The organism is Nitrospirillum amazonense, assembly GCF_007828035.1.
GTDB lineage: Bacteria > Pseudomonadota > Alphaproteobacteria > Azospirillales > Azospirillaceae > Nitrospirillum > Nitrospirillum amazonense.
On the sequence record NZ_VITV01000005.1, the window covers coordinates 394,613 to 557,333 of the forward strand.

Below are 162,721 nucleotides of genomic sequence, written 5' to 3' on the forward strand. Positions count from 1 at the left end.
CTCATGCGGCGGCCCTCCCGCCCTGGGTGACGTCCAGCACCGCGTCGGCCAGGCGCTCGGCCGCATCCGGAATGGCGAAGGAGCGGGAACCGGCGGCCGCCAGGACCAGGGGCGCCGGGTCGTCCAGGAAGGCGGCCAGGCGCTGGGCCAGCGCCTCGGCCGTGAATTGGGCGTGCGGCATCAGCCAGGCGCCGCCGGCCTCGACCAAGGCCTTGGCGTTGGCGGTCTGGTGATCGTCCATGGCCTGAGGGTAGGGCACCAGGATGGCGGGACGGCCGGCAACGGCCAATTCCGCCACCGTTCCGGCACCGGAACGACAAATGGCCAGGTGGCAGGCATCCAGCCGGCCGGCCATATCGCGGAAGAAGGGGGCTAACTCCACGTCAACGCCCAGGCCGGCGTACCCCTCCCGCGCCTGCTCCATGGTCTCCGGCCGGGCCTGCTGCTTGATGCTCAGGCGCAGGCGATGCTCCGGGGACAGGCGGGCGACGGCGGCGGGCAGGATGGTGCTGAAGACGGAGGCGCCCTGGCTGCCCCCCGTCACCAGGACGGACAGGGTCCCGGTAGGGGCGGTGTAGGGCCGGCCGGCCAGGTCCAGGATGGCCGGGCGTACGGGGTTGCCGGTACGCACGCTGGCCACGTGGCGGGGCAGGCCGCTGACCTGCGGGAAGGAGGTGGCGATCAGCCGCGCGCCGCCGGCCAGCATCTTGTTGGCCCGCCCCATCACGGCGTTCTGCTCATGCAGCACGACGGGGATGCCCAGGCGCTGGGCCGCGAACACGGTGGGGACGGAGGGGTAGCCGCCGAAACCCACCACGGCGGCGGGCTTCAAATCCTTCAGAATGCGGCGGGCCTGCATCGTGCCGGCCAATAGGGACAGGGCCGTGCGCGCCTTGGACACCAGTCCCCGGCCCGGCGTGCCGGCGCTGACCCGGTGCACCGGGATGTCCGACAGCCCCTCGCCGAAGGCATGGCCGCGCGTGTCGGTCACCAGCACGACGGGCAGGCCCCGGGCGCGCAGGGTGCGGGCCAGCGCCTCCGCCGGGAACAGGTGGCCGCCGGTGCCGCCGGCCGCCAGGACGATCGGGCCCATCGGGGAAGCGGTCACGGCAGGTCCCCCTGGCCGAAGCGCTTGCGGGTGAGGGCCAGCAGCATGCCGACGCCGATGCCCAGCGCGATCAGGGAGGATCCGCCATAGCTGATGAAGGGCAGGGTCATGCCCTTGGTCGGCATCATGTGCAGGCTGGAGGCCATGTTGATGCAGGCCTGCAGGCCGAACTGCATGGCCAGGCCGGCCGAGCCCAGCATGACGAACAGGCTCTGCTCGCCATAGGCCCGGGCGAAGCTGCGCATCACCACCACGCCGAACAGCAGCACGATGAACAGGCACCACAGCATGCCCAGTTCCTCCCCCGCCACGGCGAAGATGAAGTCGGCATGGGCGTCGGGGATGGTCATCTTGACGGTGCCCTGTCCGGGGCCGGTACCCCACAGGCCGCCGTGCTGGAAGGCGTCCAGCGCGCGCTGGACCTGGTAGTTGTCGCCGGCGGCGGGATCCAGGAAGCGATTCACACGGCTCTGCACGTGCGGGAACAGGAAGTAGGCGCCCACCAGGCCGGACAGGCCGCAGACCACCAGCACCGCCACCAGCAGGATGGGCAGGCCGGCGATGAAGAACTGGCCGAACCACACGGCGCTGACCACGAAGGTCATGCCCAGGTCGGGCTGCATCAGCAGCAGGGCCACGATCATCAGGTAGAAGACGATGCAGACGCCGAAATAGACCACGTTGTTGGTGTGCCGGGCCTGGGCGAACAGCCAGGCGGCGACCACGGCGAAGGCGGGCTTGATGAATTCCGAGGGCTGGACCGACAGTCCGGGCAGGTGGATCCAGCGCGTGGCGCCCTTGATCTGCACGCCCGACACCAGGGTCAGGGCCACACCCACCAGCGACAGCAGGAACATGATCATGGCCATGCGCCGCACACCCTTGGGCGACAGCAGCGACACGCCCACCATGACGATCAGGGTGGGGATCAGCATCATCACGTGATGCTGGATGAAGTGGAAGTTATCCAGGCCGATGCGCTCCGCCACCGGCGGGCTGGCGGCCTGGATCAGCACCACGCCGATGGTGGCGATGAGGAAGACGGTGGCCAGGGTCCAGCGGTCGACGGTCCACCACCAGCGGCCGATGACGGATTGGTCGGTACGCGACAGCGTGATCATGGCGTCCCGTCCTTTCCGGTTTCCAACTGGCCTGCCAACTGGCGCACGATGCGGACGAAGGCGTCGCCCCGCACCTCGAAATTGGGATACTGGTCAAAGCTGGCGCAGGCGGGCGACAGCAGCACCGTGCCCCCGGCTCCATTCGCTTTCATGGCTTCCCTGGCCATGGCGTAGGCGGCGGGCACGGCCTGGTCCAGCGTGCCGTAGCGGCCATAGCTGACCTTGCCCTCCAGCCAGGGCGCGAATGCCTCGGTCGCCTCACCAATCAGGAAGGCGTGGCGCACCCGGCCCATGAAGGGTTCCAGGCCGCTGAGCCCGCCCTCCTTGGCCTTGCCGCCGACGATCCAGTACATGTCCTCGTAACAGCCCAGGGCCTTGGACGCGGCGTCGGCGTTGGTGGCCTTGCTGTCGTTGACGAAGCGGATGCCATCGAGGGTGGCGATGGTCTGCTGGCGGTGGACCAGGCCGGGGAAAGTGCGCATCGCCTCGGCGATCACATCCGGCGCCACGCCCACGGCGCGGGTGGCGGCGTAGGCGGCGCAGGCGTTCTGCCAGTTGTGGCGGCCGGGCAAGGCGGCGCACTGGCGGAGGTCCACGACGCTCAGCGCCTGGCCCCCGGTGTCGTCCACCAGCACGCCCCAGGCGGCATGAACGCCGCCTGGGACCGGGCGTTCCGACGAGATCCGTACGACCTTGCGGCCGCCCTCGGCCTCTAGGCTGTCGGCCATGGCGGCGGTGTTGGGTTCATCCACGCCGAGGATGGCGACGGCCGGGGGCTTGGACAGGTCGCGGGCGCCCGCCTGGAAGATCAGGCGCTTGGCGGCGATGTAGCCGTCCATGCCGCCGTGGCGGTCCAGGTGGTCGGGCGTGATGTTCAGCAGCACGGCGGCGTCGAAGCCCAGGGAGGGCGTCAGCTCCAGCTGATAGCTGGACATCTCCAGCACATAGACGTCGCCCGCAACGAGTGCCGGGAAGGTCAGGACGGGGATGCCCAGGTTGCCGCCCACGGCCAGGGTGCGGCCGGCATAGGCCAGGATGTGGCCGGTCAGGGCGGTGGTGGTGGACTTGCCGTTGGTGCCGGTGATGCCGACGTAGGCCGCATCCGGCTGGGCCAGGCGCAGCAGTTCCACATCGCCGATGATGGGCACGCCGGCGGCCTTGGCGCGGGCCGCCACCGGATGTGGTGCCGGGAAGGTGTGGGGGATCCCAGGCGACAGCACCAGGGCGGCGACACCCGAAAGATCCGCCTCATGCAGGTTGGTCAGGGGGATGCCGGCGGCCTCCGCCGCCTTCTGGCCCCCGACCCCATCGTCCCAGGCCAGCACGTCGGCTCCGCTGGCGGCCAGCACGCGCGCCGCCGCCAGGCCGGAACGCGCCAAGCCCATCACCGCCACGCGGCGGCCTTTGAAGGAAGGGAGGAGGATGGGCTGGGACATGGGCGGGGCTTAACGCAGCTTCAGGGTGGACAGGCCGGCCAGGGCCAGGATGACGGCGATGATCCAGAAGCGGATGACGACGGTCGGCTCGGACCAGCCTTTCTTTTCGAAGTGGTGGTGCAGCGGCGCCATGCGGAACACCCGCTTGCCCGTCATCTTGAAGCTGGCGACCTGCACGATGACCGACACGGTTTCCAGCACGAACAGGCCGCCGATGATGGCCAGCACCAGCTCATGCTTGGTGATGACGGCGACGGTGCCGAGCGCGCCGCCCATGGCCAGCGAGCCCGTGTCGCCCATGAACACCATGGCCGGCGGCGCGTTGAACCACAGGAAACCCAGGCCGGCACCCACCAGGGCGCCGCAGAACACCGCCAGTTCACCCGTGCCGGGAACGTGATGGATCTGCAGGTAGTTGGCGAAGACGGCGTTGCCCGACAGGTAGGCGATCAGGCCGAAGCTGGCGGCGGCGATCATGATGGGCACGATGGCCAGGCCATCCAGGCCGTCCGTCAGGTTGACGGAGTGGCTGGAGCCGACGATGACGAACACCGCCCAGGGGCCGAACAGGAAGCCCAGGGGGATCAGCACGTCCTTGAGGAAGGGCACGGCCAGGCTGGTATCCAGCGGGCTCTGCGCCACATGCAGGTACCAGGCGGTGGCGACACCGGAGACCGCGATCATGGCCACCATCTTGCCCCGGCCGGACAGGCCTTTGGTGTTGCGCTTGGTCAGCTTCAGGAAGTCGTCGCCGAAGCCGACCAGGCCGAAGCCCACCGTCACCAGCAGCACGATCCAGGTGTAGGCGTTGGTCACATCCACCCACAGAACGGTGGAGATCAGGACCGAGATCATGATCATCAGGCCGCCCATGGTGGGCGTGCCCTTCTTCTTCAGGTGCGTCTCCGGCCCGTCGGTGCGGATGGGCTGCCCCGACCCCTGCATGGACTTCAGCCAGCGGATGACGCCAGGGCCGATGACGAAGCTGATGATCAGTGCCGTCAGCATGGCCCCGCCCGTCCGGAACGTGATGTACCGGAACAGGTTGAAAAGCTGGAAGTCGTCGGCCAGCGGGAACAGCAGATTGAACAACATGGGGCGGGTCTTAGCTCCCGGAGACGGCGGGTGAGGAAGAGGGGGGCGGATGGTCCAGGGCCTTCAGGGCATCGACCACCAGCGCCATGCGGCTGCCGGCGGAACCCTTGACCATGACGATGTCGTTGGCGCGTACGGCGGCACCCACCAGCGGCGCCAGTTCGGCGCTGGTGTCGGCATGGGCGCCCCGGCGCTCGGGCGGCAGGCGGTCGAACAGATGGCGCATGTTCGGGCCGCAGGTGAAGACCAGATGGACGTCGGCCGCCACCAGCACGTCGGCCAGGCCGGCATGCAGCTTGGGAGAGTCCGGGCCCAGTTCCAGCATGTCGCCCAGCACCGCCACGCGGCGGCTGCCGGGTTCCGGTTGGGTATGGCCCAGCACATCGGCGGAGGCCGCCACCGACACGGGGCTGGCGTTGTAGCTTTCGTCGATCAGGGTCAGGCTGCCGCCCCCATGGGGATGGGTGGGCAGCGGCACGGTCTGGCGCACCCCCCGGCCCTTGACGGGCGCCAGCGTGGCCAGGGCCTGGGCGGCGGTGGCCAGATCGCCGCCGGCCGCCGACACGGCCAGCAGCACGGCCAGGCTGTTCAGCGCCTGATGGCGGCCGGGGACGGCCAGGGTGTAGCGGATGACCTGGCCCTGGATCTCGGCCGTCACATCGCTGCCGGTCGGGCCCAGATCCAGGTCGATCAGGCGGGCGTCCGCCCCGGCGGTGGCGCCGAAGCTCAGCACGTGGCCGATGCCCTGGGTGCGGGCGGCGGCCAGCAGGCGGGCATATTGCGGGTTGTCACGGTTCAGGATGGCCGTGCCCTGGCGGGACATGCCCTCGAAAATCTCGGCCTTGGCGTCGGCGATGCCCTCAACGGAGGCGAAGAACTCCAGGTGCACCGCCTCAACCGTGGTGATGATGGCGATGTCCGGCCGCGCCATGCGCGACAGGGGGCCGATTTCACCCGCGTGGTTCATGCCCAGCTCGAACACGCCGAAGCGCGCGTCGGCCGGCAGGCTGGCCAGCGACAGGGGCAGGCCCAGGTGGTTGTTCAGGTTGCCTTCGGTGGCGAAGGTGGTCCCCAAGGCGCCCAGCGCCGTGCGCAGGAATTCCTTGGTGCTGGTCTTGCCCACGGACCCGGTGACGGCGATGACCTTGGCGGTGGTGTTCAGTCGGGCAACCCGCGCCAAATCCTCCAGCGCCGCCAGCGTGTCGTCGACCACCAGCAGGGGCGCGTCGGCGGCGACGCCGTCCGGCACCTGGCTTACCAGGCAGGCGGCGGCCCCGCGCTCCAGCGCCGTCCCGACGAAGGCGTGGCCGTCGAAGTTGGGGCCCTTCAGCGCCACGAACAGGTCGCCGGGGTTCAGGGTGCGGGTGTTGATGGACACGCCGGTGGCGGCCCAGTCGGCGCCTTGGGCGCGCCCGTTCGCGGCGGCGGCGGCATCGGCCGCTGTCCATAGCACGGTTTTGGCCTGGACCGGGGTCATGCGGCACCCCCTGGGGCCATGCCCCCCCGCAGGCCCAGGACGCCGCGGGCGACGGCGGCGTCGTCGAAGGGGCGCACCTCCTTGCCCACGATCTGGCCCTGCTCATGCCCCTTGCCGGCGATGACCAGCACGTCACCGGCCTTCAGCTCGCCGATGGCCAGCGCGATGGCGGCGGCACGGTCGTCCACCTCGGTGGCGCCGGGGCAGCCGGCCAGCACCTCGGCCCGGATGGCGCCGGGGATCTCGGTGCGCGGGTTGTCGTCGGTGACGATGACGCGGTCGGCCAGGCGGGCGGCGATGGCGCCCATCATCGGACGCTTGCCCCGGTCACGGTCGCCGCCGCAGCCGAAGACGACGGACAGGCGGCCCTCCGCATGGGGCCGCAGGCTGTTCAGCACCGTCTCCAGCCCATCGGGCGTGTGGGCGTAGTCGACATAGACGGCGGCGCCATTGTCCAGCGTCGCCACCAGTTCCAGCCGGCCGCGCACGCCGTCCAGCTGCGACAGCAGACCGGCGGCGGCCTGCGGCTCGGCACCGCTGCCAATGACCATGCCCAGCGCGCACAGGGCGTTCCACACCTGGAAGCGGCCCACCAGCGGCAGGACGATGTCATGGCGGGTGCCCATGACCTCCAGGGTCAGGGCCTGACCCTGGGGCAGGGGCCGCAGGGACTTCACCGCCAGCTCGCGCGCCAGCTCGCCGAAGCTGATCAGGGTCTGCTTGCGGGCGCGCGTCAGGTCGGCCAGGGCCTGGAACTCGGGGATGTCGGCGTTGACCACGGCGGTCGCGCCGCGCGGCATTACCCGGTCGAACAGCATGGCCTTGGCCTTGAAGTAGGCCTCCATGGTGCCGTGATAATCCAGATGGTCGCGGGTCAGGTTGGTGAAGCCGCCCACGGTGACCAGCACGCCGTCCAAGCGGAACTGGTCCAGGCCGTGGCTGCTGGCCTCCATGGCCAGGTGGGTGATGCCGCCCTCTGCCAGGCGCGACAGCGTGCTGTGCAGGGCCACCGGGTCGGGCGTGGTCAGGCTGTCCTCACGCGGGAAGCCGGGGGCGATCAGGCCCAGGGTGCCCATGGCGCCGGCCTGGTGCCCCTGCAGGGACCACAGCTGCCGGGTGAACTGCGCGGTGGAGGTCTTGCCGTTGGTGCCGGTGACGGCGGCGATGGTGGCGGGCTGGCGCTTGTAGAAGGCCGCCGCCAGCAGGGCGAAGCGCCGCCGGGGATTGGCGTCCTCGATCAGGCTGACGGGATGGGGCAGGTTTTCAGGCAGCTTGGTGCCCTTGGGCGCCAGCACGGCCACGGCGCCGGCGGCCACCGCCTGGGGAATGAAGTCCCGCCCGTCGCGGGCGCTGCCCGGCATGGCGGCAAAGAGCATGCCCGGCTTGACCGCGCGGCTGTCGGCGGTCAGGCCGGTGATCTCGGGGTCCCGTTCCAGGGCCAGCGCCGATACGGCGATTTCGGTGCGCGATGCCATCAGATCGGTCAGACGCAAGGGTCCCTCTCACACGTGATGCCGGGGCGGGTTGATAGCGCGCTGCCCGGCATCGGTCGACCCCCACCTTGCGGTGCCCTGTCGTGTGGGTTTCAGGGGGGGCTGGTTAGTTGATGGTCATGGCCTGCAAAATCTCGGGATCGTTGCGGACCACCGGCTTCACCCCCAGCAGGGGTGCCGCCTGCCAGACGATGCGCTGCACCGCGGGGGCGGCGACCCAGCCGGCGGTGGCGAAGCCGAAGCTTTTCTTGGTGCCGTGCGGCTCATCCACCATGACGAACACCACATAACGCGGGTCGGTCATGGGGAAGGCGCCGGCGAAGGAGGTGCGCAGCGACTTGTGGGCATAGCCCTTGCCGCTGACCTTCTCGGCGGTGCCGGTCTTGCCGCCCACCAGATAGTCCAGCGTGTCCGCCGCCTTCAAGTCCCCCGAGCCGAAGGCGGTCTTGCCCGTGCCCTCGGTCACCACCAGGCGCATGAGCTTGCGCAGGATGGCGGAGGTCTGGGGCGAGATCACCCGGGTCTCGGGGATTTCGGCGTTGGGGTCGCGCTTCAGCAGGGTGGCCGGGCGCATGATGCCGCCGTCGACCACGGCGGCCACGGCCGAGGACATCTGGATGGGGCTGACGGAGATGCCGTGGCCGAAGGCGACGGTCAGCAGGGTGGTGGGGCGCCAGGGGTTGGGCACCAGCGGGCCGCCCACCTCGGGGATCTCCAGCGACGGGGCCTTCAGCATGCCGAAGCGGCCCATGTATTCCCGCTGCACGTCAATGCCGAACTTCTCCGCCATCTTGGCGGAGCCGATGTTGGACGACTTGCGGAAGATGTCGACCACGTCCATCCAGTAGTTCACCGGCTCATCGTCATGGATGGTGAAGCGGCCGATCTTCAGCGGGTGGCTGGTGTCGAAGGTCTCGTGCAGCTTAACCGTGCCGGTTTCCAGGGCGATGGCGGTGTTCAGGATCTTGAACACCGAGCCCATCTCATAGACGCCCAGGGTAGCGCGGTTGAACTTCGACTCGTCGTGCATCTCCCCCGGATTCTGGGGGTCGAAGTCCGGCAGGCTGACCATCGACAGGATTTCGCCGGTCTTGATGTCCATGATCAGGCCGGCGCCGCCGATGGCGTTGAAGTCCTGCATGGCCTGGGTGATTTCCTTGCGCACGATGTGCTGCAGGCGCACATCGACGGACAGGCGCAGCGGTTCCGAATTCTCGCGCAGGCGCTTGTCGAACGACTGCTCGATGCCCATCAGGCCGTTGTTGTCGATGCCGGTCAGGCCGATCAGGTGGGCGGTCAGGCTGCCCTGCGGATAGATGCGGTGTTCCTCCTGCTGGAAGAAGACGCCGGGGATGCCCAGCTTGTTGACCTCGAATTCCTGGCGGGGCGTCAGGTTGCGCTTGATCCAGACGAAGCGCTTGTCACCCTTCAGGTCCTTCAGCACCTGGCGATAGTCGAGGTCCGGCAGGGTGGCCACCAGCTTGCGGGCGGCCTCCTCCGCGTCGATCACCAGCTTGGGATCGGCGTAGGCGGACGCGGTGGCCAGCGAGGTCGCCAGCAGCACGCCGTTGCGGTCGGTGATCTCCGCCCGGGTGACGGGCAGGGGACGGGCTGTGGTGTTCTCCGCCACCGGCGGCTCCGCCTCGCGGCTGAACACCATGGTGTCGGCCAGGCGCACGCCGATGGCGCCCAGCACCAACGCGAACAGGGCGGCCGTCACCAGAAGGCGCGACCGGCCCTGCTCCAAGGCGTGGCTGGTGGGGTTGTTCAGGCGGACCCTGCCTTCCGACCTGGGGGCCTGGATGCGCTCCATGCCCGCGATGTCGAAACCGGTCAGGGAAAAGGGCGCGTCACTCATCGGGCGGCCCCCAGCTTGGCGCTCAAGGTCTGCTCCGCCATCAGGATGGGCTTGGCCTTGGGCTTGGCGGCGCTGCTGGAGGCGGAGGCGAGGGTGACCTTGCCGCCGGCCCTGTCGGCGGCGTCCAGGCTGGCCATCAGGGCGCCGATGCTGTCCACCCGCTCAGGCTGCTTCGCCGCCTTCACGGTGGGGGCCGGCTTGGTGGCGGCCTTCACCGGGGCGGATGCCTGCACGTCCGGCGCCTTCAGCGCCACGACCTGGGCCTTGGGCATGGGCGCCGGCGCGGCCTGGGCGACGGCGACCTGCACGGCGGGGGCGGCCGGCGCCGCGCTGGCGACGTAGGTGGACTCCGGCGCCGGGACGGGCTTCGCCTGGTCCGCCGGCGCGCCGGGAACCGGGGCGGGCGCCTCCGGCTTCACCGGCACGGCGGCCAGGGCCACCATCTGCTCCGCCTTGGTGGGGCGCAGGGTGGAATGCTCGGTCGCCAGGCGCTCCAGCCGGGTGGGATCGTTCAGGTAGGCCCATTCGGCGCGCAGCACCTGGATGGACTGCTGCTCCTGCGCGATCTGCCGGTTGAGGGAGGCCAGGTGCTCCTGCTCCTCCTGCACGCGGTAGCTGGTGTGATAGAGGATGCCGCTGGCGACAGTGGCGAGGCACAGCCAGACGAGCGTGGACTTGCCTATCATGCTGCTTCTCCCATGGGCCAAGCGGGGGCGTTGGTGCGTTCGGCGGCGCGCAACCGAGCGGATCGGGCGCGCGGATTGTGGCGAAGTTCAGGTTCGCCCGGGGTGACCCCGCTGCGCCCCAGAAGACGGAAGGTGGGGGCGGGGCCGCTGTGGGCGGCCGGCATGTGGCGCGACGGCGCGCCCTCCGACCCGCTGCGCTGGCGCAGGAAGTCCTTGACCCGCCGGTCTTCCAGGGAATGAAAGGAGACGACCGCCAGACGGCCGCCGGGTGCCAGCACCCGTTCGGCCCCGGCCAGGCCACGGTCCAGCTCCCCCAGCTCGTCATTCACGTGCAGGCGCAGGGCCTGGAAGCTGCGGGTGGCGGGGTCGATGCCATCCTTCTTGGAGCGGGGAACGACGCCGCGGATGATGTCCGCCAGCTGCGCCGTGGTCTCGATTCGGGACGTGGCGCGGGCGGCCACGATGGCACGGGCCACCCGGCGGGATAGGCGTTCCTCGCCCAGGCGCCACAGGATGTTGGCGATATCGGCTTCGGCGTAGTCGTTGACCACGTCGGCGGCGGTGGGGCCGCTCAGGCTCATGCGCATGTCCAGCGGGCCGTCGAAGCGGAAGGAGAAACCGCGCGCCGGATCGTCGATCTGGGGGGAGGAGACGCCGATGTCCAGCGCCACGCCGTCCACCGGGCCGATGCCGTGGGCGGCCAGCAGCTCGGCCATGTCGCCGAACCGGCCCTCGATGATGCGCAGGCGGCCGGGGAAGCGGGCCAGCAGGGGCTCCGCCCGCTTGATGGCGGCGGGGTCGCGGTCGATGCCGATGACCTGGCAATCCGCCGCTTCCAGGATGGCGCGGGTGTAGCCGCCGGCGCCGAAGGTACCGTCGACATAAACGCCGCCATCGCGCACGGCCAGGGCCGTCAGCACCTCGGCCAGCAGGACGGAGATGTGGACCTGTGGCTCAGCGGAAGTGGTCGTCTCGCTCATTGCGCACCCCCGCCATTGGACCCGGCCGCCAGGACCGAGTTGGTGCGGGCCAGGATGGTGGACAGCGAGATGTTCTGGGCGCGGCTGCGGTCGCGGCTGGCGGCCTCATGGGCGGACAGGGCGTCGGGATCCCAAATCTGGAAGGTGTGGCGGCGGCCGACGAAGGCGGCACCTTCGGTGATACCGGCGAAGGCCAGGAAGTTCTCGGGCAGGACGATACGGCCCTCCGGATCCAGGGCCAGGCGGACGGAGCCGCCGAACACCGTGGTCTCGATCAGGTCGCGCATGTCGTCGGGCATGTTGGGGTTGTCCAGCGCCTCGGACAGGCGATCCATATAGTCGACGCTGCAGGCATCGATGGCGTTGGCCTGCAGGGACCGGAAGACGATCAGCTCCGTCTGCCCACCAAGGACGCCACGGAAGGAAGACGGGACTGAAACCCGACCCTTCTTGTCGACCTTGTTCACATATGTGGACAGGAACAAGCCCATCGATCCCCGCGTCTCCAGCGCCTCCGCGCCCCACCCGATCCGGCACCAGCCCCAGTTTCAGAATGCGCCGCCCGTCCGGGTAAGACCGGATAGCCTGCGCGCCCTGTTTTTGGGTCCATATGGGGTAGCATGGGAACTTATGGGCGTCAATGGGAGGACTCGGCTCAATGCTTGTCCACACAGCGTTTTTCCACAGTTGTGGAAAACGTTCTTCTTGCCGGCGCCTCTAAATCGAACGGGTAGGTCCCGGGCCCATATATTCGTGGGTTTCCGCCGAATCTAATAGCCTTCGGATAGGGGGTACCTATCCTGTGGATAAGGTGGCGCCCGCGCAGCCGTTAGTGAAACGGCGCCCAAATCTTTTGGATAAGCCACCTTGGTTATTCGGGGGCCAGTTTTAGTCCCAAGTACTCGTCGGTTCAGGGGATGGCACCAAATATGGTGAGGAAAAAGTCATAGGCCGCCATATATAGCAGCCGGGGGCCATTTTATGGTCCTTTCCCATGAATTCCCATGCGGCGCCCAAACGCCGCCGAAAAGCCCATGCCGTCCCATCGGAGTGGAGTCATGGGACTTGTGGCGGACTTATGGCGCGTTTTCCCATGCGGTCCCATGCCCAAACCACTTGGCGAGTGGCATGGGTGGGAATGGGAAGAGGTCCCGTTTGCTGGATTCAAATCTGCCAGACGGCCTGTAAGCCGGGTTCTGTCCTCCGGCCCGTCCCCCCGTGAAGGGGCGGCGGCCGTGGGATGGCCATTCATCTGGGACGCCTGTCGCCAAGCGCCTCGCGCGACCTACCCGGGCGGCGGCTCGGAAGATGCTTTGGCCGGTTGCCCGGCCGTGCCGCCCCTATTCGATCTTGCTCCCGGTGGGGTTTACCGTGCCGCCCCTGTTGCCAGGGGCGCGGTGCGCTCTTACCGCACCCTTTCACCCTTGCCGGCCCCCCGGTCCCCCGAAAGGGCGGGCGGCAGGCGGTTTGCTTTCTGTGGCACTTTCCCTAGGGTCGCCCCCGCCAGGCGTTACCTGGCACCGTTCTTCCGTGGAGCCCGGACTTTCCTCCCCCCGACGGCTTTCGCCATTGTCGGGAGGCGGCCATCCGGCCGTCTGGCAGGCGGCGACCCTAGGCGCATCGACCGGGGGATGCAAGCGCCGATGGCGGGGATCAGCGACCGGATTGAGCCAGCAGGCTATGCAGCCGCCGCACGGTCTCTGCGTCCGCCGGTTGGCCCAGCGCTTCCGGGTGCCAATGGCGCTGGAAGGCGGCCAGCGTTTCAGTGAAGGTCGCGATGGTGGGGTCATAGCCCAGGCGCGCCAGCAGTGCGGCTACCTGATCGTCACCGCCGTCCCAAACCGGCCCGTGGGCATCGGTGGCTGGCCATAGGCCGATGCCGGCGCGGGCCAAGCCCGGCCAGTCGAACAGTTCGCCCGGGTCCTGCTTGCGGGCGGGCGCCATGTCGGAATGGGCGATGACGTTGCCGGCCGGGATGGGGTGGCGGGCCAGGATGCCCTGGCACAGCCCGATGACAGCCTGCATCTGGGCTTGCGGGAAGGGGCGGTAGCCGTACTCGTGGCCCGGGTTCACGATTTCCACCCCGATGGAGCGGTTGTTGACGTCCCCGACGTCACCCCAGGCGCCCCGGCCGGCGTGCCACGCGCGGCGGCCCTCATCCACCAGGCGCCAGACCGTGCCGTCCTCCTCCACCACATAATGGGCGCTGACCTCCGCCGCTGGGTCGCACAACCGATCCAGCGCCGCCTCGGCCGACAGCATGCCGGTGTAATGCAGCACCAGGATGTCGACGGCAGTTCCTTCCGGCCGGGGGCCGTGGTTGGGGGAAGGGCGGTCACGCAGGGCCATGGGTTCTCAGCTCGCCGTCCGGGCTGTCACCAGGCGGGGGCGGCGCAGCAGCACCACGCCCACGCCGGCGATGGTCACCAGCGTGCCCGCCGCCAGGTGCCAGGACAAGGGCTCACCCAGCAGGATGACGCCGCCGGCCACCCCGAACACCGGGACCAGCAGCATGAAGGGCATGGTCTGGTTGACGGCGTAGCGCTGCACCAGCGGGAACCACAGAACATAGGCCAGGATGGTGGAGACCAGCGCCATGAACAGGATGGAGGCCCAGGCCGCCGGCGGCGCCGCTTGAATGGCCGCCCATTGCCCATCCTCCAGCACCGCGGACATCAGTACCAGCTGCGGCACGGCGAACAGGGCCATGTAGCCGTTCAGCGTGAACGGGTCCATGGGCGGCATCCATTTCAGCTGGATGCTGGAAAAGGCGAAGGCGGCAGCGGCCAGCACCACCAGTCCCAGATGGGCGGGGTCGTCGGTCCCGCCGGGGTGGTAGGCGATGATGCCGACGCCGGCGATGGCCGCCGCCATGCCCGCCGCCCGGCGCCAGCCCAGCCTGTCCTTGAAGAACACCGCCGCCATCAGCGACGCGAAGGGCACCTGCAACTGGATGGCGACGGAGGCCGCGGCGGCGCTGCACCCCATCAGGCCGCTGAACACCAGGGGGAAATGCAGGCCGCCCAGCACGACGGAATAGGCCAGCAGCGGCCGTACATGGGCCCAGGGCAGCCGCCGCCAGGGCACCAGCACCAGCGCCACCAGCGCGAAGCGGATGGCCATGGCGGTGATGGGGTGGAACTGGCGCAGCGCGAATTTCGAGACGGAAAAATTGATTCCCCAGATGGCCACGACGGCCAGCGCCCGCAGGACGTCCAGCGGCCTCACGCGCCGCTCTCCTGGAACAGCGGCGCGATGTCGGCCAAGGGCCGAAACAATTTCCGGGGTGTATCAGGTAAAGCGAGAAAACTCATGCGTTCGTAAAAACGGTGGGCGTTGTCGTCATAAGCGTCCACGATCACGGCAAACGACGCGATTTCGCTGCGCAAACAACGGCGCAACGCATCCGCCAGCAGATATCCACCATATCCGCGGCCATGAAAACGCCTATCCACCGCCAGTCGGCCCAGCAGCGTGGCCGGCACCACCGGATAGCGTGGCAGTTTGCGAGCCGTCTCCGGCGGCAGATCCGCCAAGTGCACAGACGTGGCGGACAAAGTGTAATAGCCGGCGACTGTCCCGTCTGGCAGAAGGAGAACAAATGGCGCCGCAATGTTCTTGCGGGCGTCCTGTCCTATTTGCGTTTGGAAATAGCGGTCAAGCGCATCTACACCGCTGGCAAAGTGGCGTCGGTCATGCTGTGGGCCGAGCACGTCGACCCGCAGGGAACGCAGGAGAGGATCGGAAGCCGTCATTCCGACCGTCAGGCGCCGGTAGCGTCGCGATACCGGCGAATTGTGTCGCGCAGCCGGTCATTCACAGGCTGCGGCTTGCTCAGCGCCTCAACGAAAGCCCGGCTGTCCTGCAGCGACAGTTCCAGGCGCAGGTGCTCATCGATCGCGCGTCGGGCCGCGTCTTGCACGCTGGTTAGGACGAAGTCAGTGATCGACCGACCTTGGAGTGCCGCCGCGCGCTCAATCATATCCTTCTGCTCGGCGGTGACGCGCGCTTCCAGCCGTTCGCTGCGGGCACGGCGCCGAGGGGTATCTGTCGCGGGATGAGCCATCATATTCTCCATTCCCGCATTGTACGGCCAATGGCCGGGCATGCAAGGAAGAACCTCACGCGCCCCTCTCCAGCTCCTCCTTCAGCGCCTCCAGTTCCAGCCAGCGTTCCTCGGCCGTGGCCAGGTCCTGGTGGGCCTTGTCCAGGTCGGACGAGGCCTTCTGGAAGGCGGCGGGGTCGCGGGCGTAGAGGGTGGCGTCGGCCAGCTTGGCCTCCAGCTTCTTCACCTGGTCGCCCAGCTTGTCCATCAGGGCCGGCAGCTGGTCCAGCTCACGCTGTTCCTTGTAGCCCAGCTTGCGCTTGACCTTGGGCGCTTCCGCCGCCTTGGGGGCATCGGCCGCCTTGGAGGTGGCATTGGCGGCGGGCGTGCGGGCCGGACGCTGGATCAGATAGTCGCTGTAGCCGCCGGCGTATTCCGCCACCACGCCGTCGCCCTCCACCGCGATGGTGGAGGTGACCAGCCGGTCCAGGAAGTCACGGTCGTGGCTGACCAGCAGCAGGGTGCCGGGATAATCGCTCAGCACCTCTTCCAGCAGGTCCAGCGTGTCCATGTCCAGATCGTTGGTGGGTTCGTCCAGCACCATCAGGTTGCTGGGCTGGGCGAACAGCTTGGCCAGCAGCAGACGGTTGCGCTCGCCACCCGACAGCGCCCGGGTCGGCTGTTCCAGCATGCCGCCGTCGAACAGGAAGTCCCGCATGTAGGAGGCGACATGGCGCGGTGTGCCGCCCACCACAACGCTGTCGCCGCCGAAGGGTAGCAGCACTTGGCGTATGGTCTGGTTGGGGTCCAGTTGCGCCCGGCGCTGGTCGAACACCACCGTTTCCAGGTTGGTGCCCAGGCGGATGGTGCCGCTGTCCGGCGCCAGGTCGCCCATCAGCATCTTCAGGATGGTGGTCTTGCCCGCACCGTTGGGGCCGATCAGGCCCACCCGGTCGCCGCGCAGGATGCGGGTGGAGAAGTCACGGGCGATGATCCGGGTGTTGCCTTCCCCATCCTGGAAGCTTTTGGCGACGTTGGTTGCCTCGATCACCAGCCGGCCTGAGTTCTCGGCGTCCGACACCGCCAGCTTCACCTGGCCCTGGCGGTTGCGGTCCGCCCGCTCCTTGCGCAGGCCCTGCAAGGCCCGAACCCGGCCCATGTTGCGGGTGCGCCGCGCACTGATACCCTCGCGCAGCCATTTCATCTCCACCGCGATCTTGCGGTCCAGCTTGGCGTAGGCCAGATCCTCGGCCGCGAACACCTCGTCCCGCCAGGCTTCAAACTCGGCGAAGGGGCGTTCCGTTTCGCGCATGGTGCCGCGATCCAGCCACATGGTCTTGCGCGCCAGGGTGTTCAGAAAGGCGCGGTCATGGCTGATCAGCAGCAGCCCGCCGCGGAAGGCCTGCAGCGCCTTTTCCAGATATTCGATGGTGGGCAGGTCCAGGTGGTTGGTCGGCTCGTCCATCAGCAGGACGTCGGGGTCGCTGACCAGGGCCTGGGCGATGGCGGCGCGGCGGGCCTCGCCGCCCGACAGGGTGGCGGCCGCGCGGTCGCCGGGCAGGTTCAGCTCGTCCAGCACCGCCTGTACGCGATAGGGCGCATCCTCCACCAGTCCGGCGCTGACGAAGTCCGCCACCGTGGCATGGCCGCTGAAGTCCGGTTCCTGATGCAGGTAACCGATGCGGGCACCCGGCTGGATATAGCGTTCGCCCTTGTCCAGGTCGACCACGCCGGCCAGGGCCTTCAGCAGGGTGGATTTGCCGCTGCCGTTGCGGCCGACCAGGGCGATCTTGTCCCCGCGACCGATGGTGACGTCCACGCCCTCGAACAGGATGGTGGCGCCCAGGGTGATGTGGGCGTTCTTCAGGGCGACGATGGGCGGGGTGGGGGCCATGGAAGCGATAAGCTCTAGGGTACGGGTTACTGAGGGATGCGGGTTTACTGGTGCGGGCCGGCGGGCGCACTGGCCCGCTGGCTCTGGATCTTGTCATAGGCGGCGTTCAGCGCGGCCGTCTTTTGGGTAGCGACGTCCACGAACTCCGCCGGCAGGCCTTGGGCCATGACGGTGTCGGGATGGTTGTCGCGCAAGGCCTGGCGCCAGGCCAGCTTGATTTCCGCATCGCTGGCGGTACGGGCGACGCCCAGCACGGCGTAAGGGTCGTCCAGCGGGTCCTCGTACCCGCAGGCGGCGCCGCCGTGGATGCGGCGGATGCCCTCGAACGTCGCCTCGGAAATGCCGAAGATGCGGGCGACGTCGGCCAGGAAGGTCAGCTCCGCCGGGTGCAGGCTGCCGTCGGCCGACGCGATGTGGAACAGGCAGCCCAGCAAATCCTCCAGCACCGTCGGCCGGTCCCGGAACATGCCCGCCAGCTGCCGGGCATAGGGCTCGAAGCCCGCGCTGTCGCGCTTGGCCAGGTCGAAGATGCGGCCGACGTTCCGCGCCTCCTCCGCCGGAATTTGGAAGACGCGCTTGAAGGCGTCGATCTCCGCCCGGTCCACCACGCCGTCGGCCTTGGCCATCTTGGCGCCCAGCACGATGACGCCGATGGTGAAGGCCATGCTGCGGGTCTGGTCAGGCTGGCCGTCCGGGCCCGGGGGGGCTGACGGCTGCGACGCCCAGGCGTCGGCGGCATGTCCGGCGGCCACGCCCAGCAGTGCGCCCAGGGGGCCGCCAATGGCAAAGCCCGCGACACCCCCCACCACCTTGCCCCAGATGCTCATCGCTTTCAGCCTCGGCCACAGCCGGCCCCACCGGAAGCGGGGGGCCGGGCCGCACCATAGCTGCCCCATCCATTCCCGCCAATGCCCCGAACCGACCGTGATCATGATGCGCGCGTCCTTCGGCAGGTAAGGACCGGCGCCGGGCCGGCCTTATTGGAAAGACGCACAGGCCGGCGGAATATTCCCAAAGCCGCCGTCACGCCGCGAACCTGCGGCAAAGGGGGCCAGATGGCCGGGCGGGAATGGGGCCAGCGCTGGTGAGGGGGGCGCCATCTTGGTAAAAGGGGGCGATACCAAGGGCCGGTCCGCGGGGGACACGAACGGCCTGGTTGAACAGAGAAGGGGTGCGTTGCCATGACGGAATGGTTCTTCCACAACGGTCAGCAGCAGGCGGGCCCCCTGGATGACGCGGCGGCGCGCAATTTCGCCCGCGCCAATCCGGGCGCGCACTGCTGGCGGGAAGGCTTCACCGACTGGCTGCCCGTGGGCCAGGTGGCGGAGCTGTATGGCGGCACCGCCTCATCCCCGCCGCCCCCGCCCCCGCCGGGCGGTGGCGGCATCTGGGGCGCCTTCGCCGGCGGTGGCAACCCCTTCACCCCGCCGCCGCCCGGCCCGGCCAGCGCCCTGGACTACACCATCCACGGCCATGAGATGCAGTATGTGGAGGTGAGCCTGGCGCCCGGCGACAGCGCCATCGCCGAGGCGGGCGCCCTGCTGTACAAGGACGCCAGCGTGGACATGAACACCATCTTCGGTGACGGTTCCAGCCGCGACGGCGGCAGCGTGCTGGACCAGCTGTGGGGCGCGGGCAAGCGGGTGCTCTCCGGCTCCACCCTCTTCACCACCGTCTTTACCCAGCGTGGCAGCGGTCCGGGCACGGTGGCTTTTTCCGCGCCCTATCCCGGCACCATCTCCGCCCTCAAGCTGGCAGACTATGGCGGCCGCCTGATCTGCCACAAGGACAGCTTCCTGGCGGCGGCGCGTGGCGTCGCCATCGGCATCTATTTCCAGCGCCGCATCCTGACCGGCCTGTTCGGCGGCGACGGTTTCATCATGCAGAAGCTGGAAGGCGACGGCATCGTCTTCATCCACATGGGCGGCACCCTGGTGGAACGCACGTTGCAGCCGGGGGAAGTCATCCACGTGGACACGGGCTGCCTGGCCGCCATGACCGCCGACATCGATTTCGATGTGGAGCAGGTGGGCGGCATCAAGTCCATGCTGTTCGGCGGCGAGGGCCTGTTCTTCGCCCGGCTGCGGGGCCCCGGCAAGGTGTGGCTGCAAAGCCTGCCCTTCTCCCGCCTGGCCGGCCGCATGCTGGCCTCGTCCCTGGTGGGAACCCGGGAAGAGGGGGGTGTGTTTGGCGCCATAGGCAACATCCTCGACAAGCGCTGACATGGCGGGGTCCGAGGGGATCCGGGTAAACTCCGCCCCTCACCAGCCTGGAGAGCATCGAAATGGTCCTTGAAGCCAAACAGGGCACCCGCACCGAAACCGACAGCTTCGGTCCGTTGGAGGTGCCGTCCGACCGCTACTGGGGCGCCCAGACCCAGCGGTCCCTGGGCAACTTCAAGATCGGGGGGGAGCGCATGCCGCCGGCCCTGGTCCATGCCCTGGGCATCCAGAAGCAGGCGGCGGCCCAGGCCAACGTGAAGCTGGGGGAACTGGACGAGGCGCTGGGCCGCGCCATCATCCAGGCGGCGGCGGAGGTGGCGGCCGGCAAGCTGGACGACCACTTCCCCCTGGTGGTGTGGCAGACCGGTTCCGGCACCCAAACCAACATGAACGCCAATGAGGTCATCTCCAACCGTGCCATCGAGTTGCTGGGCGGGGAGATGGGGTCGAAGAAGCCGGTGCACCCCAACGACCATGTGAACCGGGGCCAGTCGTCCAACGACAGCTTCCCCACCGCCATGCACATCGCGGCGGCGGTGGAACTGCACCGCACCCTGGTGCCGGCGCTGGAGCATCTGCGCGACGCCCTGGCCGCCAAGGCCGAGGCGTTCAAGGGCATCGTCAAGATCGGCCGCACCCATCTGCAGGACGCGACACCCCTGACCCTGGGCCAGGAATTCTCCGGTTATGCCCAGCAGCTGGCCTATGGGGTGGAGCGGGTGAAGGCGGCGCTGCCGGCGCTGCTGCGCCTGGCCCAGGGCGGCACGGCGGTGGGCACGGGCCTGAACGCCAAAAAGGGATTTGATGCCGCCTTCGCGGCCGAGGTGGCGGATCTGACCGGCCTGCCCTTCGTCACCGCCCCCAACAAGTTCGAAGCGCTGGCGACGCACGACAGCCTGGTGGAGGTGTCGGGCGTGCTGAACACCCTGGCGGCCTCGCTCATGAAGGTGGCCAACGACATCCGCCTGCTGGGCTCCGGCCCGCGCTGCGGCATCGGGGAGCTGAGCCTGCCGGAGAACGAGCCCGGCAGTTCCATCATGCCCGGCAAGGTCAATCCGACGCAGTCCGAGGCCATGACCATGGTCTGCGCTCAGGTGATGGGCAACCACACCACCGTCACCATCGCCGGCGCCACCGGGCATTTCGAACTGAACGTCTTCAAGCCCGTCATCATCTACAACGTGGCCCAGTCCATCCGCCTGCTGGCCGACGCCGCCGTCAGCTTCACCGACAATTGCGTGATCGGCATCACGGCGAATGAGGACCGCATCGCCAAGTCGCTGCACGAAAGCCTGATGCTGGTGACGGCGCTCAACCCGCACATCGGCTATGACAAGGCCGCCAAGATCGCCAAGAAGGCGCACGCCGAAGGCACCACCCTGAAGGCCGCCGGCCTGGCCCTGGGCTTCCTGACCGAGGCGGAGTTCGACGCCTGGGTGAAGCCTGAGGACATGATCCACCCCAGCTGAGATCCGGGATCGGGCAAGGGGAGCTAAATTCCCCTTGCCTGAGTTCCTGATTTATGCCTTGATCGTTCCCAGTTTGTTCTTTCGCGATGTCAGCGATGGAGGACGATATGGCCGGCGCGTTTCAATGGGGGCATCTGGACCAGACGAGCATCGTGGCCGACATGGCCACCGCCGTGGCGGTCTACGCCAACCCCCGCGATGAGATCGTCATCCGCCGCCAGGGCGGTTTCGATGCCGAGGACGATGTGGTGGTCGTGCCGCTCAAGGTGGCCGAAGCCCTGCTGCGCCGCATGGAAAACCTGATCCGTGAGATCAGGGCGGAGACGGCGCTGAGCTGAGGCTCATCCTTGCTCAGTGTCCACCCGACGCCCGGCGATCAATTCATCGGTCAAGCTGCGATTAGGGGCCCCGTATTGCTTGGCCAGTTGCTGAACACGCGTCACCGCTGCCGCAACCGCATCATGGTCGAGGTGCGTCGGGGATAGAGGGGTGGCGTTATCATCGTCGGCTGACATGCTGCCGATAGTGCCATCACTTCCGTGCGAAGTCCCGCAAACACCTCGGGATTACAGCCCCAACGCCCCCAGCAGCGCGTCGAACGCCGTGTCCGCCTCTTCCACCCGTTCCACCCTGGGCACCGCCGTCAGGGGGATGCCGGGGGCGAAGCGGGCGAGGGTGGTGAGCGTCTCGGCCATGGGCACGGTGGCGCCGGGGGTGGCGCTCACGGCGATGGCGGCGACCCGCAATCCCCGGCGGGCCAGGACGTCCAGGGCGGTCAGGGTGTGGCTGAGGGTGCCGAGATAGCTGCCCGTGACCAGCAACAGGGGCAGGTCCAGCGCCACCATCCAGTCCAGCACCGTGCGGCTGCCGTCCAGCGGCACCATGGCGCCGCCGACACCCTCCACGAACAGCGGGGCGGCGGCGAAGGCCGTCTTTTCCCGGCACCATTCGATCATGCCGTCCACGTCCAGGGGCCGGCCCTCGCGCGCCGCCGCCATGTCGGGCGACAGGGGGGCGGCGTAGCGGTGCGGGCTGATGCGCGCCACCTCCGCCGGGGTGACCGGCCGGCCCATGGCTGCCAGCAGCTGCGCGGGGTCGCTGGCCGCCAGGCTGGCGGCATCCTCCAGATCGATCCCGCTGACCACGGGTTTCAGGGCGGTGGCGGCGATGCCCTTGGCCCGCAGGCGGCGCACGAGGCCGGATGTCACGAAGGTCTTGCCGATGTCGGTGCCGGTGGCGGTGACGAAAAAGGCGGGGACGGTCATTTGGGGCTCTCGACACTCTTGAGCGGCAGCACGCGATCGCGGATCAGGCCGGCCAGGCGCTCGATCTCCGCATCCGGCGTGCGGGCGGTAAAGGTGATGCGCAGGCGGGCGGTGCCGGCCGGCACGGTAGGGGGGCGGATGGCGGTGACCAGCAGGCCCTCGTCCTCCAGCAGGCGCTGGGCCTGCAAGGTGACCTCGGCGCCGCCCAGCACGATGGGCACGATGGGGCTTTCGGCGGAAGGCAGGTTCAACAGGGCGGTGAATCGCCGGGCCTTGGTCACGGGCAGGGCGCACAGGTCGGGGTCACCCTGGATGATGTCCAGGGACGCGATGGCGCCGGCCACCGTGGCGGGAGGCAGGCCGGTGGAATAGATCAGGGTGCGCGCCCGGGTCTTCACCAGGTCGATGACCGCCTGGGAGGCGCAGAGATAGCCGCCATAGCCGCCCACCGCCTTGCTCAAGGTGCCCATCTGCAGCGGCACCAGCGGCTTGTCGCCGAAGGCGAAGCTGGAGCCCCGGCCCTCCGCCAATACACCGATGCCGTGGGCGTCGTCGGTCATCAGCCAGGTGTCGTGCTGCGCGCACAGGTTGGCGAGGGCGGGCAGGGGGGCGAGATCCCCGTCCATTGAAAAGACGCCGTCCGTCACCAACAGGGCGCGGCCATGGCGCGGCCGATATGTCGCCAGCACCTGGGCGGCATGGTCCATATCGTTATGGCGGAAGATACGCAGGGTGGCGCCCGACAGCTTGGCGCCGGCCCAGATGCAGGCGTGCGCCAGCTCATCCACCACCACCAGATCCTTGGGCCCCACGAAGGTGGGAATGATGCCGGCGTTGGCCAGATAGCCGGAGCCGAAGACGCAGGCCGCCTCCGTCCCCTTCAAGGCAGCCAGCTTCTGCTCCAGCACGGTGTAGAGCGGGTGGTTGCCGGTCACCAGGCGCGAGGCGGCGGCCCCCACGCCGTACCGCTCCACCGCCGCCACGGCCGCCGCCTTCACCCGGGGGTCGTGGGCCAAGTTCAGGTAGTCATTGCAGGAGAAGGACAGGAGGCGCCGGCCCCGGCGGGTGATCCACAGGCCGCCCTCGCCATCGCGGTCGCTGTCCACCAGCCGGCGGCGCAGCGAGGCGGCGTCCATCTCGGCCAGCTTGGCCTCGGCGAATTCGGTCAGGGACTGCATGAAGGCGCCATCGGTTGGGATCAGATCGGGCGGAGCTTAATGGCAAGCGCCGGCCGGACGCGTGCGAAAGTGCGGCGCCTGGGTTGCGGGTGTCAAATTCCGGCCCCATCTCAGCCTACGGACGCGCTTGGGCTGTTGCTCGCCCTGCTTTGATGCGCGACCGTGGAGGGGGGGCCCTTTGGCTGAGGAAGAATCCCGCTGGGCTGAACGCCTGAACGATTGGTCCTGGCTGGTCGAGATTGTCGGCCAAGTGGTGATCTCAATTCTTGAATCGGTGTTCACGGCGCTGGTCTAGCGGCGCCGCGCAATCATCTGTCGCGCCGGACCTGTCGCCTCTCACCAAGTTTCCCCGAGATCCGCCGGCGGCCGGCGCCGCCCCGGTTTTTCTTGACCGGTCCCCGCCGCTGCCGTTAGGTGCGGGCTGGCCTTGAGCTTCGGCCCGGCCCCGGTATTGCCCCGGTATCCCCCAAGGAAACGCACCCGTGACCGCCATCGACATCAGCCGCCCCGCCGCCTTCTCCGCCCCTGTCATGGAGAGCGACGACGTGCGCAACGACTGGACGCGCGCCGAGATCCAGGCGCTGTTCGACCTGCCCTTCACCGAGCTGGTGTTCCGGGCCGCCGCCGTGCATCGCCGTCGCTTCGATCCCACCCAGGTCCAAATCTCCACCCTGCTGTCCATCAAGACCGGCGGCTGCCCGGAGGACTGTGGCTACTGCTCGCAGAGCGCGCACCATGAGACGGGCCTGAAGGCGTCCAAGCTCATGGAGGTGCAGAAGGTGCTGGCCGAGGCCAAGGCCGCCAAGGACGCCGGCGCCACCCGCTTCTGCATGGGGGCCGCCTGGCGCAGCCCTAAGGACCAGGATCTGGAATCGGTCTGCGCCATGGTCGAGGGTGTGAAGGCGCTGGGCATGGAATCCTGCGTCACGCTGGGCATGCTGAATGCCGGCCAGGCCCTGCGCCTGAAGGAGGCGGGCCTGGACTATTACAACCACAACATCGATACCTCGCCCGAGTACTACGGCAACGTCATCACCACCCGCACCTACCAGGATCGGCTGGACACGCTGGCCAACGTGCGTGAGGCCGGCATCAACGTCTGCTGCGGCGGCATCGTCGGCATGGGCGAGGATCTGACCGACCGCGTGGGCATGATCCACACGCTGGCCACCCTGCCGCAGCACCCCGAGAGCGTGCCGATCAACATGCTGATGAAGGTGGACGGCACGCCCCTGGGCGGCAAGGACGCGCTGGACGCCCTCGATTTCGTGCGCACCATCGCCGTGGCCCGCATCACCATGCCGGCCTCCATGGTGCGTTTGTCCGCCGGCCGCGAGGGCATGAGCGACGAGACCCAGGCCCTGTGCTTCCTGGCCGGCGCCAACTCCATCTTCTACGGGCCGAAGTTGCTGACCACCGCCAACCCGGTGGCCGACCATGACAAGCGGCTGCTGGCCCGCCTGGGCATGACCACCATGGATATTGTGGAAGAAGGCTGCGCCGACGAGGAGCACGCCGGCCACGCCGCGGATGCCTGTTCCGGGGCGTGCGGCCACTGATCATGGGCAGACCTGGGTCGTTTCCCGACCGGAATAATAATTGGTTTCAGCAGGGCGGCCGGCACATCTGGCTGCCCTACACCCAGATGAAGACGGCGCTGCCGCCCCTGCCTGTGGTGGCGACGGAGGGGGTGCGCCTGACCCTGGCCGATGGCCGGCGGCTGGTGGATGGGGTGGCCAGCTGGTGGACAGCCTGCCACGGCTACAACCACCCCCACATCCGCGAGAAGGTGGCCGAGCAGATGGCGCGCATGCCGCACGTCATGTTCGGCGGCCTGGCGCATGAGCCGGCCTATACCTTGGCCAGCCGCCTGGCGGCCATGCTGCCGGGCGACCTCAACCGCGTGTTCTTCTGCGACAGCGGCTCCGTCTCCGTCGAGATCGCCATGAAGATGGCGACGCAGTATTGGCTGAACCGGGGGGTGCCCGGCCGCACCAAGCTGGCGGCCTTCCGCGGCGGCTATCACGGCGACACCATCGCCACGATGGCGGTGTGCGACCCGGAAGAGGGGATGCACAGTCTGTTCGCCGGATTGCTGCCCGAACATCTCATCCTGGACCTGCCGGTGGATGAGGAGTCGACGGCGCGGTTCGAGCGTGATCTGGCCGCCCATGCCCACACCCTGTCCGCCATTCTGGTGGAGCCCCTGGTGCAGGGAGCGGGCGGCATGCTGTTCCATGACTCCCAGGTGCTGCGCACCCTGCGCGCGGCTGCCGACCGCCATGGCCTGCTGCTGATCTTCGATGAGATCTTCACCGGTTTCGGCCGCACCGGCGCCCTGTTCGCGTGCGAGGCCGCCGGCGTGGTGCCCGACATCATCACCCTGTCCAAGGCCTTGACCGGCGGCACCATGGCCCTGGCCGCCACCGTGGCCAGCGACCGAATCTTCCAGGCCTTCTGGTCGGACAACGCCCAGGCGGCCCTGATGCACGGCCCCACCTACATGGCCAACCCGCTCGCCTGCGCCGCCGCCAACGCCTCCCTCGATCTGTTCGAGAGCGAGCCCAGGCTGGCCCAGGTGGCCGCCCTCTCCCGGGGCCTGGCGGCGGGCCTGGAGCCCTGCCGCGACCTGCCCGGCGTGACCGACGTGCGCGCCCTAGGCGCCATCGGCGTGGTGGAGCTGGAGCGTATTGCCGACATGAACAGGCTGAAGCGGCGCCTGATCGACAGGGGGGTCTGGGTGCGGCCCTTCGGCCGCATCGTCTACCTCACCCCGTCCTACACCATGGACACCGACGACCTGGCTTTCCTCACCCGGGCCGTGGTCGATGCCGTGACCGAGCATCAGCGAGCCACCGCATGACCCTGCGCAAGCGTTCCGTCCTGATCGCCGGCCACCCCACCAGCGTGACGCTGGAGGAGCCGTTCTGGGAAACGCTGAAGGACATGGCCGTGGCCCGCGGCCTGTCGATCAACGCCCTGGTGGAAGAGGTCGACGGCAACCGCGACGGCAACCTGTCCAGCGCCCTTCGCGTCGCGGCGCTGCTGTGGGTGAAGGGGAAGGTCCCGGCCTGATCAACCGGCCGGCACCCCAGCGGGCACCCCAATGGGCACCAGCGTCACCAGCTTCACATCCGTATGCCCCGCCAGGGCGAAGGTCAGCTGCTCATAGCGCAGGGGGCCGTCGGCCGGGTGTTGGAAGGCGCGCTCGCCACCAGCGCGGGCGGTGACCGCGTGGGCGTGCCAGAGGTTGGCGAACAGGGGGCTGCACTGGCTGACGTCCGCCACCAGGGCCCGCATGGCGGGATCGTTCAGGTGATGGCTATAGTCCACGCGGAACTCCGCCACCACCCGCCGCGCCCGTTCCGCCCAGTCGGGGATCAGGGCCTGGGCGGCGGGGTTCAGGAACAGATAGCGCAACTGGTTACGGTCACCGGCGTGATCCAGCCAGCCGGTGAACAGTCGTGCCGCGGCGGCGTTCCATGCCAGGGCGTTCCAGGTTCGGTCCAGCAGATAGGCCGGGTATGGGACGCCCCGGACCAGGGCGTCCAGCGCCGCCGGCACGGGCGCGTCATCCCCGGCGGCCGCCTCGTCCGGGTCGCGCTTGCCTGCCAGCTCGAACAGATAGGCGCGCTCCGCCGCTGACAGGCGCAGGGCCACCGCCAGGCGTGCCAGGGCGCCGGGGGAGATGGAGACGTCGCGGCCCTGCTCGATCCAGGTGTACCAGGTGACGCTGACGCCGCTCAGCTGCGCCAGTTCCTCCCGCCGCAGGCCGGGCGTGCGGCGGCGAGGCCCGGGCGCCAGGCCCAGGGCCGCCGGTGACAGCCGTTCCCGCTGCGCCCGCACGAACTCCCCCAGCTCGCGCCGTTTCGAGGTATCCAGGATGTCCATGGGCGCGGGCCTTTAAGGAGGTAGCAGTTGATACCAGTATAAACCTGGATCTGGTACCAGTTTAAGGCTCTGTCACCTTGGCGCTCCACCCCGCCGAACCGGGGCAATCTTGACCAAGAAACGGAGTAGGGAATGACCATCCAGCACGCGCCTCAAACGCCCGGTCAAACATCCGCGGGCCGCGACCAGGAATCGCTGGTGGCTGGCCAATTCGGGCCACAGGCCGCCGCCTATGTTGCCAGCGCCGTCCACGCCCAGGGGGAGGATTTGCGGCAGTTGGCCAGCCTAGTGGCGGGCAAGGGCTATAAGACGGTCCTGGACTTGGGCTGTGGCGGCGGGCATGTCGCCTTCACCGTGGCGCCGTACGTGGGCCAGGTGGTTGCCTGCGACCTGTCGCCCGACATGCTGGACGCCGTGGCGGCGGAGGCTGGTCGGCGGGGCCTGGCCAATATCGAGACGCGGGTGGGCCGCGCCGATGCCGTGCCGGCCGGTGACGCCGACTTTTGCGCGGTGATCAGCCGCTATAGCGCCCACCACTGGCCGGATCTGGCGGCCGGCCTGCGGGAGGCGCGGCGGGTGGTGAAGCCGCGCGGCATCGCCGTCTTCATGGACGTGGTGACGCCGGGTCAGCCGCTGCTGGACACCTTCCTGCAAAGCATCGAGCTGCTGCGCGACCCATCGCATGTGCGCAATTATTCGGTGGCGGAATGGCGGGCGGCCCTGGCGGCGGCGGGTTTCCGGGTCACGGGCGTCACGGAGCGGCGCCTGCGCCTGGAGTTCGCCAGTTGGATCGCGCGCATGACCCCGCCGGACAGCCATGTGGCGGCCATCCGGTCCCTGCAGGGGCGGATGGCGGACGCCGTCACCGGGCATTTCGCCATCGAAGCCGACGGCACCTTCACCCTGGATACGGCGACGTTCGAGGCCGTCCCGGTTTGATTATTGGAAAGTCCTCAGTCGCCGGGCGCCCGCATCCGCGGGCTTGGCTTCCTCGCTTTCCAGTTCGCCTTCGGCTTCCCGGAAAGCTCCGGCGGATGCGGTCGCATCCCATGGCGGCGTGAGGCGAAAGCTCATGCCGCCGCTAGCTTTTGAAAAACGCGGCGGCGGCGTTCAGTGAGGCCTGCTTGGCCTTGATGGCGTCGTCCACCCGCGCGATCTCCGCCTCCAGGCTGTTGCGGTATTCGCGCAGTTCCCCCACCGACAGGCGGGCGATGTCCAGGAAGCTGCTGGGGCGGCTCGGCGGCGGGGCGATGTCGTCGGTGTCCATGGGGCGGCTGCCTTTCCTGTGGAGGGTCGGCCCTCCGGCGTGTCGGTTGTCACTGTGCCGCCGGGGCCCTACATGGTGCAAGACCCCAAGCGGCGAGGGGACCATCCCCCGCCTGACGTAGTCGCGGAGATCCTGCAACCATGCGTGCCATCGCCATCACCCAACCCGGCGGTCCCGAGGTTCTGAAGCCCATCGAGCGGCCGACGCCGCAACCCGGTCCGGGCCAGATCCTGATCCGGGTGGCAGCCGCCGGCGTCAACCGGCCGGATTGCCTGCAGCGCGCCGGCAGCTACCCACCGCCGCCCGGCGCCTCCGATCTGCCGGGGCTGGAGGTGGCGGGCACCGTCGCCGCGCTGGGCGAGGGGGTGACGGGTTGGACGGTGGGTGATGCCCTCTGCGCCTTGGTCAACGGTGGCGGCTATGCCGACCATGCCGTGGCGCCAGCCGGCCAGTGTCTGCCCGTGCCGGAAGGCTTCAGCATGGTGGAGGCGGCCGCCCTGCCGGAGACCTTCTTCACCGTCTGGACCAATGTCTTCGACCGTGGCCGGTTGGCGGCGGGGGAAAGCTTCCTGGTCCATGGCGGCACCAGCGGCATCGGCACCACGGCCATCCAGCTGGCCAAGGCCTTTGGCGCCCGCGTCTTCGCCACCGCCGGTGGGCCGGACAAGGCCAAGGCCTGTGAGGACATCGGCGCCGATCGCGGCATCGACTACAAGGCGGAGGATTTCGTCGCCGTGGTGAAGGAGGCGACCGGCGGCCGGGGTGTGGACGTTATCCTAGACATGGTGGGCGGCGACTATGTGCCGCGCAACATCGACGCCCTGGCCGACCAGGGCCGCCACGTGACCATCGCCTTCCTGCGCGGGCCCAAGGTGACGCTGAACATGGCGCCGGTGATGACCAAGCGCCTGGTCCTGACCGGGTCGACGCTGCGCCCGCGTTCGGCGGAGGAGAAGGCCGCCATCGCCGCCAGCTTGGCGGAAAAGGTGTGGCCGCTGCTGGCGCGGGGAGAGGTCCGCCCGGTCATCTTCAAGACCTTCCCCCTGGAAGAGGCGGCGGCGGCGCACGCGCTGATGGAAAGCAGCAGCCATGTGGGGAAGATTGTTCTGACTGTTTAAGTCTGGAAAAACTCTACGGCAAGGGGAGGCGCGCCCATAAAAAGGCGTGGCCTCGCCCGTCGCGGGCCTCTATATAGCTCATGTACGCGTCACAGTTTCCCGTCCGGCTGCGTGGGGCCTTCAGCCCGCGCGACGGGCGGATATTGCTTTTCGCGACCTTATTCACGGGTTTTGATGCGTGTTGGCGGAACGTTCCGCCACGGGTTAGGAGGAAGCATGGCACTGCCCTTGATGCCGAAGGCGACCGCGGTCTGGTTGGTTGAGAACACCGCGCTGTCCTTTGAGCAGATCGCCGAATTCTGCGGCATGCACTCGCTGGAAGTGCAGGCCATCGCCGATGGCGAGGTGGCGATCGGCATGGTCGGGCGCGATCCGGTGGGCAACGGCGAGTTGACCAAGGATGAGATCGAGCGCTGCGAAAAGAACCCGGACCTGAAGCTGCAGATTCGCATCCACGACCTGCCGCAGCCGATCGCGCGCGCCAAGGGCCCGCGCTACACCCCGGTGACCAAGCGCGGCGACAAGCCCGATGGCATCGCCTGGCTGCTGAAGAATCATCCGGAACTGTCGGACGCCGCCATTTCCCGCCTGATCGGCACCACGAAGCCGACCATCGCCGCGGTGCGCGACAAGACCCACTGGAACACCAGCAACATCAAGCCGCGCAGCCCCGTGCTGCTGGGCCTGTGCAGCCAGCGTGAGCTGGAGGCCGCCCTGTCCCGTGCCCGCCGTGGCCTGCCCGAGCCGGAGCTGGAGACCACCACCCTGCTGGAAACCGCCGAGGATCGCGCCCTGGCTGAACAGCAGGCGGCCCTGGAGGATGAGGAACACGAGGAGATCGAGGACTGATCCTCCGATCTCTCGCGGATATAGAAGAAGGGCGGCCCCAAGCGAGGCCGCCCTTTTCCTTTCCGGAAATTCCACGCGCACCCCACCGGCATGAGGATGTCATGCCGGTGTTGAGGCAAACGGCGTCAAGCAGCGCTGGGCCAGTCCGTGTAGCCCTTGGCACCGCCGCCGTAGAACGCCTCCTGCGGGGCCTGCGCCAGGGGTGCGCCGGTCTTCAGGCGGTGCACCAGGTCGGGGTTGGCGATGAAGGGACGGCCGAAGGCCACCATGTCGGCACGGCCCTCGGCGATGGTGCGGGCCGCCAAGTCGCGGTCATAGCCGTTGTTGGCGATATAGCCGCCGCCGAACTTTTTCCGCAGGGCCTGGAAGTCGAAGTTCTGGGCACCATTGGGACCGCGCGTCTGCCCTTCCACGCAATGTAGATAGGCCAGGTTCAACTCACCCAGACGCTCGGCCAGGAAGCCGTAGGTGCCGTTGGGGTCGCTGTCCAGGGGGGTGTTGCCCGCCGCCTGGGTGATGGGCGACAGGCGCACGCCCACCCGGTCCGATCCCCAGATCTCAGCCACGGCCTGGGCCACCTCCACCGTCAGGCGGGTGCGGTTCTCCACACTGCCGCCATAGCGGTCGGTGCGGTGGTTGGTGCTGTCGCGGATGAACTGCTCCAGCAGGTAGTTGTTGGCGGAGTGCACCTCCACCCCGTCGAAGCCGGCGGCCTTGGCGTTGCGGGCGGCGTTGCGGTAGTCGTCGATGATGCCGGCGATCTCTGCCGTCTCCAGGGCACGGGGCGGGGAGGGCTGGGCGAAGCCGTTCTCGACATAGGTCTCACCGCCTGCCTGCAGGGCGCTGGGCGCCACCGGGGCGGCCCCGCCCTCTTGCAGGCTGGTGTGGGAGATGCGGCCCACGTGCCACAGCTGCAGCACGATGTGGCCGCCAGCCTGGTGCACGGCGTCCGTCACCGCCTTCCACGCCGTCACATGCTCCGGCGTGTAGATGCCGGGCGTATAGGCGTAGCCGCGCCCCTGGCGCGAGATGTTGGTGGCCTCGGTGATGATCAGGCCGGCGGTGGCGCGCTGGCGGTAGTAGTCCACGGCCAGGGGGGTGTGCACCCCGTCCATGCCGGCGCGGGCCCGCGTCAGGGGCGCCATGGCGATGCGGTTGGCGACGGGGATGGCGCCGATATGGGCGGGCGCGAAAAGATCGGGAGTGGTGGTCATGGTCGAACCCGTTCCTTCTGGGGATGGCTTGAGAGGCCATGGTTAACGGCACGCCCATGAACATAGGTCCACGACGGTGTCCCTTTAAGTCCGCCGTCGCGACATGACCCTTCACGATTGGGAGATAATGGCGCGTCCGTCCTGACGGCCGTTGTTTCATCCAAAAACAATTCCGGTGGACGGCGGCGCCGGGGCGGCGCTACATCCCAGCATCATGACCAACGCCCCCTCCCGCCTCATCGTCGGCATCAGCGGCGCCTCCGGCGTGCGATACGGCGTGCGCCTGCTGGAAACCCTGCGCTCCCTGCCCATCGAAACCCACCTGGTGATGAGCCGCTCGGCGGAGATGACGCTGGCGCATGAGACGGATATGAAGCCCGCCGAGGTGCGGGCCCTGGCGGATGTCAACCACGCCATCGCCGACGTGGGGGCATCCATCTCCAGCGGCAGCTTCCGCACCCTGGGCATGGTCATCGCGCCCTGTTCCATCCGCACCATGAGCGAGATCGCCACCGGCGTGACCTCCAGCCTGCTGACCCGGGCGGCGGACGTGGTGCTGAAGGAACGGCGGCGCCTGGTGCTGATGGTGCGGGAAACGCCCCTGCACCTGGGCCATTTGCGCACCTTGACGGCGCTGGCCGAGATGGGGGCCATCATCGCCCCGCCGGTGCCGGCCATGTACATCCGGCCGGCCAGCGTGGACGAGCTGGTGGATCATACCGTCGGCCGCATCCTGGACCTGTTCGACATCGACAGCGGTCGACTGCGCCGCTGGGGCGAGGTGCCGCCCGGGGATGCAGAGATCGGGTGAGAGAGCTCCTGGAGCTAAAAAGAAAAGAGCGCCGCGGGGCCCGTGGCGCTCTTTTCTTTTTAGCCGTCCAGCTTGGCCGTCAGGCCCAGGAAAGCAGGCAGCGGGTGGGTCACCACGTAGGTGGGGATGGGACCCAGATAGTCGCGCATGCGGCCCTTTTCCACGAAGCGCTTGCGGAAGCGGCTGTGGGTGAAGAAGGACAGGATGCGCGGCGCGATGCCGCCGGCGATGTAGACACCGCCGCGCGCGCCGATGGACAGGGCCAGGTTGCCGGCCACGGTACCCAGCATGCCGCAGAAGGTTTCCAGCGCCTCGATACAGGCCGGGTCGCCGGCATGGGTGGTGGCCGCCGCCGTGACCTGGGCGGCGGTCAGGCGCGCCGGCTCCTTGCCGTCGGCCAGGCACACGGCCTCATACAGGTTGACCAGGCCGGGGCCGGACAGCACGCGTTCCGCCGACACATGGTCGAACTGCTTGCGCAGCACCGCCAGGATGGCCGACTCCCGGTCATTCACCGGGGCCATGGTGACGTGGCCGCCTTCCGTCGCCAGCGCGGTCCAGCCGGGCTGGCCGTTGCTGCGCTTGCGTGGAATCAGGGATGAGACGCCCAGGCCGCTGCCCGGGCCCAGGACGGCGATGGGTGCGTCCGCCACGGGCGCGCCGTCCCCTACCTGCGCCCGGTCGTCGGGGCCCAGGGCGGGAATGGACAGGGCCACAGCGGTGAAGTCGTTGACGACCTCCAGTCGGTCCAGCGACAGCGAGCGGCGCACGCCGTCGATCGAGAATTCCCACGGCAGGTTGGTCATGCGGATGCGGTCGCCGGTTACGGGCCCCGCCAGGGCAATGGCGGCCTGCTTGGGCCGGGCGCCCGGCGCCTCCAGTGCCAGATAGGCCTCCGCTGCCGCTTCCAGCGAGGGGTAGTCGGCGCAGGGCAGGATGCGCACGCCCGAGATGCTGGCGGCGTGGGCATCGTGCGGCGCCGTTTCCGAGGATTCGGAGAGGGCAAACCTGGCGTTGGTGCCGCCGATGTCCGCCAAGAGCGAGAGGCCCTGCATGGGTGACGCCTTCCTTTTCCGTTTCCTTCCCGTTCCACCGACCGGCCGGCCTTATATCCGGCCGCCGGGATGCGTACCCCATTATACAGATAGGGGACGCGCCCGGGGGGAAACCCCGCCCGCGCGCGTTTTCCGCACCCGACTTAGAGCGTGGCGGAGACAGCGCTGTCAATATCATTGGTGTAAGAAAATTGGGGCATAGGGCGCTCTTGCGATGTAACGCAATTACATGATGTTCTCTTGAATCAATGTGTTGCGTCGCACAACGGTCGGAGTAAGCCGATTTTCACTGGCCCCAGGCAATCGACTGAATAATCAAGATTCTTCGCCCGTGGTGCATTTTCCGCTTGATCAACCGGCCCTCGATCGGCATATTGTGCAGTGCGACATGGCCGCGATTGTGGTTCTGTCGTAACGCACTTCTTGGGCGTTTCCTCCCTAAACTCAAGGCCGCGCCGATAGGCGCGGCCTTCTTTATTTCCGGGGTCCTGGGCCTTTTCCGCCGCTGTCTGCTGGGGGAGATCCGACCGACCCATCCTGTACCCCAAGTGACGCGGACTGTTTTGGCGCCCCGGCCGCCCACTGCGCGCGGTGAGCTGCGTGTGGGGCACCGGTAGCGTCACCACGGCTGGGGGAGATGAACCCCACGGTTCCATTGCGACCTTTCAGTTCCCCGCGACGACGGCGTTCGCCCACGGCGTCTGCCCTATGTCTTCAAGGCGGTCGTCGGCCTTCAGCGGCCCGGGGAAGAAAATTTTCGATTTGATGAAACAGAAGGGTTGCCAGCCGGTTCGGGCGATGCTACACAGCCGCCCACGCCGATGACCCCGGCAACGGGGCCCCGCAAAAATCGGCGGATTTCGAAGGATGGGCGCGTAGCTCAGCGGGAGAGCACTACCTTGACATGGTAGGGGTCACAGGTTCAATCCCTGTCGCGCCCACCATCCTTCCCCAGCAAGATCAGTACGTTAAAGCCGCGACGGGCAACCGGACGCGGCTTTTGTGTTTCTGGTCCGGACAGGACCGATGGTGTCAACGGGGCGATGCCCGAGGCGCGGCCCGCCCGCATCCCAGACGCTCAGGGACACGGGCGGGATAGCCCCATCAGCGGCTTTTGGACAGGAAGGCCTGGAAGGCGGCCTTGGCCTCGGGGCTGGTCAGTGCCTGGGCGAAGAGGGTGGCCTCACGCGCCATGGCCTCCAGCACCTGGGGCGTATCATGGCGCATCAGGGCCTTGGTGTTGGCCATGGCCGCGCGTGGCTTGGCCGCCAGCGCCGCCGCCTTGGCCGCCGCATGCTCATAAAGCGTTTCCGTGGGGATGACGGCGTTGATCAGACCCGCCGCCTCCGCCGCGTCGGCCGTCAGCGCCTCACCCGCCATCAGCATGGCGGCGGCGCGGGGGTGGCCCAGCAGCCGGGCGGCCAGCACGCTGGAACCCGCCTCCGGGACCAGGCCCAGGCTGACGAAGGGCATGGCGAAGTGCGCGGTGGGGGCGGCGTAGACCAGGTCGCAATGCATCAGCAGGGTGGTGCCGACGCCCACCGCGTGGCCTTCCACCGCCGCCACCACGGGCTTGGGGAATGTGGCCAGCGCGCGCAGGAAGCGCATCACCGGGGTGTCGGCTGACAGCGGCGGTCCGGCCAGGAAGTCCGCCAGGTCGTTGCCGGCGGTGAAGCTGCCGCCCGATCCCTGGATCAGCACCGCGCCCACGGCGTCATCCGTGGCGGCGCCGGTCAGGGCCTCGGCCAGGGCCGAATACATGGCACCGGTCAGGGCGTTGCGCTTCTCCGGCCGGTTCAGCACCAGGGTGCGGACCCCGTTCCCGTCCTCCACCAGGACCGCGGCTTGACTCATCTTCTCATCTCCCAAGGTGTCCCCGGCGGCGGCGCTGCGGCGTCCGGCCCGGCGGTTAGTGATTGCTTATCCCGGGATGCTGCCGCAGCCGGGCACGGCGGGCAAGGCTTGCATGATGACATTCACTTCGGGTGGCCCGCCGCAGAGGCGCCAAGCGCGCCGGAACCATCCGTTCGCGGCGGCGGTTGAAAGGGCGTTGGGTATGCCGCGTGCTTGTTCAAGGCTGTTAACCCAATCTTTAGATGTCCCAGCAAAAGATGACAGCGTGGTGAACGGGGCGCGTCGGTTTTGCTGCCCCCACCACCTCACTCTGGGCCAAGTCCGGCGCCGATGTGCGGCCAGGACGGTACTGAAAGGGGACGGGCGATGGGTTCATTCTCTTCTGAGTCGGTCGACCTGCTGCGGGCCTACACGGCCCAGGCCAACCGCTATCCCATGCTGTCGCCCGAGCGTGAGCTTGAGCTGGCCAACCGCTGGACCGCCAGCCAGGACCAGCGCGCCGCCGACGAGCTGGTGCACAGTCATATGCGGCTGGCCATCAAGATCGCCTCCCGTTATGCCCGGTCCGGCCTGCCCGTGGGTGACCTGGTGTCTGAGGCCAACATCGGCTTGGTGAAGGCGGTGCAGCGGTTCGACCCGTCGCGCGGTTTCCGCCTCGCCACCTACGCGCTGTGGTGGATCCGGGCGGAGGTGCAGTCCTACGTCCTGCACAATTGGTCCATGCTGAAGGGGGGCAACACCGCCGCCCTGAAGCGCTTGTTCTTCAACCTGCGCCAAGCCCAGCGCCGGCTGGGCGTCCACGACCGCATGATGACGGACGAGGAGGCGGAGCGCATCGCGGTGGAGATGGACGCCACGGTGGAGGAAGTGCGGGAGATGGAGCATCGCTTCGCCACCCCCGTCGCCTCCCTGAATGTCTCCATGGGCGAGGATAATGACCAAGAGGCCATGGACCTGCTGGCCGACGATACCGAATCGGTGGAAAGCCGCCTGGCCGAAGGCAGTGAGCTGCGCCAGCGTAAGGGCCTCATGCTGGATGCGTTGAAGGCGCTGGGCGACCGCGAGCGCCACATCTTCATTTCCCGCAACCTGGCGGACGAACCGGTGACGCTGGAGCGGCTGGCCCAGCATTACGGCGTCAGCAAGGAACGAATCCGCCAGATCGAGACCGGCGCCTACAGCAAGGTGGCGCGCAGCGTGCGCCGCGCGGCCGAGGGCGGCACCATCACCGCCCCCATCCTGCCCATGGCGGCCAAGCGCGCGAAGTCTGGCATGGGCCGCGTGCCCACCGCCAACGACATCATGGCCCAAGCCGCCCGCTCGGCGGCTTGAGGTTTGATCTGAGTCCCCTCAAGCGGCGGGCGCGGGCATGCGCCCGCTTGCCTTGTCCTCGCTGCGCCCCTCGGTGCTCGCTCCGGCGGCCGCAGACGCGGCCTAGTCAAAAAATGAAAATGGCGGCGGCGCTTCAGTCCCCCGCCGCCAGCCCCTCGCGGCGGGGATCTACGCCGCCTTCCAGGCCGGTGGCGGTGCGCTTGATGACGTGCAGGCCGCTGGGCATGGACTTAAGCTCCACCGTCTGGCCCAGTGCTTCCAGCCCAGCCTTCAGGGACGGGGCCCAGGGGCCGCTTTCCAAGGCGGTGGTGCCGTTGCGGTTGACGATGCGCGGCAGGCTGACCGCCTCCTGCGCGTCCAGGCCCCAGTCCAGCGCCGCCACGATGGTTTCCGCGACATAGCCGATGATGGCCGGCCCGCCGGGCGAGCCAACCAGCAGCAGGGGCTTGCCCGCCCGATCGAAGACGATGGTGGGCGCCATGGACGATCGCGGACGCTTGCCCGCCGCCACGGCGTTGGCCACGGGTAGGCCTGTGCCCGGGCTGGTGGGGATGAAGGAGAAGTCGGTCAGCTGGTTGTTCAGCACATAGCCGTCCACCGCCATGCCCGAGCCGAAGGCGAACTCCACCGACGTGGTGAAGGACACGGCCATGCCGCTGTCGTCCATCAGGGACATGTGCGAGGTCGATGGAATATCCGCCTGCCATCCGGGGCCGTACAGCGCACCCTGCTTCTGCGGTGGCACGCCGGCGGACACGGGGCCCTTGGCCGCGTGCGCCGGGTCGATCAGCTTGGCGCGCTCGGCCAGGTAGCCCTTGTCCAGCAGCCCCTTGGGCACGGTGACGAAGGCGGGATCGCCGACATAGAGGTCGCGGTCGGCGTAGGCCAGGCGGCTGGCCTCCACCATCAGGTGCCAGGCGGTGGGGGAGTCCTTGCCCAGGCCCTTCATGTCGAAATGTTCCAGCAGGCCCAGCATCTCCACGATGGCGATGCCGCCGGAACTGCTGGGGCCCATGCTGCACACCGTCCACTGGCGGTAGGGCGTGCACAGGGGATCGCGTTCCTCGACCTTGTAAGCCGCCAGATCCTGGGCGGTGACCAGGGCGGGAGCCCCCCCGGGTGTGTTAGCGGGGAGGGCGCTGTCGGCCAGGTGCTTGGCCAGATCCTGGCCCAGGATGCCGTGGTAGTAGGCATCGGGGCCCTGCGCGGCCAACACCTCCAGCGTGTGGGCCATGGCCGGGTTGCGGAAAGTCTCCCCGGCCTGCAGCGGTGTCAGGCTGCCGTCGGGCCCGGCATGGAAGAACAGGGCCAGCATGTCGGGCCGGTCCTTCAGCTGCGGCGTCAGCCCCTTCAGCAACAGGGCCAGGCGCGGGCTGACGACGAAGCCGTCGCGGGCCAGCTGGATGGCCGGCTGGAACAGGGTGGCCCAGGGCAGCTTGCCATAGCGCTTGTGCGCCTCCGCCAGCAGGGCGGGGATGCCGGGGGTGCCCACGGCGCGGCCGCCGTCGAAGGCGCGCATCAGCGGCATGGGCCGGCCGTCGGGGCCGACGAAGCGATCGGCGGCGGACCCTGCGGGCGCCGTTTCCCGTCCATCCAGGGACACCAGCTTCTTGGTCTTGGGAACCCAGATCAGCATATAGCCGCCACCGCCCAGTCCGGAGGATTGCGGCTCGACCAGGCCCAGCACCAGTTGCACGGCGATGGCCGCGTCCACGGCGCTGCCGCCCTGTCGCAGCATGGCGTGCCCGGCCTCCGCCGCCAGCGGGTTCGCCGCCACCACCATGTCCGACTTGGTGCGCACCACCGGTCGTGGCGTGAAGGGCGAGGCCAGTTCCGGGTCGCCACCCTGGGCATGGGCCGGGCCGACCGCCGCCAGCGGTGCCAGGACCAGTGCGCCGGCCAGAAGGGCGGCGCTGATTGGGCGGCGGGTGAAGGCGGGGGCGAGCTGCCGGGGCTTTTTATGCATGCCGCAACAATGGCATGCCGCCGCCGGCCAGGAAACAGGGGAGAGGCAGCCAAGGGGGGGAGACACGCCGTCGCGCCCTGCTACCGCTACCATGGGGGCAAAACAAAACGCGCCGTCCGGCTGGACGGCGCGTTCCGTGTCTCCGGCCCGCGAATTAAGCTCCCCAACGCCGACACCCGGCTGATCCCGAAAGGGATATTGCCAGGTGCCAGCGGGTCGAGGACGAATCCATCTGTCAGGAAACAGGAAATCCGGCGCCGGGGTTTCCCGGCGCCGTCAATCCCGTTCTACCAGATCGGATGGATTAGAGGACTTCCACGCGATTGGCCTGCGGACCCTTCTGACCCATGCTGGTCGTCAGGCGCACCCGCTGCTCCGGCGTCAGGGCGCGGACGCCCGAACGCTCCAGCGCGGTGATGTGGACGAACACGTCCTTCCCGCCGCCATCGGGGGTCACGAAACCGAAGCCCTTGTCGGCGCTGTAGAACTTCACAGTGCCTTCAACGGTCTCGGTCGGGCCGCTGGCTTCCCAGCCGCCGGCGCGGCGCGGGGCGCCACCACCGAAGCTGTCGCGGCGACCGCCGCCCATGCCACCGCCCATGCCGCCGCCGCCGCCGGGGGTGGCAGTGGACTCATCCACGCTGTGGATGGCGGCAACCTGCGGGCCCTTCTGGCCCTGGGACAGGTCGCAATTGATGGTGGTGCCGTCCGCCAGGCTGTCATGGCCGAAGGCCTGCACGACGGAAGCGTGCAAGAAGGCGTCCGGCGACCCGTCGGACAGGGTCACGAAACCAAAACCTTTCGTGGGGTTGTACCACTTGACGGTGGCGTTGACGCCCCGGCGGGTGATCTGCGGGCTCTGCGGAGAACGGCGCTCATACATGTGATTTGAACTCGAATGTAGTCGATAAAGTGCTTGGCCGGGGGCACCGGTCGCAAGGAAAGGCCCTAACACGCGCCCCTCCCAAGCCGGATCTGGCTGCGCAGGATTCTCTCCTGTGTGGGAGCTTATACCGAAAAAAACGGGACTGCACCAGCCATGCGATGCCAGATGCCCAAGTCATTTCGGAGGTAGCTGCGCCCCGCTGGGCGCACTTGCGCCATCAACCTGAACAGGCCGCAATAACGGGTAGCAATTCTGGCGCCCGGGCCCCAGATATGGGGGCTCTTCTTTGATCAGCCGGTGATCTTAATTTTCCACTGCTGAAGCTTGCGATAAATGGTCGACGGGCTGATTTCCAACAGCGCCGCGGCCCGGGGCACATCGTCGCCCGTCAGCGCAAGCGCACGTTGAATCGCCTGCTTTTCCAGCTGCCACAGGGGCACGACCTCGGTTGAGGAGGCCAGCGGGTCCGCGGCGGCCTCTCCGGCCGGCGGCCTCTCCGGGGATGGTGCGGCGGCGGACTCAGGCGGGTTCCGGCGCGCTGTGGCGTCCGCCGTGGCGCTGCGCAGCGGTTCCGGCAACATGGCGCGGGTGACGGCGGCCCCGTCGTTCAGGACGACCACGTTGCGCAGGATGTTCTGCAGCTGCCGGACGTTGCCGGGGAAGTCATAGGCCATCAGCGCCGATTCGGCATCGCTGTCCAGGCGCTGGAAGGCCTTGCCCTCCTCCTTCGCCATGTCCGCAAGGAAGTGGCGGGCGATCAGGCAGACGTCGCCCTCCCGCTCGCGCAAGGGCGGCAGGTGGATGGGAACCACGTGCAGGCGGTAGTACAAATCCTCGCGGAACCGGCCGGCCGCCACCTCGGCCAGCGGATCGCGGTTGGTGGCGGAAATGAAGCGGACGTCCACCTTCTCCATCTGCGTGCCGCCCACCGGCTGGAAGGTGCCGGTCTGGACGAAGCGCAGGATCTTGGCCTGCAGCTCCATCGGCATCTCGCACACCTCGTCCAGGAACAGGGTGCCGCCGTCGGCCTGGCGCGCGGCGCCCGCGCGGTCGCCGACCGCCCCCGTGAAGGCGCCTTTCACATGGCCGAAGATCTCGCTTTCCAGAAGATCCTTGGGGATGGCGGCGCAGTTGATGGCGATGAAGGGATGGTCGCGGCGGGGGCTGCAGCGGTGGATGGCGTCGGCTGCCAACTCCTTGCCCGTGCCGCTCTCGCCCGTGAGGAAGACGCTGGCCCGGCTGGGCGCCACGCTTTCGATCAGGCGGTAGACAGTCTGCATGGGGGTGGAGGCGCCGACGAAGGAATGAAAGCTGCCCCGGTCCAGCTCTCGTCGGTAATGGGCGACGATGCGGGTCAGGCGCCGCCGCTCCAGCGCGTTGCGCACGGTGACGATCAGGCGAGCCGCGGTGAAGGGCTTCACCAGGAAATCGAAGGCGCCGTCGCGCATGGCCTCCACCGCCACGCTGATGGAGCCGTGGGCCGTCACCACGATGACCGGCAGGTCGGGGTGGCTCTCCCGCGCGGTGCGCAGCACCTCCAGCCCATCGATGTCCGGCAGCTTCAGGTCCAGCACCAGGGCGCCCGGCTGCCGCAGGCGCAGGCTTTCCAGCGCCTGGGCCCCCGTTTCCTGGTGCTCCACCTCGTACCCCTCGCTATGCAGGTATTCGGTGTAGACCCGCGCCAGGGGGGCGGTGTCCTCGACGAGCAGCACCCGGTTGAGATCCGACTCGGTCATGGGCCTATCTGGTGTGGCGGGTGGCATGCGGGGACCGGGGACAAGTGTGCAACGTAAAGCGCTGGTGCCGTAGCGTATTCACGGCGCGCACGGCGTACAGGAGCATAGGGGGAGGCAAATTTCCGCCTGTCCAGGTGTTAACGGGCCGCGCGCGCGTTTCAGCATGGCCATTTCAACCGTCACGCAATGGCTGTACAATATGTTTCCGCATTAATGTTCCACGGGGCTGGTTCCACGCATGTCTGCCCAGCAGGGCTCGAAGGGTGCGGCGCTGCCACCGGCGACCTTGCCGCAAGCGACCCTGAAGGATCGCTTCGTCGCCTGGTGGGAAGGCTACGACTTGGCTGCGGTGCTCAGCCGCCGTCCGCGTGCCGATGAGGAGCAGGGGGACGGCGGCGCCCAGGGCGGTTCCGCCAAGCAGTCGCCCCAGTCCTCCACCGACCGGCGCACGCTGAACCGCTCCGGCAAACCCCTGTGGACGGCCACCCGCGTGCAGGTGGCGGAAAAGATTTGGGGCGACGGCTACGCCACCCCCGGCGGCAACGAACACATCCCCACCCTGGTCAAGCCCCTAGGCCTGAACCCGGCCATGAGCGTGCTGGATCTGGCCGCTGGCCTGGGCGGGTCCACCCGCAGCATGGCCTCGCAGTTCGGCGCCTGGGTGACGGGGTTGGAATCCAATCCCGTGCTGGCGGAGGCCGGCATGTTCCGCTCGCACAAGGCCGGCATGGCCCGCCAGGCGCCCATCCAGCCCTTCGACCCGGAAACCTTCTCCTGGCCCAAGCGCGTGGACGCCGTGTTCGCCAAAGAGGGCTTCTACACCGTCCGCAACAAGGACGGCCTGCTGGATGCGGTGGAGGCGGCGCTGAAGCCGCGCGGCCATTTCCTGTTCACCGACTACGTCCTGGACAAGGCCAAGGCCAGCGGTCCCGTCTTTAAGGGCTGGCTGGACCATGAACCGGTTGAGCCTCATCCCTGGACGGTGGACCAGTACGCCCAGGGCCTGCAGCAGCGCAACCTGGACATCCGCATCACCGAGGATTTGTCCGACCTGCACCGTAGCCTCATCCTGACCGCCATCCAGGGGCTGGTGACCCACCTGGAACAGCACAGCATGGATCACGAGACCAAGATCGCGGTGGTGGAGGAGGTGGAGCTGTGGGCCCGCCGCGTGGCGGTGCTGGATGCCGGCATCCGCCTCTATCGTTTTTACGTGTTGAAGCCGGCGGATATCAGCTGATCGATTTTACGATATGACTCAGGTTGACAGCGGGGCCGGCCCTTACTATTTTCCCGGCCTCGAACCGTGATCCAATCCAAGTGCCCGAGTCCAAATCATGAAGATCGTGAACTCCCTGAAGTCGATGAAGACCCGCCACAAGGCTTGCCGCGTCATCCGCCGCAAGGGTCGCGTGTACGTCATCAACAAGCAGAACCCGCGCTTCAAGGCCCGCCAGGGCTAATAAAGCGTTTCTGCCCTGTGGCCGGTTCGCCGGCCATCAGAACCAAAAACCGCGCCTGAATGAAGGCGCGGTTTTTGTTTTGCGGTTTTACGATTTCTTGCGGCTTGAGCGCGATTCGGCCGTGATCGCCGCCCAGCCAGGAAAAAGCCCCGCCAGCACAGGGCTGGCGGGGCGCTTCCTTTGAGACTCGGCCCCGCGGCTTCCGGGGAAGCCACGGGGATTCCGGCCGCTTACCAGACCTTGCAGGCCTTGGCGCCGCGGTTCATGGGAGCGTCGGCCTTGCAGTTGAAGGCCTTGGCGAACTCCGGATTGTTGGAGACGACGCCGTTCACCCGGTACTCCGACAGGGAATGGACGTCGGTGATCGCCTGGTCGCGCTTTGCGTCGTCGCGCTGGTTGCTGCACCACACCTGGGCGTAGCCCAGGAAGAACTTCTGCTCGGTGGTGAAGCGGCCGTCCTTCTTGGCGGCCTTGCCCTTCAGGGTGGCCATCAGGGCCTTCAGGGCGATGGCGTGGCCGCCATTGTCGGCCAGGTTCTCGCCCAGCGTGGCCTTGCCGTTCAGGTGGACGTCGTCGATGGCGACGAATCCGTCGTACTCATCCACCACGCACTGGGCGCGGGCCTCGAACTTCTTGGCGTCGTCGGCCGTCCACCAATCCTTCAGGTTGCCGTCCTTGTCGTACTGGCGGCCCTGGTCGTCGAAGCCGTGGGTCATCTCATGGCCGATGACCGCGCCGATGGCGCCGTAGTTGATGGCGTCGTCGGCACCCGCGAAATAGAAGGGCGGCTGCAGGATGCCGGCCGGGAAGTTGATGTCGTTCTCGGTCGGATCGTAATAGGCGTTCACGGTCGGCGGGCTCATCAGCCATTCCGACCGATCATGCGGCTTGCCGATCTTGGCCAGCTGGCGCTTGGTCTCGAACACGGTGGCGCGTTCCACGTTGCCCACCAGGTCGTCCTTCTTGGTCACGACGGAGGAATAGTCGCGCCACTTGTCGGGGTAGCCGATCTTGTCGACGATGGCGTCCAGCTTTTCGTGCGCGCGCTTCTTGGTTTCGGCGCTCATCCAGTCCAGCTGGTCGATATCGACCGAATACGCCGCCTTCAGGTTCTTCACCATGGTCAGCATCTTGGCTTTCTGGCCCGCGCCGAACGCGGTCTTCACATAATACTTGCCCAGATCCTCGCCCAGCGCGTTGTCCGTCTCCATGACGCAGCGCTTCCAACGCGGCAGGTTCTGTTCCACGCCGCGCAGCTTCTTGGAATAGAAGCTGAAGCGCTCCTCCACGAAGGCCTTGGACAGGCGGCTGGAGTAGGCGTGGGCCACGTGCCAGGACAGGTAGGTCTTCACATCGTCGACCGAGGCGCCGGCCAGGACCGACTCCATGCCTTTCTCCAGGAAGCCGGGCTCGGCGACGTTCAGCGTCTTGAACGCCGGCGCGCCGGTCGCTTTGAAATAGGCGTCCCAGTTGAAGCTGGGCGCCAGCTTGGCCAGCGTCGCCACCGGTTCCTTATGATTGGTCTGCTGCGGATCGTTGAGTTCCGCCAGGGTGAGCGACACCTTGGCCAGATCGGTCTCCATGCGCATCACCACCTGGGCCTTGGCATCGGCCGCCGCCGGGGCGTCGCCCAGCAGCTGGAAGACGCGTGACACGTGCTGCACATAGGCCTGGCGGATGCCGTCGAACTTGGCGCCTTCAAGGAAGTAGTAGTCGCGGTTGGACATGCCCAAGCCGCCCTGCTGCACGGTGGCGATGTCCTGGCGCGCGTCCTGGAAATCCGCCTGCGAGCCGAAGCCGAAGAACACGTCGACACCCACATCGTGCAGGGCCGCCACCAGGGCCGGCAGCTGCTCCTTGCCCGACAACGCTTTGACCTGGTCCAGCAGCGGCTGGATGGGGGCGGCGCCCTTGGCGTCCGCGCCGGTCTCGTCCATGCAGGCGGCGTAGAAGTCGCCCACGCGCTGATTGTCGGCGTTGGGATGGGCGACGATGTCTTCCAGCGCGCCCTTCAGGATCTGCTGGTTGCGCTCATGCAGGGAGTTGAAGCTGCCCCAGCGCGACTGGTCGCTGGGAATGGGGTTGGCCTTGATCCACGGACCGCAGGCGTACTGATAGAAGTTCTGGCAGGGGTCGACCGAGTCGTCGACCTGGGGCAGGGCCGCCTCGGTGGCCGACGCCTTCTTGGGTGCATCGGAGGCCCGCGCCGCGAGAGGCAGCGCCACCAGGGCGGTGGCCAAGGCGATGGGCGCCGCCCGGTTCAGAATCCCCGCGATAGGCTTGCTCATGTGGGGTGCTCCACCTTCGTTGTGTTTTTTGAAATGAAAGGGGGGCGCCGGTGGGTGGCACCGGCGCCCCTGTCAGACGCCCGTCACCAGACGCGGCAGGCTTTTTCGCCGGCCACCATCTTGTCGGTGGGTTTGCAGTTAAACGCCTCCGCGAACTCCTTCATGTTCGAGAGGGTGCCGTTCACGCGGTACTCACCCAGGGAGTGCGGGTCGGTCTGGGCCTGCAGGCGCCGGTATTCCGGCCGCGCCTCGCCGCACCAGACCTGGGCGAAGCCGTAGAAGAAGCGCTGGGCCGCCGTCAGGCCGCCGATCTTCTCATCCTTCTTCGTCCCCAGCCGTTCCATCAGGGCGCGGTAGGCGACACGGATGCCGCCGTTGTCGGCGGTGTTCTCACCCAGCTTCAGCTTGCCGTTCTCCTTCACGTCGCCGTCGGCGACGTAGCCGCCGTACTGGTCGACGAGGCACTGTGCGCGGGTCTTGAACTGGGCCGCGTCGTCGGCCGTCCACCAATCCTTCAGGTTGCCGTCGCCGTCGAACTTGCGGCCCTGGTCGTCGAAGCCGTGGCTGATCTCATGGCCGATGACCACGCCGATGGCGCCGTAGTTCACGGCATCGTCGGCCGCGCTGTCGAAGAAGGGCGGCTGCAGGATGCCGGCCGGGAAGTTGATGTCGTTGTGGGTGGAGGAATAGTAGGCGTTGACGGTGGGCGGGGTCATGCCCCATTCCCCCTTGTCCACCGGCTTGCCGATCTTGGCCATGTCGTAGTGGAACTCGAACGACTCGGCCCGCAGGGCGTTGCCCAGGGCGTCGCCGCGGCTGACCGTCAGGGCGCTGTAGTCCCGCCACTTGTCGGGATAGCCGATCTTGGCGGTGAAGGCGTCCAGCTTGGCGTGCGCCTTGGCCTGGGTCTCCTTGCTCATCCAGGTCAGGGTGGGGAAGGTCTCATCCAGCGACTTGCGGATGTCCGCCACCATCTGCAGCATGCGGGCCTTCTTCTCCGGCCCGAAGGCGCGGGCGACGAAGTACTTGCCCAGATCCTCGCCCAGGGCGGTGTCGGTGGCGCTGACGCAGCGCTTCCACCGGGGCTTCATCTCCTTGGCGCCGCGCATGGTGCGCTCATAGAAGTTGAAGTTCTCCTGCACGAAGGCGTCGGGCAGCCAATTGGCATAGGCGCTGAGGGTGCGCCAGGTCAGATAGGTCTTGATGTCGGCCAGGCTCAGGCTGTGGATCAGCTCGTTTTCCCGCTTCATGTAGTCGGGGTTGCTGACGTTCAGCGTGGCCGGCGGCTTCACGCCCGCGCCGTGGATATAGGCCGTCCAGTCGATGGCCGGGTCCAGCGTCCGCAACTCGGCGACGGTCTTGAGATGATAGCGGTTCTCCGGCTCGCGCATGGCGACGCGGTCCAGCGAGGCGTCGGCCAGGCGCGTTTCGATGCCCATGACCGTCTGCGCCTTGGCGGCCGCGTCGGGCAGGCCCGCCAGCTCCATCATCTTCTGGATGTGGGTGACATAAGCGGCCCGCTGCTGCTTGGACTTGTCGTCGTCGCGGAAATAATAGGGCTTGTCCGGCAGGCCCAGGCCGCCCTGGTAGACACCGGCGATGACCTGGGTCGCGTCCTTGTAGTCCTGCTGCTGGCCCACGCGGTGGAAGGCGTTGACGCCGGCGATGTGCAGGTCGACCAGCAGGCTGGTCAGGCCCCTCTTGCTCTTCAGGCCATTGATTCGGCCCAGCAGCGGCTGCAGCGGCGCCAGGCCCCGCGCCTCGATGCCCTTCTCGTCCATGCAGGCGGCGTAGAAATCGCCCACGCGCTGGCTCTCGGGCGTCGGATGGGCCGCCAGCTTCTCCAGCTCGTCGTGCAGCAGGGCCAGGTTGTCGTCGGCCAGCTTGTTGAAGGTGCCCCAGCGCGGCTGGTCCGCCGGGATGGGGTTGCGCTTGTTCCACACGCTGCAGGCGTGCAGGAAGAAGTTCTCGCAGGGGTTGACGTCGTTATCGACCACCGGCAAGCCAGGGGCGGTCGGCATGCCGGCGCCCTGCGGGGCCGATGCCGGGAGGGCGGCTGGGGGCGTCGGCACCTTTGTGTCGGTGGATTGGCAACCGGCCAGGCCGGCGGCGGCGATCAGGGCGGCCAGTGCGGCCGATGTGGAAAGGCTGCGTACCCCGGACATGTGATCCATCACCTGTTGTTGTCGTTGGGCCCTGCGGGGTCCCCTTGCCGGCCGGTGCCGCTGCCCACGGCAACCGGGCCAGGGACCCCAAAGGGGTCAAAATCAAGGCCGCCCGAAAATTTGATGCCAGGCGAAATGATTTGATGGCGGGGACAGTACCATAGGCGTCGCGCCGTCAGGAAAGCGCCTTATGTAACCGCTCTGTAACCAGGGCCGCTTCCGGCGGCAGCAGACGCGCCAGATTGTCGCGCAAAGCTTGAGAGCAGGACGGGGCGGGCGCCGGCCAGCCGTCGGCGAGCTGTTCCAAGGTCGCCATGTACAGCCGCTCGGCCTCCAGTTCCGCCGCCTTGACCGCCTGGCGCAGGGCCTCGTTCTCGGGTGCGCCGGCCGCCAGTGTCTTCAAGGCACGGCGGGCCTGGCGCAGCGGCGCGATGATGGGCGCGCGCCAGCGGGCGGCGACTGTCGCGGCGGCGGCCAGATCCGCCTCGGTCAGGGTGTGGCCACGCGCCGCCGCCCAGGAGCCCCACAGCAACAGCGGCACGTCGGCGCCGTGCGCGTCCTGCGCCGCCAGGCACGCCTCGGCAACGCCGGGCCGGGCATAGGCGGCCAGGGCGTAGGGCCAGAGTGCGGACGCCCGGTCGTCAGGCAAGGGGCTCGCCCACGTAAATGCCCAGGCCGCGCGCCGTGCGTACCAGAGTGCCGTCCACCTCCACCGCCGCATAAGCCTTGATGGCGTCGGCGATGGGCACGTCGATGACCTTGCGGTTGGACCAGGCCACCATGCGGTCGTATTTGCCGTTGGCGATCAGGTCGACGGCGTGCACGCCGAAGGCCGACGCGATCAGCCGGTCGCGGGGGTTGGGTGACCCGCCGCGCTGCACGTGGCCCAGCACGGTGACCCGGGTTTCCGCCCCTGTCGCCTCGGCGATCAGATGGCCGATGTAGCTGCCGATGCCGCCATAGCGCTTCTGCCCATCGGTGAATTCCTGCCGGGCCTTGCCGCCGCCCGGCAGGGTGGCTGCCTCCGACACCACCACCAGGGCGAAGTTGCGGCCCTGGGCGCGAATCTGGCGGATGCGGTTGGCCACGCCGTCCACTGTCCAGGGGATCTCCGGCAGCAGGATGACGTCGGCACCGCCGGCGATGCCGGCCGCCAGCGCGATGTGGCCGGCGTCCCGTCCCATGACCTCCAGCACCATGACGCGGGCGTGGCTGGCGGCCGTGGGCTGCAGGCGGTCCAGCGCCTCCGTCGCCACGGCCACGGCGGTGTCGTAGCCGACGGAGACCTCGGTCAGGCCCAGGTCGTTGTCGATGGTCTTGGGGATGCCCACCAGGTTCAGGCCGCCCTCCTGCGCCAGGCGACGCAGGATGGCCAGGCTTCCGTCGCCGCCGATGCCGATCAGCGCGTCCAGGCCGAGTTCCTTGCAGCCGCTGATGATTTCCTGCGACCGGTCCTTCTTCGTCCCGTCGGGCATGGGGTAGGCGAAGGGATCGCCCTTGTTGGTCGTGCCCAGCACGGTGCCGCCCTGGCGCAGGATGTTCCCGTCCACATGCGTCGGCAGCAGCACGCGGTGGCGCACCGGCCGGTCCAGCAGCCCGTGTGTGCCCTCCTCGATGCCCAGCACCTGCCAGCTGTAGGTGGTGACGGCGCGGTGGACCACGGCGCGGATGACGGCGTTCAGGCCGGCGCAATCACCGCCGCTGGTCAGGATGCCGATGCGCTTGCCGCTGCTCATGCCCGTGCCCATCCCTTGACGAAATGATGATCGAGACGTGAGTTTGAGGAAAACCGGACCTGCCCGCAATCGCCGAGAGGCATGCCGAAAGGCAGCACCCCTATCGCCGGATTTCTGGTATAGATCGCCCGGTGATCGAGATCAGCGAACGCTAAAAGGCACGGATGACTGAACAACACACCCTGAAGGAGAAGCTGGCGACGCTTCGGGTGGAGCATCGTGACCTCGACGACATCATCACCCGCCTGACGGGCCAGTTCCCGGTGGATCAGTTGCAGATTCAGCGGCTGAAGAAGCGCAAGCTGCTGCTCAAGGACTTGATCGCGCGCCTGGAGAGCGAACTGCTGCCCGACATCATCGCTTGATGTCATTTCCCATCCTGGACAGGCCCCGTCCGGGCGTGGCCGGCATGCGGTGCGGGCACTTGCAAGGGCGCTTCCCCCTCCTATAATCCGGCGCTTCCTTTTAGCCCGGGGGGAGCAACACCGGTGAGCCAGAAGCCTGAAAGCGCGCCGCTGGTCGGCATCATCATGGGTAGCCAGTCCGATTGGGCGACCATGCGCCACGGCGCCGCCGTGCTTGAGGAATTGGGCGTCCCGTTCGAGACGCGCATCGTCTCCGCCCACCGCACCCCCCACCGCCTGGTCGACTACGCGACCACCGCCCGCGACCGCGGCCTGAAGGTTATTGTCGCCGGCGCCGGTGGTGCCGCGCACCTGCCGGGCATGGCGGCCGCCATGACCCCGCTGCCCGTGTTCGGCGTGCCGGTGGAAAGCCACGCGCTGAAGGGCATGGACAGCCTGCTGTCCATCGCGCAGATGCCGGGCGGCATCCCTGTGGGCACCCTGGCCATCGGCAAGGCCGGCGCCATCAACGCCGCCCTGCTGGCCGCCGCCGTCCTGGCGCTGAACGACAAGCGCCTGGCCGACGCCCTGGACGCCTGGCGCGCCGCCCAGACCGATCGCGTGGCCCTGGAACCCCGGGACGAGGAATGACCCTTTCCCCCCTTACCGTCGTCCCGCCGGGTTCGACCATCGGCATGCTGGGCAATGGCCAGCTGGGCCGCATGACGGCGCTGGCCGCTGCCAACCTGGGTTACCGCACCCATGCCTACGGGCCGGACCGGGACAGCCCCTGCGCCCAGGTGGTGTCGGTTGAGACCCTGGCGGCCTTCGATGACTGGGCGGCGCTGGAGGCCTTCGCCAAGGCCGTCGACGTCGTGACGCTGGAGTGGGAGAACATCCCCACGGCCACCATCGATTTCCTGGCCGCCCGGGTGCCGACCTTCCCGGGCGCCCACGTTCTGGCCGTGGCCCAGGACCGCGTGGAAGAGAAGACCTTCGCCAACAATCTCGGCATCGGCACCGCGCCATTCCGCGCGGTGACCGGCGTCGACTCCCTGCGCGCCGCCGTGGCCGACCTGGGCACGCCGTCCATCCTCAAGTCCGCCCGCATGGGGTACGACGGCAAGGGCCAGGTGCGCCTGGGGCCCGACAGCGACCTGGCTGCCGCCTGGCAGTCGCTGCGCACCGACAGCGCCGTGCTGGAGGGTTTCGTCACCTTCGCCTGCGAGGTGTCGGTCATCGTCGCCCGCCGCGCCGATGGCGTCATGGCTGCCTTCCCGGTGGTGGAGAACCGCCACGCCAAGGGCATCCTGGATGAGACGCTGGTGCCGGCGGCCGTGACTCCGGCCGTCGCAGGCGAAGCCGCGCGCATCGCCCGGACGCTGACGGAGGCGCTGGGCGTCGTCGGCCTGTTGGCGGTGGAGATGTTCGTGACGCCGGACGGTCGGGTGTTGGTGAACGAGGTGGCGCCCCGGCCGCATAACTCCGGTCACTGGACCATGGATTTCTGCGCCACCAGCCAGTTCGAGCAACTGGTGCGCGCCGTCTGCGGATTGCCCCTGGGCGCCACCGACATCATGGCGCCCTGCATGATGAAGAACCTGATCGGCGACGCCGCCGACCAGTGGCATGACCTGCTGGCTGAACCCGGCGCCCGCTTGCACCTCTACGGCAAGGCGGAGGCGCGGCCAGGCCGCAAGATGGGGCACGTGAACCGCCCGCGGTGACGCGGGCGGTCGGTTACCTTGGCTGTGGCTACCGAAGTGCCGCTTCGACGACCGCGTCGATGAAACAATCGTCCATTCCCTCCTTTGCGAACCAGCGACGGAAGAAGAAAGGCCCGACCAGCAGGGCGACGACATCGTTGGTGACGTGGTCCCTGGGGACCTCTCCTTTGGCCTTGGCGCGTTCTATGATGGCTTCAAAGGGTGCCATGAAGGTTTTGTGCAGCGCTGCCTGCATGGTGCTCAGCTCGGCATCGCGTTCCGCCGCGTCAATGATCGAGGGATAGACCGAAGCCCAGTTCGCCGTCCGCAGCTGATGGGCGAGATGGGAGAGCAGGGCCCGGGCATCACCCCGCAGGCTGCCGGTGTCGGGCGCGACAGGCGTGCCCCCCAGCCGGGAACAGGCATCGATCAGCAAGGCCGACCGCGAGGGCCAGTGGCGATAGATTGTCGTCTTGGAAATCCCCGAGATGCGAGAGACTTCGTCGACGCTCACCCCGGCGATCCCGCTTTGCACCAGCTGCCGGTAGGTCTCGGCCAGCACCTTCGCTTTCGAGCGCTCGACCCGCTTATCCACGGTCTGTGTTGGGACCGACATGGGGCTGCCTTCCTTTCTTGACACGAAACAGTACGGCACCGTACCGTTCTATAAGAACGATTGCGTTCACTATCACGGCCCTGGCCTCACCCTGCAAGTCGGAGGATGCCCCATGAAGTTCGCCTATACGCGCCTTGTGAGCGAGGATGTGCCCCGGCTCGCGGCCTTCTATGAGAAGCTGCTGGCAACGCCGCCGGTCGGAAACGACGATTATGTGGAGTTTCGGCCCGGGGGCGCGATTCTGGCGCTGGTCAGCCGCAAGGCCTGTGAATTCATGCACGGCGGGGATTGGGTCGCCGGTTCCAACCAGTCGGCGATCCTGGAATTTCAGGTCGATGACGTCGATCGGGAGCGTGACCGTATCGACGTCCTTGTGACCCATTGGCTGCAGCAGCCCAAGGACATGCCTTGGGGCAACCGCTCCATGCTATTCCGCGACCCTGACGGCAACACGATCAATTTCTTCCGGCCCTTTGCCGCGAACAGCTGAGCCAATCGCCGCCTGGGCTGGGATGCGTGGAACCCGTTCGGGCTTACCGTCCTAGTCGTCCTGGTCCGCGGGTTCCAGCTTCTTGCCGTCCAGGTCCGCCGTCTGGTTGTCCTGGCGCTTCTGCTCGGCCGTACGCTCGGCCTTGGTGCGGCCATGGACGACGCGGTTCTCGGCCGCCTTGGCCGCCCGCTCTTCCTTGGCCTTCTGCTTACGGAACCGGTTCAGGTTGACTACGTCGCCCACGGCCGTCTTTCCCTCGTCATGATGCTCGGGAACGCCTGATCGCTGAGGATGGCGGGCGGGCGCCGTCCATTGAGGGCGAGCCCGGATGCCGTTGCGTCCCAAGTCACTAACCTAACCTTAACCCAGGTTCAGCATTGTTCAAGACGGGTTTGTTCCGTTACCGGTATCGCGGTATGAGTCATTTGCGAATTGGGCGGCATTTTATCGACAAGCCCAGGCAGTTGTTAACCATGTTGGCCCCGGCGGACCGGCGAATTCTGTGCTTCGCCTTCAACACCGGGCCACTTTTCTTTGAGGGTTAGGGCGGGATGGACGGTTCTGCGGGCGATGTGGCCAAGCGGCGGCGGCGGGCGACACCGGTGTCGCCAGAGCCAGCGGCTCCTCCGGTCACTGAGGTGCCGGCGCGGCGCACCGTCAATTTGGCGCTGCAGGGCGGCGGTTCTCACGGCGCGTTCACCTGGGGCGTGCTGGACCGCCTGCTGGAGGACGGCCGGCTGGATGTCGAGGGCATCAGCGGCACCAGCGCCGGCGCCGTCAACGGCGCGTTGCTGGCCTATGGCCTGTTGACCGGTGGGGCGGAGGGGGCCCGTGCCCTGTTGCACCGTCTATGGCGGCGGATGGCCAAAAGCTCCGCCACCGGCCCGCTGCAGCCCACCTGGCTGGACTGGATGACAGGCGGGGCCGCGCGGCGCAACCTGGACCATTCCCCTGTCTATGCCGGCCTGGACATGATGGTGCGCATGATGTCGCCCTATCAGTTCAACCCGCTGGGCCTGAACCCCATGCGCGACGTGTTGGACGGCCTCATCGACTTCGAGGTGCTACGCCGGTCCGACAGCGTGCGCCTGTTCGTCAGCGCCACCAACGTCAACCGCGGCCAGCTGCGCGTGTTCAAGGGCGCGGACCTGTCCATCGAGGCGCTGCTGGCCTCGGCCTGCGTGCCCATCCTGTTCCAGGCGGTGGAGATCGAGGGTGAGCCGTACTGGGATGGCGGCTATATGGGTAACCCCACGCTTTATCCCCTGCTGCATGATTGCACGGCGACCGACATTCTGGTGGTGCAGGTGACGCCGCTGCAGCGGCCGGCGGTGCCCACGTCGCCGAGCGCCATCGTCGACCGCATGAGCGAGATCGGCTTCAACGCCACCCTGCTGCGCGAACTCAAGTCGCTGGAGCTGGTGAACCGCCTGTGTGCGGACCACGGCATCGACCCGGCGGAGGCCGGCGTGCGCCCGGTCTATCTGCACCTGGTGGAGCCGGGGCCCGGCATGGCGGACCTGGGCGTCTCCAGCAAGCTGAACGCCGACTGGGGCTTCCTGACTGAGCTGCGTGATATGGGACGTGCCGCAGCCGGCGATTGGCTCACCGGCTGCTATGACCAGGTGGGCCGCGAAAGCAGCTTCGCGGCGGGGCGGGCGATCATCTGACGTGCCGTCTGACGGGGCACCACCTTGGACGTCGAGGTGGCGCCCATACCCTTCTTAAATGGAGGGTGGCAGAGGCCCAGCTAGGCCGTCCGACCGAATCGCCTTACCTTTCAAGTCGTTCGTTGCCGGCGCCCCTATCCCACATGCACGCCCGCCCTATGCCACCCGCTGCCGCACCGCCCTGTCCTTTCGGGTGGGCGGGGCGGTTTCGTGTTGGCCGGCGCCCCCGAGCCGGTAGGATGAAGGCAGGCCGTTGATCTGTCTCATGGTCGTCCCCCTGGGCGTCCTGCGATGGTGGCGGGACCAAGCAAGAATAGGGGCCTTCGGGGCCCCAAAGGGGGGGTAAGCGGATGAGCGGACGCTATGCGGAAGTGTACAACCGGTCTCTGGAAGACCCCGAAGGCTTCTGGGGGGAGGCGGCCCAGGCCATCGACTGGATCCGCCCCTGGGATCATGTGCTGGATGATAGCCGCGCGCCCCTGTTCCGCTGGTTCACCGGCGGGCAGCTGAACACCTGCTGGAACGCGCTGGACCGCCACGTGGCGGCGGGGCGGGGGGACCAGGTGGCGCTGATCCATGACCGGCCCATCACCAACACCGTGGCCACATACACCTATCGCGAGCTGCTGGACCTGACGGCGCGCTTCGCCGGCCTGTTGGCAGCCCAGGGGGTGGGGAAGGGTGATCGCGTCATCCTCTACATGCCCATGGTGGCCGAGGCAGTTGTCGCCATGCTGGCTTGCGCCCGGCTGGGCGCCATCCATTCCGTCGTCTTCGGTGGATTCGCCGCGCGTGAACTGGCCACCCGCCTGGACGACGCCAGGCCGAAGGTGGTGGTCTCCGCCTCCTGCGGGATCGAGGGCGCCCGGATCATTCCCTACAAGCCCCTGCTGGACAGCGCCATCGACCAGGCGGCGCACAAGCCGACCCGCTGCATCATCCTGCAGCGGCCGCAGGAGCAGGCGCCCCTGAAGCCGGGCCGCGACATCGACTGGGCAGAGGCCGAAACGGCGACGCCGCACGATTGCGTGCCGGTGGCCGCCACGGATCCGCTGTACATCCTGTACACCTCCGGCACCACGGGCCAGCCCAAGGGCGTGGTCCGCGACAACGGCGGCCATGCCGTGGCCCTGAAATGGACCATGGAACATTTCTATGGGCTGAAGCCGGGGGAGGTGTTCTGGGCCGCCAGCGACGTGGGCTGGGTGGTCGGGCACAGTTATATTGTCTACGGCCCTTTGCTGCACGGCGCCACCACCGTGCTGTATGAGGGCAAGCCGGTGGGGACGCCGGACGCCAGCGCCTACTGGCGGGTGATCAGCCAGCACAAGGTGAGCATGCTGTTCACCGCCCCAACCGCCTTCCGCGCCATCAAGCGCGAGGATCCGGAGGGCCTGTTGCTGAAGAATTTCGACCTCAGCCATTTCCGCCAGCTGTACCTGGCCGGCGAACGATCCGACAGCGATACCCTGCGCTGGGCCGAAACCCATCTCAAGGTGCCGGTCATCGACAATTGGTGGCAGACGGAAACCGGCTGGCCGGTCGCGGGCAATCCGGTGGGGCTGGGCCTCATGCCGGTCAAGCATGGCTCGGTCACTCGGCCGCTGCCGGGCTGGGATGTGCGGGTGCTGGACGGGCAGGGGCACGAGGTGCCGGCGGGCACGCTGGGGGCGGTCACCATGCGCCTGCCGCTGCCGCCGGGTGCCCTACCCACGCTGTGGAACGCTGAAGAGCGTTTCATCCGCAGCTACCTCTCCGAATATCCGGGTTTCTACCAGACATCGGACGCCGGCTATGTCGATGAGGATGGCTACCTGTTCATCATGGCCCGCACCGACGACATCATCAACGTGGCCGGCCATCGCCTGTCCACCGGCGCCATGGAAGAGGTCCTGGCCGGGCATCCCGACGTGGCGGAGTGCGCAGTCATTGGCGTGCACGATGCGCTGAAGGGGCAGTTGCCGCTGGGTTTCCTGGTGCTGAAGGCGGGGGTGACCCGCGGTCATGAGACGATTGTGGCCGAGGTGGTGCAGCGGGTGCGGGAGGTCATCGGCCCCGTGGCCGCCTTCCGCCAGGCCTTGGTGGTGGAGCGGCTGCCCAAAACCCGCTCAGGGAAAATCCTGCGGGCGACCATGCAAAAGATCGCGGACCAGGAGGCTTGGGCCATGCCCGCCACCATTGATGACCCGGCTATTCTGGAGGAGATTGGCGCCGCCCTGACGGCCGCCGGCTATGGCCGGAAATCAATTTTGAATCAATGAGATAGAGGGGCTGGCTTACCGCAACGGCGTACCTCCCATGTGGCAAAATTGTGACGGTGCGTTGACTGATCTGCGGCCTTTATTGCCAAAGTGGGTTGACTGGTCCGCGTGCCCTGCATACCGTCCGTTTCGAAGTTTGGTACGGGTTGAACGGGCGGGCAAAATCAGGCAGCCGGAAAACCGGCGCCGCTGGGAATGCGAAAGGGCCGCAGCGCAATAGCTGCGGCCCTTTCCATTTTGGCGTCCTGAAATCGCGCTGGCTGTAAGGGCCCGGGCGGTCACCCATCCGGACCCTTTCTAGCCGTGGCCAGGACTTAGTTGGACCAGGACTTAGTTGGCTGCCTGCCCGGTGGGCAGGGCGGTCGAGCTCTGGCCCAGGTTAGCGATCGGTATGTGGCGCGGCTTGGCCGTCTCCGGCACCTCCCGCACCAGGTCGATGTGCAGCAGGCCATTTTCCAGCGCCGCACCCGTCACCCGGATATGCTCGGCCAGCTGGAAGCGCCGCTCAAAGGCACGGCCGGCGATGCCCCGGTGCAGGTACTGTGTCTGTGGGGAGGCCTGATCATCCTTGCGTGACTTGCCGATGACCGTCAGCGCGTTCTCCTGCGTCACGATGTCGATCTCTTCCTGGCTGAAGCCAGCGACCGCCATGGTGATGCGGTAATCGTCGTCCCCGCGCTTCTCGATGTTGTAGGGCGGGTAGGCGTTGCCCTGGTCCTCGGTCTTCAGGGCCGACTCCATCAGGCGGGTCAGGCGGTCGAAACCGACGGTGGAACGGAACAGCGGGGACAGGTCGTAACTGCGCATGATAATCCTCCGGTAGAGCGATCACCCCGGCCCCTTGGGCGCCATCCTGGCCGTCCCGTTGGGTGGGGTTTCATGCCGGCTCTAGGAACCCCTCCTGGGCATTCCCGCCGACGCAGTTTCATCTGTGAACGGCCTTCGCGGATTTCAATAGGGACCGGACTCCGAAAAATGGAAGGCGAAGCGGCCCGGAAATCCGTCGTCCTATTTCCAAAGATTTAAGCCTTTGGCGGCACCCTGAAGCGTCACCGACTGTGATCAGAAGGTGACCCCGCCCTGCCGCGTATTGCGGGGCCGGGCATTTCGATCCTACAGTTGCTGTCCGTGCCCGGGTTACCCCCACCTGAGTTACGCCCATGGGACCAACCCGTGCGGCATTCAGGTCCAGGCCGGAGAAAGGTTCCTCGTTGCTCGAGTCCAATGCCTTTTTCGACCGGACATACGAGGAGACGATGGCCCTCCTGGTTGAGGCGCGCAACTATGTGGCCTTCCAGGAAGCCAAGGACCAGCGGGGGCTGCCACCCCAGGTCCGATTGCAGATCAGCTACGAGTCGTTGCGTGTCACCAGCCGGTTGACCCAGGTGATGGCCTGGCTATTGGCCCTAAAGGCCGTGCATGCCCATGAGCTGACGGCCGACCAGGTGCTGGGCGAGCAGTTCGCCCTATCCGGCGGCGCCATCTGCAGCGATCCTTCGGGCCCCGACAATGGCGAGTTGCCGTCCGGCCTGCGATCCCTGCTGCAACGCAGCCATAGCCTGTACATGCGCGCCGAGCGCCTGGAAGAGCAATACCGCCGCAGCGTGGCTTAGTTAGGCCTATTCCCTCAATCGCCGGGCGCCGCCGTCCGGCGGCTTGGCTATCCTTGATTTCCAGTCCGCTTCGCTCCCCAGAAATCTCCGGGGGCCTGCGGTCGCAGGCCAGGGGGCACTTCCGGCTAAGGGCAGGGGGCGGTGCGTGAGCAGCAAAAAAGAGCGCCCCGGATGGGACGCCCTTTCTTGAAAGCTCAACAGCGCGCGGCGTTAGCCGCCCGCGGCTTACTTCAGGCCCAGGCCCGAGAAGCGGCGGTTGAACTTGGCGATCTGGCCGCCGGTATCGACCAGCTTCTGCACGCCCGTCCATGCGGGGTGCGACTTCGGGTCGATGTCCAGGCGCAGCGTGTCGCCGGCCTTGCCCATGGTGCTCCGGGTCTTGAACGAGGTGCCGTCGGTCATGACGACGGTGATCTCATGGTAGTCCGGGTGAATGTCAGCTTTCATGATCGCCCAAGTCCCAAAACAAAAATCTCGAAATGCGAAGCCGGGCTTATAGCCAAAACCGTCCCCGGGATCAACACCCGATCGTGCGCTTCCCGTGCGCACGACACCACAACCACGCATGGCTGACGCCACGTGGCGATGAAGGAAAGGGTTGGCGATGGTTGCCCCACGGCCTTGGACGCATTACCTAAGCCATCACGCGCGTGGGGCCAAGCTGATTGTTCGGGGACGCTTGAATAATGGGAAGGTTCCGCGCCCCGCTCAGACAGATTGGGAACATCGCCGGTGACCGACGCCACCATGACACCCACCCCGGGCACACCCGCCCCGGGGCGTAAGTCCCTGCGGCCCCTGGCCTTTCTGCTGCCCTTCGTGCGGCCCTACGTGTGGCATTCGGTGGGGGCGGGCATCGCCCTGCTGCTGGCGGCGGCCACCACCATCGGCATGGGCCGCGGGCTTCAGGCGGTGGTGGACCAAGGCTTCGTCACCAGCAATCCGCAGCTGCTGGACCACGCGCTGCTGGTCATGCTGGGTGTCATCCTGGTGCTGGCCGGGTCCACCTATGTGCGATTCTCCCTGGTTTCCTGGGTGGGGGAGCGGGTGGTGGCCGATATCCGCCGGGCGGTTTTCGACCATCTGGTCACGCTATCGCCCGGATTTTTCGAATCGACCCGCACGGGTGAGGTGCTGTCGCGCCTGACCACAGACACCACGCTGCTGCAGACGGTGGTGGGCTCCACCGTTTCCATCGCCCTGCGCAACACGCTGATGCTGATGGGTGGCCTGGTCATGCTGGCCATCACCAGCGCCAAGCTGACGGGCCTGGTGCTGGTCGTCGTTCCTCTGGTAGTGCTGCCCATCGTTATTCTGGGCCGGTCCTTGCGCAAGCTCAGCAAGGCCAGCCAGGACCGTGTGGCCGACGTGGGCGCCCAGGTGGATGAGACGCTGGGCGGCATACGCATCGTCCAGGCCTTCGGGCATGAGGCCATCGAGACGGCGCGCTTCGGCGACCGGGTGGAGGATGCCTTCACCACCGCCGTGCGCCGCATTCGCGTGCGCGCTCTGATGGCAATGATCATCATCTCGCTGGTCATGGGGGCCATCGGTGTCATCCTGTGGATCGGCGGGCATGACGTGCTGGCCGGCCGCATCTCCGCCGGCCAGCTCTCCGCCTTCATCTTCTATTCCGTGCTGGTGGCCGGCGCCGTTGGCGCCATCTCCGAAGTGACGGGTGAGTTGCAGCGCGCCGCCGGCGCCATGGAGCGGCTGGTGGATCTGCTGGAGACCAAGCCCGACATCGTGGCCCCGCCCAACCCGGTGGCGCTGCCCACCCCGGCCATCGGTACCGTCGCGTTTGAGGGCGTGCGCTTCCACTATCCCTCCCGCTCCGACTATGCCGCGCTGGAGGGCTTGGACTTGACCGTGGCGCCGGGCGAGACCGTGGCCATCGTTGGCCCCAGCGGGGCGGGCAAGACCACCCTGTTCCAGCTGCTGCTGCGCTTCTATGACCCACAGGACGGCCGCGTGCTGGTGGATGGCGTGGACGTGCGCACGGCCACCCCGGCGGACGTGCGCGCCCGCTTAGGCATCGTCCCGCAGGAGGCGGTGATCTTCTCCACCAACGCGTGGGAGAACATCCGCTACGGCCGCCCCGAGGCGACGGACGACGAGGTGCGCGCCGCCGCCCGCGCTGCCCACGCCCTGGACTTCCTGGAGGCGCTGCCGCAAGGTTTGGGCACCTATCTGGGCGAGAAAGGCGTGCGGCTTTCCGGCGGCCAGCGCCAGCGCATCGCCATCGCCCGCGCCATCCTGCGCAATCCGAAGATTCTGCTGCTGGACGAGGCGACCTCCGCCCTGGACGCGGAGAGCGAACGCGGGGTGCAACTAGCCCTGGAAACCCTGATGAAGGACCGCACCACCCTCATCATCGCCCACCGTCTGGCCACCGTGCTGAACGCCGACCGCATCATCGTCCTGGACAAGGGTAAGATCGTCGCCAGCGGCCGGCATGAGGAACTGATCCGCCAGGGCGGCCTCTACGCCCGGCTGGCGGCCCTGCAGTTCGATGCAGCCGGCGGGACAGCCAATGGGGCGCCCAAGGAGGAGGGCGAGGCGGCGGAGTAGGGAGAAATGACGCTGGATGGGGTGCAGGTTCGGGAAGACGGCCTGGTCGTGGGTTTCCGCTATCACGATGGGCAGCTTGCGGGCTTCGCGGCGAGCGAAGATGGGCTGCGCTTCGACATTCGTTCCGTTGACGGTGCGGAGCGCACGATCCTGAAGGCGGGCGGTGTGATCGACTTCGCCGTCCAGGACTATTGGCCCGGCACCATCCTCTCCACCATTCATCTCTGGCGCTTGGGGGAACCGGCACTGCCACCGTTGGCCGCGCAAGCACTGGACGATCTTTATCAGGGCCGCGCCACGGTGGGCGACCTGTCGACGCTAGTGGCCCGCTAGCGCAGGTACCACCCAGAAGCGTTGATCCTTCACCTTGATTCCAGCTATGGCGGTACCTTCACCTGCCTCTGTGAGCGGGTTCGGCACGTTGACGGAAATACGGCTTAGCCGTACTCTTGCGTCATAGAGTCGGAGATGCCATGTTCCAGTGGGACAAACGCAAGGCTGCTGAAAACTTGGCCAAGCACGGCGTCCGATTTGAGGATGCCTGCGCCGTCTTCCGGGATCCGTTCGCCATTGAGTGGCCGGATGAGCGTGAGGATTACGGTGAGGAACGTTTCATCGGCATGGCGGAGGGGCGGTTGCTTTACCTCGCCTACGCCCTCCGGGGTGATGATATCCGTCTGATCTCCGCGAGAGGAGCTGAGCCCCATGAGCGCCGACGATACCACGATGAAAACGCTTGACCCCGATGCCACCCCTTTCGCGCGCTTTGATGCGATGTCGGAGGAAGAGCGTCACCAGGCTGCAGTGAGCGATCCGGATGCGCGACCGTTGACGCCTGAAGACATGTCCCGTATGCGCCGGGTGCCGCAGGTGCGGACGATGCGTCGAGCGCTGGGGTTGACGCAGGAAGAGTTCGCCGCGCGGTTCCATGTGCCCATCGGGACACTGCGCGACTGGGAACAGGGCCGGAAGGAACCGGACGCCACGGCGAAAGCCTATCTGAAGGTGATCGCCAAGAACCCAGACGTTGTCCAGGAAGCGCTCAAGCGGACCGCCTGAGGTTAATGCGCCCCGCCCTCCAGGTAGGCCGCGCGCACCTGCTCGTTGGCCAGCAGTTCGCGCCCTGAGCCCGTCAGCACTACCTCGCCCGAGGCCAGGACATAGGCGCGATGGGCCAGCTTCAGGGCGTGGTAGGCGTTCTGTTCCACCAGCAGGATGGTCATGCCGCGCTCCCGGTTCAGCTGTTCGATGACCTGGAAGATCTGGCGGATGATGAGGGGGGCGAGGCCCAGCGAGGGCTCGTCCAGCAACAGCATGCGCGGCCGGCTCATCAGCGCGCGGGAGATGGCCAGCATCTGCTGCTCGCCGCCCGACAGGGTGCCGGCGCGCTGGGCCTGGCGCTTCTCCAGGATGGGGAACAGGCCGTAGCAGGTGGCCAGGTCCTCGGCGAAATGGGCGGGGTCGGCCAGGGTGGCGCCCAGCTGCAGGTTCTCCAGCACCGTCATGCGCGGGAAGATGCGCCGGCCCTCCGGCACCTGGGCGATGCCTTGCGTCGCGATCAGGTGCGGGGGGATACCCACCAGGCTCTTGTCCTGGAACAGGATCTGGCCCTGAGTCGGCTTCGGGTTGCCGCAAATGGTCATCAGCAGGGTGGACTTGCCGGCACCATTGGCGCCGATGAGGGTGACGATCTCCCCCTCGTTCACCGTGATGTTGACGCCGCGCAGGGCGTGCACGGGACCATAGCTGGCGTGGACGTCGGACAGTTGCAGCAGCGGGCCGGCCATCAGTGCGCGCCCCCGCCGGCGGTCGCGACGTCATCGGCGTCGGGCTCGCCCAGGTAGGCCTTGATCACCCGCTCGTCATTGCGGATTTCAGCCGGCGTGCCGGCGGCGATGCGGGCGCCATGGTCGACGACGACGATGTGGTCGGAGATGTCCATGACCAGGCCCATGTCATGTTCGATCAGCAGGATGCCGATGCCGTGTTCGGCGCGGATGCCTACCAGCAGTTCGGCCAGCGCCCGGGTTTCACGGGGGTTCAGGCCGGCCGCCGGTTCATCCAGGCACAGCAGCAGCGGGTTGGTGCTCATGGCGCGGGCGATCTCGACCCGGCGCTGCATGCCGTAGGACAGGTTGCCCGCCTCCTCATCCGCCACCGCCAGCAGGTCCAGCCGGCGCAGCCAGTCGCGGGCCGTCTCCACCGCCGCCTCTTCCGCGGCGCGCCAGCCCTTCAGGTTCAGCAGGCCGGCGAAGGAGAAGACGGACCTGGGCATCAGCGCCTGGTGCTGGGCCACCAGCAGGTTTTCCAGCACCGTCATGCTGGGGAACAGGCGGATGTTCTGGAAGGTGCGCACCACGCCGGTGCGGGCGACGCCGTAGCCCTTCAGTTTCTGCAGCTCGATGGGGCCCCGGGCCGGGTGGCGCAGCAGCAGCCGGCCGGCCGTGGGTTTGTAGAAGCCGGTCAGGCAGTTGAAGATGGTGGTCTTGCCCGCACCGTTGGGTCCGATCAATGCTGTGATGCGGTTGCGTTCCGCCGTCAGGTCCACGCCGTCCACGGCCAGCAGGCCGCCGAAGCGCATGGTGAGGCCCTGAACGTCAAGAAGGGGTTCGGTCATTTCAGGCGGCCTCCGCCACGGACTTGGGCTTGGCGTTGGACAGCCGGATGGTCGGCAAGCGGCCGGACAGCAGGCCGCCCGGCTTCCAGATCATGATCAGGATCATGGCCAGGCCGAAGGCCAGCATGCGGTAGTCGGCGAAGCCGCGCGCCAGTTCCGGCAGCACGACGATGAACAAGGCCGCGATGATCACGCCCGCCTGGCTGCCCATGCCGCCCAGCACGACGATGGCCAGGATGGTGGCCGATTCCATGAAGCCGAAGCTTTCCGGGCTGACGAAACCCTGGCGGGCGGCGAAGAAACAGCCGGCCAAGCCGCCCATCAGGGCGCCGCTGGCATAGGCCGAGACCTTCACCATGGTGGGGTTGATGCCCAGGGAGCGGCAGGCGATCTCATCCTCGCGCAACGCTTCCCAGGCGCGGCCGATGGGCAGGCGGCGCAGGCGGGCGACGGTGTAGGCCGCCAGCGCGGTCAGCGCCAGGATGACCAGGTAGAGGAAGATCAGCCGGTGTTCGGGGGCATAGGCGATGCCCGTCACCTCGCTGAAGGTGTGGCCGCCGGCCGGCGCGCGCCGGTCGAAGGTCAGGCCGAACAGGGTGGGCCGGGCGATGCCCGACACGCCGTTGGGCCCGCCGGTCAGGCCTTGCCAGTTCAGGATGACGATGCGCGTGATCTCACCAAAGCCCAGGGTGACGATGGCGAGGTAATCGCCCCGCAGCCGCAGGATGGGCAGGGACAACAGCACCGCGAACAGGCTGGATGCCAGCCCGCCCGCCACCAGCGCCGGCCAGAAGCCCCAGTGCAACTGCGTGGTGGTGAGCGCGCAGGTATAGGCGCCGATGGCGTAGAAGGCGGCGAAGCCCAGATCCAACAGGCCCGCCAAGCCCACGGTGATGTTCAGCCCCGTCGCCAGCAGGATGTAGATCAGCGCGGTGGTGCCCAGGTCGATGACATAGCGGTTGGCGAAGGGCAGGAAGGGCAGGGCCACGGCGGCCAGAACCAGCAGCGGCCCGCCCCAGGCGCGCAGGCGCTGGGCGGCCGCCGGCGGCCGCCACGCCGCCAGGGGGGCCACGGCCTTGGCCAGCGGTGCCGCCAGCAGGCCGAGGACCAGCCGGCCCAGGAAGACGACGGCACCGGCCAGGGGCACATAGGCCAGGTTGGCCTGCACCACAAGGCCCTGGTCCAGGTTGACGGTGCGCAGGCCCAGGAAAGGCACGGCCAGCGCCATGGCGACCAGGCCGGCGATGCCGGCGTCACGCAGACGATGGGCGACGGGAATGGAAGTGCTCGCGGGTGCGGCCATGACCTCACACCTTCTCGATGTCAGGACGGCCCAGCAGGCCCGAGGGGCGGACCACCAGCACCAGGATCAGGATGGAAAACGCCGCCACGTCCTTATAGGCGCTGGAGACGTAGCCGGAGAAGAAGGCCTCGATCAGGCCGATCAGCAAACCGCCCAGCATGGCACCCGGCAGACTGCCGATGCCGCCCAGCACGGCGGCGGTGAAGGCCTTCATGCCGGCCAGGAAGCCGATGTAGAAGTCGATGACGCCGTAATAAAGGGTGACCATCACGCCGGCCACCGCCGCCAGCCCGGCCCCCAGCACGAAGGTGAGGGAAATGGTCCGGTCGACGTTGATGCCCAGCAATGCTGCCATGGTTCGGTCCTGCTCACACGCCCGCTGGGCGCGGCCCAGGGCCGTGCGGTTGATGACCAGGGTGAACCCGGCCATCAGTGCCACGGTCAGCAGGATGATGAACATCTGGATGTTGGTCAGGCCCAGGCTGAAGTCGCCATCGTGCCACAGGGTGACGCCCCCCGTCATGACCGGCGGCAGCGACTTCGACCGCGCCCCCTGGGTCAACATGACGAAGTTCTGCAGCAGGATGGACATGCCGATGGCGGAGATGAAGGGCGCCAGCTTGGGCGCCGTGCGCAGCGGCCGGTAGGCCACGCGCTCGATGGTCCAGCCGTAGGCGGCGGTGAAGGTGCAGGAGATGGCCAGCACGATGACCAGCGCCAGCGGCACCGAGGTCACGCCCGCCCCCAGCAGCAGGGTGAAGGTGGTGACGGCGATGAAGGCGCCGATCATGTAAATCTCGCCATGGGCGAAATTGATCATGCGGATGATGCCGTACACCATGGTGTAGCCGATGGCGATCAGTCCGTAGATGGCGCCCAGGGTCAGGCCGTTGATCAAATGCTGTAGGAATGTGCCGACTGCCAGCGTGAAACCCATTGCCGCCTTAACCGCCCCCATCGATGGCTGTCCGGCGTACTTCGGGCCGATTCCCGCGCCGGCCTTGGCGCGGGTCCGCCATGCCGGGACCGGCAGCGACCTTAGCGCTAGTGCGCAGGGGCGGCAAGGCGGGGGCGGGGGGTGCGGGGGTGAAAACGCACGCACCGCAACATTTTTTACTGGCGGATACCGGTAATTGGCCGGCTTGGCACGCGTCAGTGCGCGTAATTCTCCGGCATTGGCCCTGTTAAATGCTTGTACAGGATGGTCGTCGCCAGGGCTGAGCCATCGACATGAAGGGCATAGCCCGGAATGTCGCCCACGGTCTGGAACCCGGCGGAGCGGTACAGCGCCCGGCCTTCATCGCTGCCGGTGTCCAGCAGCAGCAGGGTGCGGCCCTCTGTCCGGGCCAGCGCCTCGACGGCGGCCATCAGCGCCCGGCCGATGCCGCGTTGGCGAGCGTCGGGATGGACCAGCATCTTGGCCACCTCCGCCCGGTGGCGGCCATTGGGCGGGCCGGCCAGCAGCAACTGCACCGTGCCCATCAGGCTGTCCCCCAGCCACGCGCCCAGCAGGCGCCGGCCGCCGGCCTCTAGGCCGGGTCTCAGCCCTTGCCAGAAGGCGGTGGCCTCGTCCTCGGCGAAGGGCAGGATGAAGCCGACGCTGGCCCCGCCCAGGACGCAGGCATGCAGGATGCGGCTGAGGGCGGGGGTCTGGGCGTCCAACTCGGCGGCGGTAATTTCGCGGATGGCCAGGGCGGTCATGGTGGCTCGGGGGCTTTCTCAGGGGCGGGTAATGGCGATGACGTAGTGCGCGGCATCCGGGCCGGGGCAGTGGAAGCGGCTGCCGCCCGCCAGGCGGTAGCGCAGCGTGTCCCCTGCCGACAGCGCGTGGGACACGCCGTCCAAGGCCAGGTCGAGCCGCCCGGCCAGCATCCACAAATGATGCTCCAGCCCCGCCACCGGCGGCGCCTGATAGGCGATGACGGCACCGGGGGGCAGGGTGCCCTCCACCATTTCTGTTATGTAGCCGCTGGCGGGCGGGGACAGGCCTCGGCGGCGGAAGCCCGTTTCCGGATCGGTCCAGACGGGCTGGGACTCGCGGGGAATGAACTGCTGCGGATCGGCCTCCACCTCCGCCAGCAGGCGGGACATGGGCCGTTCGTAGGCGGTGCATAGCCGTCCCAGCAAAGCGGCGGTGGGGCTGGTTTCCCCCCGCTCCAGCCGGGACAGGGTGGCGCGGCTGATGCCGCTATGCTCGGCCAATGTTTCCAGAGTCCAGCCGCGTTCCAGGCGCAAGCCAGCGAGGCGGGCAGCCAGGCGTTGGTCGAAGGGATCGGGGGCCTGTTCCATAACGGGAATATTTCCCATATATGAGAAAATCGTCAAGCCCCGCTTATCATACCGCAGCGCAAAATCATCTTATCTTTCGCGGGCGACCTGGGCATGCTGATCGCTTCCGCCCGGCGGGCGGACAATGGTTCCAGAACAAGAGGGGTGACCGATGGGGTCCTGGCAGGGTGGCAAGGGGCAGGGTGGCAAGGGGCGGGTTGGCAAGGGCATCACGCGTCGCTGGGTCAATGCGATGGGCGCGGTGGCATTGGGCGTCGCGCTGTTCGGGGGCGTGGCGCTGGTCCAGGCCAAGGAGACGGCGACCGCGCCGGCCGCCCTGCTGTCGGGGGGCGCCGTGGCCTCGGCCGACACCTTCGGCACGGGCGCCGGGGCGGAAATCCTGAAGGCCGGCGGCAACGCCGTGGACGCCGCCGTGGCCACCGCCTTCGCCTTGGCCGTCACCTATCCCGAGGCCGGCAACATCGGCGGCGGCGGCTTCATGACCTTGTTCGTGGACGGCAAGCCCTATTTCATCGACTACCGCGAGGTGGCGCCCAAGGCCGCGACGCGCACCATGTACCTGGACGCCCAGGGCAACGTGATTCCCAAGCTCAGCCTGGTGGGCGCCAAGGCCGCCGGCGTGCCCGGCACCGTCATGGGCCTGTGGGAGGCGCATCACCGCTTCGGCACGCTGCCGTGGGAGCGGGTCATCCAGCCGGCCATCACCCTGGCGGAAAAGGGCTTCCTGCCATCCGACAAGATCATCGCCTACCGCACCGACATGATGGCGCAGTTTGCCGGCACCAACTTCGCCCAGTACTTCGGCAAGATGGAGCCGGGCAAGATCTTCACCCAGCCGGAACTGGCCGAGACGCTGAAGCGCATCGCCAAGGACGGGCCCAAGGAGTTCTACACCGGCAAGACGGCGCAGCTGCTGGTCACGCAAATGAAGAAGGACGGCGGCCTGATCACGGCGCAGGATCTGGCGGACTACAAGGCCAAGTGGCGGGAGCCCATCCGGTTCACCTGGCAGGGCAACGTCGTCTATACCGCCCCGCCGCCCAGCTCGGGCGGGGAGGCGCTGGCCCAGTTGCTGAAGATGAAGGAGCTGCGCGCCGCGGATTTCAAGGACGTGCCGCTGAACTCCGCCAAGTACATCCACCTGCTGGCGGAGATCGAGAAGCGGGTGTTCGCCGACCGCGCGGAATACCTGGGCGACCCGGACTTCTACAAGGTGCCGGTGGAAAAGCTGATCAGCGACGACTACCTGGCCAAGCGGGCCGGAGAGGTCAACCCGACCGCCATTTCCCCCACGCCCGACGTGAAGCCGGGGCTGGAGCCCAACGAAACCACGCACTTCTCCGTCGTGGACAAGTGGGGCAACGCCGTCTCCAACACCTACACCCTGAATTTCGAGTTCGGGAACGGCGAGGTGGTCAGCGGCGCCGGCTTCCTGATGAATGACGAGATGGATGACTTCAGCGCCAAGCCGGGCGTGCCCAACGGCTTCGGCGTGGTGGGCAAGGACGCCAACGCCATCCAGCCGGGCAAGCGCATGCTGTCCTCCATGACCCCCACCATCGTCACCCGCGACGGCAAGGTCAGCCTGGTGCTGGGTACGCCCGGCGGCTCCCGCATCTTCACCGGCGTCTTCCAGGTGATGAGCGACGTCTATGACTTCCACATGCCGCTGCAGGCGGCGGTGGCGGCCCAGCGGGTGCATCATCAGCTGCTGCCCAAGGACACCATCTATTACGACCCCTACGCCCCGCTGACGGGGCCGGAGGCCGACAAGCTGAAGGCCATGGGCTACACGCTGGTGAATCAGGGTTGGAACATGGGCGATGTGGAGGCTGTGCGGGTGATCGGCACGGAACTGGAAACCGCCTCCGATCCGCGCGGGCGCGGGGCGGGACAAGTGGTCCGATAATATAACCATTTGTTTTTATTGATGAATGGGCTGGGCGCGTAAAGTTCCCGGCCCATTCATAATTACGGTCGCATTAAGGCAAACATCGCCCTTAAATCGTCAACATCCGCCTCCAGGATACGAGCCATGGGAAGCCGATGACGGCACGAGCCGACAAGCGAGCATCCCCTTTTTGGAGGTAAGATCATGACGAGCGATTTCCTGCGTCTGGCGAAGGTGAAGCGCTTTGCCGCGGTTGCCGCACTGGTCGTGGTCGGGGTCGCCGCATCCTCCGGTCTGACCGCGACCAAGGCCAAGGCCGATGAGTACTGGCGTCACCACCATGGTGACTACTACCGCTACCACGACTACTATCGCGGCCCGCGGGTCTACGTGGCCCCGCCGTACTATTACGGCCCGCCCCGTCCGGTGTACGTGCCGCCCCCGGTGTACTACGCGCCCCCGCCGCCGCCCCCGGTCTACTATCCGTCGGCTGGCCTGAACGTGGTCATTCCCATCCGCTAACCCCTTAATCCGCAATGATTTAGCCGGCGTTAAGCCCGGCCCCGGGGCGGAGCACTGCCTTGTTCCGCCCCGGTCTTGGAAGCAGTGAGGCCATCATGTTGAAGAAAGCTGTCGTCGTCGTTGTCGCCGGGTCCCTCTTGGCCGGCTGTTCGGGCCTTAACGCCCGCCAGCAGCGCGCTCTGTCCGGTGGCGCCATCGGCGCCGCGGGTGGTGCCGCCCTGACGGCCATCGTCGGCGGCCCGGTCCTGGCGGGTGCGGCCATCGGTGCGGCCGGTGGTGCGGCCGTTGGCGCCCTAATCAAACCCTGAGGCATCAAGCCCTGAGGCTGGTGCAAGTTCGTTTCCCTGTAGTTCTTCTCATTCCCTGTTTCCCGTCCCATACCCTTCCAAGCCCGGCCGGTTTCGACCTGCCGGGCTTTTTCTGCGCCGGTTTCGTGGCGGTTGGGGTATTCCACAGCATCGTTTGCGGGATAACGCCGAAGGGGCATGCGCCTTGGGAATTCCGGCTGATCTTGTCCGGCTGGCAACAAGCTGCTAGGGTCCCCGCCGCTCGCAAACACCCAGGTTAAAGTTGAAGCACCATGAAGGTTAACGCCAACACCATGCGCCCCGGCCACGTTATGGAGAATAACGGCAAGCTGTGGGTGGTCGTGAAGACGCAGATCGTGCAGCCCGGCAAGGGCGGCGCTTTCATCCAGATCGAGATGAAGGACGTGCGCACGGGCACCAAGACGATCGAGCGCTTCCGTACCCAGGAAAGCGTGGAGCGTGCCCGCCTTGACGAACATGAGATGACCTTCCTGTTCGCCGAAGAAGGCGACAGCTACACCTTCATGGACAAGGAAACCTTCGAGCAGGTCTCCATTCCCGGCGATGTCGTCGGCGACGGCAAGGTCTTCCTGACCGACGGCATGGAAGTGACGGTGCAGACCTTCGAAGGCGCGCCGCTGTCGGTCGAGCTGCCGCAGACCGTCACCCTGACTATCACCGAGGCCGACCCGGTGGTGAAGGGCCAGACGGCCTCTTCCTCGTACAAGCCGGCCCTGCTGGAGAACGGCGTGCGCATCCTGGTTCCGCCGCACATCGAAGCCGGCACCCGCGTGGTGGTCAGCACCGCCGAGGGCGAATACATGGAACGCGCGAAGGATTAATCCTCCTTCCGCCGTCGCCCTCGGGGCGGCTGGTTCGTTGCCAGAGCGAATTCCGCCTTCCGGTGGAATTCGCTCTCGGCTTTTATGGTAGGGCGGTCCCCCGGGGACCTGCCTGTAATGAGATCAAAAGGGACATTCCATGGCCGCCCGTTCCGCCATCCTCAACGTCATGACCAAAGCCGCCGAGAAGGCGGGCCGCGCCCTGGTGCGCGACTTCGGTGAGGTGGAGCAGCTGCAGGTTTCCCGCAAGGGTCCGGCGGACTTCGTGTCCGCCGCCGATCGCAAGTCGGAAAACATCATCCGCGAGGAACTGTCCAAGGCCCGCCCCAGCTTCGGCTTCCTGCTGGAGGAAGCGGGCAGCGTGGCCGGCAGCGACCCGTCGCACCGCTGGATCGTCGATCCGCTGGACGGTACCACCAACTTCCTGCACGGCCTGCCGCACTGGGCCGTCACCATCGCGTTGGAAAAGGAAGGTGAGATCGTCGCCGGCGTGGTTTACGAGCCGGTGCATGATGAGATGTTCTGGACGGAGAAGGGCGCCGGCGCCTTCCTCAACCACACCCGTCTGCGCGTCTCCGCCCGCCGCAACCTGCCCGACGCCCTGATCGCTACCGGCATCCCCTTCAAGGGCCATGGCGACCATGCCGCCTACCTGCCGCAGCTGCAGGCGGTGATGGGCGAGGTGGCCGGCATCCGCCGCTTGGGTGCCGCCGCCTTGGACTTGGCCTATGTCGCCGCCGGCCGCTTCGACGGCTTCTTCGAGACCAACCTGAAGCCTTGGGACGTGGCCGCGGGTCTGCTGATGGTGACCGAGGCCGGCGGCTTCGCCACCGAGATCGGCGGCGGCAAGGTTCCGCAGAGCGGCGCCAGCGTGCTGGCCGCCAATTCCCACCTGCACCTGCCGCTGGGCACCCTGCTGCGCAACGCCGGCAAGAAGAAGGCCGCCGGCTAAGCACCTGCGGTTCTGTCTGGTTTTCACAGTCGGCCCGGAACGTAAGCGTCCGGGCCGATTGTCGTTCAAGGGGCGGGCAAGGTCACCCGCGCCTCGAGTCCGCCGCCGGGCCGATTGCTCAAGGTGATGTCGCCGCCGTGGCCGCGCACGATGGCCAGCGCCGCCGTCAGGCCCAGGCCAACGCCGCCCGTCACCCGGTTGCGTGACCGGTCCAGGCGGAAAAAGGGGCTGAACACCTGCTCCAGCGCGTCTTCCGGAATACCCGGGCCATCGTCTCGCACGACGATCGCCACCGGTCCCGGCATCTGCTCCCCCGATATCTGCTCCAGCGTCACCGCCGGCGGGGTAGCGTGCTTCACCGCGTTCTCGATCAGGTTGGTGACGGCCCGCTTCAGCGCGAAGGGCCGGCCGCGATAGACGGCATGGCTGGGCCCTTCGTAGGCGACGGCCACACCCTGGTCGGCATATTCATCGGCGATGGTGGTCAGAAGGCCGCCCAGGTCGAAGGCGGTCACCGCCTCCTCATTCGCGTCGTCGCGGAAAAAGGCCAGGGCGCCGTCGACCATGGCCTGCATCTCGTCCACGTCGCGGAACAGCCGCGCCTGTTGTTCCGCATCCTCGACGAATTCGCCCCGCAGGCGCATGCGCGTCAGCGGCGTGCGCAGATCGTGGGAAATGGCGGCCAGCATGGCGGTGCGATAGCCCACGAACTTCTGGATCTGCCCCTGCATGGCGTTGAAGGCGCGAATGACGCCGCGCAGTTCGCGCGGACCCGACTCGGCGATGGGCGGGGCCTGGGGATTGGTGCCGAAGTGCCGGGCGGCATCGGCGATGCGCTCGATGGGCCGGGACAGCTGCCGGGCGGCGACCAGCGACACCGCGGCGGCCGACAGCAGCAGGAAGGCCAGGACGATGCCGGCACGCAAGGCGCGGATGATGGCATCGCGGCTACGGTGGGTATGCGCGTAGATGAGCCAGCTTTCGTCTTTCAGCCGTATCGCCAGGAACCTGGGACGGGGGTCGGACAGGAAGTCGTGATGCAGGTACGCTGCTGCCGGGCTGTCCACCGTCGCCGCGAACATCAAGGACCGCGGGTTCAGGTCCGCCAGCCACGCCAACGGCTCCTGAAGGTCATTCAGGCCGGTTCTCTGGCGCAGCATTGCAGCCAGGGGACCGTCCACCGGGTGCCATTCGACGCGATAGATTGGTGTGGTCGTAGCGGCGGCCAGGGCGGGCCGCAGCGCCGGTGGGGCGACATCGATGGCGTGGGTGATGCTGATGGCCGCCTGTGCCAGCCCGGCGTCATTGGCGGGCGGCTGCAGCCAGGCGCCGGCGAAGCTGACGACCAGGCCGCTCAGCAACGCTGTGCTGGTCACGGCCGCCATGATGGTCAGCGCGAAGCGCCGGGCGATGGTATCCTGCGGTCGGAAGCCCAGGGGCCAGGCCGGCCATTTCATTGACGCTTCACCACGGGGGTGAAGATGTACCCGCCGTTGCGCACCGTCCGGATCAAGGCCGGACTCTTGGGAACATCCTCCAGCTTGTGGCGCAGGCGGCTGACCTGCACGTCGATGCTGCGGTCGTAAGCCGCGTGGCTCAGGCCGCGCGCCAAGTCCAGCAGCTGGTCGCGGGTCAGCACCCGCTGGGGATGCTCCACGAAGGCCAGCAGCAGGTCGAACTCCCCGCCCGACAGCAGCACCAGGGTGCCATCCTCCGACCGAAGTTCCCGCCGCGCCACGTCCAGCCGCCAGCCGGCGAAACTGAGGCTGGGACGGGTCTCCGCCGGCCGGCCGGCGGCCTCGCCCGTCCGGCGCAGCACGGCCTTGACCCGGGCCAGCAGCTCGCGCGCGTCGAAAGGCTTGGTCAGGTAGTCGTCGGCGCCGATCTCCAGCCCCACGACGCGGTCGGTATGGTCGGCCATGGCGGTCAGCATGATGACCGGCACGCGCGACGCCGCGCGCAAGGTCCGGCACAGGCTGAAGCCGTCCTCCCCGCGCAGCATGATGTCCAGGATGACCAAGTCGATGGGGCCCGCCGCCAGGGCCGCCCGCATGCCCACGCCGTCCTCGGCCACCCGCACGGCATAGCCGTGCCGTTGGAAGAACAGGGTCAGCAGGGACAGGATGTCCTCGTCGTCATCGACGATCAGCAGGGTTGGCTGCTGGGCAGGGGCGGGCAGTGGGGCGGGCAGGGACGTCATGGGTCCGCATGCTAGCACGCGCGGGCGCCCCGCTTTGTGTCCGTTGTCCCGGGCGTTTGTTTCAAGCCGGACACATTGTGCCCGTCCGGCAGCAAAGCCGACATCAGCCGTCAAGAATCGGGGCTTAGGGTCCAGCCTCGTTCCGGCGGCCGACGGGTTGGGGCCTGGCCGCCGGGCGCCGTTTCCCCAAAGCCGAGAGGCCACGCGCCCCATGCTCTCCCGCATATCCGTTTCCGTTTTTGGCGCCGCGCTGCTGGCCGGCGTCGCCCTTTCCGCCGGCCCGGCCCTGGCCGATGACCCTGACGCTTCCCAGGCACGCCAGCCGCCGGTTTGGGACATCACCGTCGGCGGCGGCGTCGCCGTGCGCCCGACCTACGAGGGCAGCGACCGTTACCGGGTGGCACCGCTGCCGCTGGTCACCATCCGCTATGACGACATGCTGGCCTTGGGGCCGGAGGGGCTCAGTGCCTATTGGCACCAGGGCAATCTGCGTGTCGGTGCCGCCCTGACCTTCGATCCCGGCCGGAACGACAGCAACACCAACGGTCTTTTCAGCAACGGCGACGACCGCCTCAAGGGCCTGGGCAACATCGATACGTCGCTGGGCGTCAAGCTCTTCGGCGCCTATCAGCTGGGGCGAATCAGCCTGGACGCGTCCGTCACCAAGTACACGGGCGACCAGAACGATGGCGTGGTGCTGACGGCCGGTGCGGGCCTGCCGTTCAAGCTGGCCGACCATTTGATCGTGACGCCTCACGTGGGCACCACCTGGGCCAACGACAATTACATGCAGGCCTACTTCGGCGTTACGCCGGTGCAGGCCGCCAACTCCCGCTTCGCGGCCTACACCGCCGGATCCGGCTTCAAGGATGTCAGCGCCGGCGTCGGCGCCCTATACCGTTTCAACGAGCATTGGTTCGTGACGGGCGATGTGTCGGTGAAGCGCTTGCTCGGCGACGCCGCCGACAGCCCCGTCACCTATGACGCCACCAGCGCCCGCGCCTTCACGGCGGTGGGTTATCGCTTCTGAAAGGGAAACGCCCCCGGCGCCAGCGGCTCCGGGGGCGTTTTCATCACTCCGCGCCAGCGCTTAAGCCAGCTGCGCCTCCACGGCCTGGATGATGGCCTCATTGGACGGGCGGAAGACCGAGGACCAATAGCGCACCAGGCGGCCGTCCTTGCCCAGCAGGTACTTGTGGAAGTTCCAGCGGGGGGCGGCGTCCTCGCCGGCCACGTCAACCAGCCAGTTGAAGAAGGGGTGGGCCTCGGCGCCGATCACCACCTCCTTATCGGCCATGGTGAACTCTACACCGTAGTTGCGCTGGCAGAAGGCGCCGATTTCCGAAGCCGAACCCGGCTCCTGCTTGCCGAAGTCATTGGACGGCACGCCCAGCACCACCAGACCCCGGGGGCCGTACTTGGCGTGCAGGGCTTGCAGATCCTCATACTGGTTGGTGAAGCGGCAGTTGCTGGCGGTGTTGACCACCAGCACCGGCTGCCCGGCATAGGCGGCCAGCGGAACGGCGCCCTTGCCGCCCAGGCGCTGGAAGGAGAAGGCGTGGGCGGAAGCGGTGGCGGCGGTCTGCGACTGGGGCAGCATGGGGTGGGCTCCTGGCCGGTGGTCTGGCGTGGGCTGGCCTTCGGGATAGGCGTCAGCGTTAATCGATAATTTAGAACTATTCTAAACTAGGCGTATCCGTCAAGCCCCGTTTAGGTGGCAAAGAACGGGTATGGCAGGGCTGCGAAACAGCGCAGGCGGGACCGAGGGGTGATAAAAAGGTTGCGCCGAACATGGATCGGCCACATTTCCAAGGTCTAGTCAGCCTGCTGAAAGTCGTCACCCGCATGCGTCGTTTCAAGATGTATTCATTACCCGCCGTGGTTGCCGTGGCCGTTGCAGTGCTGGTGATGCCAGTCCACGCCCAAACGACCGCGCCGCAAGCCACCGGGCCGCAAACCGACGCCGCCCCGTCCGCAGGGGGCCAGGCCGAGACCCAGCAGGCCGCGCCGAAGCCGGCCGCCAAGCCCAAGGCCACCAAGCAGAAGGCGGCCAAGCCGGCGCCGGCGCCGGCGGTGCCCGGCCAGTCCACCGAAAGCCAGTCGGGCAAGGCGACCACGCCGCCCGCCTCCGGCGAGTTGGGTGTGCCCACGGTCGGCCGGGCGCCGGCGGCGCCCAAGCCCAAGGTGGTGCCCGTGCCGGACATGCCCAAGCCCCTGACCAAGCCGGAGGCCACCCCCATCCCCAGCCATGCGGCGGAACCGGAGGGGGCAGCCCCGCCCGTCACCACGGACATCCGTCCGCGCGGCACCACCCATGTGGAGAAGGGCACGCCCGCCACCCAGGCCGACCACCAGACGGTGCCCTTCGCCGCCGGTTCCTCCACCCTGGACAAGAAGCAGGAGGCGGCCCTGGTGGCCATCGCCGGACGCCTGGGGCAGGACCCCAACCGCCGGCTGGAGATCCGGGGGTTCGCGCCCCTGCCGGCGCTGGACAGGGAGGCCGCCGCCCGGCGCCTGTCCCTGTTCCGTGCCATGGCCGTGCGGGACCGCCTCATGGCCTTGGGCGTGGCCAAGGAACGCCTGGTGATCTACGCCATGGGGTCGGTCAACGGCGACCAGGACGACAAGAACGCCGTGCGCGGGGCCGCCAAAGGCTCGGACCTGCCGGCGGAAGCCTTCGATCGGGTGGAGCTGACCTTCATCCACTAAGCACTCCCAAGCGGTCCGGGACGGTGGCAGCCGCCCGGTAAGCCGCGATAGCGATAAAGGAAAAAACGTGTCGCGCCCCACCCCCTATCTCTTCCGCATGTGCGTGTTCCTGGCGGCCATAGCCGCGGTGATGGGGGTGCTCTACCCGCAGGTGGAACGGTTCTTCATGGCCAACCCGGCCTTGAACGGCCTGATCCTGGGCGCGCTGGCCATCGGCATCCTTTACATCTTCCGCCAGGCCCTGATGTTGCGGCCGGAGGTGGAATGGCTTGAGACCTTCCGCAGCGGCGGCGCCACCTCTACCCAGCCGCGGTTGCTGGCCCCCATGGCCCATATGCTGGGGGATCGCGGCCGGGGCGGCACGACGGGCATAAACGGCAGCCGCCTGACCCTGTCGGCCATCGCCACCCGGTCCCTGCTGGACGGCGTCAGCGCCCGCCTGGATGAAAGCCGGGAAATCAGCCGCTACCTGATCGGGCTCATGATCTTCCTGGGTCTGCTGGGCACTTTCTGGGGCCTGCTGCAGACCGTCTCCACCATCGGCGGCGTCATCTCCGGCCTCAAGATGGGCAACGGCGACGCGGTCGCCATCTTCTCCGAATTGCAGCAGGGCTTGGCGGCTCCTCTGGCCGGCATGGGCACGGCCTTCAGCGCCAGCCTGTTCGGCCTGGCCGGGTCCCTGGTGCTGGGCTTCCTGGAGCTGCAGGCCGGCCAGGCGCAAAACCGCTTCTATATGGATCTGGAGGATTGGCTGGCCGGCTCCACCCGCATCGGCGGCGGCGGCCTGGTGGAGGTGGGCGACCAGCCCGTGCCGGCCTATATCCAGGCCCTGCTGGAGACCACCGCCGAAAATATCGAGAAGCTGCAGTATACGATGGCGCAGGGGGAGGACAACCGCCGCAACGCCAACAACCACTTGGTGGCGCTCACGGAACGGCTGGCCACCCTGTCGGACCAGATGAAGGCGGAACAGCAGCTGATGCTGCGCCTGGCGGAAGGCCAGATGGAGATGCGGCCGGTGTTGCAGCGCCTGGCCGACCAGCTGGGACAGGCGGGGGGCCTGGGCGGTGGCGGCATGGACGATGCCAGCCGCGCCCACCTGCGCAACCTGGATCTCTACCTCGCCCGCCTGGTGGAGGAGGTGGCCACCGGCCGCGTCCAGTCCACCCAGGAAATCCGTACCGAGATCAAGATCCTGACCCGCACCATCGCGGCGCTGGGCGAAGGGGCGGAGCGCTAAGCCATGGCGGGCATCGGCCGGCGGGCCTCGCGCCGCCATCTCGACATCTGGCCCGGCTGGGTGGACGCGCTCTCCTCCCTGGTCATGGTCATCGTCTTCCTGCTGATGGTGTTCGTGCTGTCGCAGTTCGCGCTCACCTCCCTGCTGCACGGCAAGGATGAGGCGCTGGCCCAGCTGAACAGCCGCATCGCGCTGCTGGCCGACCAGCTGGCCATGGAACAGGCGGACAAGGCCAAGCTGGCCGCCGACATGGCGACCCTGACGGAGCAGCTGCAGGCCTCGCTCGCCAAGAACACCCAGCTGCAGGCGGACCTCGACGCGGCGGGCAAGGCCAGGGACGACCTGGCGGCGCAAGTGCAGGCCCTGACCGATGCCGCCAGCGCCAAGCAGGCGGAACTGGACAACGAGAAGAACGTCAGCGCCCAGGCCAAGGCGCAAGTCGACCTGCTGAACCAGCAGCTGGCGGCGCTCCGCCAGCAACTGGCGCAGCTGAACGCCGCGCTGGCCGCGTCGGAGCAGAAGGACAAGGAACAGCAGGTCCAGATCGTGGATCTGGGCAAGCGCCTGAATGCCGCTCTGGCCGGCAAGGTGGCGGAACTGGCCCGCTACCGCTCCGAATTCTTCGGCAAGCTGCGCGAAGTGCTGGGCGACCGGCCGGACATCCGCATCGTCGGCGACCGCTTCGTCTTCCAGTCCGAGGTGCTGTTCGACAGCGGCAGTGCTGAGCTGGGCGACCGAGGCCGCAAGCAGCTGGCCAGCCTGGCCAAGACACTGCTGGACATCTCCAAGAAATTTCCCAAGGACCTGAACTGGATCCTGCGCGTGGACGGCCATACCGATGCCGTGCCCATCCACACCCCCGCCTTCGCCAGCAACTGGGAACTGTCATCGGCCCGCGCCACGGCGGTGGTGAAGTTCCTGATCCAGCAGGGTGTCGCGCCGGAGCGCCTAGCCTCCACCGGCTTCGGCGAGTTCCAGCCGCTGGAACCGGGCGACACCCCCGACGTCCGTGCCCGCAACCGCCGCATCGAGCTGAAGCTGGACCAGCGCTAGCGCTAATCTTCAAACAGCGCCTGTTCCTCTTTGAACAGGTTGATGAGGAAATCGGTCACCGTGCGGATGGCCGGTTCCTTGTCGTCCTGACGGCGCGTGACCAGCCATAGGGTGCGCGCCGGCGGCGGCGGGCCCAAAGGGCAGAGCACCAGGCCGGGTGCCATGCGGCCGTTGACATGCGGCAGCAGCGCGATACCGGCGCCGGCACGGGCGGCGGCGGCCTGCGCGAACTGGTTGCCGACGCGCACGGCGACGCGGGCGCGCGGAAAGTGCCGCGCCAGCCAGAGCGCCTCCGGCAGATGGCGGTTGGTTTCGTCGAAGCCGACGAAGGTGGGGGGCGCTCCCTCAGCCAGCCGCCGACACCAATCTTCCGTGGCATAAAAGCCGAAGGCCACGGCCACCATGGGCCGGGCGATGACGTCGCCATCCTGCGGGCGCGCCAGGCGCAGGGCGATGTCGGTCTCCCGCCGCTCCAGGCTCACAGCACGAATATTGGCGGCCACCTCGACATCCAGGCTGGTGTATCGCGCCGGCAGGCTGGCGAGACGGTCCACCAGGAAGCCTTGAGCCAAGCCTGGCGTGGTGTTGATGCGCACCAGCCCCCGGGGGCCCGCCTCGGCATCGCCCCGGCCCAGGGTGGCTGCGGCCGTTTCCATATCGGTGGCGGCGATCAGGGCCCGCTGGCCAGCCTGGCTCAGCGCATAGCCATCCGGCCGCCGTTCCACCAACCGCTCGCCCAGCGCCTGTTCCAGGGCCGCGACGCGGCGCGCCACCGTGGCGTGATTGACGGACAGGGCGCGCGCCGCCGCCGACAGGCTGCCGTGGCGGGCAAGGGCGATGAAGACGCGGACGTCTTCCCAATCGGGTGCTGTGCGAATTTGATCAGCCATTGTGAGAAACTAGCGAATTTTCTCGCAGACTGCGACCGCCTACCTCTGCCTCGTGCCGCGCGATTGCAGAGGAGACCTCGCGATGACCCCTTCCGGCTTGATGCTGACCTTGATCGGGGGCCCCACCACCCTGATCGAGGTCGGCGGCTTCCGCCTGCTGACCGACCCCACGTTCGATCCGCCGGGCCTGTATCGCGAAACGCCGGTGCGCTTCGAGAAGACGTCGGGTCCGGCCCTGTCGCCGGCCGAGATCGGTCCACTGGATGCCGTGCTGCTCAGCCACGATCAGCATTTCGACAATCTGGACAACAGCGGTCGCGCCCTGCTGCCCACCGTGCCCATCACCTACACCACCCCGGCCGGCGCCCATCGGTTGGGTGGCAACGCGGTGGGATTGGCGCCGTTCGAGACCCGCGAACTGTGGAGTGATGACGGCCGGCGCCTGTTCATCACCGCCACGCCGGCGCGGCACGGTCCCGTGGGGATCGAGCCCATTTCGGGCGATGTGGCCGGCTTTCTACTGGGGGTGGAGCGGCCGGGTGATGCCCTCTACGTCACGGGCGACACCGTTTGGTATGAGGGCACGGCTGAGGTCGCGCATCGGTTCACGCCCAAGGTGGTGATGCTGTTCACCGGCGCCGCCGAGCCGCGAGGCCGCTTCCACATGACCATGGACAGCAACGACGCGTTGGAGGCGGCGCGGGCCTTCCCCGATTCCGCCCTGGTCGCCGTCCATAACGAGGGCTGGGTGCATTTCAAGGAAAGCGCTGCCCAGCTGGCAGCCACCTTCTCCACCTTGGGCGTCGCCGCCCGCCTGACGCCCCTGGAACGGGGTATCGCCACCCGGTTCACGCTGTAAGCAGGGTCCCTTCCATATCGTGCTGACGACGTGACGGCGGGCAGCCGGCTCAGTTCCACACGCCCGCCAACTCCACCTCTTCCCCGCCCAGGCCGCGCTTGAAGGTGTTGATGCCTTCCACGTCCGGCGTCAGGCCGCCCAGGTCGAAGGCGACACGGCCTTGGGCCTTCAGTTCCAGGCAGGCCCGCCACAGCAGCAGGTGGTGGGCACGGGTGCGGCGGCCTTCCGGGCCGCTCCATCCCACCTGGTAGGTCGCGGCCACGCCGTGGCCGAAGATCAGCACGCCCGCCACTGGCTCGCCGTCCAACAGCGCGCGCAGGAGCAGCACGTCGCCGTCCTTGTGCATGGCGGTGCGCAGGCGGGTCAGCAGCTTGGTACTGGCGGCGCGGTACTTGCGCTCCTTACGGTCCGCCTCATGCTTTTCCAGCAGCCAGGGCAGGGTGGCGCCATCGCGGTCCACCTCCACCATCAGGCCCGATTTTTCGCCCTGGCGCAGCTTGTTGCGCCATTTGGGGTCCAGCCGTGCGCGCAAGGTCGCCTCATCCGGCGTCAGGTCCAGCCAGACGGTGCGGTAGCCGGGCCCGGGCTGATGACGCCAGCCGGCCCATGTCAGGGCCGTGGCGGCCAGCGGGCCGGCCGGTACCTCGGCGATGACACTGGGCCAGTGCAGCAGGCCCGTGGGGTAGGCCTGGCGCAACAGGCGATAGGCCACGCCCACGATGCCCCAGTCCTGTGCCTCCGGCACCAGCAGGGGACCCCGGTGGATCTTGGCGACGCGCACAGCCCGGGCCAGCCGCTTCTCCAACACCAGCACCAGGCCGATGGGCTGGCCATCCCGCTCGAAGATGCCCAGGCGCGGCTTCCATCCCTCCACCGTCATCATGGCGGTGGCGTAGCCGAAGCACTGCGTCAGGCTGCTGCGCGGCACTCGCTTCAGCAAGGCGTTCCATTCGCTGATGCGGGCGCCGTCCCAGCGCAGGGTGACGTTGGGCGCCGCGCCCGACGCCTTGGGTTCCGGCTTGGGCGCGGGCGTCACCGGGGGCGGGACTTTGGATTTTTTGACAGGGGTGGATTTGGCCACGGGACTCGACAGCGGCAGGTTGGAACGGTATGCCGCCCAGCATATCGCTTGTCGTGGAAGGACCACCAGCCATGAAGACCCCGACCCAGCCCTGGTGGCACCCCGATCGCATGGCCCGGCGCGCCACCAACCTGAAGGCGCGCGGCGCCATGACCCGCGCCCTGCGCCGCTGGTTCGAGGATGGGGGCTTTGAGGAGGTGGAGACGCCGGCCCTGCAGGTGTCCCCGGGGCTGGAGCCGCATCTCATGGCCTTCGCCACCGAACTGGTGGGCAGCCATCCCGACGACCGGTTGACCCTGCGCCTGCACACAAGCCCCGAATTCACCATGAAGAAGCTGCTGGTGGCGGGCCTGCCGCGCATCTTCCAGCTGGCGCATGTCTACAGGAATGGCGAGCGCTCCCCCACCCACAGCCCGGAATTCACCATGCTGGAGTGGTACCGGGTGGGTGCCGGTTACCGCGACCTGATGGACGATTGCATCGGCCTGACCCGGGTGCTATGCGCCGCCGCTGGCGTCGATGTCCTGCGCCGGGGCGACCTCACCTGCGATCCGCATGCGGAGTGGGAGGTGCTGACGGTGCAGGAGGCGTTCCGGCGCCATGTCGGCATCGACCTGCTGGCGACGGCGCCAGACCCCGCCCGGCCCGACGTGGCCCTGCTGGCCCAGGCGGCGGAGGCCGTGGGCATCCACGCCCATGACGGCGACAGCTGGGAGGACCTGTTCTTCCGCATCAGCCTGGACCGCATCGAACCGCATCTGGGCATGGGGCGGCCGACCTTCCTGACCGACTACCCCGTCTCCATGGCCGCCCTGTCGCGGCCCAAGCCGGAGGATGGCCGGGTGGCGGAGCGGTTTGAGCTGTACGCCTGCGGCGTGGAGCTGGCCAACGCCTTCGGCGAGCTGACGGACCCGGCTGTACAGAAGGCTCGTTTCGAAGCCGATATGGATTTGAAGCAGGCGTTGTATGGTGAACGCTACCCCGTCGACGCTGATTTCCTGGCGGCCCTGGAGTTCGGCCTGCCCGACTGCGCCGGCATCGCGCTGGGCTTCGACCGCCTGGTCATGCTGGCCACCAACGCGGCCGCCATCGACGACGTGCTGTGGGCGCCGGTGGCCTTGCCGTGAGGTGATTCGACTCGTTGGCGGGGCTGGCGTAAAATTACTGAATGGCGTGAGCAATGGAGGCGGTTGTGGATATTGCGATCAAAGAAGCCGAGGCTCAGCTTACTGACTTGGTGAACAAGGCTGTGGCGGGGGAGGATGTGGTGCTTACCCGTCAAGGCCAGGCGCTCGTCAGGCTGGTGCCGGTCACGCCTCCGCTCACCAAGGCGCAACAACATGCCCTGACGTTGGAGATTATTGCTGAGGCCCGCGCCAACCCTGTCAGCGGGCCCAACTCCGTGCGCAGCCAGGATTTTCTTTACGGCGATGATGGCTTGCCGGCATGACGACCATCGTCGTCGACACCTCCGCGATTATCGAGATCGCCTTGGGCGACCCTCTGGCCTTGGAATGCGCTGAGTGTTTGCATCGGGCGGATGGCGTCTTCATCAGTGTGGGAACACTGGTTGAAACGTTGATCGTCGGTCGGAGGCGGGGTGTCGGGGGGCGTGTGGATCGATTGCTGCAGGGCTGGCGGCTGACCGAAGTGCCTGTGACATCGGACGGGGCTCGGAAGGCTGCCGAGGCTTATGATCATTGGGGGCGGGGTATTCATCCCGCTTCGTTGAACATGGGCGATTGTTACGCCTATGCCCTGGCGAAGGAGATGAACCTGCCGCTACTCTTCGTCGGCGACGACTTTTCCAAGACTGACGAACACCCGGCGCTGTAGGCGCCGGGTGTTCGTCACGCCTCGGCGATGGCCTTGTTGAAGGCCCGCACCGCCGCACCCGGCCCTTCGGGATGATGCCAGACGGAGGAGACCACCGCCAGGAAGTCGGCGCCGGCGCGCACCAGGTCGCCGCAGTTGTCCGGCGTGATGCCGCCGATGGCGACGCAGGGGATTTCCATCATCTCCTGCCACCAGGTCAGCAGGTCGGGCGTGGCCCGATGCTCCGTTTCCTTGGTGCCCGTTGGGAAGAAGGCGCCGAAAGCGACGTAGTCCGCCCCGTCCTCGCCCGCCACCATGGCCAAGTGCCGGCTGTCGTGACAGGTGACGCCGACGATGGCGTCGGCGCCCATGATCTTCCGCGTCTCGCGATAGGGTGTGTCGGTCTGCCCGACATGCACGCCGTCGCAGCCCGTTTCCCGGGCCAGGCGGGGATGGTCGTTCAGGATGAAGGCGACCTCGCGGCTTTGCGCTACCGGGCGCAGCACGTCGATGGCGCGACGTACGGTGTCGTCGTCCACATCCTTCAGGCGCAGCTGGACGCAGGCGACGTCGCCCGCGTCCAGGGCCGCGGCCAATTGAATGGCGAACGCCGCCGGCTCCAGGGCCGGCGGCGTCACCAGGTACAGACGGCAATCAGCCTTCAAAAACTTATTCCTTGCCCTGGTAGATGCGAACGATCCGGTCCAGCAGGGCCAGCGCGTCCTCACGGCTGCGCTGGAAGCTGTTGCGGCCGATGATGGACCCGTTGCCGCCGCCGTCACGGATGGCGCGGGCGTCGTCGAACACCGCGTCCTCACCCTTGGCGGCACCGCCGGAGAAGACCACCAGGCGCTTGCCGTTGAAGGCCGAGCGCATGACGTCGGCCACGCGCTCGGCCTGGGTCGACCGGGCGATGCCCTTGGCCTCGTAGACCTTCTTGGACTCCTTGTTGCCCAGGTGGTCGGTGGCCAGCTTCACCTTGATGATGTGGGCGCCCAGCAATGCCGCCATGTGGGCGGCATAGGTGCTGATGTCGATCGCCAGTTCGGCGTCCTTGTCCAGATCACCGCCGCGCGGGTAGGACCACAGCACGGTGGCCAGGCCGCAGGCCTTGGCCTCGGCCGACAGTTCGCGGAACTCCTCGAACTGGTCGAACATGGCGTCGGAGCCGGGGTAGATGGTGAAGCCGATGGCGGAGCAGCCCAGGCGCAGGGCGTCGGCCACGGTGGCGGTCACCGCCTGGTCCGGTGCGTCGCCGCCGCGCGACAGGCTGTTGGAGCTGTTCATCTTCAGGATGGTGGGGATGGCGCCCGCGAAGGTGGCAGCACCCTGCTCCAGCATGCCCAGGGGGGCGGCGTAGGCGTTCAGGCCGGCGTCGATGGCCAGCTGGAAATGGTAGTGCGGGTCGTAGGCCGGCGGGTTTGGCGCGAAGCTGCGCGCGGGACCATGCTCAAAGCCCTGGTCGACGGGCAGGATGACCATCTTGCCGGTGCCGCCCAGGCGGCCTTCCATCAGGATGCGGGCCAGGTTGGCCTTGGTGCCGGGATTGTCGCTCTCGTACCAGGAAAGGATTTCCTTAACGCGGCGGGTCAGCTTCATGGTTACGGTATCCCCGAGTCTGTTTTGAGTGTTTGTGTTTATTGTACGCGTGATGCCGGGTTGATATCCCAGCATCGGGTGCTTGGCAATCTGCCCCAGGGTCGGGGCGAGATCATGGCAGATTTCCGCCAAAAGCGACGCGGGACTAGTGATCTTCCTGGGGCTGGGCGTCGCGTTATTGCCGGTTGCCATCGACATAGGCCGCCACCCGGTCGCGACCAGCGCGCTTGGCGGCGTACAGGCCGTGGTCGGCCCGGTCCAACAGCTCTTTCAGCGGCAGGGTGGGCGGGGCGGCGGCCACGCCGATGCTGACCGTCACGGCGACGACGCCCGCCCCCTCGATGTCATAGGGCGTATCGCCCACGGCGCGGCGCAGCCGCTCCGCCACCGCCAGGGCCGTCGTCTCGTCCACGTCCGGCATGAACAGCGCCAGTTCCTCCCCGCCCAGCCGGGCGAAGACGTCGGTCTTGCGCAGCAGGGCGCGGATGCGGGCCACCACGGCCAGCAGCACCTCGTCGCCCGCGCTGTGACCCAGCGTGTCGTTCACCTGCTTGAAGTGGTCGATGTCCATCATCAGCAGCGCGGCGGGCGTGTCCATCGGCCGGGCCAGGGTCAGCGCCGCCTCCGCCAATTCCATGAAATGGCGGCGGTTGTGGATTTCCGTCAGCGGGTCGCGGTTGGCTAGGTCCTTCAGCCGCTCGTTGGCGGCCAGCAGATCCCGGGTCTGGCGGGCCACCTGCTCCTCCAGCACGGCGCGGCGGCGGCGCAGGTAGGCGGTGCGGACCTGCACCAGGGCCACGACGCCGCCCAGCGCCAGCGCGACGGCGGCCAGCTTGGCCCACAGCGTCTGCCACCAGGCGGGCTGCACCTCGATGGACAGCGTCACGGGCGTGGACCAATCGCCCGCCCGGTTGCCCGCCTTGACCATCAGGCTGTAACGGCCCGGCGGCAGGTTGGTGTAGGCCGCCATGCGCTGCGTGGCGTCGGCGTCGGTCCAAGTCTCGTCGAAGCCGCGCAACTGGTAGGCGTATCGCATTTCCTCGGGGGCCGTGTAGTCCAGGGCGGCGAAGGAGATCTCCACGCTGCGGTCGCCGGGGGCGAGGCGGATGGGTGCCGGTGCCGCCATGGTCCCGACGGGCACGGGATGGCCGGCGACGCGCACGGCGGTGAAGACCACCGGCGGAGGCGCGCCATGCGGTTTGTAGCCATCGGGGTGCACCACCGTCGCGCCGCCGCCGCCGCCGAAGATCAGGCTGCCGTCGGGCAGGGCGGCGCCGGAATGGATCCAATAGGCGGGAATGGCGACGCCGTCGGCCCGCCCCAATGCCCGGGTGGCCCAGGTGTCGGGATCGATGATGGCCAGGCCGTCGGCCGTGCTGGCCCACACCCGGCCGCCGCCGTCCATCAGAAGGGTCCCGATATTGTCGTTGGGCAGGCCGTCGGCCATGGTCAGGCGCCGGAAGACGCCGCGGGGATGGTCCGTGTCCGCCGGCCGCTCCAGCACGCCGATGCCCCCACCCAGGGTTCCCAGCCACAACCGGCCGTGGCGATCGACCAGCAGAGTGGTGATCAGATCCGCCGGCAGGGAGCGGGGGTCGGACGGGTCGTGCAGATAATGGCTGAAGGCGCCGGTGACCCCATCCATGCGATCCAGGCCGTGCCGGGTGCCCACCCACAGTCCGCCGGCGCCATCCGGCAGCATGACGTTGACGCTGTCGTCGACCAGCGAGGCCGGGTCGTCAGGGCTATGCCGGAACACCTTGGCTTCGCCCGTGGCGGGGGTGTAGCGCACCAGGGGGCCGGCGGCGAACCACAGGACGCCGCCCTCCGCCAGGCCGTAGATCATGGGGCTGACGACTTGGCCGGGGAAGGGATGCTGTTCCAGCCGGCCGCTGCGGGGATCATGGCGGAACAGGGCGCGCCCCGCGCCAGCCCCCAGCCAGACCCCGCCATCCGGGGCGCCGGTGATGCTGACGACACCACCCGCCGGCAGGTCGGCCACGCGGGGCAGCGGCGTGACCGCGCCGACAACCGGATCCAGCAGAGCGGCGCCGTGATCCTTAAAGCCCATCCAGGCCCGGCCGTCGGGGGTGGTGGTGATGCCCAGGACGTTCGCGTCGGGCAGGCCGCCCGCGCTTGAGTCGGGCAGCAGGGTGTCAACGGCGTCGATGCGCAGGTCTGTGCGGCTGACACCCATGTTGGTGGCCGCCCACAGCAACCCCGTGCGGTCACGCATCAACGCGTGGACGCTGTCGTCCCCCAGGCTGGTGGGGGTCAGGGGATTATGGCGCAGGGTGCGCAGCGCGCCGGTGGCGGCGTCGATGATGGTGATGCCGCCGGCCACCCGGCCCACCCAGATTTCGCCCGGCCGCCCCTCGGTCAGGCAGAACACCAGCGGACCGCCCAGGGCCTGGGGGTTGGCCTCCGGCACCAGGCGGGCGGCCTCCCAGGTGGTGGCGGAGACGGGCAGCACCCGGCCCAGGCCGGAGCGTACGGTGGCGAACCATACCCGTCCGGCGCTGTCCTGTGTCAGGGCGATGACCTCGTCCGTCACCGCCTGGCCATGGGCGTCCAACAGGGGGACGGCGGTGAAGGCGGCGGCGCCGGGTTCCCGGCGCATCAGGCCGGTGACGGTACTGACCCATAGGCTGCCGTCACTGGTGCGTAGTAGGGCGCGGACGCGATCGCCGGGGGCCGAGGTGGCGTCCCCGGCTCGGTGCGCCTCCCGCGTCACCGTGCCGGCGGCATCCACATGTTCCAACCCCGAGTTGGTGCCGGCCCACACGCCGTCGCCGCCATCACTGACCATGCTCAGCACGCCGCCGCGCGCGGGCAGGCCCGCCGGTTCCGGAAACTCCTGGAACTGCCCCGTGGCGGGATCATAGCGCGCGATGCTGCCGGTGGCGGTGGACACCCACAGCCGGCCGCCGGCGGCGGGAACCAGGGCGGTGATGACGTTGCCTGGCAGGCTGCCGGCTGTGCCGTCCTGGTGTTGGAAGGTGCGGAAGCGGTAGCCGTCATAGCGGGACAGGCCGCCTTGCGTCCCCACCCAGATGAAGCCGTCGCTGTCCTGCGCCAGGGCCATGGCGATGGGGTGCGGCAGGCCGGCCTCGCGGCCGACATTGCTGAATAGGGTGGCGTGCAGCCGCTCCCACCCTGCGGATGTCGCGCCGGCGGTGGTGGCAATGACCAGGGGCGTTACCGCAAGAATGGTCAGGATTTGTCGTAATTGCCGCACAACGGTTCCCTAAATCCCGGCAACATCCGCCACGCCGCTAGATGTACACGCGGCCAAGCCTTCCGGATAGGTCGATTGACGATGAATCGCCAGGTTGATGACTAGGCGCGTGTCGATATGGACACTGAGGTCGCTGCTGCCAATTTTAAATGGACGGCACTTAACAGAAAGTGAATTCACTCAATATTGGCGAATGACAATAATGGTCAGCTGGCTTTGAGGGCTGAATGTTAGGGCTGGGTCAGCCATGCTCGGCAGGCCGCCACCGGGTCGCGCCAGCCTCTCAGGTCCAGGGCATCGACCCCGTCCGCCGGATGCACTCGGGCGCCCCGGGCCCGGGCGATGTCGGCCAGGCGCGCGGCGGCGGCCGCGTCGCCGGAAAAGGCGATGTCGGGGATGCCCAGCGCCAGCGCGGCCAGGGCGTGGCCGGCGGCATCGCCGCAATCCAGGACGGCCGTCACTGGTGCCCCGGGAAACTCCGCCGTGATGGCGTCCAACAGGGCGCGCCAGCCACCGGCGCCCAGCGCCCTGCCGGCGTCCGGCGCGCTGACCAGCCGGACGGGCGCGCCATCGGCCGCCACCAAGGCGGCGCGGGCGTCATCCAGGCACAGGACGCGGATGGGGCGGTTCACGGCGGTTCCAAATCCTCAAAGAAAAAGGGCGCCCCGACCTTGCCGGAGCGCCCCTCATCCTAATCAATCCCCTATGGGATCAGCCAACCTTGTGCAGGGCGACGGCGGTGTCGCTCATACGGTTGGAGAAGCCCCACTCGTTGTCGTACCAGGTCATGATGCGCACGAAGGTGCCGTCGATGACCTTGGTCTCGTTCAGCGCGAAGATGGACGAGTGCGGGTCATGGTTGAAGTCGGTGGACACCAGCGGCTCCGCATAGACGCCCAGGATGCCCTTCAGCGGGCCCTCGGCGGCGGCCTTGATGGCGGCCGAGACTTCCTCGACCGAGGTGGCCTTCTTGGCCACGAACTTGAAATCCACGACCGAGACGTTGGGGGTGGGGACGCGCAGCGAGGTGCCGTCCAGCTTGCCCTTCAGCTCCGGCAGCACCTTGCCCACGGCCTTGGCGGCGCCGGTGGAGGTGGGGATGATGTTCAGGGCAGCGGCGCGGGCGCGATGCAGATCCTTGTGCATCGTATCGACCGTGTTCTGGTCGCCGGTGTAGCTGTGGATGGTGGTCATGAAGCCGTGCTCGATGCCGATGGCATTGTTCAGCACGTAGGCCACCGGGGCCAGGCAGTTGGTGGTGCAGCTGGCGTTGGAGACGATCTTGTGCTCCGGCGTCAGCTTGTCGTGGTTCACGCCGTAGACGACGGTGATGTCCTCATCCGTGCCGGGGGCGGAGATAAGCACCTTCTTGGCGCCGGCGGTCAGGTGCTTGGAGGCGCCTTCGCGCGAGGTGAAAATGCCCGAGCATTCCATGGCCACGTCGATGTCCAGGTCACCCCAGGGCAGCTTGGACGGATCGCGTTCCTGCACGACCTTGATCGTGTGGCCGTTCACCACCAAGTTGCCGTCCACCACCTCGACCGTGCCGGGGAAGCGGCCGTGCACGCTGTCGTACTTCAGCAGGTGGGCGTTGGTCTTGGCGTCGGCCAGGTCGTTGATGGCGACCACCTCGACGTCCTTGCGGCCGCTCTCGTAAATGGCGCGCAGCACCAGACGGCCGATGCGCCCGAACCCGTTGATGGCAACACGAACAGCCATGTGTCTTCCTCCGACATCGTTGAACCGCCCGAGGGACCGGGCCGGCTATGCTGAAACCTTGAAGATGGTAAACGTCACGCCGTCGTTTTAGGCGCTATGGGGCTTGCATGGCAGGCCTACCATAGTGGGACGTCTCATCCGGACGCTCGTGTCAAAGCGGGGACCCTGGTTTGGTTCCCGGGGCCCCGCCTTGGGTACTCACTCAGAGACGGGCCTTGGCGGCCGCGACCACGCCGTCGACGGTGATGCCGAAGTGCTGGTACAGCTCCTTGTACGGCCCCGACTCGCCGAAGCCGGGCATGCCGACGAAACCGCCCTTGGGGCCGATCCAGCGGTCCCAGCCCATGCGCACCATGGCTTCGACGCCGACGCGGACCACGTCGTCACCGCCCAGCACCCGGGCTTGGTAGGCCTCGCCTTGTTCCACGAACAGCTCCCAGCTGGGCATGGAGACGACGCGCGTGGGCACGCCCTCGGCCTGCAGCACATCGCGTGCCTGCACGGCGATCTCCACTTCCGAGCCGGTGGCCAGCAGCACCACCTTGGCCACCCCGCCTTCAGCCTCGCGCAGGACGTAGGCGCCCTTGGCGGTCAGGTTCTCGTCGGTGTGCTCGGTGCGCAGCGTGGCCAGGTTCTGGCGGGTCAGCGCCAGGACCGACGGGCGGGTCTTGGACCGCAGCGCCAGCTGCCAGCACTCGGCCGTCTCCACCTGGTCGGCGGGCCGGAAGACCAGCAGGTTGGGGATGGCGCGCAGTGCCGCCATATGCTCCACCGGCTGGTGGGTGGGGCCGTCCTCGCCCAGGCCGATGCTGTCATGGGTCATGACATGCACCACGCGCTGCTTCATCAGGGCACCCAGGCGAATGGCCGGGCGGCTGTAGTCGGCGAAGCACAGGAAGGTGCCGCTCAGCGGGATCAGGCCGCCGTGCAGGGCCATGCCGTTCATGGCCGCGGCCATGGCATGCTCACGCACGCCATAGTGGATGTAGCGGCCTTCGTACTTGTCGCGCTGCAGGCTGACGACACCCTTGGTCCGGGTGTTGTTGGACCCGGTCAGGTCGGCGGAGCCGCTGATCAGTTCGGGCACGACGTCGAAGATGGCGTCCAGCACGTTGCCCGAGGCCTGGCGGGTGGCCACGCTGGGGCGGGCCTCGCTGGTGGCGCGCTTGAAGGCGGCGATGACGGCGTCCAGCTCGGCCGGCGCGTCACCCGACTGGGCGGCCTTGAAGGCGGCGCCCAGGCTGTTGTCGGCGGCGGCCAGGCGCTGGTCCCAGGCGCTGGCGGCGGCGGCACCCCGGGCGCCGTAGTGGCGCCAGGTGTTCAGGATGGGGGCCGGGATTTCGAAGGGGCCATGCTCCCAGCCGTAGGCGGCGCGGGCGCCGGCGATCTCGGCCGCACCCAGGGGCGAGCCGTGGCTGGAGTTCTTGCCGGCCTTGGTCGGGGCGCCCAGACCGATGGTGGTGCGGCAGGCGATCAGCGACGGGGTGCTGGTGGTCTTGGCCTGGGCGATGGCGGCGGCCACGGCCGCCGGGTCGTGGCCGTCCACGGCCTGCACGTCCCAGCCATAGGCGACGAAGCGGGCCTTCACGTCCTCGGACAGGGACAGGTTGGTGGGGCCGTCGATGGAGATGCTGTTGTCGTCCCACAGGACGATCAGGCGGTCCAGGCCCAGGTGGCCGGCCAGCGAGGCGGCCTCATGGCTCACCCCTTCTTGCAGGCAGCCGTCGCCGGCGATGACATAGGTGTGGTGGTCGACCAGCGCGTCGCCGAAGCGGGCGTTCAGGTGACGCTCCGCCAGGGCCATGCCAACGGCGGTGGCGATGCCCTGGCCCAGCGGGCCGGTGGTCATCTCGATGCCGCGGGCCATGCCATATTCCGGGTGACCGGCGGTGCGGGCGCCCAGCTGGCGGAACTTCTTGATCTGCTCAAGGTCGATGTCCTCATACCCCGTGAGGTAGAGCAACGCGTAGATCAGCATGGAGCCATGGCCGGCCGACAGCACGAAGCGGTCGCGGTCAGCCCAGTCCGGGCGCTTGGGATCGAACTTCAGGAACTGGGTGAACAGCACGGTGGCGACATCGGCCATGCCCATGGGCATGCCGGGGTGGCCCGACTTGGCCGCTTCCACGGCATCCATGGCCAGGACGCGGATGGCGGTGGCGAGATCCTTGTGGGGAACGCCCCCGACGACATCTCCGGTTGCGGGCTGGGACGACATGGGCAAAGGGCCTTTCATCAAGCGGATGCGCTGTGCTCAGAAGGCCGGAAAGGGGCAGCCGTTGGGGCTCCGTTCCGGCGGATTCGGCCGGGAAAGCCGCCACGGGAAGGGCATTCCCAGGAGACGATCCAGGGCCCGATGCTCCCGATGAGTTGCGCCGCCGCACCGCCTTCTTTAAGGGCGTCGTGCGCGCACAGTCCAGGCGCGAGGGGCGGGCGGCACCATGACCGCCACCGCCTGCCGCGTCAAGGTCCGGGGCCCTCCGAAAACTGCAAGCGCGGCCAGCGTTAACGCCTGTATCCGGCGGGCCTTTCCCGCCGCGCTTCGCCATTCATGATCCTGTTGCCCCGGCGCCGGCGCCTAATCATCTGTCGGCGCGGTTTTTTCGCTGGTCCCGACCGCTTTCTTTCTTTATTCGACGCCAGAGCTTATCCATCTTATTTGCACCCGACCTCCCTTCCATTGGCTATCGGACCCGTCTCGTCCCATGGAACGACTGAAGACCGCGCTGGAACGTCTGGATGCCGCCGTCCTTGTGCTGGACGGGGCGCTGGAACGACGGCTGGCGCAGCCCGCGGCCGTTGCCGGCGACGTCGATGAGGCGGCCAAGGCCCGCATCGCCCAGCTGGAACGGGCGCTGGCGGCGGCGGAAGGGCGGGAGCAGGGTGCCAAGGCCGCGACCGCGGCCTTGTCGGAGCGGCTGGACCGGACCATCGGCCAGTTGCGTGCGGTGCTGGAGGACTGATTAGAAGATGGCCCGCGTGGACATCATCCTGAATGGACGCCCCTATGGCCTGGCCTGCGACGATGGCCAGGAACAGCGCCTGCGCGAGCTTGGCTCCTATGTCGATGCCCGCCTGCGGGAGGTGGCGCATGACGCTTCCGGCGGCAGCGAGACGCAGCTGCTGGTGCTGACCGCCCTCATGCTTGCCGATGAGATTTTCGACCTGCGCGCGGAGTTGGGGGGGCCGCGCCGGCCCGTGCCGGCCCCGGTGCAGGAGGCGACCCCTGCGCCCCGCGCAGAGGACGATAGCGTCATCGCGGCCGTCGATAGCCTGGCCAAACGCATCGAAGACATTGCAGCGCGGCTTGATCGCTCCTAAATTAGTTTTCTGGAACGGGGCTGCGCGGTTCGACAGGATGCTTTATCCCCAGGGCCGATACCCAATCCTCTAGGGGGCTGTCCCTGCCGACGCCGTGGTGTCGGACATATGGCTCCCACCTGCCTTGGCAGGCCGTGGAGGATACGCTTGTCCATCGGCCGTCGCGGCTCCTTCCAGACCTTATCCTTCATGTCCTCCCCTCCCGCCCCGCATGATGCCGGGGCCTGTCCTTTGAGGGACCTTATCCGCCCGTGACCGCCGCATCCTCCCGTACCCACGACGTTTCCCCGGCCCCTGGTACCGCTACATCGGTCACGGGTCCGGCGGCCCTGCTGACGGAGGAGGCGGCGCGCGCCGCCAAGAAGGCGGTGCGGGTTTCGGCCCGCCGGGTGCGCGCGGAGCTGGAACTGGACCGTGCCTCGGCGTCCAAATCGCTGGCCGACAATTTCTTGGGCGCGCTGCCCCAGATCACCGACGGCCTGGCCCCGGTGGGCCTCACCATCGCCTTCTATTGGCCCGTGGGGGATGAGATCGATCCCCGTCCGCTCATGCACCGGGTGGTCGCGGCCGGGGTGAAGGCGGCGCTGCCCGTTTGCCAGGCCAAGGGCCAGCCCTTGCTGTTCCGCCGCTGGCTGCCCGGCATCCTGCTGTCGCCCGATGTGATGGGCGTGCCGGCGCCGATGGAAGAGGCGGCACCCGGTGGCGGTGCCGTGGTGCCCGACGTGGTGCTGGTGCCCCTGCTGGCCTTCGACCGCCGGGGGCGGCGCCTGGGCTATGGCGCCGGTTTCTACGATCGTACCCTGGCTCTGCTGCGGCGCGAGCATGCCATCCAGGCGGTGGGCATCGCCTTCGCCGATCAGGAACTGGACAAGGTGCCCTGCGACGCGCATGACCAGGGCTTGGATTGGATCGTCACCGAGCGCTACGCCGTTCGGGCCGGGCAGCGGCGCAAGCGCTGACCGCTTTCGGGGTTGAGGAAGTCATGCGTCTGTTGTTCCTGGGTGACGTGGTGGGCCGCAGCGGCCGTGACGGCGTGTTGCGGCATCTGCCGGACTTGCGCAAGGCGCTGGCGCTGGACTTCGTCATCGTGAACGGCGAGAACGCGGCCGGCGGCTTTGGCATCACCGAGAAGATCGCGCAGGAGTTCTTCGCCGCCGGCGTCGATTGCCTGACCACCGGCAACCACGTCTGGGACCAGAAGGAACTGGTGGGTCAGATCGACCGCCTGCCCAACGTGTTGCGCCCTCTGAACTATCCGGAGGGCACGCCCGGTCGCGGCGCCTCGCTGCTGCCCACCCGTGACGGCCGGCGCAAGGTGCTGGTGGTCAACGTCATGGCCCGCCTGTTCATGGATGCCCTGGACGACCCCTTCGCCGCGGTGGAGAAGGTGCTGCGCACCTATCGCCTGGGCCCCAACGCGGCCGACGCCATCGTCATCGACGTGCATGGCGAGGCCTCGTCGGAGAAGATGGCCATGGGCCATTTCTGCGACGGCCGCGTCAGCTTGGTGGTGGGCACCCACACCCACACGCCCACGGCGGACACCCAGATCCTGAACGGCCGCACCGCCTATCAGACCGACGCCGGCATGTGTGGCGACTACGACAGCGTCATCGGCATGAAGAAGGAGGCGGCGGTGCTGCGCCTGACGCGCAAGCTGCCGACCGACCGCCTGACTCCGGCGGAAAACGATGCCACCGTCAGCGTTTGCGGCGTGTTCGTGGAAACGGATGATCGCACCGGCCTGGCCCTGCGGGCCGAGGCGGTGCGCGTGGGCGGCCGCCTGTCGCAGGCGATGCCCAAGCTGGCCTGAGTCGGCCGCACTTTCGCCCTGTTGCCTGCCGCCTTTCCGGTTAGCATTGCAGAAACCTCCTTGGCGCCGCCGCCGGAATTCCGCCATAAAGCGGCCGTAACTCGGACGGAAAGCACGGTCCTGTGACAAGCCTGTGGCAAGCTTCGCCCCCAGGCCTGTCCCTGGGCGTGCCTGTTGCCACAACATGTGGTACAAGCTGCCCGGATATACCCCCGCTCAACCCCATATAGAGTTCAGGGTCCCATGGCTGGACATTCACAGTTCAAGAACATCATGCACCGCAAGGGCGCCCAGGACGTCAAGCGGTCCAAGCTGTTCAACAAGCTTGCGCGTGAAATCACCGTGGCCGCCAAGGCGGGCCTGCCCGATCCCAACCATAACCCGCGCCTGCGCGCCGCCATCCAGGCCGCCCGCGTGCAGAACATGCCGCGCGACCGCATCGACCGCGCCATTAAGCAGGGCACGCCCGGCGCTGGCGACGACACCAATTACGATGAGGTGCGGTACGAGGGCTACGGCCCCGGCGGCGTCGCCCTGATCGTCGAGGCGCTGACCGACAACCGCAACCGCACCGCCTCGGAAGTGCGCTCGGCCTTCTCCAAGCACGGCGGCACGCTGGGTGAGACCAACTCGGTCAGCTTCATGTTCAACCGCATCGGCCTGATCACCTATCCGGCCAGCGTGGCGGATGCCGACACCGTGCTGGAGGCCGCCATCGAGGCGGGCGCCGACGATGTCAGCAGCGATGAGGAGAGCCACTCCATCATCACCGGCGTCGACAGCCTGGGCGAGGTGCGCGACGCGCTGGAAGCCAAGTTCGGCGCGCCGGAAGGCGCCAAGCTGACCTGGCAGCCGCTGAACACGGTGGCCCCGTCGGAAGACGCGGCGCAGAGCCTGCTGAAGCTGCTGGACGTGCTGGACGACAGCGACGACGTGCAAAACGTCATCGGCAACTTTGAGCTGTCGCCGGAGCTTCTGGAGAAGCTGGGCTAAGCCGGACGGGAAGGGGGACGGCGGCCATGGGGGATCGGTCGATCCGCGTGCTGGGCCTTGATCCGGGCTTGCGCAACATGGGCTGGGGCGTCATCGACGTTTCCGGCAACCGGTTGACGCATGTCGCCGACGGGGTCGTGCATTCCGACGACCGGGACGACCTGGCCCGCCGTCTCGTCACCCTTTATGAGGGGCTCCAAGACGTCATCCGGACCTGGACGCCGGACGAGGCGGCGGTGGAAGAGACCTTCGTGAACAAGAACCCCGTTTCAACCCTGAAACTGGGGCAGGCGCGGGGGATCGCCCTGCTGGCCCCGGCGCGGGAGGGACTGTCCGTGTCGGAGTACCCGCCCAACCTGGTGAAGAAGTCGGTGGTGGGCGCCGGCCACGCCGACAAGACGCAGGTGCAGGCCATGGTGCGCATGCTGCTGCCGGGCTTCCAGCTGTCCAAGGCGGACGCGGCCGACGCCCTGGCTGTCGCCATCTGCCACGCCCACCACAGCCAGACCCGGCGCCTGGTAGGCGGCATCATGGCGGGGGCGGCGCGATGATCGCGAAACTAAAAGGTCTGCTGGACAGCACCGGCCTGGACTGGGCCATCATCGACGTGGGCGGGGTAGGCTATCTCGTCTCCGCCTCCTCCCGCACCTTGCGCCGCCTGGGCGGGGTGGGGGAGGCCGTCTCGGTCCTGACCGAGATGTGGGTGTCGGAAGACAAGATGCAGCTGTTCGCCTTCGCCGACGTGGCGGAGCGGGACTGGTTCCGCCTGCTGACCACGGTGCAGGGTGTGGGCGCCCGCGTCGCCTTGGCCGTGCTGTCCGTGCTGTCGCCGGAACAGATCGCCCAGGCCCTGATGGCCCAGGACAAGACCGCGCTGACCCAGGCTGACGGCGTGGGGCCCAAGCTCGCCACCCGCATGATCAGCGAACTGAAGGACAAGGTGCCGTCGCTGGCGCTGGCCCCCACCTTGGCCGGCACGCCGGCCGGGAAGACGGACGCGGCCGCCGCGCCCGCCGCCAACGGCGCCGTGGCCGATGCCGTCTCCGCCCTGGTCAACCTGGGCTACAAGCGGCTGGAGGCCTTCGCCGCCGTCACCACCTGCGCCGCCCGCCTGGGGCCTGAGGCCGGCGTTTCCGAACTGATTCGCGCCGGTCTCAAGGAACTGAGCGCATGAGCGGCCCGGAGTCGGACCGTCTGGTGAGCCGCGAACGGGCCGCGGGGGATGGGCAGGACGTGTCGCTGCGTCCCTTGTCCCTGGCAGATTTCACCGGCCAACGCCAAGTGCGCGAGAACCTGTCCATCTTCATCCAGGCCGCCCGCTCACGGGGCGAGTCGCTGGACCATGTGCTGCTGTTCGGCCCGCCCGGCCTGGGCAAGACCACCCTGGCCCAGATCGTGGCGAAGGAGATGGGGGCGGGGTTCCGCGCCACCTCCGGCCCGGTCATCGCCAAGGCGGGCGACCTGGCGGCCCTGCTGACCAATCTGCAGCCGCACGACGTGCTGTTCATCGATGAGATCCACCGCCTGTCGCCGGCGGTGGAGGAAATCCTCTATCCGGCCATGGAGGATTTCCACCTGGACCTCATCATCGGCGAGGGGCCGGCCGCCCGCTCCGTCCGCATCGACCTGCCGCCCTTCACCCTGGTTGGCGCCACCACCCGCTCCGGCCTCATCACCCGCCCCTTGCGGGAGCGATTCGGCATTCCCCTGCGCATGCAGTTCTATGAGCCGGAGGAATTGCAGCTGATCGTCAGCCGCGCCGCTCGCCTGCTGGACATGACGCTGCTGCCAGAAGGGGCGCTGGAGATCGCGCGCCGCTCGCGCGGCACGCCCCGCGTGGCCGGCCGCCTGCTGCGCCGGGTGCGCGATTTCGCCGCCGTGGCCGGCGCCACCGAGATCGACGCCCGCGCGGCCGACATCGCCCTCACCCGGCTGGAGGTTGACCGCCTGGGCTTCGATGCCATGGACCGGCGCTATCTCAATTGCATCGCCAACAATTACGGTGGCGGCCCGGTTGGGGTGGAGACGCTGGCGGCCGCCCTGTCGGAACAGCGCGACGTGCTGGAAGAGGTGATCGAGCCCTATCTGATCCAGCAGGGCCTGCTGCAGCGCACCCCGCGCGGCCGCCTGCTGACCGACATGGGCTATCGCTATCTGGGCCTGCCCGCCCCTGCCACCCCGGCGCGCCAGCTGGACCTGCTGGGGCCCATGGATGTGGAAGGGCCGGACGCGGAGGAGGGGCCGGATGTCTGAGGCCCTTGACCTGCTTGGGGGCCATCTCTCCGGCCACATGGTGGGCGACGTCCACCACTTCCCCGTCCGTGTCTATTACGAGGATACGGACGCCGGCGGCATCGTCTACCACGCCAACTACCTACGCTATGCCGAGCGGGCGCGGACGGAGATGCTGCGGGTGCTGGGCGTGCCGCATGCGGAGCAGGTGGCGGCGAGCGGCGTCGCCTTCGCCGTGCGTCGCTGCATGATGGATTTTCTGGCGCCGGCCCGGCTGGAGGACACACTTCTGGTGCGCAGCCGCATCACCAGTGTCACCGGTGCCACGGTTTTAGCGGAACAGACCATATACCGGCCACAAAGTGGTGGCATCGTGCCAGCCGGCCAGGCCACGGAAGACGATCGGGTCCTGGTCCGGCTGACTTTGAAACTGGCCTGCATCAACGCCCAAGGAAGGGCGGTGCGGGTCCCAACGCCGGTGGCGCAAGCCTTCGCCCGTTTGGGTGCCAGCCGCGGAAGCGGCGAGGAAAAAGACCGTGGCGCCGGCGAAAAGATCAATTCGAAGGGTGACGGCGCGTCGGCGGACGCCCCGTCTGAAGAGTGAGAGTGGCGATGCAGCATCAGATCATGAATTTCGTGGCCTTGGGCGCCAATCCGGCGGCGGACCTGTCGGCCCTCAGCCTGTTCATGACGGCCAATTGGCTGGTCAAGGCCATCATGCTGGGGCTGCTGGCGGCCTCGGTCTGGGTGTGGGCCATCATCTTCGACAAGTCGATCAAGCTGCGCCGCATGAAGGCCGCCGCCGCCGATTTCGAGGAGCAGTTCTGGTCCGGCGGTTCGCTGGACCAGCTGTATGAAGAGGTGGGCAAGGCCCCCGGCGATCCGCTGTCCGCAACCTTCGCCGCCGGCATGCGCGAATGGCGCCACGCCAATGAGCGCGGGCTGACCTCCTCCGGCGCCATGCGCGCCAACCTGGCCCAACGCATCGAGCGCGTCATGTCCGTGACCGTCAGCCGCGAGATGGCGCAGACGGAACGCTACATCACCGTGCTGGCCACCGTCGGGTCCAACGCCCCCTTCGTCGGCCTGCTGGGTACGGTGTGGGGCATCATGCACAGCTTCACCAGCATCGCGGCGGCCGGCAACACCAGCCTGGCGGTCGTGGCCCCCTCCATCGCCGAGGCGCTGTTCGCCACGGCCCTGGGCCTGGTGGCGGCCATCCCGGCCAGCATCGCCTACAACAAGTTCTCTTCCGACATCGCCCGCTTCGGCGACCGGCTGGACTCATTCGTGACAGAATTCAGCGCCATCCTGCAGCGCCACCTGGAAGAGCGGGGCTGACATGGGCGCGTCGCTATCGGGAAAGCAGTCCACCGGCCGGGGGCGGCGCCGCGCCCGGCCCATGGCCGACATCAACGTGACGCCCATGGTGGACGTCATGCTGGTGCTGCTCATCATCTTCATGGTGACGGCACCCCTGCTGACCGTGGGCGTGCCGGTCGACCTGCCCAAAAGCAAGGCCCCGGCCATCCCCGGCCAGGACGAGCCGCTGGTCGTATCCATCCGCGACAACGGCGACGTCTACCTCAACGAGACCAAGACGGACTTGACCGACCTGGTGCCGCGCCTGGAAGCCATCAGCCAGAACAACGCCGACGCGCGCATCTTCGTGCGAGGCGACAAGTCCCTGGCCTATGGCCGCATCGTCGAGGTCATGGGGGCGATCAGCAGCGCCGGCTACAAGAAGGTGTCGCTGATCGCGCAATTGCCTGACACCCCGGCCCGTCGCTAGCAGGAAGCCAGACCGATCCCATGCGTCCGGCCATCATCTTTTCCGTCGTCCTGCACGTCGCGCTGCTGCTGCTGGCGATCCTTGGCCTGCCTTTGCTGAAAAGCGAACCGCTGGTCATGTCGGAGCCTGTGGCGGTGGAGATGGACATCAGCGAGCTGACCAACACCTCGGTCAAGCCGCCGGAAACCCCGCAGCCGCCGGCGCCCAAGGCGCCCGAGCCGCAGCCCGACCCGACCCCGCCCACCCCGCCGCAGCAGCAGGCCGAGGCTGAGCCGACTCCGCCGCCGCCGGAAAAGGTGCCGGAGCAGCCGACCCCGCCCGAGCCGCCCAAGCCGGAACCGCCCAAGCCCGCGCCCACCCCGCCGCCCCCGCCGGAGCCCGAGGCCCTGCCCATCAAGAAGATGGAGGTGCCCAAGGTGGAAGAGCAGAAGACGGTGGAGCTGGAACAGCCCAAGCCCGTGCCGAAGCCGGAACCGAAGCCCGAGCCGCCCAAGCCGGAACCCAAGAAGCCTGAGCCGCCGAAGAAGGATACGCCGTCCCTGGACAGCATCCTGAAGAACGTGGACAAGCTGAAGGAAGACAAGCCCAAGGACACGGCGAAGGACACCCCGGCGAAAGACACGCCGAAGACACAGCAGACCTCGGTCGCTCAGCCTCAATCCGACCATCTTTCGGCGTCAGAACAGGATGCCCTGCGCTCGCAATTGGCGGGTTGCTGGGCAGTGCCGGCTGGCGGCAAGGATGTGGACAAGATGAGCGCCGACATTCGCGTCACCTTCGACAGTTCCATGCGCGTCACCAAGGTGGACTACGTGTCCGGCAACGGCTCGCTGTCCAACCCAACGTACCGCAGCTTCGTGGAAAGCACCCTCCGCGCGCTGCAGAAGGATCAGTGTTCGACCTTGCGCCTGCCCAAGGAAAAGTACGGCGGGGCCGGGTCCATCGTGTTCACGTTCAGCCCGAAGGACATGTTCTGATGACCACGCGACAGACGCTAACCGCCTTACGGCGCGCCATCGCCCTGGCTGCCGTGATGATTATGGCGGTCGCGGTTCAGGCCAAGGCCGAGCTGCATCTCGATATCACCACGGGCAATGTCCAGCCGCTGCCCATCGCCGTCACCCAGTTCTATGGTGAGGCGGTGGGCGCGCAGATCGCCAACGTGGTCGAGGCCGACCTGGAACGCTCCGGCCTGTTCCGCCCGCTGGACCACCGCGCCTTCATCCAGACGCCGGACCAGCTGGCCAATGGGTTACCGCGCTATGGCGACTGGAAGGTCATCAACGCCCAGGCCCTGGTCAGCGGCACCGCCAGCGTGCAGCCCGACGGCCGCCTGAAGGTGGAATTCCGCCTGTTCGACGTGCTGGCGCAGCAGCAGCTGACCGGCCTGGCCTACTTCACCCAGCCCGACGGCTGGCGCCGTATCGCCCACATCATCGCCGACGCCATCTATAAGCGCATCACGGGCGAGGATGGCTACTTCGACACCCGCATCGTCTACATCGCCGAATCAGGTCCGGCGACGGCGCGGCAGAAGCGGCTGGCCATTATGGACCAGGATGGCGAGAACAACCTGTATTTGACCGATGGCCGGGTGCTGGTGTTAACGCCGCGTTTCTCGCCCACGGCTCAGGAAATTACATACCTGAGTTACTTCAACAACAGGCCTAGGGTGTACATCTTCAATGTGGACACCGGCCGGCAGGAAGTTTTGGGTGACTTCCCCGGCATGACCTTCGCCCCGCGTTTCTCGCCCGACGGCAACAAGGTCATCATGAGCCTGGCCCAGAACGGCAACACCGACATCTATCTGCTGGACCTGCGCACCCGCCGACAGACCCGCCTGACCGACAATCCGGCCATTGACACCGCGCCGTCTTTCTCGCCCGACGGAAGTAAAATTACTTTCGAATCTGATAGAGGCGGAAGTCAGCAGATCTATACAATGAATGCTGATGGCACGAATGTTCAGCGCATTACTTTCGGTGCCGGCAAGTATGGCACGCCGGTGTGGTCGCCCCGCGGTGACCTCATCGCCTTCACACGGATCAACGGTGGCCGGTTCTCAATCGGCGTGATCCGCCCCGACGGTTCCGGTGAGCGTGAGCTGAGCACCGGTTACTTGGTTGAGGGCCCGACCTGGGCGCCCAACGGCCGTGTCCTGATGTATTTCAAGGAAAAGCCGACGGGTGAAGGCGGCCGTCAGCGCCAGGTCCGCCTCTACTCCATCGACCTCACCGGACGCAACGAACGGCAGATGCTGACGCCCACGGACGCCTCCGACCCCGCTTGGTCGCCCTTGATTCCGTGATAAGCCCACAGTACTTTCGCAGCGCAAGAGCGACGTAAGACTTGTCGGTCTACAGAGACGGGAATAAGTGGCGGTGGCGGCTTGACAGCTGCCGCCGCCACCTCACTTCAATCGAGATCGCGGTCGCGATAATAGCAATCCCACTTTAAAGTTGTCCGTAGGGGGTCTCAAACTATGCGCATGAACTATCTGAGCCTGTGTGCTGCTCTGGCCCTGGTGGCCGCTTGCTCCTCCACCCCGGAGAAGAAGGCTGAAGTCGCCACCGGCGGTACCGCCACCACCACCACCACGCCGCCGGCCGCCAAGCCGACCGGCCCGGTCCCGGGTTCCAAGGAAGACTTCGTGGTCAACGTTGGTGACCGCGTGTTCTTCGGCTACGACAAGTTCGACCTGACCCCGGAAGCCACCGCGACCCTGGATAAGCAGGCCGCCTGGCTGAAGAAGTATGGCCAGGTCACCATCACGATCGAAGGCCACGCTGACGAGCGCGGCACCCGCGAGTACAACCTCGCCCTGGGTGAGCGTCGCGCCAACGCCGTGAAGAACTACCTGACCGCCACCGGCGTCGACCTGGCCCGCGTGCAGGTGATCAGCTACGGCAAGGAGCGTCCCGCCGTCCTCGGTTCCAACGAGGCCGCCTGGGCGCAGAACCGTCGCGGCGTGACGGTCATCAACTAAGCTGCCCCATCCGGGTGGTTGGTTAAAAGGGCGCCGTTCGACCCCGTGGGGATCGAACGGCGCCTTTTTTCTTGGTGTCCGCTTTACTGTCCGCTTACTGGGCGAATAGTACTTTTGGCCAGAGTAATACTGCTTATGAGGTAAATGGGCCCGCGGACGCCCCTTCCGGGCGGGCGGGTCCCGCGCTAAGGTCGCGCTTGGCGGGCCGCCGGGCCCTTGCCAAGCTTGTCTTCCGTTCCCCGCTGATTCTTCCCCGGAACCGATCCATGACGCCGTCGCTGTCGTCCCCGACCCTTTCCCCTTCCCACAACCGTGGCGGCCGCCGCTGGTGGCAGGGCGCTTCCCGTTGGATGGCGCTGTGCAGCATGGCCGCCCTGGTCGCCGTCCCGCTGCTCACGCCGGCGCCGGCCGGGGCGCAAAGCCGGGACATGCAGGATCTGCTGAACCGCCTGTCCCGCCTGGAGACGGACGTGCAGACCTTGTCGCGGGACGTTTACCGCAACGGCGTCAAGCCCTCGGGCCCCATGACCGGCACCCCCGGTGGTGGCGGCTCGTCCGCGGCGGCGGAGATCGAGGTGCTGAAGCTGCAGATGGAAACCCAGACGCAGCAGCAGACCGGCAAGTATGAGGAGCTGGCCTACCAGGTCAGCCAGATCAAGGAGCGGCTGGACAAGCTCTCGGCCGACATCGACCTGCGCCTGCAGAAGCTGGAGGACAAGGCCGGTATCGGCCTGGGCGCCTCCACCGGTGGCGGCGATGCCGGCACCCCACCGTCATCCGACCTGAAGGGCGGCGGCAAGCCGCCGCTGCCCGGCACCGACACCGGCCCGGTGCCGCCCCCGGGCGGGGCCAAGGGCGGCGCCCCGGCCACGGCGCCCGCCGACTCCGGTGGCACCCTGCCGGCCGGCCCGGCGCAGGACCAGTACGACTACGCCTTCAACCTGCTGCGCCAGGGCGACGCCCCCAACGCGGAAAAGGCCTTCACCCAATTCCTGAAACAGAACCCCGACAGCCCGCTGGCCTCCAACGCCCAGTACTGGCTGGGGGAGACCTTCTATATGCGCGGCAACTACAAGTCCGCCGCCGTGGCCTTCGGTGACGGCTACAAGAAGTACCCGAAGAGCAACAAGGGCGCCGACTACCTGCTGAAGCTGGCGCTGTCCCTGGACGGCCTGGGCGACAAGGCCAGCGCCTGCGTGGTGCTGAAGCAGCTGGACGCCGACAAGGACGCCGCCCCCACGCTGAAGCGCCGGGGCGAGGACCAGAAGAACCGCCTGGGCTGCAAGTAAGAGGGAAAGGGGGGCGCCATGGGCGACGGCCGGGCGCCCCCCGCATCAATCATGGAGGCAGGCGAGTCGCGGGGCGTGGTGATCGACGACGCCCGGTTCGCGCACCTTTTGGCCCCATTGGGCCCGTTTGAGACCGCCCCCACCCTGGCCGTCGGCGTTTCAGGCGGCCGCGACAGTTTGGCGCTGACCCTGCTGGCCGACCGCTGGGCGCGCGCCCGGGGCGGCCGGGTCGAAGCCTTCACCGTGGACCACGCCCTGCGGCCGGAGTCGGCGGCGGAGGCGGCGCAGGTCGGCCGCTGGCTGGCGGCGCGGGACATTTCCCACACCATCCTCACCTGGACGGGCACCAAGCCCACCACCGGATTGCAGGCGGCGGCGCGCCAAGCCCGCTATGACCTGCTGGCCGCCGCCTGCCGGGCACACGGCATCCTGCACCTGTGCCTGGCCCACCATCGCGAGGATCAGGCGGAAACCGTGGCGCTGCGTCAGGCGGGCGGCAGCGGGGCGGACGGGCTGGCCGGCATGGCCGTCGCCCGCGCCCTGGCCGATGTGCGCCTGTTGCGCCCCCTGCTGACCGTCAGCCGCGCCGATCTTGGCGCGACCTGCCAGGCCTTCGGCCAGCCCTGGATCGACGACCCTTCCAACCTTATGGAGCGTTATGCCCGGGGCCGGCTGCGGCGCCAGGGCGTGCCGCTGGGCGACCTGCTGGCCCAGGCGGCGCAGGCGGGCCAGGCGCGGGCGGCGTTGGAGTCCGGCCTGGCCGATGCCGTGGCCCGCCATGTGCTGCTGGCGCCCGAAGGCTATGCGGTCCTGGACGCGGATGCCCTGTGGACGCTGCCCCGGCCCGTGGCCCTGCGTCTGCTGGCCGGCCTGGCGGCGGCCGTGGGTGGCCAGCCCTACCTGCCGCCGGCGCAAGGGGCGGAGCGTCTGCTGGCGGCCTTGCCCGGCTTGTGGGGGCCCGGGGCCGGGGCTTTGGCGCTGACCCTGGCCGGCGCCCAGGCGCGGCGGCTGGGCGGTACCGGGGACCGGCGACGCTTGTTGTTGTTGCGCCAGGCGGGACGCATGGCGCCGCCGGTCCCGCTGACGGGTGCGGCCTGCCGCTGGGATGGGCGTTTCCAGGCGGTCGGGAACCGCGGGGAAGCTGGGTTGGCGCTGGGCGCCCTGGGCTCGGTGGAGGCGCGCCGGCTGGCGGCGCTGGATCTGCCGGCGCTTGTCCGGATTCCCAAGGCGGTTTGGCCCACCCTGCCGGCCCTGCGCCGGGACGGACTGTTGGTGGCGGTGCCACATTTGGCCTGGGCCGTGGAGCCGCTTTCGACGGGCGAGGGGATGCCGGCGGGGGGGCTAACCTTGCCCCGGCTGGCGTTCCGCCCGCTGTCGCCCCTGGCACCTCCCCCGTTTTTGCCGCCTATGGAGGCCGGCCTAGACGTGATGGCAGTTGTCTCAGACGCCCGCGTCATTATCTAATGGAAACGGTCCCGGTGGATATCCGCATGAAATGCGCGAAATCGGCCGGGCGGGCTGCGACCCCCGCCATTGAAACCGGCCATGCGGGCCGGGTGGCAGGGCGCGGTTGGTCGAGGAAAGGCTGAGAGACGTGAACAACTTCGGTAAAAATTTGGCGCTGTGGGCTTTTATCGGCGTCTTGCTGTTCGTTCTGTTCAACCTTTTCCAGACTTCCACCAATCGGACGACGCAAGCCAGCATCCCCTTCAGCGAACTGCTGGAAGAGGTTGATCGCGGCACCGTCGCCGACGTGACGATCAAGGGCCCGCAGGTCACCGGCCATTACCGCGACAACCGCACCTTCTCGACCTACGTGCCGCCGGAAAGCAATCTGGTGACCCGCCTGGCCGACAAGAACGTGAAGATCACCGCGGTGCCGGACGACAGCGGCAACCCGACCCTGTTCAGCATCATCATCTCGTGGCTGCCCATGCTGGTCCTGATCGGCGTGTGGATCTTCTTCATGCGCCAGATGCAGTCCGGCGGCGGCAAGGCCATGGGCTTCGGCAAGAGCCGGGCCCGCCTGCTGACCGAGAAGGTCGGGCGCGTCACCTTCGACGACGTCGCCGGCATCGACGAGGCCAAGCAGGAACTGGAAGAGATCGTGGAGTTCCTGAAGGACCCGCAGAAGTTCCAGCGCCTGGGCGGCAAGATCCCGAAGGGCGTGCTGCTGGTGGGCCCGCCGGGTACGGGTAAGACGCTGACGGCCCGCGCCGTCGCGGGTGAGGCCAACGTGCCGTTCTTCACCATCTCCGGCTCCGACTTCGTGGAAATGTTCGTTGGCGTGGGCGCGTCCCGTGTGCGCGACATGTTCGAGCAGGGCAAGAAGAACGCCCCCTGCATCATCTTCATCGACGAGATCGACGCCGTCGGCCGCCACCGTGGCGCCGGCTTGGGCGGCGGCAACGACGAGCGTGAGCAGACCCTGAACCAGCTGCTGGTCGAGATGGACGGGTTCGAGGCGAACGAGGGCGTCATCCTCATCGCCGCCACCAACCGCCCCGACGTGCTGGACCCGGCCCTGCTGCGCCCCGGCCGCTTCGACCGTCAGGTGGTGGTGCCCAACCCCGACGTGCAGGGCCGCGAGAAGATCCTGAAGGTCCACATGCGCAAGGTGCCGCTGGCCCCTGACGTGGACGCCCGCACCATCGCCCGCGGCACCCCCGGCTTCTCCGGCGCCGACCTGTCCAACCTGGTGAACGAGGCGGCCCTGCTGGCCGCGCGTGCTGGCCGCCGCGTGGTGGGCATGGGCGAGTTCGAGGCCGCCAAGGACAAGGTCATGATGGGCGCCGAGCGCCGGTCCATGGTCATGACCGACCGGGAAAAGAAGCTGACCGCCTATCACGAGGCCGGTCACGCCTTGGTCGGCCTGTTCATGCCGGAGAGCGACCCCTTGCATAAGGTCACCATCGTGCCGCGCGGCCGCGCCCTGGGCGTGACCATGAGCCTGCCGGAGCGTGACAAGTACGCCTATTCCAAGATCGAGCTGGAATCTAAGCTGGCCATGATGTTCGGCGGCCGCGTGGCGGAAGAGCTGATCTTCGGGGCGGAGCAGGTGACCACCGGCGCCGGCAACGACATCCAGCAGGCCACCAACATGGCCCGCCGCATGGTGACGGAGTTCGGCATGAGCGCGCGGCTGGGCCGGGTGCGCTACAACGCCAACGAGCAGGAAGTGTTCCTGGGCCATTCCGTGACCCAGCAGCAGAACATTTCCGAGGCCACCTCTCAGCTGATCGATGAGGAAATCCGCCGCATCATCGAGGAGGCCGAGGGCCATGCCCGCCGCATCCTGACCGAGCACATGGACGACCTGCACAACGTCTCCAACGCCCTGCTGGAATACGAGACGCTGTCGGGCGACGAGGTCCGCGCCCTGCTGCGGGGCGAGAGCATCGTGCGTCCGGAATCGACGGAGCCGCCCAAGGTGCCGCCGCGCGGCGTCGGCCGCCGCACCTCGGTGCCCACCACCAGCGGCACCACCAGTGCCGAACCCGGCCCCTTCACGCCGGAGCCACAGCCCGGGACCTGACCCGGCCGCACCCCCTTCCCAGAACCCCCGGTCGCCCTCGCGCCCGGGGGTTTTGTTTTTTCGGTGGCGCTCCGCCGTGGGGCAGGGCTGTCGCCAGGGCGGGTGACGCCGACGCGGGCGGGGGACTAGGATCGCGGCAACGCGTGAGAGGGTTTCATGCCATCCGACCTGCCTTCCGTTTCGTTGGACCCGTGGGCTTCCGGCGCACCCGTTGCCGCCGAAGGCGTGTACCTGACCCCTGTGGGGCTGTTGTCCGGCTTGCATGCCCCCGATGGCCATCCGCTGGCGGGTACGGCCTTGTCCTTCACGCAGGTGGAGGTGGCAGTGCGGCGCCCTGATGCGGTTGCCCGCAAGGTGATGGAGCCGCGCGATTTGGTTGCCTGGGCCGCTACAGCCGGGGTGGGCGAGGCTGTCGGCCGGCGCCTGGCCGCCTTGTCAGCGCCGCGCCCGGCCTTTGCCGGCCTGGACCTTTCCCGGCCCTTGGTGATGGGCATCGTCAACGTCACGCCCGACAGCTTCTCCGATGGAGGGGACTTCGCCGCCGCCGATGCCGCCATCGCGCACGGTCAGGCCTTGATGGCGGCCGGCGCCGACATCCTGGACATTGGCGGTGAAAGCACGCGACCGGGCGCCGCCCCGGTGTCGCCGGAGGAGGAGGCCGCGCGGGTGGTGCCCGTCATCCGCGCGCTGGCGGCGGCGGGGGCGGTCATCTCCGTCGACACCCGCCACGCCCCGGTCATGGCGGCGGCACTGGATGCCGGCGCCCGCATCATCAATGACATCAGCGCGCTGGAGGGTGATCCCGACAGCCTGGCCCTGGTGGCGGCGCGCGGCTGCCCGGTCGTGCTCATGCATATGCAGGGCGACCCCCGCACCATGCAGCTGGAACCGCGCTACGCCGACGCCGCCCTGGATGTCATGGACTATCTGCTGGCGCGGGTGGAGGCGTGCGTGGCCGCCGGTATCCCCCGTGCACGCATCGCCGTCGATCCCGGCATCGGCTTCGGCAAGACGGTGGAGCATAATCTGGACATTCTGCGCCACACGGCGCTCTATCATGGCACCGGCTGCGCCCTGCTGGTGGGCCTGTCGCGCAAGCGATTCCTGGCGGCCCTGTCGCGGGGGGAGGCGCCGAAGGACCGGGTGGCCGGATCGCTGGCCGCCGGCCTTGCCTGCCTGGACCGGGGCGCGCATATCCTGCGGGTGCATGATGTAGCCGAAACGGTGCAGGCGCGGGCCCTGTGGCAGGCGCTGAACGGCTTCGATATTTAGACTTCTGATGGCGTGAAAGACGATGGCGCGTAAACTCTTTGGTACCGACGGCATCCGGGGCACGGCCAATACCGAGCCCATGACGGCGGAGACGGCCCTGAAGGTGGCCATGGCGGCCGCCCTGCAGTTCCGCCGCGGCAACCACCGCCACCTGGTGGTCATCGGCAAGGACACCCGCCTGTCGGGCTATATGCTGGAACCGGCGCTGGTGGCCGGCTTCGTCTCCATGGGCATGGACGTGACCCTGGTGGGCCCCATGCCCACGCCCGCGGTGGCCATGCTGACGCGGTCGTTGCGCGCCGACATGGGCGTCATGATCTCCGCCTCGCACAATCCCTATTACGATAACGGCATCAAGCTGTTCGGGCCGGATGGCTACAAGCTGTCCGACGAGGTCGAGGCCGCCATCGAGGCGCGCATGGTGGAGGGCTTCGCCGGTGATCTGGCCGGCGCCAAGGATTTGGGCCGCGCCCAGCGCCTGGACGACGCCATCGGCCGCTATATCGAGCAGGCGAAGGCCACTTTCCCGCGCGGCCTTCGCCTGGATGGGCTGAAGATCGTGGTCGATTGCGCCAACGGCGCCGCCTACAAGGTGGCGCCCAAGGTGCTGTGGGAACTGGGGGCCGAGGTCATCCCGGTGGCGGTGGCGCCCGACGGCTTCAACATCAACAAGGAGTGCGGCGCCACGGCGCCCAAGGCCATGCGTGACGCCGTGGTGGCCCATGGCGCCCACTTGGGTATCGCCCTGGACGGCGACGCCGACCGGCTGATCCTGGCGGATGAGACCGGCACCCAGATCGACGGCGACCAGGTCATGGCCTTGATCGGCTGCGCCTGCGCCGATGCCGGCACCCTGCGCGGTGGCGGCGTGGTGGCCACGGTCATGTCCAACCTGGGCCTGGAATTGCACCTGAAGGGCCGGGGCCTGAGCCTGGCCCGCACGCCGGTGGGCGACCGCTATGTCGTGGAGCATATGCGTGAGCATGGCTACAACGTTGGCGGTGAGCAGTCCGGCCACATCGTCCTGTCCGACCACGGCACCACGGGCGACGGCTTGGTGGCGGCCCTGCAGGTGCTGGCCGTCATCCAGCAGTCGGGCAAGCCGGCGTCGGAGGTCCTGCGTGTCTTCCAGGCCCTGCCCCAGGTGCTGAAGAACGTGCGGTTCGAGCCGACGGGCGGCACCACGCCCCTGGCCGCCAGCGCCGTTCAGGACGCCATACGCGCCGGTGAAGCCCGGCTGGGCGGCACCGGTCGCGTCCTGATCCGCAAGTCGGGCACCGAGCCGCTGATCCGGGTCATGGCGGAGGGCGACGACCAGGGCCTGGTGACGGCGGTAGTGGACGACATCGTCGCCGCCATCAAGGACGCCGCCCCGGCGCCCGCCTCCAAGGTCGCGGAATAAAGCCGTGCGCGGCCGTGTCCTGATCGTCGCCGGGTCCGACAGTGGCGGCGGCGCCGGCATCCAGGCGGACATCAAGGCGGTGACGGCGCTGGGCGGCTACGCCATGACGGCGGTGACGGCCCTGACGGCGCAGGACACCCATGGCGTCCAGGCGGTGATGCCCGTTCCGCCGGAGTTCATCGCCCTGCAGATGCGGCTATGCCTGGCCGATATCGGCGCCGACGCGGTCAAGACCGGCATGCTGGCCTCCGCCGAGGTCATCGAGACGGTGGCCGAGGTACTGAGCGAGGTGGGCGTGCCCGCCCTGGTGGTCGATCCGGTCATGGCGGCCAAGGGCGGCCAGCGTCTGCTGGAGGATCGCGCCCTGTCGGTGGCGATCACGCGGCTGTTGCCCATCACCACGCTGCTGACCCCCAACACGGTGGAGGCGGCGGCCCTGACCGGCCTTCCCCTCGAAAGTTTCGAGGGGGATAGCCTGGACGGCATGCGCCGCGCCGCCGACCGCCTGCTGGACTTCGGCACCCAGGCCGTGCTGATCAAGGGCGGCCACCGCGCTGGCCCGGTGGTGACCGACCTGCTGGTCACCCGGGGTGGGGAACACAGTTACAGCGCCCCCCGCTTCGACAGTGTGCACACCCACGGGACCGGCTGCACCTTGGCGTCGGCCATCGCCTGCGGTTTGGCCCAGGGGCTGGCCGCGCCCCAGGCGGTGGAACGGGCGCACGCCTACGTGCAGGCGGCCATCCGCACCGCGCCCGGCTTCGGCGGCGGCCATGGCCCGCTGAACCACACGCACACGGTCAGGCCGTTTCCCTAAACAAAACTATCGCCCATGGCGGCGGGCTCTGAGAGCAGGTTGGCCAGGATGCGCAGGCCCTGGTCCAGCACGTCCACCCGCTCCACCCCACCGATGCAGACGCGCACGGCGTGCGGTGTGTCGCCGCGGGCCACGGCGAAGGCGTCGGCCGGTGTGACGCGCACGCCCCGGCTCAGCAGCGTGCGGGCGAAATCCTCGCGTCGCCAGGGCTCGGGCAGGGGCAGCCACAGGTGCGGGCAGGCGGGATCGGAGGGGACGCCAGGCAACAGGCTGCGGGCCTGAGCCTGCCGGTCCGCTACCAGGGCGCGGCGCTGGGTGGCGCTCTCCAGTGCTGCGCCGGACAGGATGAACTCGGCCGACAGCTCCGCCCCCAGCGGGTTGACGCCCAGCAGGGTGGCGCGCAGCAGGGTGCGCACGCGGTCCATCAGGGCCGGCGGGCACAGCAGGAAGCCGGTGCGCAACCCGGGCATCAGGTTCTTGGACAGGCTGGTCAGGAACAGCACCCGCTCCGGATCCAGCGCCGCCAGGGGCGGCGGGCCGGCGTCGTCGGCCAGGAAGCCGTAGACATCATCCTCCACCACCCGGATGCCGGCCTGTCGGCAGACGGCCATCACCGCCTGGCGGCGGTCGGCCCCTTGCGTCACCGTGGTGGGGTTGTGCAGGCGCGGCATGCAGTAGAGCGCGTGGGCACCATGGGCGCGGGCCGCCTGCTCCAGCGCGTCGGGCAGCAGGCCCCCGTCATCCATGGCCACCGGTACCAACCGCAGGTCCAGCAGTCCGGCCAGGGGCTTCACCGCCGGATAGGACAGCTGCTCCACCAGCAGGCTGTCGCCGGGCCGGGTGATGGCGGCCAGGGCTAGGTGCATGGCGTTCTGCCCCCCGGCGGTGGGCAGCACTAGGGCCGGGTCAACCGTCAGGCCCGTGGTCTGGGCAATCCACGCCGCCCCCGCCTGGCGGTGGCGAGCGCTGCCGTTCACAGGCGGGTAGTGCATGAGGCCCGACAGGTCGTTACGCGACGCCAGGCCCAGCAGCGCCTGGCGCAGCCGTTCCTCGTTGGGGTGCTGCGCCAGGGCGTTGACCGAAAGATCAATGACGCCGGTGTTGTCCACCGGTGCCTCCGCCGGCCGAGGGTCGCGCACGAAGGTGCCGCGCCCGACCTCCCCCCCGATCAGACCGCTGCGCTCGGCTTCCGCGTAGGCGCGGGTGACCGTGCCCACGGTGACGCCCAGGCGCCAGGCCAGGTCCCGATGGGTGGGCAGCTTGGCGCCAATGGGCAGGACGCCGCTACCGATGTCGTCCTGCAGGGCGGCGGCGATGGCGCGATAGCGCGGACCCGGGCGGTGGGAGATGTCGGGCAGCCAATGCGGCTGTTTCTCGGTCATTGTCATGGCGACAATATCGATATTGATGGAGATATATCTCTGTTCTATTCCGGAATTGTCCCCATTGTCATCCGCCTTCATGCGCTGACACAGTCATTACCGCCCTACCGGAGGAGGTTTTCCCATGCGCCTGCCCATCTATCAGATCGACGCCTTCACCAGCGCCGCGTTCGGCGGCAACCCCGCCGCCGTGGTGCCGCTGGACGCCTGGCTGCCGGATGCGACGCTGCAGGCCATCGCCATGGAGAACAACCTGTCGGAGACGGCCTTCTTCGTGCCGCCGGGGCCGCAGGATGACGGCGCCTGGGGCCTGCGCTGGTTCACCCCGGCGGTGGAGGTCGACTTATGCGGCCACGCCACCCTGGCCACCGCCCACCTGATGATGACCATCCTGCACCCAGGCACGGAGCGCGTGGTGTTCCGCACCCAGAAGGCCGGCTTGCTGACCGTGGTGCGGGAGGAGGGAAGGCTCACCCTGGACTTCCCCGCCCGCCCGCCTCAGACACCGGATAGGGTGCATGAAGGCCTGGTCGCGGCCCTGGGCGGGCCGGCGCCCGCCGCCATCCTGGCCGCCCGGGATTACCTGGTGGTCTACGACGATGCCGCCGCCGTGCGCGCCTTGACCCCTGACATGGCCGGGCTGCTGGGTATCGACCGTTTCGCCGTCATCGTCACCGCGCCGGGGGATGAGCCGGGCGTGGATTTCGTTTCCCGCTTCTTTGCGCCGGCCAAGGGCGTGCCGGAAGACCCGGTGACGGGGTCGGCCCACTGCACCCTCATTCCCTATTGGGCGCAGCGTCTGAACACCGACCGGCTGTCCGCCCGCCAGGTGTCGCAGCGGGGCGGGGCGCTCACCTGTCGGCTGGAGGGCGATCGTGTGCGCATCGGCGGCGACGCTGTCCTGTTCCTGGAGGGCTATATCCATATCTGACCCTGCGCCCGCCGGTTCCGAGCGTCGGCCCACTGCTTCTCACTGGAAGGGGGAGCGGTCTATGCCGTTCAGCCGATTGATCCAGCCCCCATCTTTTGGGGAGGATGCCCGAATGCTTCGGAGTCGGAAGGGGTATGGCGTCGGTTGGTCTGCCCCCAACTGATGGTTTGACCCTTCCGCTCCGGGTGACCCCGACCACAGGGTGCGAAATCCGCCCGTTTTCGTCGGCATGCCGGTTACGGAAGGGGTGGTTGCGGACATAGCCGTTTACCCGGCCCTGTGGATGCGGGATGATGCGCGACGCATTCATAAAACCGGGCGTTCAAGCTGTATTAACACTACGGCCGCGCCCAGCTATTCGTTGGAGCCAGGGTCCCGGTGGAAAGGCAACAGCAACTGGTCGGAACGGTGAAAACCGCGTTCGAGCTGCACAGCCTGCACAATGACCAGTGGCTTCTGGTCAAGGAAGGGCCTGACCTGCGGCAGATTGAGCCCGCAGCCGCCCTGCTGATCGACCGCAAGGAGGTCGACGGCGTTCGCATCGTGCGCCGCCGCGATTACCTGGACCACGACTTCAAGAGCCACATCACCGTGCGCAAGCGCTTGCGCCCCGGTGTGGCGGAAACCGACCCGCTGCAGATCGCCAACCCCGGTCGCGACGCCTCCTGGTGCGACAAGCCGGAGGATTTCACCGGCGACGTCCAGCGGCAGGTCATCCGCGGCCTGTTCGCCCGCTATCTGGACGATGTGCGCGTGACCCCGCTGGAAGTGCTGTATTACGAGGCGGCGGCCCGCGCGCTGGACAACGCCGGCACGCTGGTCCAGGGCGCGCTGCAACGCCTGGCCAGCCAGCAGGTGCGCGGCAGCCAGCAGAGTGCTGTGTCGCGCATGAAGGAACTGATGGCCATGGTGGACGACGGCCTCAGCCGTCTGTTGGCCAAGGCCAAGGGCAACCCCGTGCCGCCGCTGGCGCCGGGTGGCCTGAAGGCGTTGTCGGACAAGCTGGCCGCCGGCGGGGCGGATCCGATCCCCGGCCTCTATCGCGCCACCGCCGCCTATCTCGCCGGCTGCAAGAGCTGGATGGAAAAGCTGGATCGGCTGTTCCGCCTGTTCAGCCCCGAGCTGACGGTGCGCGAGATGCGCATCATCGACAGCATCGCCGCCGAGATCATGGGCTCTTCCCTGGCCTTGCGCGAACTGGTGGGGAAGGAGGCCGACCGCATCGAGCTGGTGCTGAACGCCATCAACCTCTACGTCGGCAAGCTGGGCAAGCTGGGCAAGGTGGAGATGGACGCCGCCGCCAGCCACCTGCCGGGCGTCATCACCCTGTCGGAACTGTTGGCCCAGGGTGTGCTGCCACGCACGTTGGCGGAACTGCGCCTGGGCTTGCTGCGCCACCTGCACGCCCGCCTGCCGTTCCATGGCGAGCGTAACATCCAGGATGAGTTGCGCGCCCTGGTGCGCATCCAGGACCACCTCAAGGTCACGGCACCCACCCTGGTGAATGACGAGGAAATCCAGGAAGCCATCGCGCTGCGCGCCGACAAGCTGATCCAGCCGGAAGCCATGTCGGACGTCATGGCCCTGGCCCGGGGCACCTATTCCAAGATCAACCTGATCCTGAGCCTGGTGAACATGGCGCCGGGCCGCCAAGCCAAGGCCAAGCTGGCCCCCTACCTGCGCTCCCTCATCGTGCCGGACGACATCGTCTGGGACATGGGCTGCCAGAATCGGCGCATGGACATCATCCAGCCGCTGAGCGAGCTGTCCGACCGCATTCAGAACGCCGGCCTGCCCGAAACCTCCAAGCGGGAGATGCTGGACATTCTGGACAGTGCCCTGTTCGAGACGGTGCGGACGGAGATCGTCGGCAACCAGGCCATGGGCTTCGCCGACCGCATGCTGGCCCTCATCAACACCTGCGGCGGCCTGCCGGAGGGCAGGGCCCGCACCTTCGCCAGCGAGACGCTGACCACGGCCCTGCGCCGGCCGGAGTTCATCCTGAACTACCTGGAGCGATTCGAGAGCGCGACGGAGCGGCGGGATAACTATTTCAAGCTGTGTGAGAATTTGGCCGCGAGCCGCCTGGTTCCCCCGGCCCTGATACCCCACGCGGCGGCCTGATCGCGGCCCCCCAGCCTCCATCCGAAAGGATATTTCGCGGTTCGTTCTGGCATGGCAGCAATGTGTCGCCGCCATGCCGTCATGATTGACGTTCTTGCGCGGCGACCATAATGTCCGCGGCGGGACACGCCTCCCCAACGAGGCGCAACTATTCTGCAAGGAATAGCATCATGACCGTACCGCCGAAGCCCGAGAGCCGGCCGTCGAATCCGAATTTCTCCTCTGGTCCTTGCGCCAAGCGTCCGGGTTGGACGCTGGAAGCCTTGAAGGGCGCCCTGGTGGGCCGCTCGCACCGGTCCAAGCCCGGCAAGGCCAAGCTGCAAGAGGTCATCGACCGCAGCCGCGCCCTGCTGAACATCCCGGCCGACTACCGCATCGGTATCGTTCCGGCCTCCGACACCGGCGCTGTGGAAATGGCTCTGTGGTCGCTGCTGGGCGCCCGTGGCGTCGACATGGTCGCCTGGGAAAGCTTCGGCAAGGATTGGGTGACCGACGTTGTGAAGCAGCTGAAGCTAGCCGACGCCCGCACCTTCACCGCCGGCTATGGCAAGCTGCCCGACCTGACGCAGGTCGATTTCAAGAACGACGTGGTCTTCACCTGGAACGGTACCACCTCCGGTGTGCGTGTGCCCGACGGTGAGTGGATCGCCGCCGATCGCGAAGGCCTGACCATCTGCGACGCGACCTCCGCCGCGTTCGCCATGGACCTGCCCTGGGACAAGCTGGATGTCGTCACCTGGTCCTGGCAGAAGGTGCTAGGCGGTGAAGCGGCCCATGGCATGCTGGTGCTGAGCCCCCGCGCCGTCGCCCGCCTGGAAAGCTATAAGCCGGCTTGGCCGCTGCCCAAGATCTTCCGCATGACCAAGGACGGCAAGATCGTCGAAGGCATCTTCAAGGGCGAGACCATCAACACCCCCTCGATGCTGGCGGTGGAAGACGCCCTGGACGGCCTGCGCTGGGCCGAGTCCGTGGGCGGCTTGAAGGGCCTGGTCGAGCGGTCTGAAAGCAACTTGGCCGCCGTGGCCGATTGGGTTGCCGCCGGCACCACCGCCGCCTTCCTGGCCGAGGTGCCCGCCACCCGCTCCTGCACCTCCATCTGCCTGAAGTTCGCCGACCCGAAGCTGGCCGGCCAGACGCCGGAAGTCCAGGCTGAGGTGGCGAAGAAGGTGGCGTCCCTGCTGGAAAAGGAAGGCGTGGCGCTGGACGCCGGCGCCTACCGCGACGCCCCGCCCGGCCTGCGCATTTGGGGCGGCGCCACGGTGGAGCGGTCGGACATCCAGGCGCTGCTGCCCTGGATCGATTGGGCCTACGCCACGGTCGCGGCCGAACTGGTCGCCTGAGCCGCCTTAGCGTCTTACACGCCTTTCCTGACATACGGCCTGGCGCCGCCTTGAATACCCGGAGTCCATCCGGGGGCGGCGCCGGCCCATCCTCCAGAAGGATCGCAGAGCCATGCCCAAGGTTCTCATTTCGGACAGCCTGAGCCCCCGCGCCGTCGAGATTTTCAAGGAGCGCGGCGTCGAGGTTGACGTCATCACCGGCCTGAAGCCCGATGAGCTGAAGGCCATCATCGGCAAATACGATGGCCTGGCCATCCGCTCGTCCACCAAGGTCACCAAGGAAGTGCTGGCCGTCGCCACCAACCTGAAGGTGGTCGGTCGCGCTGGCATTGGCGTCGACAACGTGGACGTGCCTGCCGCCACGGCCAGCGGCGTGGTGGTCATGAACACCCCGTTCGGCAATTCCATCACCACCGCCGAGCACGCCATCGCCATGATGTTCGCGCTGGCCCGTGAAATCCCGGCCGCCAACACCTCCACCCATGCCGGCAAGTGGGAAAAGAACCGCTTCATGGGTGTGGAGCTGTACGGCAAGACCCTGGGCGTCATCGGTTGCGGCAATATCGGCTCCATCGTCGCCGACCGCGCCGTGGGCCTGAAGATGCGCGTCGTCGCCTTCGACCCCTTCCTGTCGGCCGAGCGTGCCCAGGACCTGGGCGTGGAGAAGGTGGAGCTGGACGAACTGCTGCGCCGCGCCGACTTCATCACCCTGCACACGCCGCTGACCGACGCCACCCGCAACGTCCTGGACGCCAAGGCCCTGGCCAAAACCAAGCCGGGCGTGCGTATCATCAACTGCGCCCGCGGCGGCCTGATTGTCGAGGCCGACCTGAAGGCGGCGCTGGACAGCGGCCATGTCGCCGGCGCCGCCCTGGACGTGTTCGCGGAAGAGCCGGCCAAGGAAAGCATCCTGTTCGGCAATGAGAAGATCATCTGCACGCCGCACCTGGGTGCCTCCACCACCGAGGCGCAGGAGAACGTGGCCCTGCAGGTGGCCGAGCAGATGTCCGACTTCCTGGTCACCGGCGCCGTGGTCAACGCGCTGAACATGCCCTCGGTCTCGGCCGAGGACGCGCCCAAGCTGAAGCCCTACATGAAGCTGGCCGAGCAGCTGGGCGGCTTCGCCGGCCAGATCACCGAGACCGGCCTGAAGTCGGTGACGGTGGAGTATGAGGGCCAGGTCGCCGACCTGAACACCCGTCCCCTGACCGCCATCGTCCTCATGGGCCTGCTGTCGCCCCTGCTGGCGTCGGTCAACATGGTCAACGCCCCCGTCATCGCCCGCGAGCGGGACATCAAGGTGGCGGAGACCAAGCGGGATGACGCCGCCGACTATCAGACCCTGATCCGCGTGGTGGTGCAGACCGAGCGGGCGACCCGCACCGTGGCCGGCACCCTGTTCGGCGGTGAGAAGCCCCGCATCGTGCAGATCGAAGAAGTGCCGATCGAGGCGGAGCTGAGTGAGCACATGCTGTTCATCCGCAACGAGGACAAGCCCGGCTTCATCGGCAAGCTGGGCACCACCCTGGGCGACGCCGGCGTCAACATCGCCACCTTCCACCTCGGCCGCACCGAGGCCGGCGCCAACGCCATCGCCCTGGTGTCGGTGGACCAGGAGGTGGGGGACGGGCTGCTGGAACGCATCCAGGGCCTGCCCAGCGTGGTCCGCGCCAAGGCCCTGCGCTTCCAGGCCTGAGGCGCAACCCGCTTCATGATCAGGAAGGCCGCCCCGGGGAGGATCTGGGGCGGCCTTTTCTTATGCCCACGGCTTCGCGTCAAGATTGTTTCGAAACCGAACCAAATAAATCCGGCTATATGCGCAAGGGTTGATTTTGTGCGTCCCGGCCCCTGTTCTTCTGTGGTATTAGAAGGCACCGGGTTGGCCGTCCCGGCAGGGGACACCCGGCCACCATTCCCGGCCACCGATCCAGCGACACCCTAATCAACCTCAGGTGCCATCGATGAGCTCCACGCCCACCAGTCTGTCGAAGACCGAGTTGTCCTCCGCCCTCCAGGAAATCAGCCGGGAACTGGAAGGTCTGCGCGCCGAGATCGAAAAGGTGGGCACCGTCGCCCAGCAGATTGACGCCATCGCCAAGCAGACCAATCTGCTGGCCCTGAACGCCACCATCGAAGCCGCCCGCGCGGGTGAAGCTGGCAAGGGCTTCGCCGTCGTCGCCGGCGAAGTGAAGAACCTGTCGGGCCAGACCGCCGCCGCCACCGCGGAAATCTCCGCCGTTCTGCAGAGCTTGACCAAGCGCACCCAGCATCTGGGCCAGCTGGTCGAACGGGCGATCACCTCCGCCTGATAAGGCGGCGGCGGCTTGTTCAAGAGTCGCCCTTGTATTCGCGGGCCCGCGCGGGGGGTGCACCCTCAGGCGCGGGCCTGTTTCTTTGCGCACGTCACACGCTTTTTTGAGTGCGCCCTTTGATCGCACGGCCTCGGGGGCAACGAACAATTTCGGATATGGCGACTCTTTCCGATTTTCCGCCGTTTCCATCCTCGCCGTTTTGTGACTTATTCTTACGGGGTAGGGGCGGCGGGCGGCCGCCCTGAAAAAGGCTACCCATAGGGGTAGCGAACCGAGAACCGCCCAGCCCGCATGAAGGGGCCGTGGATCGCGCCCCGGACCAGATGGCGTAGGGAGAGCACGTGCTGTTCGCGGAGGGACCACAGGCTGCCGGCCACCTCGCCCAACGGGCGATGGAGCGCATGCGCGCCGAGGCGGTGGCCCCGCACCCGCACAACTTCACCGTCTGGTATGCCTACTGCAGCGGCCGCTATCCCGACCTGACCCGGGCGGTGGACATCATCGCCAGCAACGGCCTGCCCTTCACCGAGGCGCGTTGCGCCGACCTCTATCACAAGTTCTTCGCCGCCGATGACGAGATCCAGGCCATCCAGGAGATCGGCGTGAAATTGACCGAGGCTCTGGCCGGCGTCACCGGCGCCGTCGCGTCCGCCGGGAACGACGTGGGCAATTTCGGCGCGGCCCTGAAGGTATTCCAAGGGCAGGTCGATCTGTCCGAAACGCTGGACCAGTTGCGCGGCGTCATCCGGGCCATGACCGAACAGGCCCAGCGCGTGGCCGTGCGCAACCAATTCCTGCAGACCCAGCTGAGCGACAGCGCGCAACAGCTGGAAACCATGCGCCGCGACCTGGACACCGTGCGGCGCGAGGCCATGACCGACGCCCTGACGGATCTGGCCAACCGCAAGCAGTTCGACCAGGCCCTGCGCGAGGCCGCCGCCACCGCCATGGAGGACGGCCGGCCCTTGTGCCTGCTGATGATCGACATCGATTTCTTCAAGAAATTCAACGATAATCACGGCCATGTCGTGGGCGATCAGGTGCTGAAGCTGGTGGGGCGCACGCTGAAGGACTCCGTGCGCGGCCGCGATACCGCCGCCCGCTTCGGCGGCGAGGAATTCGCCATCATCATGCCGGAATGCACCCTGGACGAGGCGCTGGCTTTCGCGGAGAAGACGCGGGCCACCATCGCCAACCGCCGCATCGTCAAGCGCACCTCGGGCGCCGCCATCGGCAACATCACCCTGTCGGTGGGCGTGGCGCTGTATGAGCCGGGGGAATCGCTGGGCCGTTTCGTCCAGCGTGCGGACGAAGCGCTTTATATGGCCAAGCACGAAGGCCGTAACCAAGTGCGCGCCCACGTGGACACCGAAGCGGCTTTTGTTTGAGTCCCTCAAACGGCGGGCGCGGGCATCCGCCCGCTTGCCTCATCCTCGATTTCCAGTCCGCTGACGCTTCCCGGAAATCTGCCCCTGGAAATCTGTGGCGGCTGCAGTCGCAGCCTTGTCGCGGCGCTCCGTTGAGCTTTAGGGGCTAAAGAGTAGCGATTGGGAGAGAGGCGCTCAGCCCTCTCACCATTTGCGCTCGGTCTTCATGCCGCCGGCGTTGATGGCGTCCAGGAAGGGGCTGCCGGTCGACTTGCGGTCGCGGGTGGCGCGCAGGGTGCCCTGGGCCCGCGTGGCGGCCACCACCTTGATGGCGGCCTCGGTGGCGTCGGTGTGGATCTGGTGCCGCACGTCCGACTCCAGCGACTCGAACGCCTCGCGGGCGAAGACCAGCGCATTCTCCGACCGGGTTTCCAAAACCTGGCGCAGGGCGTTGGCCGCCATCAGGCATTCCAGCCGCTCCGGCCCCGACAGATCGTCCAGGACGTCGGCCAGGATGCCGATCGCTTGCAGCGTCTTGGTGTCGTTCAAGCGCAGGTTCATCGGTTCACTCCCCGCTTCGCCGGCCGCCGCCGGAGGGGCGCGGACCGTACGAACGGCTTTGTCATGGTGACCATCATCTTTCCACCATATGAACCTCTTGTGCAACGGGATAGGTGCCCAGCCTTTAGGGGAGGCCATCCTGGCGGAATGGGGGAGAAGGCAGGGGAAACGCCATCGTGGGGGCAGACGGAAGGGGACCTTGTGCTATATATGTTCCCATCATGACCGATCTGTTTTCCCGTCTGGACCCGCCCGCCCCGCCCAAGAAGGACGAGCCTGAGAAGGTTGTGCCCTTCACCGCCGCGCCCCGCCCCGCGCCGGCCCCGCCGCCGCCCATGCCTTTCCATGGGCCGGCCGGCTGGTCGCCCGCCTATCTCGACGCGCTGAACCCGGCGCAGCGCGAGGCGGTGGAGTCGCTGGACGGCCCCGTCCTGGTGCTGGCGGGCGCCGGCACGGGGAAAACCCGGGCCCTGACCACCCGCCTGGCCCACCTGCTCATGACCCGACGCGTCAGCCCCTGGAACATCCTGGCGGTCACCTTCACCAACAAGGCGGCGCGTGAGATGCGGGAGCGCGTGGGCGCGTTGATGGGCACGGATACCGAGGGCTGGTGGATGGGCACCTTCCACGCCCTGGCCGCCCGCATCCTGCGCCGCCATGCCGAGCTGGTGGGCCTGACCTCCAGCTTCACCATCCTGGACACCGACGACCAGCTGCGCCTGCTGAAGCAGCTGATGGAGGCAGAGGGGGTGGACAGCAAGAAGTGGCCGGCCCGTTTGCTGCTGTCGGTCATCGAGCGGTGGAAGGACCGGGCCCTGCCGCCCGACCGCCTGCGTCCCGAAGACGCGGGCGAGGCCGCCGGCGGCAAGGTGCTGACCCTATACCGCCAATACCAGGACCGCCTGCGCACGCTGAACGCCTGCGACTTCGGCGACCTCCTGATGCACAACATCACCCTGTTCCAGGCGCATCCGGACGTGCTGGCGGATTACCATCGCCGCTTCCGCTACATCCTGGTGGATGAGTACCAGGACACCAACGTGGCGCAGTACCTGTGGCTGCGCCTGCTGGCCCAGGGGCACCACAACATCTGCTGCGTCGGCGATGACGACCAGTCCATCTACGGCTGGCGCGGGGCGGAGGTGGGCAACATCCTGCGGTTCGAGCAGGACTTCCCCGGCGCCAAGGTCATTCGCCTGGAACAGAACTACCGCTCCACCGGCCATATCCTGGGCGCCGCCGCCGGTGTCATCGCCCACAACCAGGGCCGCCTGGGCAAGACCCTATGGACCGAGGCCGAGGGCGGGGAGAAGGTGCGCCTGCGCGGCCTGTGGGACGCCGACAGCGAGGCCCGCTGGGTGGGTGACGAGGTGGAAGCGCTGCAGCGCAAGGGCACCAGCCTGGACCAGATGGCCGTGCTGGTGCGCGCCGGTTTCCAGACCCGCGAGTTCGAAGAGCGCTTCATCACCCTGGGCCTGCCCTATCGCGTGGTGGGCGGCCAGCGCTTCTATGAGCGCCTGGAAATCCGCGACGCCATGGCCTATCTGCGCGTCGTGGCCCAGCCAGCCGATGACCTGGCGTTCGAGCGCATCATCAACACGCCCAAGCGCGGCATCGGCCCCGCCACCATCCAGCAGCTGTACCAGACCAGCCGGGTGCTGGGCGTGCCGCTGCTGGAGGCCACCTGGCGCCTGACGGAGACGGATGAGCTGAAGCCCAAGGTGCGTGGCACCCTGCGCGGCCTGGTAGAGGATTTCGCCCGCTGGCGGGCGCAGATGGACACCGTGCGCCACACCGACCTGGCCCAGTCCATCCTGGATGAGAGCGGCTACACCCGCATGTGGCAGGAGGACAAGACGCCGGAGGCGCCGGGCCGCCTGGAAAACCTGAAGGAACTCGTCAACGCCATGGGCGAGTTCGAGAACCTGCTGGGATTCCTAGAGCATGTCAGCCTGGTGATGGAGAATGCGGAGACGGTCGATTCCGCCCAGGTCTCGCTCATGACCCTGCACGGCGCCAAGGGCCTGGAGTTCGACGTTGTCTTCCTGCCCGGGTGGGAGGAGGGTGTGTTCCCCAGCCAGCGCACCCTGGATGAGAACGGCATCGCGGGATTGGAGGAGGAACGGCGCCTGGCCTATGTCGGCATCACCCGGGGGCGCAAGCGCGTCTACATCAGCCACGCCGCCAACCGCCGCATCCATGGCACCTGGTCCACCAGCCTGCCGTCGCGTTTCATCGGTGAACTGCCCGATGAGCACATCGCGGTGGAGAACGACCCGGGACTTACCTCAGGCCATTGGGGGCAAGGGATGGCTGGCGGTGATGGCGGCTATGGCCGGGGCGGGCCGTCCTGGGGTGCCCGCAGCGACAGTTTCAGCGACAGCTTCAACCGCATGGGACGCCAGGCGCCCGCCGGCAACCGCACCAGCCGCCTGATCGAGGGCACGGCCCTGGACGTCACCCCGCGCGCGCGCCCCGATGCCCCCTTCCGCCCCGGCGCCCGCGTCTTCCACCAGAAGTTCGGCTATGGCGTGGTGAAGGAGGTGGAGAACGACAAGCTGGAAATTTATTTCGAGCATTCCGGCACGAAGAAGGTCATGGACAGCTTCGTCGTGCCGGCGGACCAGGCGGGGAAATAGGGGCGGGGGCGCAAGCCCTCACGCTCGCTCGTATGTGCCGGTCAGGGTGCCCCAGGCCAGCACGGTCTGGGGCGTCAGGGCGACCAGCAGGTCGGCCAGGCTGGGCAGGTCCGGCAGGGCCAGCGGGTGTTCCAGGGCCAGCAGCTGGAAGACGTAGCGATGGGGGCCGTGGCCGCGCATCGGACGCGGCCCGGCATAGCCGACACGGCCGAACAGGCCCCGGCCCAGGATGACACCGTTGCCCACCTGGGGGCACAGCTCCCCCTCTTCGAAACCTTTGCGCTTGGGGGCGATGGCCGTGGCCAGCAGGTGGGTCGCGGGCCGGGGCAAGGGCGCGTCCGGGTCCTGCATTACCAGGGCCAAGGCCGCCGTGCCGGCAGGCACGCCCGTCCAGGTGAGCGTCGGGGACAGGTTCCCGCCCACGCCGCCGCCGGCATGGCGGCGGGGAATGGCCGCGCCTTCGGCGAAGGCGGGGCTGCTGAGGCACAGGCTGGCCGGCGCATCCTTCACCAGGGGATGGTTGACGACAAGGTGGGCGTCCCCCGCGCGCAGGCCCCGCAGGAAGCGGCCCAGCCAACGGCGTTTGGGGGCGGCGGGGCGCATGCCATGGCCGCGGTCCAGAATCAAAGGGGGCAGGCCGCTGTCCAGGGTGGTCCTCATGCGGTTCCTCCCGCGTCAGGGTGGTGAGGGGCGCCTAGGTGAAGAGGTGACGGCGGCGGCGGCCCGTGTTATGCGAGGATGGTCTCGCATAACGGATAGTTGAGGATGTCCTCGCAAAAGTCAACAGCCGCCCCCGATGCTGCGCCCAACGCGACCGGGCGGACGCCCAAACGGGCGCGCGGGCGGCAGCGCGTGGCCGCTTTGCTGGACGCCGCCACCGTGGTGTTCGCGGAAAAAGGCTATGACGCCGCCACGATGACGGAGATCGCGGCACGGTCCAGCACGGCCATTGGCTCCCTCTATCGCTTCTTCCCGTCCAAGGAGGCTCTGGCGGAGGGGCTGCTGCACCGCTATGGCGAGCGGGCGGGAGCGGGACTGGACGCCATCGCCGCCCATGCCTCCGCCATGACGGCGGCCCAGATGGCGGATGCGCTGCTGGATTTGATGATGGCGCTGAAAAGCGAGCGCACGGCCCTGAAAGTGCTGATGGATGCCCGGGTGGACGGTGCCAACCGGCGGCAGTACCTGCGCGGTGTCATCCGTGGCCGTATGGCCGGCGTGCTGTCCGCCCATGCGCCTGGGCTGTCGGCGGAACGGGCCGACCTCCTCTCGGTCATGGTGCTGCACCTGATGAAGACCATTCCCGAATTGGCGGAGGAGGCGGAGGCCGCGGCCCTGTTCCAGGAGATGCGGCTGGTGCTCTCCGCCTATCTCGCGGCGGCGGTGGCCGGAGGCTGACACGCCGCCGGGTCAGCGGCAGAACGCCCCCCGCTAAAACGCCCACTGGCGGCTGAGGGGCGGGTTGCTGCTATGGTGGCCATCAAGAGGCGCGGTCAGAAGTCAGGTCAGCGATGTCGGCATCAGGTCCTTGGGAACGGTTTGTCTGCGGCGAGCCCGTGCCGTGGTTCAACGGTCCCACCCATACGCATCCCCGGTTCGCGCTGGACACGGTGGCTGGCCGCCATGTGCTGCTGGGCTTCTTCGCCTCGGCCGGAGAGGCGGCGGGTGCCGGCATGCTGCGCGCGGTGGCCGCGAACCGCGCCTTGTTCGATGATGACCGGGTCTGCTTTTTTGGCGTCACCACCAACCCCGGTGACGATGCCGCCGACCAAGTCACGCCGCAGCTGCCCGGTATCCGCTATTTCCTGGATTACGATTTCAGCCTCAGCCGGGGCTATGGCGCCGTCGGGGCGGATGGGGTCTACACGGGCTTCTGGTTGCTGCTGGACCCCACCTTGCGGGTCCTGATGGCGGCACCCGCCGCCGAGGCGGACCGGGTGATGTCAGCTGTGGCGGCCCTGCCGTCCCCTGATCTGCACGCCGGCATGGCGGTGCAGGCGCCCGTGTTGGTGGTGCCCCGGGTGTTCGAGCCCGACTTCTGCCGGCTGCTGATCGCCCTGCATCAGGATCGCGGCGGTTTGGATTCCGGCGTGATGAACGAGGTCGATGGCCGGCTGGTGGGGGTCTACGATTATAGCCGCAAGCGCCGCCGCGATTATTTCATGGAGGAGGAGGCGCTATGCCAGGCGGCGACCCAGCGCATCGCCCGTCGCCTGTTGCCCCAGGTGCGCCAGGCTTTCGCCTTCGAGGCCACGCGCATGGAGCGTCATGTGGTCGCCTGTTACGACGCGGCGGAGGGCGGCTATTTCCGGCCGCACCGCGACAACACCTCCGCCGGCACCGCCCATCGCCGCTTCGCCGTCACCCTGAACCTGAACACGGAAGATTATGAGGGTGGGGAACTGCGCTTCCCCGAATTCGGCCCCCATACCTACCGCGCGCCCACCGGCGGCGCCGTGGTCTTCTCCTGCAGCCTGCTGCATGAGGCCCTGCCGGTCACCCGGGGTCGCCGCTACGCCTATCTGCCCTTCCTGTTTGATGAGGCGGGGGAGCGGCAGCAGCGCGAATATCGGGAATGGGCGGCGCAGGCCGACGCCAAGTCCACCGACTGACGCCAGGTCCAACGACTAAAGCCTATCCAGCGCCGCCCCCACCGCCGCCATCACGGCCGGCCAGTCGCCCGGTGCCGGCTGGCGGAACAGGCGCATCGACGGGTACCAGGGACTGTCCGTGCGATCGTCCATCCACCGCCACTCCGCCACGTAAGGCAGAAGCAGCCAAGTGGGCCGCCCCAAGGCACCCGCCAGGTGGGCCACGGCGGTGTCCACGGTGATGACCAGATCCAAGGCGCTGATGGCCGCCGCCGTTTCGGCGAAGTCGGTAAGGTCCGGTCCTAGGGGGATGAGCCCGGTCACCGGCGCCCCGTCCTTCTGCAGGCTGTGCCAGGCGATATCCGCGCGGCGCAGCAGCGGTGCCAGCGTTTCCGGCGGCAGGGAACGGCGGCGGTCGTTCCAGTGGCCGGGATTGCCCTGCCACACCAGCCCGGCGGTCAGGCGTCGGCCGTTCCGGCCCTGCGCGATCCGCGGGGCCCATCGCAGGCGGCTGTCTTCCGGCGCCCGCAGATAGGGGACGGACGCGCCGGGCAGGGTGTCGAGCGTGACGCCCAGGCGGCCGGGCAGGCTCATCATCGGCAGGTGGGCATCGGCCGGGGGCAGGCCGCCGATGCCGGGAAAGTCCGCCGCCAGGGGCAGCAGGGTGGGGCGAACCGCCGCCAGGTCCAGCAAATCCCAGCTGGCCTCGATCAGCCGGATCAGTTCCGCCCGCGTTTCCACCACCAGGTGCGCGTTGGCGGCCCGCGTCGCGGGCGCCACGAAGCGCAGCATCTGCAAGGTGTCGCCCCAGCCCTGTTCGGAATGGACCAGTAAGGTGCCGCCGCCCAAATCCTCGCCCATCCACAGGGGTATCGCGAAGGGGCGGCGCTGCGCCGCCAAGCCCGCATTGCCCGTCCAGCGCCATTCGGCTTCGGCCCAGCCCTCGGCCAGACGGCCAAGCTTCAGCAGGACCTGCGACCGGTTCCATCGGATCTTGGCGTCGGTGGGGGTCAGCGCCAGGCCGGCATCATAGGCGGCGAGCGCGCCGATGCTGTCGCCGGTGTGGTCCAGGATCGTGCCCAAATTGATCCAGGCGGGCCGGTGGGCCGCGTCCGCCGCCACCGCACGGCGGTAGGCCTGGATGGCGGCGGGGCTGTCGCCCAGCCCTTCATGCACCTTGCCCAGATTGTGCCAGGAATCGGCGCTGCCCGGGGCCAGCGCCACCGCCCGTTCCAGGCAGCGCCGGGCGCCCTGCAGGTCGCCTTGCTCCGTCAGGCAGACGCCCAGATTGCTGTAGGCGTTGGTATGGCCGGGATTGGCGGCGATGGCCTGGCGGTGGTGGTCCGCCGCCTCGGCCAGCCGGCCCAGGGACTTCAGCGCGATGCCCCGGTTGTCCAGCAGGGCGGCGTCGCGGGGTGCCATGGCCAGGCCTGCCTGGAACAGGCGGTCGGCCTCGGCGGCATTCCCTTGGATCAGGCGCAGGGCGCCCAGGTTGCTGAGCGCGTCGCGGTGCTCCTGCCGCTCCGGCCCCGTCAGCTCGATCAGCCGCTGATAGGTCGCCGCCGCCCGGGACATGTCACCTGCGCGGTGCGCGGTCAGCGCTTCTCGGAACAGGGCTGCGGGGGTGCTCATCTCTGGGGCCGGTCCTTGCCGTGGCGTGCCATGATAAGACCGGCTGCCCGGCGGCAATTCAAGGCAATTGGACGGGTGGGCCGCAGGACCCCGCCGTTACGCCCGTGTTACAAACCATCCCGCGCCTTGGCCGCAAGTGCCTGATATAAAGGGCCAACCTGCGGAGCCCGTGTCGCCGGCTTCCGCCCATGAACATCGGGGGCTTTGCTTAATGTCGGGCAAGATCACTCTACGCCGCGCCGTCCTGGCGGCGGCGTCCACCATTTCCCTGCTGGCGCTGACCCTGCCGGCGCGCGCCACGGATGATCCCAAGGTCGATCCCAAATACATCTGGGACCTGAGCGACTACTACAAGTCGCCGGCGGACTGGGATGCGGCGCGGGCTAAGATTAAGGCCGAACTGCCGGGCCTGGCCAAGTACAAGGGCACGCTGGCCAAGGGGCCGGCCGCCACGCTGGCGGCGCTGGAGGCTATCTACAGCGTCTATCATGAGCTGGAGCAGGTGGGCACCTACGCCAGCACCATCGCCAGCACCGACACGCGCGACGCGCCGGCGCAGGAGCGGGACGGCCTGGCCCAGGACCTGTCGGGTGAGGTCTCGGCCGCCACCGCCTGGCTGTCGCCGGAGATCCAGGCGCTGGGCGCCGCCAAGGTCGACGCCTACCTGAAGGCCGAGCCCAAGCTGGCCAAGTTCGGCTTCGCCCTGCATGACGCGCTGCGCCTGAAGCCGCATACCCTGGGGGCGGAGGCCGAGGGGGTGCTGGCGGCGCTGAGCCCGGCGCTGGGCGGTGGCGGCACCACCTACAACCTGCTGTCCAACGCCGACATCGACTGGCCCACCATCACCCTTCCCAATGGGCAGTCGGTGAAGCTGACCCAGGCCAATTACCAGAAGTATCGCGAGGATCCGGACCGCGCCGTGCGCAAGGCCGTGTTCGACGCCTTCTGGACCAAGTTCGGCCAATACTCCAACACCATGGGTTCCACCCTGGGCAACACGGTGCAGGGCGATGTCATCCAGTCCAAGCTGCGCCATTACCCGTCGGCGGTGGCGGCCTCGCTGTCCAACAACGACATCCCCGAGGGCGTCTACCGCACCCTGGTGGCCGAGGCCAACAAGGGCCTGCCCACGCTGCACCGCTATTTCAAGCTGCGGCAGCGCATGCTGAACCTGCCCGACCTGCACTATTACGACATCTATCCGCCCCTGGTGTCGTCCGACGCCAAGTTCCCCGTCGAGGAGGGCGAGAAGCTGGTGCTGGCGGCGGTGAAGCCGCTGGGGGACGACTACCAGAAGGCGCTGGCGGACGGCTTCGCCCATCGCTGGATGCATGCCTACCCGCAAGAGGGCAAGCAGTCCGGCGCCTACCAGACGGGCGTCTACGGGCTGCACCCCGTTGTCTTCCTGAACTATCAGGACAACTACAACTCCGTCTCCACGCTGGCCCATGAATGGGGCCACGCCATGCACACCACCTTCGCCAACCGCACCCAGCCCTATGAGCTGGCGGGCTATTCCCTGTTCATGGCGGAGATTGCGTCCACGGCGAACGAATTCCTGCTGTCCGACTACATGCTGGCCAATGCCAAGACCAAGCAAGAGAAGCTGCTATACCTGGGCAATGAGCTGGAGACCATCCGCGCCACCTTCTTCCGTCAGACCATGTTCGCCGAGTTCGAACTGCAGGTGCATGACGCGGTGGAGAAGGGTGAGCCCATGTCGGGCAAGCGCATGACGGAAATCTACCTGGGTCTGCTGCGCAAGTACCACGGCGCCGACCAGGGCGTGATGCAGATCGATCCGGTGTACGCGGCGGAATGGGCCTTCATTCCCCATTTCTACCGGCCCTTCTATGTCTATCAGTACGCGACATCCATTTCCGCCTCCGCCTATTTCACGGAGAAGATCCGCGACGGTGGGCCGGCGGCGCGTGACACCTACCTGGCGGCGCTGAAGGCCGGCGGGTCGGACTATCCGGTCAACGTGCTGAGGAAGGCCGGCCTAGACATGGCCTCGCCGGCCCCCTACCAGGCGCTGGTGCGCCGCATGGACGCCGTTATCACCGAGATGGAACGGTTGCTGGATCAGAAGGACAACTGAGGCGCCTTCCTGGCGGAAGGCTGCGTTCACACGCCACGCAGGCTCACGGCCCGTTGGGCCGCGGACGCGGTCGCGTCCGATACATATCCCGGCTGTCCGGCCGGGATATGTATGAGGCTTCACAGGCGAATCAGCACCGTCTATAGAGAAACAGCAGGTTCCGGCGGGGCAGCCCGCCGGAACCTTTTGCCATGGGCTTTCATGATTTTGCGGGAGTGTGGTGATGTCGGGCATGTGGCGGGTCGCACTAACGGTGCATGAGGATGTGGTGCAGAACTTCGCCCAGGTGCTGGAGAGCCATGTCGACGCCGTCTCCACCTTCGAGCTGGAAGAGGGCGGCAACTGGCTGATCGAGGGCACCAGCCATGGCGAGCCCGACCAGTCCCGCCTGGTGGCCCGCGTCACCGTACTGGCCATGGCCCTGGGCGTGCCGCAGCCGCAGATCGAGGTGGAACCGCTGGCCCCCATCGATTGGGTGACCCAGACCTACCTCAGCTTTCCGCCCATCCGCGCCGGCCGCTTCTTCGTCCACGGCAGCCATCATAAAAAGCCGGTGCCCGCCGGCGCCATCGGCTTGCTGATCGAGGCCGCCATGGCCTTCGGCTCCGGTGAGCATGCCACCACCCAGGGCTGCCTGCGCGCGCTGAGCGACCTCAACAAGTCCATGCCCGTAACCCGGGCGCTGGACATGGGCTGCGGCTCCGGCATCCTGGCCTTCGCCATCGCCAAGCTGTGGCACGCCCCGGTGGCGGCGGTGGACATCGACGCCCTGTCCATCATGATCGCCGCCGAGAACGCCCGCCTGAACAAGGTGGACAAGCTGGTGACCTGCCGCGGCGGCGATGGCTACCGCACTCCCATTGTGCGGCAGAAGGGCCCCTATGACCTGATCGTTGCCAACATCCTGGCGCGGCCCCTGGCCCGCATGGCGCCGCAACTGCGCCGCAACCTGCGCCCGGGCGGTGTCGCTGTGCTGTCCGGCCTGTTGGCCCGGCAGGAGAAGCTGGTCATCGCCGCTCACCGCCGCCAGGGTCTGAAGCTGGTGCGCCGCTATCAGATCGGCGAGTGGAACACGCTGGTGATGAAGGGCTGAGCCCCCCAGTCCAAAATTTCCAGAAATCCAAAATTTCAGGAGGTTGAACGCCGGTCCCGTCCAGGGCCGGCGTTCGTCATTTCCGGGCGCGTTTTCACGCCTGTAAATTCATGTAACGCGTATGTAAACGCGGCAGACAGGGGTGGGTTGCCAAGCGTATCACGAAGGCCTTGGGCGCCGCCGCCCCGTGCGGACGGACGGCCCAACGGATACGGCATCGGGCGACCGGCGCCGGTAAGTCGCGGCGGGGGTCTTCTCCCCGCGTTGGTCCCCGCCGCGACGCTTTCCCCCCCCTCTCATGGGGGCTTTCCACCAAAAAATTTGATGCTGTCAAAAGCCTCGCCTACACTGGCGGCAAGGGGGCTTTAGGGTGGTCACGGGGCATGGCCCGCGGCATCCGGCATGCCATCGGGGCGCATATTCTTGCGCGCGTGCGTGCCGCGTCCTAGCTTCGTCCCCCAAATCAATCGGCCGCCGATCCTCGCGGCCTTGAGAGAGGCGTCTTATCCGTGGATAGCACCCATCATACCCCGCACCCCGCCGTTGAACCCTACCGCGGCGATGCCGAGCTGGCGCGCCTGCTGAAGGCCGCCGGCATCGACCGTGACGTGGCCGGGGTGCGGGAGTTGCTGCGCGGGGTGCGGGCGGCGCCGGAGGATGTGGACCCGAGCCATTTCCTGTCCCTGTTCGGCCGCGACCTGCCGGAGGAACTGGCGGCCCAGCTGGCCGCCTTGAAGTCCTTGATCGAGGCGCCGCCCCCGCCGCAGGTGGGTGATATCGCCGCCCGTGTGTCGGCGCTACGTGCCGAACTGTCGCGCATGGATTTGGACGGGTTCGTCATTCCCCGCGCCGATGAATTCCAGGGTGAGTACGTGCCCGCCCGGTCGGAGCGCCTGGCCTGGATCACGGGCTTCACCGGCTCGGCCGGTATCGCCGTGGTGATGCGGGACCGCGCCGCCGTCTTCGTCGACGGCCGCTACACCCTGCAGGCCGAGGCCCAGGTGTCCGCCAGCCTCTATGAGCGCCACCATCTGACCGAGACCTTCCACGGCGACTGGATCGCCGGCATCGTGAAGAAGGGCGGCCGCATCGGCTATGATCCGTGGCTGCACACCGTGGGCTGGATCGACCGCATGAAGACGGCCCTGGGCCGCGCCGGCGCGGAACTGGTGGCGGTCGACACCAATCCGCTGGACGCCATCTGGCATGACCGCCCCTCCGCCCCGCTGGGGCCGGTGGTGGCCCACGCCCTGGCCCAGGCCGGCCAGTCCTCCGCCGACAAGCGGGCGGAGATCGCGGCAGAGCTGAAGCGCAATGGGGAACTGGCGGCCGTGCTGACCCAGCCGGACGGCATCGCCTGGCTGCTGAACATCCGCGGCGGTGACGTGCCCAACACGCCCCTGCCGCTGTCCTACGCCCTGCTGACCAACGACGGCGACGTCGACCTGTTCATAGACAGCCGCAAGCTGGTGCCGGGGCTGGAGGTCCACCTGGGCAACCAGGTCTCCGTCCGCAAGCCCGAAGAACTGCGCGGTGCTTTGGAGGCCATCGGCGCCACCGGCGGCAAGGTGCGGGTCGACCCCGTCTGGACGGCGTCCTGGGTGTTCGACCGCCTGACCGAGGCCGGCGCCCGGATCGTGAAGGAACGCGATCCCACCGTCTTCCGCAAGGCCGCCAAGAACACCGTGGAGATCGCCGGCACCCGCGCCGCCCATGCCCGCGACGGTGTCGCCGTCACCCGTTTCCTGCACTGGTTGAGCGGTGCGGCGGCGGCCGGCACCCTGACGGAAATCGAGGCCTCGGACCGCCTGTTCGAGTTCCGCAAGGAACAGCCCATGTTCCGGGGCACCAGCTTCGACAGCATCTCCGGCGCCGGGCCCAATGGCGCCATCGTCCATTATCGCGCAGCACCCGAGACCAACCGCGTGCTGGAGAAGGACAGTGTCTACCTGATCGACAGCGGTGGGCAGTACCTGGACGGCACCACCGACATCACCCGCACGGTGGCCGTCGGCACCCCGCCGGCCGACGCCAAGCGCCACTTCACCCTGGTGCTGAAGGGGCACATCGCGCTGGCCACCCTGCGCTTCCCCAAGGGCACCACCGGCTCGCAGATCGACATCCTGGCCCGCCAGTTCCTGTGGGCCCAGGGCCTGGACTACGACCATGGCACCGGCCACGGCGTGGGCAGCTTCCTGTCGGTGCATGAGGAATCGGCCCGTATCGCCAAGGCTCCCAACACGGTGGCCATGGTGCCCGGCATGATCCTGTCGAACGAGCCCGGCTATTACCGCACGGGCCAGTACGGCATCCGCATCGAGAACCTGGTGCTGGTGCGGCCGGCGGCGGACATTCCCGGCGGCGACCATCCCATGATGGCGTTCGAGACCCTGACCCTGGCGCCCATCGACCGCAACCTGATCGAGCCGGCGCTGCTGACGGAGGCGGAGAAGGCCTGGCTGAACGCCTATCACGCCCGCGTGGCGGAAAAGGTGGGGCCACACCTGGAGGCGGATGCCGCCGCCTGGCTGGCCACCGCCACAGCGCCCATCTGAGATTAAATCCGGCGGGTTTGCGGGCCCGCCGGCATCCTTTAAGCTGCCGTCCTCACGATTGGGGGGCGGCAGTGGATCGGCGTTCATTCCTGGCGACGGCGGGTACCGCCGCCGTCATCGCGTCTTCGGCCGATGGCGCCCACGCGGCGTCATCACCATCGCTGAGCAAGCCGCCCATGCTGCGCCCCCCGATGTTGCAGGCAGGCGACAAGGTGGGCGTGCTGGACCTCAGCACCGCCGTCTATGACCCCGCCGTCGCCGACCGGGTGGCGGCGGTCGTCCAGGGCCTGGGCCTGGTGCCGGTGCTCTCGCCGCATCTCTTCGACCGCTCGCGGGCCTTCAAGGCTTCCGTCCAGGAGAGGCTGTCCGACCTGCACGGCTTCATCAACGACCCCGCCATCCGCGGTGTCTTCTGCGCGCGCGGCGGTTACGGCATCAGTGAGATCGTGGATCGGGTGGACTACGACCTCATCCGCCGCAAGCCCAAGGTCTTCCTGGGCTTCAGCGATCCGACGCTGCTGCACCTGGCCGTCACGCGCAAGGCCGGGCTGGTCACCTTCCATGGCCGCATGCCCGGCCTGGCCAAGTTCACGCCTTTCTCGCTGGAGGCGCTGCGCCGTGCCGTCTGCGCGCCGGAGCCGCTGGGCATCCTCCCCAACCCGGAGGAGGGCAATCCGCTGCGCCCCAACTACCCGCTGCGCACCATTGCGCCCGGCCAGGCCGCCGGCCGGCTGGTGGGTGGCAACCTGTCCATGATCATGGCCGCCATGGGCACGCCGTGGGAGATCGATACGCGCGGCGCCATCCTCATGGTCGAGGACGTGGACGAGGCGCCTTACGCCATCGCCCGCATGCTGTGGACCCTGCGGCATGCCGGCAAGCTCCAGGCCGCGTCCGGCATCGTCGTCGGCGCCTGCGCCGGCTGCGACAAGCCCTCTGACGCCTCACCCTACGGGCTGAACGAGGTGTTCGACCTGGTGCTGGGCGACCTGGGCATCCCCGTCTTCTCAGGATTGGCCCTGGGCCACACCGACGAGACCCTGACCCTGCCGCTGGGCGTACAAGCCCATCTCGACGCCACGGCCCGCACCCTGACGGTGCTGGAGAGCGGGGTGCTGGGGTAAAAAGGAGGGGGAGTGAATGAGACTTCTTGCTAAATATACAAATCACACCGGGTTCTTAGACAATAATTTATTTCGATTCTCGCAACCGAAATCGCTGAATGACTTTCGAGAAGCGCTACCGGAGATTCTATTTAGTGGATATTCTGATGAAGATTGGGCGGTGGCGTACGCAGACGCAGCTAGTGTTGGTCTGGATGGAGCTCCTCGAAGCACGATTGAGGCGTTATTTCTAACGTCGTGCCCAGCCCATCGCTACGATGAAGAGAGCTTCCCCGGCTTGTGGCCAATGTCGGAGCCACGTTTAAGAGCGGAACCTTTTTCTAAAATATCGGAATTTGATCAGGCGATATCTGAGCGAGTTGTCGAATTATATAACAATTACGCTAACGAGAATTTTGCCATTTTTAGTCTTTCGTCTAAACTTATTTCAGAGCCAATGTGGGCCTATTATGGTGGAAGCCATTCAGGTTTGCAGGTCCGCTTTTGGCAAGATCACCTATTCTTTAGGGACCGCTCGCATCCTGTTCAATACAGTGACGAGCCTGTTCGCGTATCTAATCAAGGTGGAATGCTACGTATCTGTGGCCAGAGAGTTGGCATCGAAGAAGCTCTGGATGGGAAAATTGAAGAGTCCATAAAATCTGATGGGTTTCCGCTAGCAATATTATTGAGGAAGAAAATTGATTGGCAACATGAAGAAGAGGTTCGCCTGCTAAGAATGGTGAGTGAGGCAGTGAAGTCCGATAGCATTGACAAATTTGGAAATCAGGTCCTCCTATTTGAAATTCCCTCGCAGGCGATACATTCAATCGTGATAGGTTACGATGCGGGAGAAGAATTTGTTGAGAAAATAATAGGAAAAGTCAAATCGTCAGATCGATGGAGAAATATTGAGATTTATCGTCGTGTGCGTGGACTTATCGGCGTATTGGAAGAGAGAATTCTATAGAAATCGATACTTTTTCTCGTAGAAAAAGGCCCGGCGGATCGCTCCGCCGGGCCTTGTCTTACACTCTGGGCTCTAAAGGGCTCAATGCCCGCCCGACATGGCCTTCACGATCTCCTCGGTCACCTTCTTGGCGTCGCCGAACAGCATCATGGTGTTGGGGCGGAAGAACAGTTCGTTCTCCACGCCGGCGTAGCCGGCACCCATGGACCGCTTGATGAACAGCACGGTCTTGGCCTTTTCCACGTCCAGGATGGGCATGCCATAGATGGGGCTCGAGGGGTCGGTCTTGGCGGCGGGGTTGGTGACGTCGTTGGCGCCGATGACGTAGGCCACGTCCGCCTGGCCGAAGTCGCGGTTGATCTCCTCCAGCTCGAACACCTCGTCATAGGGCACGTTGGCCTCGGCCAGCAGCACGTTCATGTGCCCGGGCATGCGGCCCGCCACGGGGTGGATGGCGTACTTCACGTCCACGCCTTCCTTCTTCAGGATGTCCGCCATTTCGCGCACGGCGTGCTGGGCCTGGGCCACGGCCATGCCGTAGCCGGGCACGACGATGACGCTGGAGGCGTTCTTCATGATGAAGGCGGCATCGTCGGCCGAGCCGGACTTGAAGCTGCGGTCGCCCGCCGGGCCAGCCGCGGCGCCGGCGGCGGCGTCACCGCCGAAGCCGCCCAGGATGACGTTGAAGATGGACCGGTTCATCCCCTTGCACATGATGTAGCTGAGGATGGCGCCGGAGGAACCGACCAGCGCGCCGGTGATGATCAGCAGCGGGTTCTGCAGGGTGAAGCCGATGCCGCAGGCCGCCCAGCCGGAATAGCTGTTCAGCATGGACACGACCACGGGCATGTCTGCGCCGCCGATGGGCAGGATCAGCAGGAAGCCCAGGCCCAGCGACACCAGGATGATCAGCCAGAAGAAGAAGGCGCTCTGCGTCGTGCACAGCAGCAGGATCAGCAGCACCAGGCCCGCCGCCAGCGCCGCGTTCAGCGGGTGCTGCATGGGGAAGACCAGGGGCTTGCCGCTCATGCGGCCGTCCAGCTTCAGGAAGGCGACCAGCGAGCCGGTGAAGGTGATGGCGCCGATGGCGATGCCCAGGCTCATCTCGATGAGGGAGCCGACATGGATGTCGCCGTCGGTGCCGATGCGGTATTCCTCCGGCGCGTAGTAGGCGGCGGCCGCGATGAACACGGCGGCCAGGCCCACTAGGCTGTGGAAGGCCGCCACCAGCTGGGGCAGCGAGGTCATCTTGATGGTGCGGGCGATGTGCGCGCCCGCCGCACCGCCGATGGCGATGCCGGCAATGATGAGCACGGCCGCCAGGACGGAGAACTGCGGCAGCACGAACAGGCTGGTGATGATGGCGATGGCCATGCCGGCGATGCCATAGGCGTTGCCGGTGCGGGCCGTTTCAGGACTGGAGAGGCCGCGCAGCGCCATGATGAAACACACGGCGGCCGCGAGATAGGCGAGCGAAGTCGCGATCAGCATGATGGTCCGGCCCCCTTACTTCTTGGCGCCCTGGGCAGGGGCCTTTTTCTTGTACATGGCCAGCATGCGCTGGGTGACCATGAAGCCCCCGAAGATGTTCACCGACGCCAGGATGACGGCCAGGAAGCCCATCACCATGGAGAAGCCGAAGTGGTGCGCGCCCGTGGCGATCAGGGCGCCGACGATGATGACCGACGACACGGCGTTGGTGACGCTCATCAGCGGGCTGTGCAGGGCCGGCGTCACCCGCCAGACCACGTAGTAGCCGACAAACACCGCCAGCACGAAGACCGTCAGGCCGGTGACGATGAAGGGCATGCCCTGCTGGGCCTGGTCGGTGGCGATCTGCGTCGCCTGGTTGGCCACGTTGGCGGCCTGCTCGGCCAGCTTCTGCGCGTTGGTGGCGAGGTCGGCCGCGTTCTTGGCGTAGTTTTGCGCGTCCATGGGGCTTACTCCGCTTTCTCGGGCGCGACGGCCGGTTCGGCGGCCGGGGTGGGGGCAGGCTCGGGCGCCGGGGGCGGCGGCGCTGCCGGTGCCGCTGGGGCGAAGGTCGGGTGGATGACGGCGCCGTCGCGCGTCAGAGCGGTGCCCTTGATGATGTCGTCGTTCCAGTCGATCTTCAGCGCCTTGGCTTCCTTGTCCACCAGGGGGGTGAGGAAGTTCAGCAGGTTCTTGGCGTAGAGCGCGCTGCTGTCCACGGCGATGCGGCTGGGCACGTTGGTGTGGCCCACGATCTTCACGCCGTACTTCTCGACGATCTTTCCGGGCTCGCTGCCCTCGACATTGCCACCCTGTTCCACCGCCAGGTCCACGACCACGGCGCCCGTCTTCATGGTCCGCAGCATGGCGTCGGTCACCAGCACCGGGGCCCTGCGGCCGGGGATCAGCGCCGTGGTGATGACGATGTCCTGCTTCTTGATGGTCTCGGCCACCAGGGCCGCCTGCTTGGCCCGGTACTCGGCGCTCATCTCCTTGGCATAGCCGCCGGCGGTCTGTGCCTGCTGGAACTCCTCATCCTCCACCGCGACGAAGGTGGCGCCCAGCGACTGCACCTGTTCCTTGGTGGCCGGACGCACGTCGGTGGCCGAGACGATGGCGCCCAGGCGGCGGGCGGTGGCGATGGCCTGCAGGCCCGCCACGCCCACGCCCATGATGAAGGCGCGGGCCGGCGGCACTGTGCCGGCGGCCGTCATCATCATGGGGAAGGCGCGGCCGAACTCGTACGCCGCGTCCAGCACGGCACGGTACCCAGCTAGGTTGGCTTGGCTGGACAGCACGTCCATGCTCTGCGCGCGGGTGATGCGGGGAATGAACTCCATGGCGAAGGCGTCGACGCCGGCGTCGGCGTAGCTCTTCACCCGCTCCGCGTCGCCGTAGGGGCTGAGAATGGCGGCCAGCTTGGCGCCGCGCTTGATCAGCGCCAGCTCTTCCGGTTCCGGCCGCTGCACCTTCAGCACCACGTCGGCGTCGGCCAGGGCGCTGGTGGCGTCGGGCGCGATGGTGGCGCCCGCGGCGGCGAACGCGTCATCGGTGATGGCGGCGCCGACACCGGCGCCCGTCTCGATGGTGACGTCGAATCCGAGCCCGACGAATTTCCGTACCGTCTCGGGCGAGGCGGCGACGCGCAGCTCCCCCGGTCGACGTTCTTTAAGTACGCCGATTTTCATTGGTTACGCTCCCCATGATCGCTGGACCCGGTGACGCTGGGTTGGGCCAGCTTGATTCAATTTGGCCGCGAAAAGGTCTCTATCGCGGAAGGGTGATGACGCTGGGCCACCATGACCTATCCGGTAATCTTTGTGAAGAAGCGGAGGGGTGTGCGCATGGAACCGTCACGGTATGTGCAAGGCTTCGCAGCAAAAGTGATTAATGCCATCCGTTCATCCCCTTCTCCATTGCCAGGGTGTACAGGCGAAAGTGGAATTGTCCACCGGTTACCATAAGGGCCAGCCATGCGAGACGCCGGGGCGGGCCCCCGTCGAATTGGGTGCCTCGGGAGGAAATAGGGTGGTCGAGGACGCGCCGCGAGGCCAGGGGCGAAAAAGACCTATGCGGGACATTGGGGTGGTTTGGTCCAAATCGCGCCGTTAAACTGCGCCCGGTGTTCCCCCGTCCGGCGTTGAACCGTCATCAGACAGCAACGGCCTTACAGGATGCGGGTGACGCCCATGTGGACGAGAGAGTTCGTGATGACCGATTCCCATGCGCTGGCCGCGGCCGGGCGCGCCCTGTTCAAGGAACTGACGGAAGCCGGCCGCCCCGTGGTGGGCGTGGGGATCGGCGAGGGCCTGATCTATCTGCGCGTGACGGCGCCGGACCACGGCGCACCGGAAAACTACAACGGCTATCCGGTCGTGGTGTTCGGTGAGGACGGCGCGCGCCGCCATTAAGGGCGCTATACTCCCCCGGGCCCCCTGATGGGGAGAGCCGGACGGGGTTGGGGTATGGGCGGGAAATTCGGAAGATTGGACGGGGCTGCGGCGGTACCGGCACCCGATTCTCAGCCGGGCCTCTGCGCCCTGTGCGGCCGGCCCCTGGTGCCCGGCCCCTCCGTGGAACAGCATCACCTGGTGCCGCGCAGCCAAGGCGGACGGGTGACGGTGCCCTTGCACCGGGTCTGCCACCGGAAAATCCATGCCGAATTGAGTGAGCGGGACCTGGCCGGGGCTTACGCCACGGTGGACGCCCTGCGCGCCCATCCCGCGATCGCCGCCTTCATCCGCTGGGTCGCCAACAAGCCGCCGGAGTTCGTGACGAGGACGGCGCCCCGGCGACCTTGAGCGTTGTAAGAATGTCTCACGGGCAAGTGGTCGTTGTTGAATAATTTCCCAGCAAAACCAAAAGGGGCTGACTACATATCTATATATGCGAAAGAATACGGCTGCTTATGTGTTAATTAAAAATTATTCAATCAAAGCGAAAAAATGTCCCGAGAGTGGCTGGTGGCCAGAGACTTGGCCCCGTGTCATCAAAGTCGGGAGGAAGCATGTCCGCGTTTGCGAATCTCAGAATTACCTACAAGATATTGGCGATGCTCGGATTGTTGGGCATGTTCGCCTTGGCCGCCTCCGGCTTCGCCGCCAGCCGCATGTCCGCCATTGATGACAGTTACGGCCGACTGTTGAGCGGTGCGTCCAAGGCCGCCATGGCGCTGGCGCGAGGCAACCGCAGCCTGGTCTTTATCGAACGTTCCATCTACGAAGCCATGACGGTGGCCGATGACGCTGGCAACGCCAAGGCCGAGGCGAACTATCGCAAAGGCGTCGCTGCCTATAACGACTTCATGGAAATGGCGAAAGCGGCCTTGCCCTCCCGGGCGCCGGATATCGCGGCCTTGCAGCAGGAGATGGGGGCTCTGCTGGCCCCGGCCGGCATTTGCGGCCAAACCGTCGATGCCGCGACGAAATCCTCCAACGCTGATGAGAATGTCCGCATCAGCACCACCATGATGGGCCCGAAATGCGATCCGGCCATGTTGGCCCTGCTTGATCGCCAGGCCAAGCTGGCCGATGCCATCCGCGACGATGCCGACTCCATCGCCAACCGGAACCACGAGGGCGCGGTCAGCACGATCTGGCTGGTTTTTGGCGTCGTGGTCGCTGGTCTGGCTCTCGTGGGCGGTCTGGCCTTTTACCTGACGGTGACCGGCATCGGCCGGCCGTTGCAGCGGGTGGCCGGCGGCCTGGCCAGCCTGGGGCAAGGGGACTATGACGTCCATCTCGCCGGATTGGACCGGCGGGACGAGGTCGGCCAAATGGCGCACGCCTTCAATGAATTGAAGGCGGGCCTCATCAAGGCGCGCGCGCTGGAAGCCGCCCAAAAGGCCGAGCAAGAGGAGAAAGCCCGCCGGGCGGAGCGGGTGGCCCGCATCACCCAGGGTTTCGAGGCCAAGATCTCGGAGTTGTCCAACAGTCTGGCCACTGCGGCCAACGAGATGGACGCCACGGCCAAGGCGATGTCCAACAACGCGGAGGAGACCAACCGCCAGGCCATGGTCGTGTCGTCCGCCGCGGAGCAGACGTCCGCCAATGTGCAGACAGTGGCGTCAGCGGCCGAGGAACTGTCAGCCTCCATCCAGGAGATCGGCCGGCAGATGGGTCGCACCATGGATACGGTCAACGACGCGGTCACCGAGGCGCGCAACACTGATCACGTCGTCCAGATCCTGTCCGGTGGCGCGGAGCGCATTGGCGATGTGGTCCGCCTGATCGCCGACATCGCCGCCCAGACCAACCTGCTGGCCTTGAACGCCACCATCGAAGCGGCGCGCGCCGGGGAGGCTGGCAAAGGCTTCGCCGTCGTGGCCAGCGAGGTCAAGAGCCTGGCCACCCAGACGGCGAAGGCGACCGACGAGATTGGCGTGCAGGTTACTGAAATCCGTCAGGCCGCAACCGATGCCGTGGGGGCTATCCAGGCCATCGCCCAGCGCATCAAGGATATCAGCGGCATCGCGTCGGCCATCGCCGCGGCGGTGGAGGAGCAGGAGGCGTCCACCCACGAAATCGCCCGCAACGTTCAGGAAGCGGCGCGAGGGACCGAGGCGGTGACCAGCAACATCGCCGGCGTTTCGGATGCCGCGGCCAGCACGGGCACCGCGGCCGCCCAGGTTCAATCCTCGGCTTCGCTGCTGGCAAGGGACTCCGACGCCTTGAAGCGGACGGTCAGTTCCTTCACCGCGGAGATGAGTGCCGCCTGATCCGGCGCTTCCAGCGATGTGATCCAGATGATTTTTACGCAAACGGCCCAGGGAGCATCCTGGGCCGATTCTTTTGGGCCTAGCACCTGGTGCCGGCCACCTTGTCAAAACGCAGGCATGACAAAAGCCGCCCACTGAGCTTCAGGGGCGGCTCCGTCCGTGCGTCTAACAGCGCGTGAAAGGCTTAGTAGCCCTCGCGCTCCAGACGCTTGCGCAGCAGCTTGCGGGCGCGGCGAATGGCCTCGGCCTTCTCACGGGCGCGCTTCTCCGAGGGCTTCTCGTAGTTGCGACGCAGCTTCATCTCGCGGAAAATGCCTTCGCGCTGCATCTTCTTCTTGAGAGCGCGGAGGGCCTGATCGACGTTGTTGTCACGAACCAGCACTTGCACGGGACGTCACCACTCCAAACAGAGTAAAAGGTTAACGGGTAATAGCCAAGACGCACGGTCGCGCAGGCAGCCCGATCGGAGGCCGGTGGTATAACACAGGCCCCCCGCCCTGTGAAGTGAATCCCGCCATGGTCGCGCGGGGCCCCCATGCGTTGCTGGATGGGCGCCTTCGCACTTGGCGTAAGGGGGGCGGCATTCCGCTGGGACGGCCTTATCCAAAGGACAGGCGGCGGCGTCCGGGGTGACAGGGCGCCCCAACCCATGGAAACTAACAGGCTACCCCCTATATCGGGGTAGGGGCGCGCTGGCGCGGGGCCAGGCGGCACTTGATCGAAGATCCAGGGAAGGGGGAACGTTGGCCATCCTGAAGATCGCCCGCATGGGCCATCCGGTGCTGCGCCGTCCGGCCGTGCCGGTAGAGGAGCCGATACCCGCGGTGGTCCGCCAGCTGGCCCAGGACATGGTTGAAACCATGGTCGACTCCTCGGGCGTGGGCTTGGCGGCCCCCCAGGTGCATGTCGGGTGGCGCGTCATCGTCTTCCGCGTCCCGGCGGAGCGGGCGGGCGGGGAGACCGTCGATGTCCAGGTGCTGGTCAACCCGGTGGTGGAGCCTTTGTCGGAGGAAATGCAGTTCGGCTGGGAGGGGTGCTTGTCCATCCCCGGCCTGCGCGGCGCCGTGCCCCGCTACAATCACATCCGGTATCGCGGCCTGGCCCTGGACGGGTCGGTGGTGGAACGCGAGGCGCGGGGTTTTCATGCCCGCGTGGTGCAGCATGAGTGCGACCACCTGGACGGCGTGCTGTACCTGGACCGCATGGACGACCTCCGCTTCCTCAGCTTCACGGAAGAAATGAAGTATTTCGGCACCGAGTCGGTACCCAAGCTGCCCGGTTGAGCCGGTTCACCGTTTCCCTTTGAGGGGGTAGAGGCGGATGGCGGTGCGCGCCTATACTGGCGCAAACCCCGCGGCCGCCGGCCGCCCGTCCGTTGCAAGGGACAGCCCCATGGTCACCCCTGACACCCCCACCCCGTTCGCCTCCCGCCCCGCCGATGACGTGGTGGATGAGCGCCTGGTTTTGCGCGACCGGCTGATGCTGGCCGTCCTGCCGCACGTGGCCTTCGACGGCTGGTCGGCCGCGGCGCTGCGCCAGGGCGCGGCCGACGCGGACATGGGGGCGGCCCAGCTGGCGGCCCTGTTCCCCGGCGGTGTGGCCGACGTGGTGGCGCAGTTCAGCGACTGGGCCGACCGCGCCATGCTGGCGCAGCTGGCGGGCCGGGACCTGACCACGATGAAGGTGCGGGCGCGGGTCACCCTGGCGGTGCGCGTGCGCCTGGAACTGCTGGCGCCGTGGGCGGAGGCGGTGCAGCGCGCCAGCTCTTTCCTGGCGCTGCCCACCCACGCCGGCTTGGCCGCCCGCCTGCTGTACCGCACCGTGGATGCCGCGTGGTACGCCGCCGGTGACCAGTCGACCGACTTCAACTATTACACCAAGCGGGCCCTGCTGGCCGCGGTGCAGACCGCCACCGTGTTGTATTGGCTGAGCGACCGGTCGCCCGACCATGCCGACACCTGGGCCTTCCTCGACCGCCGGATCGAGAACGTCATGGCGGTCGGCAAGGGCATCGCCACCCTGTCGCTTCCGAAGCTGTCGTCGCTGAAAGGCTGGGGCGGCCTGGTGCCCTCACCCCTGCGCTTCTCCCGCCATCTGCGCCAGCGGGCGTGATGGGGCGGGCGTGATGAGTGTGTACGACGGGCGGATGATCGCGTCGGCCGTACCATGAAGAAAGGGCCCGGACGGGGATGTCCGGGCCCTTCGCCATTCAGCGCCGCAAAGCCGCGCTTACTTGTCGTGGCTGATTTCCGTGTCCTTGGTTTCCCGCACGAACAACAGGCCGATCACGAAGGTGATGGCGGCCACGATGATCGGGTACCACAGGCCGGCGTACATCTGGCCGGTGGTGACCACGATGGCCAACGAGATGGCGGGCAGGAAGCCGCCGAACCAGCCGTTGCCGATGTGGTAGGGCAGGGACATGGAGGTGTAGCGGATGCGCGACGGGAACATCTCCACCAGCATGGCGGCGATGGGGCCGTAGACCAGGGTCACGTAGATGACCAGGACCCACAGCAGGAAGGTCAGCGCCGGCTTGTTGATGGCGGCGTCATCGGCCTTGGCGGGATATCCTGCGGCCTTCACCGCGTCCGCCACCGCCGCGTCAAACGCCGCCTTCTTCTCCTTAGCGTCCGGCGCCTTGGCGTCGTAGCTGTCGATGACCGTGTCGCCGATCTTGATCTGCGCCACGGAACCGGCGCCGCCGTCGATCGCGCTGTAGGGCACGCTCTTGCCCACCAGCGCCGCCTTGGCCACGTCGCAGCTGGACGTGAACTTGGACGTACCGGCCACGTTCAGCTGCCAGGTGCATTCAGCCGGGTCGGCCGTCACCGTGGCCGGGCTGGCGGCCATGGCGGCCTCCAGCGCCGGATTGCCGAAGTGGGTGATGCCACGGAAGATGGGGAAGTAGGTCAGGATGGCCAGGGCCAGGCCGGCCAGGATGACCTTCTTGCGGCCGATGCGGTCCGACAGGCTGCCGAACACCACGAAGAAGGGGGTGGCGAACAGCAGGGCGACGGCCGCCAGGGTGTCGGCGGTGTTGGGGTCGATCTTCAGCGTATTCTTCAGGAAGATCTGGGCATAGAACTGGCCGCAGTACCAGACGACGGCCTGGCCGGCGACGACGCCGAACAGGGCCAGCAGCACGAACTTCAGGTTATAGAGGTTGCCGAAGCTTTCCAGGATGGGTGAGGACGAGGTCTTGCCCTCGGCCTTCATCTTCTTGAACAGCGGCGATTCGTCCAGCTGCAGGCGGATCCAAAGGGACACGGCCAGCAGCAGCAGCGACACCAGGAAGGGGATGCGCCAGCCCCAGGCCTCGAAGTCCGCCTTCGGCAGGCTCGTGCGGCAGGCCAGGATGACCAGCAGGGACAGGAACAGGCCGCCGGTGGCGGTGATCTGGATCCAGGCGGTGTAAGCGCCGCGCTTGCCGTGCGGCGCGTGCTCCGCCACATAAGTGGCCGCACCGCCGTACTCGCCGCCCAGGGCCAGGCCCTGCAGCAGGCGCAAGCTGATCAGCAGGATGGGCGACAGCACACCCACCGAGTCATAGCTGGGCAGGAAGCCGATGACGGCCGTCGACAGGCCCATGATGACGATGGTGACGAGGAAGGTGTACTTGCGACCCACCAGGTCGCCCAGCCGGCCGAAGACCAGGGCGCCGAAGGGGCGGACGAAGAAGCCGGCCGCGAAGCCCAGCAGCGTGAACACGTCCTTGGCGCCCTGCGTCGGCAGGCCCGAGAAGAAGCGGGCGCTGATGATGGAGGCCAAGGCGCCATACAGATAGAAATCATACCACTCGAACACGGTGCCAAGGGACGAGGCGAAGATGACCTTGCGCTCCTCCCCCGTCATGCTGGTCGAGGCCCCATTGGTACTGCTGCTGGCGATGTTCGCCATCGTGACTTCCTCCCATGGATGTTCTGGTATTGGCTGGCGGCGGGGCTGGTGCTGGCGTTCACGCTCCTGGCCCGGGACGATCCCGGCCCGGTGGCGGCGCCGTGCCGCTGGTGGCCCCGCGGGGCCCGGTAACGGGCGTCCGGTTGGACGTCTTAAGTCGGATTGCTGCCGCTGGCCCCCCTTCGCGTATATGTCCCCCCGGCCCTGGACGCGCATGCCCCTGGGCCTGACACTCAACCGCTTTGGCGGACCCCGTTGGCCGGAGCCTCATGCGGGTCGCCCTGCCGGGGCCCACGTTCGCCGGGTGTTACCGCTACCCCAGGTGCCACCGCGGCCATTTGCCGCCTGGACAAAGGATGCAGTCACCGCCCCAAGCCTTGCAAAGGTAGCACCTCAGTCTTGAAGCGGCAACATGGCATTCACCTGGCAACGCACGTCAAATCAAAAGGATAGCGGCGCGTTTCCAACGGTTTGGGCGGTGTCGCAAAAAATTTATGAAGGGTGTTGCAAGCCGCCTTCCTACCCGGCAAAGTGCCGCCCGCGTGGGCCTGTAGCTCAACGGTTAGAGCCGGCCGCTCATAACGGTCTGGTTGCAGGTTCGAATCCTGCCGGGCCCACCACGCCTTCCCTCAGTCGAAATCGAAGACGTTGGTTTTGGCCAATGCCGTGCCCAATGCCAGAATATTGTCCGGCGTAGGGTCGATGCGGCCATCCGGCGCGAATGTGATTTTCCGCTCCTGCGACCGCATTGCGTTGAAAAAGACGGCCCGGTAGCGAAGGCTCATCATGAGGTAGCCAACCTGCGGCACCGTCAGGGCTTTGCCGCCATTGGCCATTTGTGCCGCCTCCACCACATCGTTCCAGCCCTGCAGGTCGGCGGTCGCTTCGTCCGTCATCTTGAGCATGATGAAGGTCGGCAGATCCCGCGCCGTGCCGTCCGGGGCGCGCGGTTCCGGCGACGGGGTTTTGGCGTGGGCCGCCAGGTGTCCAAGGACGAACGTCGTGTTGTTGGGCCGGATGGAGTCCGCCTCGACCACGTCGAACGGCCGTGTGTTCGCGACATCGCCCAAGAAGGTCGGGGTGAAAAGGATCTTCCCGTCCCGGGCACCGGCCCCGAACTGGTTCAATCGGCCCGCCGTATCGATCTCGAATCCCTTCAGCAGGCCGTTGGCGGCCAAAGCCGACAGTTCCGCCGCCAATGAGGGTGAGGCGGTGATGGCGTCCGTCACCTGGGCCGCCTGCTGAGGCGGCGCCTGCTTGGTGAATTCATCCAGGAGGGCTTGCAAGGGGACGCTTAAGGAAACGGCCAGCACGGCCATACCTGCCAGTGTGCTCACGGAACGGCCCCATCGCTTTTCGATTTCTGACTTATGCCGGCTTGAAAGCCACCACTCTCATGGGGCCTGTCGCCTGCCCTAAATTGCCACCAATCCGTGTCATGGCAAAGCGCCGCCGATGGGGACGGGCCGGAACCACCCCCCGGCCCCGTATTTCGACCGTCGCGGACAAAGTCCTGGTTTCTCAGGATAATCTTTTATCCTATCGTTTCTGGACGGTGGCGTCCCGGAGAGCGCCCACAATCAATAAGGGGGATGGCATGGCGGTTGAGCGCTTGGACGGCGTGGCCAGGGGGATGGGTCGGCGCGATGTGTTGGCCGGCGTTGGCGCGGCTGCCGCCCTCGCGTTGGCGGGCTGTGCGGTCAACGTGGAGGGGGGCCGGCATGGTGGCGCGCCGGAGGCGGCGCGGTCGCCCCTGATGCTAACGCCCATCCGGGCCACGCCGGACCGCATCACCCGCATCACCGTCTGCACGCGCCCCTTCCGCGCCCAGGGCCCCCGGCTGGAGGTGGAGCGCATCGGCCAGAAGCTGGTGGTCCACCATTACGGCCATGGCGGCAGCGGCTGGTCCCTGTCCTGGGGGACGGGCCTGGTCGCCACAGAGAAGGCCATGGCCTTGGGCGAGCGCGACATCGCCGTCATCGGCTGCGGGGCTATCGGCCTGACGACGGCGCTGCAGCTTCAGCGCGCCGGCGCCAAGGTCACCATCTATGCCAAGGACCTGCCGCCTGACACCCGGTCCAGCTTCGCCACCGGCGTCTGGTCGCCGGATTCGCGCATCTGCCTGGAACAATACGCCACGCCGGCGTTCAAGGCGCTGTGGGCGCGCATGTGCCTGACCTCGTTCCAGGCCTACCAGAGCCTGCTGGGCCTGCCCGGCACCCCCATCGAGTGGGTGGACAACTACAACGTCTCCGACCAGGCCAACCGGGAGCGCCACGAACCGGTGACCGACGGCCGGCCCCCCTTCGCCGACGCCTTGCAGCACGAGCTGTTGCCAACTTTGACACCCCATTCCGTCGATGTGCCGGCGGGTCTGCATCCCTTCGGCGCGCGCTTTGTTCGGCGCAACACCAACATGGTGTTCAACATTTCCAGCTACGCCCGCCTGCTGCTGGATGAGTTCCACGCCAACGGCGGCCGCATCGAGGTGCGGGAATTCCGCACCCCGGCGGATTTCGCCGGCGTGGCTCAGAAGGTGCTGGTGAACTGCACCGGCTACGGCGCCCGCGCCCTGATGGGCGACAACTCCATCATCCCGGTGCGGGGCCAGCTGGCGCGCATGATACCGCAGGACGATGTGCACTACGGCCTATTCTACAACGGCGTGTCCTTCGTGCCCCGGCGCGACGGCTTCGTCTTCCAGGCGGTGGGGCCGGACGATTATTACGGCTACAACGACGACAGCATTGAGCCCGACCGGCCACTGGTGGAGCAGTCGGTGCGCATCATCGCCAGCCTGTTCCCGCCGCCGGCGTTCGGGTGACCCTCAACACCCCATCCCCTCCGCCACCGCCGCCACCTGCTGGCGCAGCCAGACATGGCCGGGGTCGGCCTGGTGGCGGGGATGCCAGGCGGCCATGAAGTGATAGCTGCGCCGGTTGGGCAGGGGCAGGTCGAACAGGTCCAGCTTCTCGGCATAGCGGCGGGCCAGACGGCTGGGCAGGACGCAGAGATAGTCCGTGGCCAGCAGGATGGGCACGGCCAGCATGAACTGGTGGATGGACAGGGCCACCCGCCGCCGCCGTCCCAGCCGCTCCAGATCCTCATCCACAAAACCGACGAAGCCGCCGCCGTTGGTAGACACCAGGATGTGCTCCTGAGCGCAATAGCCGTCCAGGTCCAGGGGCCCGGCACCCCGCGGATGGCCCTTGCGCTGGGCCACCAGATACCGCTCCCCCGCCAGGCGGCGCACCGTCATGCCGGTCTGGACCATGTTCTGCGAGCCGATCAGCAAATCGACCTCGCCCCGCTGCATCTGGCCCAGGACGCGTTCGGCGTTGGGCGCGCGGAAGGACAGGCGGATGCCCGGGCCCGCCACGGCGCGCAAGCGCTCCATCAAGCCCAGCCCCACCGCCACCGTGCTGTTGTCACTGGCGGCGATGGCGAAATCGCGGGTGGCCGTCAGGGGGTCGAAGGCCGGCGGCCGGCGCACCACCGTCTCCAGCTCCTGCAAGGCGGCGCGCAAGGGCGCCTGCAGTTCCAGCGCGCGGGTGGTGGGCACCATGCCCCGGCCGGTTTCCGAGGGCACGAACAGGGGATCGTGGAACAGGTCGCGCAGGCGGGCCAATTGCGCCGACAGGGCCGGCTGGCTGATGCCCAGGCGGGCGGCCGCCCGGGTGACGTTGGCCTGGTCCAGCAACGCGTCCAGCGAGACCAGCAGGTTCAGGTCCACACCCCTGAGATCGATCATGATTATGGGTCCGATATTGATGATCGATTTCAATTATAGCCAGGCGAGCACTATCTCACCAGGGCATCGCCAATCCCGAGGAGGCCTGCCTCATGTCCCCTGCTCTGATGTCCCGCTCGGCCGACCATCCGGAACCCGCCGCCCCTTGGCCTGCCTGGCCCCTGCGCCTGCTGGCGCTGGCTTATTTCACCATGGGTACAGGCACCCTGGCGGTGGTCGGGGCCTTGCCCCCCATCGCCGCCTCACTGTCTTTGCCACCCAGCGCGGTGGCGCTGATGGTGTCCGCCTTCGCCGCCACCTTCGCCGTCGCCGCGCCGGTGGTGCAGATGGTGGCGGGGCACCTGCCGCGCCGCACCCTGTTGCTGGCCGGCCTGGGCATCCTCGGCGCCAGCACCCTGCTGTCGGCCGGGGTGGGCAGCTATCCCCTGCTGCTGATCTTGCGCATCCTCTCGGGCGTGGGGGCCGCCTGCGTCGGGCCGGTGGTGTCGGCCCTTGGCAGCACCCTGGTGCCGCCCCAGCGCCAGGGCCGGGCCCTGGCTATCGTCTTCAGCGGCATGACCATGGCGTCGGTCGTCGGCCTGCCGCTGTCCGCCTGGCTGGGGGAACAGATCGGCTGGCGCCCCATGTTCGTCGGGCTGGGCGTGTGGACCTGGGGCGTGGCGCTGGCCATCGCGCTGGGCGTCAAGGATCGGGGGCGGGGTCATGCCCTGGGTCTGGGGCAGTTGGCGGCCGTCCTGCGGCGCCCGGGGGTGGCGGGGGGCGTCGCCCTCATGGTCTGCCAGATGGCGGGACTGTTCACCACCATAACCCTGATCAATCCGCTGCTGCGCGACCGCTTCGGCGCCGATACGGCGCAGACGTCGCTGGCCCTCATGGTGCTGGGGCTGTCGGGTCTGGCCGGCAATTATCTTGCCCGCTGGCTGGCCGACCTGTGGACCGCCGACCGGCTGGTGGCCGTCAGCCTGGGCGGCCTGACCGCCATGTTCCTGGCCATGGCCGCTGCCCCGGCCCGGCTTTGGGCCGTCCTGGCCCTGTTGGCGCTGTGGGCGCTGGCCAACGACCTGTTCATGCCCTCGCAGCAGCGGCGCATGGTGGAACTGGCGCCGGAGGTGCGCGGCCTGGTGCTGGCCCTGAATTCGTCGGCCCTCTATGTCGGCATGGCCGCCGGCTCCTTCACCGCCGGCGCGGTCTATCCCGTGGCCGGGGTGGGTGCCCTGCCGCTGGCCTCCGCCGGTTTCATGGCCGCGGGCCTGGCGCTGCTGGCCGCCACGCGGCGCCGGGTTATTGCGGATACGGAACCAGGCGCGGCCGTCTGCCCTGCGGCGCGATGACCCGTTGCTTGCAATTCCACAGCTTTTTCTGACGCGCGGGATTGATTTATGGCGCCGGCTCCGCACTTTCTAGCGGCAGCCGGCCGCAATGGACTTGATCGGGGGAACCTGATCGGGGGCCCATCCTTGGCCAAAGGCTGACATCCAGGGAGGGAAGGGAACAATGTCTCGCGTCTCCGTCATCGTGCTGGCCCTGGGGCTGGCCGCGTCCAGCCTGGCGCTCACCGCCAGCGCCGCCACCGCACCGTCACCCGCGATCACCGCCGCCGTCGCCGACAGCAACCGGCCGCAGGCCGACAAGGATCGCGACGCCGACCGCAAGCCGGCCGAGATGCTGGCCTTCGCCGGCGTGAAGGCGGGCGACAAGGTGGTGGATTTCATGCCGGGCGCCGGCTACTTCACCCGCCTGTTCGCCAAGGCGGTCGGCCCCAAGGGCAGGGTCTATTCCCTGCTGCCCAATGAGATCGCCACCCGCTCGCAAAAAGCGGTGGACGGACAGAAGGCGCTGGCGGGGGACAAGGCCTATGGCAACATCGTGCCGCTGGTCGAGCCCGTGAACGCGCTGACCTTCCCTGAGAAGGTGGACGTGGTCTGGACCTCGCAGAATTACCACGATGTCCACGCCTTCATGGGCGCCGAGGCGGCGGCGGCTGTGAACAAGGCCATCTTCAACGCGCTGAAGCCCGGCGGCGTCTACATCGTTCTGGACCATGTGGCCGAGGCCGGCTCCGGCGTGCGCGACACCAACACCCTTCATCGTATCGACCCCGAAACGGTGAAAAAGGAGGTGGAGGCCGCGGGCTTCGTGCTGGAGGGCCAGGACGACGCCCTGCACAACACGGCGGACAACCACACGCTCAAGGTCTTCGACCCCGCGCTGCGCGGCCACACCGACCAGTTCGTCTTCAAGTTCCGCAAGCCGAAGTAAAAAGAGTTCTTCATGACCGGGGCTGCGTCAGGGCCTGTTTTGGCCATTGCGCAGCCCTTTGTTTTTGCGGACCCTTTAGCCATCAAGACCAAGAAGGGGACGGGGCATGGCGAAGGGGATCGCGGCGTTGGTGGCGGGCCTGGTGATGGCCGCCGCGGGTGCGGCCACTGGAGAGATGTCGGGTTTGGCGCTGGCCGGCACGGCCGAGACCCCCTACCGGGTGCTGGACGGCTATGCCCGCCACGACCACCAGGAACGGTTGAACACCCCGGCCGATGAGGTCGACTGGCTGCGCAAGAACCGCTTCATGCATGGCGAGCTGGACGATTTCCCGGCCGACGCCATCGTGCTGCACCGCGTGGATGTGGAGACCTATCTGGACCAGGCGGGCTTTCAGGGCAGCTACACCCATTTGTCCTACGGCTTCACCGATCCCACGGACCTGTGGGTGGTGCGCAAGGCCGGTACGGCCCCCTTCGTCGTGGCGCGCGGCCTGCCCGGCGCCGGCGGCATCACCACCCAGGTGGCGGAGTTGCAGGCCCTGGGGGCCCGCCGGGTGATCCATGTGGGCACGGCGGGCCTGTTGTCGCCGGACGTGCCCTATGGGCAGATCATCGTGTCCGACGGCTCCTACCGCGATGGTGGCGCCTTCCTGCTGGCGCCCGACGCGCGGCAGCAGGTGGCGCGCCCGGATAAGGACTTCACCGCCCGGGTGCGCGCCGCCGCCGCCCGCTCCGGCCTGCCCAGCGCCCGGGGCATCGGCTACACCATGCCTATCTACTATTTCCAGCCGGGCAGCATCCTGCGCGACCTGCTGGCCATCAAGGGTTTGGACAAGCCCACCTTCGTGGAGATGGAGGAGGGGCCGTTCTTCACCCTGGCCACCCTGATGGGCCTGAAGGCGGCCAGCGTGGTTGTGGGGTCCGACCGTCTGGTCAACGACGGCGGGCGCCTGCACCAGTCGCTGTGGGACGGTGACCTGGACGCCCTGGAACTGGCGGCGTTCAAGGTGGCGGTGGATGCGGTGCAGCGGCCTTGAACGGGAACCGGAACCCTGTGACCGGCCTCACCTCGAAAAGCCGCGCGGGCGTGCTTAGGTAACCCTTGGCAGTTCCGTCGCGGTTCGAAGAAAGGCCGGTCCCCCCGTGTCGCTTCCCATTCCCTTGTCCGTCCTGGACCTTTCCCCCATCGTCGAGGGCGGCACCGCCGCCCAGGCCCTGCGCAACACGCTGGATCTCGCCCGCCATGCCGAGGCCCTGGGCTACCGCCGCTTCTGGGTGGCGGAGCATCACAACATGACGGGCATCGCCAGCGCCGCCACCTCGGTGGTCATCGGCTACATCGCCGGCGGCACCAAGAGCATCCGCGTGGGCGCCGGCGGCATCATGCTGCCCAACCATGCCCCGTTGGTGATCGCGGAGCAGTTCGGCACACTGGAGTCCCTCTATCCCGGCCGCATCGACCTGGGTCTGGGCCGCGCGCCGGGCAGCGACCAGCGCACCGCCTGGGCGCTGCGGCGCGACCGCTCGGACAATGGCGACAATTTCCCCCGTGACGTGCAGGAGCTGCAGGCCTATTTCCGCCCGGCCCAGCCGGGGCAGGCGGTGCGGGCCGTGCCCGGCGCGGGCCTGGACGTGCCTCTGTGGATCCTGGGGTCCAGCACCTTCGGCGCCCGGTTGGCGGCGGAGCTGGGGTTGCCCTACGCCTTCGCCTCCCACTTCGCGCCCGACCAACTGCTGGAGGCGCTGCACGTCTACCGCCAGTACTACAAGCCCACCGCCGCCAATCCCAAGCCCCACGCCATGGTGGGCATCAATGTCTTCGCCGCCGACACGGATAAGGAGGCTGAGGTGCTGTTCACCTCCCTGCAGGATCGGTTTGTGGCTTTGGCCCGTGGCAACCCCGGCCCCTTGCGCCCGCCACAGCCGGGCGTGCAGTGGAGCCCGGAGGAGCGCGCCTGGGCCGACCGGGCGCTGCGCTACTCCGTCGTGGGTGGGCCGGAGACGGTGCGCCATGGCCTCGGCGCCATCCTGCAACAGACCGGCGCGGATGAGATCATGGTGACCGCCGCCATCCACGACCATGCCGCCCGGCGGCGGTCGTTCGAGATTACGGCCCAGGTCGCCGGGCTGGCGCCGCGCCTGGATTGAAGCCGGGGAAGCTTGGGCCCGCACCCCGCACGGATCAGCGGGTAGAGAAAAAGGCCGCCCGGCGAGGGGCGGCCTTTTGTCTTACTTGCCCATGGACTTGTCGCGGGCGGCCTTGAACTCGGCCTTGTCGTACCATTTCGGCCAGTCGGTGCCGAAGGCCAGCGGGCGGCTGAGGTCATAGATCATGTTGACCTCCATGGCCCCGCCGCTGAGGTCCAGGTCCGGCGACCATTTGTCGGAGGGCTGGTGGTAGTGGAGGCGGGTGAACTCGTCCTCCTTGGTCTTGCCCCACTCGGCGCCGTTGGCCACGCTGTCGATGCCGCTGTGGGCGTAGATCACGGGGATGCCGATCTTGGCCAGGTTGAAGTGGTCGGAGCGGTAGTAGTACCCGCGCTCGGGAAAGGGCTCCTGGTTCAGCGCCATCATGTGGGCGTCGGTCCAGGCCTTGAGCCTGTCCTCCAGGTCGGACTTGCGCCCGCCCACCAGCACGATGTCGCGGGTCAGGCCCACGCTGCTCAGCATGTCCATGTTGAAGCCCGCGACCGTCTTGTTGGGCGCGAACAGGGGATGCTGGGCATAGTACTCGGAGCCCAGCAGGCCCTGCTCTTCCGCCGTGTAGGCGATGAACAGCAGGGTGCGGTCGGGCTTGGGGCCCTTGGTATAGCGCTTGGCGAGCTCGATCAGGCCGGCGACGCCGGAGGCGTTGTCCATGGCGCCGTGGTAGATGGTGTCGCCGTTGATGGCCGGACCGATGCCCAGGTGATCCCAGTGCGCGCCGACCAGGACCATTTCGTCCGGATGCTTGGCGCCCGGGATGGTGCCGATGACGTTGTGGGAGATGACGTCGCGCTCCGTCGGCGTGATGCCGACCGACATCTTCAGGGGCAGGGGCACGGCCTTGAAGCCGCGGCGGGCGGCGCTGTCCTTCAGGGTGTTGAAGTCCAGCCCGGCGGCCTGGAACACGGCCTTGGCCTGGTCCAGCTGCATCCAGCCTTCCACGGCGGACCGGGTCTTCAGCCCGCCGTCGGCCGGCATCAGGCTCAGCTTGGGGATGCTGCCGCCGTTGGCGACGACGCCCCAGGGATAGCCCGCGGCGCGCGTCTCATGCACGATGATGGCGGCGGTGGCGCCGTGGCGGGCCGCCTCCTCGAACTTGTAGACCCAGCGGCCGTACCAGGTCATGGCGCCGCCGCCGAACAGCGCAGGATCGCCGGTGGCATAGCCGGGGTCGTTCACCAGGATGACCACCGTCTTGCCGCGCACATCGACGCCGGCATAATCGTCCCAGCCGAATTCCGGCGCCGTGATGCCATAGCCCACGAACACCATGTCGTTGTCCTTGACCTGGACATGGGGGGTGCGCTGGCGGGTCCAGACGATCATGTCGCTGAAATACTCCAGCGACAGCGGCGCGGCCTTGGGGCCGGTGATGACCATGGGGCCGTCGGCCTTGCTGACAATCTCCGTCAGGGGGACGTTCTGCAGATAGCTGCCGTCCACGGCGGGCTTCAGGCCGATCTTCTTGAACTGGTCCTGGATGTAGGCGATGGCCTTGTCCTCGCCCGCCGTGCCGGGCTTGCGGCCTTGGAATTCATCGGAGGCCAGGATGCGGATGTGCTCGGACAGGGCCTGGGCCGTCACCGGGGCCACATCCTTGGTGACCTTGTCGGCCGCCAGCGCCGGTAGGGCCACGGCCGCCGCCAAAACGCCCATCAGGGCCAGCGCCGCCGTGCCTTTCAGCAGGCCGGCGCGTTTGTTGTGGGTTCGCATGGATGTTTGCGTTCCTTGTCGTTGCTCGGGGGCGCGTCCATTGACGCCCCTCAACCGCCCCCGTCCCCTGCCTGGGATACCTCTACTTTGGATACCCTTACCTGGAGATCGGGGGCGTGTGGGATGCGACCCAGCGGTCGCAACCCGACTGAAAAAGGCCGCCTTATCCTCTGCCGGGGTCCGGCGGCCCTCACGCTCATTTGCCCTGGGACTTGTCCCGGGCGGCCTTGAACTCGGCCTTGTCGTACCACTTGGGCCAGGCATCGCTGGACGCCAGGTCGCGACTGATGTCGTACCACATGTTGACCTGGACGGCGCCGCCGCGCAGGTCCATCGCCGGCGACCATTCGTCGGAGGGCTGGTGGTAGTGCAGGCGGGTGTATTCCTCCTCCTTCGCCTTGCCCCACTCCGCGCCGTGCTCCACGCTGTCGATGCCCATGCCGGCGTCGATGACGGGGATGCCGACCTTGGCCAGGTTGAAGTGGTCGGAGCGGTAGTAATAGCCGCGCTCGGGGAAGGGCTCCGGATTCACGACCATGCCGTGGGCATCGGTCCAGGCCTTCAGCCGTTCCTCCAGGTCGGACTTCTTGCCGCCGACCAGGACCACGTCATGCACGGGACCCAGCACACCCAGGCCGTCCATGTTGAAGCCGGCCACCGTCTTGCCCACCGGGTACAGCGGGTGCTGGGCATAGTATTCCGAGCCCAGCAGGCCCTGTTCCTCGGCCGTGTAGGCGATGAACATCAGGGTGCGGTCCGGCTTGGGGCCGTGGGTATAGCGCTTGGCCATCTCGATCAGGCCGGCGACGCCCGTGGCGTTGTCCAGCGCGCCGTTATAGATGGTGTCGCCGTTGACCGCCGGGCCCACGCCCAGGTGATCCCAGTGCGCGCCCACCAGCACCACCTCGTCCGGACGCTTGGCGCCGGGGACGATGCCGACCACGTTGTGCGAGACGACGTCGCGCACCACCGGGGTGATGCCCACCGACATCTTGGCGTTCATGGGCACGGCCTTGAAGCCGCGCCGGGCGGCGCTGTCCTTCAGCGTGCCGTAGTCCAGGCCGGCCGCCGCGAACAGCTCCTTGGCCACGTCCAGCTGCACCCAGCCTTCCACAGCCGACCGGCTCTGCAGCCCGCCGTCGGCGGGCATCAGGGTCAGCTTGGGCACGCTGTTGCTGTTGGCGACCACGCCCCAGGGGTAACCGGCGGCGCGCGTCTCATGCACGATGATGGCGGCGGCCGCACCATGGCGGGCCGCTTCCTCGTACTTGTAGGGCCAGCGGCCATACCATGTCATGGCGCCGCCGCCGAATAGGGCGGGGTCGCCGGTGGCGAAGCCCGGGTCGTTCACCAGGATGACGACCGTCTTGCCCTTCACGTCCACGCCGGCATAGTCGTCCCAGCCGAACTCCGGCGCCGTGATGCCGTAGCCGACGAAGACCAGATCGCTGTCCTTCACCTCGGCATGGGTGGTGCGCTGCCGGTTCCAGACGATCATCTGGCTGAAGTATTCGTACGACAGGCTCTTGGCCTGGCCGTCCTTGCCCGTGGCCGTGAACACCATGGGGCCGTCGGCCTTGCTGGTGACCTCGGTCATGGGCACGTCCTGAAGGTAGCCCTTCGCGCCGGCTGCGGGCTTCAGTCCGATCTTTTTGAACTGGTCCTGGATGTAGGCGATGGTCTTCTCCTCGCCCACGGTTCCCGGTTTGCGGCCCTGGAAATCGTCGGAGGCGAGGATTTTGACGTGGGCCGACAAGGCCTCGGGCGTCACCGGGGCGGCGTCCTTGGCCTGCCCCATCGCCGTGGCCCCGACATCGAGCGCGAGGGCCGCGGCGAAGAGCGCCGTGGCCCCTGTGCGTAGTCTGGCTCCCATAAGTGCGAATCCCCATTGTCTTGGTCGTGTCGCCGGCGGTTACCCCGCGATAGCGCCGCTTGGGGCGAGAGCATACGGGGGTACCGGCCGGGAATCCAAGACCCTGGGCGGGCCTGCTGACGAAAGTTGGATATTGGATATAGCGGGACAATCACCCAGTCGCCACGCCCGTACGGAAAAGGTCGGCCATCCCTGGCCGGCCCCGTCGCTTCAATAAGGACTGGTGGGATAGGGGGAAGGGCTGGGACTTAGGCGTCCACGCGGGTGCCCCACAGGTCGTATTCCTCGGCGTGCTCCACCGTCACCTGGACGATGTCGCCCGCCGCGACGCTGGTGTCGCCGTTCAGGAAGACGCTGCCGTCGATTTCCGGCGCATCCGCCGCGGAGCGGCCGATGGCGCCTTCCTCGTCCACCTCGTCGATGATGACGTCGATGGTGCGGCCCACCTTGGCCTGCATGCGCTCCTCGCTGATGGCCTGCTGGTGGGCCATCAGGCGATTCCAGCGCTCTTCCTTCACCTCTTCCGGCACGGCGCCCTCGATGGCGTTGGCGGGGGCGCCCTCCACCGCCTCATACTTGAAGCAGCCCAGTCGGTCGATCTTGGCCTCCGACAGCCAATCCAACAGGAACTGGAAGTCCTGCTCCGTTTCCCCGGGGAAACCGACGATGAAGGTGGAGCGAATGGTCAGGTCGGGACAGACGTCGCGCCAGCCGCGAATCCGGTCCAGCACCTTCTCCTGGTTGGCCGGCCGCTTCATGGCCTTCAGCACACTGGGGCTGGCGTGCTGAAAGGGGATGTCCAGATAGGGCAACACCAGGCCTTCCGCCATCAGGGGGATGACCTCGTCCACATGCGGGTAGGGGTAGACGTAGTGCAGGCGCACCCAGGCGCCCAGCCCGCCCAATTCACGGGCCAGGTCGGTCATGTGGGCGCGGACCTTGCGGCCCCTGAACTCGCTTTCGGCATGGCGCAGGTCCAGGCCGTAGGCGCTGGTGTCCTGCGAGATGACCATCAGTTCGCGCACGCCGGCGTTCACCAGGCGCTCCGCCTCGCGCAGCACGTTGCCGGCCGGCCGGCTGGCCAGGTCGCCGCGCAGCGAGGGGATGATGCAGAAGCTGCAGCGGTGGTTGCAGCCTTCGGAAATCTTCAGATAGGCGTAGTGGCGGGGCGTCAGGCGCAGGCCCTCGGGCGGCACCAGGTCGGTGTAGGGGTTGTGCACCGGGGGCAGGTGGTCGTGCACCGCCGACACCACCTGCTCATACTGGTGGGGGCCGGTGACGGCCAGCACGTTGGGGTACATCTCGCGGATGCGGCCCTCTTCCACGCCCATGCAGCCGGTGACGATGACACGGCCGTTCTCGCGCATGGCCTCGCCGATGGCGTCCAGGCTTTCCTGCTTGGCGCTGTCCAGGAAGCCGCAGGTGTTGACCAGCACCACGTCGGCGCCGTCGTAGCTGGGCGACACCTCATACCCTTCCGAGCGCAGCTTGGTCAGGATGCGCTCGCTGTCGACCAGGGCCTTGGGGCAGCCCAGGCTGACGATGCCGACCTTGGGGGCGCCAGCGGGGGACGTGGTGGAGGTGATGAGGGTGGGCTTGCTCATGGGCGGCGCTCGGGAATCCAAAAGGGCGCCAACAAGGCCAACCCCATGCCGCCTGCGGTCGGCGGAGGTCCCCTCGAAAGCGCGCTTACACTATACTATAAGGTGAGCGTCCGACCTTGGTGGTGCCGCCGCCCGTCTGGTCCGGGTATATAGCGGCACCGGGGCCGTTTGCCCATCCCCCGCGCTGTCCGGAGCGCGTGCCAGGCGCGCAGGGGAGGGGCCCGCAATTGTGGGGCCGCCCCCTGTTCTGGACGCACGGCTTACCCTGGATTTTTGAGTCCAGAGCGCTTGACGGGCGGGGCCGACCTCCATATAGTCCGCCCACATTTTTCGAGGGGCAGGCTGTAGGCCGCCCTTGCGGGCTAGACGCTGTCTCTCAAAAAGACCCCCTCGAAAATCTGTATAGCCGCACCCGAGTCCTTGTTCGGACGGCGTTTGCAAGGCCCGCGCGGAGCCAGTCAGTGCTTCGTGACGGGACTTTCGTCGTTCTGGGCATGTGTTTGGGTGCCTTGTTGTTGGAACTGTGAACCGAGAGCGGTAGATGCCGACGATCAACCAGTTGATCCGCAAGTCCCGTGAGGGCGTGCCGGAGCGGGACAAGGTCCCGGCGTTGCAGGAATGCCCCCAGAAGCGCGGTGTCTGCACGCGCGTCTACACGACCACCCCGAAGAAGCCGAACTCGGCGCTGCGTAAGGTCGCCCGCGTGCGGCTGACCAACGGCCACGAGGTCATCAGCTACATCCCCGGCGAGGGTCACAACCTGCAGGAACACTCCGTGGTGATGATCCGCGGCGGCCGTGTGAAGGACCTTCCCGGCGTGCGCTATCACATCATCCGCGGTTCGTTGGATACCCAGGGCGTGAAGGACCGTCGCCAGCGTCGGTCCAAGTACGGCGCCAAGCGTCCGAAGTAAGGAGTTAGTCTATGTCCCGTCGTCGTCGCGCCGAAAAGCGTGAAGTCCTGCCGGATGCCAAGTATGGCGATACCGTGCTGACGAAGTTCATGAACTGCCTGATGTACGACGGTAAGAAGTCCGTCGCCGAGCAGATCGTTTACGGCGCTTTGGAGCGTATCGAGGGCAAGGTGAAGGCTGATCCCATTCAGCTGTTCCACGATGCCCTGAACAACGTCCGTCCCTACCTGGAAGTGCGTTCCCGCCGCGTCGGTGGTGCGACCTACCAGGTGCCGGTTGAGGTCCGTCAGGACCGCGCCCAGGCCCTGGCCATCCGTTGGCTGATCGCCGCCGCCCGCGGCCGGTCGGAGAACACGATGACCGAGCGCCTGTCGGGTGAGCTGCTGGACGCGGCCAACCAGCGCGGCGTTGCCGTGAAGAAGCGTGAAGACACCCACCGTATGGCGGAGGCCAACAAGGCCTTCTCGCACTACCGGTGGTAAGGTTGGGACCAGCTTAGGCCTTAAGGAATCATGGCGCGCTCCCATCCTCTCGATCGTTACCGGAACATCGGCATCTGTGCCCACATTGATGCCGGCAAGACGACGACGACCGAGCGGATCCTGTACTACACCGGCAAATCCTATCGCATGGGCGAGGTCCACGAGGGCACCGCCGCGATGGACTGGATGGAGCAGGAGCAGGAGCGCGGCATCACCATCACGTCGGCGGCCACGACCTGTTTCTGGCGTGACCACCGGGTGAACATCATCGACACCCCCGGGCATGTCGACTTCACCATTGAGGTCGAGCGGTCCTTGCGGGTGCTGGATGGTGCGGTGGCGCTGTTCGACGCTGTGGCCGGGGTCGAGCCCCAGTCGGAAACCGTGTGGCGGCAGGCGGATAAGTACGGCGTGCCGCGCATGTGTTTCGTGAACAAGATGGACCGGGTCGGCGCCGACTTCTTCGGCACCGTCCAGATGATCCGGGAGCGGCTGGGCGCCAATGCGGCGGTCCTGCAGCTTCCCATCAAGACGGAAGCCGGCTTCTCCGGCGTCGTCGACCTGGTGAAGAACAAGGCCATCGTCTGGAAAGAAGAGACGCTGGGCGCCGAGTTCTTCGAGACGGAAATTCCGGCCGCCCTGGCCGCGCAGGCGAGCGAATACCGCGCTCGCCTGGTCGAGCAGGCGGTGGAAATGGATGAGGACGCCACGGAGCGCTACCTCGAGGGTGAGGAACCCGACGAGGCGGCGCTCAAGGCGCTGATCCGCAAGGGGACGATCGCGCTGCGCCTGGTTCCGGTGTTGTGCGGCTCGGCCTTCAAGAACAAGGGCGTTCAGCCGATGCTGGACGCCGTTGTCGACTTTCTGCCCTCGCCGCTCGACATCGCCGATGTCGCCGGCGTAACGCTGGACGGAGAACCGGCCAGCCGGCGGACGGACGACGCGGCGCCCTTCGCCGGCTTGGCGTTCAAGGTGATGAACGATCCTTTCGTCGGCGCGCTCACCTTCGTCCGGATTTATTCGGGGCGGATGGCGGTCGGCGATCGCGTGCTGAACGCGAGCAAGGGTGAGAAGGAGAGCGTCGGCAAGATGTTGCTGATGCACGCCAACACCCGGGAAGAGATCGAGGCGGCATGCGCGGGCGACATCGTCGCCCTGGCGGGGCTGCGGAACACGACGACGGGTGAAACCCTGTGCGATCCGGAAGCGCCGCTGGTGCTGGAACGCATGGAGTTCCCGGAGCCGGTGATCGAGGTGGTGGTCGAGCCTAAGACCCAGGTGGACCACGACCGGATGGCGATGGCGTTGCAGCGACTGGCGTCGGAGGATCCGTCCTTCCGCGTCGGCCGTGACTCCGAGACGGGGCAAACCGTCATCGGCGGCATGGGCGAGCTGCACCTGGAGATCATCGTCGATCGCATGCGCCGGGAATACCGGGTGGAAGCCGATGTCGGCGCGCCGCAGGTGGCGTACCGGGAGACCATCGCCCAGAAGGCGGAGGCGGCCCACACGCTGAAGCGGCAGGTCGGCGCCATGGGGCAATACGCCCAGGTGACGCTGTCCTTCGAGCCGTCCGAGCCCGGCAGCGGGTTCCGGTTCGAGAACAAGGCGGGCAGCCAACTGCCCAAGGAATTCGCCCACGGGGTCCAGAACGGCGTCGATGCCGCCAAGGACAGTGGGGTGATCGCCGGGTTTCCGGTGATCGACCTGAAGGTAGAGCTGGTCGGCGGTGGCTTCCACGACGTCGACAGCTCCGTCGAGGTGTTCGAGCAGGCCGCTCGCGCCGCGTTCAAGGAAGGGATGGCGAAAGCCAAGCCCGTTCTCCTGGAGCCGGTGATGGCGGTCGAGGTGGTCACCCCCGACGACTACATGGGTGATGTCATCGGCGACCTGAACAGCCGCCGGGGACAGGTGACAGGAATGGATCAGCGGGGCAATGCGCGCGTCATCATTGCCAGGGTCCCGCTGGCCAACATGTTTGGGTATGTGAACAACCTGCGCTCGATGAGCCAGGGCCGGGCGCAGTACTCGATGCAATTTGACCACTATGAGCCGGTGCCGGCTGCCATCGCGGATGTCGTTCGCGCCAAGATGGCCTGATCTGGCAGAAGTCAAGAGAAGGAAGAGTAACCATGGCGAAGGCGAAATTCGAGCGCACCAAGCCGCACTGCAACATCGGCACCATCGGTCACGTCGACCATGGCAAGACGTCGCTGACGGCTGCGATCACGAAGGTGCTGGCTGAGACCGGTGGCGCGACGTTCACCGCGTACGACCAGATCGACAAGGCGCCGGAAGAGAAGGCGCGCGGCATCACGAT

The 162,721-nt window shown here is 67.6% G+C and carries 149 protein-coding genes, 2 tRNA genes, 2 other RNA genes and 1 pseudogene; 88 read left to right on the plus strand and 66 right to left on the minus strand.

Annotation, left to right across the window (positions count from 1 at the left end; all coding sequences use genetic code 11):
- Window position 1 precedes the first annotated feature (1 nt).
- From murG to FBZ87_RS16960, 17 genes are all read right to left on the minus strand, one after another.
- Complete coding sequence (murG, locus tag FBZ87_RS16880) at window positions 2-1,093, minus strand: undecaprenyldiphospho-muramoylpentapeptide beta-N-acetylglucosaminyltransferase (protein ID WP_145611759.1); 1,092 nt, start codon at window positions 1,091-1,093, stop codon at window positions 2-4.
- An 11-nt stretch (window positions 1,094-1,104) separates the two neighbouring features.
- Window positions 1,105-2,229 (minus strand): FtsW/RodA/SpoVE family cell cycle protein, encoded by a 1,125-nt coding sequence (locus FBZ87_RS16885; protein ID WP_145611499.1) that lies wholly within the window; start codon window positions 2,227-2,229, stop codon window positions 1,105-1,107.
- Window positions 2,226-3,665, minus strand: coding sequence for a UDP-N-acetylmuramoyl-L-alanine--D-glutamate ligase (murD, locus tag FBZ87_RS16890; RefSeq protein WP_145611501.1), 1,440 nt, complete (start codon window positions 3,663-3,665; stop codon window positions 2,226-2,228). Before murD ends, FBZ87_RS16885 begins: the two co-directional genes overlap by 4 nt.
- Before the next feature lie 9 nt (window positions 3,666-3,674).
- Window positions 3,675-4,757, minus strand: a complete 1,083-nt coding sequence (gene mraY, locus FBZ87_RS16895) for a phospho-N-acetylmuramoyl-pentapeptide-transferase (RefSeq protein ID WP_411861186.1) — start codon at window positions 4,755-4,757, stop codon at window positions 3,675-3,677.
- Window positions 4,758-4,770: 13 nt separating this feature from the next.
- A complete protein-coding gene (locus tag FBZ87_RS16900) occupies window positions 4,771-6,237 on the minus strand; it encodes a UDP-N-acetylmuramoylalanyl-D-glutamyl-2,6-diaminopimelate--D-alanyl-D-alanine ligase (protein WP_145611503.1) in 1,467 nt (488 codons plus the stop codon).
- Window positions 6,234-7,730: a UDP-N-acetylmuramoyl-L-alanyl-D-glutamate--2,6-diaminopimelate ligase gene (locus FBZ87_RS16905; protein ID WP_246134440.1), complete on the minus strand. Its 1,497-nt coding sequence runs from the start codon at window positions 7,728-7,730 to the stop codon at window positions 6,234-6,236. The genes FBZ87_RS16900 and FBZ87_RS16905 overlap by 4 nt, the downstream gene beginning before the upstream one ends.
- Before the next feature lie 106 nt (window positions 7,731-7,836).
- Window positions 7,837-9,588: a peptidoglycan D,D-transpeptidase FtsI family protein gene (locus FBZ87_RS16910; protein ID WP_145611505.1), complete on the minus strand. Its 1,752-nt coding sequence runs from the start codon at window positions 9,586-9,588 to the stop codon at window positions 7,837-7,839.
- Window positions 9,585-10,274: a cell division protein FtsL gene (ftsL, locus tag FBZ87_RS29285; protein WP_186454807.1), complete on the minus strand. Its 690-nt coding sequence runs from the start codon at window positions 10,272-10,274 to the stop codon at window positions 9,585-9,587. The genes FBZ87_RS16910 and ftsL overlap by 4 nt, the downstream gene beginning before the upstream one ends.
- Window positions 10,271-11,254 (minus strand): 16S rRNA (cytosine(1402)-N(4))-methyltransferase RsmH, encoded by a 984-nt coding sequence (gene rsmH, locus FBZ87_RS16920; protein WP_145611507.1) that lies wholly within the window; start codon window positions 11,252-11,254, stop codon window positions 10,271-10,273. Before rsmH ends, ftsL begins: the two co-directional genes overlap by 4 nt.
- The gene (locus tag FBZ87_RS16925) at window positions 11,251-11,745 is read right to left on the minus strand and encodes a division/cell wall cluster transcriptional repressor MraZ (protein ID WP_088871857.1); all 495 of its coding nucleotides are present in this window, start codon (window positions 11,743-11,745) and stop codon (window positions 11,251-11,253) included. The genes rsmH and FBZ87_RS16925 overlap by 4 nt, the downstream gene beginning before the upstream one ends.
- A 678-nt stretch (window positions 11,746-12,423) precedes the next feature.
- Window positions 12,424-12,853: RNase P RNA component class A (gene rnpB, locus FBZ87_RS16930), an RNA gene on the minus strand.
- Between the two features lie 54 nt (window positions 12,854-12,907).
- Window positions 12,908-13,603: an N-acetylmuramoyl-L-alanine amidase gene (locus FBZ87_RS16935; protein ID WP_145611508.1), complete on the minus strand. Its 696-nt coding sequence runs from the start codon at window positions 13,601-13,603 to the stop codon at window positions 12,908-12,910.
- A gap of 6 nt (window positions 13,604-13,609) precedes the next feature.
- A complete protein-coding gene (locus FBZ87_RS16940; RefSeq protein ID WP_145611510.1) occupies window positions 13,610-14,482 on the minus strand; it encodes a DMT family transporter in 873 nt (290 codons plus the stop codon).
- Window positions 14,479-15,009, minus strand: a complete 531-nt coding sequence (locus FBZ87_RS16945) for a GNAT family N-acetyltransferase (RefSeq protein ID WP_145611512.1) — start codon at window positions 15,007-15,009, stop codon at window positions 14,479-14,481. Before FBZ87_RS16945 ends, FBZ87_RS16940 begins: the two co-directional genes overlap by 4 nt.
- An 8-nt stretch (window positions 15,010-15,017) precedes the next feature.
- A complete protein-coding gene (locus tag FBZ87_RS16950) occupies window positions 15,018-15,323 on the minus strand; it encodes a type II toxin-antitoxin system TacA family antitoxin (protein ID WP_211106970.1) in 306 nt (101 codons plus the stop codon).
- 52 nt (window positions 15,324-15,375) lie between these two features.
- On the minus strand, window positions 15,376-17,193 hold the full coding sequence (locus tag FBZ87_RS16955) for an ABC-F family ATP-binding cassette domain-containing protein (protein ID WP_145611514.1): 1,818 nt from the start codon (window positions 17,191-17,193) through the stop codon (window positions 15,376-15,378).
- Window positions 17,194-17,237: 44 nt separating this feature from the next.
- On the minus strand, window positions 17,238-18,020 hold the full coding sequence (locus FBZ87_RS16960; protein WP_145611516.1) for a TerB family tellurite resistance protein: 783 nt from the start codon (window positions 18,018-18,020) through the stop codon (window positions 17,238-17,240).
- A gap of 354 nt (window positions 18,021-18,374) precedes the next feature.
- On the opposite strand from FBZ87_RS16960, the gene FBZ87_RS16965 reads away from it, so the two are divergent.
- The 3 genes from FBZ87_RS16965 (at window position 18,375) to FBZ87_RS16975 (ending at window position 21,222) form a co-directional block, all read left to right on the plus strand.
- Complete coding sequence (locus tag FBZ87_RS16965) at window positions 18,375-19,415, plus strand: AIM24 family protein (RefSeq protein ID WP_145611518.1); 1,041 nt, start codon at window positions 18,375-18,377, stop codon at window positions 19,413-19,415.
- A gap of 62 nt (window positions 19,416-19,477) precedes the next feature.
- Window positions 19,478-20,884, plus strand: coding sequence for a class II fumarate hydratase (gene fumC / locus FBZ87_RS16970; RefSeq protein ID WP_145611520.1), 1,407 nt, complete (start codon window positions 19,478-19,480; stop codon window positions 20,882-20,884).
- Between the two features lie 107 nt (window positions 20,885-20,991).
- Complete coding sequence (locus FBZ87_RS16975; RefSeq protein ID WP_145611522.1) at window positions 20,992-21,222, plus strand: hypothetical protein; 231 nt, start codon at window positions 20,992-20,994, stop codon at window positions 21,220-21,222.
- Window positions 21,223-21,450: 228 nt separating this feature from the next.
- Here the strand turns inward: FBZ87_RS16975 and bioD are convergent, their stop codons facing one another.
- Window positions 21,451-22,149 carry a dethiobiotin synthase gene (bioD, locus tag FBZ87_RS16980; RefSeq protein WP_145611524.1) on the minus strand — a complete coding sequence of 233 codons (699 nt, stop codon included), beginning with the start codon at window positions 22,147-22,149 and terminating at the stop codon, window positions 21,451-21,453.
- On the minus strand, window positions 22,146-23,327 hold the full coding sequence (locus FBZ87_RS16985; protein ID WP_145611526.1) for an aminotransferase class I/II-fold pyridoxal phosphate-dependent enzyme: 1,182 nt from the start codon (window positions 23,325-23,327) through the stop codon (window positions 22,146-22,148). Before FBZ87_RS16985 ends, bioD begins: the two co-directional genes overlap by 4 nt.
- A gap of 482 nt (window positions 23,328-23,809) precedes the next feature.
- On the opposite strand from FBZ87_RS16985, the gene bioB reads away from it, so the two are divergent.
- From bioB to FBZ87_RS17000, 3 genes are read left to right on the plus strand one after another with little or no spacing between them, the layout of a single operon-like run.
- The gene (gene bioB, locus FBZ87_RS16990; protein WP_422394469.1) at window positions 23,810-24,886 is read left to right on the plus strand and encodes a biotin synthase BioB; all 1,077 of its coding nucleotides are present in this window, start codon (window positions 23,810-23,812) and stop codon (window positions 24,884-24,886) included.
- A gap of 2 nt (window positions 24,887-24,888) precedes the next feature.
- Window positions 24,889-26,190 (plus strand): adenosylmethionine--8-amino-7-oxononanoate transaminase, encoded by a 1,302-nt coding sequence (locus tag FBZ87_RS16995; RefSeq protein ID WP_145611528.1) that lies wholly within the window; start codon window positions 24,889-24,891, stop codon window positions 26,188-26,190.
- A complete protein-coding gene (locus FBZ87_RS17000; RefSeq protein ID WP_145611530.1) occupies window positions 26,187-26,402 on the plus strand; it encodes a ribbon-helix-helix domain-containing protein in 216 nt (71 codons plus the stop codon). The genes FBZ87_RS16995 and FBZ87_RS17000 overlap by 4 nt, the downstream gene beginning before the upstream one ends.
- Here the strand turns inward: FBZ87_RS17000 and FBZ87_RS17005 are convergent, their stop codons facing one another.
- A complete protein-coding gene (locus FBZ87_RS17005; RefSeq protein ID WP_145611531.1) occupies window positions 26,403-27,218 on the minus strand; it encodes a helix-turn-helix transcriptional regulator in 816 nt (271 codons plus the stop codon).
- 198 nt (window positions 27,219-27,416) lie between these two features.
- Here FBZ87_RS17005 and FBZ87_RS17010 point away from each other — a divergent pair, with 198 nt between their 5' ends.
- Window positions 27,417-28,157, plus strand: coding sequence for a class I SAM-dependent methyltransferase (locus FBZ87_RS17010; RefSeq protein ID WP_342780920.1), 741 nt, complete (start codon window positions 27,417-27,419; stop codon window positions 28,155-28,157).
- A gap of 142 nt (window positions 28,158-28,299) precedes the next feature.
- Here the strand turns inward: FBZ87_RS17010 and FBZ87_RS17015 are convergent, their stop codons facing one another.
- Entirely contained in the window at window positions 28,300-28,485 is a 186-nt protein-coding gene (locus tag FBZ87_RS17015) for a DUF1192 domain-containing protein (RefSeq protein WP_040847295.1), read from the minus strand.
- A 140-nt stretch (window positions 28,486-28,625) separates the two neighbouring features.
- On the opposite strand from FBZ87_RS17015, the gene FBZ87_RS17020 reads away from it, so the two are divergent.
- The gene (locus tag FBZ87_RS17020) at window positions 28,626-29,603 is read left to right on the plus strand and encodes an NAD(P)H-quinone oxidoreductase (protein WP_145611535.1); all 978 of its coding nucleotides are present in this window, start codon (window positions 28,626-28,628) and stop codon (window positions 29,601-29,603) included.
- 216 nt (window positions 29,604-29,819) lie between these two features.
- Entirely contained in the window at window positions 29,820-30,452 is a 633-nt protein-coding gene (locus tag FBZ87_RS17025; RefSeq protein WP_145611537.1) for a DUF1013 domain-containing protein, read from the plus strand.
- 125 nt (window positions 30,453-30,577) lie between these two features.
- Here the strand turns inward: FBZ87_RS17025 and FBZ87_RS17030 are convergent, their stop codons facing one another.
- A complete protein-coding gene (locus FBZ87_RS17030; RefSeq protein ID WP_145611539.1) occupies window positions 30,578-31,666 on the minus strand; it encodes an alkene reductase in 1,089 nt (362 codons plus the stop codon).
- 214 nt (window positions 31,667-31,880) lie between these two features.
- Between FBZ87_RS17030 and FBZ87_RS17035 the strand changes: the two genes are divergently transcribed.
- Window positions 31,881-32,477, plus strand: a complete 597-nt coding sequence (locus FBZ87_RS17035; RefSeq protein ID WP_145611541.1) for a UbiX family flavin prenyltransferase — start codon at window positions 31,881-31,883, stop codon at window positions 32,475-32,477.
- A 59-nt stretch (window positions 32,478-32,536) separates the two neighbouring features.
- Here FBZ87_RS17035 and FBZ87_RS17040 read toward each other — a convergent pair.
- Window positions 32,537-33,535 (minus strand): annotated as a pseudogene (locus tag FBZ87_RS17040) (glucokinase); the annotation flags it as partial.
- An 866-nt stretch (window positions 33,536-34,401) separates the two neighbouring features.
- Between FBZ87_RS17040 and FBZ87_RS17045 the strand changes: the two are divergent.
- Window positions 34,402-34,476 (plus strand) — tRNA-Val (locus tag FBZ87_RS17045).
- A gap of 160 nt (window positions 34,477-34,636) precedes the next feature.
- Here the strand turns inward: FBZ87_RS17045 and FBZ87_RS17050 are convergent.
- On the minus strand, window positions 34,637-35,386 hold the full coding sequence (locus FBZ87_RS17050; protein ID WP_145611543.1) for an enoyl-CoA hydratase-related protein: 750 nt from the start codon (window positions 35,384-35,386) through the stop codon (window positions 34,637-34,639).
- A 366-nt stretch (window positions 35,387-35,752) separates the two neighbouring features.
- On the opposite strand from FBZ87_RS17050, the gene FBZ87_RS17055 reads away from it, so the two are divergent.
- Complete coding sequence (locus FBZ87_RS17055) at window positions 35,753-36,718, plus strand: RNA polymerase factor sigma-32 (protein ID WP_145611545.1); 966 nt, start codon at window positions 35,753-35,755, stop codon at window positions 36,716-36,718.
- A gap of 133 nt (window positions 36,719-36,851) precedes the next feature.
- Here FBZ87_RS17055 and ggt (FBZ87_RS17060) read toward each other — a convergent pair whose 3' ends face one another.
- The 3 genes from ggt (FBZ87_RS17060) to FBZ87_RS17070 all read right to left on the minus strand — a co-directional run bounded on the left by ggt (FBZ87_RS17060) (window position 36,852) and on the right by FBZ87_RS17070 (window position 41,306).
- On the minus strand, window positions 36,852-38,684 hold the full coding sequence (gene ggt / locus FBZ87_RS17060) for a gamma-glutamyltransferase (RefSeq protein ID WP_246134441.1): 1,833 nt from the start codon (window positions 38,682-38,684) through the stop codon (window positions 36,852-36,854).
- A 304-nt stretch (window positions 38,685-38,988) separates the two neighbouring features.
- Window positions 38,989-39,567, minus strand: a complete 579-nt coding sequence (locus tag FBZ87_RS17065; protein ID WP_145611547.1) for a cold-shock protein — start codon at window positions 39,565-39,567, stop codon at window positions 38,989-38,991.
- 293 nt (window positions 39,568-39,860) lie between these two features.
- The gene (locus FBZ87_RS17070; RefSeq protein WP_145611548.1) at window positions 39,861-41,306 is read right to left on the minus strand and encodes a sigma-54-dependent transcriptional regulator; all 1,446 of its coding nucleotides are present in this window, start codon (window positions 41,304-41,306) and stop codon (window positions 39,861-39,863) included.
- 238 nt (window positions 41,307-41,544) lie between these two features.
- On the opposite strand from FBZ87_RS17070, the gene FBZ87_RS17075 reads away from it, so the two are divergent.
- Both FBZ87_RS17075 and ykgO read left to right on the plus strand, forming a co-directional pair.
- On the plus strand, window positions 41,545-42,546 hold the full coding sequence (locus FBZ87_RS17075; RefSeq protein WP_145611550.1) for a methyltransferase domain-containing protein: 1,002 nt from the start codon (window positions 41,545-41,547) through the stop codon (window positions 42,544-42,546).
- A 97-nt stretch (window positions 42,547-42,643) separates the two neighbouring features.
- Complete coding sequence (gene ykgO, locus FBZ87_RS17080; protein ID WP_012973122.1) at window positions 42,644-42,769, plus strand: type B 50S ribosomal protein L36; 126 nt, start codon at window positions 42,644-42,646, stop codon at window positions 42,767-42,769.
- A 230-nt stretch (window positions 42,770-42,999) separates the two neighbouring features.
- Here the strand turns inward: ykgO and FBZ87_RS17085 are convergent, their stop codons facing one another.
- The 4 genes from FBZ87_RS17085 to FBZ87_RS17100 form a co-directional block, all read right to left on the minus strand.
- Window positions 43,000-45,057, minus strand: coding sequence for a M13 family metallopeptidase (locus FBZ87_RS17085; protein WP_246134442.1), 2,058 nt, complete (start codon window positions 45,055-45,057; stop codon window positions 43,000-43,002).
- 83 nt (window positions 45,058-45,140) lie between these two features.
- On the minus strand, window positions 45,141-47,222 hold the full coding sequence (locus FBZ87_RS17090; RefSeq protein ID WP_246134443.1) for a M13 family metallopeptidase: 2,082 nt from the start codon (window positions 47,220-47,222) through the stop codon (window positions 45,141-45,143).
- Window positions 47,223-47,397: 175 nt separating this feature from the next.
- Window positions 47,398-47,871: a TIGR02444 family protein gene (locus FBZ87_RS17095; RefSeq protein WP_211106971.1), complete on the minus strand. Its 474-nt coding sequence runs from the start codon at window positions 47,869-47,871 to the stop codon at window positions 47,398-47,400.
- On the minus strand, window positions 47,864-48,958 hold the full coding sequence (locus FBZ87_RS17100) for an ATP-dependent 6-phosphofructokinase (protein ID WP_145611554.1): 1,095 nt from the start codon (window positions 48,956-48,958) through the stop codon (window positions 47,864-47,866). Before FBZ87_RS17100 ends, FBZ87_RS17095 begins: the two co-directional genes overlap by 8 nt.
- A gap of 164 nt (window positions 48,959-49,122) precedes the next feature.
- Between FBZ87_RS17100 and FBZ87_RS17110 the strand changes: the two genes are divergently transcribed.
- From FBZ87_RS17110 to FBZ87_RS17120, 3 genes are all read left to right on the plus strand, one after another.
- Window positions 49,123-49,323, plus strand: coding sequence for a YdcH family protein (locus FBZ87_RS17110; RefSeq protein WP_040848320.1), 201 nt, complete (start codon window positions 49,123-49,125; stop codon window positions 49,321-49,323).
- 165 nt (window positions 49,324-49,488) lie between these two features.
- A complete protein-coding gene (purE, locus tag FBZ87_RS17115) occupies window positions 49,489-49,953 on the plus strand; it encodes a 5-(carboxyamino)imidazole ribonucleotide mutase (RefSeq protein WP_040848330.1) in 465 nt (154 codons plus the stop codon).
- A complete protein-coding gene (locus FBZ87_RS17120; RefSeq protein WP_145611556.1) occupies window positions 49,950-51,029 on the plus strand; it encodes a 5-(carboxyamino)imidazole ribonucleotide synthase in 1,080 nt (359 codons plus the stop codon). Before purE ends, FBZ87_RS17120 begins: the two co-directional genes overlap by 4 nt.
- A 28-nt stretch (window positions 51,030-51,057) precedes the next feature.
- On the opposite strand, the gene FBZ87_RS17125 is transcribed toward FBZ87_RS17120, so the two are convergent.
- Window positions 51,058-51,624, minus strand: a complete 567-nt coding sequence (locus tag FBZ87_RS17125) for a TetR/AcrR family transcriptional regulator (RefSeq protein WP_246134444.1) — start codon at window positions 51,622-51,624, stop codon at window positions 51,058-51,060.
- A gap of 112 nt (window positions 51,625-51,736) precedes the next feature.
- On the opposite strand from FBZ87_RS17125, the gene FBZ87_RS17130 reads away from it, so the two are divergent.
- Window positions 51,737-52,114: a VOC family protein gene (locus FBZ87_RS17130; protein ID WP_145611557.1), complete on the plus strand. Its 378-nt coding sequence runs from the start codon at window positions 51,737-51,739 to the stop codon at window positions 52,112-52,114.
- A gap of 51 nt (window positions 52,115-52,165) precedes the next feature.
- Here FBZ87_RS17130 and FBZ87_RS17135 read toward each other — a convergent pair whose 3' ends face one another.
- On the minus strand, window positions 52,166-52,357 hold the full coding sequence (locus FBZ87_RS17135; protein ID WP_145611559.1) for a DUF4169 family protein: 192 nt from the start codon (window positions 52,355-52,357) through the stop codon (window positions 52,166-52,168).
- Window positions 52,358-52,665: 308 nt separating this feature from the next.
- Here FBZ87_RS17135 and FBZ87_RS17140 point away from each other — a divergent pair, with 308 nt between their 5' ends.
- Window positions 52,666-53,784 (plus strand): patatin-like phospholipase family protein, encoded by a 1,119-nt coding sequence (locus FBZ87_RS17140; RefSeq protein ID WP_145611561.1) that lies wholly within the window; start codon window positions 52,666-52,668, stop codon window positions 53,782-53,784.
- A 350-nt stretch (window positions 53,785-54,134) separates the two neighbouring features.
- On the plus strand, window positions 54,135-56,045 hold the full coding sequence (locus FBZ87_RS17145) for a propionyl-CoA synthetase (protein ID WP_145611563.1): 1,911 nt from the start codon (window positions 54,135-54,137) through the stop codon (window positions 56,043-56,045).
- Window positions 56,046-56,375: 330 nt separating this feature from the next.
- On the opposite strand, the gene FBZ87_RS17150 is transcribed toward FBZ87_RS17145, so the two are convergent.
- Complete coding sequence (locus FBZ87_RS17150) at window positions 56,376-56,852, minus strand: Hsp20 family protein (protein ID WP_145611566.1); 477 nt, start codon at window positions 56,850-56,852, stop codon at window positions 56,376-56,378.
- 353 nt (window positions 56,853-57,205) lie between these two features.
- Between FBZ87_RS17150 and FBZ87_RS17155 the strand changes: the two genes are divergently transcribed.
- The gene (locus tag FBZ87_RS17155) at window positions 57,206-57,658 is read left to right on the plus strand and encodes a DUF1465 family protein (RefSeq protein WP_145611568.1); all 453 of its coding nucleotides are present in this window, start codon (window positions 57,206-57,208) and stop codon (window positions 57,656-57,658) included.
- Window positions 57,659-57,883: 225 nt separating this feature from the next.
- Here the strand turns inward: FBZ87_RS17155 and rpmE are convergent, their stop codons facing one another.
- Window positions 57,884-58,105: a 50S ribosomal protein L31 gene (gene rpmE, locus FBZ87_RS17160; RefSeq protein ID WP_040848326.1), complete on the minus strand. Its 222-nt coding sequence runs from the start codon at window positions 58,103-58,105 to the stop codon at window positions 57,884-57,886.
- 300 nt (window positions 58,106-58,405) lie between these two features.
- Between rpmE and FBZ87_RS17165 the strand changes: the two genes are divergently transcribed.
- The 4 genes from FBZ87_RS17165 (at window position 58,406) to FBZ87_RS29765 (ending at window position 61,288) form a co-directional block, all read left to right on the plus strand.
- Window positions 58,406-60,229: an ABC transporter transmembrane domain-containing protein gene (locus FBZ87_RS17165; RefSeq protein WP_145611773.1), complete on the plus strand. Its 1,824-nt coding sequence runs from the start codon at window positions 58,406-58,408 to the stop codon at window positions 60,227-60,229.
- A gap of 6 nt (window positions 60,230-60,235) precedes the next feature.
- Window positions 60,236-60,562, plus strand: a complete 327-nt coding sequence (locus FBZ87_RS17170) for a hypothetical protein (RefSeq protein WP_145611569.1) — start codon at window positions 60,236-60,238, stop codon at window positions 60,560-60,562.
- Between the two features lie 140 nt (window positions 60,563-60,702).
- Complete coding sequence (locus tag FBZ87_RS17175; RefSeq protein ID WP_145611571.1) at window positions 60,703-60,969, plus strand: BrnT family toxin; 267 nt, start codon at window positions 60,703-60,705, stop codon at window positions 60,967-60,969.
- Window positions 60,935-61,288, plus strand: a complete 354-nt coding sequence (locus FBZ87_RS29765) for a helix-turn-helix domain-containing protein (RefSeq protein WP_145611573.1) — start codon at window positions 60,935-60,937, stop codon at window positions 61,286-61,288. The genes FBZ87_RS17175 and FBZ87_RS29765 overlap by 35 nt, the downstream gene beginning before the upstream one ends.
- Window positions 61,289-61,290: 2 nt before the next feature.
- Here the strand turns inward: FBZ87_RS29765 and FBZ87_RS17185 are convergent, their stop codons facing one another.
- From FBZ87_RS17185 to FBZ87_RS17210, 6 genes are all read right to left on the minus strand, one after another.
- Window positions 61,291-62,016, minus strand: a complete 726-nt coding sequence (locus tag FBZ87_RS17185) for an ABC transporter ATP-binding protein (RefSeq protein WP_145611575.1) — start codon at window positions 62,014-62,016, stop codon at window positions 61,291-61,293.
- Window positions 62,016-62,846, minus strand: coding sequence for a high-affinity branched-chain amino acid ABC transporter ATP-binding protein LivG (gene livG / locus FBZ87_RS17190; protein WP_145611576.1), 831 nt, complete (start codon window positions 62,844-62,846; stop codon window positions 62,016-62,018). The genes FBZ87_RS17185 and livG overlap by 1 nt, the downstream gene beginning before the upstream one ends.
- 1 nt (window position 62,847) lies before the next feature.
- Entirely contained in the window at window positions 62,848-64,149 is a 1,302-nt protein-coding gene (gene livM / locus FBZ87_RS17195) for a high-affinity branched-chain amino acid ABC transporter permease LivM (RefSeq protein ID WP_145611577.1), read from the minus strand.
- 4 nt (window positions 64,150-64,153) lie between these two features.
- Complete coding sequence (locus FBZ87_RS17200) at window positions 64,154-65,086, minus strand: ABC transporter permease subunit (RefSeq protein ID WP_004273582.1); 933 nt, start codon at window positions 65,084-65,086, stop codon at window positions 64,154-64,156.
- Window positions 65,087-65,301: 215 nt separating this feature from the next.
- The gene (locus FBZ87_RS17205) at window positions 65,302-65,850 is read right to left on the minus strand and encodes a GNAT family N-acetyltransferase (protein WP_145611579.1); all 549 of its coding nucleotides are present in this window, start codon (window positions 65,848-65,850) and stop codon (window positions 65,302-65,304) included.
- An 18-nt stretch (window positions 65,851-65,868) separates the two neighbouring features.
- Complete coding sequence (locus FBZ87_RS17210; RefSeq protein WP_211106972.1) at window positions 65,869-66,438, minus strand: helix-turn-helix domain-containing protein; 570 nt, start codon at window positions 66,436-66,438, stop codon at window positions 65,869-65,871.
- Window positions 66,439-66,589: 151 nt separating this feature from the next.
- Between FBZ87_RS17210 and ggt (FBZ87_RS17215) the strand changes: the two genes are divergently transcribed.
- The 5 genes from ggt (FBZ87_RS17215) to FBZ87_RS17235 all read left to right on the plus strand — a co-directional run bounded on the left by ggt (FBZ87_RS17215) (window position 66,590) and on the right by FBZ87_RS17235 (window position 70,953).
- On the plus strand, window positions 66,590-68,347 hold the full coding sequence (ggt, locus tag FBZ87_RS17215) for a gamma-glutamyltransferase (protein WP_246134446.1): 1,758 nt from the start codon (window positions 66,590-66,592) through the stop codon (window positions 68,345-68,347).
- A gap of 186 nt (window positions 68,348-68,533) precedes the next feature.
- The gene (locus FBZ87_RS17220) at window positions 68,534-68,851 is read left to right on the plus strand and encodes a hypothetical protein (protein WP_186454808.1); all 318 of its coding nucleotides are present in this window, start codon (window positions 68,534-68,536) and stop codon (window positions 68,849-68,851) included.
- A gap of 95 nt (window positions 68,852-68,946) precedes the next feature.
- Window positions 68,947-69,159, plus strand: coding sequence for a hypothetical protein (locus FBZ87_RS17225; RefSeq protein WP_088871815.1), 213 nt, complete (start codon window positions 68,947-68,949; stop codon window positions 69,157-69,159).
- Window positions 69,160-69,431: 272 nt separating this feature from the next.
- A complete protein-coding gene (gene efp / locus FBZ87_RS17230) occupies window positions 69,432-70,001 on the plus strand; it encodes an elongation factor P (protein WP_145611581.1) in 570 nt (189 codons plus the stop codon).
- 139 nt (window positions 70,002-70,140) lie between these two features.
- Window positions 70,141-70,953 (plus strand): inositol monophosphatase family protein, encoded by an 813-nt coding sequence (locus tag FBZ87_RS17235; protein WP_145611583.1) that lies wholly within the window; start codon window positions 70,141-70,143, stop codon window positions 70,951-70,953.
- A gap of 65 nt (window positions 70,954-71,018) precedes the next feature.
- Here the strand turns inward: FBZ87_RS17235 and FBZ87_RS17240 are convergent, their stop codons facing one another.
- Window positions 71,019-72,410 (minus strand): ATP-binding protein, encoded by a 1,392-nt coding sequence (locus tag FBZ87_RS17240; RefSeq protein ID WP_145611585.1) that lies wholly within the window; start codon window positions 72,408-72,410, stop codon window positions 71,019-71,021.
- A complete protein-coding gene (locus FBZ87_RS17245; RefSeq protein ID WP_145611587.1) occupies window positions 72,407-73,153 on the minus strand; it encodes a response regulator in 747 nt (248 codons plus the stop codon). The genes FBZ87_RS17240 and FBZ87_RS17245 overlap by 4 nt, the downstream gene beginning before the upstream one ends.
- 211 nt (window positions 73,154-73,364) lie before the next feature.
- Between FBZ87_RS17245 and FBZ87_RS17250 the strand changes: the two genes are divergently transcribed.
- The gene (locus tag FBZ87_RS17250) at window positions 73,365-74,183 is read left to right on the plus strand and encodes a MipA/OmpV family protein (RefSeq protein WP_186454809.1); all 819 of its coding nucleotides are present in this window, start codon (window positions 73,365-73,367) and stop codon (window positions 74,181-74,183) included.
- Window positions 74,184-74,243: 60 nt separating this feature from the next.
- Here the strand turns inward: FBZ87_RS17250 and FBZ87_RS17255 are convergent, their stop codons facing one another.
- Window positions 74,244-74,753, minus strand: coding sequence for a glutathione peroxidase (locus FBZ87_RS17255; RefSeq protein WP_145611592.1), 510 nt, complete (start codon window positions 74,751-74,753; stop codon window positions 74,244-74,246).
- A 191-nt stretch (window positions 74,754-74,944) separates the two neighbouring features.
- Here FBZ87_RS17255 and FBZ87_RS17260 point away from each other — a divergent pair, with 191 nt between their 5' ends.
- From FBZ87_RS17260 to FBZ87_RS17270, 3 genes are all read left to right on the plus strand, one after another.
- Window positions 74,945-75,862 carry an OmpA family protein gene (locus tag FBZ87_RS17260; RefSeq protein ID WP_145611594.1) on the plus strand — a complete coding sequence of 306 codons (918 nt, stop codon included), beginning with the start codon at window positions 74,945-74,947 and terminating at the stop codon, window positions 75,860-75,862.
- A 67-nt stretch (window positions 75,863-75,929) separates the two neighbouring features.
- Window positions 75,930-77,102: a flagellar motor protein MotA gene (locus tag FBZ87_RS17265; protein ID WP_145611596.1), complete on the plus strand. Its 1,173-nt coding sequence runs from the start codon at window positions 75,930-75,932 to the stop codon at window positions 77,100-77,102.
- A 3-nt stretch (window positions 77,103-77,105) separates the two neighbouring features.
- Window positions 77,106-78,155 (plus strand): peptidoglycan -binding protein, encoded by a 1,050-nt coding sequence (locus FBZ87_RS17270; RefSeq protein WP_145611598.1) that lies wholly within the window; start codon window positions 77,106-77,108, stop codon window positions 78,153-78,155.
- Window positions 78,156-78,157: 2 nt separating this feature from the next.
- On the opposite strand, the gene FBZ87_RS17275 is transcribed toward FBZ87_RS17270, so the two are convergent.
- Entirely contained in the window at window positions 78,158-79,045 is an 888-nt protein-coding gene (locus tag FBZ87_RS17275; protein ID WP_145611600.1) for a LysR family transcriptional regulator, read from the minus strand.
- An 82-nt stretch (window positions 79,046-79,127) separates the two neighbouring features.
- Here FBZ87_RS17275 and FBZ87_RS17280 point away from each other — a divergent pair, with 82 nt between their 5' ends.
- Complete coding sequence (locus tag FBZ87_RS17280) at window positions 79,128-79,904, plus strand: MBL fold metallo-hydrolase (protein WP_145611602.1); 777 nt, start codon at window positions 79,128-79,130, stop codon at window positions 79,902-79,904.
- Between the two features lie 49 nt (window positions 79,905-79,953).
- Here the strand turns inward: FBZ87_RS17280 and FBZ87_RS17285 are convergent, their stop codons facing one another.
- The gene (locus tag FBZ87_RS17285) at window positions 79,954-80,940 is read right to left on the minus strand and encodes a lipid II:glycine glycyltransferase FemX (RefSeq protein ID WP_246134447.1); all 987 of its coding nucleotides are present in this window, start codon (window positions 80,938-80,940) and stop codon (window positions 79,954-79,956) included.
- Between the two features lie 116 nt (window positions 80,941-81,056).
- Here FBZ87_RS17285 and epmA point away from each other — a divergent pair, with 116 nt between their 5' ends.
- The 3 genes from epmA (at window position 81,057) to FBZ87_RS17300 (ending at window position 82,821) form a co-directional block, all read left to right on the plus strand.
- On the plus strand, window positions 81,057-82,112 hold the full coding sequence (gene epmA, locus FBZ87_RS17290; protein ID WP_145611606.1) for an EF-P lysine aminoacylase EpmA: 1,056 nt from the start codon (window positions 81,057-81,059) through the stop codon (window positions 82,110-82,112).
- Between the two features lie 65 nt (window positions 82,113-82,177).
- Window positions 82,178-82,435 (plus strand): type II toxin-antitoxin system Phd/YefM family antitoxin, encoded by a 258-nt coding sequence (locus FBZ87_RS17295; RefSeq protein ID WP_145611608.1) that lies wholly within the window; start codon window positions 82,178-82,180, stop codon window positions 82,433-82,435.
- The gene (locus FBZ87_RS17300; protein ID WP_145611610.1) at window positions 82,432-82,821 is read left to right on the plus strand and encodes a type II toxin-antitoxin system VapC family toxin; all 390 of its coding nucleotides are present in this window, start codon (window positions 82,432-82,434) and stop codon (window positions 82,819-82,821) included. Before FBZ87_RS17295 ends, FBZ87_RS17300 begins: the two co-directional genes overlap by 4 nt.
- A gap of 14 nt (window positions 82,822-82,835) precedes the next feature.
- Here the strand turns inward: FBZ87_RS17300 and thiE are convergent, their stop codons facing one another.
- The 6 genes from thiE to tkt all read right to left on the minus strand — a co-directional run bounded on the left by thiE (window position 82,836) and on the right by tkt (window position 91,574).
- A complete protein-coding gene (gene thiE / locus FBZ87_RS17305) occupies window positions 82,836-83,465 on the minus strand; it encodes a thiamine phosphate synthase (protein ID WP_145611612.1) in 630 nt (209 codons plus the stop codon).
- Between the two features lie 4 nt (window positions 83,466-83,469).
- Window positions 83,470-84,399 carry a class I fructose-bisphosphate aldolase gene (locus FBZ87_RS17310; protein ID WP_004271867.1) on the minus strand — a complete coding sequence of 310 codons (930 nt, stop codon included), beginning with the start codon at window positions 84,397-84,399 and terminating at the stop codon, window positions 83,470-83,472.
- A gap of 175 nt (window positions 84,400-84,574) precedes the next feature.
- Window positions 84,575-87,637 (minus strand): diguanylate cyclase, encoded by a 3,063-nt coding sequence (locus FBZ87_RS17315; protein WP_145611614.1) that lies wholly within the window; start codon window positions 87,635-87,637, stop codon window positions 84,575-84,577.
- A gap of 230 nt (window positions 87,638-87,867) precedes the next feature.
- On the minus strand, window positions 87,868-88,269 hold the full coding sequence (locus FBZ87_RS17320; RefSeq protein ID WP_186454810.1) for a hypothetical protein: 402 nt from the start codon (window positions 88,267-88,269) through the stop codon (window positions 87,868-87,870).
- A gap of 79 nt (window positions 88,270-88,348) precedes the next feature.
- Window positions 88,349-89,356 carry a type I glyceraldehyde-3-phosphate dehydrogenase gene (gap, locus tag FBZ87_RS17325; RefSeq protein ID WP_145611616.1) on the minus strand — a complete coding sequence of 336 codons (1,008 nt, stop codon included), beginning with the start codon at window positions 89,354-89,356 and terminating at the stop codon, window positions 88,349-88,351.
- Window positions 89,357-89,558: 202 nt separating this feature from the next.
- Complete coding sequence (gene tkt, locus FBZ87_RS17330; protein WP_145611618.1) at window positions 89,559-91,574, minus strand: transketolase; 2,016 nt, start codon at window positions 91,572-91,574, stop codon at window positions 89,559-89,561.
- A 487-nt stretch (window positions 91,575-92,061) separates the two neighbouring features.
- On the opposite strand from tkt, the gene FBZ87_RS17335 reads away from it, so the two are divergent.
- The 21 genes from FBZ87_RS17335 to thiD all read left to right on the plus strand — a co-directional run bounded on the left by FBZ87_RS17335 (window position 92,062) and on the right by thiD (window position 110,811).
- Entirely contained in the window at window positions 92,062-92,319 is a 258-nt protein-coding gene (locus FBZ87_RS17335; protein ID WP_004273342.1) for a DUF4164 family protein, read from the plus strand.
- A gap of 7 nt (window positions 92,320-92,326) precedes the next feature.
- Window positions 92,327-92,677 carry a cell division protein ZapA gene (locus FBZ87_RS17340; RefSeq protein ID WP_145611620.1) on the plus strand — a complete coding sequence of 117 codons (351 nt, stop codon included), beginning with the start codon at window positions 92,327-92,329 and terminating at the stop codon, window positions 92,675-92,677.
- Between the two features lie 14 nt (window positions 92,678-92,691).
- A non-coding RNA gene (ssrS, locus tag FBZ87_RS17345) (6S RNA) lies at window positions 92,692-92,851 on the plus strand.
- Between the two features lie 77 nt (window positions 92,852-92,928).
- A complete protein-coding gene (locus tag FBZ87_RS17350) occupies window positions 92,929-93,636 on the plus strand; it encodes a 5-formyltetrahydrofolate cyclo-ligase (RefSeq protein WP_246134448.1) in 708 nt (235 codons plus the stop codon).
- Between the two features lie 23 nt (window positions 93,637-93,659).
- Entirely contained in the window at window positions 93,660-94,490 is an 831-nt protein-coding gene (locus FBZ87_RS17355; RefSeq protein ID WP_145611622.1) for a TIGR00282 family metallophosphoesterase, read from the plus strand.
- Window positions 94,491-94,733: 243 nt separating this feature from the next.
- Window positions 94,734-95,483 (plus strand): YebC/PmpR family DNA-binding transcriptional regulator, encoded by a 750-nt coding sequence (locus tag FBZ87_RS17360; protein ID WP_145611624.1) that lies wholly within the window; start codon window positions 94,734-94,736, stop codon window positions 95,481-95,483.
- A 26-nt stretch (window positions 95,484-95,509) separates the two neighbouring features.
- Window positions 95,510-96,034 carry a crossover junction endodeoxyribonuclease RuvC gene (ruvC, locus tag FBZ87_RS17365; protein WP_145611626.1) on the plus strand — a complete coding sequence of 175 codons (525 nt, stop codon included), beginning with the start codon at window positions 95,510-95,512 and terminating at the stop codon, window positions 96,032-96,034.
- Entirely contained in the window at window positions 96,031-96,657 is a 627-nt protein-coding gene (gene ruvA, locus FBZ87_RS17370) for a Holliday junction branch migration protein RuvA (protein WP_145611628.1), read from the plus strand. The genes ruvC and ruvA overlap by 4 nt, the downstream gene beginning before the upstream one ends.
- Complete coding sequence (gene ruvB / locus FBZ87_RS17375) at window positions 96,654-97,736, plus strand: Holliday junction branch migration DNA helicase RuvB (RefSeq protein ID WP_145611630.1); 1,083 nt, start codon at window positions 96,654-96,656, stop codon at window positions 97,734-97,736. The genes ruvA and ruvB overlap by 4 nt, the downstream gene beginning before the upstream one ends.
- Complete coding sequence (locus FBZ87_RS17380) at window positions 97,729-98,319, plus strand: YbgC/FadM family acyl-CoA thioesterase (protein WP_277907592.1); 591 nt, start codon at window positions 97,729-97,731, stop codon at window positions 98,317-98,319. Before ruvB ends, FBZ87_RS17380 begins: the two co-directional genes overlap by 8 nt.
- 8 nt (window positions 98,320-98,327) lie before the next feature.
- Window positions 98,328-99,056 carry a protein TolQ gene (gene tolQ, locus FBZ87_RS17385; protein ID WP_044564671.1) on the plus strand — a complete coding sequence of 243 codons (729 nt, stop codon included), beginning with the start codon at window positions 98,328-98,330 and terminating at the stop codon, window positions 99,054-99,056.
- A 1-nt stretch (window position 99,057) separates the two neighbouring features.
- The gene (tolR, locus tag FBZ87_RS17390) at window positions 99,058-99,507 is read left to right on the plus strand and encodes a protein TolR (RefSeq protein WP_145611631.1); all 450 of its coding nucleotides are present in this window, start codon (window positions 99,058-99,060) and stop codon (window positions 99,505-99,507) included.
- A 20-nt stretch (window positions 99,508-99,527) separates the two neighbouring features.
- Window positions 99,528-100,484: a hypothetical protein gene (locus tag FBZ87_RS17395; RefSeq protein ID WP_145611633.1), complete on the plus strand. Its 957-nt coding sequence runs from the start codon at window positions 99,528-99,530 to the stop codon at window positions 100,482-100,484.
- Window positions 100,484-101,818, plus strand: a complete 1,335-nt coding sequence (tolB, locus tag FBZ87_RS17400) for a Tol-Pal system beta propeller repeat protein TolB (protein WP_145611635.1) — start codon at window positions 100,484-100,486, stop codon at window positions 101,816-101,818. The genes FBZ87_RS17395 and tolB overlap by 1 nt, the downstream gene beginning before the upstream one ends.
- 174 nt (window positions 101,819-101,992) lie before the next feature.
- The gene (gene pal, locus FBZ87_RS17405) at window positions 101,993-102,496 is read left to right on the plus strand and encodes a peptidoglycan-associated lipoprotein Pal (protein ID WP_145611637.1); all 504 of its coding nucleotides are present in this window, start codon (window positions 101,993-101,995) and stop codon (window positions 102,494-102,496) included.
- Between the two features lie 266 nt (window positions 102,497-102,762).
- Window positions 102,763-103,785, plus strand: coding sequence for a tol-pal system protein YbgF (gene ybgF / locus FBZ87_RS17410; RefSeq protein ID WP_145611639.1), 1,023 nt, complete (start codon window positions 102,763-102,765; stop codon window positions 103,783-103,785).
- A gap of 18 nt (window positions 103,786-103,803) precedes the next feature.
- Complete coding sequence (gene tilS / locus FBZ87_RS17415; protein ID WP_246134449.1) at window positions 103,804-105,249, plus strand: tRNA lysidine(34) synthetase TilS; 1,446 nt, start codon at window positions 103,804-103,806, stop codon at window positions 105,247-105,249.
- A gap of 130 nt (window positions 105,250-105,379) precedes the next feature.
- Window positions 105,380-107,320: an ATP-dependent zinc metalloprotease FtsH gene (gene ftsH / locus FBZ87_RS17420; RefSeq protein WP_088871791.1), complete on the plus strand. Its 1,941-nt coding sequence runs from the start codon at window positions 105,380-105,382 to the stop codon at window positions 107,318-107,320.
- A gap of 156 nt (window positions 107,321-107,476) precedes the next feature.
- Window positions 107,477-108,592, plus strand: coding sequence for a dihydropteroate synthase (gene folP / locus FBZ87_RS17425; RefSeq protein WP_145611641.1), 1,116 nt, complete (start codon window positions 107,477-107,479; stop codon window positions 108,590-108,592).
- A gap of 22 nt (window positions 108,593-108,614) precedes the next feature.
- Complete coding sequence (glmM, locus tag FBZ87_RS17430; RefSeq protein ID WP_145611643.1) at window positions 108,615-109,994, plus strand: phosphoglucosamine mutase; 1,380 nt, start codon at window positions 108,615-108,617, stop codon at window positions 109,992-109,994.
- Window positions 109,995-109,998: 4 nt separating this feature from the next.
- A complete protein-coding gene (gene thiD / locus FBZ87_RS17435) occupies window positions 109,999-110,811 on the plus strand; it encodes a bifunctional hydroxymethylpyrimidine kinase/phosphomethylpyrimidine kinase (protein ID WP_145611645.1) in 813 nt (270 codons plus the stop codon).
- On the opposite strand, the gene FBZ87_RS17440 is transcribed toward thiD, so the two are convergent.
- Window positions 110,808-112,193 (minus strand): aminotransferase-like domain-containing protein, encoded by a 1,386-nt coding sequence (locus FBZ87_RS17440; RefSeq protein ID WP_186454811.1) that lies wholly within the window; start codon window positions 112,191-112,193, stop codon window positions 110,808-110,810. The two genes, thiD and FBZ87_RS17440, sit on opposite strands and share 4 nt — an antisense overlap.
- A 124-nt stretch (window positions 112,194-112,317) precedes the next feature.
- Here FBZ87_RS17440 and FBZ87_RS17445 point away from each other — a divergent pair, with 124 nt between their 5' ends.
- The 6 genes from FBZ87_RS17445 (at window position 112,318) to FBZ87_RS17470 (ending at window position 120,288) form a co-directional block, all read left to right on the plus strand.
- Window positions 112,318-113,124: a PhzF family phenazine biosynthesis protein gene (locus tag FBZ87_RS17445; RefSeq protein WP_145611649.1), complete on the plus strand. Its 807-nt coding sequence runs from the start codon at window positions 112,318-112,320 to the stop codon at window positions 113,122-113,124.
- A gap of 408 nt (window positions 113,125-113,532) precedes the next feature.
- Window positions 113,533-115,248 (plus strand): hypothetical protein, encoded by a 1,716-nt coding sequence (locus FBZ87_RS17450; RefSeq protein WP_246134450.1) that lies wholly within the window; start codon window positions 113,533-113,535, stop codon window positions 115,246-115,248.
- Window positions 115,249-115,418: 170 nt separating this feature from the next.
- Entirely contained in the window at window positions 115,419-116,588 is a 1,170-nt protein-coding gene (locus FBZ87_RS17455; protein ID WP_145611653.1) for a phosphoserine transaminase, read from the plus strand.
- 112 nt (window positions 116,589-116,700) lie between these two features.
- Complete coding sequence (gene serA / locus FBZ87_RS17460; protein ID WP_145611655.1) at window positions 116,701-118,284, plus strand: phosphoglycerate dehydrogenase; 1,584 nt, start codon at window positions 116,701-116,703, stop codon at window positions 118,282-118,284.
- Between the two features lie 265 nt (window positions 118,285-118,549).
- Window positions 118,550-118,897 (plus strand): methyl-accepting chemotaxis protein, encoded by a 348-nt coding sequence (locus FBZ87_RS30090; protein ID WP_004273812.1) that lies wholly within the window; start codon window positions 118,550-118,552, stop codon window positions 118,895-118,897.
- Window positions 118,898-119,241: 344 nt separating this feature from the next.
- Window positions 119,242-120,288: a GGDEF domain-containing protein gene (locus tag FBZ87_RS17470; protein ID WP_145611656.1), complete on the plus strand. Its 1,047-nt coding sequence runs from the start codon at window positions 119,242-119,244 to the stop codon at window positions 120,286-120,288.
- A gap of 183 nt (window positions 120,289-120,471) precedes the next feature.
- On the opposite strand, the gene FBZ87_RS30095 is transcribed toward FBZ87_RS17470, so the two are convergent.
- Window positions 120,472-120,828, minus strand: coding sequence for a hypothetical protein (locus FBZ87_RS30095; RefSeq protein ID WP_050898563.1), 357 nt, complete (start codon window positions 120,826-120,828; stop codon window positions 120,472-120,474).
- A gap of 221 nt (window positions 120,829-121,049) precedes the next feature.
- Here FBZ87_RS30095 and FBZ87_RS17480 point away from each other — a divergent pair, with 221 nt between their 5' ends.
- Complete coding sequence (locus FBZ87_RS17480) at window positions 121,050-123,467, plus strand: ATP-dependent helicase (protein ID WP_425465733.1); 2,418 nt, start codon at window positions 121,050-121,052, stop codon at window positions 123,465-123,467.
- Between the two features lie 18 nt (window positions 123,468-123,485).
- On the opposite strand, the gene FBZ87_RS17485 is transcribed toward FBZ87_RS17480, so the two are convergent.
- The gene (locus FBZ87_RS17485) at window positions 123,486-124,127 is read right to left on the minus strand and encodes a YbhB/YbcL family Raf kinase inhibitor-like protein (RefSeq protein ID WP_145611657.1); all 642 of its coding nucleotides are present in this window, start codon (window positions 124,125-124,127) and stop codon (window positions 123,486-123,488) included.
- Window positions 124,128-124,232: 105 nt separating this feature from the next.
- On the opposite strand from FBZ87_RS17485, the gene FBZ87_RS17490 reads away from it, so the two are divergent.
- Window positions 124,233-124,865, plus strand: a complete 633-nt coding sequence (locus tag FBZ87_RS17490) for a TetR/AcrR family transcriptional regulator (RefSeq protein ID WP_145611658.1) — start codon at window positions 124,233-124,235, stop codon at window positions 124,863-124,865.
- A 113-nt stretch (window positions 124,866-124,978) separates the two neighbouring features.
- Complete coding sequence (locus tag FBZ87_RS17495) at window positions 124,979-126,079, plus strand: 2OG-Fe(II) oxygenase family protein (RefSeq protein WP_145611660.1); 1,101 nt, start codon at window positions 124,979-124,981, stop codon at window positions 126,077-126,079.
- 15 nt (window positions 126,080-126,094) lie between these two features.
- Here the strand turns inward: FBZ87_RS17495 and FBZ87_RS17500 are convergent, their stop codons facing one another.
- Window positions 126,095-127,690, minus strand: a complete 1,596-nt coding sequence (locus FBZ87_RS17500) for a tetratricopeptide repeat protein (RefSeq protein WP_145611662.1) — start codon at window positions 127,688-127,690, stop codon at window positions 126,095-126,097.
- Between the two features lie 211 nt (window positions 127,691-127,901).
- On the opposite strand from FBZ87_RS17500, the gene pepF reads away from it, so the two are divergent.
- The 5 genes from pepF (at window position 127,902) to FBZ87_RS29290 (ending at window position 135,512) form a co-directional block, all read left to right on the plus strand.
- The gene (gene pepF / locus FBZ87_RS17505; protein ID WP_145611664.1) at window positions 127,902-129,791 is read left to right on the plus strand and encodes an oligoendopeptidase F; all 1,890 of its coding nucleotides are present in this window, start codon (window positions 127,902-127,904) and stop codon (window positions 129,789-129,791) included.
- Between the two features lie 223 nt (window positions 129,792-130,014).
- Entirely contained in the window at window positions 130,015-130,884 is an 870-nt protein-coding gene (locus FBZ87_RS17510) for a 50S ribosomal protein L11 methyltransferase (RefSeq protein ID WP_244909247.1), read from the plus strand.
- A 509-nt stretch (window positions 130,885-131,393) separates the two neighbouring features.
- The gene (locus tag FBZ87_RS17515) at window positions 131,394-133,439 is read left to right on the plus strand and encodes an aminopeptidase P family protein (RefSeq protein WP_145611665.1); all 2,046 of its coding nucleotides are present in this window, start codon (window positions 131,394-131,396) and stop codon (window positions 133,437-133,439) included.
- 71 nt (window positions 133,440-133,510) lie between these two features.
- Window positions 133,511-134,563 carry a S66 peptidase family protein gene (locus tag FBZ87_RS17520; protein ID WP_246134451.1) on the plus strand — a complete coding sequence of 351 codons (1,053 nt, stop codon included), beginning with the start codon at window positions 133,511-133,513 and terminating at the stop codon, window positions 134,561-134,563.
- 16 nt (window positions 134,564-134,579) lie between these two features.
- Entirely contained in the window at window positions 134,580-135,512 is a 933-nt protein-coding gene (locus FBZ87_RS29290; protein WP_186454812.1) for a DUF2971 domain-containing protein, read from the plus strand.
- Window positions 135,513-135,593: 81 nt separating this feature from the next.
- Here FBZ87_RS29290 and FBZ87_RS17530 read toward each other — a convergent pair whose 3' ends face one another.
- Genes FBZ87_RS17530 through FBZ87_RS17540 form a run of 3 tightly spaced genes read right to left on the minus strand, consistent with a single transcriptional unit; the run spans window position 135,594 to window position 138,670 of the window.
- Complete coding sequence (locus tag FBZ87_RS17530; RefSeq protein ID WP_145611667.1) at window positions 135,594-137,003, minus strand: NAD(P)(+) transhydrogenase (Re/Si-specific) subunit beta; 1,410 nt, start codon at window positions 137,001-137,003, stop codon at window positions 135,594-135,596.
- Between the two features lie 15 nt (window positions 137,004-137,018).
- Complete coding sequence (locus FBZ87_RS17535; RefSeq protein ID WP_040848625.1) at window positions 137,019-137,447, minus strand: NAD(P) transhydrogenase subunit alpha part 2; 429 nt, start codon at window positions 137,445-137,447, stop codon at window positions 137,019-137,021.
- Between the two features lie 5 nt (window positions 137,448-137,452).
- A complete protein-coding gene (locus FBZ87_RS17540; RefSeq protein ID WP_145611669.1) occupies window positions 137,453-138,670 on the minus strand; it encodes a Re/Si-specific NAD(P)(+) transhydrogenase subunit alpha in 1,218 nt (405 codons plus the stop codon).
- Window positions 138,671-139,192: 522 nt separating this feature from the next.
- Here FBZ87_RS17540 and FBZ87_RS17545 point away from each other — a divergent pair.
- The 3 genes from FBZ87_RS17545 to FBZ87_RS17555 all read left to right on the plus strand — a co-directional run bounded on the left by FBZ87_RS17545 (window position 139,193) and on the right by FBZ87_RS17555 (window position 141,699).
- Window positions 139,193-139,393 (plus strand): hypothetical protein, encoded by a 201-nt coding sequence (locus tag FBZ87_RS17545; protein ID WP_244909245.1) that lies wholly within the window; start codon window positions 139,193-139,195, stop codon window positions 139,391-139,393.
- A gap of 75 nt (window positions 139,394-139,468) precedes the next feature.
- Window positions 139,469-139,783 carry an HNH endonuclease signature motif containing protein gene (locus FBZ87_RS17550; protein ID WP_246134452.1) on the plus strand — a complete coding sequence of 105 codons (315 nt, stop codon included), beginning with the start codon at window positions 139,469-139,471 and terminating at the stop codon, window positions 139,781-139,783.
- A 251-nt stretch (window positions 139,784-140,034) separates the two neighbouring features.
- Window positions 140,035-141,699 (plus strand): methyl-accepting chemotaxis protein, encoded by a 1,665-nt coding sequence (locus FBZ87_RS17555; RefSeq protein ID WP_186454813.1) that lies wholly within the window; start codon window positions 140,035-140,037, stop codon window positions 141,697-141,699.
- A 184-nt stretch (window positions 141,700-141,883) separates the two neighbouring features.
- Here FBZ87_RS17555 and rpsU read toward each other — a convergent pair whose 3' ends face one another.
- A complete protein-coding gene (gene rpsU / locus FBZ87_RS17560; RefSeq protein ID WP_012567245.1) occupies window positions 141,884-142,087 on the minus strand; it encodes a 30S ribosomal protein S21 in 204 nt (67 codons plus the stop codon).
- A 355-nt stretch (window positions 142,088-142,442) separates the two neighbouring features.
- Between rpsU and def the strand changes: the two genes are divergently transcribed.
- Both def and FBZ87_RS17570 read left to right on the plus strand, forming a co-directional pair.
- On the plus strand, window positions 142,443-142,982 hold the full coding sequence (gene def / locus FBZ87_RS17565; protein ID WP_145611674.1) for a peptide deformylase: 540 nt from the start codon (window positions 142,443-142,445) through the stop codon (window positions 142,980-142,982).
- A gap of 109 nt (window positions 142,983-143,091) precedes the next feature.
- Window positions 143,092-143,811 (plus strand): COQ9 family protein, encoded by a 720-nt coding sequence (locus FBZ87_RS17570; protein ID WP_145611676.1) that lies wholly within the window; start codon window positions 143,092-143,094, stop codon window positions 143,809-143,811.
- 117 nt (window positions 143,812-143,928) lie between these two features.
- Here FBZ87_RS17570 and FBZ87_RS17575 read toward each other — a convergent pair whose 3' ends face one another.
- Window positions 143,929-145,599 (minus strand): MFS transporter, encoded by a 1,671-nt coding sequence (locus FBZ87_RS17575; RefSeq protein WP_145611678.1) that lies wholly within the window; start codon window positions 145,597-145,599, stop codon window positions 143,929-143,931.
- Window positions 145,600-146,143: 544 nt separating this feature from the next.
- Between FBZ87_RS17575 and FBZ87_RS17580 the strand changes: the two genes are divergently transcribed.
- Window positions 146,144-146,219 (plus strand) — tRNA-Ile (locus FBZ87_RS17580).
- Between the two features lie 9 nt (window positions 146,220-146,228).
- Here FBZ87_RS17580 and FBZ87_RS17585 read toward each other — a convergent pair.
- A complete protein-coding gene (locus tag FBZ87_RS17585) occupies window positions 146,229-146,918 on the minus strand; it encodes a hypothetical protein (protein WP_145611680.1) in 690 nt (229 codons plus the stop codon).
- A 278-nt stretch (window positions 146,919-147,196) separates the two neighbouring features.
- Between FBZ87_RS17585 and FBZ87_RS17590 the strand changes: the two genes are divergently transcribed.
- Window positions 147,197-148,423 (plus strand): FAD-dependent oxidoreductase, encoded by a 1,227-nt coding sequence (locus tag FBZ87_RS17590; RefSeq protein ID WP_246134453.1) that lies wholly within the window; start codon window positions 147,197-147,199, stop codon window positions 148,421-148,423.
- A gap of 3 nt (window positions 148,424-148,426) precedes the next feature.
- Here the strand turns inward: FBZ87_RS17590 and FBZ87_RS17595 are convergent, their stop codons facing one another.
- Window positions 148,427-149,350, minus strand: coding sequence for a LysR family transcriptional regulator (locus tag FBZ87_RS17595; RefSeq protein ID WP_145611682.1), 924 nt, complete (start codon window positions 149,348-149,350; stop codon window positions 148,427-148,429).
- Window positions 149,351-149,442: 92 nt separating this feature from the next.
- On the opposite strand from FBZ87_RS17595, the gene FBZ87_RS17600 reads away from it, so the two are divergent.
- The 4 genes from FBZ87_RS17600 (at window position 149,443) to FBZ87_RS17615 (ending at window position 153,759) form a co-directional block, all read left to right on the plus strand.
- On the plus strand, window positions 149,443-150,681 hold the full coding sequence (locus FBZ87_RS17600; protein ID WP_145611684.1) for an MFS transporter: 1,239 nt from the start codon (window positions 149,443-149,445) through the stop codon (window positions 150,679-150,681).
- A gap of 163 nt (window positions 150,682-150,844) precedes the next feature.
- Window positions 150,845-151,609, plus strand: coding sequence for a class I SAM-dependent methyltransferase (locus tag FBZ87_RS17605; RefSeq protein ID WP_145611686.1), 765 nt, complete (start codon window positions 150,845-150,847; stop codon window positions 151,607-151,609).
- A 106-nt stretch (window positions 151,610-151,715) separates the two neighbouring features.
- On the plus strand, window positions 151,716-152,648 hold the full coding sequence (locus FBZ87_RS17610; protein ID WP_145611688.1) for a phosphorylase family protein: 933 nt from the start codon (window positions 151,716-151,718) through the stop codon (window positions 152,646-152,648).
- 106 nt (window positions 152,649-152,754) lie between these two features.
- Window positions 152,755-153,759, plus strand: coding sequence for an LLM class flavin-dependent oxidoreductase (locus FBZ87_RS17615; protein ID WP_145611690.1), 1,005 nt, complete (start codon window positions 152,755-152,757; stop codon window positions 153,757-153,759).
- An 81-nt stretch (window positions 153,760-153,840) separates the two neighbouring features.
- On the opposite strand, the gene FBZ87_RS17620 is transcribed toward FBZ87_RS17615, so the two are convergent.
- The 3 genes from FBZ87_RS17620 to rimO all read right to left on the minus strand — a co-directional run bounded on the left by FBZ87_RS17620 (window position 153,841) and on the right by rimO (window position 159,006).
- Entirely contained in the window at window positions 153,841-155,529 is a 1,689-nt protein-coding gene (locus FBZ87_RS17620; protein WP_246134454.1) for a M28 family metallopeptidase, read from the minus strand.
- 196 nt (window positions 155,530-155,725) lie between these two features.
- Window positions 155,726-157,402 (minus strand): M28 family peptidase, encoded by a 1,677-nt coding sequence (locus FBZ87_RS17625; RefSeq protein WP_145611691.1) that lies wholly within the window; start codon window positions 157,400-157,402, stop codon window positions 155,726-155,728.
- A gap of 248 nt (window positions 157,403-157,650) precedes the next feature.
- Window positions 157,651-159,006 (minus strand): 30S ribosomal protein S12 methylthiotransferase RimO, encoded by a 1,356-nt coding sequence (gene rimO, locus FBZ87_RS17630; RefSeq protein WP_145611693.1) that lies wholly within the window; start codon window positions 159,004-159,006, stop codon window positions 157,651-157,653.
- Between the two features lie 541 nt (window positions 159,007-159,547).
- Here rimO and rpsL point away from each other — a divergent pair.
- From rpsL to FBZ87_RS17650, 4 genes are all read left to right on the plus strand, one after another.
- On the plus strand, window positions 159,548-159,919 hold the full coding sequence (gene rpsL / locus FBZ87_RS17635) for a 30S ribosomal protein S12 (RefSeq protein ID WP_004274236.1): 372 nt from the start codon (window positions 159,548-159,550) through the stop codon (window positions 159,917-159,919).
- 11 nt (window positions 159,920-159,930) lie between these two features.
- Window positions 159,931-160,401, plus strand: coding sequence for a 30S ribosomal protein S7 (rpsG, locus tag FBZ87_RS17640; protein ID WP_088871760.1), 471 nt, complete (start codon window positions 159,931-159,933; stop codon window positions 160,399-160,401).
- A 30-nt stretch (window positions 160,402-160,431) separates the two neighbouring features.
- Window positions 160,432-162,501, plus strand: coding sequence for an elongation factor G (gene fusA / locus FBZ87_RS17645; protein ID WP_145611695.1), 2,070 nt, complete (start codon window positions 160,432-160,434; stop codon window positions 162,499-162,501).
- A gap of 32 nt (window positions 162,502-162,533) precedes the next feature.
- Window positions 162,534-162,721 (plus strand): GTP-binding protein (locus FBZ87_RS17650; protein ID WP_246134455.1); only part of this gene is annotated, 188 nt, incomplete at its 3' end.

Excerpts from the sequence above, each read along its gene's own strand:
- FBZ87_RS16960 (WP_145611516.1), bottom strand. The coding sequence starts at position 18,020 with ATGAGCATCTGGGGCAAGGTGGTGGGGGGTGTCGCGGGCTTTGCCATT.
- FBZ87_RS17100 (WP_145611554.1), bottom strand. The coding sequence starts at position 48,958 with ATGAGCAGCGGCAAGCGCATCGGCATCCTGACCAGCGGCGGTGATTGC.
- ggt (WP_246134446.1), top strand. The coding sequence starts at position 66,590 with ATGGGGTCCTGGCAGGGTGGCAAGGGGCAGGGTGGCAAGGGGCGGGTT.
- FBZ87_RS17355 (WP_145611622.1), top strand. The coding sequence starts at position 93,660 with ATGCGTCTGTTGTTCCTGGGTGACGTGGTGGGCCGCAGCGGCCGTGAC.
- FBZ87_RS17015 (WP_040847295.1), bottom strand. The coding sequence starts at position 28,485 with ATGGACACCGACGACATCGCCCCGCCGCCGAGCCGCCCCAGCAGCTTC.
- FBZ87_RS17270 (WP_145611598.1), top strand. The coding sequence starts at position 77,106 with ATGGCGGGCATCGGCCGGCGGGCCTCGCGCCGCCATCTCGACATCTGG.
- tilS (WP_246134449.1), top strand. The coding sequence starts at position 103,804 with ATGGGCGACGGCCGGGCGCCCCCCGCATCAATCATGGAGGCAGGCGAG.
- FBZ87_RS17110 (WP_040848320.1), top strand. The coding sequence starts at position 49,123 with ATGACTGAACAACACACCCTGAAGGAGAAGCTGGCGACGCTTCGGGTG.
- FBZ87_RS16935 (WP_145611508.1), bottom strand. The coding sequence starts at position 13,603 with ATGGCCCTGCGTGACCGCCCTTCCCCCAACCACGGCCCCCGGCCGGAA.
- FBZ87_RS17030 (WP_145611539.1), bottom strand. The coding sequence starts at position 31,666 with ATGACCACCACTCCCGATCTTTTCGCGCCCGCCCATATCGGCGCCATC.
- rsmH (WP_145611507.1), bottom strand. The coding sequence starts at position 11,254 with ATGAGCGAGACGACCACTTCCGCTGAGCCACAGGTCCACATCTCCGTC.
- FBZ87_RS17555 (WP_186454813.1), top strand. The coding sequence starts at position 140,035 with ATGCTCGGATTGTTGGGCATGTTCGCCTTGGCCGCCTCCGGCTTCGCC.
- FBZ87_RS17085 (WP_246134442.1), bottom strand. The coding sequence starts at position 45,057 with ATGAGCAAGCCTATCGCGGGGATTCTGAACCGGGCGGCGCCCATCGCC.
- rpmE (WP_040848326.1), bottom strand. The coding sequence starts at position 58,105 with ATGAAAGCTGACATTCACCCGGACTACCATGAGATCACCGTCGTCATG.
- FBZ87_RS17570 (WP_145611676.1), top strand. The coding sequence starts at position 143,092 with ATGGTCACCCCTGACACCCCCACCCCGTTCGCCTCCCGCCCCGCCGAT.
- FBZ87_RS17150 (WP_145611566.1), bottom strand. The coding sequence starts at position 56,852 with ATGCGCAGTTACGACCTGTCCCCGCTGTTCCGTTCCACCGTCGGTTTC.
- FBZ87_RS17510 (WP_244909247.1), top strand. The coding sequence starts at position 130,015 with ATGTCGGGCATGTGGCGGGTCGCACTAACGGTGCATGAGGATGTGGTG.
- rpsL (WP_004274236.1), top strand. The coding sequence starts at position 159,548 with ATGCCGACGATCAACCAGTTGATCCGCAAGTCCCGTGAGGGCGTGCCG.
- purE (WP_040848330.1), top strand. The coding sequence starts at position 49,489 with ATGGGTAGCCAGTCCGATTGGGCGACCATGCGCCACGGCGCCGCCGTG.
- FBZ87_RS17310 (WP_004271867.1), bottom strand. The coding sequence starts at position 84,399 with ATGAAGCTGACCCGCCGCGTTAAGGAAATCCTTTCCTGGTACGAGAGC.
- FBZ87_RS17185 (WP_145611575.1), bottom strand. The coding sequence starts at position 62,016 with ATGGCCGGCCCGCTGCTGCAACTGTCCGACGTCCACGCCAGCTATGGT.
- ruvC (WP_145611626.1), top strand. The coding sequence starts at position 95,510 with ATGGGGGATCGGTCGATCCGCGTGCTGGGCCTTGATCCGGGCTTGCGC.
- FBZ87_RS16950 (WP_211106970.1), bottom strand. The coding sequence starts at position 15,323 with ATGATGGCTCATCCCGCGACAGATACCCCTCGGCGCCGTGCCCGCAGC.
- pal (WP_145611637.1), top strand. The coding sequence starts at position 101,993 with ATGCGCATGAACTATCTGAGCCTGTGTGCTGCTCTGGCCCTGGTGGCC.
- FBZ87_RS17340 (WP_145611620.1), top strand. The coding sequence starts at position 92,327 with ATGGCCCGCGTGGACATCATCCTGAATGGACGCCCCTATGGCCTGGCC.
- FBZ87_RS16995 (WP_145611528.1), top strand. The coding sequence starts at position 24,889 with ATGGGCAGACCTGGGTCGTTTCCCGACCGGAATAATAATTGGTTTCAG.
- FBZ87_RS17200 (WP_004273582.1), bottom strand. The coding sequence starts at position 65,086 with ATGGGTTTCACGCTGGCAGTCGGCACATTCCTACAGCATTTGATCAAC.
- ruvA (WP_145611628.1), top strand. The coding sequence starts at position 96,031 with ATGATCGCGAAACTAAAAGGTCTGCTGGACAGCACCGGCCTGGACTGG.
- FBZ87_RS17455 (WP_145611653.1), top strand. The coding sequence starts at position 115,419 with ATGACCGTACCGCCGAAGCCCGAGAGCCGGCCGTCGAATCCGAATTTC.
- folP (WP_145611641.1), top strand. The coding sequence starts at position 107,477 with ATGCCATCCGACCTGCCTTCCGTTTCGTTGGACCCGTGGGCTTCCGGC.
- FBZ87_RS16985 (WP_145611526.1), bottom strand. The coding sequence starts at position 23,327 with ATGCAGTCCCTGACCGAATTCGCCGAGGCCAAGCTGGCCGAGATGGAC.
- FBZ87_RS17055 (WP_145611545.1), top strand. The coding sequence starts at position 35,753 with ATGGGTTCATTCTCTTCTGAGTCGGTCGACCTGCTGCGGGCCTACACG.
- FBZ87_RS17050 (WP_145611543.1), bottom strand. The coding sequence starts at position 35,386 with ATGAGTCAAGCCGCGGTCCTGGTGGAGGACGGGAACGGGGTCCGCACC.
- ykgO (WP_012973122.1), top strand. The coding sequence starts at position 42,644 with ATGAAGATCGTGAACTCCCTGAAGTCGATGAAGACCCGCCACAAGGCT.
- FBZ87_RS17140 (WP_145611561.1), top strand. The coding sequence starts at position 52,666 with ATGGACGGTTCTGCGGGCGATGTGGCCAAGCGGCGGCGGCGGGCGACA.
- FBZ87_RS17025 (WP_145611537.1), top strand. The coding sequence starts at position 29,820 with ATGGCACTGCCCTTGATGCCGAAGGCGACCGCGGTCTGGTTGGTTGAG.
- FBZ87_RS17590 (WP_246134453.1), top strand. The coding sequence starts at position 147,197 with ATGGCGGTTGAGCGCTTGGACGGCGTGGCCAGGGGGATGGGTCGGCGC.
- FBZ87_RS17585 (WP_145611680.1), bottom strand. The coding sequence starts at position 146,918 with ATGGCCGTGCTGGCCGTTTCCTTAAGCGTCCCCTTGCAAGCCCTCCTG.
- FBZ87_RS17155 (WP_145611568.1), top strand. The coding sequence starts at position 57,206 with ATGGGACCAACCCGTGCGGCATTCAGGTCCAGGCCGGAGAAAGGTTCC.
- ruvB (WP_145611630.1), top strand. The coding sequence starts at position 96,654 with ATGAGCGGCCCGGAGTCGGACCGTCTGGTGAGCCGCGAACGGGCCGCG.
- FBZ87_RS17335 (WP_004273342.1), top strand. The coding sequence starts at position 92,062 with ATGGAACGACTGAAGACCGCGCTGGAACGTCTGGATGCCGCCGTCCTT.
- ggt (WP_246134441.1), bottom strand. The coding sequence starts at position 38,684 with ATGCATAAAAAGCCCCGGCAGCTCGCCCCCGCCTTCACCCGCCGCCCA.
- gap (WP_145611616.1), bottom strand. The coding sequence starts at position 89,356 with ATGGCTGTTCGTGTTGCCATCAACGGGTTCGGGCGCATCGGCCGTCTG.
- FBZ87_RS16900 (WP_145611503.1), bottom strand. The coding sequence starts at position 6,237 with ATGACCCCGGTCCAGGCCAAAACCGTGCTATGGACAGCGGCCGATGCC.
- FBZ87_RS17005 (WP_145611531.1), bottom strand. The coding sequence starts at position 27,218 with ATGGACATCCTGGATACCTCGAAACGGCGCGAGCTGGGGGAGTTCGTG.
- FBZ87_RS16955 (WP_145611514.1), bottom strand. The coding sequence starts at position 17,193 with ATGGCCCCCACCCCGCCCATCGTCGCCCTGAAGAACGCCCACATCACC.
- FBZ87_RS17235 (WP_145611583.1), top strand. The coding sequence starts at position 70,141 with ATGGCCGCCCGTTCCGCCATCCTCAACGTCATGACCAAAGCCGCCGAG.
- FBZ87_RS17240 (WP_145611585.1), bottom strand. The coding sequence starts at position 72,410 with ATGAAATGGCCGGCCTGGCCCCTGGGCTTCCGACCGCAGGATACCATC.
- livM (WP_145611577.1), bottom strand. The coding sequence starts at position 64,149 with ATGGCCGCACCCGCGAGCACTTCCATTCCCGTCGCCCATCGTCTGCGT.
- FBZ87_RS17260 (WP_145611594.1), top strand. The coding sequence starts at position 74,945 with ATGGATCGGCCACATTTCCAAGGTCTAGTCAGCCTGCTGAAAGTCGTC.
- FBZ87_RS17535 (WP_040848625.1), bottom strand. The coding sequence starts at position 137,447 with ATGGACGCGCAAAACTACGCCAAGAACGCGGCCGACCTCGCCACCAAC.
- FBZ87_RS17120 (WP_145611556.1), top strand. The coding sequence starts at position 49,950 with ATGACCCTTTCCCCCCTTACCGTCGTCCCGCCGGGTTCGACCATCGGC.
- pepF (WP_145611664.1), top strand. The coding sequence starts at position 127,902 with ATGTCGGGCAAGATCACTCTACGCCGCGCCGTCCTGGCGGCGGCGTCC.
- FBZ87_RS17595 (WP_145611682.1), bottom strand. The coding sequence starts at position 149,350 with ATGATCGATCTCAGGGGTGTGGACCTGAACCTGCTGGTCTCGCTGGAC.
- FBZ87_RS17255 (WP_145611592.1), bottom strand. The coding sequence starts at position 74,753 with ATGCTGCCCCAGTCGCAGACCGCCGCCACCGCTTCCGCCCACGCCTTC.
- serA (WP_145611655.1), top strand. The coding sequence starts at position 116,701 with ATGCCCAAGGTTCTCATTTCGGACAGCCTGAGCCCCCGCGCCGTCGAG.
- FBZ87_RS17440 (WP_186454811.1), bottom strand. The coding sequence starts at position 112,193 with ATGACCGAGAAACAGCCGCATTGGCTGCCCGACATCTCCCACCGCCCG.
- FBZ87_RS17070 (WP_145611548.1), bottom strand. The coding sequence starts at position 41,306 with ATGACCGAGTCGGATCTCAACCGGGTGCTGCTCGTCGAGGACACCGCC.
- ybgF (WP_145611639.1), top strand. The coding sequence starts at position 102,763 with ATGACGCCGTCGCTGTCGTCCCCGACCCTTTCCCCTTCCCACAACCGT.
- FBZ87_RS17020 (WP_145611535.1), top strand. The coding sequence starts at position 28,626 with ATGCGTGCCATCGCCATCACCCAACCCGGCGGTCCCGAGGTTCTGAAG.
- tolQ (WP_044564671.1), top strand. The coding sequence starts at position 98,328 with ATGCAGCATCAGATCATGAATTTCGTGGCCTTGGGCGCCAATCCGGCG.
- FBZ87_RS17445 (WP_145611649.1), top strand. The coding sequence starts at position 112,318 with ATGCGCCTGCCCATCTATCAGATCGACGCCTTCACCAGCGCCGCGTTC.
- murD (WP_145611501.1), bottom strand. The coding sequence starts at position 3,665 with ATGTCCCAGCCCATCCTCCTCCCTTCCTTCAAAGGCCGCCGCGTGGCG.
- tkt (WP_145611618.1), bottom strand. The coding sequence starts at position 91,574 with ATGTCGTCCCAGCCCGCAACCGGAGATGTCGTCGGGGGCGTTCCCCAC.
- FBZ87_RS17490 (WP_145611658.1), top strand. The coding sequence starts at position 124,233 with ATGTCCTCGCAAAAGTCAACAGCCGCCCCCGATGCTGCGCCCAACGCG.
- FBZ87_RS17380 (WP_277907592.1), top strand. The coding sequence starts at position 97,729 with ATGTCTGAGGCCCTTGACCTGCTTGGGGGCCATCTCTCCGGCCACATG.
- FBZ87_RS17530 (WP_145611667.1), bottom strand. The coding sequence starts at position 137,003 with ATGCTGATCGCGACTTCGCTCGCCTATCTCGCGGCCGCCGTGTGTTTC.
- FBZ87_RS17035 (WP_145611541.1), top strand. The coding sequence starts at position 31,881 with ATGACCAACGCCCCCTCCCGCCTCATCGTCGGCATCAGCGGCGCCTCC.
- FBZ87_RS29765 (WP_145611573.1), top strand. The coding sequence starts at position 60,935 with ATGAGCGCCGACGATACCACGATGAAAACGCTTGACCCCGATGCCACC.
- FBZ87_RS17245 (WP_145611587.1), bottom strand. The coding sequence starts at position 73,153 with ATGACGTCCCTGCCCGCCCCACTGCCCGCCCCTGCCCAGCAGCCAACC.
- FBZ87_RS16945 (WP_145611512.1), bottom strand. The coding sequence starts at position 15,009 with ATGACGGCTTCCGATCCTCTCCTGCGTTCCCTGCGGGTCGACGTGCTC.
- FBZ87_RS17125 (WP_246134444.1), bottom strand. The coding sequence starts at position 51,624 with ATGTCGGTCCCAACACAGACCGTGGATAAGCGGGTCGAGCGCTCGAAA.
- FBZ87_RS17175 (WP_145611571.1), top strand. The coding sequence starts at position 60,703 with ATGTTCCAGTGGGACAAACGCAAGGCTGCTGAAAACTTGGCCAAGCAC.
- murG (WP_145611759.1), bottom strand. The coding sequence starts at position 1,093 with ATGGGCCCGATCGTCCTGGCGGCCGGCGGCACCGGCGGCCACCTGTTC.
- bioD (WP_145611524.1), bottom strand. The coding sequence starts at position 22,149 with ATGACCGTCCCCGCCTTTTTCGTCACCGCCACCGGCACCGACATCGGC.
- FBZ87_RS17220 (WP_186454808.1), top strand. The coding sequence starts at position 68,534 with ATGACGAGCGATTTCCTGCGTCTGGCGAAGGTGAAGCGCTTTGCCGCG.
- FBZ87_RS17360 (WP_145611624.1), top strand. The coding sequence starts at position 94,734 with ATGGCTGGACATTCACAGTTCAAGAACATCATGCACCGCAAGGGCGCC.
- FBZ87_RS17610 (WP_145611688.1), top strand. The coding sequence starts at position 151,716 with ATGGCGAAGGGGATCGCGGCGTTGGTGGCGGGCCTGGTGATGGCCGCC.
- FBZ87_RS17170 (WP_145611569.1), top strand. The coding sequence starts at position 60,236 with ATGACGCTGGATGGGGTGCAGGTTCGGGAAGACGGCCTGGTCGTGGGT.
- FBZ87_RS17065 (WP_145611547.1), bottom strand. The coding sequence starts at position 39,567 with ATGTATGAGCGCCGTTCTCCGCAGAGCCCGCAGATCACCCGCCGGGGC.
- FBZ87_RS17485 (WP_145611657.1), bottom strand. The coding sequence starts at position 124,127 with ATGAGGACCACCCTGGACAGCGGCCTGCCCCCTTTGATTCTGGACCGC.
- epmA (WP_145611606.1), top strand. The coding sequence starts at position 81,057 with ATGAAGACCCCGACCCAGCCCTGGTGGCACCCCGATCGCATGGCCCGG.
- FBZ87_RS17075 (WP_145611550.1), top strand. The coding sequence starts at position 41,545 with ATGTCTGCCCAGCAGGGCTCGAAGGGTGCGGCGCTGCCACCGGCGACC.
- FBZ87_RS17165 (WP_145611773.1), top strand. The coding sequence starts at position 58,406 with ATGACACCCACCCCGGGCACACCCGCCCCGGGGCGTAAGTCCCTGCGG.
- FBZ87_RS17600 (WP_145611684.1), top strand. The coding sequence starts at position 149,443 with ATGTCCCCTGCTCTGATGTCCCGCTCGGCCGACCATCCGGAACCCGCC.
- livG (WP_145611576.1), bottom strand. The coding sequence starts at position 62,846 with ATGACCGAACCCCTTCTTGACGTTCAGGGCCTCACCATGCGCTTCGGC.
- ftsL (WP_186454807.1), bottom strand. The coding sequence starts at position 10,274 with ATGATAGGCAAGTCCACGCTCGTCTGGCTGTGCCTCGCCACTGTCGCC.
- efp (WP_145611581.1), top strand. The coding sequence starts at position 69,432 with ATGAAGGTTAACGCCAACACCATGCGCCCCGGCCACGTTATGGAGAAT.
- FBZ87_RS16885 (WP_145611499.1), bottom strand. The coding sequence starts at position 2,229 with ATGATCACGCTGTCGCGTACCGACCAATCCGTCATCGGCCGCTGGTGG.
- tolR (WP_145611631.1), top strand. The coding sequence starts at position 99,058 with ATGGGCGCGTCGCTATCGGGAAAGCAGTCCACCGGCCGGGGGCGGCGC.
- FBZ87_RS17130 (WP_145611557.1), top strand. The coding sequence starts at position 51,737 with ATGAAGTTCGCCTATACGCGCCTTGTGAGCGAGGATGTGCCCCGGCTC.
- FBZ87_RS17625 (WP_145611691.1), bottom strand. The coding sequence starts at position 157,402 with ATGGGAGCCAGACTACGCACAGGGGCCACGGCGCTCTTCGCCGCGGCC.
- rimO (WP_145611693.1), bottom strand. The coding sequence starts at position 159,006 with ATGAGCAAGCCCACCCTCATCACCTCCACCACGTCCCCCGCTGGCGCC.
- FBZ87_RS16910 (WP_145611505.1), bottom strand. The coding sequence starts at position 9,588 with ATGAGTGACGCGCCCTTTTCCCTGACCGGTTTCGACATCGCGGGCATG.
- FBZ87_RS29290 (WP_186454812.1), top strand. The coding sequence starts at position 134,580 with ATGAGACTTCTTGCTAAATATACAAATCACACCGGGTTCTTAGACAAT.
- FBZ87_RS17575 (WP_145611678.1), bottom strand. The coding sequence starts at position 145,599 with ATGGCGAACATCGCCAGCAGCAGTACCAATGGGGCCTCGACCAGCATG.
- rpsG (WP_088871760.1), top strand. The coding sequence starts at position 159,931 with ATGTCCCGTCGTCGTCGCGCCGAAAAGCGTGAAGTCCTGCCGGATGCC.
- FBZ87_RS17300 (WP_145611610.1), top strand. The coding sequence starts at position 82,432 with ATGACGACCATCGTCGTCGACACCTCCGCGATTATCGAGATCGCCTTG.
- FBZ87_RS17620 (WP_246134454.1), bottom strand. The coding sequence starts at position 155,529 with ATGCGAACCCACAACAAACGCGCCGGCCTGCTGAAAGGCACGGCGGCG.
- FBZ87_RS17480 (WP_425465733.1), top strand. The coding sequence starts at position 121,050 with ATGACCGATCTGTTTTCCCGTCTGGACCCGCCCGCCCCGCCCAAGAAG.
- FBZ87_RS17605 (WP_145611686.1), top strand. The coding sequence starts at position 150,845 with ATGTCTCGCGTCTCCGTCATCGTGCTGGCCCTGGGGCTGGCCGCGTCC.
- glmM (WP_145611643.1), top strand. The coding sequence starts at position 108,615 with ATGGCGCGTAAACTCTTTGGTACCGACGGCATCCGGGGCACGGCCAAT.
- FBZ87_RS16965 (WP_145611518.1), top strand. The coding sequence starts at position 18,375 with ATGACGGAATGGTTCTTCCACAACGGTCAGCAGCAGGCGGGCCCCCTG.
- FBZ87_RS17145 (WP_145611563.1), top strand. The coding sequence starts at position 54,135 with ATGAGCGGACGCTATGCGGAAGTGTACAACCGGTCTCTGGAAGACCCC.
- FBZ87_RS17275 (WP_145611600.1), bottom strand. The coding sequence starts at position 79,045 with ATGGCTGATCAAATTCGCACAGCACCCGATTGGGAAGACGTCCGCGTC.
- FBZ87_RS17210 (WP_211106972.1), bottom strand. The coding sequence starts at position 66,438 with ATGGAACAGGCCCCCGATCCCTTCGACCAACGCCTGGCTGCCCGCCTC.
- FBZ87_RS17250 (WP_186454809.1), top strand. The coding sequence starts at position 73,365 with ATGCTCTCCCGCATATCCGTTTCCGTTTTTGGCGCCGCGCTGCTGGCC.
- FBZ87_RS17225 (WP_088871815.1), top strand. The coding sequence starts at position 68,947 with ATGTTGAAGAAAGCTGTCGTCGTCGTTGTCGCCGGGTCCCTCTTGGCC.
- FBZ87_RS17500 (WP_145611662.1), bottom strand. The coding sequence starts at position 127,690 with ATGAGCACCCCCGCAGCCCTGTTCCGAGAAGCGCTGACCGCGCACCGC.
- FBZ87_RS17545 (WP_244909245.1), top strand. The coding sequence starts at position 139,193 with ATGACCGATTCCCATGCGCTGGCCGCGGCCGGGCGCGCCCTGTTCAAG.
- FBZ87_RS30095 (WP_050898563.1), bottom strand. The coding sequence starts at position 120,828 with ATGAACCTGCGCTTGAACGACACCAAGACGCTGCAAGCGATCGGCATC.
- FBZ87_RS16925 (WP_088871857.1), bottom strand. The coding sequence starts at position 11,745 with ATGGGCTTGTTCCTGTCCACATATGTGAACAAGGTCGACAAGAAGGGT.
- FBZ87_RS30090 (WP_004273812.1), top strand. The coding sequence starts at position 118,550 with ATGAGCTCCACGCCCACCAGTCTGTCGAAGACCGAGTTGTCCTCCGCC.
- fumC (WP_145611520.1), top strand. The coding sequence starts at position 19,478 with ATGGTCCTTGAAGCCAAACAGGGCACCCGCACCGAAACCGACAGCTTC.
- FBZ87_RS17000 (WP_145611530.1), top strand. The coding sequence starts at position 26,187 with ATGACCCTGCGCAAGCGTTCCGTCCTGATCGCCGGCCACCCCACCAGC.
- fusA (WP_145611695.1), top strand. The coding sequence starts at position 160,432 with ATGGCGCGCTCCCATCCTCTCGATCGTTACCGGAACATCGGCATCTGT.
- FBZ87_RS17205 (WP_145611579.1), bottom strand. The coding sequence starts at position 65,850 with ATGACCGCCCTGGCCATCCGCGAAATTACCGCCGCCGAGTTGGACGCC.
- FBZ87_RS17280 (WP_145611602.1), top strand. The coding sequence starts at position 79,128 with ATGACCCCTTCCGGCTTGATGCTGACCTTGATCGGGGGCCCCACCACC.
- FBZ87_RS17395 (WP_145611633.1), top strand. The coding sequence starts at position 99,528 with ATGCGTCCGGCCATCATCTTTTCCGTCGTCCTGCACGTCGCGCTGCTG.
- FBZ87_RS16975 (WP_145611522.1), top strand. The coding sequence starts at position 20,992 with ATGGCCGGCGCGTTTCAATGGGGGCATCTGGACCAGACGAGCATCGTG.
- FBZ87_RS17090 (WP_246134443.1), bottom strand. The coding sequence starts at position 47,222 with ATGTCCGGGGTACGCAGCCTTTCCACATCGGCCGCACTGGCCGCCCTG.
- FBZ87_RS17495 (WP_145611660.1), top strand. The coding sequence starts at position 124,979 with ATGTCGGCATCAGGTCCTTGGGAACGGTTTGTCTGCGGCGAGCCCGTG.
- FBZ87_RS17540 (WP_145611669.1), bottom strand. The coding sequence starts at position 138,670 with ATGAAAATCGGCGTACTTAAAGAACGTCGACCGGGGGAGCTGCGCGTC.
- tolB (WP_145611635.1), top strand. The coding sequence starts at position 100,484 with ATGACCACGCGACAGACGCTAACCGCCTTACGGCGCGCCATCGCCCTG.